195 protein-coding genes, 3 rRNA genes and 1 riboswitch (2 of these 199 only partly in view) are annotated in these 213,295 nt (G+C 66.1%); of the genes, 84 read left to right on the top strand and 114 right to left on the bottom strand.

Going from position 1 to position 213,295, the window contains the following annotated elements; all coding sequences use genetic code 11:
- From K5K93_RS10010 to K5K93_RS10060, 11 genes are all read right to left on the bottom strand, one after another.
- Positions 1 to 534, bottom strand: partial view of a sugar phosphate nucleotidyltransferase gene (locus K5K93_RS10010; protein WP_261311959.1) — the 5' portion only. Its footprint begins 99 nt before the window's first position; only the first 534 of its 633 coding nucleotides appear in the window; its start codon is at positions 532 to 534; its stop codon lies beyond the left edge, outside the window.
- Positions 535 to 595: 61 nt separating this feature from the next.
- Entirely contained in the window at positions 596 to 1,174 is a 579-nt protein-coding gene (locus K5K93_RS10015; protein WP_261311960.1) for a D-sedoheptulose 7-phosphate isomerase, read from the bottom strand.
- Complete coding sequence (locus K5K93_RS10020; protein ID WP_222390843.1) at positions 1,171 to 2,199, bottom strand: dehydrogenase; 1,029 nt, start codon at positions 2,197 to 2,199, stop codon at positions 1,171 to 1,173. Before K5K93_RS10020 ends, K5K93_RS10015 begins: the two co-directional genes overlap by 4 nt.
- On the bottom strand, positions 2,196 to 5,609 hold the full coding sequence (locus K5K93_RS10025; protein WP_222390846.1) for a methyltransferase domain-containing protein: 3,414 nt from the start codon (positions 5,607 to 5,609) through the stop codon (positions 2,196 to 2,198). The genes K5K93_RS10020 and K5K93_RS10025 overlap by 4 nt, the downstream gene beginning before the upstream one ends.
- Complete coding sequence (locus K5K93_RS10030) at positions 5,606 to 6,964, bottom strand: ABC transporter ATP-binding protein (protein ID WP_222390849.1); 1,359 nt, start codon at positions 6,962 to 6,964, stop codon at positions 5,606 to 5,608. Before K5K93_RS10030 ends, K5K93_RS10025 begins: the two co-directional genes overlap by 4 nt.
- Positions 6,954 to 7,748: an ABC transporter permease gene (locus K5K93_RS10035; RefSeq protein ID WP_093818805.1), complete on the bottom strand. Its 795-nt coding sequence runs from the start codon at positions 7,746 to 7,748 to the stop codon at positions 6,954 to 6,956. The genes K5K93_RS10030 and K5K93_RS10035 overlap by 11 nt, the downstream gene beginning before the upstream one ends.
- Positions 7,748 to 8,932 (bottom strand): cystathionine gamma-synthase, encoded by a 1,185-nt coding sequence (locus K5K93_RS10040; protein WP_222390851.1) that lies wholly within the window; start codon positions 8,930 to 8,932, stop codon positions 7,748 to 7,750. Before K5K93_RS10040 ends, K5K93_RS10035 begins: the two co-directional genes overlap by 1 nt.
- A gap of 123 nt (positions 8,933 to 9,055) precedes the next feature.
- On the bottom strand, positions 9,056 to 10,426 hold the full coding sequence (locus K5K93_RS10045; RefSeq protein ID WP_025878454.1) for a pyridoxal-phosphate dependent enzyme: 1,371 nt from the start codon (positions 10,424 to 10,426) through the stop codon (positions 9,056 to 9,058).
- 351 nt (positions 10,427 to 10,777) lie between these two features.
- Positions 10,778 to 11,014: a YdcH family protein gene (locus K5K93_RS10050; RefSeq protein ID WP_093818802.1), complete on the bottom strand. Its 237-nt coding sequence runs from the start codon at positions 11,012 to 11,014 to the stop codon at positions 10,778 to 10,780.
- 323 nt (positions 11,015 to 11,337) lie between these two features.
- The gene (locus tag K5K93_RS10055) at positions 11,338 to 12,222 is read right to left on the bottom strand and encodes a hypothetical protein (RefSeq protein WP_222390853.1); all 885 of its coding nucleotides are present in this window, start codon (positions 12,220 to 12,222) and stop codon (positions 11,338 to 11,340) included.
- Entirely contained in the window at positions 12,219 to 12,584 is a 366-nt protein-coding gene (locus tag K5K93_RS10060) for a DUF4398 domain-containing protein (protein ID WP_025878451.1), read from the bottom strand. Before K5K93_RS10060 ends, K5K93_RS10055 begins: the two co-directional genes overlap by 4 nt.
- Positions 12,585 to 12,705: 121 nt before the next feature.
- Here K5K93_RS10060 and K5K93_RS10065 point away from each other — a divergent pair, with 121 nt between their 5' ends.
- The 3 genes from K5K93_RS10065 to K5K93_RS10075 all read left to right on the top strand — a co-directional run bounded on the left by K5K93_RS10065 (position 12,706) and on the right by K5K93_RS10075 (position 16,700).
- Complete coding sequence (locus K5K93_RS10065) at positions 12,706 to 13,833, top strand: PilT/PilU family type 4a pilus ATPase (RefSeq protein ID WP_025878450.1); 1,128 nt, start codon at positions 12,706 to 12,708, stop codon at positions 13,831 to 13,833.
- 130 nt (positions 13,834 to 13,963) lie between these two features.
- Positions 13,964 to 15,247, top strand: coding sequence for a putative DNA modification/repair radical SAM protein (locus tag K5K93_RS10070; protein ID WP_093818801.1), 1,284 nt, complete (start codon positions 13,964 to 13,966; stop codon positions 15,245 to 15,247).
- Positions 15,228 to 16,700 (top strand): UdgX family uracil-DNA binding protein, encoded by a 1,473-nt coding sequence (locus K5K93_RS10075; protein WP_222390855.1) that lies wholly within the window; start codon positions 15,228 to 15,230, stop codon positions 16,698 to 16,700. The genes K5K93_RS10070 and K5K93_RS10075 overlap by 20 nt, the downstream gene beginning before the upstream one ends.
- Before the next feature lie 33 nt (positions 16,701 to 16,733).
- On the opposite strand, the gene maiA is transcribed toward K5K93_RS10075, so the two are convergent.
- Both maiA and K5K93_RS10085 read right to left on the bottom strand, forming a co-directional pair.
- On the bottom strand, positions 16,734 to 17,402 hold the full coding sequence (gene maiA / locus K5K93_RS10080) for a maleylacetoacetate isomerase (RefSeq protein ID WP_222390857.1): 669 nt from the start codon (positions 17,400 to 17,402) through the stop codon (positions 16,734 to 16,736).
- Between the two features lie 14 nt (positions 17,403 to 17,416).
- Positions 17,417 to 18,406: a fumarylacetoacetate hydrolase family protein gene (locus K5K93_RS10085; RefSeq protein ID WP_222390858.1), complete on the bottom strand. Its 990-nt coding sequence runs from the start codon at positions 18,404 to 18,406 to the stop codon at positions 17,417 to 17,419.
- Between the two features lie 974 nt (positions 18,407 to 19,380).
- Here K5K93_RS10085 and K5K93_RS10090 point away from each other — a divergent pair.
- Positions 19,381 to 20,805: a DEAD/DEAH box helicase gene (locus K5K93_RS10090; protein WP_117309453.1), complete on the top strand. Its 1,425-nt coding sequence runs from the start codon at positions 19,381 to 19,383 to the stop codon at positions 20,803 to 20,805.
- 536 nt (positions 20,806 to 21,341) lie between these two features.
- Here K5K93_RS10090 and K5K93_RS10095 read toward each other — a convergent pair.
- Complete coding sequence (locus tag K5K93_RS10095) at positions 21,342 to 23,936, bottom strand: M14 family zinc carboxypeptidase (protein WP_222390859.1); 2,595 nt, start codon at positions 23,934 to 23,936, stop codon at positions 21,342 to 21,344.
- 64 nt (positions 23,937 to 24,000) lie between these two features.
- On the bottom strand, positions 24,001 to 26,640 hold the full coding sequence (locus K5K93_RS10100) for a TonB-dependent receptor (RefSeq protein WP_222390860.1): 2,640 nt from the start codon (positions 26,638 to 26,640) through the stop codon (positions 24,001 to 24,003).
- Between the two features lie 195 nt (positions 26,641 to 26,835).
- Between K5K93_RS10100 and queD the strand changes: the two genes are divergently transcribed.
- Positions 26,836 to 27,198, top strand: a complete 363-nt coding sequence (gene queD, locus K5K93_RS10105) for a 6-carboxytetrahydropterin synthase QueD (protein ID WP_025878441.1) — start codon at positions 26,836 to 26,838, stop codon at positions 27,196 to 27,198.
- 593 nt (positions 27,199 to 27,791) lie between these two features.
- On the opposite strand, the gene asnB is transcribed toward queD, so the two are convergent.
- Positions 27,792 to 29,693 carry an asparagine synthase (glutamine-hydrolyzing) gene (gene asnB, locus K5K93_RS10110; protein ID WP_222390861.1) on the bottom strand — a complete coding sequence of 634 codons (1,902 nt, stop codon included), beginning with the start codon at positions 29,691 to 29,693 and terminating at the stop codon, positions 27,792 to 27,794.
- Between the two features lie 345 nt (positions 29,694 to 30,038).
- Between asnB and K5K93_RS10115 the strand changes: the two genes are divergently transcribed.
- Both K5K93_RS10115 and K5K93_RS10120 read left to right on the top strand, forming a co-directional pair.
- Positions 30,039 to 30,728 (top strand): winged helix-turn-helix domain-containing protein, encoded by a 690-nt coding sequence (locus tag K5K93_RS10115; protein WP_025878439.1) that lies wholly within the window; start codon positions 30,039 to 30,041, stop codon positions 30,726 to 30,728.
- The gene (locus K5K93_RS10120) at positions 30,725 to 32,068 is read left to right on the top strand and encodes an ATP-binding protein (RefSeq protein WP_222390862.1); all 1,344 of its coding nucleotides are present in this window, start codon (positions 30,725 to 30,727) and stop codon (positions 32,066 to 32,068) included. The genes K5K93_RS10115 and K5K93_RS10120 overlap by 4 nt, the downstream gene beginning before the upstream one ends.
- On the opposite strand, the gene K5K93_RS10125 is transcribed toward K5K93_RS10120, so the two are convergent.
- Positions 32,065 to 33,537 carry a HAMP domain-containing sensor histidine kinase gene (locus K5K93_RS10125; protein WP_222390863.1) on the bottom strand — a complete coding sequence of 491 codons (1,473 nt, stop codon included), beginning with the start codon at positions 33,535 to 33,537 and terminating at the stop codon, positions 32,065 to 32,067. The genes K5K93_RS10120 and K5K93_RS10125 overlap by 4 nt on opposite strands.
- Positions 33,534 to 34,253 (bottom strand): response regulator transcription factor, encoded by a 720-nt coding sequence (locus K5K93_RS10130; RefSeq protein ID WP_032976390.1) that lies wholly within the window; start codon positions 34,251 to 34,253, stop codon positions 33,534 to 33,536. The genes K5K93_RS10125 and K5K93_RS10130 overlap by 4 nt, the downstream gene beginning before the upstream one ends.
- A gap of 144 nt (positions 34,254 to 34,397) precedes the next feature.
- On the opposite strand from K5K93_RS10130, the gene msrB (K5K93_RS10135) reads away from it, so the two are divergent.
- The 4 genes from msrB (K5K93_RS10135) (at position 34,398) to K5K93_RS10150 (ending at position 39,103) form a co-directional block, all read left to right on the top strand.
- Complete coding sequence (gene msrB, locus K5K93_RS10135) at positions 34,398 to 34,973, top strand: peptide-methionine (R)-S-oxide reductase MsrB (protein ID WP_222390865.1); 576 nt, start codon at positions 34,398 to 34,400, stop codon at positions 34,971 to 34,973.
- Positions 34,974 to 34,975: 2 nt separating this feature from the next.
- A complete protein-coding gene (locus K5K93_RS10140) occupies positions 34,976 to 36,739 on the top strand; it encodes a cytochrome c biogenesis protein DipZ (RefSeq protein ID WP_222390867.1) in 1,764 nt (587 codons plus the stop codon).
- Between the two features lie 14 nt (positions 36,740 to 36,753).
- Entirely contained in the window at positions 36,754 to 37,491 is a 738-nt protein-coding gene (gene msrA / locus K5K93_RS10145) for a peptide-methionine (S)-S-oxide reductase MsrA (protein WP_222390869.1), read from the top strand.
- A 169-nt stretch (positions 37,492 to 37,660) separates the two neighbouring features.
- Positions 37,661 to 39,103, top strand: a complete 1,443-nt coding sequence (locus K5K93_RS10150; protein ID WP_093821402.1) for a PLP-dependent aminotransferase family protein — start codon at positions 37,661 to 37,663, stop codon at positions 39,101 to 39,103.
- A gap of 82 nt (positions 39,104 to 39,185) precedes the next feature.
- Here K5K93_RS10150 and bioD read toward each other — a convergent pair whose 3' ends face one another.
- Positions 39,186 to 39,872, bottom strand: a complete 687-nt coding sequence (gene bioD, locus K5K93_RS10155) for a dethiobiotin synthase (RefSeq protein WP_222390872.1) — start codon at positions 39,870 to 39,872, stop codon at positions 39,186 to 39,188.
- A 67-nt stretch (positions 39,873 to 39,939) separates the two neighbouring features.
- On the opposite strand from bioD, the gene K5K93_RS10160 reads away from it, so the two are divergent.
- Both K5K93_RS10160 and K5K93_RS10165 read left to right on the top strand, forming a co-directional pair.
- The gene (locus K5K93_RS10160) at positions 39,940 to 40,422 is read left to right on the top strand and encodes a GAF domain-containing protein (RefSeq protein WP_025878430.1); all 483 of its coding nucleotides are present in this window, start codon (positions 39,940 to 39,942) and stop codon (positions 40,420 to 40,422) included.
- Positions 40,419 to 40,781, top strand: coding sequence for a TfoX/Sxy family protein (locus tag K5K93_RS10165; protein ID WP_222390874.1), 363 nt, complete (start codon positions 40,419 to 40,421; stop codon positions 40,779 to 40,781). The genes K5K93_RS10160 and K5K93_RS10165 overlap by 4 nt, the downstream gene beginning before the upstream one ends.
- Before the next feature lie 142 nt (positions 40,782 to 40,923).
- Here K5K93_RS10165 and K5K93_RS10170 read toward each other — a convergent pair whose 3' ends face one another.
- Entirely contained in the window at positions 40,924 to 41,502 is a 579-nt protein-coding gene (locus tag K5K93_RS10170; RefSeq protein ID WP_059065880.1) for a histidine phosphatase family protein, read from the bottom strand.
- A 176-nt stretch (positions 41,503 to 41,678) separates the two neighbouring features.
- A riboswitch (cobalamin riboswitch) is annotated at positions 41,679 to 41,900 on the top strand.
- A gap of 116 nt (positions 41,901 to 42,016) precedes the next feature.
- Between K5K93_RS10170 and btuB the strand changes: the two genes are divergently transcribed.
- Complete coding sequence (btuB, locus tag K5K93_RS10175; protein ID WP_222390875.1) at positions 42,017 to 43,858, top strand: TonB-dependent vitamin B12 receptor; 1,842 nt, start codon at positions 42,017 to 42,019, stop codon at positions 43,856 to 43,858.
- Between the two features lie 78 nt (positions 43,859 to 43,936).
- On the opposite strand, the gene gph is transcribed toward btuB, so the two are convergent.
- From gph to K5K93_RS10190, 3 genes are read right to left on the bottom strand one after another with little or no spacing between them, the layout of a single operon-like run.
- Positions 43,937 to 44,605 (bottom strand): phosphoglycolate phosphatase, encoded by a 669-nt coding sequence (gene gph / locus K5K93_RS10180; protein ID WP_222391043.1) that lies wholly within the window; start codon positions 44,603 to 44,605, stop codon positions 43,937 to 43,939.
- Positions 44,606 to 44,655: 50 nt separating this feature from the next.
- Positions 44,656 to 45,447, bottom strand: coding sequence for a class I SAM-dependent methyltransferase (locus tag K5K93_RS10185; RefSeq protein ID WP_222390876.1), 792 nt, complete (start codon positions 45,445 to 45,447; stop codon positions 44,656 to 44,658).
- Entirely contained in the window at positions 45,444 to 46,373 is a 930-nt protein-coding gene (locus K5K93_RS10190; protein WP_093821390.1) for a LysR family transcriptional regulator, read from the bottom strand. The genes K5K93_RS10185 and K5K93_RS10190 overlap by 4 nt, the downstream gene beginning before the upstream one ends.
- 106 nt (positions 46,374 to 46,479) lie before the next feature.
- On the opposite strand from K5K93_RS10190, the gene K5K93_RS10195 reads away from it, so the two are divergent.
- Both K5K93_RS10195 and K5K93_RS10200 read left to right on the top strand, forming a co-directional pair.
- On the top strand, positions 46,480 to 47,118 hold the full coding sequence (locus tag K5K93_RS10195; protein ID WP_033830261.1) for an NAD(P)H-binding protein: 639 nt from the start codon (positions 46,480 to 46,482) through the stop codon (positions 47,116 to 47,118).
- 173 nt (positions 47,119 to 47,291) lie between these two features.
- A complete protein-coding gene (locus K5K93_RS10200; RefSeq protein ID WP_222390877.1) occupies positions 47,292 to 48,203 on the top strand; it encodes an MBL fold metallo-hydrolase in 912 nt (303 codons plus the stop codon).
- A 282-nt stretch (positions 48,204 to 48,485) separates the two neighbouring features.
- Here K5K93_RS10200 and dinB read toward each other — a convergent pair whose 3' ends face one another.
- Entirely contained in the window at positions 48,486 to 49,580 is a 1,095-nt protein-coding gene (dinB, locus tag K5K93_RS10205; RefSeq protein WP_222390878.1) for a DNA polymerase IV, read from the bottom strand.
- 191 nt (positions 49,581 to 49,771) lie between these two features.
- Here dinB and fabA point away from each other — a divergent pair, with 191 nt between their 5' ends.
- The gene (gene fabA, locus K5K93_RS10210) at positions 49,772 to 50,287 is read left to right on the top strand and encodes a 3-hydroxyacyl-[acyl-carrier-protein] dehydratase FabA (protein ID WP_025878420.1); all 516 of its coding nucleotides are present in this window, start codon (positions 49,772 to 49,774) and stop codon (positions 50,285 to 50,287) included.
- Entirely contained in the window at positions 50,287 to 51,495 is a 1,209-nt protein-coding gene (gene fabB / locus K5K93_RS10215; RefSeq protein WP_222390879.1) for a beta-ketoacyl-ACP synthase I, read from the top strand. The genes fabA and fabB overlap by 1 nt, the downstream gene beginning before the upstream one ends.
- Positions 51,496 to 52,183: 688 nt before the next feature.
- On the opposite strand, the gene K5K93_RS10220 is transcribed toward fabB, so the two are convergent.
- Genes K5K93_RS10220 through K5K93_RS10230 form a run of 3 tightly spaced genes read right to left on the bottom strand, consistent with a single transcriptional unit; the run spans position 52,184 to position 54,632 of the window.
- Positions 52,184 to 52,867: an HAD family phosphatase gene (locus K5K93_RS10220; protein ID WP_033830258.1), complete on the bottom strand. Its 684-nt coding sequence runs from the start codon at positions 52,865 to 52,867 to the stop codon at positions 52,184 to 52,186.
- The gene (locus tag K5K93_RS10225; RefSeq protein WP_080150140.1) at positions 52,864 to 53,565 is read right to left on the bottom strand and encodes a 16S rRNA pseudouridine(516) synthase; all 702 of its coding nucleotides are present in this window, start codon (positions 53,563 to 53,565) and stop codon (positions 52,864 to 52,866) included. Before K5K93_RS10225 ends, K5K93_RS10220 begins: the two co-directional genes overlap by 4 nt.
- Positions 53,562 to 54,632, bottom strand: coding sequence for a class I SAM-dependent methyltransferase (locus K5K93_RS10230; RefSeq protein WP_222390880.1), 1,071 nt, complete (start codon positions 54,630 to 54,632; stop codon positions 53,562 to 53,564). The genes K5K93_RS10225 and K5K93_RS10230 overlap by 4 nt, the downstream gene beginning before the upstream one ends.
- A gap of 156 nt (positions 54,633 to 54,788) precedes the next feature.
- On the opposite strand from K5K93_RS10230, the gene K5K93_RS10235 reads away from it, so the two are divergent.
- Positions 54,789 to 55,052 carry a hypothetical protein gene (locus tag K5K93_RS10235; protein WP_080150143.1) on the top strand — a complete coding sequence of 88 codons (264 nt, stop codon included), beginning with the start codon at positions 54,789 to 54,791 and terminating at the stop codon, positions 55,050 to 55,052.
- Between the two features lie 255 nt (positions 55,053 to 55,307).
- On the opposite strand, the gene K5K93_RS10240 is transcribed toward K5K93_RS10235, so the two are convergent.
- Positions 55,308 to 55,598 (bottom strand): DUF3247 family protein, encoded by a 291-nt coding sequence (locus K5K93_RS10240; RefSeq protein ID WP_222390881.1) that lies wholly within the window; start codon positions 55,596 to 55,598, stop codon positions 55,308 to 55,310.
- Between the two features lie 44 nt (positions 55,599 to 55,642).
- Positions 55,643 to 57,628, bottom strand: a complete 1,986-nt coding sequence (locus tag K5K93_RS10245; RefSeq protein ID WP_261311961.1) for an ATP-binding protein — start codon at positions 57,626 to 57,628, stop codon at positions 55,643 to 55,645.
- A gap of 249 nt (positions 57,629 to 57,877) precedes the next feature.
- Between K5K93_RS10245 and K5K93_RS10250 the strand changes: the two genes are divergently transcribed.
- A complete protein-coding gene (locus K5K93_RS10250) occupies positions 57,878 to 58,444 on the top strand; it encodes a DUF3016 domain-containing protein (RefSeq protein ID WP_093821350.1) in 567 nt (188 codons plus the stop codon).
- Positions 58,445 to 58,506: 62 nt separating this feature from the next.
- Here the strand turns inward: K5K93_RS10250 and alr are convergent, their stop codons facing one another.
- Positions 58,507 to 59,577: an alanine racemase gene (alr, locus tag K5K93_RS10255; protein ID WP_222390885.1), complete on the bottom strand. Its 1,071-nt coding sequence runs from the start codon at positions 59,575 to 59,577 to the stop codon at positions 58,507 to 58,509.
- Positions 59,556 to 60,860: a D-amino acid dehydrogenase gene (locus tag K5K93_RS10260; RefSeq protein WP_222390887.1), complete on the bottom strand. Its 1,305-nt coding sequence runs from the start codon at positions 60,858 to 60,860 to the stop codon at positions 59,556 to 59,558. The genes alr and K5K93_RS10260 overlap by 22 nt, the downstream gene beginning before the upstream one ends.
- Positions 60,861 to 61,009: 149 nt before the next feature.
- Between K5K93_RS10260 and K5K93_RS10265 the strand changes: the two genes are divergently transcribed.
- The gene (locus K5K93_RS10265; RefSeq protein ID WP_025878409.1) at positions 61,010 to 61,489 is read left to right on the top strand and encodes an AsnC family transcriptional regulator; all 480 of its coding nucleotides are present in this window, start codon (positions 61,010 to 61,012) and stop codon (positions 61,487 to 61,489) included.
- Between the two features lie 57 nt (positions 61,490 to 61,546).
- On the opposite strand, the gene K5K93_RS10270 is transcribed toward K5K93_RS10265, so the two are convergent.
- Positions 61,547 to 61,702 (bottom strand): lana protein, encoded by a 156-nt coding sequence (locus tag K5K93_RS10270; RefSeq protein WP_093821356.1) that lies wholly within the window; start codon positions 61,700 to 61,702, stop codon positions 61,547 to 61,549.
- Between the two features lie 420 nt (positions 61,703 to 62,122).
- The gene (locus K5K93_RS10275; RefSeq protein ID WP_222390889.1) at positions 62,123 to 62,497 is read right to left on the bottom strand and encodes a classical arabinogalactan protein 4; all 375 of its coding nucleotides are present in this window, start codon (positions 62,495 to 62,497) and stop codon (positions 62,123 to 62,125) included.
- A 138-nt stretch (positions 62,498 to 62,635) separates the two neighbouring features.
- Here K5K93_RS10275 and msrB (K5K93_RS10280) point away from each other — a divergent pair, with 138 nt between their 5' ends.
- The 5 genes from msrB (K5K93_RS10280) to K5K93_RS10300 all read left to right on the top strand — a co-directional run bounded on the left by msrB (K5K93_RS10280) (position 62,636) and on the right by K5K93_RS10300 (position 66,154).
- On the top strand, positions 62,636 to 63,103 hold the full coding sequence (gene msrB, locus K5K93_RS10280; protein WP_025878406.1) for a peptide-methionine (R)-S-oxide reductase MsrB: 468 nt from the start codon (positions 62,636 to 62,638) through the stop codon (positions 63,101 to 63,103).
- Positions 63,104 to 63,204: 101 nt separating this feature from the next.
- Positions 63,205 to 64,059, top strand: coding sequence for a flagellar motor stator protein MotA (motA, locus tag K5K93_RS10285; protein ID WP_012509934.1), 855 nt, complete (start codon positions 63,205 to 63,207; stop codon positions 64,057 to 64,059).
- Between the two features lie 3 nt (positions 64,060 to 64,062).
- Positions 64,063 to 65,037 carry a flagellar motor protein MotB gene (gene motB, locus K5K93_RS10290; protein ID WP_033830250.1) on the top strand — a complete coding sequence of 325 codons (975 nt, stop codon included), beginning with the start codon at positions 64,063 to 64,065 and terminating at the stop codon, positions 65,035 to 65,037.
- Between the two features lie 318 nt (positions 65,038 to 65,355).
- A complete protein-coding gene (locus K5K93_RS10295) occupies positions 65,356 to 65,865 on the top strand; it encodes a hypothetical protein (RefSeq protein WP_132826065.1) in 510 nt (169 codons plus the stop codon).
- Between the two features lie 13 nt (positions 65,866 to 65,878).
- Positions 65,879 to 66,154 carry a DUF4031 domain-containing protein gene (locus K5K93_RS10300; protein ID WP_025878403.1) on the top strand — a complete coding sequence of 92 codons (276 nt, stop codon included), beginning with the start codon at positions 65,879 to 65,881 and terminating at the stop codon, positions 66,152 to 66,154.
- Between the two features lie 78 nt (positions 66,155 to 66,232).
- On the opposite strand, the gene K5K93_RS10305 is transcribed toward K5K93_RS10300, so the two are convergent.
- On the bottom strand, positions 66,233 to 66,775 hold the full coding sequence (locus K5K93_RS10305; RefSeq protein WP_093821360.1) for a hypothetical protein: 543 nt from the start codon (positions 66,773 to 66,775) through the stop codon (positions 66,233 to 66,235).
- A gap of 90 nt (positions 66,776 to 66,865) precedes the next feature.
- Here K5K93_RS10305 and K5K93_RS10310 point away from each other — a divergent pair, with 90 nt between their 5' ends.
- Complete coding sequence (locus K5K93_RS10310) at positions 66,866 to 67,114, top strand: DUF3297 family protein (protein WP_025878401.1); 249 nt, start codon at positions 66,866 to 66,868, stop codon at positions 67,112 to 67,114.
- An 81-nt stretch (positions 67,115 to 67,195) separates the two neighbouring features.
- On the opposite strand, the gene K5K93_RS10315 is transcribed toward K5K93_RS10310, so the two are convergent.
- The 3 genes from K5K93_RS10315 to K5K93_RS10320 all read right to left on the bottom strand — a co-directional run bounded on the left by K5K93_RS10315 (position 67,196) and on the right by K5K93_RS10320 (position 69,887).
- A complete protein-coding gene (locus K5K93_RS10315; RefSeq protein WP_025878400.1) occupies positions 67,196 to 68,839 on the bottom strand; it encodes a Na+/H+ antiporter in 1,644 nt (547 codons plus the stop codon).
- Positions 68,840 to 68,949: 110 nt separating this feature from the next.
- The gene (locus tag K5K93_RS20280) at positions 68,950 to 69,081 is read right to left on the bottom strand and encodes a hypothetical protein (protein ID WP_258954409.1); all 132 of its coding nucleotides are present in this window, start codon (positions 69,079 to 69,081) and stop codon (positions 68,950 to 68,952) included.
- On the bottom strand, positions 69,078 to 69,887 hold the full coding sequence (locus tag K5K93_RS10320; RefSeq protein ID WP_222387814.1) for a class III extradiol ring-cleavage dioxygenase: 810 nt from the start codon (positions 69,885 to 69,887) through the stop codon (positions 69,078 to 69,080). The genes K5K93_RS20280 and K5K93_RS10320 overlap by 4 nt, the downstream gene beginning before the upstream one ends.
- 142 nt (positions 69,888 to 70,029) lie before the next feature.
- On the opposite strand from K5K93_RS10320, the gene K5K93_RS10325 reads away from it, so the two are divergent.
- Positions 70,030 to 70,911 (top strand): LysR family transcriptional regulator, encoded by an 882-nt coding sequence (locus K5K93_RS10325; protein WP_025878397.1) that lies wholly within the window; start codon positions 70,030 to 70,032, stop codon positions 70,909 to 70,911.
- Between the two features lie 56 nt (positions 70,912 to 70,967).
- Here K5K93_RS10325 and K5K93_RS10330 read toward each other — a convergent pair whose 3' ends face one another.
- A complete protein-coding gene (locus tag K5K93_RS10330) occupies positions 70,968 to 74,030 on the bottom strand; it encodes an EAL domain-containing protein (RefSeq protein WP_222387815.1) in 3,063 nt (1,020 codons plus the stop codon).
- Positions 74,031 to 74,204: 174 nt separating this feature from the next.
- On the opposite strand from K5K93_RS10330, the gene K5K93_RS10335 reads away from it, so the two are divergent.
- Positions 74,205 to 76,316 carry a M13 family metallopeptidase gene (locus K5K93_RS10335; protein ID WP_222387816.1) on the top strand — a complete coding sequence of 704 codons (2,112 nt, stop codon included), beginning with the start codon at positions 74,205 to 74,207 and terminating at the stop codon, positions 76,314 to 76,316.
- Between the two features lie 134 nt (positions 76,317 to 76,450).
- On the opposite strand, the gene K5K93_RS10340 is transcribed toward K5K93_RS10335, so the two are convergent.
- Entirely contained in the window at positions 76,451 to 77,380 is a 930-nt protein-coding gene (locus K5K93_RS10340; protein WP_222387817.1) for an oxygenase MpaB family protein, read from the bottom strand.
- 309 nt (positions 77,381 to 77,689) lie between these two features.
- On the opposite strand from K5K93_RS10340, the gene K5K93_RS10345 reads away from it, so the two are divergent.
- Positions 77,690 to 78,304 (top strand): hypothetical protein, encoded by a 615-nt coding sequence (locus K5K93_RS10345; protein ID WP_025878393.1) that lies wholly within the window; start codon positions 77,690 to 77,692, stop codon positions 78,302 to 78,304.
- 39 nt (positions 78,305 to 78,343) lie between these two features.
- Here K5K93_RS10345 and K5K93_RS10350 read toward each other — a convergent pair whose 3' ends face one another.
- The 14 genes from K5K93_RS10350 to K5K93_RS10415 form a co-directional block, all read right to left on the bottom strand.
- Complete coding sequence (locus K5K93_RS10350) at positions 78,344 to 78,688, bottom strand: hypothetical protein (RefSeq protein WP_088099863.1); 345 nt, start codon at positions 78,686 to 78,688, stop codon at positions 78,344 to 78,346.
- Positions 78,689 to 78,720: 32 nt separating this feature from the next.
- The gene (locus tag K5K93_RS10355; protein ID WP_033830239.1) at positions 78,721 to 79,491 is read right to left on the bottom strand and encodes a LytTR family DNA-binding domain-containing protein; all 771 of its coding nucleotides are present in this window, start codon (positions 79,489 to 79,491) and stop codon (positions 78,721 to 78,723) included.
- Entirely contained in the window at positions 79,481 to 80,740 is a 1,260-nt protein-coding gene (locus K5K93_RS10360) for a histidine kinase (protein ID WP_093821374.1), read from the bottom strand. The genes K5K93_RS10355 and K5K93_RS10360 overlap by 11 nt, the downstream gene beginning before the upstream one ends.
- Positions 80,741 to 80,901: 161 nt before the next feature.
- Positions 80,902 to 82,551 carry a M28 family metallopeptidase gene (locus K5K93_RS10365; protein ID WP_025878389.1) on the bottom strand — a complete coding sequence of 550 codons (1,650 nt, stop codon included), beginning with the start codon at positions 82,549 to 82,551 and terminating at the stop codon, positions 80,902 to 80,904.
- Between the two features lie 285 nt (positions 82,552 to 82,836).
- Positions 82,837 to 84,483, bottom strand: a complete 1,647-nt coding sequence (locus K5K93_RS10370) for a CsgG/HfaB family protein (RefSeq protein ID WP_222387818.1) — start codon at positions 84,481 to 84,483, stop codon at positions 82,837 to 82,839.
- Positions 84,484 to 84,499: 16 nt separating this feature from the next.
- Positions 84,500 to 85,174 carry a hypothetical protein gene (locus K5K93_RS10375; RefSeq protein ID WP_032977073.1) on the bottom strand — a complete coding sequence of 225 codons (675 nt, stop codon included), beginning with the start codon at positions 85,172 to 85,174 and terminating at the stop codon, positions 84,500 to 84,502.
- Between the two features lie 134 nt (positions 85,175 to 85,308).
- Positions 85,309 to 86,409, bottom strand: coding sequence for a hypothetical protein (locus tag K5K93_RS10380; protein ID WP_025878386.1), 1,101 nt, complete (start codon positions 86,407 to 86,409; stop codon positions 85,309 to 85,311).
- Positions 86,400 to 87,596: a hypothetical protein gene (locus tag K5K93_RS10385; RefSeq protein ID WP_025878385.1), complete on the bottom strand. Its 1,197-nt coding sequence runs from the start codon at positions 87,594 to 87,596 to the stop codon at positions 86,400 to 86,402. The genes K5K93_RS10380 and K5K93_RS10385 overlap by 10 nt, the downstream gene beginning before the upstream one ends.
- 107 nt (positions 87,597 to 87,703) lie before the next feature.
- Entirely contained in the window at positions 87,704 to 88,966 is a 1,263-nt protein-coding gene (locus K5K93_RS10390) for an RNA polymerase sigma factor (RefSeq protein WP_032977077.1), read from the bottom strand.
- Between the two features lie 45 nt (positions 88,967 to 89,011).
- Positions 89,012 to 89,368 carry a DUF1428 domain-containing protein gene (locus K5K93_RS10395; RefSeq protein ID WP_222387819.1) on the bottom strand — a complete coding sequence of 119 codons (357 nt, stop codon included), beginning with the start codon at positions 89,366 to 89,368 and terminating at the stop codon, positions 89,012 to 89,014.
- A gap of 24 nt (positions 89,369 to 89,392) precedes the next feature.
- Positions 89,393 to 89,803, bottom strand: coding sequence for a VOC family protein (locus K5K93_RS10400; protein WP_222387820.1), 411 nt, complete (start codon positions 89,801 to 89,803; stop codon positions 89,393 to 89,395).
- A gap of 34 nt (positions 89,804 to 89,837) precedes the next feature.
- Entirely contained in the window at positions 89,838 to 90,260 is a 423-nt protein-coding gene (locus K5K93_RS10405; RefSeq protein ID WP_222387821.1) for a VOC family protein, read from the bottom strand.
- Positions 90,261 to 90,299: 39 nt separating this feature from the next.
- Entirely contained in the window at positions 90,300 to 90,716 is a 417-nt protein-coding gene (locus K5K93_RS10410; protein ID WP_117309414.1) for a YciI family protein, read from the bottom strand.
- A gap of 332 nt (positions 90,717 to 91,048) precedes the next feature.
- Positions 91,049 to 91,963: a transposase gene (locus tag K5K93_RS10415; RefSeq protein ID WP_222387822.1), complete on the bottom strand. Its 915-nt coding sequence runs from the start codon at positions 91,961 to 91,963 to the stop codon at positions 91,049 to 91,051.
- A 699-nt stretch (positions 91,964 to 92,662) separates the two neighbouring features.
- On the opposite strand from K5K93_RS10415, the gene K5K93_RS10420 reads away from it, so the two are divergent.
- A complete protein-coding gene (locus tag K5K93_RS10420) occupies positions 92,663 to 93,070 on the top strand; it encodes a YciI family protein (RefSeq protein ID WP_222391045.1) in 408 nt (135 codons plus the stop codon).
- Here the strand turns inward: K5K93_RS10420 and K5K93_RS10425 are convergent.
- On the bottom strand, positions 93,048 to 95,129 hold the full coding sequence (locus tag K5K93_RS10425) for an NHL repeat-containing protein (RefSeq protein WP_222387823.1): 2,082 nt from the start codon (positions 95,127 to 95,129) through the stop codon (positions 93,048 to 93,050). The genes K5K93_RS10420 and K5K93_RS10425 overlap by 23 nt on opposite strands.
- Positions 95,130 to 95,303: 174 nt before the next feature.
- On the opposite strand from K5K93_RS10425, the gene K5K93_RS10430 reads away from it, so the two are divergent.
- A complete protein-coding gene (locus K5K93_RS10430) occupies positions 95,304 to 96,827 on the top strand; it encodes a hypothetical protein (protein WP_222387824.1) in 1,524 nt (507 codons plus the stop codon).
- Positions 96,828 to 96,834: 7 nt separating this feature from the next.
- Here K5K93_RS10430 and K5K93_RS10435 read toward each other — a convergent pair whose 3' ends face one another.
- Positions 96,835 to 97,611, bottom strand: coding sequence for a lytic transglycosylase domain-containing protein (locus K5K93_RS10435; RefSeq protein ID WP_222387825.1), 777 nt, complete (start codon positions 97,609 to 97,611; stop codon positions 96,835 to 96,837).
- A 400-nt stretch (positions 97,612 to 98,011) separates the two neighbouring features.
- A complete protein-coding gene (cycA, locus tag K5K93_RS10440) occupies positions 98,012 to 99,385 on the bottom strand; it encodes a D-serine/D-alanine/glycine transporter (protein WP_222387826.1) in 1,374 nt (457 codons plus the stop codon).
- A gap of 228 nt (positions 99,386 to 99,613) precedes the next feature.
- Here cycA and K5K93_RS10445 point away from each other — a divergent pair, with 228 nt between their 5' ends.
- On the top strand, positions 99,614 to 101,233 hold the full coding sequence (locus K5K93_RS10445) for an EAL domain-containing protein (protein ID WP_222387827.1): 1,620 nt from the start codon (positions 99,614 to 99,616) through the stop codon (positions 101,231 to 101,233).
- A gap of 168 nt (positions 101,234 to 101,401) precedes the next feature.
- On the opposite strand, the gene K5K93_RS10450 is transcribed toward K5K93_RS10445, so the two are convergent.
- On the bottom strand, positions 101,402 to 102,586 hold the full coding sequence (locus K5K93_RS10450; RefSeq protein WP_222387828.1) for an MFS transporter: 1,185 nt from the start codon (positions 102,584 to 102,586) through the stop codon (positions 101,402 to 101,404).
- The gene (locus K5K93_RS10455; RefSeq protein ID WP_222387829.1) at positions 102,583 to 103,761 is read right to left on the bottom strand and encodes a serine hydrolase domain-containing protein; all 1,179 of its coding nucleotides are present in this window, start codon (positions 103,759 to 103,761) and stop codon (positions 102,583 to 102,585) included. Before K5K93_RS10455 ends, K5K93_RS10450 begins: the two co-directional genes overlap by 4 nt.
- Before the next feature lie 228 nt (positions 103,762 to 103,989).
- Here K5K93_RS10455 and K5K93_RS10460 point away from each other — a divergent pair, with 228 nt between their 5' ends.
- Positions 103,990 to 104,889: a LysR family transcriptional regulator gene (locus K5K93_RS10460; protein WP_033830227.1), complete on the top strand. Its 900-nt coding sequence runs from the start codon at positions 103,990 to 103,992 to the stop codon at positions 104,887 to 104,889.
- A 166-nt stretch (positions 104,890 to 105,055) separates the two neighbouring features.
- Positions 105,056 to 106,663: an ATP-binding cassette domain-containing protein gene (locus K5K93_RS10465; RefSeq protein ID WP_222387830.1), complete on the top strand. Its 1,608-nt coding sequence runs from the start codon at positions 105,056 to 105,058 to the stop codon at positions 106,661 to 106,663.
- A 160-nt stretch (positions 106,664 to 106,823) separates the two neighbouring features.
- Here K5K93_RS10465 and K5K93_RS10470 read toward each other — a convergent pair whose 3' ends face one another.
- Entirely contained in the window at positions 106,824 to 108,149 is a 1,326-nt protein-coding gene (locus K5K93_RS10470; RefSeq protein ID WP_222387831.1) for a GTP-binding protein, read from the bottom strand.
- Between the two features lie 68 nt (positions 108,150 to 108,217).
- Between K5K93_RS10470 and K5K93_RS10475 the strand changes: the two genes are divergently transcribed.
- Positions 108,218 to 108,595 carry a MerC domain-containing protein gene (locus tag K5K93_RS10475; RefSeq protein ID WP_140226302.1) on the top strand — a complete coding sequence of 126 codons (378 nt, stop codon included), beginning with the start codon at positions 108,218 to 108,220 and terminating at the stop codon, positions 108,593 to 108,595.
- A gap of 76 nt (positions 108,596 to 108,671) precedes the next feature.
- Here the strand turns inward: K5K93_RS10475 and K5K93_RS10480 are convergent, their stop codons facing one another.
- On the bottom strand, positions 108,672 to 108,956 hold the full coding sequence (locus K5K93_RS10480) for a metal/formaldehyde-sensitive transcriptional repressor (RefSeq protein WP_080150663.1): 285 nt from the start codon (positions 108,954 to 108,956) through the stop codon (positions 108,672 to 108,674).
- 50 nt (positions 108,957 to 109,006) lie between these two features.
- Between K5K93_RS10480 and dmeF the strand changes: the two genes are divergently transcribed.
- From dmeF to K5K93_RS10500, 4 genes are all read left to right on the top strand, one after another.
- Positions 109,007 to 109,984, top strand: coding sequence for a CDF family Co(II)/Ni(II) efflux transporter DmeF (gene dmeF, locus K5K93_RS10485; protein WP_222387832.1), 978 nt, complete (start codon positions 109,007 to 109,009; stop codon positions 109,982 to 109,984).
- A gap of 92 nt (positions 109,985 to 110,076) precedes the next feature.
- Positions 110,077 to 110,493, top strand: coding sequence for a hypothetical protein (locus K5K93_RS10490; RefSeq protein WP_222387833.1), 417 nt, complete (start codon positions 110,077 to 110,079; stop codon positions 110,491 to 110,493).
- A gap of 75 nt (positions 110,494 to 110,568) precedes the next feature.
- Positions 110,569 to 110,892, top strand: coding sequence for a hypothetical protein (locus tag K5K93_RS10495; RefSeq protein ID WP_222387834.1), 324 nt, complete (start codon positions 110,569 to 110,571; stop codon positions 110,890 to 110,892).
- A 76-nt stretch (positions 110,893 to 110,968) separates the two neighbouring features.
- On the top strand, positions 110,969 to 111,811 hold the full coding sequence (locus K5K93_RS10500) for an MnmC family methyltransferase (protein ID WP_222387835.1): 843 nt from the start codon (positions 110,969 to 110,971) through the stop codon (positions 111,809 to 111,811).
- A gap of 3 nt (positions 111,812 to 111,814) precedes the next feature.
- Here the strand turns inward: K5K93_RS10500 and K5K93_RS10505 are convergent, their stop codons facing one another.
- The 3 genes from K5K93_RS10505 to K5K93_RS10515 form a co-directional block, all read right to left on the bottom strand.
- Positions 111,815 to 112,783, bottom strand: a complete 969-nt coding sequence (locus K5K93_RS10505; protein ID WP_222387836.1) for a polysaccharide deacetylase family protein — start codon at positions 112,781 to 112,783, stop codon at positions 111,815 to 111,817.
- A gap of 82 nt (positions 112,784 to 112,865) precedes the next feature.
- The gene (locus K5K93_RS10510) at positions 112,866 to 113,582 is read right to left on the bottom strand and encodes a hypothetical protein (RefSeq protein WP_222387837.1); all 717 of its coding nucleotides are present in this window, start codon (positions 113,580 to 113,582) and stop codon (positions 112,866 to 112,868) included.
- A 110-nt stretch (positions 113,583 to 113,692) separates the two neighbouring features.
- Positions 113,693 to 114,349: a hypothetical protein gene (locus K5K93_RS10515; RefSeq protein ID WP_222387838.1), complete on the bottom strand. Its 657-nt coding sequence runs from the start codon at positions 114,347 to 114,349 to the stop codon at positions 113,693 to 113,695.
- Between the two features lie 93 nt (positions 114,350 to 114,442).
- Here K5K93_RS10515 and K5K93_RS10520 point away from each other — a divergent pair, with 93 nt between their 5' ends.
- Positions 114,443 to 115,159, top strand: a complete 717-nt coding sequence (locus tag K5K93_RS10520; protein ID WP_222387839.1) for a hypothetical protein — start codon at positions 114,443 to 114,445, stop codon at positions 115,157 to 115,159.
- Between the two features lie 4 nt (positions 115,160 to 115,163).
- Here the strand turns inward: K5K93_RS10520 and K5K93_RS10525 are convergent, their stop codons facing one another.
- Positions 115,164 to 115,334 (bottom strand): hypothetical protein, encoded by a 171-nt coding sequence (locus K5K93_RS10525; protein WP_099782623.1) that lies wholly within the window; start codon positions 115,332 to 115,334, stop codon positions 115,164 to 115,166.
- A gap of 24 nt (positions 115,335 to 115,358) precedes the next feature.
- Positions 115,359 to 116,171, bottom strand: a complete 813-nt coding sequence (locus K5K93_RS10530; RefSeq protein WP_222387840.1) for an alpha/beta hydrolase — start codon at positions 116,169 to 116,171, stop codon at positions 115,359 to 115,361.
- Positions 116,172 to 116,400: 229 nt separating this feature from the next.
- Here K5K93_RS10530 and K5K93_RS10535 point away from each other — a divergent pair, with 229 nt between their 5' ends.
- On the top strand, positions 116,401 to 116,880 hold the full coding sequence (locus K5K93_RS10535; RefSeq protein ID WP_222387841.1) for a DUF4440 domain-containing protein: 480 nt from the start codon (positions 116,401 to 116,403) through the stop codon (positions 116,878 to 116,880).
- A 22-nt stretch (positions 116,881 to 116,902) separates the two neighbouring features.
- Here K5K93_RS10535 and K5K93_RS10540 read toward each other — a convergent pair whose 3' ends face one another.
- On the bottom strand, positions 116,903 to 117,361 hold the full coding sequence (locus tag K5K93_RS10540; protein WP_222387842.1) for a hypothetical protein: 459 nt from the start codon (positions 117,359 to 117,361) through the stop codon (positions 116,903 to 116,905).
- A 234-nt stretch (positions 117,362 to 117,595) separates the two neighbouring features.
- On the opposite strand from K5K93_RS10540, the gene K5K93_RS10545 reads away from it, so the two are divergent.
- A complete protein-coding gene (locus K5K93_RS10545; RefSeq protein ID WP_261311833.1) occupies positions 117,596 to 117,994 on the top strand; it encodes an XVIPCD domain-containing protein in 399 nt (132 codons plus the stop codon).
- Positions 117,995 to 118,041: 47 nt separating this feature from the next.
- Here the strand turns inward: K5K93_RS10545 and K5K93_RS10550 are convergent, their stop codons facing one another.
- The 6 genes from K5K93_RS10550 to K5K93_RS10575 form a co-directional block, all read right to left on the bottom strand.
- Positions 118,042 to 119,142: a hypothetical protein gene (locus K5K93_RS10550; protein WP_222387844.1), complete on the bottom strand. Its 1,101-nt coding sequence runs from the start codon at positions 119,140 to 119,142 to the stop codon at positions 118,042 to 118,044.
- 36 nt (positions 119,143 to 119,178) lie between these two features.
- On the bottom strand, positions 119,179 to 119,754 hold the full coding sequence (locus tag K5K93_RS10555; RefSeq protein WP_222387845.1) for a hypothetical protein: 576 nt from the start codon (positions 119,752 to 119,754) through the stop codon (positions 119,179 to 119,181).
- A 142-nt stretch (positions 119,755 to 119,896) separates the two neighbouring features.
- Positions 119,897 to 121,045, bottom strand: coding sequence for a YncE family protein (locus K5K93_RS10560; protein WP_222387846.1), 1,149 nt, complete (start codon positions 121,043 to 121,045; stop codon positions 119,897 to 119,899).
- A 179-nt stretch (positions 121,046 to 121,224) separates the two neighbouring features.
- On the bottom strand, positions 121,225 to 122,232 hold the full coding sequence (locus K5K93_RS10565) for an XVIPCD domain-containing protein (protein WP_222387847.1): 1,008 nt from the start codon (positions 122,230 to 122,232) through the stop codon (positions 121,225 to 121,227).
- Between the two features lie 3 nt (positions 122,233 to 122,235).
- Complete coding sequence (locus K5K93_RS10570) at positions 122,236 to 122,862, bottom strand: hypothetical protein (protein WP_222387848.1); 627 nt, start codon at positions 122,860 to 122,862, stop codon at positions 122,236 to 122,238.
- On the bottom strand, positions 122,862 to 123,788 hold the full coding sequence (locus K5K93_RS10575; RefSeq protein ID WP_222387849.1) for an XVIPCD domain-containing protein: 927 nt from the start codon (positions 123,786 to 123,788) through the stop codon (positions 122,862 to 122,864). The genes K5K93_RS10570 and K5K93_RS10575 overlap by 1 nt, the downstream gene beginning before the upstream one ends.
- A 512-nt stretch (positions 123,789 to 124,300) precedes the next feature.
- Between K5K93_RS10575 and K5K93_RS10580 the strand changes: the two genes are divergently transcribed.
- The 4 genes from K5K93_RS10580 (at position 124,301) to K5K93_RS20320 (ending at position 129,289) form a co-directional block, all read left to right on the top strand.
- Positions 124,301 to 124,801, top strand: a complete 501-nt coding sequence (locus K5K93_RS10580) for a hypothetical protein (RefSeq protein WP_088101275.1) — start codon at positions 124,301 to 124,303, stop codon at positions 124,799 to 124,801.
- Positions 124,802 to 124,955: 154 nt separating this feature from the next.
- The gene (locus K5K93_RS10585) at positions 124,956 to 125,456 is read left to right on the top strand and encodes a hypothetical protein (protein WP_222387850.1); all 501 of its coding nucleotides are present in this window, start codon (positions 124,956 to 124,958) and stop codon (positions 125,454 to 125,456) included.
- An 11-nt stretch (positions 125,457 to 125,467) separates the two neighbouring features.
- Positions 125,468 to 128,098, top strand: a complete 2,631-nt coding sequence (locus K5K93_RS10590) for a hypothetical protein (protein ID WP_222387851.1) — start codon at positions 125,468 to 125,470, stop codon at positions 128,096 to 128,098.
- Positions 128,099 to 128,575: 477 nt separating this feature from the next.
- Positions 128,576 to 129,289, top strand: a complete 714-nt coding sequence (locus K5K93_RS20320; protein WP_222387852.1) for an XVIPCD domain-containing protein — start codon at positions 128,576 to 128,578, stop codon at positions 129,287 to 129,289.
- A 35-nt stretch (positions 129,290 to 129,324) separates the two neighbouring features.
- On the opposite strand, the gene K5K93_RS10600 is transcribed toward K5K93_RS20320, so the two are convergent.
- Positions 129,325 to 129,942 carry a hypothetical protein gene (locus K5K93_RS10600; protein ID WP_222387853.1) on the bottom strand — a complete coding sequence of 206 codons (618 nt, stop codon included), beginning with the start codon at positions 129,940 to 129,942 and terminating at the stop codon, positions 129,325 to 129,327.
- A 143-nt stretch (positions 129,943 to 130,085) separates the two neighbouring features.
- Between K5K93_RS10600 and K5K93_RS10605 the strand changes: the two genes are divergently transcribed.
- From K5K93_RS10605 to K5K93_RS10645, 9 genes are all read left to right on the top strand, one after another.
- The gene (locus K5K93_RS10605) at positions 130,086 to 130,295 is read left to right on the top strand and encodes a hypothetical protein (protein ID WP_222387854.1); all 210 of its coding nucleotides are present in this window, start codon (positions 130,086 to 130,088) and stop codon (positions 130,293 to 130,295) included.
- 91 nt (positions 130,296 to 130,386) lie between these two features.
- Positions 130,387 to 130,812 carry a TonB family protein gene (locus K5K93_RS10610; protein WP_222387855.1) on the top strand — a complete coding sequence of 142 codons (426 nt, stop codon included), beginning with the start codon at positions 130,387 to 130,389 and terminating at the stop codon, positions 130,810 to 130,812.
- Positions 130,813 to 131,265: 453 nt separating this feature from the next.
- On the top strand, positions 131,266 to 131,634 hold the full coding sequence (locus K5K93_RS10615; protein ID WP_180167797.1) for a hypothetical protein: 369 nt from the start codon (positions 131,266 to 131,268) through the stop codon (positions 131,632 to 131,634).
- Between the two features lie 85 nt (positions 131,635 to 131,719).
- Positions 131,720 to 131,932 (top strand): hypothetical protein, encoded by a 213-nt coding sequence (locus tag K5K93_RS10620; protein WP_222387856.1) that lies wholly within the window; start codon positions 131,720 to 131,722, stop codon positions 131,930 to 131,932.
- A 466-nt stretch (positions 131,933 to 132,398) separates the two neighbouring features.
- Positions 132,399 to 133,010 (top strand): HNH endonuclease, encoded by a 612-nt coding sequence (locus K5K93_RS10625; protein WP_222387857.1) that lies wholly within the window; start codon positions 132,399 to 132,401, stop codon positions 133,008 to 133,010.
- Between the two features lie 135 nt (positions 133,011 to 133,145).
- Positions 133,146 to 133,547, top strand: a complete 402-nt coding sequence (vsr, locus tag K5K93_RS10630) for a DNA mismatch endonuclease Vsr (protein ID WP_261311969.1) — start codon at positions 133,146 to 133,148, stop codon at positions 133,545 to 133,547.
- Positions 133,548 to 133,619: 72 nt separating this feature from the next.
- Positions 133,620 to 134,438 carry a NaeI family type II restriction endonuclease gene (locus K5K93_RS10635; protein WP_222387859.1) on the top strand — a complete coding sequence of 273 codons (819 nt, stop codon included), beginning with the start codon at positions 133,620 to 133,622 and terminating at the stop codon, positions 134,436 to 134,438.
- 402 nt (positions 134,439 to 134,840) lie between these two features.
- Complete coding sequence (gene dcm / locus K5K93_RS10640) at positions 134,841 to 135,797, top strand: DNA (cytosine-5-)-methyltransferase (RefSeq protein WP_222387860.1); 957 nt, start codon at positions 134,841 to 134,843, stop codon at positions 135,795 to 135,797.
- Entirely contained in the window at positions 135,794 to 136,657 is an 864-nt protein-coding gene (locus K5K93_RS10645) for an NgoMIV family type II restriction endonuclease (RefSeq protein WP_222387861.1), read from the top strand. The genes dcm and K5K93_RS10645 overlap by 4 nt, the downstream gene beginning before the upstream one ends.
- Before the next feature lie 1,427 nt (positions 136,658 to 138,084).
- Here the strand turns inward: K5K93_RS10645 and K5K93_RS10650 are convergent.
- Positions 138,085 to 139,359 carry a hypothetical protein gene (locus K5K93_RS10650; RefSeq protein ID WP_222387862.1) on the bottom strand — a complete coding sequence of 425 codons (1,275 nt, stop codon included), beginning with the start codon at positions 139,357 to 139,359 and terminating at the stop codon, positions 138,085 to 138,087.
- An 89-nt stretch (positions 139,360 to 139,448) separates the two neighbouring features.
- A complete protein-coding gene (gene aceE / locus K5K93_RS10655; protein ID WP_032975588.1) occupies positions 139,449 to 142,136 on the bottom strand; it encodes a pyruvate dehydrogenase (acetyl-transferring), homodimeric type in 2,688 nt (895 codons plus the stop codon).
- Positions 142,137 to 142,784: 648 nt separating this feature from the next.
- Between aceE and K5K93_RS10660 the strand changes: the two genes are divergently transcribed.
- Together K5K93_RS10660 and K5K93_RS10665 are read left to right on the top strand one after the other, a co-directional pair.
- Positions 142,785 to 143,345, top strand: coding sequence for a PadR family transcriptional regulator (locus K5K93_RS10660; protein ID WP_222387863.1), 561 nt, complete (start codon positions 142,785 to 142,787; stop codon positions 143,343 to 143,345).
- Between the two features lie 59 nt (positions 143,346 to 143,404).
- Positions 143,405 to 144,202 (top strand): siderophore-interacting protein, encoded by a 798-nt coding sequence (locus tag K5K93_RS10665; protein ID WP_222387864.1) that lies wholly within the window; start codon positions 143,405 to 143,407, stop codon positions 144,200 to 144,202.
- A 73-nt stretch (positions 144,203 to 144,275) separates the two neighbouring features.
- Here K5K93_RS10665 and K5K93_RS10670 read toward each other — a convergent pair whose 3' ends face one another.
- Positions 144,276 to 145,109, bottom strand: coding sequence for a hypothetical protein (locus K5K93_RS10670; RefSeq protein WP_222387865.1), 834 nt, complete (start codon positions 145,107 to 145,109; stop codon positions 144,276 to 144,278).
- A gap of 260 nt (positions 145,110 to 145,369) precedes the next feature.
- Here K5K93_RS10670 and K5K93_RS10675 point away from each other — a divergent pair, with 260 nt between their 5' ends.
- The gene (locus K5K93_RS10675; protein WP_222387866.1) at positions 145,370 to 145,771 is read left to right on the top strand and encodes a hypothetical protein; all 402 of its coding nucleotides are present in this window, start codon (positions 145,370 to 145,372) and stop codon (positions 145,769 to 145,771) included.
- Between the two features lie 285 nt (positions 145,772 to 146,056).
- Here K5K93_RS10675 and K5K93_RS10680 read toward each other — a convergent pair whose 3' ends face one another.
- Both K5K93_RS10680 and K5K93_RS10685 read right to left on the bottom strand, forming a co-directional pair.
- Positions 146,057 to 146,767, bottom strand: a complete 711-nt coding sequence (locus K5K93_RS10680; RefSeq protein ID WP_025878214.1) for a YceI family protein — start codon at positions 146,765 to 146,767, stop codon at positions 146,057 to 146,059.
- Between the two features lie 85 nt (positions 146,768 to 146,852).
- On the bottom strand, positions 146,853 to 147,443 hold the full coding sequence (locus tag K5K93_RS10685; protein WP_025878215.1) for a malonic semialdehyde reductase: 591 nt from the start codon (positions 147,441 to 147,443) through the stop codon (positions 146,853 to 146,855).
- Between the two features lie 122 nt (positions 147,444 to 147,565).
- Here K5K93_RS10685 and K5K93_RS10690 point away from each other — a divergent pair, with 122 nt between their 5' ends.
- From K5K93_RS10690 to K5K93_RS10710, 5 genes are all read left to right on the top strand, one after another.
- Positions 147,566 to 148,525 (top strand): mitochondrial fission ELM1 family protein, encoded by a 960-nt coding sequence (locus K5K93_RS10690; RefSeq protein ID WP_222387867.1) that lies wholly within the window; start codon positions 147,566 to 147,568, stop codon positions 148,523 to 148,525.
- A 149-nt stretch (positions 148,526 to 148,674) separates the two neighbouring features.
- Positions 148,675 to 149,523 carry a DUF2145 domain-containing protein gene (locus K5K93_RS10695; protein WP_093820976.1) on the top strand — a complete coding sequence of 283 codons (849 nt, stop codon included), beginning with the start codon at positions 148,675 to 148,677 and terminating at the stop codon, positions 149,521 to 149,523.
- A gap of 18 nt (positions 149,524 to 149,541) precedes the next feature.
- A complete protein-coding gene (locus K5K93_RS10700; RefSeq protein WP_032975599.1) occupies positions 149,542 to 150,036 on the top strand; it encodes a hypothetical protein in 495 nt (164 codons plus the stop codon).
- 32 nt (positions 150,037 to 150,068) lie between these two features.
- The gene (locus K5K93_RS10705) at positions 150,069 to 150,584 is read left to right on the top strand and encodes a hypothetical protein (RefSeq protein ID WP_222387868.1); all 516 of its coding nucleotides are present in this window, start codon (positions 150,069 to 150,071) and stop codon (positions 150,582 to 150,584) included.
- A 74-nt stretch (positions 150,585 to 150,658) separates the two neighbouring features.
- A complete protein-coding gene (locus K5K93_RS10710) occupies positions 150,659 to 151,219 on the top strand; it encodes a queuosine precursor transporter (RefSeq protein WP_222387869.1) in 561 nt (186 codons plus the stop codon).
- Between the two features lie 216 nt (positions 151,220 to 151,435).
- On the opposite strand, the gene glnE is transcribed toward K5K93_RS10710, so the two are convergent.
- Complete coding sequence (gene glnE / locus K5K93_RS10715) at positions 151,436 to 154,231, bottom strand: bifunctional [glutamate--ammonia ligase]-adenylyl-L-tyrosine phosphorylase/[glutamate--ammonia-ligase] adenylyltransferase (RefSeq protein WP_222387870.1); 2,796 nt, start codon at positions 154,229 to 154,231, stop codon at positions 151,436 to 151,438.
- A gap of 375 nt (positions 154,232 to 154,606) precedes the next feature.
- Between glnE and K5K93_RS10720 the strand changes: the two genes are divergently transcribed.
- Entirely contained in the window at positions 154,607 to 156,121 is a 1,515-nt protein-coding gene (locus tag K5K93_RS10720; protein WP_222387871.1) for an acetyl-CoA hydrolase/transferase family protein, read from the top strand.
- Between the two features lie 348 nt (positions 156,122 to 156,469).
- Here K5K93_RS10720 and K5K93_RS10725 read toward each other — a convergent pair whose 3' ends face one another.
- The 9 genes from K5K93_RS10725 to K5K93_RS10765 all read right to left on the bottom strand — a co-directional run bounded on the left by K5K93_RS10725 (position 156,470) and on the right by K5K93_RS10765 (position 167,813).
- Positions 156,470 to 157,831: a VOC family protein gene (locus K5K93_RS10725; RefSeq protein ID WP_032975602.1), complete on the bottom strand. Its 1,362-nt coding sequence runs from the start codon at positions 157,829 to 157,831 to the stop codon at positions 156,470 to 156,472.
- 162 nt (positions 157,832 to 157,993) lie between these two features.
- A complete protein-coding gene (locus K5K93_RS10730; RefSeq protein WP_222387872.1) occupies positions 157,994 to 158,482 on the bottom strand; it encodes a hypothetical protein in 489 nt (162 codons plus the stop codon).
- 31 nt (positions 158,483 to 158,513) lie between these two features.
- Positions 158,514 to 159,266 (bottom strand): HAD family hydrolase, encoded by a 753-nt coding sequence (locus tag K5K93_RS10735; RefSeq protein ID WP_032975604.1) that lies wholly within the window; start codon positions 159,264 to 159,266, stop codon positions 158,514 to 158,516.
- A 97-nt stretch (positions 159,267 to 159,363) separates the two neighbouring features.
- A complete protein-coding gene (locus tag K5K93_RS10740; RefSeq protein WP_025878233.1) occupies positions 159,364 to 159,783 on the bottom strand; it encodes an EF-hand domain-containing protein in 420 nt (139 codons plus the stop codon).
- Positions 159,784 to 160,010: 227 nt separating this feature from the next.
- Positions 160,011 to 160,382 carry a hypothetical protein gene (locus tag K5K93_RS10745; protein ID WP_222387873.1) on the bottom strand — a complete coding sequence of 124 codons (372 nt, stop codon included), beginning with the start codon at positions 160,380 to 160,382 and terminating at the stop codon, positions 160,011 to 160,013.
- Between the two features lie 622 nt (positions 160,383 to 161,004).
- Complete coding sequence (locus tag K5K93_RS10750) at positions 161,005 to 161,718, bottom strand: M15 family metallopeptidase (RefSeq protein WP_222387874.1); 714 nt, start codon at positions 161,716 to 161,718, stop codon at positions 161,005 to 161,007.
- A complete protein-coding gene (locus K5K93_RS10755) occupies positions 161,651 to 163,207 on the bottom strand; it encodes a serine hydrolase domain-containing protein (RefSeq protein WP_222387875.1) in 1,557 nt (518 codons plus the stop codon). The genes K5K93_RS10750 and K5K93_RS10755 overlap by 68 nt, the downstream gene beginning before the upstream one ends.
- An 83-nt stretch (positions 163,208 to 163,290) precedes the next feature.
- Positions 163,291 to 166,290, bottom strand: a complete 3,000-nt coding sequence (locus K5K93_RS10760; protein ID WP_222387876.1) for a TonB-dependent receptor — start codon at positions 166,288 to 166,290, stop codon at positions 163,291 to 163,293.
- A gap of 50 nt (positions 166,291 to 166,340) precedes the next feature.
- Positions 166,341 to 167,813: a transglutaminase domain-containing protein gene (locus K5K93_RS10765; protein ID WP_222387877.1), complete on the bottom strand. Its 1,473-nt coding sequence runs from the start codon at positions 167,811 to 167,813 to the stop codon at positions 166,341 to 166,343.
- A gap of 132 nt (positions 167,814 to 167,945) precedes the next feature.
- Between K5K93_RS10765 and K5K93_RS10770 the strand changes: the two genes are divergently transcribed.
- From K5K93_RS10770 to K5K93_RS10795, 6 genes are all read left to right on the top strand, one after another.
- The gene (locus K5K93_RS10770) at positions 167,946 to 169,391 is read left to right on the top strand and encodes an SH3 domain-containing protein (protein ID WP_222387878.1); all 1,446 of its coding nucleotides are present in this window, start codon (positions 167,946 to 167,948) and stop codon (positions 169,389 to 169,391) included.
- Complete coding sequence (locus K5K93_RS10775) at positions 169,392 to 170,486, top strand: dipeptide epimerase (protein WP_025878242.1); 1,095 nt, start codon at positions 169,392 to 169,394, stop codon at positions 170,484 to 170,486.
- A gap of 187 nt (positions 170,487 to 170,673) precedes the next feature.
- Entirely contained in the window at positions 170,674 to 171,522 is an 849-nt protein-coding gene (locus tag K5K93_RS10780) for a MurR/RpiR family transcriptional regulator (RefSeq protein ID WP_025878243.1), read from the top strand.
- 12 nt (positions 171,523 to 171,534) lie between these two features.
- Positions 171,535 to 172,299, top strand: a complete 765-nt coding sequence (locus K5K93_RS10785; protein WP_025878244.1) for a L,D-transpeptidase family protein — start codon at positions 171,535 to 171,537, stop codon at positions 172,297 to 172,299.
- Positions 172,296 to 173,597, top strand: a complete 1,302-nt coding sequence (locus K5K93_RS10790) for an amino acid permease (protein ID WP_222387879.1) — start codon at positions 172,296 to 172,298, stop codon at positions 173,595 to 173,597. The genes K5K93_RS10785 and K5K93_RS10790 overlap by 4 nt, the downstream gene beginning before the upstream one ends.
- An 82-nt stretch (positions 173,598 to 173,679) precedes the next feature.
- Complete coding sequence (locus tag K5K93_RS10795; protein WP_025878246.1) at positions 173,680 to 174,027, top strand: hypothetical protein; 348 nt, start codon at positions 173,680 to 173,682, stop codon at positions 174,025 to 174,027.
- Positions 174,028 to 174,134: 107 nt separating this feature from the next.
- Here K5K93_RS10795 and yiaA read toward each other — a convergent pair whose 3' ends face one another.
- A complete protein-coding gene (gene yiaA, locus K5K93_RS10800) occupies positions 174,135 to 174,587 on the bottom strand; it encodes an inner membrane protein YiaA (protein WP_025878247.1) in 453 nt (150 codons plus the stop codon).
- 172 nt (positions 174,588 to 174,759) lie between these two features.
- Between yiaA and K5K93_RS10805 the strand changes: the two genes are divergently transcribed.
- Positions 174,760 to 175,926, top strand: coding sequence for a PQQ-dependent sugar dehydrogenase (locus K5K93_RS10805; protein ID WP_222387880.1), 1,167 nt, complete (start codon positions 174,760 to 174,762; stop codon positions 175,924 to 175,926).
- Positions 175,927 to 176,032: 106 nt separating this feature from the next.
- Here K5K93_RS10805 and K5K93_RS10810 read toward each other — a convergent pair whose 3' ends face one another.
- The 4 genes from K5K93_RS10810 to folB form a co-directional block, all read right to left on the bottom strand.
- Entirely contained in the window at positions 176,033 to 176,626 is a 594-nt protein-coding gene (locus tag K5K93_RS10810) for a hypothetical protein (RefSeq protein ID WP_222387881.1), read from the bottom strand.
- A gap of 137 nt (positions 176,627 to 176,763) precedes the next feature.
- Positions 176,764 to 178,938, bottom strand: coding sequence for a glycoside hydrolase family 3 N-terminal domain-containing protein (locus tag K5K93_RS10815; protein ID WP_093821006.1), 2,175 nt, complete (start codon positions 178,936 to 178,938; stop codon positions 176,764 to 176,766).
- A 128-nt stretch (positions 178,939 to 179,066) separates the two neighbouring features.
- On the bottom strand, positions 179,067 to 180,338 hold the full coding sequence (locus tag K5K93_RS10820; protein ID WP_222387882.1) for a mechanosensitive ion channel domain-containing protein: 1,272 nt from the start codon (positions 180,336 to 180,338) through the stop codon (positions 179,067 to 179,069).
- A 91-nt stretch (positions 180,339 to 180,429) separates the two neighbouring features.
- Positions 180,430 to 180,783 (bottom strand): dihydroneopterin aldolase, encoded by a 354-nt coding sequence (gene folB, locus K5K93_RS10825; RefSeq protein ID WP_025878255.1) that lies wholly within the window; start codon positions 180,781 to 180,783, stop codon positions 180,430 to 180,432.
- Between the two features lie 328 nt (positions 180,784 to 181,111).
- On the opposite strand from folB, the gene K5K93_RS10830 reads away from it, so the two are divergent.
- Positions 181,112 to 181,792 carry a hypothetical protein gene (locus K5K93_RS10830; RefSeq protein ID WP_314817794.1) on the top strand — a complete coding sequence of 227 codons (681 nt, stop codon included), beginning with the start codon at positions 181,112 to 181,114 and terminating at the stop codon, positions 181,790 to 181,792.
- A 42-nt stretch (positions 181,793 to 181,834) separates the two neighbouring features.
- On the opposite strand, the gene tsaD is transcribed toward K5K93_RS10830, so the two are convergent.
- Entirely contained in the window at positions 181,835 to 182,860 is a 1,026-nt protein-coding gene (gene tsaD / locus K5K93_RS10835) for a tRNA (adenosine(37)-N6)-threonylcarbamoyltransferase complex transferase subunit TsaD (protein ID WP_049468546.1), read from the bottom strand.
- 166 nt (positions 182,861 to 183,026) lie between these two features.
- Between tsaD and rpsU the strand changes: the two genes are divergently transcribed.
- The 6 genes from rpsU to K5K93_RS10865 all read left to right on the top strand — a co-directional run bounded on the left by rpsU (position 183,027) and on the right by K5K93_RS10865 (position 188,221).
- The gene (rpsU, locus tag K5K93_RS10840; protein ID WP_002808376.1) at positions 183,027 to 183,242 is read left to right on the top strand and encodes a 30S ribosomal protein S21; all 216 of its coding nucleotides are present in this window, start codon (positions 183,027 to 183,029) and stop codon (positions 183,240 to 183,242) included.
- A gap of 133 nt (positions 183,243 to 183,375) precedes the next feature.
- The gene (locus K5K93_RS10845) at positions 183,376 to 183,819 is read left to right on the top strand and encodes a GatB/YqeY domain-containing protein (protein ID WP_032975623.1); all 444 of its coding nucleotides are present in this window, start codon (positions 183,376 to 183,378) and stop codon (positions 183,817 to 183,819) included.
- 105 nt (positions 183,820 to 183,924) lie between these two features.
- Positions 183,925 to 184,884: a YihY/virulence factor BrkB family protein gene (locus tag K5K93_RS10850; protein WP_222387883.1), complete on the top strand. Its 960-nt coding sequence runs from the start codon at positions 183,925 to 183,927 to the stop codon at positions 184,882 to 184,884.
- Positions 184,885 to 184,942: 58 nt separating this feature from the next.
- Complete coding sequence (gene dnaG, locus K5K93_RS10855) at positions 184,943 to 186,682, top strand: DNA primase (protein WP_025878279.1); 1,740 nt, start codon at positions 184,943 to 184,945, stop codon at positions 186,680 to 186,682.
- 26 nt (positions 186,683 to 186,708) lie between these two features.
- Positions 186,709 to 187,209 (top strand): protein tyrosine phosphatase family protein, encoded by a 501-nt coding sequence (locus tag K5K93_RS10860; protein WP_093821014.1) that lies wholly within the window; start codon positions 186,709 to 186,711, stop codon positions 187,207 to 187,209.
- Between the two features lie 40 nt (positions 187,210 to 187,249).
- The gene (locus K5K93_RS10865; RefSeq protein ID WP_093821016.1) at positions 187,250 to 188,221 is read left to right on the top strand and encodes a bile acid:sodium symporter family protein; all 972 of its coding nucleotides are present in this window, start codon (positions 187,250 to 187,252) and stop codon (positions 188,219 to 188,221) included.
- Between the two features lie 93 nt (positions 188,222 to 188,314).
- On the opposite strand, the gene K5K93_RS10870 is transcribed toward K5K93_RS10865, so the two are convergent.
- The 5 genes from K5K93_RS10870 to K5K93_RS10890 form a co-directional block, all read right to left on the bottom strand.
- Entirely contained in the window at positions 188,315 to 189,121 is an 807-nt protein-coding gene (locus K5K93_RS10870) for a calcium-binding protein (RefSeq protein ID WP_222387884.1), read from the bottom strand.
- A gap of 96 nt (positions 189,122 to 189,217) precedes the next feature.
- Entirely contained in the window at positions 189,218 to 190,111 is an 894-nt protein-coding gene (gene cyoE, locus K5K93_RS10875) for a heme o synthase (protein ID WP_033830169.1), read from the bottom strand.
- A 4-nt stretch (positions 190,112 to 190,115) separates the two neighbouring features.
- Positions 190,116 to 191,279 (bottom strand): COX15/CtaA family protein, encoded by a 1,164-nt coding sequence (locus K5K93_RS10880; protein ID WP_222387885.1) that lies wholly within the window; start codon positions 191,277 to 191,279, stop codon positions 190,116 to 190,118.
- A 10-nt stretch (positions 191,280 to 191,289) separates the two neighbouring features.
- Positions 191,290 to 191,859 (bottom strand): hypothetical protein, encoded by a 570-nt coding sequence (locus K5K93_RS10885; protein ID WP_033830168.1) that lies wholly within the window; start codon positions 191,857 to 191,859, stop codon positions 191,290 to 191,292.
- Positions 191,860 to 191,909: 50 nt separating this feature from the next.
- Positions 191,910 to 192,626, bottom strand: coding sequence for an SURF1 family protein (locus tag K5K93_RS10890; RefSeq protein WP_093821018.1), 717 nt, complete (start codon positions 192,624 to 192,626; stop codon positions 191,910 to 191,912).
- Between the two features lie 57 nt (positions 192,627 to 192,683).
- Here K5K93_RS10890 and K5K93_RS10895 point away from each other — a divergent pair, with 57 nt between their 5' ends.
- On the top strand, positions 192,684 to 192,902 hold the full coding sequence (locus K5K93_RS10895) for a twin transmembrane helix small protein (protein ID WP_010484233.1): 219 nt from the start codon (positions 192,684 to 192,686) through the stop codon (positions 192,900 to 192,902).
- Positions 192,903 to 192,955: 53 nt separating this feature from the next.
- On the opposite strand, the gene K5K93_RS10900 is transcribed toward K5K93_RS10895, so the two are convergent.
- From K5K93_RS10900 to K5K93_RS10925, 6 genes are all read right to left on the bottom strand, one after another.
- Positions 192,956 to 193,831, bottom strand: a complete 876-nt coding sequence (locus tag K5K93_RS10900) for a cytochrome c oxidase subunit 3 (protein ID WP_025878291.1) — start codon at positions 193,829 to 193,831, stop codon at positions 192,956 to 192,958.
- Positions 193,832 to 193,845: 14 nt separating this feature from the next.
- Positions 193,846 to 194,436 carry a cytochrome c oxidase assembly protein gene (locus K5K93_RS10905; protein WP_100461555.1) on the bottom strand — a complete coding sequence of 197 codons (591 nt, stop codon included), beginning with the start codon at positions 194,434 to 194,436 and terminating at the stop codon, positions 193,846 to 193,848.
- Positions 194,433 to 194,630, bottom strand: a complete 198-nt coding sequence (locus K5K93_RS10910) for a hypothetical protein (RefSeq protein WP_093821020.1) — start codon at positions 194,628 to 194,630, stop codon at positions 194,433 to 194,435. Before K5K93_RS10910 ends, K5K93_RS10905 begins: the two co-directional genes overlap by 4 nt.
- 8 nt (positions 194,631 to 194,638) lie before the next feature.
- Entirely contained in the window at positions 194,639 to 196,246 is a 1,608-nt protein-coding gene (ctaD, locus tag K5K93_RS10915) for a cytochrome c oxidase subunit I (RefSeq protein WP_025878294.1), read from the bottom strand.
- A 61-nt stretch (positions 196,247 to 196,307) separates the two neighbouring features.
- On the bottom strand, positions 196,308 to 197,264 hold the full coding sequence (gene coxB, locus K5K93_RS10920; RefSeq protein WP_222387886.1) for a cytochrome c oxidase subunit II: 957 nt from the start codon (positions 197,262 to 197,264) through the stop codon (positions 196,308 to 196,310).
- A gap of 11 nt (positions 197,265 to 197,275) precedes the next feature.
- Entirely contained in the window at positions 197,276 to 197,752 is a 477-nt protein-coding gene (locus K5K93_RS10925) for a DUF2244 domain-containing protein (RefSeq protein ID WP_093821024.1), read from the bottom strand.
- Between the two features lie 273 nt (positions 197,753 to 198,025).
- On the opposite strand from K5K93_RS10925, the gene putA reads away from it, so the two are divergent.
- A complete protein-coding gene (putA, locus tag K5K93_RS10930) occupies positions 198,026 to 201,244 on the top strand; it encodes a bifunctional proline dehydrogenase/L-glutamate gamma-semialdehyde dehydrogenase PutA (RefSeq protein WP_222387887.1) in 3,219 nt (1,072 codons plus the stop codon).
- Between the two features lie 89 nt (positions 201,245 to 201,333).
- On the opposite strand, the gene K5K93_RS10935 is transcribed toward putA, so the two are convergent.
- From K5K93_RS10935 to K5K93_RS10950, 4 genes are all read right to left on the bottom strand, one after another.
- On the bottom strand, positions 201,334 to 202,404 hold the full coding sequence (locus K5K93_RS10935; protein WP_222387888.1) for an AAA family ATPase: 1,071 nt from the start codon (positions 202,402 to 202,404) through the stop codon (positions 201,334 to 201,336).
- Complete coding sequence (gene pnuC, locus K5K93_RS10940; protein WP_222387889.1) at positions 202,391 to 202,999, bottom strand: nicotinamide riboside transporter PnuC; 609 nt, start codon at positions 202,997 to 202,999, stop codon at positions 202,391 to 202,393. The genes K5K93_RS10935 and pnuC overlap by 14 nt, the downstream gene beginning before the upstream one ends.
- A 102-nt stretch (positions 203,000 to 203,101) precedes the next feature.
- Positions 203,102 to 203,545, bottom strand: coding sequence for a hypothetical protein (locus K5K93_RS10945; protein ID WP_222387890.1), 444 nt, complete (start codon positions 203,543 to 203,545; stop codon positions 203,102 to 203,104).
- Positions 203,546 to 203,654: 109 nt separating this feature from the next.
- Positions 203,655 to 205,082, bottom strand: coding sequence for an outer membrane protein transport protein (locus tag K5K93_RS10950; RefSeq protein ID WP_025878303.1), 1,428 nt, complete (start codon positions 205,080 to 205,082; stop codon positions 203,655 to 203,657).
- 228 nt (positions 205,083 to 205,310) lie between these two features.
- On the opposite strand from K5K93_RS10950, the gene K5K93_RS10955 reads away from it, so the two are divergent.
- Positions 205,311 to 206,003, top strand: a complete 693-nt coding sequence (locus K5K93_RS10955; protein ID WP_025878304.1) for a rhomboid family intramembrane serine protease — start codon at positions 205,311 to 205,313, stop codon at positions 206,001 to 206,003.
- An 86-nt stretch (positions 206,004 to 206,089) separates the two neighbouring features.
- Here K5K93_RS10955 and K5K93_RS10960 read toward each other — a convergent pair whose 3' ends face one another.
- Both K5K93_RS10960 and K5K93_RS10965 read right to left on the bottom strand, forming a co-directional pair.
- On the bottom strand, positions 206,090 to 207,547 hold the full coding sequence (locus K5K93_RS10960; protein WP_140226252.1) for a S41 family peptidase: 1,458 nt from the start codon (positions 207,545 to 207,547) through the stop codon (positions 206,090 to 206,092).
- 107 nt (positions 207,548 to 207,654) lie between these two features.
- Positions 207,655 to 208,884, bottom strand: coding sequence for a peptidoglycan DD-metalloendopeptidase family protein (locus tag K5K93_RS10965; protein WP_261311970.1), 1,230 nt, complete (start codon positions 208,882 to 208,884; stop codon positions 207,655 to 207,657).
- Positions 208,885 to 209,053: 169 nt separating this feature from the next.
- Here K5K93_RS10965 and K5K93_RS10970 point away from each other — a divergent pair, with 169 nt between their 5' ends.
- Positions 209,054 to 209,716, top strand: a complete 663-nt coding sequence (locus K5K93_RS10970) for a hypothetical protein (RefSeq protein ID WP_032975637.1) — start codon at positions 209,054 to 209,056, stop codon at positions 209,714 to 209,716.
- 78 nt (positions 209,717 to 209,794) lie between these two features.
- Positions 209,795 to 211,510, top strand: a complete 1,716-nt coding sequence (locus K5K93_RS10975; protein WP_222387892.1) for a M28 family metallopeptidase — start codon at positions 209,795 to 209,797, stop codon at positions 211,508 to 211,510.
- Between the two features lie 215 nt (positions 211,511 to 211,725).
- Here the strand turns inward: K5K93_RS10975 and rrf (K5K93_RS10980) are convergent.
- The 3 genes from rrf (K5K93_RS10980) to K5K93_RS10990 form a co-directional block, all read right to left on the bottom strand.
- Positions 211,726 to 211,840 (bottom strand): 5S ribosomal RNA (gene rrf, locus K5K93_RS10980).
- Positions 211,841 to 211,972: 132 nt separating this feature from the next.
- Positions 211,973 to 212,087 (bottom strand): 5S ribosomal RNA (gene rrf / locus K5K93_RS10985).
- Positions 212,088 to 212,255: 168 nt separating this feature from the next.
- Positions 212,256 to 213,295: ribosomal RNA gene (locus K5K93_RS10990) — 23S ribosomal RNA — on the bottom strand; it runs 1,841 nt beyond the window's last position.

Below are 213,295 nucleotides of genomic sequence, written 5' to 3' on the forward strand. Positions count from 1 at the left end.
GGCGGCAGCCGGTTCGAGCACCCGCTTCTCGAACGAAAATGTCTGCTCTGCGGGTAGTGCAGCAAGCGCCGTGGCGCTCAGAAAATAGCTGCCGGCATTGATCAGGCCGCTGCCGCCCGGCTGCTTCTCATGAAAACGCAGCACCTTGCCCTGCGCGACATCAACCGTACCGTACCGCGAGACATCCTCTACCCGCGCAAGCGCGATTGCCATCGGCAAGCCTTCTGCGGCCGCCTCCAGCGCAGCAGGAGAATATTCAAGATAGGTATCGCCATTGCAGACATGCAGGCCGTTGCCGCTTGCCAGACGTGCGGCAGCCGCAATGGCACCGCCGGTTCCCAATGGCGTCTGTTCGCGTGAGTACACCACGTCCATCCCGGCCCAGCGCGTGCCGATGGTCTCCTCGACCACGTCACCGAGATAGCCGGTCGCCAGGATCACCTTGGTCATGCCCGCGGCTGCATAGCGGTCCAGCAGGTAGCTCAGGAACGGCCGACCGGCGACGGGCGCCAGCGGCTTGGGCAGGTCGGGCACTTCGCTGCGCAGGCGGGTGCCGAAGCCCCCGGCCAGGATCAGGATCTCAGTGGCGGCCATGTCAGCGTGGGAACATTTCGCTTTCGATCAACGCACACAGCAGGTGGCCGATGAACTCGTGGCCCTCCTGGATGCGCGGCGTTTCGTTGGACGGAACGCGGAAACAGATGTCGCAGCGATCCTTCATGTCACCGCCGTGCTCGCCGGTGAAGCCGATCACGCGAACGCCCTTGGCTTCACAGGCCTCCAGCGCACGCATGATGTTCTTCGAACGGCCCGAGGTGGAGATTGCCACGAACACATCGCCTTCCTGGCCAAGTGCTTCGATCTGGCGAGCGAAGGTGTAGTCGTAGCCGTAGTCGTTGCCGATGGCAGTCAGGATCGACGTATCGGTGGTCAGCGCGATCGCCGGCAGGCCCGGACGGTCGTAGTAGAAGCGGCTGACCAGCTCACCGGCCCAATGCTGCGCGTCGGCAGCGCTGCCGCCGTTGCCGGCGAACAGGATCTTGCGCCCCGCCTTGAGCGCATCCACGCACAGCGCCACGGCCAGCTCGATCTGTGCGGCCAGCGCTGCATCGGCGGACATGCGCTGGAAATTTTCGAGGGTTTTGCCGAACTCGGCCTTGATGAAGTCGTTCATCCGATTTTCCATGCCGTTGCCCCTTGATGGGTAAAGTGTGTGTCAAAGACGGTACCGCCGGCGCCAGAAAGCGCGCGCACCAGATCAACCCGGTGTGCCGGATCGCAGAGGAACATCATGAAGCCGCCACCGCCCGCGCCCGACACCTTGGTCGCGCGCGCACCATGCCGCATCGCCAGCGCTTCGATCTCATCGATCATCGGGTTGGAGATGCTGCTGGCGCTGAGCTTCTTGGCCTCCCAGCCGGACTGCATCACCTGCGCCAGCCGCTCGAAATCGCCACGCAACAGGGCTTCCTTCATCTGGCTTGCTTCGACCTTCAGCCGATGCATCGCATCGAGCGAACTGGCCTTGCCTTCCTTGATGTTGCGCGACTGCTCGTCGATGATCTTGGCCGATGCACGCGACACGCCGGTGAAATACAGCACCAGGCCTGCCTCGAGCTCGGACCAGATCCAGTCCTTGATGCGCAGTGGGTTCACGATCACTCGATCGGCGTCGTAGAACTCCATGAAATTGAAGCCACCGAACGCTGCCGCGTACTGGTCCTGCTTGCCACCGGACAACTGCAGGTCGACGCGCTCGATACGGTAGGCGAGCTGGGCGATCTCGTATTCGCCCAGCGGCAGGGAGAAGTATTCGGCAAATGCCGTGACCAGTGCCACCACCATCGTCGAAGACGAGCCCAGGCCGGAGCCCGGCGGCGCATCGGAATGCGCGCGGATACGGATGGCCGGCCGCTCACCCTGCAGGAAGTCATTGCAGACGCGCAGATACACGCCCTTCATCAGCTGCAACGGGCCGGGGTCTGCAACGACGGACTCCGGATCCAGGCGCTCGCATGCGCCGGCATCCTGTGCGTGGAATTCGACCAGGCCATCGGGCGAGCCATCAAGGGTCGCGTAGGCGAACTTGTCGATGGTCACGTTCATGACGAAGCCACCGAACTGGTCGCAGAACGGCGACACATCAGTACCACCGCCGGCCAGGCCCAGGCGCAGCGGCGCGCGCGAACGAACGATCATGCCTTCTTCTCCATTGCGAATGCCGATTCCAACGCGCGTCCCAGTGCATCGCGCGAGAACTGGCCGCGGCAGTAACTGGCCGCCGCGCGCGAACGCTGCAACCACAGCGCGTCATCCTCCAGCAACGACAACAGTCCTGCGGCAAGGCCATCGGCCTCGTCGGCCACTGTGGCCACGACTTCAAGGCCCACCAGACCTTGGGCGCCAACACCGGTAGTGACCAGCGGCAGGCCCTGCTGCATGGCTTCGACGACCTTGCCCTTGACGCCGGCACCGAACCGCAGCGGAACGATTGCCACGCGCGCGGTACCGTAGCGCTTTGTCAGCTCTTCATCGCTGACAAAGCCGGTCACCTCGACATGCTCGCCGGCGAGTGCGCGCACGGCGTCGGTCGGGTTCGACCCGACCAGCGACAGCTTCACACCGGGGTGCCGTGCCCAGACCTGCGGCATCACCGATTCGACCATCCACTGTGCAGCGTCGATATTGGGACCGTGGGCGAAACCAGCGACAAACAGGATGCCGGAACGCTGTGCGGGTACAGCCTCATCATTGAAATGGTCGAAGGCATACGGGAGTATCGCGCGTGCATCGACGGATGGCTCGAGCACGCGGACGTCCTGCGCCTCTTCCGCGGAGGGATAGAGGACGCGGTCGACAGACTTCCAGATACGCCGTTCCAGCTGTTCCATGCGGCGTGCATCGCCATCACTGCCACCGTTGCGCTGCGCCTCCATGTCCATGCGTCGGAAATGCAGATCGTGACCGTAATAGACCGTGCGCACGCCCGGGTGCTTCTGCAGGGCGTCGATGTAATGCTCGGCAATGTGCGGGCGCGAAAGCATCACGGTACCCACATGGGGGTTGTCCTGCAGGTAGCGCTCGAAGCCGCCTACCCACTGTCCGCCGTACATCACTTCCACGCCACGGGCCTGCAGCGGCGGGGTGTAGATCGGGTCGAAGTACAGGTTGTCAGCCCAGAACTTGACCACGCAGCCACGCGCCAGCAGCGCGTCGATGAAGGCGATCATGGTCCGCGAACCGGCATCACGATCGGGCTGCGGCACGTAGTGGTCAACAATCAGCACCGTTTCCTTGTCCCAGGCACGGTCGCGGGCCAGCACTACGTGCTCACCATTGGGTTCGTGTTGTGCCAGTTCGTCCTGCCAGCGCTCGCGCAGCTTCTTCTGGTTGGCTACCTGGTAGGCCTTGATGCCGCTGCCGGTATCGGTGCCGTGGGAGATGCCTTCGTAATGCACGACTTCCGAGGTCGGGCAGTAATAGAGCTGGAAGCCTGCCTTGCGCACGCGGAACGCCAGGTCCGAATCCTCGCAGTAGGCCGGCACGAACTCGGGATCGAAGCCGCCCAGCTCACGCAGCAGCGCACTGGGAATGAGCAGGCTGGCGCCGCTGCAGTAGTCCACCGGGCGCAGGTAGTTGTACTGGCTATCGGCCGGGTTATCCAGGCGGCCGTAGTTCCAGGCCGAGCCATCACGCCAGATGATGCCACCTGCTTCCTGCAGACGACCATCGGGATAGACCAGTTTGGAACCGACCATGCCGCAGTCGGGCATGCGCTGGAACACGTCCAGCATCTGGTCCATCCATCCCGGACGCACCTCGGTGTCGTTGTTCAGGAAATAGGTGTAACGGCCGCGGGCCAGTTCCAGCGCCTGGTTGCAGGACAGCAGGAAGCCGAGGTTCTGCGGGTTGTGGTGGAAGCGCAGTCCCGGAACCGGCACCAGCTTCTCGATCTCGGCATCGCCGGAGGCATCTTCCAGCACCAGCACTTCATAGCTCACCGCCGGCGGGTGGGCGGCAATGGAGCGCAGGCAGGCCAGGGTGTGCGGAAGATTGCCGTAGGTGGGAATGACGATGCTGACTTCCGGCGATTCATGCACCGGGAAAGAGAGGGTCTTGAGCACTTCGTCGGGATCTTCCACCACCGACTGCAAGACCAGGCCGGCAGGCGGTTCGACCTGGCCCTTGTCATGACGCAGCAGCCAGCCACGGACCGGGCGCGCCAGCGGCGCCAGCAACGGATGGCGTGCCAGGCCGCTGGCACGCAATGAAGCGATGATCGCCGGCACGTCGCCACGCAGCAGGCGCGAAGCGAAACGCATCGGGCGGGTGATGCGCCAGGATTTGGAGGCAAGCACCTGGGCGAACGCTTCGTTCAGGCTTTCCAGCTGTTCGTCGTATTCGCGGATGACCTGCTGCACTGCCAACTCGGACGCATCCTGCTGGCCGGGCCGGACCGCCAGGCCAAGGCGCCGTTGCAGATCACGGCTGACTTCAGAACGGCTGGCAACGGCCTCATGCGCCGTCTGCAGAAGGCGGCGCAGCTCGCCCGCTTCGTGCTGTGATGCCTGCTGGTGGCGCTGCAGGTCGGCTTCGACGTTGGCCTTCTCAGCCTGCAACTGTTCCAGCTGCGCCTGCAGCACATCGTTGCGTGCGCGCAGTTCGGCAGCGCCGTTGTGGCCGCCGCTGGCCTGGACGATCTGGTCCAGCTCCAGTGCCCAGCGCGTGCGCTCATCGAACTCACCTTCCAGGCGGTGGTAGTCGGTGCGGGCCTTCTCCAGGTCCGATTCAAGCGAACGCGCCCAACGAACGGTGTCCTCACGTTCGTTGTCCAGCCCCTGCGCCCAGCGCGCGATGTCATGCTGCTGCGCGTACAGGTCTTCGGCTTCGGCGTAGAGGATCGATGCCGGGGTCGGCGGCAGCAGCGCCGCGTCCGCTGCAGCAACGATCACGAAGTAGACTGCATCGGGGACGCTGGCAACCCGCGCCTCAACGGCGATGCCGGTGTCGGTCAGGGCCTGGTAGCGATCCTGGCCAGCCGCATGCTGCAGCGGCGTGATGGTCGAGCACACCGACATACGATGGCCGCAAAGCTGCGATGCGGGGAAATAGCGGGCCACCAGCGCCTGGAATTCGTCCTGGTACAGCTCCTTCACATGGAAGTCGTTGTGGTAGCCGGCGCGATCGGAGTAGACCTCCTTGTTGGGCGAGGACATCACCATCACACCGTCGGGCCTGAGCACACGACGGATTTCGGCCATCATCTCTTCCTGCTCGAGCAGGTGTTCGATGGTCTCAAAGGAAACAACGACATCCACGCTGGAATCGGCCAGCGGAATGGCGGCAGCCGAGCCCTGCATGTAGGTCAGGTTCGACAGCGATGCGTAGCGCGCTGCTGCGTGATCCACCGCCTCCTGGGAGATATCCACGCCCCTCACGGAGCGCGCGCGGGACGCGAGCATCGCGCTGCCATAGCCCTCACCACTGGCGACATCCAGAACGTCCTTGCCTTCCACCATCGGCAGGCACCACGCATAACGATGCAGGTGCTCCTGCCGGATTACGCCATGCTCGGTCGGCACGAAACGCTCGCCGGTGAATTCGATCATTGCAACTCCTTGGAAACTTGGATCGACAACATCGGCAGCCCAACCAGGCCAAAGCGCATCGTTTCATCCATCGCACGGAACTCCAGCGCATCGTGGATCCAATGCTGCTGTGTATGGTCATGCTGGTCACCGGAAGCGACCGCCGCGTCGACCATATAGGAGCCGGAAGGCATGATCGGCATGCGGAACACGAAGGTGCCGACGACCTGTTCCCCTGCCTTGCCGGAAACCGGCGTCTCCCGGCAAGCGAAGTAACTGTTGTCGCCAAACAGGCGCTGTCCCAGCCGATCCTTCACGTAGAATCCGACGATCAGGTTGTCCAACGCCTGCTGCAGCTCAACACGCACCTGCAGGCGGACCAGTTCGCCCCCCTCCAGGACACCGACCCTCTGACCCTGATCGTTGGTCATGCTGACGTCGATGATGCGCGCGCCGCGCGCACCAAATTCCTGGCCCACGTTGTCCGGATCGAACTCGAAGAGCGCGATCCGATTGGAGACGCCAGCTTCAAGCAACGCGTCGTGACGGAAATCCGGGGTATCGAAAGCAAGCTTGCGCTGCTTCTTCTCTACGACGATCTCGGCATCGCCCATTTCGCGGCGTCCAACCACATGTTGTTCGGTCATATACGCCTCGACCACTTCCTGCGAAGTCCCGGACAGACGCATCTGTCCGTTCTGCAGCCACACCGCGTTCTCGCACAGGTTGGTGACCGCCGCCGCGTCGTGACTGACGAACAGCAGCGTTCCGTTCTTCTGGAACTCACGCAGGAAGCGCATGCACTTCTGCGAGAAGAACGCATCGCCCACCGCCAGCGCCTCATCGATGATGAGAATGTCGGCATCTACGTGGGCAATCACCGCGAAGGCAAGACGCACCGACATGCCGCTGGAATAGCTGCGCACAGGCTGATCGATGAACTCACCGATGTCAGCGAAGGCGAGGATCTGTTCCAGCCGCTGTTCGATCTGTGCTCGCGAAAGACCCAGGATCGCCGCATTGAGGAACACATTCTCGCGGCCGGTAAACTCGGGATTGAAGCCGCTACCGAGCTCCAGCAACGCCGCCACACGCCCGTTCACCGATATTGAACCTTCGGTAGGATTGAGCGTGCCTGCGATCATCTGCAGCAGAGTGGATTTGCCCGAGCCATTGCGCCCGACGATGCCGACGGTCTGGCCGCGGCGCACGCTGAAGCTGACGCCACGCAGCGCCCAGAAGTCCTTGTAGTACGCCTTGCGCTTGCCAGCCAGCGCCTGCCACAAGCGGTGCGAGGGGCGCTCGTACATGTGGTAGCTCTTGCCGACCCCACGGACGTCGATCACCACTTCCGAATCGACACGATCAGAGCACATCGGCGAACCCCACTCGCAGCTTGTTGAACACACGGTGCCCTATCAGCGCCACGGCGCAGGCGATCAGCGCATAGATGCCCAACCCCTCCCAGTCCGGCAGCCGTCCCCAGATCACCACTTCACGCACCTGGTTGATGATGAAGGTGAGTGGATTGAGTTCGAACACGATGCGATAACTGGCCGGCACGGATTCGGGCGGCACGATAGCCGAAGAAAGGAACAGCATCGCCGTAGCGATCACACCTGCGATCTGGCCGATATCACGCAGGTAGACGCCCAGCGCGGAAACAATCCAGCTCACCCCCACCGTGAGGATCACCAGCGGCAGCAGCACCACCGGCACCAGGACCGCAGTCGGGGGGATGCTGCCCTTCACTGCCAGATGCAGCAGCAGAAGGACCACGATGTTCATCAGCAGATGGAACAACGCAGAGAAGGTCATGCTCCAGCCGAGGATGTCCAGCGGGAACACCACACGCTTGACATAGCTGGTGTTGGCCACGATCAGCTGGGGGGCGCGCGTGAAGCACTCAGCGAAGAACCCGTGCACGGTCAGGCCGGCGAAGAGGATCAGTGCGAAGTCAGTCGTGGAACCCGTCGAACCCGGCCAACGTCCCTTCATGATGTAGCCGAAGGCCATGGTGTAGACCAGCAGCATCAGGAATGGGCTGATCAACGACCACAGCAGGCCAAAGCTTGCACCGCGATAGCGGCCAAGCACTTCGCGCTGGGTCAGCTCGAAAGCCAGCGAACGATGCTTGCCGAAGACCGAGAGAATGCCCATCAGGCTGCCTGCGCCCCCAGCGCCCGCTCAAGATCCACCTGCAGATCCCCCAGGTCCTCAACACCCACGCTCAGCCGCACCAGTGCATCACTGATGCCCAGCTGCTCGCGGCGCGCCACCGGGATCGAGGCATGGGTCATCACCGCCGGGTGGTTCACCAGGCTTTCCACCCCGCCCAGCGACTCGGCCAGGGTGAACAGTTCGGTCTTCTCGCAGAAGCGCTTGGCCGCCTCGAAACCACCCTTCAGCACGATCGAGACGATGCCGCCGTAGCCGGCCATCTGCTTGCCCGCCAGCTCATGCTGCGGGTGCGAGGCCAGGCCCGGGTAGATCACCTTCTCCACCGCCGGGTGCTTTTCCAGCCACTGTGCCAGCGCCATCGCGTTGGCGCAGTGCGCCTTCATGCGCAGTGGCAGGGTCTTCAGGCCACGCAGTGCCAGGAAGCTGTCGAACGGGCCCTGCACGCCGCCCACCGAGTTCTGCAGGAAGGCCATCTGCTCGGCCAGTTCGGCGTTGTCGCCGACCACCACCATGCCACCGACCATGTCCGAATGGCCGTTGAGGTACTTGGTGGCCGAGTGCAGCACCAGGTCGGCGCCCAGCTCCAGCGGACGCTGCAGCATCGGCGAGGCGAAGGTGTTGTCGACCACTACGATCAGGCCATGGCGCTTGGCGATGGCGGCGACCGCGGCGATGTCCACGATCTTCAGCATCGGGTTGGTGGGGGTCTCGATCCAGACCATCTTGGTCTTCGGCGTGATCGCCGCTTCGAAGGCCGCCAGATCGGTCAGGTCGACGAAGCTGAAGTCCAGCGCAGCGGTGCGGCGACGCACGCGCTCGAACAGGCGGAAGCTGCCGCCATAGATGTCGTCCATCGCCACCACGTGGCTGCCGGCATCCAGCAGCTCGATCACGGTGGAGCTGGCGGCCATGCCCGAGGCGAAGGCGAAGCCGCGGGTGCCGCCTTCCAGCGAGGCCACGCAACGCTCGTAGGCAAAGCGGGTCGGGTTGTGGGTACGCGAGTACTCGAAGCCCTGGTGCTCGCCCGGGCTGGACTGCGCATAGGTCGAGGTGGCGTAGATCGGCGGCATCACCGCGCCGGTGCTCGGGTCGGGCGACTGGCCGCCATGGATGGCCAGGGTGGCCAGCGCCAGCGCGCGGTCCGGGGAAGAAGCGTTGGACATGTCGTTTCCTGATTGGCGCCGATGGCCGGCGCCGTCGAAGGAGCGGGATTCTATCAGCGCGGCCTTAACGAGCTTTGACGCGGATAAACCGGGATTCAGCAGCGATCTGCGGCGATAAACGCCTTACTGAACGCGCCGACGCAGGTAATTCAGCAGGTCGATCCGGGTGATCAGGCCGAGGAAGGTGTCACCATCCATCACGATCGCCACCTGCCCGCGGTCGAACACCGGCAGCAGCGCCTCGATCGGTGACTTCACGTCCAGCCGGTCCAGCTTGCTGACCATGGCGGTGGCCACAGGGTCGCGGAAGCGGGCTTCGTCGCCATAGACATGCAGCAGCACGTCGCTTTCGTCGACAATGCCGACCAGCTGGTCACCGTCCAGCACCGGCAGCTGCGACACGTCATACAGCTTCATGCGCTGGTAGGCGGTGGTCAGCAGGTCGTTCGGGCCGATCACGACGGTGTCGCGCTGGCCGTACGGGCGCAGGATCAGATCGCGCAGGTCACCGTGCTGCGGGCGCTCGAGGAAGCCGTTGTCCAGCATCCAGTAGTCGTTGTACATCTTCGACAGGTACTTGTTGCCGGTGTCGCAGACCAGCACCAGCACCTTCTTCGGCGTGGTCTGCTCCTTGCAGTACTTCAGCGCCGCCGCCAGCAGGGTGCCGGTCGAGGAGCCTCCGAGGATGCCTTCCTTGCCCAGCAGCTCACGCGCGGTATGGAAGCTCTCCGCGTCGGTGATGGCGTAGGCCTTCTTCACACGGCTGAAATCGGAGATCGAGGGCAGGAAGTCCTCGCCGATGCCTTCCACCAGCCAGCTGCCCGACTTGTCGTTGAGCACGCCGTCGTTGATGTACTCGGCCAGGATGGAGCCGACCGGATCGGCCAGCACCAGCTCGGTCTTCGGCGACAGCGTGGCGAAGGCGCGCGACAGGCCGGTCATGGTGCCGGAACTGCCGCAGCCGAACACGATGGCATCCAGATCGCCATCCATCTGCTCGAGGATCTCCGGGCCGGTGCCGAATTCATGCGCGGCCGGGTTGTCCGGGTTGCCGAACTGGTTGACGAAGTAGGCGCCCGGGGTCTGCTCGGCGATGGTCTTCGCCAGGTCCTGGTAGTACTCGGGGTGGCCCTTGGCCACGTCCGAGCGGGTCAGGCGCACTTCGGCACCCATCGCCTTCAGGTTGAAGATCTTTTCCCGGCTCATCTTGTCCGGGACCACCAGGATCAGCTTGTAGCCCTTCTGCTGGGCCACCAGCGCCAGGCCCAGGCCGGTATTGCCGGCGGTGCCTTCCACCAGGGTGGCGCCGGGCTTCAGGTCGCCGCGCTTCTCTGCCGCTTCGATCATCGACAGGCCGATGCGATCCTTGATCGATCCGCCCGGGTTGGCGCTTTCGAGCTTCAGGTAGAGCTCGCAGACGCCAGCATCCAGGCGCTGGGCCTTGACGATCGGGGTCTGGCCGATGAGTTCGAGGACGGAAGAATGGATGGGCATTCGGGGGACTTCGGTTCGCGCCACACAGGGCCGGACCGGTGATTATCCGACGGATGGCGACGAAAGTCAGGCGTAGGGCGTGCCGACCAACGGTCGGCACCCACAGGCACTCGCAGGCCCCTCCTGCGCCCACCAGCTCGGCTGGCGGCCCAAGGGGATGCGGACGGCCCCGGATCGACGAGGAGACCGGTACCGCCCGCATCGGGGGACGTGCCTGCAGGGCCTAGGCACCACCGCGTGTGGTGCCTAGGCGCGACGCCTGCGTTCAGCGGCGTCGCGTTGCCAGGTCAGGAGAGCCTGGCGGGGCCATCGATGGCCGGGTCATGCCATTCCGGGCACGACCGGAGTGCGTCAATGCGTGGGGGACGACGCTGCGAGCGGTGTTTCGTACATTCGCAGAAGGCGTTGCTTGGCCAGCAGCTTCTCGCGCTTCATTCGACCCAGGGTGACATCATCGATCGGGAGTACACCCAACTCCGCGTCCATGCACTTCTTGTTCAACTTGCGGTGCTGGTCATGGAGTGCCCGGAACTCCGGATCGCGCGCGCGACGGGCGTCGATCTCGCTCTGGGGCTGATCTTCAAACATGATGGACCTCCTTCGACAGATACACGAACGCCCCGGCCGCAAGGCACGGGGCGTTGTTCATGGAGGAGTGCCGGTCGATGCCCACATGGGTGCCCACAACGACGTGCGGCACTGGCCTGCGCACTTCGGTCTGCTGCGGTTCGCGCCCTGCTTGCATCGGCCCGGCCCTCCCATCGTCCGGTCCGCGTTATTGCGTCCCGGACAACTGACCCTACGCTTGCTCTGGGCGGGGTTCAAGCCCCTGCGGCAAAAAGACCGAACCCCGCCGAGGCGGGGTTCAGGCTGAATACTCAACACAACGAAAAACAAACAATATCAATCAATTACGGCGCAATGACGACCTCGGCCGAGCGGGCCCGGGTAGAGGCGGCCTTCTTTCCGGCCACCTGGATCCGGCTGCTGGCGACACCGGCCGACACCAGCGCGTCGCGCAGTGCCTCGGCGCGCTTCTGGCCGACGCCATTGGCACTGTCATAGGCTTCGATGCGGATCCTGCCCTTCTTGCCGATGTTCACGTACTCGGCCAGGGCCTTGGCCTGATTGCGGGCGCCACCGGACAGGCTCGAGGCGCCGGCGGCAAACGCGTCACCGGCAAAGGTGAAGACCTCGCCGCGGCCATCGAACTTCGAGCTTGGCAGTTTCTGCCCGGACACCAGCTCGGCTTCCTCACGGGCCAGCTTGGCCGCGTTCTGCTGGGCCGAGCTGAGGCGCTGCTGCTGCTTGCCGGCCACGCTGGTCAGGGCGTTCTCGGCATCCTGGCGGGCCAGGGTCTCGGCCTCGGCCGCCTGGCGCAGGCGTTCGGCCTCTTCGGCCTGCATCTGCGCCTGCATGCGCAGCTGTTCGGCTTCCTGGCGGGCGCGGGCGGCGTCGCGGCGGCTGGCCTCGATCAGCAGGTCGCCGCGGGTGCGCTCCAGGCGATCGACCTCGCGCGCGGCCAGCGCGGCCCGCACGGCGGTCTCGGCGATCTCGACCCGGCGCTCGGCCAGGTAGGTGGCCAGCTCCTGGTCACGGCGCTTGGCCTTCTCCAGGGTGGCGATGGCCTGCTGCGCCTGCATGCGCTCGAAGGCGCCCAGTTCGGCGGTGTCCGGATTGGCCTGGATCGCCATCAGGCGCTGGCTCAGCTGGCCCACCATCGGGTTGTCAGCGGCCAGGGCCAGCGTCGGCAGGGCCAGCAGCGTAGCCAGGGTCAGCGCGGAGATGGTCTTCATCGGCGGTCCTCCCCGGTCGACAACTGGCGTTGCAGCTGGTTGACCTCGTTGCGGCGCAGCTGCAGCTGTGCGGTCGCCGTGGCTTCCTCGCTGCGGGCACGGGCCAGATCGGCGTCAACGGTGGCACGCAGGGCCAGGGCCGGTGCGTTCTTGCGCTCGCGGCGGTCGCCAGCGGCACGCTGGGCCTGCTCCAGCCCCTGGCGGGCCAACCCGATCAGGTCCGGGGCGTACTGGTCGGCGTCGGCCTGGGTGGCCTTGTCCACCGCCTGCCGGGCCTGGGCCAGTTCCAACGCGCCATCCTGCGCCCAGGCGGGGGCAGAGAGTGCGAATGCAAACGCCATCACATACAGGCTGTGGCGCATTCGTGCGAAGCTAAGTCGTTTCATTGGGGAGGCCGTACCGGTTGTCGGTTCGCGGCCATTGTCGTCAAGCCGGTACCGTGCTTGCAACGGGCACCGGCAGTTTCGTTGGGGAAAATTCGCAATGGATATCGGCTACTTCCTGAAGCTGATGACCGAAAAGAACGCTTCGGACATGTTCTTGACCACCGGCGCGCCGGTGTACATCAAGATCGAGGGCAAGCTGTATCCGCTCGGCAATACCGGCCTGCCGCCGGGAATGGTGAAGAAGATCGCCTACTCGCTGATGGACGAGGGCCAGGTGCCGCAGTTCGAGCGCGAGCTGGAACTCAACATGGCCATCGCCCTGGCCGATGCCGGGCGTTTCCGCGTCAACGTGTTCAAGCAGCGCGGTGAAGTGGGCATGGTCATCCGCGCCATCCGCAGCCGGATTCCGAGCATCGAAGAGCTCAACCTGCCGCAGGTGCTGAAGGACGTCATCATGACCCCGCGTGGGCTGGTGCTGGTGGTGGGGTCCACCGGCTCGGGCAAGTCCACCTCGCTGGCGTCGATGATCGACCACCGCAACAGCACCACCACCGGTCACATCCTCACCATCGAGGACCCGATCGAGTACCTGCACAAGCACAAGATGTCCATCGTCAACCAGCGCGAGGTCGGGCTCGATACCCATGCCTTCCACAATGCGCTGAAGAACGCGATGCGCGAAGCGCCGGACGTGATCCTGATCGGCGAGATCCTGGATGCAGAAACGATGGAGGCGGCGATCGCCTTCGCCGAAACCGGGCACCTGTGCCTGGCCACCCTGCACTCCAACAACGCCGACCAGACCATCGAGCGCATCCTCAACTTCTTCCCGGAAAGCGCGCACAAGAACGTGCTGATGAACCTGGCCCTGAACCTGCGTGCGGTGATCAGCCAGCGCCTGGTGAAGAACAAGGAGGGGCGCCGCCTGCCGGCCACCGAGGTCCTGATCAACACGCCGATGATCCGCGACCTGCTGCGTCGTGGCCAGGTGCACGAGATCAAGGCGGCAATGGAGGCTTCGCTGGAAGAAGGCATGGAGAGCTTCGACCAGTGCCTGTTCCGGTTGGCCAAGAACGGCACCATCGATCAGGAAGAAGCCCTGCGCGCGGCCGACTCACGCGATGGCCTGGCGCTGAAGTTCCGCCTGTCCGAAGGCGGCAGCGGCGAGCACGATCCGTATGCGGACTTCTCGGCCGGCGCGCCGAGCATTACCCACGGGTTCTGACGACGCGCCCGCCGGGCATGGCCCGGCGCTACCGGACGCGTGGTGGCAGCGCCGGGCCATGCCCGGCGCAATCCTGAAGGGTTAAGGGGCGGTCTCATCCAATGAGACCCCTCGTGCGTAGGTTTCTTCAATGGAAACCATACGCAAGCTGGCCATCCTTGCAGATGCCGCAAAATACGATGCCTCCTGCGCCTCCAGTGGCGCGGGCAAGCGCGATTCGCGCGCCTCCGGCGGCATCGGCAGTACAGAGGGCATGGGCATCTGCCACAGCTACACGCCCGATGGCCGCTGCGTGTCGCTGCTGAAGATCCTGCTGACCAACTTCTGCGTGTACGACTGCGCCTATTGCGTGAACCGGGTGTCCAGCAACGTGCCGCGCGCGCGTTTCAGCGTGGACGAGGTGGTCACGCTCACCCTGGACTTCTACAAGCGCAATTACATCGAAGGGCTGTTTCTTTCCAGCGGCATCATCCGCAATGCGGACTACACGATGGAGCGCATGGTGGAGGTGGCACGTCGGCTGCGCGAGGAGCACCGATACGCCGGCTACATCCACCTGAAGACGATCCCCGAGGCATCGCCAGAACTTCTGGCCGCTGCGGGCCGTTACGCCGATCGCCTGTCGATCAACGTCGAACTGCCCACCGAGGCGGGCCTGGCCACCCTCGCCCCGGAAAAGACCAGCACATCGATCCGCGGCGCGATGGGTGAACTGCGCTGGCGCATCGAAGAAGCCAAGGAGGCCCGCAAGGCGCCGGCAGTGATCGCACCGGTTTCCAGCCGCAGCGCGCGTCCTCGCCCTCCCCGCTTCGCACCCGCCGGGCAGAGCACGCAGATGATCGTCGGCGCCGACGGTGCCAGCGACCAGCAGATCCTGACCAGTGCCGACAGCCTCTACGGCAACTACCGCATGCGCCGGGTGTACTACTCCGCCTTCAGCCCGATTCCCGATGCGAGCCGCAAGCTGCCGCTGCAACCACCTCCGCTGCAGCGCGAGCACCGCCTGTACCAGGCCGACTGGCTGCTGCGCTTCTACGGCTACGGCGTGGAGGAGATCACCGACACCACCCAGGGCGGCATGCTGGATCTGGACATCGATCCGAAGATGGCCTGGGCGATACGGCATCCGGAGCGCTTCCCGGTGGACCTGAACCTTGCGCCGAAGGAGCTGCTGCTGCGGGTGCCGGGCTTGGGAGTGCGCAACGTCAAGCGGGTGTTGATGGCGCGCCGCCACGGTCGCCTGCGGGTGGCCGACGTCGCCCGGCTGAAGGCGCCGATGAGCAAACTGCTGCCATTCGTGCAGCTGGCCGACCACCATCCGCGCAGTGCGCTGGATGATCCGGCGGCGCTGCGCGCGAAGCTGGCGCCACCACCCCGCCAGGGCTCGCTGTTCGATGCCGCGCCCGCGGCCTGAGCTGCAGCGCTGGTCGCTGCGCGTAGACCCGCCGTGGTCGCTGGATGCCTGGCGCGGTGCGGCGCGTGAGGCCTTGCTGCGCGGGGTGCTGCCGGAACAGCTGGACTGGATCACGGGCAGCGAAGCGTCGCTGCTGGACGCGCCGGCGGTGCAGCAGGCGCCACTGCCCGACGGCGCCACCGTCCCGAACGTGCCGCGCGACTTCGTCGAACTGGCCGCTACCTGTCTGTGCCATCGCGATCCGCAGCGCCTGCCGCTGCTGTACCGCCTGCTGTGGCGCATCGCGCATGGCGAACGCACGGTACTGTCCAATCCGGCCGACGCCGATGTGCTGCGGTTGATGGCGCTGGCACAGGCGGTGCGCCGCGACACGCACAAGATGAAGGCCTTCGTGCGCTTCCGGGAGGTGCCCGGCGAGACCGACGCGTTCATCGCCTGGTTCGAGCCCGATCACAACATCGTCGACCGGGTCGCCCCGTTTTTCGCCCGCCGTTTTGCCGGCATGCGCTGGGCGATCCTGACCCCCGCGCGCAGTGTCCGCTGGGATGGCAGCGCGCTCTCGTTCGGTGAGGGCGGCAACCGCCGCGATGCACCCGCCGAAGACGCCCGTGAGACGCTGTGGCAGACCTATTACGCCAGCATCTTCAATCCGGCCCGGCTCAACACGCGGATGATGCAGCAGGAAATGCCCGCCCGTTACTGGAAGCATCTTCCCGAAGCGCACCTGTTGCCGGGCCTTGTGCGCGACGCAGCCGGCCGCGTGCAGGAGATGCATGATCGACCGTCACAGGCACCCCAGCGACGTATTCCCGCACGGCCGAACGATGCAACCGATGCCGCTGCGGACAATGGCAGCCTGCAGGCGCTGCGCCAGCAGGCCGCCGTCTGCCGGCAGTGCCCGTTGTGGGAAGCGTCGACCCAGACCGTGTTTGGCGAAGGTCGTGCCGATGCACGCATCATGCTGGTCGGCGAACAACCTGGTGATGTCGAGGACCTGAGTGGGCGCCCCTTCGCCGGGCCGGCGGGCAAGCTGCTGGACCGGGCGCTGCAGGAACTGGGCATCGAACGCGGCGCCCTGTACCTGACCAACGCGGTGAAGCACTTCCACCACGAGCGCCGAGGCAAGGTGCGCCTGCATAAGCGCCCTGAGAGCCGCCATGTGCATGCCTGCCGGCCGTGGCTGCAGGGCGAGATCGCACGGGTGAAGCCGCAGGTGATCGTCTGTCTCGGCGCCACGGCGGCCTCGTCCGTATTCGGTCGCGACTTCAACCTGACGCGCGACCGTGGCCGCTGGCTCACGCTCGAGGATGGCACCCGGGGATACGCCACCGTGCATCCGGCCTGGGTACTGCGGCAGAAGGAGGAGACGCGGCGCGAGGACGCCTACCGGCTGTTCCGCGACGACCTGCGGCAACTGCTGGCGGCCGATTCCGCGCGCGCCGGAGACCGGTAGCGCCGGGCCATGCCCGGCGAGCACAGCGCGACGTCAGGCGGCGTCGATCTGGTTTTCGGGGCGTGCAGCGATGAAGGCATCCAGCTGCTGGCAGGCCGCTTCAATGCGACGCAGTGTGGGGTATGGCGCCAGATCCAGGCCGAAGCGGTGGGCGTTGTACAGCTGCGGCAACAGGCAGATGTCGGCCAGACCCGGGCGGTCACCGTGGCAGAACGTGCCGGTGTCAGCACTGTCGGCCAGCATCGTTTCCATCGCCGCGAAGCCCTCGGCCATCCAGTGCAGGGTCCACTGCGTGCGTGCATCGGCGGGCAGCTGCAGATCGCGCTCGAGGTACTGCATCACCCGCAGGTTGTTGATCGGGTGGATGTCGCAGGCTACCAGCTGCGCCAGCGCCCGCACCCGTGCGCGGCCAGCGGCATCGGCCGGCAGCAACGGCACCTGCGGGAACCGCTCTTCCAGATACTCCAGGATCGCCAGCGACTGGGTCAGCACGTTACCTTCATGCAGCAGCGTGGGCACCAGCTGCTGCGGGTTGAGCCCGCGATAGGCGTCATGGTGCTGCTCGCCACCCTCGCGGACCAGATGCACCGGTCGTGCTTCAAAAGCCAGGCTTTTCAAGGCCAGGCCGATGCGCACGCGATAGGCGGCGCTGGATCGCCAGTAGGTGTACAGCACGATGCCGTCGTCGACCGGAATCTCCATCGCCGCCTCCATGCTCAGGGCATGGCCGCCTGTTCGATGCGCTGCTCGATCGCACCGAAGATGCTGTTGCCGGCGGCATCGAGCATCTCGATGCGCACCACGTCGCCGAAGGACATGAACGGCGTGCTCGGCTTGCCGTCGCGCAGGGTTTCCACCACGCGCTGTTCGGCGAAGCACGAAGCACCCTTGCTGGTGTCTTCGTTGGCGATGGTGCCCGAGCCGACGATGGTGCCGGCACTGAGCGGGCGCGTCTTCGCCGCGTGCGCGACCAGCTGGGCGAAGTTGAACTGCATGTCGACACCCGCTTCCGGCGCACCGAACCACCTCCCGTTGATGTGGGTCAGCAGCGGCAGGTGCACCTTGCTGTCCTGCCAGGCAGCACCCAGTTCGTCGGGAGTGACGAACACCGGCGACAACGCCGAGCGCGGCTTGGACTGCAGGAAGCCGAAGCCCTTGGCCAGTTCGCCCGGGATCAGGTTGCGCAGCGAGACGTCGTTGACCAGGCCGATCAGCTGGATGTGGCCGGCGGCCTGCTCCGGGGTGGCGGCCATCGGCACGTCGTCGGTGATCACCACGATCTCCGCTTCCAGGTCGATGCCGTAGTCCTCGCTGACCACCTTGACCGCATCGCGCGGGCCATGGAAACCGGCGCTGGTGGCCTGGTACATCAGCGGATCACTGTAGAAGCTCTCCGGCACCTCGGCGCCACGGGCGCGGCGTACGCGCTCGACGTGCGGCAGGTAGGCGCTGCCATCAACGAATTCATAGGCGCGCGGCATCGGCGCGGCCAGGGCCTGCGGGTCCAGGTCGAACACGCCATCGGCGTCGCCGGCATTGAGCGACTCATACAGCGCATTCAGACGCGGGGCCAGATGGCTCCAGTCCTCCAGGGCCAACTGCAGGGTGGCGGCGATGCCGGTGGCGCGCACGCCGTGGCGCAGGTCACGCGAGACAACGATCAGGGTGCCGTCGCGGCCGCCTTCCTTCAAGGAACCAAGCTTCATGGTGGGTGTCCGGAGTCGTGGGCAAACAAGTTTCAAGTGTAATCAAATATGCAGCGCAGCCAAGCTGCAGCGCGGCATCGCCTCACCCTACCGCAGGAGGGGGGCGGCAGGGTTGCACCCTGCACCTGCAGAGGCAACGGCCAAGGCCAAGGCAACCGCGAAAGCAACTGCAACAGCCGGCTCTGGGTTTTCTGTGGGTTGGGCGGGGCGGTATGGGGCTGCAGGACACGCCGTAAACCCATCCATGGGGGCTCGATGGCGCCATCCATGGCGCCAACGGTCCTGCAGCCCCATACCGCCCCGCCCTCGACAGTTTCCCGATGACGGTGGTAGATCCACGCCATGCGTGGATGAATTTCCAACGAAATCGAATATTTCGACAATTGAACGAAGAGCATCCACGCATGGCGTGGATCTACCGTGTCGACCAAGGTCGACAGCCACCAGGAGCGGGCCATGCCATTCCGACAGATCGCGGAAAACTGTCGAAGGCGGGGTGGGTCCGGTTGCGGGGGCGTGAGCCGCATGGATGCGGCGACCGAGCTTACATGGACGTACTTGCAGCGGCCCCCGCAACCGGACCCCCCCCGCCATCCCACGGATAGCCCGCTTCTGCTGTTGCTGTTGAGGTTGCCGGCCAGCGGCCGGCACTACCGCTTCGGCGGGTGCAGGGCGCAGCCCTGCTGAACCCCCAACCTGAACAGCCTGTTTTGCGTCAGGTCTCATCCTTCCGCTAGACTATGCGGGTCTGCAGCGGCCGTCCGTTTCCCTCCGGGATCGCCGGCGACCGGGGTTCGCCCCATCGCCCGCCCCCACTCCGACGCCGTTCGTCACGCATTCCAGCCTGCGCTTCGCGTTGGCTGCACCCAATTCTCGCAGCGCGGTTCACGGGAACGCTCCGAGTCAGCCGATCAGTTTGATCTGCCCCCGTCTGTCCGTTCGGACAGGCGTTAACTGTACTTGGAGCAATCTCGATGTCTTTTGAATCCCTGGGCCTTGCGCCCTTCCTGCTGCGTGCGCTCGCCGAGCAGGGCTACGAAACCCCGACCCCGATCCAGCAGCAGGCGATCCCGCTGGTGCTGGCCGGTCGCGACCTGCTGGCCGGCGCACAGACCGGCACCGGCAAGACCGCTGCGTTCGGCCTGCCGCTGCTGCAGCACCTGGGCACCGCTTCGCAGGAAGTGCGCACCGGCCCGCGCAAGCCGCGCGCGCTGATCCTGGCACCGACCCGCGAACTGGCCACCCAGGTGCATGACAGCCTGCGCGGCTACAGCAAGTACCTGCGCATCCCCAGCGCCTGCATCTACGGCGGTGTCGGCATGGGCAACCAGCTGGACATCCTGCGTCGCGGCGTGGACCTGCTGGTGGCCTGCCCGGGCCGCCTGATCGACCACCTGGAGCGTCGCAGCATCGACCTGTCCGGCATTGAACTGCTGGTGCTGGACGAAGCCGACCGCATGCTCGACATGGGCTTCCTGCCCTCGATCAAGCGCATCCTGGCCAAGCTGCCCAAGCAGAACCGCCAGACCCTGCTGTTCTCGGCCACCTTCGAGGACAACATCCGCCAGTTGGCGCTGGAGTTCATGCGCAACCCGGAACAGATCCAGGTCACGCCGAAGAACACCGTCGCCGAGACCATCACCCACAAGGTGCATCCGGTCGATGGCAGCCGCAAGCGCGACCTGCTGCTGCACCTGCTGGCGCAGGACAGCCGCGAGCAGACCCTGGTGTTTGCCCGCACCAAGCACGGTAGCGACAAGCTGGCCGCGTTCCTGGAAAAGTCCGGCATCAAGACCGCGGCGATCCACGGCAACAAGAGCCAGGGCCAGCGCCTGCGTGCGCTCGGCGACTTCAAGGCCGGCCGTGTCACCGTGCTGGTGGCCACCGATATCGCCGCGCGCGGCATCGACATCAACGAGCTGCCGAAGGTGATCAACTTCGATCTGCCGATGGTGGCCGAAGACTACGTGCACCGCATTGGCCGTACCGGCCGCAACGGTGCGACCGGTGAAGCGATTTCGCTGGTGGCGCAGGATGAAGTGAAGCTGCTGCGCGCGATCGTGCGCCTGCTCGGCCGCGACATGGACATCCGCGATGTGCCGGGCTTCGAGCTGCAGACGCCGATCCGCTGGGGCAACAGTGCGCCGGGCAAGGCCGAGGCCGATACCGGCGAGCGCGTGCCGCGCAAGACCCACGCGCGCCGTCCGCACGGCGATGCGCCGCGTCATGCCCATGCAGGCCCGAAGAAGGCCGGCGGTGGCCGCCGCGAGGGCGCGGGCAACGGCCAGCAGCGCGCAGGCGCAGGTGCCGGTCAGGGCCAGCGTCGTGGCGGTGCCGGTAATTCCGGTGGCGGCCGTGGTCGCGGCCAGGGCGGCAACGGCGGCGGTCGCGCTGGCTGATTGCTGCTGACATGGATGGCGCTTCCCGCTGCGCGGGGGGCTATCGAGGGACGGCGCTGACGCGCCGTCCTTTTTTGTTGCTGGCTACCGGGTGATAAAGCAGGCGGTGGCAGTACCGAGGGCGGATGGGCATGGGGGCAGCGCAGAACACGCTGTAAATACGTCCATGTAAGCTCGATGGCGCCATCCATGGCGCCAACGGTTCTGCGCTGCCCCCATGCCCATCCGCTTCAAGCATTGCCTGCGCCTTCTTCTCCCGCCGGGTAGCCGGGAGAAGAAAGATCAAATTCAAATTCAAATTCAAATTCAAATTCAAAGGCAAACGCCGAAGCCGCAATTCCTGCTTTTGCCCTTGCCCCCGCCTTGGGTTTGATGCGTCCGCGCCTGGAGGAAACTGTCTGGGGAGGACGGATAGGCCGCGCAGGACCGCAGGCGCCATGGATGGCGCCTACGAGCCTACAGGGACGTACTTGCGGCGTGTCCTGCGCGGCCTATCCGTCCTCCCAACCCACATGGCAATGAAGGCGCCAAACGCCTCAACCCCGCGCTTTACTCGGATTCACCAGATTCCCGAAGAAGATCGCGTTGATCAGCATGCGATCAGTGCCATGCCAGTACTTGCGATGCGCCGGATCATCAGCAAACAGGATCACGTTGCCCTGCCCCTGCGCCGACACCAGCAGCCACGCACTGCCAGCCACGCGACTGCGGTTGCGCTCGGACAGATACCCGTTCACCCGAGGTGTGTCGTCGATCCGCACCACCGTGGAAAACCCGTTCGCGCTCGGCTGCAGGATGACCGTGTTCTCCTTGTTGATCGCCAGTTGCCGGCGCGGCACGCCGAACGCCAAAGGATGACTGAGGTCGACGTCGGCGCTGAGGATGTTGCCGCTGACGCGCTCGATCGCGGCGATATCGCGCTGGTCACCGAAGGCGCGGCGCGCGGTGTCTGTTGCTTCCTCGTCCTTGCCCAGCTTCTCGCCGTCGGCAAGTTTCTGTTCGATCGCCCACTTCGACGCGCTGCCATAGGTGACCAGTGACCCGCCGGCCTGGATCCAGCGCTTCAATGCCGCTACCGCGGCCGCGTCGATGCCGGCATAGGTGCCGCCGGACAGCACGATCGTGGTGTAGCGGTCCAGAGATACCTTGCCCAGCTGCTGCGGGTCCAGCTTGCTGGCCGGCAGGCGCAGCTGCTGGTCGAGCAGGAACCAGGCCGAACCGATTTCGGTGGCTGCCACGCCCTCGCCCATCACCAGCGCGACGGCGGGCTTGCGCAGTGCCTTGACGCCGTCACTGCCAAGGTCGATGCCATCGCGGCTGCGACCGCTGCCCAGCGCATGCACCTGCACACCGGCGACCCGCGCGGCGGCGGCGACCGCCTCCTGCAACGCCGCACCCTGCAGCGGCTGCCCGGACACCGGTACCACGATGCTGCCCCCGGCAAAGGCCACCTCACCTTGTGCGGTGGCCGCGGTGAACGGCTGGAAGGTGGCACGCGTGGACAAGCCCTTGGCCTGCAGGGCGGCCAGTGCGCGGCCCGCGTTGTAGTCGCGCCAGTCGATCACGTAGGCGAAGCCCGCTTCACCGCCGGTCAGCCCGCCCTGCACTGCGGGAACCTCGACCACGCGGGCGCCGCCATCGATGCGGCTGCGGCTGCCGGCAAAGGCCACGCCGTAGGCCGGGGCGATCGCGTAGCTGGTGCTGCCGTAGAACACGTCGCCCTTGATCGGCGGGGTCTCGGCGAAGATCGAATGGACCAGGCGGAACTGCGCCTGCTGCACCGGCACCACGTAGGCGCTGCCCGCTTCGAAACGCTGGCCATCTACGCTGACAGCGCGGTCCAGTGCATGCACTTCAATCCTGTGCAGCAACAGCAGTTCCAGCAGGCGTCGGGTCAATGCCGGATCATGCGCGTCGCCGAACACGAAGCTCTTCACCGGCTGTTGTGCGGCCTGCTTCAGCGCGCTCTGGAAGAAACGCTTCTGCAGATCGAACAGCGCGCTGCGCTCGGTCACCGCACCGCGCACCGTGCCCAACCCGGTGGCAACCTGGTTGCGGATGGTGAACGGGAACGTCAGCAGGCCATTCACCGATTCCTGCACGCGACCGCGCGAGCTGGCCTGCTCCACGGTGACGCCGACCGCGCCGTGGAAATCCGGATAGGTCGAGCCGTACACGGGCGAGAAATTGTCGAAGTTCTCACCGGTGTAGTACAGCGAACCCAGCGCATCGAGCGCCTGGGCGTGGTACTTGGCCAGGGTCTTGTTGAACTCGTACGATGCTGCCGGGATCAACGGGCTATGCATGCTCTTCGGCGATGGCTCGAAGTAGTACGTGCTGTCCTTGCCCATTTCGTGGAAGTCGATCTGCACGTTCGGGTACCACTGGTGGAACTGCGCCACCTTCGGCCGCGAATCCTGCTGTGTCAGTGCCAGCCAATCGCGGTTGAGATCGGTGAAGTAGTGGTTGGTACGGCCCTGCGGGAACGGTTCGACGTGTTCCTTGTCGGCCGGATCGGCCGAGGCCGGATCGGACGTCCAGGCGTTGTGCCAGTTGGCGGCGCGATCGCGGCCGTCGGGATTCTGCGCCGGGTCGAACAGCACCACTGCCTGCTGCAGCCACTGCTGCGTTTCCGCGCTGCGGTTGGCCACCAGGTAGTAGGCGGTCAGCATCGCCGCTTCGCCGCTGGAAGTCTCGTTGCCGTGCACGCTGTAGCCCAGCCACACCACCACCGGGCTGTCACCGGCAGCGCTGCGCGGCTGCGCCGGGTCGGCCAGGGTCGCGTGCTGCTGGCGGATCTGTTCCAGCCGCGCGTGGTTGCCTGCAGCAGTGACCGTGGCGATCAGCAGCGGTCGGCCCTCATAGCTGCGGCCGATCTCGCGCACGCTGATCCTGTCCGAGTGCTTGGCCAGCTCCTGGAAGTAAGCCACCAGCTGGTCATGGCGGGTGTAGCGGCTGCCGATCGGATAGCCGAGGAACTGCTCCGGCGTGGGAATGGCGGTATCGAATGCCGCCGCATCGGTGGTCTGCGGGAAGAAATAGGCGCTCTGCGCATGTACCGCAGGCGGCAACGATACGGCGGTGGCGACGGCGAGCAACAACGGGAAAACGGCACGGCGGTGGAAGGACACGGTGACTCCCCTGGAACATGGCAACACGGCCGGCCACACAGGGTGGCCGGCCGCGGCGGGTGGATCAGAAGCGGTAGTCGAAGCCCAGCGTGAAGTAGCGGCCACGCAGGTCGTACTGGCTGAAGTCGTACGGCGCGCGGATGCCCGGGAACGAGGCGTCGTACGGCGGCGTCTTGTCACCCAGGTTCTGCACCTTGGCGTACACGGTCAGGTTGTCGATGCCGGTGTAGCCCAGGTAGAGATCGAACTGGTTGTAGGCGTCGACGCGGCTCTGCACCGCAGCGGCAGCGGTGCTGGCCTTCTGGTCGTAGCCACTGGTGTAGTACCAGGTCACCGCGGCGGTGTAGTCGCTGTACTTCCAGTCCAGGGTGGTGGTGGCCTTGTTCTTCGGCAGGGTGGCGCCGAGATTGCTGCCGGCATAGTCCACCAGCGGGCCGCCGACCACGGTCGGGCGCCGGTAGTCGCGAACGTGGGTGTAGGCCGAGGTCACGGTGAAGTCACCGAAGGCCGTGGTCGGGATGCGCTGGCGCAGCTCGACGTCGATGCCCGAAGTCTTCAGCTCGCTCAGGTTCTGGTAGCGGTTGTAGACCGCCTGCAGCTTGCCGCGCTCATCGCGCTGCACGGCACCGGCGACGTTGTCGTTGACCAGGGTCTGGGTGTTGTTGGTACCGACCAGGTTGTCCAGCTGGATACGGTAGTAGTCGATGCTCAGGTTGGTGTTCGCCCACGGCGACAGCACCACGCCGAAGTTCACGCTCTTGGTGCGCTCCGGCTTCAGGTCGCTGTTGCCGACGGTGAAGAAGGTCGGGTTCTGCCGCGAGCCCGGCACGTCCGGATCACGCGGGTCGACCACGCTGCCATAGGCGATGCTGGTGCTGTTGGAGTTCTCCGACAGCGACGGGGCGCGGAAGCCCTTCGACGCGGAGGCACGCACCAGCAGGAAATCCAGCGGCTGCCAGCGCAGGCCGAGCTTGGGCGAGAACGCGTCGCCGAAATCGTCGTAATGATCGGCGCGGGCGGCGGCGGACAGTTCCAGGGTCGAGGCCAGCGGCACGTTGACCTCGGCGTAGGCGGCGCTGACCTTGCGCTCGCCATGCACTTCGGCGATTGCCGGGCGCACCTGCAGGCCGGCATCGATCTGCCACGGGTTGTTCGAATCGAGCTTCTCGCGGCGCCATTCGGCACCGGCGGCGAACCCGATGTCGCCGGCCCAGGTGTGGCCGAGACTGCCGGAGATCTTCGCATCGATGCCCTGCAGCACCGACTCGGCCGGACGCAGGGTGGCGATGTTGATCGAATCGCGCACCGACTGCGGCGTCGCGGCCGGGTTCAGCAGGTTGTAGCTGCCGGTGGCCAGTACATTGGCCAGTGCCCAGCGGTTGGCGAAGCCGCCGGAGACGGTTTCGCGCTCGCTGCTGCGCGCGCCGAACGCGGCCACTTCCCAGTCCCACTTCTCGGTGTTGCCACGCAGCCCGAACACACCGCGATAGGCGGTGGACCGGTTGGTCTTGATGGTGCCGCCGAGGTCGAAGAAGGTGTATTCGATCGGGATCGCGCGGCCGTACGGGTTGTACGGGTTGCTGGCCGGCAGGTTGGACGACACCGGCTCGGCCAGGCCGGTCTGCGCGTTCAGTGCGAAGCGACCGCTTTCCAGGGTGAAGAACGGGCTGCTGCCGAACCAGGCAGCACTCTTGATCTGGCTGTACAGCACTTCGCCGAACGCTTCGACGTTGTCGCCGAGGCGGAACGTGCCGTTGGCGTAGGCCTGGTAGCGCTTGGTGGAGGGAATCAGGGTGGTGTACGGGGCCTGGTTGAAGCCGCAGGTATCACCGGCCAGGCCGTCGATCGGCGCGCTGGCCACGCGGGTGGTGCCGGTGGGGCAGTTGCCGTTGGCATCGAGCATCGGCACGGAGGTGCCATTGACCAGATAGCGCGCCCCCTTGGCCGACCAGCCGTTCCAGCGGCCGCCGGGCTGGTCGCTGTAGATGCCGCTCTTGGTCAGGTTGCGCTCGTCCTGGTCCAGTCGCTCGCGGTTGTAGCCCTGCAGGCTGAAGAGGATGTTGTAGCCGTCCTTGTCGATGTCGCCCAGGCCACCGACGAACTTCAGGTTCTGCTCGTGCAGGCCGCCCTGGTCGGCGCCGCCGAAGCTGCCGCCGATCTCGGCACCTTCGAAATTCTGCCGGGTGATGATGTTGACCACGCCGGCCACCGCATCGCTGCCATACACCGCCGATGCACCGTCCTTGAGCACTTCGATGCGTTCGACCGCCACCAGCGGCAGCGCGTTGAGATCGACGAAGGTGTCCGACAGGCCGCCGGCCGGGAAGCCGTAGTTGGCCAGGCGGCGGCCGTTGAGCAGCACCAGCGTGTTCTTCTGCGAAAGACCGCGCAGGCCGATGCCGGCCGAACCCGAGGCCCAACCGTTGTTGGTGGTCTCGTTGCTGGCATTGCCGGTGTTGGCCGAGATCGAACGCAGCACATCGGCCACGGTGGCCTTGCCGGTCTGTTCCAGCTGCTGGCGGCCGATCACCTGCACCGGGTTGGAGGCTTCGGTATCGGCGCGTTTGATGTTGGAACCGGTGACGCGCACGGCAGCCAGGGTGCTGGCTTCGCCGCTGGCGTCGGCGGGGGTTTCGGCGGCGGCAGACAAAGGCGCGGCCAGAGCGACGGCCAGGGCCGCCACGAGCAGGGTGTGCTGGGGCATGACGATGTGGGGGAGGTAGTGGAAGGACGAGGTAAGTTCCGCAGTAATCCATGCCTGGCCGGGGTGCGGCCAATAACATCTCTTCATACGGATATAAGAGAACCTATCATCTCTTCATCCGGATGGAAAGAATTTCTTCACGGGAAGGCAACGCAAAGCCGGGCTGATCGGCCGCCCGCGGCGTACAATCGCGCCATGGAAATCTTCAAAGTCTTCATGCTCGAGGCGGCGCACCGCCTCCCCAACGTGCCGCCGGGGCACAAGTGCGCGCGCCTGCACGGCCACTCCTTCCGGGTGGAACTGAAAGTCGAGGGCGAGCCGGGCGCGCAGACCGGCTGGATCATGGATTTCGGTGACGTGAAGGCGGCTTTCCAGCCGATCTACGACCGCCTGGACCACCATTACCTCAATGACATCCCCGGCCTGGAGAACCCGACCAGCGAGAATCTGGCCGTGTGGATCTGGAACGAGCTCAAGCCCACCCTGCCGGCATTGAGCGAGATCACCGTGCACGAAACCTGCACCTCGGGCTGCCGTTACCGCGGCCCTGCCGCCTGACAACCCATTGATCTGAAAGGCCTCAAGGCGCCAGAGATGGCGCCTTCGTGATTTTTGTTGCATTGCCGCATGATCGGCGTATGCTGCATTGCATCAATACAAATGCACGGCGGATGCGACTGGCAGGGAACAGCCACTGGCGCGACGCCCACGCTCATTGCATGGGTCCCTCCCCCCATGCAATCCGGACCCGGCAGATCCCTCCCTCTGCCGGGTCTTTTTTTTGCCTGGCGTTTGGATTCTGGAGCGCGTCTTCGTCCGGGTCTCTGCGAGCTGGAGGGCCCCGCCGGGGCGGGTAGGGGTTTGGGCAAATGTCCCCCGGCGCCGGCCGTTGGCCGTCACCTCCTCCTTTACTTTGCCCAGGCCCCTACCCGCCCCGACGAGGCTCGGCTTGCGGCACCAGGCGCGCAGATGCAGCGCTCGCGACGGCCCTTCAATGAGACGCCGACGAGCTCCGGGCGCAGGGCGGAGGCCCTTGCGTGCGAAGTAAAGGGGGAGGTGACGGCCAACGGCCGGCGCCGGAGGACATTCGCACGCAAGGGCCTCCGCCCTGCGCCAGGAAGATTCGCCGCGCCCGTGAGGATCGCTCCCGGTTATCGCCCGCGATTGCCGTGCCAGTGCTGGTACCACGCCTGGAACATCAACACGTTCCACAGGTGCGTATGCCATTTGCGCTCGCCGCGCAGGAACGCCTCCCAGATCGCGCGCACGCGTACCGCATCGAAGCACCCCTGGTTGCGCAGCAGCTGCGGGTCGAGCAACGCTTCCGCCCAGTCGCGCAGCGGGCCGGCCAGCCAGCGTGCCATCGGTGGGCCGAAACCGCGCTTGGGGCGATGGACCAGCGGCGCGGGCAGGTAGCGCGCCAGCAGATGCTTGAGGATCCGCTTGTGCTCGCCGTCGTGGTACTTCAAGTGCTGCGGCAGGCGCCAGGCCAGGCGTATGACCTCCATGTCCAGCAACGGCGAGCGTGTCTCCACACCGGCCGCCATGCCGGCACGGTCGACCTTGGCAAGGATCCCCTCGGCCAGGTCCATGCGGAAATCCAGCAGCTGGATGCGCGCTTCCGCCGGCAGTGCGGTGTCCTGCTGGTGGAAGATCGTCGCCGGCTCGCGCGCCCCCAGTACCACCTGGGTCGGCTGCCGCCAGCGGGTGACGCGCTGCAGGTAATGCCCCTCCACGTCGTTGGCGGCCACCTCGGCCACCAGTGCGCGCCAACCGCCAAGCCGACCACGCTCGACGTTCAAGCGGCTGCTGCCACGCCGCGCAAGATCACGTACCCAGTCCGGCAGGCCACCGCACAGGCGCGCATTGCGCAGCGCGCGGCCATAGCTGGGGTGGCCGAAGAACAGCTCATCGCCGCCGTCGCCGGTCAGCGCCACCGGCTTGCGCGCGCCGAGCAGCTCGCTGGCCAGCAGGGTGGGCAGCTGCGAGGCATCGGCGAACGGTTCGCACCAGACCTGCGGCAAGCGCTGCAGCAGATCCAGGCCCTGCCGGCTGTCCATCCTGTGCAGGTGGTGATGCACGCCCAGGTGGCGGGCCACCTGCGAGGCCCAGTCGCTCTCGTCGTGACCGGGGTCGTCGAAACCCACCGTCCATGCCTCCACCGGCAACGCCGACTGCGCCTGCATCATCGCCACCACCAGCGACGAATCGGTGCCACCGGACAGGAATGCACCGCAGGCCACGGGTGAATGCATGCGCGTGGCGATCGCCTGCTGCAGCACCACCTCCAACTGGTCGGTGGCCTGCTCCAGGCTGGGCGCCGGCTGCAACGGCTGCTGCAATGCTGATTGCATCGCATCGCGCGCGCACCAGTAGCGCTGGCCGCCCTGCGTGGCCTGCGTTGATCCGCCGGCGGCATGATCGTTGAGGTCCACGCGCAGCATCGCCCCGGCCACCAGCTTGTGGATGCCGCGATAGATGGTGTGCGGCGCCGGCACATAGTCATGGCGCAGCAGCAGGCTCAATGCATCCTGGTCGATGCTGGGAGCGAATCCGGCAAAGGCCTGCAGCGCCTTCAACTCCGAAGCGAACAGGAACTGGCCCTGGTACCAGCCGTAATACAACGGCCGTTCGCCGACCGGGTCGCGCGCCAGCCAGAGCTCATGTGCGTGGCGGTCCCAGACGCTGAACGCAAATGCCCCTTCGATGCGCGACAGCGCACGCTGCACGCCCCACTCGACGACGGCCTGCAGCAACAGGCGTGCATCGGTGCAGCTGAGTGGCAGGTCGCGCAGCTGCGACTGCAGGGCCGCGCGGTTGTAGATGCGGCCATCCAGGCACAGCACGTAGCGCCCGCAGCTGGAGCTGAGCGGCTGCAACGGCATGTCGGTCGGCGCACGGCAATGACCGAGGGCCAGCCCTGCGTCGGCATCGGTCCAGTACCCGATGCGACCGCGGCCGCGCTGCTGCAGCGCCCGCAGCATCGGCGCCAGCTGCTGCAGCAGCTGCTCATCGTCGGCAGGCGGCAGCCAGGCCCCGACCACGCCGCTCATCGCTGGCCTCCATGGCAAGGGCATTCAAGGAAAAGCGCGGGACAGGAGGCGGACGGCATGAGGGCGGCACGCGGATGGGGAGAGCTGCCATGCTCGGCCCCGCCGAGCGCCACGTCAGTCGTAGCGCTGTCAGCGACCGTCACCGCAGGCGCGGCTTACGTAACGTTTTGTAACAACACGATGGCTACCGTGCGGCCAAGTCGTTGCCCAGCCTGAGGCCCGGCCCGCGCGCCAGCAACCCCGGCTGAATGGCGCCCGCTCCCTGGACCCGAGCGGCCCGGTAGCTGGGATAGCATCGCCGCGCTCGTGCCACGGCGGTACGGAAGCACCCCGGAGGCCTTGTAGATGCTGGATATCGTACTGGTTGAAGACGACGCTCGGCTGGGCACGATGGTCAGCGACTACCTGAAGCGCCACGGTTACCAGGTCGCCCACGAACGCTGCGGCCAGCGCGCGATCGCCCGGATCCTCAGCGAGAAGCCGGCGCTGGTCCTGCTCGACATCGGTCTGCCGGGTCAGGATGGTTTCGAAGTGTGTCGGCAGATCCGGCCCCACTATGACGGGATCATCTGCGTGCTGAGCGCCCGCACCGACAACATCGACCAGGTGCTGGGGCTGGAGCTGGGCGCCGACGACTACATCGGCAAGCCGATCGAACCACGGGTGCTGCTGGCCCGGCTGCGCGCCCACCTGCGCCGCCACCGCCGGGTCGAGCCACGCGATGGCGCCCTGCGTTTCGGTGAACTGAGCATCGACCCATCCACCCGCAACGTGCACCTGCAGGGCCGCCTGCTGGAGCTGACCACCGCCGAGTTCGACCTGCTGTTCCTGCTGGCCGGCAACGCGGGCCAGATCCTCGACCGCGATGCGCTGCTGCGTGGCCTGCGCGGCATCGCCTTCGATGGCCTGGATCGGTCGATCGACGCACGCATCTCGCGCCTGCGGCGCAAGCTCGGCGACAACCCGGAGCAGCCCGAGCGGATAAAGACCGTGCGCGGCCGTGGTTACCTGTTCAGCCGATCAGCATGGGGATGAAGCATCCGTCGTCGGCCATGCGTGGCCATGCCTTCCACTTCCTGCGCTACGGCATCGGTTTCCTCACCGCCCATCTGCTGCTGATCGTGCTCGGGCTATGGGCCTGGGATGCGCTGCTGGAAGACCGCACCGAGGCCAGCCTGCAGGCGGAAATGCGCGGCCCGCACGCCATGCTGCAACATCGCTTCGCCGAAACGCCACCGGCGCAATGGCCAGCCCTGGCGCAACAGTTGGACAGCGATTTCGCCTATCCCCTGCAGCTGATGCCGCTGACCGAAGCTGCCGCGATACTGCCGGCGAAACAGCGCAAGGGCTTGCTCAACGGACACGTGCAGATCGAGCTGGACAGCATGCGCAGCCTGCAGCGCGTCGGCAACAGCAGCAGTGCGCTGATCCTGGGGCCGCTGGACCAGGCCCTGCCCGAAGAAGGCTGGCAGGACAGCGAAGCCTCCGGCGTGGCCATCATCCTGCTGATCCTGATGGTGGCGGTGGCATTGCCGATGTACGTAATGGTCTACCGGTTGTGGCGCGATGTCTCGCAGCTGGCACAGACCGCACGACGGATGCGCGATGGCCAGCTCGACAGCCGTGCGCCGCGCGCCGCTACCGCGCTGGTGCGGCCGTTGGCCAAGGCGTTCAACCACATGGCCGAACAGCTGCAGCTGCTGCTGGACAGCCAGCGCGTGCTGGCCCAAGCGGTGGCGCACGAAGTCCGCACACCGCTGGCACGCATGCGCTTCGGCCTGGCCGACCTGGAAGACACCGGACTGGACGACGCCCAGCGCGATGCGCTGTCCGGCCTGCGCATCGACATTGACCGGTTGCAGCACTTGACCGATGCGGGTGTCGAGTATGCCGCGCTCGGCCGCTGCCATCAGGTCACCCGCCAGCGCCTGCAACTGGCCGCGCTGGTACGCGGTGTGGTCGAGCAGTTCGCACCACTGACGATACCGGTGCAGCAGGACCTGTCACCGGCAGGGCTGGTCAACGTCAACCGGCACATGCTGGAACTGGCGCTGCGCAACCTGCTGGGCAACGCGCTGCGCTATGCGCGCCGGCAGATCCGCATCGTCAGCACGCTCAACGAGGGATGGCTGTGCCTGCAGGTGGAGGACGACGGTCCCGGTATCGCCGTCGAACTGCGCAGCCAGGTGCTGCAGCCCTACGTGCGGCTGGACCAGGCCAGCCCGGGTTTCGGGCTGGGCCTGGCGCTGGTGCAGGTGGTGGCGGACAAGCATCGCGGCCGCGTGGAAGTGGCCGATTCGGTGCTCGGCGGTGCCTGCATCCGGCTGCTGCTGCCGATGGAAAGCGGTGTCCCGCCACCGGCAGACAACGTCTAGTTCGCCTCGGCATCGGCACGCGGCAAGGCGAACACGAACAGCGCGCCCTGTCCGCTGTCGCGCAGTTCGATACGGCGGCCATGCAACTGCACGATGCGCTGCACGATCAGCAGGCCGAGCCCGCCGTTCTCGCCACGCCGCGCGCCCAGTGCCGCCGGCGCCTGGAACAGTTGCCCGCGCAGCGCCAGCGGCACCCCGGGGCCATCGTCCTGCACCGCCACCTGCACACTGTCGGGCAGCGCCGACAGCTGCACCTGCACACGGCCCCCGTCCGGCGCATGCCGCAGCGCGTTGTCGAGCAGATTGGTCAGCACGCGCTCCACAAGACCCAGGTCGGCGCGCACCAGCGGCAGGCCCGGCGGGAAATCAGCGTGCAGGCGCTGCCCACGTGCCTGCGCGGCCAGCTCGAACTTCTGCAGTACGTCCTGCAGCAGTTCCGGCAGCGCGAACACTTCCCACTCCAGCCGCACTTCACCGTGCTCCAGCCGCGCCAGTTCAAACAACGCCCGGGCCAGACGGCCGACCTTGGCGCTCTGCGCCAGCGCGATACCGAGATAGCGACGACGCTCCTGCGGCGACAGCGTGGCTTCTTTCAGCGCCAGCGTTTCCAGGTAACCGTGCAGCGAGGACAACGGCGTGCGCAGGTCGTGCGAGATGTTGGCCACCAGTTCGCGGCGCTGCAGGTCCTGCTGGCGCAGTTGCTGCCACTGCTCGCCCAGCCGCTGTGCCATCTGCGAATGGGCATGTTCGAGGATCTTCAGTTCATCGCGCTCACCCGCGCGCAGCGGTACCGGCGCGGGCAGTGGCGTCGGTGCGTCGATGTCGAAGGCCTGTATGCGCCGGGTGACCTGGCGCAGGGGCCGGGTCACCCAGTAGAAGGCCACCAGGCCGGCAAGCAGGCCCAGCCCGCCGATCAGCAGCACCGACCAGAGCGTGGTGTGCCATTGGCTGCCGGCGGCCAGATCGTCGGCCAGCATCTGCCGGTGTTCGCCCACCAGTACCACGTACACGTAACCCGCCTGCCGCCCCTGCACCACCAGCGGCGCGACACTGAACACCTTGCGGCCATCGGCACTGCGGGGATCGTCACCGAGGATCGGCAGCGGCGCACCGGACAGCAGGCGCCGCAGCGGTGCCACGTCCACCCGGCTGCGCACCAGGTGGCCGCTGGGCGCATCGTGGCCGAGGATGCGACCCTGCTCATCCAGCAGGTACACCTCGACACTGGGGTTGACCGCCATCAGCTGGCCGAACAATGCGCGCACCGCTGCATCGCGCATGCCGCTGGTGTCCATCAGTTCGCTGCGCTGGGCGATGTGCTCGGCCAATCCAAGCGACAGGCGCTGCACCACTTCCTGCTCATGCCGGGTATTGGTGCGCATCTGCCACGCCAGCAGCGCCATGCAGCACGTCAGCATCAGTGCCGACATCACCAGCGCCAGTTTCTGCCACAGGTTCGGCTTGATCATGTGGCCGCCCCGGCCGGGTCGACCAGTTTGTAACCGCGCCCCCACACCGTCAGCAGGCGCCGCGGGTTGCCCGGGTCGGTCTCGATCTTGCTGCGCAGGCGGTTGATGTGGGTGTTGACCGTGTGCTCGTAACCGTCGTGCTGGTAGCCCCAGACCTGGTTGAGCAGTTCCATCCGCGCAAACACCTGGTCCGGGTGGCGGGCGAAGAACAGCAGCAGTTCGAACTCACGCGGGGTCAGTTCCAGTGCATTGCCATCGACGGCGGCAGTACGGGCGACCGGGTCCAGCCGCAGCCCCCCCAGTTCGATCGCCCCGGCATCGATGCGCGCGTTCTGTGCCATGGCTTCGGCGCGGCGCAGCAGCGCACGCACGCGCGCCACCAGTTCCGGCATCGAGAACGGCTTGGCCAGGTAGTCGTCCGCGCCCAGTTCCAGGCCGACGATGCGCTGGGTTTCGCTGCCACGCGCGCTGATGATGATGATCGGCACGTAGCGCGCCATCGCGCGTGCGCGCTGGCAGACCTGCAGGCCGTCCACGCCCGGCAGCATCACGTCCAGTACCAGTGCATCCCACGGACCTTCCTGTTCGATCAGGCGCAGGCCGGCATCGCCGCTGGCGGCGTGTGCGACTTCATAGCCCTCATCACCCAGGTGCATGCGCAGCAGGTCGGCGATGTGGGCATCGTCTTCAACGATCAGGACACGTTTGGCGGACATCGGCAGCTTCAGGCCAGTGGGGAGGCTGCCCGCATTGTGGCGCGGGAGCGGCGTGGATACCTCACGAAAAATTGAATCCTGCGTGAGGATTCGTTGACCGGAGGGGGCGCAGCATGGCCCCGTCGCCCCTTCCCGGAGTCCACCATGTCCCTCACCCGCCGCCATCTGCTGGGCCTGGGCGGTGCTGTCACCGCCGCCGGCCTGCTGGGCCTGGGCGCGTGCAGCCGCGCGGCCCCGGCCGCTGCCGAGGCACGGCCTGCGCGACAGTTCGAGGTGGTCCGCAGCGATGCCGAGTGGCGCCGGCTGCTGAGCCCGGCGCAGTACGCCGTGCTGCGCCAGCAGGCCACCGAGCGCCCCTGGAGCAGTCCGCTGAACAAGGAACATCGGCAGGGCACGTTCGCCTGTGCCGGCTGTGCGTTGCCGCTGTTCTCTTCGTCCACCAAGTTCGAAAGCCACACCGGCTGGCCCAGCTTCTGGGCGCCGCTGCACAACGCCATCGGCGAGGACCGTGACACCACCTTCGGCATGTTGCGGGTGGAAGCACATTGCCGCCGCTGTGGCGGCCACCTCGGCCACGTGTTCAACGACGGCCCGCGGCCGACCGGGCTGCGCTACTGCATGAACGGCGCCGCGATGGCGTTCATGCCCGGGACTGCGCATCAGGACGCCGCTGGCGGCTGGCGCGTGCCGGTCGGTTCTTCCCCTGCTTCTGGAGCCTGATGATGCTGCTGTTGCTGCTTGCCTATCTCGGCGGCGTGCTGACCCTGCTCAGCCCGTGCATCCTGCCGGTGCTGCCGTTCGTGTTCGCACGCGCTGATCGTCCTTTCCTGCGCAGCACCCTGCCGCTGCTGCTGGGCATGGCACTGACCTTCACCGTGGTCGCCAGCCTGGCGGCGGTCGGCAGCCAGTGGGTGGCGCAGGCCAACCAGGTCGGCCGCTGGGTGGCGTTGGTACTGATGGCGGTGTTCGCCATCGCGCTGCTGTGGCCGACCCTGGCCGACCACCTGCTGGCGCCGTTCCAGCGCATCGGCGCGCGCCTGAGCGCACGTGCCGACGCCGCGGATGCGGCTGGCCGTGGCGGCGCCGGGACCTCGCTGCTGATCGGCATCGCCACTGGCCTGCTGTGGGCACCCTGCGCCGGTCCGATCCTCGGCCTGGTGCTGACCGGTGCGGCCCTGAACGGCGCCAGTGCCGGCACCAGTTCGCTGTTGCTGGCCTACGCGCTGGGCGCCGTGACCGCACTGGCGCTGGCGGTGTGGGTGGGCGGCCGTGTGTTCCGCGCACTGCAGGCCCGGCTCGGCCTGGGCAATGTGGTGCGCCGGGTGCTCGGCGTGGCCGCGCTGCTGGCAGTGGTGGCGATCGGCCTGGGCTGGGACACCGGCCTGCTGACCCGCCTGTCCGCAGTCAGTACCGCACGCATCGAACAGGGCCTGCTCGATGCCGTGCCCGGCACGCAGCCGGCAGCACCACCGATGATGATGATGGCAGCCGGCCAGGCAGGCGCGCCGCTGCCGGTGGAAGGAACGCTGCCCACGCTGGACGGCGCCACCGGGTGGCTCAACAGCCCGCCGCTGAGCCGAGAGCAGCTGCATGGCAAGGTCGTGCTGATCGACTTCTGGACCTATTCCTGCATCAACTGCCTGCGTGCGATGCCGTTCGTGCACGAGTGGGCACAGCGCTACCGCGACCATGGCCTGGTGGTGATCGGCGTGCACACCCCGGAATTCGCGTTCGAGCGCGACCCGCGCAACGTGATGAAGGCCGTGCAGCAGCTGAAGGTCCAGTACCCGGTCGCGCTCGACAACCAGTATGCGATCTGGCGCGCGTTCAACAACCGCTACTGGCCGGCGCACTACTTCGTCGATGCGCAGGGCAACATCCGTGGCCACCAGTTCGGCGAGGGCAACTACGCGCACTCCGAACAGGTGATCCGCCGCCTGCTGGTGGAAGCCGGGCAGACCGACCTGCCACCACCTGCTGATCCGGCCGCGGCTGACCTGCAGGGCGTGGCCACGCAGGCCGACATGGGCAACCTGCGCTCGCCGGAAACCTACCTGGGTCACGCACGTGCCGAGCAGTTCGCCTCGCCGGGCGGGCAGCGCGCCGACGCAGCATTCGGCTACACGCTGCCGTCCACCCTGGCGCTGAACCAGTGGGGCCTGTCCGGACAGTGGCGGGTCAACGATGAGGCTGCACAACTGCAGCAGGCCGGCGGCCGCATTGCGTTCCAGTTCCACGCCCGCGACCTGCATCTGGTGCTGGCACCGGGCGAGGACGGCAAGCCGGTGCGCTTCCGCGTGCTGCTCGATGGCAAGCCACTGCCTGCGGCCGATGCCGGCGCCGACGTGGCCGCCGATGGCACCGGCACCGTCAACGAGCACCGCCTGTACCAGCTGATCCGCCAGCGCGGCCCGATCAGTCCGCATCGTTTCGAGATCGAATTCCTCGACGCAGGCGTGCAGGCCTACGCCTTCACCTTCGGTTGAACCGGGAGCACACGATGAAACTCTCCTTTGAACAGGGCATTGCCGCCGGCGTCGCCGGCCTGGTCGCCACCGCGCTGGTCGCGGGTGTGCTGCTGGTGGACCACAGCGCGATCGCCGCCCCGGCCGAGCCCACCGCGCAGCGGCAGCCACTGCCTGCGCCCAGCGGCGATGCGGCGTTCCGCGATGACGCCAGCCACGCCAGCGTGGTCTTCGCCGGCGGTTGTTTCTGGGGCGTGCAGGGCGTGTTCCAGCACGTAAAAGGGGTGAGCAACGCGGTGTCCGGTTACATCGGAGGCAGTGCCGCCGACGCCCGCTATGAACGCGTCAGCAGTGGCCGCACCGGCCACGCCGAAGCGGTGAAGGTGGACTACGACCCACGCCAGGTCAGCTATGGGCAGTTGATGCAGGTGTTCTTCTCGGTGGTGCACGACCCGACCCAGCTCAACCGCCAGGGGCCCGATCATGGCAGCCAGTACCGCTCGGCTATCTACGTCGAAGACGCGCGCCAGCAGGCGGCAAGCCGTGCGTACATCGGCCAGCTCGGCCAGGCGGGCAGCTACCGCGCGCCGATCGTGACCCAGGTGAGCAGCGGCCAGCGCTTCTACCCGGCCGAGAGTTACCACCAGAACTACATGAGCAACTACCCGCAGGCCGCGTACATCCGCTACTACGACGCGCCCAAGCTGACCGCGCTGGGCAAGCAGTTCCCGGCGTTGTACCGCCGCGATCCCGCGTTGGTGCCGATGCGCTGACACCCCATGGTGGTGCCGGCCGCTGGCCGCCACCACGGCATGAAAAAGACGCACGGCCACAGGGCCGTGCGCTTGGGAAGTATCGACCCGGCCCCGATCAGGCCCGGCCGACAACGACATGCTAGGCTCGTCAGCATCATGGGTACAGAACCAGATGCGGGCCGGGTCGATGGATACAGAAGACACCACCACGATGATTCCTCCCCGCTACCAGCGGCTGTCGGACGAGCTGGCTGAAGCCATCCACGGCGGGCGCCTGCCGGTCGGCAGCCGGCTGCCGTCGCTGCGGCAGATGGCATCACAGCGCCAGCTCAGCCTGAACACCGTGATCGCGGCCTACCGTCAGCTGGAAGACGCCGGTCTGGTCATTCCGCGGCCCAAGGCCGGCTTCGAAGTCGCGCCGCGACTGTCGGTTCCGCAGCGCTCGCTGCGCGATGCGCCGTCCGCGCCCACCGCCCCGCTGCAGCAGGTGCTGATGGCGCGGGTGCTGGAAGCGCAGCGGCGCCCCGGCGTGATCGACCTCGCCTTTGCCGGCCCGCGCGGGCGCCAGTTCTACCCGGGTGCGCAGCTGGCCCGGCACACCGCGCAGGTACTTCGCCATGGCCAGCAGACCGTGGAGACCTACGCCCGCCCCAATGGATCGCCACGCCTGCTGGCGCAGATCGTGCGGCGTGGCCCGCGGATGGGCCTGCATACCCACCCCGAACGCCTGCTGCTGACCCATGGTGCGATGGAAGCACTGCAACTGGCACTGCGCGCGGTCACCCAACCCGGCGATGCGGTGGGAATCGAAGCACCCTCGTACTTCAACCTGTATCCGCTGCTGACCACGCTGGGCCTGCAGCCGATCGAACTGCCCACCCATCCGCAGCGCGGCCTGGACGTGGATGCGCTGGAAGCATTGCTGCAGCACACCCCTCTTGCGGCGCTGGTGGTGATGCCGACCGTGCACAACCCGCTGGGCTGCACGATGCCGATCGCCGACAAGCAGCGCCTGGCCGAACTGGTCAACGCACGCCAGCTGCCGCTGATCGAAGACGCGGTGTATGCCGAACTGCAGTTCAGCGAGCCGCCGGCGCCGTTGCTGAAGGCGTTCGACCGCGACGGTTGGGTGATGGTGGTCGGTGGATTCTCGAAAACGCTGGCACCGGACTACCGCATCGGCTGGCTCGATGGCGGCCGCTTCGCCGAACGCATCGCGCTGCTCAAATTCCAGTCCACCGGCGGCGAACCGCAGCTGCTCGGTGATGCGGTGGCGGCCTACCTGGAAGCCGGCAGCTACGAGCACCACCTGCATCGCATGCGCCGGTTGTACCGCGAACAGGTCGGTCGCCTGCGGCAGCTGGTGGCCGAACATTTCCCGGCCGGCACCTGCGCCACCGAGCCGCAGGGAGGGTTCCTGCTGTGGCTGGAGCTGCCTGGCGTAGACACCCGGGAGCTGTTCGAGCGCGCATTGGCAGAGGACATCGTGTTCATGCCGGGCCAGGTGTATTCGCGTGGCGCGCGCTACCGGCATTGCCTGCGGTTGTCGTGCTGCCAGACCCTGGACGCGCGCTTCATCGCTGCGGTGGAACGGTTGGGTGCGATCGCACGGGAGCTGGTGGCGCGCTGATTGATCGGTAGCGCCGGGCCATGCCCGGCGAGCGCACCGCGTGGCGGCCAGAAAATCCGCCGGGCATGGCCCGGCGCTACCATCACGCGCTGTGCAGATACGCGCTCAACGCTTCTCCATCGGCGCCCGGCAGATGCGGCAGCCGGCCCCAGCAGGGCATCGGCAGACGCTGCTGCAAGGTCGCGAAATTCTCATCCTGGCGCTGCATCGACGGATCGATGTGGTTGCCGATCCAGCCCAGGCACTCCACGCCACTGGCCTGCAGCGCGTGTGCGGTCAACCGCGCATGGTTGACGCAGCCCAGGCGCATGCCGACCACCAGCACCACCGGCAGCCGCAGCGCACGTACCAGGTCAAGCTGGTCCAGCTGCGCCGACAACGGCGCCAGCCAGCCGCCCACGCCTTCGACCACCACCACGTCAGCCTGTGCGCGCAGGCGTTCGAAGGCCGCCACGATCGGGGCCAGTTCGATGCGCACGCCATCTTCTGCGGCCGCCAGTTCGGGCGCCAACGGCTGGCGCAATGCGTAGGGGTTCAGATCGGCGTAGTCAGGCACCGGCAGGCTGGCGGCCTGCAATGCCAGCGCGTCGTCGTTGCGCAGCCCCTGCCCCGCGTCATGGCTGCCGCTGGCCACCGGCTTCATGCCCACCGCGCGCAGGCCGCGCCGGCGCAGCGCGTGCAGCAGCGCGGTACTGGCGGCGGTCTTGCCGATCTCGGTATCGGTACCGGTGACGAACAGGGCCGTCGGCAACGTGGCAGGCAGGGACATCACAGGCTCCAGCAGGGCAGCAGAGCCCCCATTATCGCTGGCCCGGCACGCTTGCTAGACTGCGGCCATGTTCGCCAACGCCTCGCTCACCGGCAGCAAGCCGGAACAATACGCCCAGCTGCTGGAACAGGCCCGTGGCCTGGTCTACGGCGAGTCCGACCGCATCGCCAATGCGGCCAACCTCGCTGCACTGGTCTACCACGCCCTGCCCGACCTGAACTGGGTGGGCTTCTACCTGTATGACGGCAAGGAACTGGTGGTCGGTCCGTTCCAGGGCCTGCCGGCCTGCGTACGCATTCCGCTGGACAAGGGCGTGTGCGGTGCGGCCGCCAGCCAGCGCGTCACCCAGCGGATCGAAGATGTGGACGCCTTCCCCGGCCATATCGCCTGCGACGCCGCATCGCGCTCGGAACTGGTGGTGCCGTTGCTCCGCGGTGGGGAGCTGATCGGTGTGTTCGATATCGACAGCCCGGTCGTCGGCCGCTTCGATGCCGAGGACCAGGCCGGCCTGGAAGCCATCGCCGAGGTGTTCGTCGGGGCGTTGGCGTGAGCGCGGTCAAGCTGCGCAACATCGGCCCGAAGAGTGCGGCATGGCTGCGGCAGGTGGGCCTGCGCAGCCGTGAGGACCTGGTTGCCACCGGTGCCGTCGGTGCCTTCGTCAAGGTCAAGCGTGCCGGCTTCAAGCCCAGCCTCAACCTGCTGTATTCGCTGGAAGGTGCGCTGCTGGACTGCCACTGGCAGGAATTGAGCGAACCGCAGCGTACGGCGCTGGTGCAGGACTACGAAGCACGAATCGCCGTGCATCCGCTGAAGGCGGCAGGTCCGGCCTCGGGCCCGGTGCATGAGCAGCGCTTCGACGCCGAGGATGATGGCGAAGAAAGCGCGGCCGAAAGCGCCGACGAGGATTGAGGCCTCCGCGTTGCTGGGAATGCCGGCCAGCGGCCGGCACCACCACCGTGATGCGCGATCGGTAGCGCCGGGCCATGCCCGGCGAGCGCGTAGCGCGGGTGATGTGGAATCCCCCGGGCATGGCCCGGCGCTACCGGATTCGTCAGGGTTGCTGCAGCTCCAGCAGCTCGCCCACCAGCCCCGCTTCACCGCGCTCGACCCACACGCGCAGGCGCGTGCCGTGGTCGATGCGCAGCGCCCAGCACAGCGACATCGGCAGGCCGCACACCAGCGACAGCACCATGCGCAGCGGGCCGCCGTGGCTGACCACGACCGTCGGTGGCGGGTCGTCGTCATCCAGCAGGCGATCCAGCGCGCGTGCGATGCGCCGTTCGAAGTGGCCCCAGCTTTCGCCATGCGGCGGCGGAAACGCGTGCGGATCGGCGTGGAACGCGGCCAACGCCTCTTCCGGCAGATCGAACAATGACTGGCCATCCCAGTCACCGAAATCCAGCTCTTCCCACTCCTCGTCGGCCTCAACATCCAGCGCGCGCGGTGTGGCCAGTGCCATCGCCGTATGCAGCGAGCGCAGGCGCGGCGAACTGATCACCCGTTCCCACGACTGCCCGGCATAGGCATCGACCAGCTCCTGCGGCAGGCGGGCCAGCTGCGGCGGATCGCTGCGGCCATCGAGGAACTCATCACGACCGTTGCCGGCATGGCGGACCAGGTCGAGGATCATGCGCGTGCCCAGTCAGGGCGGCGCGGGAACAGCGGAAAACAGACGGACATCGGCAACGGCACCACGATAATTCGAGCTGCATTCTAGGCGCTGGCGCAGGTCTGCTGCACCGTGCAGGTGCATCCGCGCCTCGCCAGTAGCGCAGGTTCACTGCTACGGGCCGGCCGCGATGCCGTAGACTGCGCGCACTTCCAGGTGACCTGCGGCCCTGCCGGCAGGTTGAAACGGGAAGCCGGTGACGCGTGACAACACGCCATGCCGGCGCTGCCCCCGCAACGGTAAGCACGTCAGTTCCAGGCAACCCGCCACTGTGCCGCAGGCATGGGAAGGCGCCTGGACGGTGGCCTCGGGCCACCCGGCGGCGAGCCCGGAGACCGGCCCGGAAGCCTCAGGTCGCGATGCGGTGGGCATGGCGCTGGTTGTCTGCGGCGATGGCTGCGGCATCGGCGCGTGCCTGCCTGTTGTGACTCCTCCCCTTCGCTGCGCGGGCGTGCGCGGCACCTGGAGTCCCCCGATGAAACTGCAGTCCCGAATGCTGTCCCTGGCCGTGCTGGCCGCACTTCCTGCCTTGGCCCTGGCCGATGATGGCGCCGCCGACCTCGACCAGGTGCTGGTCACCGCCACCCGCACGCCGATCGCCCTGCAGGACAGCATTGCGCCTGCGCAGGTGATCGACCGCGCGCAGATCGAATCCAGCCAGGCCACCTCCCTGCAGGAACTGCTTCGGGGCCGCGCCGGCATCAACCTGACCAACGCCGGTGGCCTGGGCAAGCAGAGCTCGCTGTTCCTGCGTGGCACCAATTCCTCGCACACCGTGGTGCTGGTCGATGGCGTGCGCATCAACAGCGCCGACCTCGGCCTGGCGATGTACCAGGATCTGCCGCTGGCACAGATCGAGCGCGTGGAAATCGTGCGCGGCCCGCAGTCCAGCCTGTACGGTGCCGACGCCATCGGCGGCGTGATCCAGATCTTCACCCGCCGCAACCAGGGTGATTTCGCTCCGCACTTCCAGCTGGGCGGCGGCAGCAATGGCCTGCGTGAAGCCAGCGGTGGCATCGGTGGCGGCACCGAACGCGGCTGGTTCGGTGCCGACATCGCCTACCAGCATTCGGATGGCATCGATGCCTGCCGCGGTTCGGCCACGCTGTTTACCGGCTGCTTCGCCGATGAACCCGACCGCGATGGCTACCGCAACCTGTCCAAGAGCCTGCGCGGTGGTTACAACCTGAGCGACGAGTGGACCGTGGAAGGCAGCGCCCTGCGTGCCGACGGCAAGAACCACTACGACGGCTACTACAACTACTCCGAGACCCGCCAGCAGGTGCTGGCCGGCAAGGTGCGCTACACCCCGTCCGAACAGTTGACGCTGACCGCCAACGTCGGGCGCAGCGACAACGAGTCCGACAACTTCGGTGATTTCGGTGCACGCGGCAGCGCACAGACGCACCGCGACAGCGCTTCGCTGCAGGCCGACATCGGTGTTGCCGAAGGCCAGCTGCTCAGCACCGGCGTGGACTGGAGCGAGGACAACCTGGATGGCAGCAGCGCCGGTTACCTGGTCGACAGCCGTCGCAACACCGGCGTATTCCTGCAGTACCAGGCGCGCTTCGGCCGTCACCAGCTGCAGGCCAGCGCACGCAATGATGACAACCAGCAGTTCGGCAACCATGCCACCGGCAGCCTCGGCTGGGCGATGGAGCTGGGCCACGGCCTGCGCGTCAACGCCAGCTACGGCACCGCGTTCAAGGCACCGACCTTCAGCGACCTGTACGACCCGTGGAGCGGCGTGCCGACGCTGGACCCGGAGAAGTCCAGGAGTGCCAACCTCGGCATCTCGCAGCAGGGCCAGGGCTGGCGCTGGGGCCTGGACGTGTACGAAACCCGCATCGATGACCTGATCACCTACGACGCGGCCACCTTCCGCATGCAGCAGGTCGAAAAGGCACGCATCCGCGGTGCGGAATTGACCGGCGGCGCCACCGTGGCCGGCTTCGACATCAACGCGCAGCTGAGTTTCACCGACCCGCGCAACCGCACCAACGGCAGCGCGCAGTTCGACAACTGGCTGGCACGCCGTGCGCAGCAGACCGCGCGCCTGGACATCGATCGCCGCTTCGGCGACTTCCGCACCGGCCTGACCGTACAGGGCGCGGGCAAGCGCTACGACGATGCCGCCAACGCGGTGAAGGTCGGCGGCTACGGCACGCTGGACCTGCGCGCCGAATACGCGCTGACCCCGGCATGGTCGGTGCTGGCGCGGGTGGCCAATGTGTTCGACCGCGAGTACGAAACCGTGGCGTGGTTCAACCAGCCAGGCCGCGAATATCAGCTGAGCGTGCGTTACCAGCCCAGGTAAGTGGTAGCGCCGGGCCATGCCCGGCGTCGGGGCGCCAGATCGAAGGGCCGCCGGGCATGGCCCGGCGCTACCGGCGGGTCAGATCGCCGATACCGCAGCCAATCCCGGCAGTTCACGCAGGTCGTCGATTACCGCGACGGCCTGCGCGTTTTCCAGGTCCAGTCCTCGCGGATAGCCGTAGCGCACCAGCGCGATCGGCATGCCGGCGTCCTCGGCAGCACGATAGTCGGTGAGCGAATCGCCAACCATCAGGCACGCGTCGACGGGCAGTTCGAAGTGCGCGGCGATATGCCGCAACGGCTCACCACTGGGCTTGCGCTGAGGCAGCGAATCACCACCCAGCACCAGCGCAAAGGCATCGGCGATGCCCAGGTGCTGCAGCAACGGCGGCACCAGCGCGGCCGGCTTGTTGGTGCAGATGGCCAGCGGCACGTTCAACGCGCGCAACTGTGCCAGCGCGTCCACTACGCCAGCGAACAGCTGCGGGCTGCGCAGCAGGCATTGGCGGTAATGGACCATGAAGGTCGGCATCACCGCTGCCAGATCGATCTGACGCCCGGCGGCCTGCACGGCCTGTTCGACCAGCCGGCGCACGCCGTCGCCGATCCAGCCCAGCACGGTGGCTTCGGGTACGCGCGCCAGGCCGATGTCTTCCAGCGTGCGGTTCAGTGCTTCGGCGATATCGGCGGCGCTGTCGACCAGCGTGCCATCGAGGTCGAACACGACCAGCGGATAGGGATACGACAAGGGACGGCTCACTCGTGCAACGTGGGGCCGTCCATTGTACGCCCGCGTCTTCAGCCGATCCGGCGTGCGCGGGTGGCCAGGAAGGTCGGCAGGTAACGGTCGATCAGGAAGCGCGGCTGCGGCTGCCAGTCTTCCATGAAGCGGTCGATGACGAACCCGGCATCCAGCTGCCCGGCGATCAGATCCCCCAGGCTGTGGCCGAATGTCAGCGCTTCGCCACGGGCCAGCTTGGCCTCGCGCGCGGCGGGCTCCAGGTCTTCCAGGTCGGAATAGGGAATCGCGTACTGCGGGCGGATCAGGCCCTGCTCGCTCAGCTGTGCATCACGCGCGGCAACGAACACCACCGGATTGTAGAAGCTGGCCATCAGCAGGCCATCGCGTGCCAGCACCCGGCGGCACTCGGCCCACACCGGACGCACGTCGGGCACGTACAGGTTCGAGATGGGATGGAACACCACATCGAAGCTGTCGTTGGCAAAGGCCTGCAGATCACGCATGTCACCCTGCACGGTGCGCAGCGACAGACCATCGCGGTCGGCGACGGCGCGGTCCTGCGCCAGCTGCCCGTCGGAAAGGTCGAACACGGTCACCTCAGCGCCTGCTGCGGCAAGCACGGGTGCCTGTTGGCCACCGGCCGAGGCCAGGCACAGGATGCGCCTGCCACGCACATCGCCCAGCCAATCCAGCGGCAACGCACGCGGCGTCAGGTGTACCTGCCAGCGTCCCTCGCGTGCGGCGGCAATCGTTCCGGCATCCGCCGGTCGCGACCACTCGCGCACCTCGCTGGCCTGGCGGTCCCAGGCAGCACGGTTGTGGTCGATCAACGCCTGTCCATGGTTCATGGGTTCTCCTTGCGCGAAGGGCGCCAGTCCAGATCCTGGAAGGCCGGGCTGGCGAAGCACTCGGCGAGGAAATCCAGGAATCGCCGCATGATAACGGGCTGTTGCCGGCGCGAGGCGTACACGGCATGAATGCCCAGCTCGTCCAGGCTGTACTCGGGCAGCAGTTCGATCAGCTCACCACTGCGCAGCAACGGCGCGACCTGGTAGGTCGGCAACATGGCGATGCCGGCATTGGCGCGCACCGCCTCCAGCAACAGCGATGCTTCATTGGCACTGATGTTGCCGCCCACCGCCACCGACAACGAGCGTCCTTCGCGATGCAGCTGCCACAGGCTTCTGCCGACGTAGTGATGGGTCAGGCAGTTGTGCGCGGCGAGATGTTCGGGCGCGGTCGGCGTGCCACGCGCCTGCAGGTAGGCCGGCGTCGCGCACAGCACCGAACGGCAGATCGCCAAACGACGTGCGATCAGGCTGGGGTCGATCTGCCGCGCGATGCGCACAGCCAGGTCGACGCGCTCCTCCACCAGGTTGACCATGCGGTCGACCAGCAGCAGTTCGATGCGTGCGGCCGGATGGCGCTGCACGAAGGCGGCTACCGCACGCGCCAGATGGCTCTGCCCGAACGACACGCTGGCGGTGATGCGCAGCGTGCCGTGTGGCTCGGGATCGTCGCTGGCCAGCTCTCCCTGCAGCTCCTCGCCGATCGCCAGCATCTGCCGGAACCGCGCCAGCGCGGCTTCACCGGCCCCGGTCAGGCTGACCCGCCGCGTGGTCCGGTGCAGCAGCCGCGCGCCCAGCCAGCCCTCCACCTCGGCCAGGTAGCGGCTGACCATGGCCCGCGACATGTCCAGCACCTCGGCGGCGGCGGTCAGGCTGCCGCGCTCGGCAACTTCGACGAACACGGTCATGGCGGTCAATCGGTCCATCTGCTCGATCCATGCAACAAACAAGCGCGTTATACGCTGTTTTTCGAGCGACTGCAGCGGCCTACAGTGGCCCCATTCCCAGCCACCACCCCCACGGAGTCCTGCCATGAAGATCGCCCTCGTCGGTGCCACCGGCAACATCGGCCGCCAGATTGCCCGCCACGCGCTGGCCAACGGCCATCAACTGACCGTCATCGTGCGCAGCGCGCAGGACCTGCCGGCCGAGCTGGCCGGCGCCCATCCGGTCATCGCCTCGCTGGATGACCAGGACGCCCTGGTCGCCGCCATCACCGGCCACGATGTGCTGGCCAGCGCCTACGGCCCGCGCCCGGGCGACGACATCGGTCGCGTCGGCGAGGTTGCCGCACAACTGGCCAACGCCGCCCGCAAGGCCAACGTGCCGCGCCTGGTCGTGGTCGGCGGCGCCGGCAGCCTGGAAGTCGCCCCCGGCGTGCAGCTGGTCGACACCCCCACCTTCCCGGAGGCCTACAAGCCCTACGCGCTTGCCCACCGTGAAGCGTTCAACCGCCTGCAGGCGGTGGACGACCTGGACTGGACCTTCTTCTCGCCGGCCGCCGAAATCGGCCCAGGTGAAGAGCGTGGGCAGTACCGCGTGCAGCCCAAGGCCTTCCTCGCCGATGCCAGCGGCCACAGCCGCATCAGCTACGCCGACTACGGCGCCGCGTTCGTCGCCGAACTGGAAGCGCACAAGCACCCCAGGCAGATCATCACAGCGGCGTACTGATCACGCACTCGCCGGCCTGACCGCCCGCCGGGCGTGGCCCGGCGCTACCCACCTGTAAAGCCGAAGGCAACGGCAGGAGCCGTTGCCAACGTCGCTTGCGACGGCCCGTAGGGGGCCGGGCAAGGACCCCCGGCATAGCCCACGCTCGGCTCGACACCCCAAGGACACCTCCCATGCGTACTGCTGCTCTGCTGCTTCCTCTCGCGCTGGCTGCCAGCTTCAGCAGCGCCCCGCTGCTGGCCGCACCTGCCGCGCCTGCACCCGCCAGCGCTGCCACATCCCAGCTGCGCCTGCACACCTTCCATCCTGGACCGCAGGCAATGTTCCCGGTGTCCTCGGTGCTGATCGAAGGGCGCAACGACGCGATCCTGGTCAACGCGCAGTTTGCTGCCGGCGATGCACGCCGGCTGGTCGAGCAGATCCGTGCCAGCGGCAAGCGGCTGACCACCATCTACATCAGCCATGGCGATCCGGACTACTACTTCGGGCTGGCCACCATGCAGGATGCGTTCCCGCAGGCGCGCATCGTCGCCACCGCGCAGACGGTGGCGCACATCCGTGAATCCCAGGCCGGCAAGCTGGCGTACTGGGGGCCGAAGATGGGCGCCGACGCTCCCGCACGCATCGTGGTGCCCTCGGTGCTGGAAGGCGATGCACTGCAGCTGGAAGGGCAGCGCCTGCCGTTGATCGGCCTGGATGGCCCGACGCCGGACCGCAGCGTGCTGTGGGTGCCGTCGCTGCGCGCGATCGTCGGTGGCATTCCGGTGGTGGCCGGCGAGCACGTGTGGATGGCCGATACGCAGACGTCGCAGTCGCATGCCGATTGGCTGCGCACGCTGCAGCAGCTGCAAGCGCTGAAGCCGAAAGTGGTGGTGCCCGGTCATTACGCGGAGGGTGCGCCACTGGATGCCAGTGCATTGCGCTTCACTGCGGATTACATCCGTGCCTTCGATGTTGAAACCGCCAAGGCCAAGGACAGCGCTGCGTTGGTGAAGGCGATGCGGGCGCGCTATCCGCAGCTGGCGGGTGTGGCGTCGCTGGAGTTGAGTGCGAAGGTGGCCAAGGGCGAGATGCAGTGGCCGTAAGGTAGGGGGGTTCTTTTGCAGGGCTGCGCCCTGCACCCGCAGAGGCAACTGCAACAGCAGAAGCAACAGCAGAGGCTGGTTTTCTGAGGGTTAGCGGGGTGGGTCCGGTTGCGGGGGACGCCGTGAATACGTCCATGTAGGCTCGGTCGCGCCATCCATGGCGCTCACGCCCCCGCAACCGGACCCACCCCGCCTTCGACAGGTTCCCGCTGCTGTTGGTGGGTGCTGACCGTTGGTCGGCACGCGGCTGTTGGTAGGTGTCGACCTTGGTCGACACATGTATCAGGTCCGTGGGGAATCGTTCGTTGCGTGCTCGAACAGTTCGCCCTGCACCACGGCTTCCTTTTCGCGGAAGCCGCCGAGGCCGACGCCGACCAGGCGATAGCGGGTGTCGGCGGGTAGATCTACGCGGGCGCGCAATGAAAGTGCGATGTCGCGCAGTTCTTCCATCGACTCGGGCGGGCGTTCGGGGGTGAAGCTGCGGGTTAGGATGCGGAACTGCGCGGTCTTCAGTTTCAGCACCACGGTGTGGCCGATGCGTTCGGTCTTGCGCGTGGCCTGCCAGGTCTTCCCGGCCAGCTGCACGATCGCTTCGCCCAGGTCTTCCAGCAGCAGGTCCTCGGCGAAGGTGTCCTCCGAAGAGATCGACTGCACCTGCTGGTCAGGCTCCACCGGCCGCTCGTCGACACCGCGCGCGCGGTTGTACAGGCTGCGGCCGAAGCTGCCGAAGGCGTCTTCCAGGTCCGGCAGCGTCCATTGCCGCAGGTCGCCGCAGGTGACGATGCCGCGCGCCGCCAGCTTGCCTTCCATCACCTTGCCCACGCCAGGCACGCGGTTCACCGGCAGCGGCAGCAGGAATGCGTCCACCCGCTGCGGCGGAATCACGAACTGGCCGTCGGGCTTGCGCCAGTCCGAGGCGATCTTGGCCAGGAACTTGTTCGGCGCGATCCCGGCTGAAGCGGTCAGGTTGGTTTCCTCGCGGATCTGCGCGCGGATGGTGCGGGCGATGTCGGTGGCCAGTTCGATGCCACTCTTCGGCTCGGTCACGTCCAGGTAGGCCTCGTCCAGGGACAACGGCTCGACCAGGTCGGTATGGCGCAGGAAGATCTCGCGCACGTGGCGCGACACCGCCTTGTAACGCGCGAAGTCCGGCGGCACGAAGACCGCGTCCGGGCACAGGCGCTCGGCGCGCAGTGCCGGCATCGCCGAACGCACGCCGAACACGCGCGCCTCGTACGAAGCGGCACACACCACTGAACGCGCACCGCGCCATGCCACCACCACCGGCTTGCCGCGCAGTGACGGATCGTCACGCTGCTCCACCGACGCGTAGAAGGCGTCCATGTCGACGTGGATGATCTTGCGCAGTGCGTTCATGGTTGGCCCACATGATACCCGCACCGTACCGGTCCAGACGCCGAAGTATGGTCGTTGTGCATCAACGGGATGCGTGGTTTCAGCTGAAAACACTACGCACGCGTACGGAGACGCGGTTTGATATCCGCCTGATCCGTCGTGCATCCTCGGGAATTCGTTGCCTTGTTTTCGCTTCCAGGATTGCGCTTTCCATGACTCGTCTCCACGCGTTCAACCGCGACCAGCTGCTGGCCAGCGCACGCGGTGAACTGTTCGGCGCTGCCGCCGGCCGGTTGCCCAACGACCCGATGCTGATGTTCGACCGCATCACCGAAATCCGCGAGGACGGCGGACCGCATGGCAAGGGCATGGTACGCGCCGAACTGGATATCCGCCCGGACCTGTGGTTCTTCGGCTGCCACTTCATCGGCGACCCGGTGATGCCCGGCTGCCTGGGCCTGGATGCCATGTGGCAGCTGACCGGCTTCTTCCTGACCTGGCTGGGTGCCCCCGGCAAGGGCCGCGCCCTGGGCTGCGGCGAAGTGAAGTTCACCGGCCAGGTGCTGCCCGACGCCAAACTGGTGCGCTACGAGATCGACATCAGCCGCGTCATCAACCGCAAGCTGGTGATGGCCCAGTCCGACGCGCGCATGTACGTGGACGACCGCGAGATCTACAACGCCCGCGACCTGCGCGTGGGCCTGTTCACCGAAACCGGGAGCTTCTGATGCGTCGCGTCGTCATCACCGGCATGGGCATCACGTCCTGCCTCGGCAATGATCTGGATACCGTTTCGGCTGCCCTGCGTGAAAGCCGCGCCGGCATCACTGCGCTGGCCGACCACGCCGAAGCCGGCCTGCGCAGCCAGGTCGGCGGTCGCGTCGACCTCGACCTGGATGCGCTGATCGACCGCAAGCAGAAGCGCTTCATGAGCGATGCCGCGGCCTTCGCCTACCTGGCGATGGCCGATGCCATCACCGATGCGGGCCTGACCCCGGAACAGGTCAGTGGCCTGCGCACCGGCCTGATCGCCGGTTCCGGCGGTGGCTCCAGCGAATGGCAGGTCGGTGCGGTGGATCTGCTGCGCAACCGTGGCGTGCGCAAGGTGGGCCCGTACATGGTGCCGCGCACGATGTGCTCGACCGTGTCGGCCTGCCTGGCTACCGCATTCCAGATCAAGGGCGTGAGCTACTCGCTGTCGGCCGCCTGCGCGACTTCGGCGCACTGCATCGGTGCGGCTGCCGACCTCATCCGCCACGGCGCGCAGGACATCATGTTCGCCGGCGGCGGTGAAGACCTGCACTGGTCGATGAGCGTGATGTTCGATGCGATGGGCGCACTGTCCACCAGCTTCAACGACACACCCGCCAGCGCCTCGCGCCCGTATGACAAGGACCGCGATGGCTTCGTCATCGCCGGTGGCGGCGGCATGCTGGTGCTGGAGGACTACGACCACGCGGTGGCACGTGGCGCGCACATCCATGCCGAGCTGATCGGCTATGGCGTGACCTCCGATGGCGCCGACATGGTCGCGCCGTCCGGCGAAGGCGCCGTGCGCTGCATGAAGATGGCGCTGCAGAACGTGGAACGTCCGCTGGATTACCTCAACACCCACGGCACCTCGACCCCGCTGGGCGATGTGACAGAGCTGGGTGCGATCCGCGAGGTGTTCGGCGATGCGATTCCGCCGCTGTCCTCGACCAAGGCGCTGTCGGGCCATTCGCTGGGCGCCGCCAGCGTGCATGAAGCGATCTACTGCCTGCTGATGATGCGCGATGGCTTCGTGGCCGGCTCGGCCAACATCGGCGAGCTGGACCCGAGGGTGGAAGGCTTCCCGATCCTGCGCGAAAGCCGCGAGCAGAAGCTGGACACGGTGATGTCCAACAGCTTCGGCTTCGGTGGAACCAACGCGGCGCTGGTATTTGGCAGGGTGTGATCTGAAAGCGTGCCAACCAAGGTTGGCACCTGCCAGGGCGGTAGCGCCGGGCCATGCCCGGCGAAAGCGGTGAAGCGTGCCGACCAACGGTCGGCACCCACCAGGTTCAAGGTGGCACCTGCCAGAGCGGTAGCGCCGGGCCATGCCCGGCGAGAGCGGTGAAGCGTGCCGGCCAACGGTCGGCACCCACCAGGTTCAAGGTGGCACCTGCCAGGGCGGTAGCGCCGGGCCATGCCCGGCGAAAGCGGTGAAGCGTGCCGACCAACGGTCGGCACCCACCAGGTTCAAGGTGGCACCTGCCAGAGCGGTAGCGCCGGGCCATGCCCGGCAAGAGCGGTGAAGCGTGCCGGCCAACGGTCGGCACCCACCAGGTTCAAGGTGGCACCTGCCAGGGCGGTAGCGCCGGGCCATGCCCGGCGAGAGCGGTGAAGCGTGCCGACCAACGGTCGGCACCCACCAGGTTCAAGGTGGCACCTACCAGGGCGGTAGCGCCGGGCCATGCCCGGCGAGAACGGTGAAGCGTGCCGACCAACGGTCGGCACCCACCAGGTTCAAGGTGGCACCTGCCAGGGCGGTAGCGCCGGGCCATGCCTGGCGAGAGCGGTGAAGCGTGCCGACCAACGGTCGGCACCCACCAGGTTCAAGGTGGCACCACCGGGTTCAAGGTGGCACCCACCATCCCCCACCGTTACCTCGGCAACAACGGCAGCAGCAGCGCGTGCGCGTCCACCAGCGAGCCGACGATGCGGTGGCCGAGCGCGCGCAGTTCTTCATCGGGATGCACCAGGTCCGGTACCTGGATCACCGTCATGCCGGCCGCCAGCGCGGCTCGTGTGCCGGCCGGGGAATCCTCCAGCGCCAGGCAACGTTCCGGCGCCTGTCCCAGCCGCTGCGCGGCCAGCAGGTAGATGTCCGGCGCCGGCTTCGGCCGCGCCACATCGCCACTGGTGATCACCGCATCGAAGTACGGCAGCAGCCCAGCCGCGGCCAGCTTGCGGTTGGCCCGCGGCTGCCGCGTGGTGGTCGCCACCGCGCGCGGCACCGCGTGCGACTTCAACAACTCCAGCAGTTCCAGGATGCCCGGCCGCAGCGGCAACCCGGTCTGCGTGCGCTCCTCGTACAGATCATGGCAACGCGCGGCCATGGCCTCGATCATGCTGTCTTCGATGCCCTGCTGGCGCAACAGCGCCTGGCTGTCGCGGTCGCCAAGGCCGACCATGCGCACGAAGAAGCTGGCATCCAGGGGCAGGCCGAATTCCTCCGCCGCTTCGCTCCAGCATGCAAGCGACACACGCTCGCTGTCGATCATCAGGCCGTCCATGTCGAAGATGACGGCGTCGGGCAGGAACGGCAGCGCAGCGATGGAGGTCATGGAGCGAACAACGTATCCAGGTCGGTGGAGGTCAGCAGCCGCCATTGCCCTTCGGCCAGTCCCTGCAGGTCCAGGCCACCAACACGGCTGCGGTGCAGTGCCTGCACGTGGTTGCCTGTGGCAGCGAACATGCGGCGTACCTGATGGTAGCGGCCTTCGTGCAGTACCAAGCGCGCCCTGCGCGGGCCGAGCACCTGCAGTTCAGCCGGCAGCAGGGGCGTCTTCTCCGCTTCCAGCATCAGCGTGCCGCTGGCAAACAGCGCCACCTCGTCACCACGCAGGTCTTCGGCCAGCTCCACTTCGTAAACCTTGGGCAGCTTCGACTTCGGCGAAATGATCCGATGCAGCAGGTTGCCGTCGTCGGTCAGCAGCAACAGGCCGCTGGTCTCGCGGTCCAGGCGGCCGACGGTGGACAGCACCGGGTCGCGGTCGCGGAAGCGCGGCGGCAGCAGGTCGTAGATCAAGCGGCCCTTGTCCTTGGTCGAGCAGGTGTAGCCGGCCGGCTTGTACATCGCCAGCGCCAGGCCCACCGGCGGGTCCAGTGGCTCGCCGTCCACCCGCACCGCTTCATGCGGCACCTGGTCGTCGGCGTAGAGCACCTCGCCGTCGGCGTCGGTGACGCGGCCTTCGCGGAACATCCACTGCACCTGCTTGCGGCTGCCGTAGCCGAGGTTGGCGATGTGCTTGACCAGCTTCACCGGGCCTTCCCCTTGCCCTTCACCGCTTCGACCAGCTTGAAGCCATCGCGCTCGGCAACCACGCGCACCGCGCCGAAGCTCTCGTTGAGCGTGTACTCGTAGGGCAGGTGGCGATTGGCCACCACGTACAGGCGCCCACCCGAGCGCAGCGCCTGCGCGGCCACGGCGATGAAGCGCTGGCCGATGTCCGGGCGATCCGCACGCGAGGGCGTGTGGAACGGCGGGTTGCTGATGATGACGTCGTAGTCCGGCTCGATACCGGCGGTGACGTCGCGCCACAGGAAGCGCAGCGGCACGGGGCGCGGTGGCGGCGCCAGATTGAGTTCGGCCAGGTCCAGCGCGCGCTTCTCGGCCTCGTACAGGTCCAGCTCGGTGATCTTCGGGCAGCGCTCCAGCAGCTCGCGCGACAGGTAACCGTAACCGGCACCGAGGTCTGCCGCACGCCCGGCCAGGTCGGCCGGCAGGTGTTCGGCCAGCAGCGCCGATGCCGGGTCGATGCGGTCCCAGGCGAACACGCCCGGACGGCTGAGGAAACGGCCGCCGACGATCGGCCGCACCGCGTCCAGCGTGGCCCAGCGCTTGGCCAGGTCCGCATCGTGCTGGCCCTGCAGCGGTGCGGTCCAGAACACGCGGCAGTGGTTCTTGGTCAGGCTGCCGCCGAGTCCGGTCAACTGCTTCAGGTCGCCTTCGCCGGAACGTGCGCCTTCGTTGTTGTGCTGGCAGGCCACGATGCGGCCACCCTCGGCAACCAGCGCCAGGGCACGGGCGAACAGCGCGCGGGCTTCCTCGCGCTGGCGCGGCGGCAGCACCAGCACCAGCGGGTAACGGCCGCGGCCGGCAACATCATCCAGCTGGCCGCTGACGGTCCAGCCAGCGGCCTGCTGCAGCGGCTGCGCGAACGGGGCGAAGCTCTGCTCGCAATCCACCTGGCGGCCGCCGGCCTGCTCGCGCAGGGGCCAGCCGTCACGGGCGCGCAGGAAGGCCACCGGACCCTCCGGCCAGCGCAGGGCACCGCTGGAGAACGGCAGGAACAGGGTCTGCAGGGGGGCGTCGTCGCTGGATGCCATCGGCGCGGGTACTGGAAGCGTGAGGGCCGTCCATTGTACCGGCTTGTCCGGCCCGGCCCCGAACGCCGCTTTGCGAAACTTCAACGTTGCCTTGATGCCGCAGCAACATGCCAGCGCTCAGGGTAGAAGCTCCCCCGCAACCCATGGAGATCCTGCATGCGAGCCTTGTTCGTCGGAGGTGTCGTCGACAACAGTGAAATGGACCTGGAAGGCAGCCATCCCCCCGTGCATTACCCGGAGGATACCGGCGGCGGCCATTCCCGCTATCGCCTGCACCAGGTCGGCCACGGTGCCGATGGCAGCGTGGCCTACGCGGTCTACGGCGCGCCGGATCTGGCAGACGATGAAGTGGCACGGGTGGCCGAGGAGCGCGCCTATGAACGCAGGTTCGAAGCGACGGCAACCCTTTTCGAGCATTGACCAGCGCAGCCACGCATGGACTATCGCAGCCACGCATGGCGTGGCTCTACTGATCGAATGATCATCGCATCCACGCATGGCGTGGCTCTACTGTTCGTTCGAATGATCATCGCATCCACGCGTGGCGTGGCTCTACTGTTCGACTGACCACCGCAGCCACGCGTGGCGTGGCTCTACTGTTCGACTGACCACCGCAGCCACGCATGGCGTGGCTCTCCAGTAGATCCACGCCATGCGTGGATGCCGCAGAGGCCGTCAGCGCGTCGGCGGCAGCTCGCGGATGCTGGCGATTTCATCCAGCCACACGTGATGCTGCTGCACCGGCGCATCGAGATCGTCCAGCCGCAGCTGCCCATTGCTGCCTTCGTCGCCGGCGTCGTTGCGGTACTGCTGCAGCGTCGGCTGCACTGCAACCGTGCCCAGCAGGCGTCGGCCATCGTGCAGGGTCAGCTGCACCTGGGTCTCCCCGCGCAGCTGCGGCAACAGGGCTTCCAGGTGCGCGATCTGCGCGGGATCGGTATGGATTCGTGGAGCAATACGGGACATCGGCGACCTCCTGAACTGCAGGGTCGCCGATCGTCCGTGAATGCTCAGTGCAGCAGGCTGTCCCCGCGCGTGGCCTGCACGCGCCGCACCACACCCACCAGCTGCGCCACCGAATACGGCTTGGCCACATGCTCCTGGAAGCCCGAGGCCAGCGCGCGGCGGCGGTCGTCGGCGCGCGCCAGCGCCGTCACCGCTACCGCCGGCAGCGCTGCCGCGTCCACGCCCAGGTCCTGCCGCAACGTGCTTACCAGGCCATAGCCATCCATGCCCGGCATGCCGATGTCGGTCAGCAGCACCTGGTACTGCAGGTGGCCATTGTCGGCCAGCAGCGCCAGCGCCTCGCCCGCCGAACTGGCGGCGGACACGCTGGCGCCCTGCTCTTCCAGCATGCGCCGCAGGTACTCCAGCACTTCAGGCTGGTCTTCCACCGCCAGCACATGCAGGCCACGCAGCGGGTACGGTTCGACCACCATCGGTTCCAGGATCGGACCGCTGACGACCTCGCGCAGCGGACGCCGTTCGGCATCGGGCAGATGCTGCGGCAAGCGCACGGTGAAGGTGGAGCCGTGACCATGGCCATCACTGGCCGCGCTGACCGAACCGCCGTGCAGTTCGACCAGCTGCTGCACGATGGCCAGGCCCAGGCCCAGACCGCCATGGCGGCGGGTGGTGGTGCCGTCGGCTTGGCGGAAGCGGCTGAACAGATGGCTCAGGAACTCCGGCGCGATGCCGTCGCCGGTATCGCGCACGGTGATCGTCCAATAGTTGCCATCGGCCTGCAGCTGCACGTCGATGCGGCCTTCGGCCGGGGTGAACTTGATCGCGTTGGACAACAGGTTCCAGAACACCTGCTGCAGCCGGGTGGCATCGCCCAGCACCTGGCAGGGCTGTGCCGGCAACTGCAGGGTGACGTCCAGCGCCTTGCCCTCGGCCACCAGCTCCTGTGCGCCCATCGCTTCGTTCAACTGGTCGCGCAGGTCCAACACTTCCACTTCCAGCTGCACCTTGCCCAGCAGCATGCTGCTGAGGTCGAGCATGTCCGAGATCAACCGCTTCTGCGCGGTCGCGCTGTTGGCGATCACGCCCAGGCCCTTGTACAGCGGGCTGGTGGAATCCACGCGCTGCAGCAGCAGTTCGCTCCAGCCCAGGATCGTGGTCAGCGGCGTGCGCAGCTCGTGCGACAGCGTGGCCAGGAACTCATCCTTCAGCCGCGCCATGTTTTCGGCCGCACTGCGCGCGGCACGCTCGGACTGCAGCAGTTCCTCGCGCGCCAGTTCGATCTCGCGACGCTCGGTGACATCCGGGCTGCTGCCGGCCAGGCCGATGAAACGGCCCATCCGCGAAAAGCGGGGACGTGCGTTCATTTCCAGCCAGCGCCACTGCCCATCGGCACGCCGTGCACGCACCAGCGCATGCATCGAACGCTGCGCCTTCAGTGCTTCCTGCAGTTCATATTCAAATACCGACGCATCGTCGGGATGCACCAGGCCGCGCCAGACATCTTCCGGCACCCGGTTCTCGTCGCCGCCGAAGAACTCGCTGAAGGCACTGTTGACGAAGCGGGCGTGGCCGCGCTCGTCCAGCACCCACACCGGCATCGGCAGGCCATCGGCCAACGCACTGAAACGGGCCTCGCTCTCGCCCAGCTCCACTTCCATCTGCTTGCGCGCGGTCACGTCGAAGAACAGGATGCCGACCTTGTCCTCGCCCGGCTGGCCAACCCGCACGGCATCCACCGCGAACGTGCGCCCGAGGGCACGGGCATCCATCTCGAACTGCGCCGGCCGCCCGGTCCGGGCCACTTCGCCATAGATCCGGAACCAGTCACGTTCGTGGTGCGGCTCCAGCGCGCTCATGCGCTTGCCGCAGGCATCCTTCAGCCCGGTGTGGCGCTCGAACGCCTCGTTGACCTCGAGGAAGCGGTAATCGATCGCCTGGTCACCGTCGAACAGCACCTGGATCACACAGAAACCTGCGTGCATGCGCTCAAGCACGCCATGGTGCAGGTCGGTTTCGGGCGTCGGCACCATCAAGGGTGAGCGCTCCACGAGGGGCGGCAGTGTGGACAAGGGCGTGGGAGGAAAAGACCGGATGGAGGTACAGCATCTTCCAGAGTGCGTATTCACAGCGTCAAGCGCCGTCAGTCACGGTTGACGACCATGAATTGGCGGCAACTGTTGACGCATTTGACGCTACTGACCATTGCTGCGGCCCTCCAGCGGGATCACACTCGATCCGAGATCATCATCCTCCCCGCTTCGGGGACGCAGGAGACTGCCATGAAAGGTTCGCTTTCAACCGCCCTGCTGCTGGCCGGCATGCTTGCCGTGGGCAGCGTGGCCGCCGCGCCGCGGACGGTGACCGCGCCCGATGCGCCGCGCGCGCTGCAGGCCGATGGCCCGGTCAGCGTGCAATGGAACGATCCAGCCAACTTCACCGAGATCCGGCAGAGCACCAACCGCTTCGAGGCTGAACGCGGGGACTGGGTGCAGCAGCTGGCACGCTACGTACAGACCAGCGCCGCCAAGCCGCTGCAGGCCGGGCAGACGCTGGAGGTGACCCTGGTGGACGTCAAGCGCGCAGGCGACTACGAGCCCTGGCATGGCCCGCGTGGCCGCGACATCCGGATCATGCGCGACATCTACCCGCCGCGGATCACCCTGCAGTACACGCTGAAGGACGCCAGCGGGCGCATCATCGATGAAGGCGACGCCCGCCTGAGCGACAGCGGCTACCTGCACAACATCGGCCTGAAGAGCGATACCGATCCGCTGCGCTATGAGAAGCGCCTGATCGATGATTGGGTGAAGCGCCAGCTGACCTCGCGCGTTACCGCTGCCCGGTAGGTGTCGACCTTGGTCGACACACATTCGCAGCGCCGACCAGGGTCGGCAGCTACCAGAACCGGTCAGTCCTGGTAGATGCGTGCCACGCGCTTGACGCCGCACGGCAGCTGGTAGGCACTGACACCGCAGCGCGGCGCCAGCTCGGACAGGGTCGGCGCCGTACCCCACAGTTCCACCACGCTGCCAACACCGGCCTGCGCATGCGCGGTCAGGTCCACGGTCAGCATGTCCATCGACACGCGCCCGATCAGCCCACCGGGTTGGCCATCGATCAGCACCGGCGTGCCATTGGGGGCGAACTGCGGATAGCCATCGGCATATCCCAGTGCGACCACGCCCACGCGTGTGCGCGCCTTGGCCACGAAGCGCGCACCGTAGCCGACCGGCTCGCCGGCTTCGATCCAGCGCTCGGCGAACACCTTGGACTGCATCGTCATCACCGGGCGCAGTCGCGCGGTGAGTTCACTGTTGTCCGGCAGCGGATTGGCCCCGTACAGCATCAGGCCCGGGCGCACCCAGTCACTGCGCACGTCCGGCCAACCCAGCAGCGCCGGCGAATTGCAGATGCTGGTCTCGCCTTCAAGACCATCGATGGCCTCGACGAAGGTCGCGGCCTGCTCACGGGTACGCTCGCTGTCCAGTTCATCGGCGCGCGCCAGGTGGGTCATCATCACGATGCGTGCCACCTGCGGCAGTGCAGACAAACGTGCGTGCGCGGCGCGGAAACCAGGAACGTCCAGGCCCAGCCGGTGCATGCCGCTGTCCAGCTTCAGCCACACCGTCAGCGGGCGCGGGCTGTCGAACGCGACCAGCGCTTCCAGCTGCCACGGCGAACCGACCGAGAACCACAGGTCATGCTCGGCCACCAGCGCCATTTCGCTGGGCTCGAAGATGCCTTCCAGCAGCAGGATCGGCGCACGGATGCCGGCCTGGCGCAGTTCCAGCGCTTCTTCGATGGTGGCCACGCCAAAGCCGTCGGCCTCGACTTCCAGTGCCTGCGCACAGCGCACCGCACCGTGGCCATAGGCATCGGCCTTGAGGATCGCCAGCGCCTTGCCACCGCCCAGTTCACGGGCCAGGCGATAGTTGCTGCGCAGTGCGCCCAGGTCGATCAGCGCGCGGGCAGGACGCATGTGCGGTTCTCATGTTGCGGGGCGTGGCGGTACTGGCCGTAGCGGAAGATATCCAGGCCTTCGGTGCTGATCTGCGGCTGGCGCGCGCTCATCAGGTCGGCCAGGTAGCGGCCCGAGCCGCAGGCCATGGTCCAACCCAGCGTGCCGTGGCCGGTGTTGAGGAACAGGTTGCGGAACGGCGTGGCGCCGATCACCGGCGTGCCGTCCGGCGTGGCCGGGCGCAGGCCGGTCCAGAACTCGGCCTTGGCCAGGTCACCGCCCTTCGGGTACAGGTCGCGCACCACCAGTTCCAGCGTCTCGCGGCGGCGCGGCGACAGCGACAGATCGAAACCGGCCACCTCGGCCATGCCGCCGACGCGGATGCGGTTGTCGAAGCGGGTCACCGCCACCTTGTAGCTCTCATCGAGGATGGTCGAGGTGGGTGCCATCGCCGGATCGGTGATCGGCAGGGTCAGCGAGTAGCCCTTCAGCGGATACACCGGCAGGCGCATGCCCAGCGGCGCGACCAGTCCCGGCGAATAGCTGCCCAGTGCGACCACGAAGCGGTCCGCGGTTTCCAGCGTGCCGCCGATGCGCACGCCGGTGATGCGGTCGCCGTCGGATTCCACGCCGGTGATGTCCTGGTCGTAACGGAACTCGACCCCCGCTTCGGCCGCCATCTGCGCCAGGCGGCGGGTGAACAGCTGGCAATCGCCGGTCTGGTCGCGCGGCAAGCGCAGCGCACCCACCAGGCCATCGACATGGGCCAGCGCAGGCTCGGCCTTGATGATGCCGGCACGATCGAGCACTTCGTACGGCACGCCGTACTGGGCCAGGATCTCGATGTCCTGCGCCGATGCATCCAGCTGCTGCTGGGTGCGGAACAGCTGGGTGGTGCCCAGGTCGCGCCCTTCGAAATCGATGCCGATCTGCGCACGCAGCTCGTTCAGGCAGTCGCGGCTGTACTCGGACATGCGCACCATGCGCGCCTTGTTGATCGCGTAGCGCTCGTGGGTGCAGTTGCGCAGCATCTGCCACAGCCAGCGGTACTGGGCCAGGTCCATGCCCGGCTTGATCGCCAGCGGTGCGTGCTTTTCGAACAGCCAGCCGATGGCCTTCTTCGGCACGCCCGGGGCAGCCCACGGCGAGGTGTAGCCGAAGGACAGCTGGCCGGCATTGGCGAAGCTGGTTTCCAGCGCGGGACCGGGCTGGCGGTCGACGACCGTGACTTCAAACCCGGCCTGTCGCAGGTACCAGGCACTGGTGGTGCCGATCACGCCGCTGCCGAGGACTAGGACTCGCATGGGAATTCTCCAACCCGATCATTCCCTGCATTTGCGTGCGCAGGGGCCATAATCGGGGAAGTATATTCTTCCGTATCCAGATGATTTGCCTGATTTCAGCAAGGGAGTCAGGATATTTCCCTGTGATTCATTCCCCGAGCTTGACGCCCATGGCCACCCGTCCCCGCGAGCTGGACAAGATCGACCGCAAGATCCTGCGCATCCTGCAGGCCGAAGGCCGCATTTCCTTCACCGAGCTGGGCGAACGGGTCGGCCTGTCGACCACCCCATGCACCGAGCGCGTGCGCCGGCTGGAGCGCGAAGCGGTGATCACCGGCTACCACGCGCACCTGGACCCCAGTGCGCTGAAAGCGAGCCTGCTGGTGTTCGTGGAGATCAGCCTGGCCTACAAATCCGGCGACATCTTCGAGGAATTCCGGCGTTCGGCGCTGAAGCTGCCCAACGTGCTGGAATGCCATCTGGTGTCGGGCGATTTCGATTACCTGCTGAAGGCACGGATCAGCGAGATGGCGTCCTATCGCAAGCTGCTCGGCAGCACTCTGCTGACCCTGCCGCATGTGCGTGAGTCGAAGAGCTACATCGTGATGGAAGAGGTCAAGGAGACCTGGGCGCTGCCGATTCCGGATTGAAACGACCGGCGGCAGCGGGACCAGACCCCGCGACGCGGGCTCTGGCCCCTGGTTGCATCAGCGCTGCTGCGGGTTCTTCATGGAACCCTGTTGCGGATGCTTCTTCTGCTGCTCGTTCGGCTGCTGTTGCTGTTGCTGCTGCTGGCGCTGCGGTTCCTGCGGTGTTTTGCCCTGCTGTTCCTTGCCGGGATGACGGTTCTGCTGGTTGGCCATGATCGTATTCCAAGGGGACGAGGAAAGCGCGACGACAGGGATGCCGGCGCAGGTCCACCGTGGTCCTGGCACGGTTAATCGCAGGCGAAAAACGGGTGATGCGGGGTGTGCAGGGCGGGGACTGTTTTCCGGCGTTCATGTGGGTGGCGGGTTTCCTGCCAACGGCTGAGCCCCTCGTGGCTGGGGCCGGGTGCGGTGCTGCGAGTGGGCCGGGCGGGTGGGGTCAGGCGGGGACGCCGTGGACCCGTCCCTGGGGGCTTGGCCGCGGCATCCATGCCGCGGACACCCCGCCTGCCCCCACCCGCCCGGCCTCTGACAGGTTCATGCGGACGCCAGCCACGGTAAAGAAAAAGAAAAAAAAGAGCGACAGCGGGTCGCTGCGCTCTCTTTGGGTTGCGCGATTGGTTGCGGGCGCTGAGGTCAGCGCTTGATCTGCTGGCCGTCGCCGGTCGGTACGCTGTCGTAGTAGCGGCCGGTGCGCGAGTCGAACACGCGGTTGGGGCCGACCGGCTTGACGCCGGGAACGATGCGGCCGTTGCGGTCGTAGACCTTGTCCGGCAGCGCCGGTGCGGGCGTGGGGGTCACCTGGGCCGGGCCGGTCGATCGGATCGGCTGTGCCGGCTGCGGCGAGGGCAGCACCTGCGGCTGCGGGCGCGACGCCTGCGGTGGCGGGGCGACAGGCGACGGGGCCACCGTCGAGCTGCTGCGGGTGGCGGTCGGACTGCCGGTGGGAACCTGCGCCTGGGCAAGCAGAGGCAACAGGGCCGACAACAACAGGACTAGGCGGGGTTTCATCGCGCGCTCCAGGGTGGGCCACCCTTACCCTGCGCCTGCCCCTGTGTGCCGGCCATGAACGGCCATCACACTTGCAAGCGTGTGCCGACACCCCCACGTCTGCTGGCATCCCAGGCCACAACCCCACGGAGAGCCGGCATGAGCGCTTTCGATCTGACGCCCCCCACCGCCACGCAGACCGACGCCCTGGTCGCCGGGCTCAGCGCCGAGGAGCGCCGCGTGCTGCTGCAGCACGGCACCGAGGCGCCGTTCTGCGGGGTATTCCTCGACAACAAGCGCGAGGGCGTCTACTGCTGCCGGCTGTGCGCCCTGCCCTTGTTCCGCTCCAGCACCAAGTTCGATTCGGGCACCGGCTGGCCCAGTTTCTTCGCCCCGTTCGACCCGTCGCACGTGCGCGAGATCCGCGACACCAGCCATGGCATGGTCCGCACCGAGATCACCTGCGCCCGCTGTGGCAGCCATCTGGGCCACGTGTTCCCGGACGGTCCGCCGCCCACCTACGAGCGCCACTGCCTGAACTCGGTCTCACTTTCGTTCACCGGCAACGGCGAGCCGTGGCCCGATCCGCTGCAGCGTGGCGGCGCGGAGGCCGGTGTGGCGGGCTGACACGCGCCGCAATGCCCCGCTGACCGACTTCACAGAATTCCCTCTTCAGAAATACCGGTGTCAGGCCGACAAGGAGATATCCCCCCTCCTTGCGTCGCGCCATGCTCATCATCGTTGGATTCCTGGTCGTCATCATCAGCGTGCTGGGCGGCTACCTCGGCGCACACGGCCGCCTTGGGGCGCTGTGGCAGCCCTACGAACTGGTCATCATCGGCGGTGCCGCGCTGGGTGCGTTCCTGGTCGGCACCCCGGCCAAGACGGTCAAGCAGACGCTGCAGGCCATGGTCGGCGTGTTCAAGGGCCCGCGCTACAAGCAGCAGGACTACATCGACGTCCTCAGCCTGGTCTACGAACTGCTCAACAAGGCCCGCCGTGAAGGCTTCATGGCGCTGGAAGACCACGTCGAGCGCCCGGCCGAAAGCGCGCTGTTCGGCAACTACCCGAAGGTGCAGGCCGACCACCACCTGATCGACTTCATCACCGACTGCCTGCGCCTGATGATCGGCAGCAACATCGAGCCGCATGAGCTGGAGCCGCTGCTGGAGCTGGAGCTGGAAAAGCACCACGCCGAAGCGATGGCGCCGTCGCAGGTGCTGACCAAGGTCGCCGACGGCCTGCCCGGTTTCGGCATCGTGGCGGCAGTGCTGGGCATCGTCATCACCATGGGCTCGATCGGCGGCGACATCGTCGAAGTGGGTGGCCATGTGGCCGGCGCGCTGGTCGGCACCTTCCTCGGCATCCTGCTGGGCTATGGCTTCGTCGGCCCGATGGCCTCGGCGATGGAAGCCCGTGCCGAGCAGGACAGCCGCATCTACGAGTCGGTGAAGACCGCCCTGCTGGCCTGCCTGCGCGGCTACAACCCGAAGATCGCGCTGGAGTTCGCCCGCAAGACGCTGCCGTCGAACGTTCGCCCGGCGTTCTCCGACTTCGAGCAGCACCTGAAGACGGTCAAGTAAGCCATGGCCGAGACCAAGCCCACCGTCATCGTCCGCCGGGTCAAGAAGGCCGGCCACGCTGCCCACCATGGCGGTTCGTGGAAGGTGGCCTATGCCGACTTCGTGACCGCGATGATGGCCTTCTTCCTGGTGCTGTGGCTGATGGCCAGCACCAGCAAGCCCGAGCGCGCAGCCATTTCCGAGTACTTCCGCAACCCCAGCCCGCTGGTCGGCTCCAGTGCGACGCCGGCGCCGGGCATGGCCGGGCCGGGCGGCGCCAGCACCTCGATGATCAAGCTCGGGGGCGCCACCGATGTTTCCCGTGGCAACAGCAACGATCCCTTCCAGAACCAGCAGAAGTCGATACCGCAGCCGGTGGACGAGCAGCAGCGCGACAAGCAGCAGCTGGAAGCGCTGATGAAGGAACTGCAGGAAGCGATCAGCCGCAGCCAGGCGCTGGAACCGTTCAAGGACCAGCTGCTGCTGGACCTGACCCCGGAAGGCCTGCGCATCCAGATCGTGGACAAGCAGAACCGGCCGATGTTCGACCTCGGCAGCGCCACCCTGAAGCCGTACACGCAGCAGATCCTGCACGAACTGGCCGAGTACCTGAACCACGTGCCGAACCGGATCAGCCTGACCGGCCACACCGACATCACCGCCTATTCGGCCGCACGCGGTTACGGCAACTGGGAACTGAGCGCCGACCGTGCCAATGCCGCGCGCCGCGCGCTGATCGATGGCGGCCTGGAAGACAGCAAGATCACCCGCGTGGTCGGCTTGTCTTCGTCGGTGCTGTTTGACAAGGCCGATCCGCAGAACCCGATCAACCGCCGCATCAGCATCGTGGTGATGACCAAGGCCGCCGAGGAAGCTGCGCTGGCCGGCGCCGGGCCGCAGGTAGGCCTGTCGGCAACCACCGTGGACCCGGACGTGCAGGCCGCGCAGGGTGAGGCCGGGGTCGGATCCCGTTCCGCAGGAAAGGGCGCTGCCCCCTGACCCGTCTTCGCCGGGCATGGCCCGGCGCTACCGCATCCGGACACACCAAGGTAGCGCCGGGCCATGCCCGGCGAGCGCGCATCCGGACACACCAGGGTAGCGCCGGGCCATGCCCGGCGAGCGCGCATCCGGACACACCAGGGTAGCGCCGGGCCATGCCCGGCGAGCGCGCATCCGGACACACCAGGGTAGCGCCGGGCCATGCCCGGCGAGCGCGCATCCGGACACACCAGGGTAGCGCCGGGCCATGCCCGGCGAGCGCGCAGCGCGGCACCCAGTACAATGGCCGTCTTTCCGACTCCAGGTAATCACACCCCCATGTCCAAGTTGTCCAAGGCCAAGCGCGACAAGCGCAAGAAGCAGCAGACCAAGCGTCCGTTCCTCCGTCTGAACGCCCAGCAGCAGGTGCAGAACCATGCCGTGCTGGTCAACGAGGACGGCCAGGCCGTGGCCGCCATCGGCCTGCAGGGCCGCGAGTGGCTGCTGGCCATCGGCGGCCAGACCATGGGCAACGCCGACAACCCGGTGCCGATGCTGGCCATGCTCAAGCACCTGTCCAACGTGCAGGAAGCCGAAGGCCGCAAGGTCACCCTGGAATATTCCGAGCTGATGCAGAAGCTGCTCGACACCCTGGCCGAAGAAGCGGGCCAGACCGCCGAGGAATACCTGGACAAGCTGGTGGCCGAGTTCGCCAGCGAGCAGGCTGAAGACGCAGCCGCTGAAGGCGACGCGTCGGATGAAGCGGCTGCAGACACTGCCGGCGCCGAAGGCGCTGCCGACGCCGAGGCCACTCCGGCCGCCGACGCCGACGGCAAGCCGCAGGCCTGATCCGGCCGCGGCGGTGTCGGTCTACGTCGATGACGCGGTGCATCCCTGGCGCGGTCAGCGCTGGGCGCACCTGATGGCCGATACCCTGGCCGAGCTGCACGCGATGGCGGCGCAGCTCGGCATTCCTCCACGGGCCTTCCAGAACAAGGCCAGCGGGGCACACTACGATGTCACCGCCGAACTGCGTGCGCAGGCACTCGCGCTGGGTGCGGTCGCCATCTCCCGGCACGTGGACCGGGCACAGGTGAAGGCGGTAATCGCCAACGCCAGGGCGCAGTACCAGCCCTAGGCTGGTGCCGGGCCGCGCCCGGCGAGCGCGCAGCGCGGCGGGAAGCCGCCGGGCATGGCCCGGCGCTACCGGTGAATCTCAGAACGGGTCACTGCCCAGGCGCACTTCCACGTTCAGCAGCGAGCACAGCGCCAGCAGGGCGTCGTCATCGCGGGTCAGCGCCATCCAGCCACTGAAGCCGTCGTTGCCGGCATCCACGCTCCACAGCGTGTAGTTGTGCTCGCGCAGGCGGTCGAAGGCGGTGCTCATCAGCTGCACCCCATCCAGGTCTGCAGCGAAATCCTCGTCGTCCAGGTCGCCACCCCAGTCCAGCTGCAGGTTGAAGCGCGCCGACAGCTCGTTCACCGCCGACTGCAGCGAATCGAAGTCGTCACGCTCGACCTCGAAGCCGGACTGCCAGGCAATGGCCGTGAACAGCGCCGGCAGCCAGTCGCTGTCGGCTTCCAGCGGCTGGCCGTCCTCGGCCAGATGCTCGCGCCAACGGTTGAACTGCTGCAGGGCCAGCTCTTCGTCGCCGGGGTTGATCAGCACGAGCAGGTTCCAGACCCGCGCCTCGAAGTCGTCCTCGTCGAAATCGTGGGCGTCTTCCTCGAAGTCGAAATAGTCGCTGTTGTCAGGCATGGCGGAACGTCCTCGGGAGCAGGGGGGCATTCTACGGTTTATCCTGTACCGCTGAAGCCGGCCGTGGTGGCCGTCACTGTGAATGAAGCGATGAGCGATACCCCTCCCGACCACCTGGCGATCAACCCGGCCAGCCCCTTCCACGATGCGCAGGCCCTGGAGCGCGGCGTCGGCGTGCGCTTCAACGATGTCGAGCGCGACAACGTCGAGGAATACTCGGTCAGCGAAGGCTGGATCCGCGTGCAGGCCGGCAAGGCCCGTGACCGTCGCGGCAACCCGATGACCATCAAGGTCAAGGGCAAGGTTGAGGCATATTTCCTGGAACAGAAGCCGGAGTAACCGGCACTCCCGGGGCGGGGTCAGATCCCTTTCCTGCGGAAAAGGATCTGACCCCGATCGGCAGCCCGGTCGGCATACCGGTCACTCGCGCTTGCGCGATTCCAGCAGGTCGAGGTTGCGGATCAGCCGCCGCGCGATCTCGTCCGACACCACGCCGCGGCGGGTCAGCCGGAACAGTTCCTCGCGCTCGGCGTTGAGACCGGCGCTGCGCAGCTGGCGATAGCCCATCTCCATCCGGTTCACCTTCTCCGGGTCCACGTCCGGGTTGTCACGGTCCAGATGCCGCTGATACAGCAGGCTCACCCGCGATGCGGCGTCGTTGTACAGCTGCACGTTCTCGGTGTTCTGGTTCAGCACCAGCTGCTGGCGCATGCGCTCCACGCCGGCCAACGCGGCCTTCGAGGACAGCTTGCGGGCGAGATCCTCTTCCTTGCGCTCACCCGAATCGGCCGGCAGCTGCAGGCCCTTCAACAGCTGCGGCAGCGCCACGCTGGCGCCGACCAGCGAGCACAGGATCACTGCAGCAGCAAGGAAGATCACCAGGTCACGTGCCGGGAACGGGCTGCCATCGGGCAGGAACAACGGCAGCGTCAACACGCCGGCCAGGGTGATCGCACCACGCACACCCGCCACCGAGGTGGCCACCACGATGCGCCAGTTCGGTGCCTCGCCCCGCTCCAGGCCGCGGCGACGCGCGCGCAGCAGGTTCCAGCGCAGCGACAGCCATACCCACAGCAGGCGCAGCGCGATCAACGTCGCGTTGATCACCAGCACGTACACCAGCAGCCACCACGCGCTCTGGTGGCCGCTCTCGTTCATGGTGGTGGTGGCGCGTTCGACGATGCCCGGCAGCTGCTCGCCCAGCAGCACGAACATGATGCCGTTGAAGCTGAACTGCAGCATGTTCCAGACGCCGGCACGCTGCACGCGCATGCTGCCGGAGACACGGCCGGTCATTTCCACGTAGCTCATCGAAATACCCGCTGCGACCGCAGCGAGGATGCCCGAAGCATTGATCTCTTCGGCCAGCAGGTACGCCGCGAACGGGATCAGCAGGTTGACCAGCATCGCCGCGCCCGGCTCTTCGCCGAAACGGCGCCACAGCCAGCGCTGGAACGTGGACACGCCCAGGGTGACCGCCACGCCGACGGCCAGGCCGGCCACCGCCACCCACACGAAGGTCAGCGAGGCGGTCGCCAACGAGAAGGTACCGGTCATCACCGCCGCCACCGCGAAGCGGAAGCAGACCAGGCCGGAGGCATCGTTGAGCAATGACTCGCCTTCCAGGATGTGCATCAGGCGCTTGGGAATCGGTGCCTTGGCGGCGATCGCACCGACCGCCACCGGGTCGGTCGGCGACACGATCGCGGCCAGTGCGAAACACACCGCCAGTGGCATCACCGGAATCATCCAGTGGATCAGCAGGCCCGCGCCGATCACGGTGAACACCACCAGCCCGAACGCCAGTTCGAGGATCGCGCCCTTGTCGCGGAACAGGCCCTGCTTGGGAATGCGCCAGCCATCGAGGAACAGCAGCGGTGGCAGGAACAGCAGGAAGAACACTTCCGGTTCCAGTGCATGGCCGCGGTTGAATACCCCGGCGATCACCGCGCCGAGTCCGATCTGCACCAGCGGCAGCGGCAACGAGAATGGCAGGACGCGAACCAGGTAACCGCTGGCGACAACGGCCACCAGCATCGCCAGGACGACTTCGATGGTGTGCATGCTTCTTCCACAGGAGCGGCGCGTGGGGCCGGAAAAACCGGAGTGCGCCGGGGGACGGGAAAAAACTTAACACAGCAGGCCGCCACTGCGGCCAGCGATCTGAATGCGCGTCAGGACCGCGACAGCAAGCGCCGCCCGGTCCAGGCCGGCGTGCTGGCCACGTCGTCATGCAGCACTGCCAACCGGCCCTGCACGTGTCCTTGTGCAGGGCGTTCCAGCCCTGGCAGCAGCGGTGGGGTCATGCCGCGTCCTGAGCGCGGTCCTCACCATCGAAGCGGTAGAGGTCCATCGCCAGGAAGCCGGCATCGACACCCGCATCGATGCGCTTGGCACCGAAGCCACCCTCCCCCGCCGCACCCATCGCAAAGTACAGCGGCAGCAGATGCTCATCGGTGGGATGCGCACGCTCGGCAAACGGTGCCTGTCGGCGGTAGTCGAACAGGGCATCGCGGTCATTGGCGGCCAGCCGCTGCTCCACCCAGTCGATGAAGGGGCGCACGTAGGGCGCTTGCTTGCCGTCCTGGTAATGGCCCCAGTCGTGCAGGTTGTGGGTGATGCTGCCCGAACCGATCACCAGCACGCCCTGTTCGCGCAGCGGCGCCAGCGCACGGCCCAGCGCGAACTGATGCTGCGGGCCCAGCATCGGCTGGATCGACACCGGCACCACCGGGATGTCGGCCTGCGGGTGCAGCAGGCGCAGCGGCACCCACGCGCCGTGGTCGAGGCCACGTTGCGGATCGACTGCCACCGGCAGGCCGGCGGCGGCGATGCGGCCCGCCACCTCTTCAGCCAACGCCGGATCACCGGGCGCCGGGTACTGCAGCGCGAACAGTTCGCGTGGGAAGCCGCCGAAATCGTGGAGGGTGGGCGGCTGCGGATGGCTGCCGACCAGCGGCTGCCGGGCCAGCCAATGCGCCGAGGCGATGACGATCGCACGCGGGGTCGGCAGGTCGCGGGCCAGCTCGGCCAGCCGCACGCCGACCTGGCCCGGATGCAGGGCGGTCATCGGCGAGCCGTGGGAGATGTACAGCGAAGGCAGGCGGGACATGATCTTCTCCAAAGACAGGAATCCGCAGCGGGCCAGCGCAGCGGGGCCGACGCAGCTCGCAAGGGACGGGCCACAGGTTATTGCGTCCCCAGCAGCTGATAAATACGATCAATCGACCGTATTTATTTCATAAGGCGCAACAATGGACACCCTTGATGCCATGCGTGTGTTCGTCGCGGTGGTTGAACGCAACGGCTTCAGCGCCGCCGCACAGGCGCTGGACATGTCCACGGCCGGTGTCACCCGCCAGGTCGCCGCACTGGAAAAGCGCCTGTCCACCCGCCTGCTCCACCGCACCACCCGCCGGGTCAGCCCGACCAGCGCCGGTGCCGCCTACTACGCGCAGTGCGTGCGCCTGCTCGCCGAGTTCGATGCGCTTGAGGCCAGCATCGGCGCACAGGCGCTGGAGCCGTCCGGCACGCTGCGCATCAACGCACCGGTCAGCTGGGGCATCGCCCGCCTCGGCCCGTTGCTGGCCGGCTACCGCGAACGCTTCCCACAGGTCGAACTGGACCTGGCGCTGTCCGACCGCCTGGTGGACATGGTCGAAGAAGGCTACGACGTGGCCATCCGCATCACCCGCGAACCGGGCCCGAGCCTGATCGCGCGGCGCCTGGGCCAATCGCGGATCAGCCTGTGTGCCGCACCGGCCTACCTGGCCGCACACGGAACACCGCAGGCCCCCGAGGATCTGCAGACCCACGCCTGCCTCGGCTACAGCTACTGGGCGGCCGGCGACCACTGGCCCCTGCAGGGGCCGGGTGGCGAAGTGAAGGTTGCAGTGACCACCCTGCTGCGCGCCAACAATGGCGACGTCCTGCGCGAAGCGGCGATTGCCGGCATGGGCGTGATCCTGCAGCCGGACTTCCTGTTGCACGAGGCGCTGGCCGATGGCCGCCTGGTGCGCATCCTGCCCGGATGGGAAGCTGAGCCGATCGGCATCTTCGCCGTCTACACCAGCCGCAGCCATCTCGCCCCCAAGGTGCGCAGCTTCATCGACTACCTGGTGGAAACCGGGGTGTAAGGGCGCGTCCGTGACACGGTAGCGCCGGGCCATGCCCGGCGAGCGCGAAGCGCGGCCTAGGCGACAACCTCATCCAGCTGCGCGATGATCTTTTCCAGCGGTGCCGGCCGCCCCAGCAGGTAGCCCTGCACCTGGTCGCAACCATGCGCGGCCAGCCAGTCCAGCTGTCCCGGCGTTTCCACGCCCTCGGCGATGATCGTCAGCCCCATGCTGTGGCCCAGCGACAGCAGTGCCCGGCAGATCGACGCGTTGCGGGGATTGGTTTCCACGTCGGCCACAAAACTGCGATCGATCTTCAGGACGTCCAGCGGCAGGTGCTGCAGATAGGACATGCTCGAGTAGCCCGTACCGAAATCGTCCAGCGACACGCGAATGCCCTGCTCGTGCAGGCGCTGCATGGTCTGCATCGCCTGTGCCGGCTTGCGCATCAGGCTGCTCTCGGTCAGCTCCACGTGCAGTGCACCACGGGCCAGGCCGAAATCCTGCTGCGCGCGGGCGAACTCGGCCACCAGATCGCTGTTGAAGAACTGCACCGCCGACACGTTGACCGCGATCGACAGCTCGCCCCACCCCGCTTCGACCAGACGCCGCTGCGCCTGTGCTGCTGCGCGGATCACCCAGCGTCCCAACGCCAGGATCAGGCCGGTGTCCTCGCACAACTGGATGAACTCGCTGGGCGGGATGAAGCTGCCATCGGCCTGCGGCCAACGCAGCAGCGCCTCCAGCGACGCCGGGCTGCCATCGCTGGCGTGCCGGATCGGCTGGAAGTACAGCTGGAATTCGTTGTCGATGGCCGCGTGGATGCGCCCGGCCAGGCGCAGGCGGTCGGCCAGGCGGATGGTCACCGCCGCATCGAACCAGGCCACCACGTTGCCTTCGGCGCGGGCCGCGTGCGCCGCCTGCGCGGCCATGCCGATCGCCTGTTCAGCACTGTGGCCTGCATCGGCGTCATGTACGGCCACACCAATGCGGGGTTCGAACTGGTGCAGCGAATCCTGGCCGCGCATCGGTGCCGAGACGATCTGCAGCAGATCGTCCAGCACGCGCTGGGTGTTGTGTTCCGGCGCGATCGCCAGCACGAAATCCTCCGCCGGCTGGAACGCCAGCAGGCCGAAGCGCGCGCCCAGCCCGCCCAGGCGCGAGGCCATCGACTGCAGTACCGCATCACCGATCTCGCGGCCCAGCGTATCGGCCACCAGCTGCAGCCCGCGCAGCTGCACATAGGCGATGGTGTAGGCGCCGGCCTGCTCGTCCAGCTGTTCGCTCAGTGCGCGCACGTTGAGCAGGCCGGTGGCCGGGTTGTGGCGTGCGTGATAGGCCAGATCGCGTTCGTAGGCCAGCCGCTCGCTGACATCCTCGGCCAGCACCAGGCACGCGGGCTGGCCATCGAAATCCAGCTGCGACAGGTGCACGCGCACTTCGAACACCGTGCCATCCTTGCGCTGGTGCAGGCGCACCGCAGCGTCCTGCAGTTCACCACTGCGCACCTGCGCGATCGCGCCCTTGACCTCGTCCCAGCCCTCGCGCGGGCGGATGTCGAGGATGCTCATCGCCAGGAATTCATCGCGGCTGTAGCCGTACTGCTGCACCGCCGCCTCGTTGACCTCGATGAAGCGCAGGGTGTCCGGATCGAACACCCAGAACGGCGCGGGGTTGCGATCGAACAGCAGGCGGAAGCGGCGTTCTACCTGGCGCATCTGTTCGTGCGCCTGGTAGCGCTCGCTGAGGTCGGTCAGTGCGCCGATCATGCGCCGCTGCCGGTCGGCCACTGCCACCCGCTGGCCGCGCGCGGCAACCCAGCGCACGGCACCACCGGGCAGCACCAGGCGGAATTCTTCGTCGAGTACTGCGCTGCCGGCGAAGGCCTGGTCGAAGGCCTGCTGCATGCGTGCGCTGTCATCGTGGTGCACGCGGGCGAAGAATTCGGCCACCGGCAGCGCATCGGTCTGCACGCCGAAGATCTCGCGCGCCAGCGGCGACCAGCGCAGCAGCGCGGCGTCTTCGTCGACGTACCAGGTGCATACGCGGCCCACCTGATGGGCCAGGCGCAGCTCGGCGTGGCCGGTGCGCAGTTCTTCGGCCATCGACTGCTGCCGGTGGGTGCTGCGGCGCACCGCGTACAGCAGCACCAGCAGCAGCGCCACGTAGGCCAGCATGATGGCGATCGCCGCCTGCAGATACGGCCACCACGGCGCCAGCACGTCTTCGTCGGCCAGGCCGACCTGCACCGCCAACGGGCTGTGCTCGAGGGTGCTGATGGTGGAGATGCGCGGTATCTGGTCGACCGCGCCGGGAATGCTGCCCAGCTCGACCACTGCCTGCCGGCCCAGCAGCGTGCGCGCCGGCAGCGTGTAACGGCGGCCGACGGTGCCATGCGGATCTGGGACACGGGCCAGCATGTAGCCGTCAGCGTCGCTGATCGAGGCCAGGCCGCTCGGTCCCACATCCAGCCCGCCTACGATCCGCTGCAGTTCGCCGCAGCGCAGCCGTGCCAGCAGCCAGCGATCGCCAGCCATCGGCAGCGCCAGCGGTACCACCCAGCCGCCATCGCGGGCTCGCTGCGGCGGCCCGATGTACAGCGTGCTGCCCTGCCCGCGCCGTTGCGGATCGGTCCACAGCGGCAATTGCAGGTCGCCCGTGCCGGCGGTCAGGGCGCGACCGTAGGTATCGAGCACGACGATGCTGTGCAGCTCGGCATGCCGGCGCAGCACGCCGGCAATGGCGGCGTTCAACAGCGCGGGCGCCTGCGCAGGCACGGTGCGGAACAGTTCGGCCGCATCGGCGGCAATGCCGCCCATCGCCCGTTCCAGGTTGCGCAGCTCCAGGGCCAGCAGGCGTTCGCTGCCCACCGCCAACGCCCGGCTCTGCCGCTGCGCGGCTTCCAGCCGGCGCTGGTAATCGTTGGACAGCATCGCGGCCAGGCCAGCCGCCAGCAGCACGCCCAGCACCACGCCGCCCCAGGTAATGGCACGCAACGGCCGGGCCAGCGCGTGTCTCAGCGCCGGCATCGGTCGGTCTTCCCTGTGCAGTCGGCTGGCTTCATGCGCGAACGATTCCTCCACATCCCCGACCTCAACGGCCGGCGGACGCCATTCTTGACGCCTCGACCTGTCCTGCATGCGCCCTCCCCCGGGTACTGCAGACATCCAGCCCGCAGCATGCACCACGCCGGTGACCGCGTGAAGATCGCTGCGGCGTGTTCAGCCAGATCACGCACAGTGCTGGCCCTGTCGAGCACGTCCAGCCGGCCCGCAGCGGATTAGACTTGGAGTTTTCCGCCGCAAGAGAAGTCCATGTCCAAGCTGCGCCGCCCCACCCTGGCACTGGCCATCGTTGCCAGCCTGTCCCTGGCCGCCTGCGACCGCCCGGCCGATCCGGCCGCCGGCACCGCCGCACCGGCCGAGGCGACACCCGCTGCCGCCAAGCCGATGCTGGGCAGTTTTGGTTTCGATGCCAGTGGCATGGACCGCAGCATCGCCGCCGGTGACGACTTCTTCGGTTTCGCCAACGGCAGCTGGGTGAAGAACACCGAGATTCCGGCCGACCGCTCGCGCTTCGGCAGCTTCAACGTGATTGCCGAGAAGACCCAGGCCGACACCCGCGCGATCCTGGAAGGCGCTGCCGGCAACGCCCAGGCCAGCGGCGAAGACAAGCTGATCGGCGACTACTACGCCGCCTACATGGACGAGGCCGGCATCGAGCAGCGCGGCCTGGCACCGGTGCAGCCGCAGCTGAAGAACATCGATGCGATCGCCGACAAGGCCGGCCTGGCCCGCGCCCTCGGCGGCGACGTGCGCGCCGACGTCGACCTGCTCAATGCCACCAACTTCTACACCGACCGCCTGTTCGGCCTGTGGGTGTCGGTGGACCTGCTGCAGCCGGACCGTACCGCGCCGTACCTGGTGCAGGGCGGCCTGGGCATGCCGGACCGCGATTTCTACCTGGGCGGTGGCCGCATGGCCGAACTGCGCAAGCAGTACCAGGCCTACATCGCGCAGGTGCTGCAGCTGGCCGGCGTGGCCGACCCGGCCGGCAAGGCGCAGCGCATCCTCGCCCTGGAAACGAAGATCGCCCAGGCGCATGCCACGCAGGAAGAAACCAATGACGTGACCAAGGGCGCCAACCCCTGGACCCAGGCCGACTTCAACGCCAAGGCCCCGGGCATGGACTGGGCCGCGTTCCTGGACGCTGCCAAGCTGGGCCAGCAGCAGGACTTCATCGTGTGGCAGCCCAAGGCCGTGGCCGGCCTGTCCAAGCTGGTGGCCACCGAGCCGCTGGATGCCTGGAAGGACTACATGACCTTCCACGCGCTGGACCGCGCCGCTGCCTACCTGCCGAAGAAGTTCGCCGATGCGCGCTTCGCCTTCCACGGCACCGCGCTGAGCGGTACGCCACAGCAGAGCGACCGCTGGAAGCGCGCCGTGGATGACGCCAACCGTGCCGTCGGCGAGGCCATCGGCAAGCGTTACGTCGAAAAGCACTTCGATGCCAAGACCAAGGAACGTGCCGACGAGATGGCCAAGAACATCATCGCCGCCTTCGCCAAGCGCATCGATGCACTGGCCTGGATGTCACCGCAGACCAAGGCCAGCGCCAAGGCCAAGGTGGCCGGCCTGACCGTGGGCATGGGCTATCCGGACAAGTGGCGCGACTACACCGGCCTGGACATCCGTCGTGATGATCCGCTGGGCAATGCGCAGCGCGCCGAGCTGTTCGAGTACCAGCGCAACATCGCCAAGCTGGGCAAGCCGGTCGACCACAGCGAGTGGGCGATGCTGCCGCAGACCATCAACGCGATGAATGTGCCGCTGGAAAACCGCCTGGTGTTCCCGGCGGCGATCCTGCAGCCGCCGTTCTTCGACGGTGCCGCCGACGACGCAGTGAACTACGGTGCGATCGGCGCGGTGATCGGCCACGAAATCAGCCATGGCTTCGACAACGCCGGTGCGTTGTTCGATGACACCGGCAAGCTGCACAACTGGTGGACGGCCGAAGACCTCAAGCAGTTCAACGCGGCCGGCGATGCACTGGCCGCGCAGTTCAGCAGCTACGAGCCGTTCCCGGGTGTACATGTGAACGGCAAGCTGACGCTGGGCGAGAACATCGCCGATGTCGCCGGCCTGGGTACCGCCTACGATGCCTACCAGCTGTCGCTGCAGGGCAAGCCGGGCCAGACCCTGGAAGGTTTCACCCCGGACCAGCGCTTCTTCCTCGGCTTCGCCCAGGCCTGGCGCAGCAAGAGCCGCGAGCAGGCGCTGCGCAATTCGCTGCTGACCGACGTGCATGCACCGGGCCAGTTCCGCGCGTTGACGGTGCGCAACATCGACGCCTGGTACCCGGCGTTTGAAGTGAAGGAAGGCCAGAAGCTGTACCTGGCCCCGGACAAGCGGGTCAAGGTGTGGTGATGTAACGCAGACGGGCGCCGAAAGGCGCCCGTTTTATTTCCATGGGTAGACGCCAACCTTGGTTGGCGTTCTTCCGGCATCCACGCATCGCATGGATGGGCACCGCGGCAAAGCGCGCCGACCAAGGTCGGCGCCTACCGGGGCAATGCCGGCCACTCGCGCAACGATTCCACCGGCACACCCACGCGGGCGCAGGCGCGGCTGGCCAGGCCATCGGGCAGCGCGCGGCGGAACAGCGGCGCCATGCCCTGCATCAGCTTCGCCGAAGCTGCGGCCTGCGCACGCTGCCGCGCGCTGCGCTCGAGCATGCCCTCGGCCCAGTCCGGCAGCAGCGCGGCACCGGCACCGAGGAAGATCTCGCGCGACAGGCCGGGCACCGGCACCGGCAGGCGCACGCCGGACAGCACCTGCAGCACTTCGCGTGAGCGTTCGTCCACCACCAGCTCCGGCTGCCGTGCACAGAAATACGCATCCACTTCCGCTGCACTGCGTGGTACGTCCACCGCGCCCAGCGCTTCGGCCACGCAGCGGTACTCGTCGTAATAGCGGTCGGCGATCGCGGCAGGCACCTCGCGCCCGTAGCGGCGATAGCCCTGCAGGAAGCCGTAGGCCTCGGTCACGTGCACCCACGTCAGCAGGTGCGGATCATCGGCGGCATACGGCTCACCCTGCGCGGTATGCCCGCGGACCTGCGCGTGGATGCGCCGCACCTTGGCCACCAGCGCTTCCACCTCGCGCGCCGGCGCGTAGCTGGTGCCGGCCACGAAAGCAGTGGTACGGCGCAGGCGGCCGACCAGGTCCTGGCGGAAATTGGAATGATCGTAGACACCGGCCAGCGCGCGCGGATGCAGCGTCTGCAGCATCAGCGCACACAGACCGCCGGCCAGCATCGAGGGCAGCTCAGCGTGCATCCGCCAGGTCACGCTGTCCGGCCCGAACCAGCCGGGATCGCCCAGTGGATGGTCGTAGTCGATGCCGCTCTGGCCACGCGGAAACGCATCCAGGACCCAGCGCCGGATCGGCGCGGTGACGGGGCGGGAAAGACGGTGCAGCAAGGGCGGCATCACGGGTCCAGATCGGCGGAGGGACGGACCGCGTCCTGCGCGGTCCACCCCGATTCTGGTCGATCACGACCGGCACAGCGAGCCCATCCGCTCAGCGTCGGTTTCATGTGCGCGCGCAGCACATTTCACCCTGCGACATCTTGTCGCAGGCCACGCGGGCAATGCTGCGGCGCACCAATATTCACCTGTTCAGGCTGAGCCCTTGTGCCGCGTGGCCTTGGGGCCATTGCACCGCTCGCTGGAAGTGCTAGAACTGAACCCGCCACACCGTCCACTGCAGATCGCCGCACGTTCCACAAGGAGCCAGCCATGATTGCTTTGTTCAAGGGTTTGGGATTACTGCTTCGCGACAACGAGCTCTACAGCAGCCCGTTCGAAAAACAGGTCGCGCACTGGCGCAGCCTCAGCGAACAGCAGATCCGCGATGAAGTGGCGGTGCTGGCCCAGGCCAAGTGCCAATGGCTGATCACTTCGATCGTCGGATGGCAGGCGGCTTCGCTGCTGATCCTCGGCCTGATCACCAATTACCTGTGGCGCGACGATTACCACATCACCTTCACCCGCGTGGTCGTGGTGTTCGGCTCGTGGATCTCGATCCTGTTCGTGATCTGGTTCATGGCCAACATGTTCGACCGCACAGCGGGCTTCGAACGCTGGATGAAGGCCTTCAACAGCCGCGCGCGCATCACCTCCAAGGCCGACAGCGTCGAGCACGTGGCCGAAGCGCTGGACCTGGCTGAACACTATCCGGAAGTGCTGGACTACAAGCAGGCGGTCACCGCCAAGCGCGAGCTGCGCCACGAGGACATCCGCATCATGACCGAGATCGGGCGCATGAAGCAGCACTCCGAACTGGTGGGTCGCCTGAATCATGTCGGTGAAACCGAACACCATCACGACATGACGCTGCAGCCGGCTTACTGAGCCGAACGCAATCCGGGGGGAGCCACAATGCCACCGTGCTCAGTCACGGTGGCATTGTTCTTTCTGCACGTCGCTGACGCACTGGCGGAAGTCCTTCGGCAGACCGCTCACCTGCTCGGTCTTGCCTGCGGCCACCGCGAACCGGCGCAGCGGCGGCGTCGCGCAAGCGGTGTCGGTGCTGCAGCCCGGCGCCAGCACCAGGTAATGGCATTGGCCACTGCTGCTGGCGATGCATTCGAAACGCGCCACGCCATCGACCACCGTGCTCTTGCTGTACAGCGTGTCCACGCCATTGGCATTGGTGCGGGTGATCGACGTGTTGCTGGACTTTTCGCAGCCGGCGATGGCCAGCACGGCGACACCTACAAGCAGGATACGGCGCATGTTCGTTCCTCGGTCGATGGCAATGGCTGCGGCTACATGCCGCGGAACAGGCTCATGAACGGCTGGCTGACCACCAGGGTCTCGGCACGCTGGCGCAGGCGCAGCACGCCACGGCCGGTATCGTCGCGGCTGACGGCTGCCACCGCCTTCATGTTGACGATGGTGGAGCGATGTACCTGGCGGAAGTGCAGCGGATCGAGCACTTCCAGCAGCTCGCGCAGCGGTGTGCGCAGCAGGCTTTCGCCGGCTGCAGTGACCACCGTGGTGTACTTGTTGTCAGCGCGGAAATAGATCACATCGTCGAGCATGATCAGCTGCGTATCGCGGCCGTTGCTGGCGGTGATCCAGGCCAGGGGCGGCCGGTCGTTGGCGGCCGGGCCTGCACCCAGGCGCTGCAGCAGGCGCTCCAGCACCGCATCGTCCTGTCGCGTGGATGGCAGCCGCGAAAGAATGCGATCGCGCGTGGCCAGCAGCCGTTCGTCACTGACCGGCTTGAGCAGGTAATCCATCGCGCCCTGCTCGAAGGCATCGATGGCGTACTGGTCGTAGGCGGTGACGAACACCACCTGCGTGCGCGGGCTCAGTTCGGCCAATGACCGCGCCACTTCGATGCCGCTGATGCCGGGCATGCGGATGTCGAGGAAGGCAATGTCCGGCTGCTTCTCGGCCAGCTGTTCCAGCGCACTGGCACCGTCCTCGCATTCGGCCACCAGCTTCAGCTCCGGCCACAGCCGCCCGAGCTGCTCGACCAGCGAGTGCCGCAGCAGCTCCTCGTCTTCGGCAATCAGCGCTTCAAGCGGCATGGCTGGGCTCCTTGGCCGACTGCGGCAGGGTCATGGTAGCGGCTACACCACTGGGGAAATTGGCCACGATCGCCACTCCGGCCTGCTCGCCGCAGGTCAAGCGCAGGCGCTCGCGCAGGTTCTTCAGGCCGATGCCGGTGCCGCTGGTGCCCTGTCCGAAACCGAGCCCATCGTCGGCGACCGTCACGGTGACATGGTCATCGAAACCCCGCGCGAGGATCCAGATCGTGCCGCCGCCGGGCTTGGGCTCCAGGCCGTGCTTGATCGCATTCTCGACCAGGGTCTGCAGCGCCATCGCCGGCATCTTCACTTCGTGCAGCTCGCTGGGCACCTGCACTTCCACCGCCAGCCGTGCGCCCATGCGGATGCGCAGGATTTCCAGATAGGCGCGGGTACGTTCCAGCTCCACGCCCAGCGTGGAAACCGATTCGTCCACCTGCGGCAGCGAACTGCGCAGGTACTGGATCAGGTGGCCGAGCATCTGCTCGGCGCGCGCCGGGTCGGTGCGGGTCAGCACCTGCGCATTGGCCAGCGAGTTGTACAGGAAGTGCGGCTCGACCTGCGCGTGCAGCAGGTTCAAGCGCGCGACCGACAGTTCCTTTTCCACCTGGGTCTGTTCGGCAGCGGCCTGCTCGTCGCGGCGCTGGTCAGCCACGCGGCGGCTGATCGCACGGGTCACCGCTTCGGCGTTCTCATAGTTGCTGCCTTCATCCAGTGCCAGCAGATCGGCCCACCAGCCGGCGTCCGGTTCGAACAGCAGGGTGACGGTGCTGGTGCCCTGCCCCGGCGTTACCGTGGCCAGCACGCTGTTGCGTTTGATCGCCAGCCGCGCCGGCAGGTTCCAGCGCGACGGTTGCCGGCCGTTCCACAGGTCGACGCGCCGCACATAGGCACGTACCTGCAGACTGCCGGCAGAACTCTCCACTTCTTCCACCCGCGGCAGCTCGCCGACGGCAGCCTCGACCACTGCGAAGGCCTGGCCGGCATCCATCGGCAGTTCGATCTGCCGGCGCTGGCGGCCGGACAAGGTGGTGCCATCGAGGCGACCGGCCACCAGCCAGACCCGGCGCACGTGGGTGATCGCGCTGCCCAGAGCGGAAATCATCAGGAACATCACCAGCAGCCCGAACACCCAGCCTGGGCCGTCGTTCATGCCGCTGAAGATGCCACTCCAGACCATGCCGGCAACGAACAGCGCCGCGGCCCAGGCCAGCAGATGACGGATGATGAGGGAGAAGCTGGCGATCACGGCGGCGCCTTGGTGGAAGGGGTGAGCCGAGCATAGAGCGGCCCTTCGGGCAAACAAGCGATGTGCGACGAAGGGCCGGAAAGCGGCGATGGAAGCCCTCACGGAAACGCCGGGCATGGCCCGGCGCTACCAGGTGTGGCGGGGTGGCACCCCGCCTACGCTTATCTGCGCTGGTCGGCGCTGGCGTCACGCACGGCGCGGAACGCCTCGTCCTTGCTCCAGTTCGGCCAGCTGCGCGAATTGGCCAGCTGGTTGCCCAGGGTGTACAGCACTTCCAGGTCGCGGGCAGCGCCTGCAAACACCCAGTCCGGCTGCCACTCGTCGCCCTGCTGGTGGTAACGCTTGGCGGTGTAGTCCTCGGACGCCTTCTTGCCCGCCGCGACGCCACCGTCCACCCAGTCCTGCCCGGCCGACCAGGACAGCGCGGGCACGCCACGCTTGGCGAACGGGAAGTGGTCGGAACGGAAGAACAGGCCGGCTTCCGGCTTCGGGTCCGGCGTGTAGCGGATGTCCCAGCCCTTGGCCACGTCCTTCAACTGGTCCAGCAGCTCGAAGCGCGCCGCGCCGTAGATGCCGAAATCGCGCGACGGCCCGAACGGCGCCATGCCGTCCATGTTGATCATCGCCACGGTCTTTTCCAGCGGGTACAGCGGGTGCGTTGCGTAGTACTCCGAACCCAGCAGGCCCTTCTCCTCGGCGGTTACCGCCAGGAACACGACCGAACGCTGCGGACGCGGTGCCTTGGCGAAGCCACGCGCCAGTTCGATCAGCGAGGCGGTGCCGCTGGCGTTGTCCAGCGCGCCGTTGAAGATGCGGTCGCCGCGTGCGTCGGGCTCGCCCACGCCAATGTGGTCCCAATGCGCGCTGTAGATGACGGTCTCGTCCGGATGCGTGCTGCCTTCCAGGCGCGCGGCCACGTTGTGCGAGGTGATCACTTCGGTCTTCACCGCGTACTTCGCATCCAGGCTGGCGCCGGTCAGCGGCACCGGGGTGAAGTCGCGCTGCTGCGCCTTCTTCTTCAGCGCCTCGAAATCCTGCCCGGCCGAGCGGAACAGTTCGACCGCCAGATCGCGCTGGATCCAGCCTTCCAGCAGCGGATGACTGTCAGCCGGATTGTCGCGCACCACGTCGAACATGGTGTTGGTGTTGGAGCCGGCCACCGTGGCCCAGCCATACGACGCCGGGGCGGTCTCATGCACGATCAGCACACCGAGTGCACCCTGGCGTGCGCCTTCTTCGTACTTGTACGGCCAACGGCCATACCAGGTCATGCCCTTGCCGTCGAAGTCGCCCTTGCCGGTCTCGAAGTCCGGGTCGTTGATCAGCACGACGGCGATCTTGCCCTTCAGGTCCACGCCCTTGAAGTCGTCCCAGTTGCGCTCCGGCGCCTTTACGCCATAGCCGAGGAACACCAGCGGTGCCTTGCTGATATCCACGTTGGTGGCGCCGTTCATGGCTGCACGCACGGCGATCTGCTTGCCCTGCTCCAGCGCGATGGTCTTGCCGCCCTGCTGCAGCGACAGCTGCGGGGTGCCGACGATGTCGCCCTTGCGCAGCGGCACGGCCTGGGTCCACAGGCGCTTGCCGTCCTTCAGGTCGCCGCCGGGCTGCAGGCCTGCGTCGGCGAACTGCTTGCTGAGGAAGGCGATGGTCTTCTGTTCGCCGGCGGTGGCCGGGGAGCGGCCTTCGTAGGCGTCGGAGGCCAGTTCCTTGACGTCGGCGGAGATCCGCGCGCCATCGAATTTCGGGGTGGCCGCCATCAGTGCGCTCGACACCGACAGGGCCAGCACGCCCAGTACTACTCGCTTCATTGCTCTCTCCAGCAGGGAAATCGTTCTGGAGTGTAAGGGGTAAGAGGTTCGGCAGGGCTGCGCCCTGCACCCGGCAGCCGCGGTCCCCCCCCGCAACCGGACCCTCCCCGCCTTGGACAGATTTCTGCGATCTGTCGGAACGGCGTGTGATGCTCTTGGTAGGTGTCGACCTTGGTCGACACAGTAGATCCACGCCATGCGTGGATCAGCAGAAACAAGAAGGGGTCAGATCCCTTTCCCGGCGGGAAAGGGATCTGACCCCCACGTGCCTCGAACCGAGGTGTCTTACCAGTTCGGGTCTTCGGCCGGGGCGGCGGCGGGCTTGGGCTTGGGCTTGCTGGCCGGACGCGCTGCGGCGGCCGGGGCGGCCGATGCGGTTGCGCCGGCGGTGGCCTTGGGCTTGCTGCCCAGCTTCTGGCGCAGTTCGATCTGGCCGGGGCGGAAACCACCGCGCATCGCGTCGACGCCCTCTTCCAGGGTCCCGTAGGAGGTCTGCGCGGCAACGCGGTCGATGCGGATGGTGCAGCACGGATGCTCGCTGCGGCCGAGCGAACGGCCGGTCTGCGGGTCCTTCAGCTCTTCGCCCAGGCGCACGGCCTGCCAGCGCTGGCCCACCTGCACGGTGTCACCGCCCTGGCTCAGCACCACCTGGTCGCCATCGACGGACACCACCGACACCGGGAACAGCGTGGTGACGATCGTGCTGCCGATCTGCGCGGACAGCGAGTCCATCATCGAGGCGGCCATGCTGCGGCCGTTGACCACGCGCGGCAGCGTGCTGGGGCCGGTCGAGGCCAACTGATGGTCGAAGCTGTCGGACATCACCACCTGGCCGGTGGTGGCATTGACCAGGCGCAGGGTGATGCGGCCGCCACCGGAATACGAGGTCACCTGGCGATCGGACATGCGCAGGTTGCGCACGCTGCGCGGGTACTCGAAGCGTTCAATGGTCGGAATCAGGATCAGGTCGGTCGCCAGCTGCTGGCCGACGCGCGCGGTGTCCTGCAGGCGCACGTTGCCACTGTTGATGTGGTCGATCTCGGCCTGCAGTTCGTCGCCGAACTCGCGGTCCAGCACGATGAAGCGCTGGGTCTGGGTAAGCGTGTCGGACAGCCGCGCGCGGATCGCCTGGGCGACCTCGTCGGCGTTCACCCGGCCATCGCCAACGGCATAGCTGCCCGACTTGGTGCGCGGCAGGGCCACCACGATCTTCGGCTTGCCTTCTTCATCCGGTGCGCGGTACTGGGCAATCTGCGCGCGTACACGCACCTTCCAGTAGCTGCGCATGCTGCGCCGGGTGACGTCCGAATCGAAGGAGCTGGCACCGCGCTTGGCGTCCACCTTGACCTGCTCTTCGTAGTTTTCCTTGACGCTGGCCGACGCCGAGCCGCCCTTGGCGGAGGCTTCGCCGGAAGCGCTGGCCGAGGCCGACCCCTTGAAGCTCCAGCCTTCGTCGCTGGCACGCACGCGGGCGATGGTTTCTTCGTCGAGCTGGCTCACTTCATCCTGCGAGAGGATTTCATAGCCCAGCACCGCGCCCTGCGAGCCGGCAATCATCTGCTGGGAGAACGCGTCGGCGCGGATATCGCCGACGTGTTCACCGTCCACGTCCACATGCAGGCCTGCGCGCAGGCTCTGCATCTGGCTGGCCACGCGTACGCCGTTGACCTGGGCCACGGCCGACTGCAATGCCGCCAGCACCGCCAGTTCCGGGGTGCTGCCGATACCGTCGGCTTCACGCGCGACCTGGGTGGTGCCGCCGAAATCCGGCGTGCCACGCAGGGGCGCTTCCTGCACCGGCGCATTGCTGGCCAGTGCACTGGCAGCCTTGTCCTTGGCCGGAGCGGTTTCTGCCGGTGCATCCTGCTTGCCGCAGGCTGCCAGCAGGGCCGCTGCCAGGCCCAGGCCGATCAATCGAGTCGTCGTACGCATGCGGAGCTGCCTCGTATCAGAGCGAATCCAGCATCGAATCGGCGTTGGACGGCACCTTCACCTTGCTCTTCTTGGCGAAGGTCACAGCCGACTTGGTCGAGCCGTACAGGCCCTTGATGAAGCCCGGCGATTCCTTGGCAACCCAGGCACCAGCGGCCAGCTTGCGGCCAACGGTGGCCATCTGGGTGGCGCCCAGGTTCTTCATGCCGGCCGCAAAGCCGCTGGCTTCGCCGCTCAGCTTCTGTGCTTCGGCAGCCGAGGCCAGCAGCGAGACCAGGCCTTCGGCGTAGTGCTGCTTGGATTCAGCATTCAGTTCCGGCTGTGCGGCCTGGCGCTCGTCGATGGCGGCCTGGGCGGCTTCGCTGACCGACACCGACTTCTTCATCGCATCGACGTTCACCGAACCGGACGACAGCGCCTGGCGCTCGGCTTCCAGCAGCTGCACCTGCTCGGCCAGGCCGAAGGCACGGGCGAAGGAGGTCTGTGCCTGCAGCGAGTGCGACTGCGAGCTGACGAAACGACGGACCAGCGCTTCCTGCGCGGCTTCGTCCGGGGCGGCAGCGCTGGCGCTGCTGCTGGAGGTGCCGGTGGCGCCGCCGGCCAGGTCCTTCAGCTTGCCGAACTGGGCGTGGGCCGGCATCGACAGGGTGGCGGCCGCGATGGCCACGACGAGAGCGGTATTACGGATCATGGAAGAGTCCTTTGGGAGAGACGGCCGCAATGCGGCGCGCGGGATCGGGGATAGCAGCGGGTGGGTGCCGAGCACGCTCGGCACCCACCAGGGCCGGTAGCGCCGGGCCATGCCCGGCGAGCGCAGCGGTAACGTCAGCGGACCGCCTTGACGTTCAGCTCGTTGATCATCTGCTGGGCGGCCTTTTCGGCAGCCAGCTGCAGTGCATTGGTGCGGGCGACGGTTTCGTTCGGGCCGGTACCGGAGAACTGCACCGGGCCCACCGACGACACGGTGCGCGGGAAGCGACCGGTCACGTCCAGCACCTTGCCGGTGACAGTGACGAACACGCGAGTGTTGCCGCTGGCCGGATCACGGTCGCGCATGCCGACGTCGAGGGTACCGACAGCGATGTACGGGATGTTCGCCGCGCGGATGCCGTTGGCGGTGTCACGCAGGGTGGCCGCGGAGAGATCGTTGCCGGTGCTGAAGTCCTTGCGGATGCGCTCGATGCTGAGCAGGCCACGCGATTCGCCTTCCACGTATTCGGCTTCAACCACTTCGTAGCCGGCGGCGCTGAAGGCACCGGTCATGGCCGTGTTGACTTCGGCGGCGTTGGCCACCTTCCAGCTGATGTTGTCGCTGCGGGCGGTGGTGCTGCCGCCGCTGGTAACCGACACCGAACCGTTCTGGTTGATGCTGCCGTTGGTGCTGACCGAGTTGCCGCGGAAGCTGTCGCCCTCACGGGTGTTCTCGCTGTAGCTGCTGCTGGCGTCGACGCGGCGGTATTCCTTGTCCTGGAACGACTGCACGGTGTCCTGCGAGCGCGCCATGAACAGGAAGGTCAGCAGCGAGCGCTGTGCGGCGGTGGCACCGGCCACGGCCGAACCGGCGTCCAGCTTGGTCTGCAGCAGGGTGGTGTTGATTTCGGCGCGGACGGTAACGCTGTAGGTCTTGGCCTTCTTGTCTTCGTTGTCCGACAGCTGCACGGCGCTGAGCACGTAGCGGTCGATTTCACCGAGGAACTCGGCGCGACGCGATTCGAACAGGCGCAGCTTGGCCGCACCGGATTCGGCGATGTACGCCTCCAGTGCATTGGCCTTGGCCTTGTTCAGGGCCTGCGCACGGGTATCGGCACTCAGGCGCAGGCTGTAGCTGGCCGAACCGGTACCTCGCGAGCTGGCGGTCTGCGCGGCGACCGGCGAGGCCACCGCCAGGGCGATGAGGATGAGCAGGATGGTACGCATCAGCGACATGATTTGATCAACTCCTGGAGGGCTTGGGTCTGTTGCTGCAGCGGGCGTCCGCCGGGCTTCTGCTCGTCCAGCCAGGCGCGCGAATCGGCACGCTTGGCGGCGGCGCCGGCAAAGGCATCGAAGCCGGCCAGCAGGGTTTCGTAGCTGGCCGACCACTGGTCGACCTGCCACTGCGTGACCGGCACCACCTTGGTGGCGCCCTTGCGCAGCGGCTGTTCGAAGTACACCTTGCCGGAGAACGGCTCGGTGACCTTGGCGGTGAAGAAGGCGCCGAACAGCATCGTCTTCATCGCCGGCGTTTCACTGATGACGCCGTTCTTCAGCGCATCCACCTGCAGGCTGATGACGTAGTCGGCCTCGGGGATCTTCAGCTGGTAGACCTTGCCGTCGGCAAAGCGCGCGGCCATGGCACCGCCGATCGCCTGGCCCGAGGCCGGCGGCAGCAGGCCGACACCGGTATTGGACGACAGCGTCTTGGACAGTTCATGGGCCAGCGTGGCGCGCAGCGGACCGGCCCACTTCGGGTCGGGCAGCTTGGCCAGCGTGGCGTCGGACAAGGTCACCGCACCCACCTGCAGGCGACGCGTGGCCGCTTCCGGCAGCTTGGCCTGGGCCAGGGTGGTGGCCAGCACCTGCGACAGGCTGGTATCGGCACCGCCGTACAGCAGATCGGCGACGATCGCATCGATATCGTCGCTGTCCGGGCGGTACTCCTGCACGTCGATGCGCTGCAGGGTAAGCGGATAGGAGGCGATCACCTGGCGCTCGCGGAAATCGAAGAACAGCGCCTGCAGTGCCACTTCCACCAGCACCTTGTACTGGTCGCCGATCGGTTCGACCGATACCAGCTCGCGGTCCAGCGCAGCGGCCAGCACCACGGCACTGGTGGTGCCGTCGAGCATCGCCACCGGCTGGTCGATCAGTTCCAGGTTGGCCGGCGCGCGGCGCTTGAGCGCCTGTGCCAGGGTCTGGTTGAGCGGAATCAGGCCACGCTTTTCCAGCACGGCATGCGCGTGCGGGGTGGTCGCCTGTACGGCGGCGGCGTCAGCGGTATAGGCAAAGCCGGCCCAGTAGGCCTGCTGCGATTTGTCTGCGGCCTGGCTGGCCAACGGCCATACGGCCAGGCACAGGGCATAGGCAAGCAGGCGCGCAAAAGCGCGCGGTGCGCTCTTCGTCCTTGAAAACATCCAACCGCTCCTCGGTCACGACACACGAATGACAGGCGCGAACACGCCCGCTGGGCGCGAAACATAGCCGCTCCGGGGCAAACCGACAAGTGCTGACCTTGTCGGCTTCAATTTTCCTGCGGCAGGCCGGCCCGTTGCCGCAGCAGGGTCCGCTCTGCCTGGTTCTGGCTCAACGCCGCTGCCGAGGCGAATGCGTCACGCGCATCCTGCTCCCGCCCCAACTGCTGCAGCAGTTCGCCGCGCACCACCATCAGCGGTGCGTAGCCCTGCAGGCGTGGCTCGTCCAGCAGCGGCTGCAACAGTGCCCATGCCGCGAACGCGCCTTCGCTGCGCGACACCGCCACCACCCGGTTCAATGCCACCACCGGCGATGGCATTACCTGCAGCAGCTGCGCATACAGTGCAGCGATGCGCGCCCAGTCGGTGTCTTCGGCACGCCGCGCACTGGCATGGCAGAAAGCGATCCGCGCCTGCAGCACATAGGGGTCATCGCCGCCGCCCGCCGACACCGCACGCGCCAGTGCCTGCTGGCCGCGTTCGATCTGCAGCCAGTCCCAGCGCGCCCGGTTCTGCTGGTCCAGCAGGATCGGCGCACCCTGCGCATCCACCCGTGCCGCCGCGCGCGAGGCCTGCAGTTCCATCAGCGCCAACAGACCCAGTACCGGCGGCACCGGCATGCGATGGGCGAGGATGCGCGCCAGCCGCAGCGCCTCGGCGCACAGCGCCGGTCGCATCCAGTCGTCGCCTGCACTGGCTGCATAGCCTTCGTTGAACACCAGGTAGATCGCCTCCAGCACCGAGGCCAGTCGCTCCGGCAATGCATCGGCACGCGGCACTTCGTAGGGGATCTGCTTCTGCGCCAACGTGCGCTTGGCACGCACGATGCGCTGGGCGATGGTCGGCTCCGGCTGCAGGAACGCGCGGGCGATCTCGGTCGTGGTCAGCCCGCCCAGCAGGCGCAGGCTCAGCGCTACCCGCGCGTCGGCAGGCAGGACTGGATGGCAGGCCACGAACATCAGCCGCAGCAGGTCATCGCCGATGTCGTCTTCCAGCGCCTGGCTGTCGTCGGGCGCGGGCAATGCGGCCGGATGCAGTTCCTCTCCCCATTGCGCATGCTGCTGCGCCACCCGACGGTGCTGGCGCAGCACATCGATGGCACGGTTGCGCGCGGTGGTCATCAGCCAGGCTCCAGGATTGTCCGGGATGCCCTGCACCGGCCAACGCTCCAGCGCGGCCAGCCAGGTGTCCTGGGCCAGCTCTTCGGCACGACCGACATCGCCGCCGAGCAGCCGCGCCAGGCGCGCGATCAACACTGGCGATTCCATCCGCCAGAGGGTGTCCAGGCGCTGGCTCAGGGCGGGCTCGTGCATGCGCCGATCACAGCATGCGAGCCCGGCCCGCACAAGCGCCGGCGTTCACGCTTCCACGATCGGCTTGAAGCCGCCCCAGAACATGCGCTTGGTATCGAACGGCATGTCCTTCGGGCCGATATGCGCCAGCCGCGGGTCGGCCATCACCTTCTTGTTGATGCGGTCGCGCGCGGCACGCGTGCGGAACACCACGAAGGCCACGATCACCGTTTCGCCGGGCTTGAGCTTCACCGCCTGCGGGAACGAGGTCCATTTCCCGGGTTGCACGTCATCGGCCACGCATTCCATGTACTGCAGCGCGCCATGGTCCTTCCACACTGCGCCGGCCTGGCGGGCAAGGCGGCGATAGGCCGCCACCTTGTCCTGCGGGCACGGCAATACGTAAGCATCCACGTAAGCCATGGGGATTCTCCCTGCGGCGGCCGCTCAGCCCGGCTCGCCGTCCATGTGTGCGATTTCCCAGAGATGTCCATCCAGGTCCTGGAAGCCGCGCTGGTACATGAAGCCGTAGTCGCGCGCCGGCTGCGGTTCGCTGGCACCGCCGGCCAGCGCCTTGTCCACCATGGCGTCCACCGCCTTGCGGCTGTCGGCCGACAGGCAGGTGATCACCTCGGTGTGGCTGTGCGCATCGGCAATCGACTTGTTGGTGAACTGCTTGAAGAACGGCTGGGTCAGCAGCATCACGAAGATGCTCTCGCTGATGACCATGCAGGCCGCATCGTCATTGGTGAAGGTCGGGTTGAAGCTGTAGCCCAGCGCGGCGAAGAAGGCCTTGGATGCGTTCAGATCCTGCACGGGCAGGTTGACGAAGATCATCTGCGGTTGCGGTGCACTCATCGGTAAAGCTCCTTGTGGATGAAAGAATGAGGACTCAGGACTGCTTCATGCAGTTGACCATCCACGGCTTGCCGTAGCGGTCGGTCAACATGCCCCAGCGGTGGGCCCAGAAGGTTTCGGCGATCGGCATCTGCACCTGGCCACCCTCGGCCAGCGCCGCGAAAACGCGCTCGGCTTCTTCGATGCTGTCCACGTCGACGTTGATGGTGGTCGAGCCCCCCTCGCCGCCGCCGGGACCATCGGCTGCCATCAGGATCGCCGCGCCGATCTCCAGCTGGCTGTGGGCCACATGGTCGAGGGTGTCGGCCGGCATTTCATTGCAGCCCGGCGAGCCGTCGGACGGCGGCATGTCGCGGTACTTCATCTCCGACGTGACCTGGCCGCCGAGTGCCTTGGCGTAGAACGCCATTGCGTCGTGGGCCTGGCCGCTGAAGCCGAGGAAGGGAATCAGTTTCATGGGGATGCTCCGTAGGATGGGATGAATGCGCAGCCGTGCTCAGGCACGGTCGAGCTGCTCACGCAGACGCTGTTCCTGCTGCTGTAATTCAGGGGTGAAGGCTTCGCCGAAGTCTTCGGCGGAGATCAACGGGCGCAGCTCCAGCGCACCGCCCGCACCGAATGGCGCACGGCTGGCCCATTCGGTGGCCTCGTCCAGCGAGCGCACCTCCCACAGCCAGAACCCGGCGATCTGCTCGCCGGCCGGGCCGAACGGGCCGCTCTCGACCCGGGGCGTACCGCCGCCGAAATGGACGCGCCGGCCGCGCTGGGTGGCATGCAGGCCTTCCCCGGCGAGCATGATGCCGGCGGCCACCAGTTGTTCGTTGTAGGCGCCCATGGTGGCCAGTTCCTGTTCGCTGGGCATGCGCCCGGCTTCGGAATCGGCGTTGGCTTTGACGATCACCATCACTTTCATTGCGGTCTCCGCTGGGCTGCGGGTGCGTGCCCTTCCCTCTTACAACGAACCAGGGGCGCGAGGATCGACACCGTCGTGCAAATTATTTTTCCTGCGGAGAGTGCGCCTTCGGCGGGGATCGGCGAACGGCGGGGCCCCCTCCGTGGTGGGGTGGGGTTGGTCGCTGAAAGCTGGGTTTCCGAGTGAAGGCTGGGCGGGTGGGATTGGCGGGGACGCCGTGAATCCGTCCCTGGAGCAACTGTGTTGCTGGAGGAGCGCCATCCCTTCCGGTAAACGGGCACGGTAGTGCCGGCCGCTGGCCGGCAGCCTCTTGAGGTATGCCCGAGGTGACTTCAGGCGGGGATCGATCCGCCTTGAGCGTCACGCATACGGGCGTTGAGAATCACCAGCATCTTCCGCATCACCGCCACGATGGCCACTTTGCCTTCCTTGCCCCGCGCTCGCAGCGACTGGTAAAAGTCCCGCAGGCGAGGTTCATGCCGCATGGCCGACATGCTGGCCATGTAGAGCACCTGACGGATCTCAGCCCTGCCGCCATGGATGCTTCGTTTGCCACGCATGGTCCCGCTGTCATGGGACATCGGGGCCACACCGACCAGGCTGGCCACGGCCTTGCCACTGATCTTGCCCAGCTCGGGGAGATAGCTGGCCAACACTGCCTGCAGGCCCGGGCCAACACCTTTCATCGACTTCAGGACAGCCAGTTGAGGTTGCTGGGCAACCTGCTCGGCAATCTGTTTTCCCAGGCGTTCAACCATCGTCTGCAGGCAGGTGATATTGGCCAGCAGCAGTCGGCGCAATTCACGATCAGTCACCATTTGCTGCTGCTGCCGCGCTACGGTCAGCGTGTGCATCGCCTGTCGGCGTGCCCGCACAAATTCCCGCATCTTCCGCTGCCAAGGTTCCAATGGCTGATAGGACGGCAGTTTCACCAAGGCCGCCATCTGCGCCAATGCATAGGCATCCAAGCGGTCGGTCTTGGCCATCTGCCCCATCCCCTGGGCCAGCCTGCGGGCCCGCAGCGCGTTGGCGCGGACCACCGGATGACCGACGTTGTGCAGGAAGTCCAGCACGGATTGCTCATAGCCACCGGTGGCCTCCAGCACGATCTGGCCGGCTGGGCGTTTCCTCAGCCAGAGATCCAATTCAGCAAAGCCGGAGCGGCTATTGCTGACCTGCAGGGTCTGTCCGTCTGTCGTGCCAACGTCCAACTGGCGCTTGCTTACATCAATCCCGATCCCGTTCATCACCGGACTCCGTATAGTCTGGAAGGGTCGAGAGCTCCCCCGCTTGCCCAGTCTTATCACTGCGAGTGTCAGCTCCAGCAACTGTTCGGGCGGATCAAGGGAGATTCCGGCGTGGGCGCCAAGCTCCATGGCGATCGTCGAGATCCAGGCTTACACGGCGGCCCACGCCGGCTCTCGACACCTACGTTGCCAGATTCCAATCAGATAAGGCTTAGCCGCGCCATCCATGGCGCGGATACCCCGCCAACCCCACCCGCCCAGCCCCAGACAGATCCCGGTGGCCGAACCACCACGGGAAGATCAAGAAAAAAGGCAGAAGCAACAGCAACAGCAAAAGCGGTTGGCTGGCAACCTTCGCTTTGCGAGCGAAGCGACCCGCGTTTGCCTTTTCCTGTGATTTCCCGTGGTGGACGCCGCAGGAACCTGTCCGTGGCCGGGCGGGTGGGTTGCGCAGGGGCGTAAGCGCCATGGATGGCGCGCCCGAGCCTACAAGGACGTATTCACGGCGTCCCCTGCGCAGCCCACCTGCCCGGCCAACCCGCAGAGATGCAGCTCTTCACGACCAACCCCACCACGGAGGGGCCCCGCCGTTCGCCGATCCCCGCCGAAGGCGCTCTTCCCGCTCTGCCTTTCGCAGTGCAGCATGCCCCCGCGCAAACCTGCGCGATCATGGACCCCCGCCCCCGCCAGGACTCCGCCATGCAGCAGTACCTGCTTCTGATCTACATCGACCCGTCACTGCTGCGCACACTGCCCATCGATGACTTCAATACCTTGATGCGCAACTGTCTCGCCCATGCCGACAAACTGCAGGCCGAAGGCACGTTGCTGGCCGCGCAGAAACTGCAGCCGATCGAATCGGCGCAGACCCTGCGCGTGCGCGATGGCCACAGCCGGGTACTCGATGGCCCCTTCGCCGAAACCCGCGAACTGCTGGCCGGCTTCAACCTGATCGTGGCCCGTGACCGCGATGAGGCCATGCGTATCGCCCAGGGCTTCCCGTGGGCGCGCTTCGGCAGCATCGAGGTGCGCCCGCTGGAAGACATGGACGCCGAGCGCGAACGCTGCGGCGCCCCGGCCGCGGCTAGGGCAGCAGCCGTACCCTGATGTCGCGCGGGCCCACGCCTTCGTTGCCGCTGTAGTCGCGTGCACTGGCACGCACGATGTACTCGCCCGGCGGCAACGCCGCCGGCTGCCAGCGCCCGGTTTCCATCAGCCCATCGCGCACGGTGTTGGTCACCAGATAACGGAAGCGGGTGACCGCGCTGCCATGCACGGTGATGCCGCTGTCGGGTGCGTAAGCCACTTTCACCGCCTGCTTCTGCGGCGGCATGCGGTTGAAGACGATGTTCCAGCGCGGCTGCTCGTAGCCCTGCAGCGGCTGACCAGCGGCATCGAGGATCTGGTAGCCCACCTGGTACGGCCCCAGCCGGCGACGTGGCAGGTTGTTGTCCACCTGGTCCCAGGCTTCCACCACGATCTGCACGCCGCGTCCCTGCCGGGCCAGCATCACCACGCCATCGCTGCCGGCGGCCAGTGGCTGGTCGTTGTCGTCCAGCAGCGCCACATCGGTGATGCGCGGCGCGAAGTGGTCGGCATAGCCCTTGAACCCCAGCGCCACCGCATTGGTCTCGAAACCGCCATTGCCCACGGCCAGGTGCACGTGCGCCTGGTTGTTGATGCTGCCCAGGCGGTCGCCGACGTGGATGCGTGTACCACGGCGCACGCGGATGCGCTCCAGCGTGCCGTCCTCGGCGTACAGCGGCTGCCAGCGCGCGTCGAACGGTTCGCCGCGTGGCGTGCGACCGACGCGCATGTGGATGTATTTCAACCGGTCCACGGCCAGGCCCTCAGCCTGCCCACCGAGGCTCCAGGCGGCAATCGGGCTGCTGATCTTGCCCTCGGCGATCGCCAGTACTGTCTGGCCGACATCGCCGCGCACATCGAAACCGCCGTGCAGGTGGTGGCGGCTCTCACCCTGGAAGGTGCCGCGCACCTCGCCGAGCGTGCCCACCACTTCGTGCCAGCCATCCTGCGGTGCCAGTGGCCAGCGTCCGCCACTGTCCGGCAGCGCCGCATCCGAGGCCGGGCCCACCAGCGCCGGTGCGGGCAGCTCACCCACCGGTAACGGGCGCAGGCGATGCAGGCGATACGCCGCGGAATCGGCCACCAGCAGGGTGCCGTCGGCCTCCACCGCCAGACCGCTGGGGCGCGCCAGGCGTGGCAGGCGGTCATTGCCCAGCAGTGCCAGCTGATGCCCCTGCGGGGTCACCTGCACGATGCGTCCATCCAGGTCACCCACGTACAGCACGCCGTCATGCGTGGTGGCCAGTGATAGCGGGCCATTGATGACCTCCCCGCGGCCAACGACGGTGCTGACCATGCCATCGGCGCCGACGCGACGCACTGCGTTGTTGAACAGATCGGCCACCAGCAGTGCGCCGTGCGCATCGAAGGCCAGCGCCACCGGCGTATCGAAACGAGCGTCAGCGCCAAGCGCATCGGCGAAGCCCGGGCGGTCGCCGCCGGCCAACGTACGCACGTTGCCATCGGTACCGATCACCCGGATGCGGTCATTCCAGGTATCAGCCACATAGACCTGTCCCTGCGCATCCACGGCGATGCCCATCGGCCCATCGAAGCGCGCCTGCGCGGCAGGACCATCGGCGAAGCCTTGCTGGCCACCGGCCAGCGTCGTCACCTGTCCATCGGTACTGACGCGCCGGATCGCGTGATTGCCGGTGTCGGCCACATACAGGTTGCCCTGCGCATCGGCGGCAATACCCGAAGGCGTGTTGAAACTTGCCTGCAGGGCAGGCCCATCAACACGACCCTCGCCCTGCCCCGCTACAGTTTCAATACGGCCATCGGGCAGGCGGCGGCGGATGCGGTTGTTGTCACCGGCATCGGTGAAGTAGACGCTGCCATCGGCACTGGCCAGCAGCGCGTAGGGGTCGGCAAAGCGTGCCTGCGCCGAGGCGCCATCGCGATCACCCGGATGACCGTCGCCGGCCAGCAGCTCGATCTGTGCGGTCCAGCCCAGCGGCGTCGGTACAGGGCCAGCCGGCACCTGCGGGCCGGAGGCGGGGAATTCCCACCAGGTTGCCGCCAGGGCCACCGCTGTTGCCACCACTACGCCTGCCGCCATCCAATGCCGCCGTGCCATCGTTCCTGTTCGCCTGCCAGACCGTGAAGAGGGTCAGACGATAGTCGCTGCACTCCCGGCTGCCAAGGCCGCGCCGCTGCAAATGCGGGGGTGCTTGTGGTGGCAGCCCTTTGCGGGTTCAAATCAACGCACTTCGCATTCAAATCAACGCACTTTCCAAGGATGGATGCCGCCATGTCCCGACCTACCCTGCCTCTCGCCGCGCTGCTGCTCGCCGTGCTGGCGGCAGCATCTGCACACGCCGTCGAGCCCCATCCCGAGGCGCCAGCGCAGGAGATTGCGGATACCCCATTTTCCGCCTACCAGCAACGGTGGGAGTCGGCGTTGATGATGGCCGGTAGCGGCAACATGCTGGGTGCCATGATCGCGTTCGAACGGCTGATGGACGATCCGTTGTTCGCCCGTCTCGAACCCGCCGTGCGTGGGCGCAGCGCGCAGATCGCCGGTGCCACCGCGTTGATGCAGGATGCCCCCGGCGTTGCCCGCCGCTACCTGCAGCAGGCACTGACCGCGCTGCCGAACGACCCGGCCACGCTGGCCACCCTGGTATCGGTGGAACTGGCCGAGGACAATACCGCCGCCGCAACCCTCCACCTGCTGCAAGCGGCCACCCATGCAGATGCCCCCGTGCAGGTTGATACGCAGACCGTCAGCTACCTGCAGTACACGCTGCGTGCGCAGCCGGCTCAACGCATGGCCCTGCTGAAGAGCCTGTTCGACAACCAGTGGACGGGGGATGGCGTTGAACCCACCGGCCTATGGCTGGTGCTGGCGACATTGCAGGTCGAGCACGGCCACAGCGCAGAGGCAGCTGCCACGATTGCCCGCATCGATACACCGTTGGAGGTGATCGCATTGCGCAGCGACAAGCGCTTCGACCGCTACGTCGATCGCCGCGATCCGCGGTTCGATCCGCAGCAGGTGGCACAGCGCAAGCTGGATGACCTGCGCGTGTCGGGCCTGCTCGACCGCCGCTTGAATGCCAAGCTGGCTGCGTTCGGCTTCATCCAGCTGATGGTGGGCGAGAACGAGCAGATCGTGCAGTTCACCGATGACATGGCGCGGATGGTCAGTGCCGGCCAGCGTCCTGCGGGTGAGGAGGCAACGTGGCTGGCGTGGCTGCTGGACTACCGCACGCTGGCACTGCGCCGGCTGGATCGCATCGACGACTCGGTGGCGGCCGCACGACTGACCGATGCGGTCGGTGCCCTTGGCCCGGACGCGGCCGAGCACCGCATGAACCTGGCCTTCATGCTGTCTGCCACTGGCCACGAACGCGAGAGCGACACCCTGCTTGCCGGCATGGACGGGCTGTCGCCCTTCGGGCTGGCGGCGCGCGCCTACCTGACCTTCGTGCATGCGCGCGAGAACAACGATCCGGCGGCAGCGGCGGCCGCGCGCGCGGAAATCGTCAGCCACCGCAAGGACGCACCCCAGATCCATATGGAGCTGCTGATTGAAGAAGGCGACATGGAGGCCGCCGCAGCCGCGCTGATAAGCCAACTGGAATCCGCAGAGGATCGCACCGACGCACTGCTCAGCCTGCAGGACATGCGCGTGTATCCCTCGCTGCCTGCGGAGCGGGTGGCCGACGAACGCTGGCGCGAACTGAAACAGCGTGCCGATGTGCGTGCCGCGATCAACCGCGTCGGCCGGATTGAGCGCTACCCTCTCTACAGCATTTCCACATCGCGCTGATCGCCGGTCATTTCGCCGGCACTTCGATACGGATGCCCATCGCCTCGCGATAGCGGGTGTACAGGGCCATCACCTTGTCCACATAGGCCAGGGTTTCGGCATACGGTGGCACGCCCTTGTAGCGCGCCACCGCACCGATGCCGGCGTTGTAGGCCGCCGCTGCCAGCGGGCGGTCGCCGTTGTAGCGACGCAGCAGCGCGCGCATATGGCGGGCGCCGCCGTCGATGGACTGCTGCGGCGAGAACGGATCGCGCACGCCATATTCCAGCGCGGTGTCCGGCATCAGCTGCATCACCCCCTGCGCGCCCTTGCTGGACACCGCCAGCGCGTCGAAATTGCTCTCGGCGTGGGCGATCGCCCGCAACCAGGCATCGTCCACGCCGGTGGCCTTGGCCGCCGCCTTGAACTGTTTTGCGTGCTGGGCCAGCTGCGGCTTGCCGACCTTGCCCAGGCCTTCATGCGCCGGTTCGCCCGGCGGTGTGGCCACGGTGAACTTCAGGAACACCCGCGAGCCGGGCAGGTTGCGGGTGGAATAGACAAGCTTGCCGTCCTGCTCGCGCTCGTACAGCACGCCACTGAACACGCCCATGTTGCCCCACAGGTTGGGAGTCTGCACGGCACTGTCGTCGATCTCCTTCGGCGTGCAGCGCGAGCCGGGCTCCGGTGCGGTGGCCAGGCTGACCGTGTTGCCCTGGACGCAGCGATAGATCGTGCGCGCAGCGGCCAGCCCCGGCCACAGGCCAGACAGCAGCAACAGCGCGACGAGGGCGGGACGGAGGGACATGGCGGCGGGATGATCCGGCTGCGGCCGCTAACACTGAGTGAATGGGGGTTCGGCCGGGCGGCGCCCGGCACCCGCAGACGCAACGGCCGCAGCAACAGCCGAAGCAACAGCAGAAGCTGGCTTCCTGAAGGTAGGCGGGGTGGGTCCGGTTGCGGGGGGCGCTGCAAGTACGTCCCTGTAAGCTCGGTCGCCGCATCCATGCGGCTCACGCCCCCGCAACCGGACCCACCCCGCCTTCGACAGATTTCCGCGATCTGGGAACGGTGTTCTGTGCTGCTGTTGCCGGGTGTCGACCACGCGGCTGTTGGTGGGTGTCGACCTTGGTCGATACGTGTAGATCCACGCCATGCGTGGATGGGACTCACCGAGGCCGTTGATCTGTTGGCGAGGGTCTTGCTGACTACTGCGCCATCTTCCGCCGCAGCCAATAGCCGGCGCCCAGCAGCACGAACCACGCTGGGCTGGCGATCAGCGCCTGGCGGGTGTCGGCCTGCAGGCTCAGCAGCACCAGTACCGCAGCAAAGAAGACCAGGCAGGCCCAGCACATCGCCACGCCACCGGGCATCTTGAAGATCGAGGCCGCGTGGCGCTCGGGGTAGCGGCGGCGGTAGATCATGTAGGCCACCAGGATCAGCGACCAGACGAAGATGAACAACACCGTCGCCAGGGTCGTCACCAAGGTGAAGGCGGTCACCAGGTTGGGGATCAGGTAGATCAGCAGGGTGCCGCCCAGCAGGCACAGGCAGGAAAACAGCAGGCCCCGTGCCGGCACTGCAGCGCGCGAGAGCTTGGACAGGCCACGTGGCGCGTGGCCTTCCTCGGCCAGCCCATACAGCATGCGGCTGGTGGAGAAGATGCCGCTGTTGGCCGAGGACGTGGCCGAGGTCAGCACCACGAAGTTGATCAGGCTGGCGGCGGCGGGAATGCCGGCCAGCACGAACAACTGCACGAACGGGCTCTTGTCCGGCACCACCTGCCGCCATGGGGTCACCGCCATGATCGCGATCAGCGCCAGCACGTAGAAGATGATGATGCGCACGGGGATCGAGTTGATCGCCTTGGGCAGGTTGCGCTCGGGGTCAGCCGTTTCCGCAGCGGTGGTCCCCACCAGTTCGATGCCGACGAAGGCGAACACCGCGATCTGGAAACCGGCGAAGAAACCCACCAGGCCCATCGGGAACATGCCGCCGTCATTCCACAGGTTCGACAGCGATGCGGTGTGGCCGCTGGGCGAAGTGAAGCCCCAGGCCACCAGTCCAGCACCGGTGATGATCAGCGCGCAGATCGCCACGATCTTGATCAGCGCGAACCAGAACTCCATTTCGCCGAACAGCTTCACCGTCACCAGGTTCAACGACAGCAGCAGCATCACGCAGGCCAGCGCCGGTTTCCACGCTTCCAGTCCCGGGAACCAGAACTGCGCATAGGCGGCGATGGCGATCACGTCGGCGATGGCGGTGACGATCCAGCAGAACCAGTACGTCCATCCGCAGAAGAACCCGGCCCACGGCCCGAGCAGATCGGTGGAGAAATCGATGAAGGATTTGTACTGCAGGTTGGACAGCAGCAGCTCGCCCATCGCCCGCATCACGAAGAACAGCATCGCGCCGATGATCAGGTAGACGAACACGATGGACGGGCCGGCCAGGCTGATGGTCTTGCCCGAACCCATGAACAGGCCGGTGCCGATGGCACCGCCGATGGCGATCAGTTGCAGGTGGCGGTTGGACAGGCTGCGGCGCAGGTGCTCGGGGGGCGTGGCGGGCTCGGTCATGGGCGCTGGAAGGGGCGGGTGAAGCATTCGACGGTAGTCCTCCCGCTGTCACAACGCCAGCGCCGGACGGCCCAGGGCCGTCAGCAATTGTCACTTTCACCACAATGTGACCCGTTACCGCCTTTGTCCCATTCCGCCCAGCCCTGCGCCGTGTTCATATACCGCCATCGCCCAAGGACCGGCCCCGCCCATGTGCCCAGCCCTGCACACCTCTCTGGAGCCCCGGTCATGAGCCGACTGCGGGTCATCATCGGCGGCACCGTCCTGGCCGTGCTGGCCGCTGCAGTGCCGATCGCGGTCATGGTCTATGCCACCTGGGACCGTGCCGTAAGTGTCGAACAGCAGCGGCTGCATGCCATCGCCGAGCGCAGCCTGCGCCGTACCGAAGTGTCCTATCAGGAAGCGCTGGCGGCATTGAAGTCGGCCGAGGCCACCGTGCTGCCGCCCTGCGGGGCCGAACACATCCAGCGCATGCAGACCCTGGTGATGACCACGCCGTCGTCGGACCAGATGGGCTACTTCGAGGGCGGCAAGCTGCGCTGCACGTCGTGGGGACCGTTCCAGCAGGATGTGGACCAGCCCACGCCGGACCACGTCACCAGCGATGGCGCCGGCATCACCGTCAACGTGCGCCCCGAGGCGGCTGGCCGACGGCCGATGCTGTCCATGATGTACGGGTCCTACGACGTGCTGGTCGACCCTCGGCGCTTCGTCGACGTCATCGTCGATCCGGACGTGCGGCTGGCCCTGGCAAGTCCGGATGGACGGTTGCTGAGCCAGCAGGATGGCATGGACCCTGACCTGCTGCAGCAGCTGCTGCGCGAACCTGGGGATGGGCTTGACCGCGACACCCTGTATGCCAGCGCGCGCAGCGGTGAATGGCTGGCGATCGCAACAGCGCCCCGCACCGCGCTGGCCGCCACCTTCCGGCAGCAGGCGTGGCTGTTCGTGCCGTTGGGTCTGCTGATGGCCGCCGCCGGTGCCGGCCTGGTGATCTGGCTGTCACGACGCCGGCTGTCGATGCGTGGCGAACTGGGCATCGCCATCCGTCGCCGCGAACTCTACCTGCACTACCAGCCCATCATCGAACTGGATACCGGCATCTGCGTTGGCGCCGAAGCGCTGGTGCGCTGGCAACGCCCCGACGGTACCCAGGTGCGTCCAGACCTGTTCATTCCCCTGGCCGAAGAAGCCGGGATGATTGCGGCCATCACCGATCTGGTGATCGAGAACGTGGTTGCCGACATGCGCGAGCTGCTGGCCGAGGATCGCACTGCACACATCGCGATCAACCTGGCCGCCGAGGACATCAGCAGCGGACGTGCGCTGAAGGTGATCTCCCAGCGCATGGCCGGCAGCGGCATCCTGCCGCAGCAGATCTGGCTGGAGGCCACCGAGCATGGCTTCCTCGACATCGACCGTGCCCGCACCATGCTGGCCGCGGCGCGGCGCGCGGGCCACAGCGTGGCCATCGATGATTTCGGCGTCGGCTATTCCAGCCTGCAGTACCTGCAGCAGCTGCCGCTGGATGCACTGAAGATCGACAAGTCCTTCGTCGATGCGATCGGCACCGAAAGCGCGACCAGCCCGGTCACGCCGCACATCATCGGCATGGCCCGCGAGCTGGGCCTGTGGGTGGTGGCCGAAGGCGTGGAAACCGAAGCGCAGCTGGCCTACCTGCACAGCCAGCACGTGCAGTTCGGCCAGGGCTGGCTGTTCTCGCGGCCGTTGCCGCGCGATGAGTTCATCGCCTTCCACCGCAAGCGCCAGCAGCAGTACGGTGCGGCGCGGGAGCACATGCAGAATCCGCGCAGCGTGCCGTTCGAGCGCGAGCAGGCGGGGGAGTAGCCGGCGAACGGCGCCGCCCCTCGTGGTGGGTCGCATAAAGCTGTTCGTGGGTTGGCCGGACACATTTCGTCAGCGCCTCACCGGGTCGCTACGCTCGCGCGCACTGTTGAGCTTCGGCCGGGGTAGTGCCGGCCGCTGGCCGGCAACCCCGTCACCCTTGATCGACCCCTACGTCCAGGCCTTCGGCCGCGCCCAGACCCACAGGCCGCACACCACCAGCAGCAGCAACGGCAGCCAGGCCAGGTGCTGGGCGCCGCTGGCCTGCAGCATCAGGCCGCCGCCGACGCCGCCGGCGGCGATGGCCAGGTTCCAGCCGGTCACCAGCATCGACTGCGCCAGGTCGGCGGCGGCACCGGCGCGGCGGGCCAGGGCGGTCTGGAACAGGGTGGGTACCGCACCGAACGCGACGCCCCACAGGATCGTCACCAGCAGCAGCACGCCCGGCACGCCTGGCCACAGCAGCAGCGAAGCCACCGCCATCACGAAGCCGATCACGCTGGCCCACACCAGCGCGCGCAGGTGGCGGTCCACGCCCCAGCCGGCGATGGCGATACCCACGATCGCGGCGATGCCGAATGCCAGCAGCAGCCGGTCCAGCCACGCCCCGGCGCCGGCCTGCACTGCCAACGGCTCGATGTAGGTGTACAGCACGTTGTGCGCCAGCACGTACAGCACCATCACCAGCAGCGTGCTGCGGATGCCGGGCATGCGCCAGACCGAGCCCAGCGACATGCGCCGGCCTGCACCGGCCGCCGGCAACGCGGGCAGCGCCCATCGGGCGTAGCCGAGCAGCAACACCGCCAGCACGCTCATCAACGCGAACGCCCAGCGCCACCCGATCTGCTGGCCCAGCAAGGTGCCGGCCGGCACTCCCAACGACAGCGCCAGCGGCGAGCCGATCATCGCTACCGCGATCGCCCTTCCCTGCAGTTCCGGCACCACCATGCGCGCGGCATAGCCGGCCACCAGCGACCACAGCAGGCCCGCGCCCACACCCGCCAGGAAGCGCGCCACCAGGGTCAGCACGTAGTCGTGGCTCAGCGCGGTCACGGTGTTGACCACCATGAAGCCGGCAATCGCCGCCAGCAGCAGCGGACGACGTGGCAGGCGCTGGGTCAGCGCGGTCATCGGCAACGCAGCCAGCACCGAGCCCAGTGCATACACGCTCACCAGCTGCCCTGCGGCCGCATCGCTGACGCCGAGACTTTCGCCCATCGGCCGCAGCACGCCCGCTGGCAGCGTTTCGGTCAGCAGGGTGATGAAGCCACCACCGGCCAGTGCCAGCAGCCCGCGCCACGGCAAGCGCGTTGCTTCACCCGCCGGAGCCCCTGCATCAATTGCGTGGCCGCTCATCGCAGCGTCTCCAGATCGGCGTACACCGCATCGCGCAGTTCATCGACAAACGCGCCATGCATGCCTTCGTACAGCGTGTTGGTCAGCGTGACCACGCTCAGGCCACGCGCCAGGTCCACGAACCAGCTGTGGCCGTAAGCACCGCCCCAACGCCATGTCCCTGCGGTCTGCGGTGTACCGCTGGCCGCTGCATCACGCAGCACCGCAAAGCCGAGGCCGAAGCCCCAACCCGGCGGATCAACCGGTCCCAGCTCGCCGACCTGCGGGGTTCCCATCTGTGCAACCAAGCTGTCCGGCAGCAGCTGCGAGGCGCGCACATCGCGCAACGCTTCCAGCACGGCCATCACCTCATCGGCACTGCCCACCAGCCCCGCGCCTGCCGACGGATAGCGGTGTGAGTCGGTCGCCCGCGCCACGCTGTATTCGATGCCCACCGATCCCTCGAACGCAGGCACCACCTCGCCCTCCCGCAACCGATGCGGCTGCGGCGTGTCACTGACATACGGCGTGGCCAGACGAGCGCCCTCGTCCGTGGCGAACGCGGTGTCGCGCAGGCCCAGCGGCTGCGCCAACAACCGGTCGAACAACACCTGCAACCTTTCGCCGGTGGCCGCTTCAGCCACGGCGCCCGCCACATCCACGCCCAGCGAGTACAGCCACTGGCTGCCCGGCGCGAACAACAGCGGTGCCTGCGCGATACGCTGCACGTTCTGCTGCAGCGTCACCGGGTTCGCGTCCATGCCATCGCTCACACCCGCCTGCGCATAAGGCCCCTGGGCATCGGCTTCCAGGAAGCGGTAGCCCAGCCCACTGCTGTGGCTGAGCAGCTGGCGCAGGTTGATCGGCGGGCGGCTGCCATCGGCCAGTGCCGGGCGGAACGCCGGCAACCAGCGCTGCACCGGCGCGTCCAGGTCCAGCACCCCCTCGGCTACCAGGCGCAGGATCACCGTGGTCAGCAGCGGTTTGCTCACCGAGGCCAGCCGGAACAGGTGGTCGCGGCGCATCGGCGTGTTCGATTCACGGTCGGCCAGGCCACTGGCGCTGGCGTGGCGCAGCACGCCGTGCTCGCGCACCAGTACCACCGCACCGACCAGGCGCTGCGGATGCACGGTCTGTAGCAGTGCGCTCACCGCGGGCAGAGCCGGTGCGGTATCAACAGGAAGGGCGAGTGTCATCGGGGTGATCCGTGGAGAGAGGCCCGCCACGGTAGGCAGCTCCGGCACCGGCAAAAAGCGGGGCGGGGCTCCGTGCATCATGGACCGCAAGGTCCGCAATCGGCATGATGCCCGGAACCACTGGGCCGCAGCGACCCTCCAGGCCCGCGCACCGCAGTGTTGCGCGGGCCACGTAAGCGGGCCGGACTGCCGCGCCCTACCCTGCCCACTTTCGCAGCGACCTTCCCCATGTCCGTCCTCGACAACCTGGCCAACCTGCAGACCTTCGTCCACGCCGCAGACACCCGCAGCTTCGTCGACACCGGCCGCGTGCAGGGCATCTCCGCCTCGGCCGCCGGCAAGTGCGTGGCCCGGCTTGAACACGCACTCGGCGTGCGCCTGTTCCACCGCAGCACGCGCAGCATCACCCTCACGGCCGAGGGCCAGCTGTTCCTGGCACGCTGCCGCCGCATCCTCGACGAACGCGATGCCGCACGCACCGAACTGGCCCAGCAACATGCAACCCCCAGCGGCACCCTGCGCATCAGCCTGCCGCTGGTGGGCGACCTGACCCTGCCGCTGATGGCCGAGTTCATGGCGGCCTACCCGGACATCCGGCTGGAGCTGGATTTCTGCGATCGCCTGGTCGATGTCATCGAGGAAGGCTTCGACGCCGTGCTGCGCGTTGGCGAGCCCAGCGATTCACGCCTCACCGCACGCCGCCTCGGGGTGTTCCCACGCCGCGTGGTTGCATCGCCGGCGTACCTGCAACGGCATGGCGTTCCACGCACGCCGGCCGACCTGCTGCAGCACCGCCTGCTGCACTACCGCTTCCCCAGCACCGGCAAGCTCGAGCCATGGCCGATCCTCTGGCCCGAAGGCGAAACAGCACAGGATCTGCCGGTGCACCTGGTCGCCAACACCATCGAAGCGCGGGTGGCACTGGCGCTGCGCGACGGAGGCCTGGCGTTCGTGCCGGTGCATTCGGTGCGCGATGCACTGGCCGATGGCCGGCTGGTCACCGTGCTGGAAGAGCACGTGCATTCCTGCGGCATCTTCCACCTGCTGTGGCCCTCCGGCCGCCACGTGCTGCCGAAGCTGCGGGTGTTCATCGAATTTGTCGGCGCCCGGCTGGATACGGTGCCGTAACCCAGCGCCACGGCCGCGACCATTCAGCTCGCGGCGCTATACTGCCCGCTCATTCCCCACCGAGGCTCGCGACCAATGCGCCAGTGATGCCGCCGTCTTCGCACTAGACGGCCCGACTCTTCCCGCCCCTGCGCGCAGGGGAGAACCAGGCATCCATGGAGGTCGCATGACTTCGCATTCCCTCACGCTCGATCGCGTGTCGTATCGGTTGGCCGATGGCCGACCGTTGTTTTCCGATCTGTCCTTTTCCTTTGAACCGGTGGCCACCGGGCTGGTCGGCGCCAATGGCGCCGGCAAGAGCGTGCTCGCGCGCCTGCTCGCCGGCCAGCTGTCGCCCGACGATGGCCGCGTGCACCGCAGTGGCCAGGTGTTCCTGTTGCCTACGCCGGGCTATCCGCCACGTGGCACGGTGGGTGAACTGGCCGGCGTCGGCGCCGAGCTGGCGGCACTGGCGCGCATCGAAGCAGGCAGCATCGATGAAGCCGATTTCGCCTGCGTGGGCGACCACTGGGACCTGCGCGAACGCCTGCAGCAGCAGTGGCAGGCGATGCAGTTGCCGACCGACCTTGATCCGGCGCAGCCCGCGTCCCGGCTCAGTGGCGGCCAGGCGATGCAGGTGGCGCTGTCCGGCGCGTGGGCCAGCGGCGCGGACTGGCTGATCCTCGACGAGCCAAGCAATCATCTCGACGCCCGGCATCGCCACCAGCTGTACGCACAGCTGCAGCAGTGGCAGGGCGGCCTGCTGGCCATCAGCCACGACCGTGGCCTGCTCGCGCAGATGGCGCAGATCGTCGAACTGGACGCGCACGGCCTGCATCGTTACGGCGGACCGTGGCAGCACTATGCCGACACACGCGCCGCCGAACGCGAGGCCGCCGCCGCGCAGCTGGAGCATGCCCGTGCCCAGCACCGGCAGCAGCAACGCAGCGCGCGGGAACAGAACGAGCGCCAGCAGCAGCGGCAGGCACGTGGCAACCGCGAAGCGCGCGAGGCCAACCAGGCACCGATCCTGCTCGGTCGGCAGAAGCAGCGCGCCGAAGCCAGCCACGGCCGTGCGCAGCGGATCCAGAGTGATCGCCTGCAGGCCAGCGCAGCGCAGGTGCGCGCCGCCGCTGCGGCAGTACACGTGACGCCAGAACTGGCGTTGTTCAGTGGCGAAGGCGAGCGTGGCCAGGCCCGCCTGCTGCAGGCGCACGATCTGGTGCTGCCGCATGGCTGCGACGCGGCGCTGCAGCTGGAGATCCGGCGCGGCCAGCGCATCGCCGTCGTGGGCGACAACGGCAGCGGCAAGTCGACGCTGCTGCGCGTGCTGGCCGGGCAGCTGGCGGCGCGCAGCGGTCAGGTGCAGCGGCATGCGCCGCTGGCCCTGCTCGACCAGCAACTGCTGGGGCTTGCAGGTGAACAGAGCATTCTCGATGCCGTGCGCGCTGCGAATCCCGCGGCCGATGCGGGTGAACTGCGTACGCGTCTTGCCCTGCTGGGCCTGGATGCGCAGCGCGTCCAGCGCCCGGCCAGCGGCCTCAGCGATGGCGAGCGGGTGAAGGGTGCGCTGGCCAGCGTGCTGTACGCCGATCCTGCCCCGCAGCTGCTGCTGCTGGACGAGCCGGGCAACGCGCTGGACCTTGCTGCGCTGCAGGCGCTGGAAGAGCTGCTGGCGGCGTGGCCGGGGGCGTTGCTGATGGTCAGCCATGACACTCACCTGCTGCAGGCCCTGCGGCCAACGCAGGTGCTGCAGGTCGGTGATGCAGGTTGGCGGTGGCGCGATGCGTTGTAGGGCCGAGCGGGTGCTCGGCTCCTGCAGGCATTCATCCACGCATGGCGTGGATCTACTACCAGCCTCTCATCCACGCGTGGCGTGGATCTACTGCCAGCCTCTCATCCACGCGTGGCGTGGATCTACTGCCAGCCTTTCATCCACGCATGGCGCAGACGCATCAACGCTTCCACACCGGGAACGCCTGCGGCATCTGCTGCCACAGCAAGGGCCCGGCCTGCAGCTCGGTGTCGTTCAGCAGGCACGCATCCAGGGCCGACCGCACCACACGCTCGTCCATGTGCACGCCGATCACCACCAGCTCCTGCCGGCGGTCACCCCACAGCGGATGCCACAGGCGTGCCATCGCCGAGTGCGCGGCCGCGTCCGGGAATTCCCGTACGTCCGGCAGCGGCGCGCTCCAGCAGTCGGCCTGCTGCCGGGCCCAGCCCAGATCGCTGTAAGGCAGCGGCGTTGGCGGCAGCAGCGGCGTGGTGTCCTCCTGGCCGGCGCGCACCCGCTCGCGCGCCGCATACCAGAAGCCCGCCGCCTGGGTGCGTGTGGCCGCGCCCACACTGTTCAACTCACCCACCCAGTCCATGCGGTTGGCCAGCCAGAACCAGCCCTTGCTGCGGATCACCCCGGGCATGCCGTGCTGCAACGTGCGCGCGAAGCGGGCGGGATGGAACGGCCGCCGTGAGCGATAGACGAAGCTGCCGATGCCGTACTCCTCGGTTTCCGGCGTGTGCTCGCCACGCAGTTCCTTCACCCAACCGGGGGCCTGCTGCGCGCGCTCGAAATCGAAGCGGCCGGTATCCAGCAGCTCGGCAAGCGGCACGTCGCCGAAACTGGACAGCAGCAGCTTCGCGTCGCGGTTCAAGCCGCGCAGCACGGCCAGCGTGTCCTGCAGCACCTCGTCGTCCACCTGGTCCACCTTGCTGACCACGATCACATCGGCGAATTCCACCTGCTCGCACAGCAGGTCGACCACGCCACGGTCATCATCCGGCCCCGCCTGCTGACCGCGCTCGGCCAGGCGCAGTGTGGAACCGAAATCGGCCAGGAAGGCACTGCCATCCACCACCGTCACCATCGTGTCCAGCCGTGCGATATCGCTCAGGCTGAAGCCGTGTTCGTCGCGCACCGCGAAGGTCGCCGCCACCGGCATCGGCTCGCCGATCCCGGTCGATTCGATCAGCAGGTAGTCGTAGCGGCCGCTGTCGGCCAGGCGCCGCACCTCCTGCAGCAGATCGTCGCGCAGCGTGCAGCAGATGCAGCCGTTGCTGAACTCCACCAGCGTCTCTTCGGTGCGACGCAGTTCGGCGCCGCCATCGCGCACCAGCTGCGCATCGATGTTGACCTCGCTCATGTCGTTGACGATCACCGCCACCCGCAGGCCATCGCGGTTGCGCAGGATCTGGTTGAGCAGGGTGGTCTTGCCGGCCCCAAGGAAGCCGGAAAGCACGGTGACCGGAAGGCGGCGGTCGACGCGGGAAACAGTGTTCATGTCGGAGCGGGCTGGCTGCGGAATGGAAATGTTACTGTATAACAATTGTCGCGCAAGGAACTCCCCGCATGAAGTCGCCCTCTGCCGCCCTGCTTGATGCCGGCGCCGTCGCCCTGTCCAGCCTGTGCCTGCTGCATTGCCTGGCCCTGCCCCTGCTGGCGGCCGCGCTGCCGCTGTTCGGCGTCTGGGCCGAAGCGGAGTGGGTGCACCTGGTCTTCGTGGCCATCGCGCTGCCAATCACCGGCTTGGCCCTGTGGCGCGCCGAACGCCGCCAACCGCTGCCTGCGCTGGCATGGCTTAGCGCGGGCCTGGGCCTGGCGCTGTTGATGGCCGGGGCGCTGGCACTGCCCTCGCACGCCTGGGAGACCCCGCTGACGGTCACCGGCAGCCTGCTGCTGGCCGCCACGCACCTGTGGAACGCGCAGCACCGGCACCGCAGAAGCTAGTGCCGGCCGCTGGCCGACAACTGCAGGCTACGTCCGCAGGTCATGAGGTTGCCGGCCAGCGGCCGGCACTACCCAGCTATTTGCCGTAACGCCGCAGCAGTTCCACCAGTACCTCGGCTTCGGCCGCCCGCTGCGCCGGGTCTTCCGCGCCCACCACGTGTTCCTGCAGATGCTCGTGCAGCAGTTCCATCAGCAGGCTGTGGGCAGCGCCACGCACGGCCGCCACCTGCACCAGCACGTCGGCGCAGTCGCCTGTCTCGCCCTCGGGCGTGTTCAATGCCTGTTCCAGCGCCGCCACCTGCCCGCCGATGCGGCGCACCCGGGTCAGCAGCTGCTTTCGATTTCTGTGTACATGGGCCATTGCGGAATCATATACCCTATGGGGGTATCTACCCAAGCCTGACCGCCGCCATGCACCTGGACGCCCTCGCCGCCGCCCGCCGCCACGAGCACCGCTTCGACGACGGCAATCCGCTGGCCGAACGCAACACCCGCCGCGCGATGTGGCTCACCGTCAGCATGATGCTGGTGGAGATCGTCGGTGGCTGGTGGTTCAACTCCATGGCCGTGCTGGCCGACGGCTGGCACATGAGCTCGCACGCGCTGGCACTGGGCCTGTCGGTGTTCGCCTACCGCTGCGCACGGCGCTACGCGCACGATCCGCGCTTCGCCTTCGGCACCTGGAAGATCGAGATCCTGGCCGGCTATACCAGCGCCATCGCCCTGCTCGGCGTCGCCACGCTGATGGCCGTGCAATCGCTGGAACGCCTGTGGGTGCCCGCGCCCATCCACTACAACGAAGCCATCGCCATCGCCGCGGTCGGCCTGGGTGTGAACCTGCTGTGCGCATGGTGGCTGCATGACAGTCCGGGCCACGCCCATCACCACCATGGACACGGGCACGACCATGGCGATCATCATGGTCATCACCACGATCACGACCACGACCATTCCCACGGCCACGACCTCAACCTGCGTTCGGCCTACGTGCACGTGCTGGCCGACGCCGCCACCTCGGTGCTGGCCATCGTCGCCCTGCTGGGCGGCAAGCTGCTCGGCCTGACCTGGCTGGATCCGGTGATGGGCCTGGTCGGCGCGGTACTGGTCACCGTGTGGGCAATCGGCCTGCTGCGCGACAGCGGCCGCATCCTGCTCGACGCGCAGATGGATGCGCCGGTGGTGGCCGAGGTACGCGAAGTGATCGAGCAGGGTCCGTGGCCGGCACGCCTGGCCGACCTGCACGTGTGGCAGGTGGGGCGTGGCAAGTACGCCGTCGCCGCCAGCGTGGTCACCAGTGATGCCACGCTCGATCCGGATACCGTGCGCCAGGCGCTGGCGATCCACGAGGAACTGGTGCACATCACCGTGGAGATCCACCGCAGCGCGTGACGCCAGCAGGGCGACGGTTCTTGCCGAAAATCTGTACCGGCCACGGCTGCGTGCTGCCTACACTGGCCGCACCTGCCCCGTCGGGACATCCCATGCGCACGCTCCGCCTGCTGCTGCCCGGTGCCCTCCTGCTGCTGGTGGCCTGTTCCGGCGATACCCAGCTGCCGTTCTCCTCCGACCCGATGCTCGGCTGCTTCGCCACCAGCCCGCGCAAGTCCGCCGAGTTCCGCATCGAAAAGGAAGCAGGCCAGTACTTCGTCTCGTTCGAACGCGATGGCCACTGGCAGCGCGAACCCAATGCGCTGTACAAGGCCAGCCGCAGCGACATCCAGCAGTACTTCCGCGATGACGCCGACCAGATCGACAGCGCGCTGATCCGGATGGCCGGCGGCTTCGGCATCTTCCGCGTCAAGGACGGCGCCACACTGAAGGCCCGGGCACGCGACAGCGACTACATGGCGCTGCTGCTGATCGGCGCCGGGCCGGTGTATGCGGTGAAGTGCCAGTAGCGGCCAGATTGCAATTCTTCCCATGGCCTCAGCGATGCCGCTGGCACACGCTGCCGGTTTCGAGGAGGAATTCCGATGACCGCTCTTCTCCTGCTGGCCGCAATCGTTGCAAAGACCCAGGGTGCTTACGACGAGGTGCGTGAGACCGCTGATGGCGAGATCGTGGTGATGCGTACCTTCGACTGGGAGATCGAGGGGCAACGCGCCGAGCGCGTAACCGTGCACTGGCTGCTGCAGGAAGACGGCAGCATGCGCTACGACTTCGACCGGCAGCCAGCCGCCACCCAGGATGTCCATCGCCGTTCGTGCGCGTTGCGGGGAATGCAGCCCTCGCGAGGCGTCGGCCTCATCTCGGGAGAGGGAACCATCCACGGATTCAGCTGCACCGACCTGCGGTAGCGCCGCGCCCATGTCCGGCTCGGCTGCACAGCGCCTGCGGTACCATGCCCTCCCCCGAACCACCCCTGTACGCACCGTGCCCCACTACTCCGGCCCCCTGCTGACCCGCGACAGCGCTGACACCCTGCGCCGTGCCCACGACAAGGGCGCCACCAAATGGCTGGGCTCGCTCGATCTGGGCCGCAGCGAAGCGGCGGTACAGCTGGATGCCGAGGGATTCACCTTCCGCGGCCAGCACTACCCGTGGCCGGGCAAGCTGAAGGACCGCACGCTGTACTACTGGGATGGCGAGGAGTTCTGCTCCATCTCCCGCTTCAGCGGCTCGCTGATCAAGCTGGTGCCGACCGAGTGGGGCGCACCGACCTTCGAGATCGACGGCATCAAGATGCTGCCGACCTCCAAGCTGTCGCCGTTCGAGGACGCGCGCCGCAAGGTCGAGCTGGTCGCCCCGGCGGGCAAAAGCCTCCTCGACACCTGCGGTGGGCTTGGCTACTTCGCCGCCTGCGCACTGGAGGCCGGCGTCGGCCAGATCCGCTCGTTCGAGAAGAACGCCGACGTGATGTGGCTGCGCACGCTCAATCCGTGGTCGCCCGATCCTGACTCAGCCGCCGCGGGCGGCCGCCTGCACTTCAGCCACGGCGACGTCTCGCAGCAGATCGAACAGGTCGCCAGCAACAGCGTCGATGCGATCCTGCACGACCCGCCGCGCTTCGGCATTGCCGGCGAACTGTACTCGCAGGTGTTCTACGACCATCTCGCCCGCGTCATCCGCAAGGGCGGCCGCCTGTTCCACTACACCGGCGCGCCGAACAAGCTGACCAGCGGCCGCGACGTCCCACGCGAGGTCGCCAAGCGCCTGGAAAAGGCCGGCTTCAAGGCCGAGCTGGCGCTCGATGGCGTGCTGGCCGTCAAGCGCTGACGCTCACTCGCCGTCCACCTTGGCCAGCTTCATCACCCACTTCGGCACTTCCGGCTCGCCGGCGTAGAACGCCTTGGGCTTGTTTTCGGCCATCGCCCAGCGGTGCAGCCAGCTCGGCCCATAGCGACCGCTGTAACCCTCGGCGCCGCGCGCGTAGGCGGGGTCGCGCACGGCTTCTTGCAGCGACACGAAGCGATAACCACGGCGCCTGGTGGCCGCCACCAGCTCGGCGAACGTCGCCGCGTTGAGCTCGTTGGCGTGCATCAGCCACACCTGCGGCACCGCATACCCCAGCAGCGCCTGCGACTGCTGCTCGTAGTAATCCACCTTGTTCAGCATGTACGGCACATAGCCCTTGCGCAGGCTCGCCAGCGTCGCCTCGCGCTGGGGTGAATCGGACTGCTCGTTCATCACGTTGGCATAGGCGAAGGCCCATACCCACTCACCGTTGTCGACCGTCACCGGTGCCACGCGGTAGCCGTGCTGCTTGAAGAACACGTCCATCGCCACGCGGTCTTCCGGCGTACGGCCCGCACGCAGGTAAGGGTGGCGCATCCATTGCGGCGTCTGTCCACGCTCGGCCAGCAGCGGTCGCAGCACCTGCTCGCCACGCAGGAAGTCCTGCTGGAATGCCGCTACGCCTTTGGCGTTGAGGTCCATGTGCGACCAAGTGTGGTTGCCGAGTTCGTAGCCGGCATCCAGCCAGTCGCACAGCATCTGCACGCGCGCCGGCTGCACCTGGCCATCCACTTCCAGCTTGTTTTCGTTGACGAAGCCCACCACCGGCACATCGGCCTGGCGCAGCTGCGCCATCAGTGCGGCATGGCGTGCCTGCAGATCGGCCGGCACGATTTCATCCAGACGCGCCCACGGCAGATCGTCGATGGTCACCGCGATGCGCCGGTCGACTTCGGCAGCGTGGACGGTCAGGGACAGCAGCAGCAAGGTCAGTGCATGCAGCGATGAACGCATCAGGTCGGCCTTGGGAGAGAAGGTGTCCGCGACTCTAACCCAGCTTCTGGAGATCGTCCCAGCCCCGCCTCCAGATTCGCCCTCACATCACAAGCATCATGAATATCAGCGGGACAATCAACAGCGGGATGACCGCAAGATCAACGCACGTCGACGCAAGCGGTGACCCATAAAGCTCAACGTGTGCCGCTCTTCTATTGCGCCAGCCGACAAAATTGGCGATTCCAAAAACAGCCAATAGCGCAGCAAACCACGGCGATACCACAACGCTCTCGATGAGTGCGCGGTGTTCAACACCATAGCGCTGGACCAAGCCGAACAGCACTCCTGCAATGCCATACAGGAGCGCCGTTGACGACGTGGAAACGAGAAAGTACTTCCTGGGAATGACCGGCCCCGGCACCGAAAATCGCGCAACCACGCTCCGCGCCAGAAGGTAATAGCCGTGACGGATGTAGGAAGAAACGACCACCATCACCAGGATCAGCAGTGCCGTTTCCCACCTCACCAAGCTGTTGAGAAGGTTCATGCGGCGATAGGCTGCCATCTCGCCAAGTGTCTCATTCAGTCGTGGAACCAGTTCAGTGGCAACGCCATCAAAGAACAGGATCATGGCACAGACCCAGATGCCTGCTGCCGCAAGGGGTAGCGCGACTGTACCGAACCGCGCCGATGCATAGCTCCTGCGGCTTTCCCCTGCTACAAAGTGCAGCGGCCGCCCGAACATCGGAAACGCCAGCAGAAGCAAATACTTGGCCACGCCGGTGCTGCGTGCCCATTTCCAAAGCGTCCGAATCATTCCTCCTCCTGGTATCGCAGTTTCGTTCTCGTTGAACATCAACACGCAGACAGTGTTCTGACCAGATGCAGCACGATTGCGGCCTTCCGCAGGACGCGCTACACAGTCTGTCACGTCTGTACCCTGTTGTAGCGCAGCTGCGAGGTGGTGCGCCACAGCCACAGGCCGACCACCATCGCTGCCATCAGCAGTCCGCACAGGATGATGGCCAGCGCATCAGGTGCGTGCGGCGGCGTCAGGTCGGCCCTGGCGAAGATCTGCAACAGCCATCGCCGTATCGAGGACGGGAGCGCATGTCCGTCTGGTGTCAGGTCTGTCATACATGCTGCAGGCAGCGCAGTGGTGATGCCCGCCCAGACATGCTCATACAGTCGAAGCATCACGCCCGCCAGCAGCATCGCCGCCCCATGCAGGGCGAGCAGCCCCAAAGCGCTGCGGCGCAGCGGTGCATCCACATGGCGCAACCAGTGCACGCAGACCAGCAGCGTACCCAGAAGGGCCAGCACCAGCGTTGCCATCGGCAGCCAGCACAGCGGCTGCCAGTCGTCCAGCGCGCCGGCACGTGCCAGCAGGTGCTCGGCCACGTGCAGGCGCGCGGCCGGATCGGCGCCGCCGCAGGATAACGTCAGTGGCTCCAGCAGCAGGTCCACGCGGTGGTGAAAGTAGCCCGCGGCCAAGCCGACCGAGAGCAGTGCCACCACCTGCAGCAGCAACAACATCAGCCCTGCGCCGAAGAAGCGCCCTAGGCGGGCAGTGAAAGCGGTCACGGCGTGTTCCCCAGCAAGTGGACGCGCATGCTAGCCAAGCGGATGATCGCTGTCGGCTGGCAGATGCGACATCGGCTTGGGCGATGCGCCATCATGTCCACTCCTTCAGGAGAGCTGGCGATGGTAGGGCTGTATCTGCTCGTGCGTACCCTGCTGCCGGTTCTGCTTGGCGGGTTGGTTGCGATGCTTGGCGCACGGATGATCAATGTGCGGCTGGCCCGCCTCCCGCCGCGCGTGATTGCACTGCCGGATGACAGCCTGCTGCCCCGCCCCGCAGCACAGCGACGCTATCGCCGCATGCTTCGGCGCAGACCGCGCCTGCAGCGCTTCACCCAGCCGCCCAAGGTGCCGCGCAGCTGGGTCCTGCTCGCGGCAATGGCGTTCATCGGCACGGTGGGCCTGACCGTCTACCTGATGCCCGATGGCCCCCGCTTCCAGGTGCTGGTCGAGAGCACCTTGGGATATCCCTCCACCGTCATCGAGGTCCGCGCGCCCATGCAGCAGCAGCTGCACCTGCTGGACGCCTGCGCACCTGTGCTGCACCGCACTGTCCGCCCCATCACCATGCGCTACCGCAGAGCCCGCACCGGCAATCCGGTCGAGGTGCACGGAGTGCTGCCGGTGCAGGTGCGGCGCCGCGGCACGCTGCTGCAGGTGGCCACGGCGCAGCCGGTGGATGCGACCCTGTTGCGCGATGCCCTGCACCAGTGCAGCGCATCGTCCAACGTTACGCTGACGATACAGCCCCGCACCGTCGCGCCCTGGCGGGAATGGGGTTGGCAGCCGTGGCCGGGGCGCAACAGCCAGTAAGGCTTCAACCGCGCGGCAGTTTCGCCGCCCACATGTTGTCCACCAGGTTCGGGTAACGGCGCCCGTTCTCCTCTGCCCGCTGCCGCGCCGCCGCCTTCTGCGCTTCCGTCAGCGGCTGCGTCTTCTGACCCTTCGGGTTGGGCTTCTTCCAGGGCGGCGTGCGGGCAGTGGGCATGTGCGGATGATGCCGTAGTGGGTGTTATTTCTTCAGGAATTCCAGCAACGCCAGATTGAAGTCATCGGCGTGGCTGGTATTGCAGCCATGTGGCGCATTCTTCAGCACCACCACCTCGCTGCCGGCGATGGCCGCATGCGTGCGCTTGCCTGAACCTTCGAACGGCACCGTCGCATCGCTGTCGCCGTGCAGCACCAGCGTCGGTACGGTCACTTTCTTCAGGTCCGCGCGGAAATCGGTGGTGGCGAACGCCTTCATGCACCCCAGCGCAGCGGTCTGGTCAGATTGATGGGCAAGCGCGATGGCGGCCTGGCGCTCGTCCTCGGTGACCATCAGCTTGCCGTCGGCACTGAAGAAATCGCGGGTAAAGCCGTCGAAGAACGACTCCCGGTCCTTCTCCAGCCCCTGGCGCATCTCATCTGCCTTTTCCTGGGTCAGCGGCCCTTCGGGATTGTCCGCGCCCTTCAACAGGTACGGCGGCACGGCCGCAGCGAACACCACGCTGTGCAGGCGGTCTTCACCCTGGTTGGCGATGTAGCGCGCCACTTCGCCACCGCCCATCGAGAAGCCGACCAGGGTGACATTGCGCAGGTCGCGTTCGTCGATCAGGCCGGCCAGGTCAGCGGCCAGGGTGTCGTACTCGTAGCCATCGGCGGGCTTGTCCGAGCGCCCGAAGCCGCGACGGTCGTAACTGATCACCCGGTAACCGGCGTCGCGCAGCAGCGGCACCTGCGCCTTCCAGGATTCGGCAGACAGCGGCCAGCCATGGATCAGGATGACCGGGCGGCCGGTGCCGCCGGTGTCTTCAATGTGCAGTCGGACGGAGGAGGTAACCATGGGAACTCCCGGGGGAAAGAGGAACCCAGCCTAGGCAATCGCACCGGAGCCGCCCGTGATGGATCCGGCTCAGGCCATGACATCGCGTACACGGGCTCCGGTCAGCCGGCACATCGGTTCGCACCCGCATGAACGGCATTGGTCGGGCCCTGCGCCGGTTTCGTCACGCCCCGGTTACCGTGCGCCATCGTCCATGCCAGTCTGCGCCGGTCCTCAACGGAGCCACGCCATGCTGCTCGCCCTGCCCCTGCTCGCCGCCGCCGTCGCCGGCACCTCCCCCACCAGCGACACCCTCCGCGAGCAGATCCGCGCGGCCGACACGCAGCTGTTCGCCGTGGCCTTCGATGCCTGCGATGCCGACAGGGCCGCCGCGATGACCACCGAAGACATGGAGTTCTTCCATGACAAGGACGGCAAGTCCGCCAACAGCCGCGAGGACTTCCGCCGCAGCGTGGCCACCCTGTGCGACAACGCGCGCAAGGGAGGCTGGCACCTGCGGCGCGAGCTGGTGGAGAGCTCACTGCAGGTCTTTCCGCTGCAGGACGATCGCGCCCTGGAAATGGGCGATCACCGCTTCCATGAGCGCGGCGCCGATGGCGTTGAACGCTGGACCGGCCAGGCCCGTTTCATCCAGGTCTGGCGCCGCGTGGATGGCCGATGGCAGGCCGAGCGGGTGATCAGTTACGACCACCGCCCGGCAGACAAATAAACATCACCACCGCAGCGCCCGCTCAGTCGCGCAGGTTGCTGGCGCGCGTCAGCATCCAGCAGCCGTAGCGGCGCGCGAAGGTGTAGGTATCGCGCTCGGCGTCGCTGCCGAAGGTCACGCGCTGCCCGTTGTCATCGATCGCTTCGATACGTGTGGGCGCGTGGTAGGTGCCGGCGCGCATGTGCTCCAGCGCGGCCGGATCGCGGCTGGCCGGTGAAGGCACGAACAGATCGAACGCGGCCAGGTAGCGGTAGCTGAAACGTTTCAACCGCGCGGCACCCTGCTCCAGCACGACGTGCGTGGGCGCCAGCCCCTCGTGGTCGTCACGCACGGTGTGCATCGGCACCTCGTACTCCAGTGGGTCAGAGGTGTAGCGCAGGCGCACCCGGTCATCGGCCGGGTCGGCGAAGCGTTGCAGGAAACGGGTGAAATCCTGCGAAGGGCAAGCGGGATCGTCCGCCGCCACGGGCGTGTCAGCCACCGCAATACCTGCGCAGGCCCACAGCCACATGCCCAGCAGCAACCGCGCAGCCGCCTGCCCCCGTATCCGGTTTGTCTCCCCGTGCACCACCTTCTCCCTCCATCCCATTGCAGCCGGGCGCCATCCCCTGCGCCCCGGGCCACAGGCTAGCAACAAAGCGGTTACCGGCGCAGCCCGCGACCGTTTTACACTGGCCACATCCGGCCACACGGTAGCGGCCACATGGAGCCCCCAATGACCCCTGATGATTCCCTCCACCAGCAGATCCGCCAGAACGTAGCCGCACTGGACGAGAAGCATGGCCGTGCGTTCGACGCCACCAGCGAGAACGTGGCCGCCAGCCTGGCCGTCAAAGCCCGTGAACAGGGTCTGGAACGCGCCGACCACGTGGTGGTGAGCAACGCCACGGCCAACCTTCCGGCCGGGCACAACATCTTCGTGGTGCAGGGCGACCCGGCCAACCCGGCGCACCTGCGGGTGATGCTGCCCACCGCCGTGGCCGCGCAGACGCCGGCCGAGCAGTCACTGCAGAAGCTGGGGCTGGGTGGGCAGCAGCCGGGGCAGGCCGAGCAGCAGACGCTGGATGCACAGTCGCAGGATCAGCAGCAGAACCCTGCGCATCGCATGGGGTGAATGCCGTCAGGCGTCGATGCCACCGACGCCTGTCGCATGGGCCGGTATCAGCCCATTCGGGGCTGAGCGTGCTGCGTCTGCTGCAGCTGATCTTCCTGCGCAACGCGGCTGGCCTCGCGGCCCTGATGCTGCACGCTGGCTTGCTGGTACACCTCTTCAACCGTGCCCTGCTGGGCATCGGCCAGCGAAAGACGCTGGCGGTTCGCTGCAGGGTCCGGTGAGGCGGTGTCGCCCGTGCGCTGCAGGAAGACATAGCCCGGCGAATCCGCCGCACCGCCACTGCTGAAGGCCACCTGCAAGGTATCGCGCTCGGTGTAGCCACCCTGCACTGCCAATCGCGTCAGGTGGCCCGCCAACAGCTCGGGCTGCTGTCCCGGCGGCAACCCTTGGCGCTCGGCCGCTTCCCCCAGCGCCGCACGCACCCGCTGGTCCAGCGGATGCAGTGTGTCACCCGGCACACGTGCGTCGTTGGCCAACCGCTCACCGCTGCGCTCACCGATGTCGTCGTTCTCGCTCAGCAAGCGATGCTTCCACGTGCGCTCGGGCATCGGATTGGTCTTCGTACGATTGAGATCGCTGTTCGGGAACGGCGGTTCGATGCTGTCCACGCCGTGGATGTTGCGCAGCGGGCGAAAACCGTCCTTGCCTCCACCCTTCATGTCCAGAGGGATGCGGACGTCCGGAAAGAGCTGCCCTGCGGGACCTCCAAAAGCATTCACGTCGATGCTTCTCTTTCGCTCGATGCCAGCGTGGTTCAGCGCCTCCCAGGTGAAGTCCACGCAGTTGTGGCGGACATCCTGGTAGTGTTTGCTGAAGCCGAACTTCTCCGGGTCCGAGCCGAAGGCCTCAAGCTTCTTGTATTGCTCTTCGCTTATCTCGAGCGTGCGGGTGTAGCGCGGGTCTTTATAGACCTTTGCGTCATCGTCCATGATGGTGCCAGGGCCATTCACGCTTCCGTGCTCCTTGGGAGCAAATCCATAACTCTTTGCGGGCTCGCCTGATGCATGCAGCACGTAGAACATATGGCCGGGCGAGGAGGTCTGCGGAATGCCCTCAGCGTCGACGGCCTGCTTGTGCGTCCTGGGGTCGATCAGCGGTGTGCCAGGTGCAGCGATAACGATCTCTACGGTATAGCGTGGCTTGTCCATAAGTTAATCCTTCGTTCCTTCCCGTGGTGAGGTTGATTACTTGCCAGGTGGCCGGGCTGCATGAACCCGCAACTGAGCCGAGTAATGCTGTAACTCCGGCGTGGCCTGAACAGTGCGAATCTGTACGCGATAGCGCGTATCCGGCTCCACCGGCAGAGCAACCAGGCTCAGCGTGTATTGGCCATCACTCCCCATGTGCGGCGACGTATAGCGCCATTCGCTGGATGCATGCCATTCTGGAAGCGGCTCGCCTGCATTGAGCACCCCGGCTTGGTAGCTGTCGTAGGTGGGAACGTCTTTCCAAGCATCAGCGGTCCATTGCTGCAGGTTCACCTCGAACGGGACCCTCAATGTGCCCACGTCGGGCTCGTCGCTCCTTTGCGGTCCTTGGCGCCGCAACTCCAGCTCCACTGCATAGGTGCGATGTGGCATGTAGTTGCGCGCGTTCATCGCGAATTCGAAACGCGCTTCCTGACCGGACTGATCTGCCGCAATCGGCTGTGCCAGATCCAGCGGTTCGGGTGGCGCAGGGTCAGGGCTGGTGCAAGCACCCAGCACCGCCGCCACAATGATCAACAGGCCGACGTGCAGCCAGCGGTGGATACCCAGCATGTTCAGATCCTTTGGCTCCCTGCCATGGGTTTCAACCCTAGCGGGTTGGCGGTGAGGACCGCAACCGGGCAAAGAAAAGGCAGGGCAAAAAGCCCTGCCCTTTTCCAGCAGCCAGCTGCCGGGCATGACCCGGCACCATCCCTTACAGCTGGATTCGCGCCACGCTCTCGTCAGAGCCCTTGGCATCCTTCTCGCCGTTCTTGATGCTCACGTACAGCACGTTGTTCCTGGCATCCAGCGCCAGGCTGTTCGGGTGCGTCGGCACGGCGTAGGTGGCCACCTTCTGGTAGCTGTCGCTGTTGTACGCGGTCACCGTCCCGGCTTCGCGGTTGGTCACGTACAGGCGCTTGCGCGGTGCATCCAGCAGGATGCCCAGCGGGCCGGCGTCGGTCGGGATGCTCGCCAGTTCCTTGCCATTGCTGCGGTCGAGCACCAGCACGCGCTGGCCCGGGTGCTTGCTGACCAGCCCGCTGCTTTTGGCCTGGTAACCCCGCAGCATTTCCGAGCCCTGGTCGGTCACGAACAGGCGCTTGCCGGCCGGGTCCAGCGCGATGTTCATCGGCTGCTCGGCGGCGATCTTGTGCTGGGCTTCCACCTTGTTGGAGTCGGTGCCGACCACCACCAGATCGGCCAGCAGATTGCTGGTGTACACGCGCTTGTTGGCGGCATCCAGCGCCAGGCCCGGCGCCTTGGCGTTGCCCAGGCCCGGAATGGTGTTGATCACCTTCAGGGTGTTGGTATCGATCACGAACAGCACGCTGCTCACATCCGGCTGGCTGCTGTGGCCGGTCACGTACAGGCGGTTGGCGGCGCTGTCGACCACCAGCTCGCGCAGGTCGTGGGTGTATGCGGCCTTGCCGTCCTTGCCGGTCTTCTTCTCCATCAGCTGCACGGTGCCGATGGCCTTGTTCTGTGCAGTGTCGACCACGGTTACCGACAGGTCCACGGTGTTGCCCACGTACAGGCGGTCGTGGGCGTCATCCAGCACCACGCCGAACGCCTTGCGCTCCAGCGGGATGCGGGTTTCCACGGCCAACGTGGTCGGGTTCAGGCGCAGCACCTGGGCCGGGCCAGCGTCGTCACCGAAGCCACCGGACGAGGCAACGAACACGGCGTGCTGTTTGGGGCTGTAGGCCAGCTCGTATAGGCCCTGGGCGATGGCCTGGCGCTGCACGGCGGTGGCGGGGCTGCTGGCGGCGGCGGCTTCAGCGGCGAAGGCGGTCGGGGCACCAAGGCTCAGCGACACGGCGACGGCCAGTGCGGCCGAACGGAAAAGGGAATTGCGGATCATGCGAGCGTCCTTCAATGGGCACGGAGGGTGTCCTGGCTCGCGGGGCCGTTCTTCGACGGCCCGGCCCTGCATCTGTCTGCGCGGGGTGGGCTGGCTGGGTAGCGCGGGAATGGTAGCAGGTGGGGGCCGTGGCGTCCGCCTGCGGATGCATGGCGGACGCGCTGTTCGGCGCTGGGCGCCTACGCCATGCGCGGGGCGTGCGTCTGGGACAGCTGCTGCTCTTCCTGTTGACGCTGGGCATCACGCTGCGGCTGTGCCTGCGCCAGTTGCTCGATGCGCTCGAACGAGGCGGCCACCGGCGTCTGCGCGGCGACATCTGCCGGCAGACTGGCGCGCTGATGCGCCGGGTCGCTGCGGTCGCCCTGCACGATGAAGAGGTTCGAGGCGGCATCGCCACGGCGCTCGCCGAGCAGCACATCGTCTACGCGCGTGAACTGCTGCTCCTTGGAGAGTGCCAGGAGGCTGGCGCTGACGTTGCCGTTCTGGGCGACGAAGGCTCCGAGGTCGGCCACCTGCTGGTGAAGCTGATTGAGGCGAGTGTGATCGGCGTGGGATGGATCGGCGGGGGTTCCGCTCAAGGGATGGGCATCCTGCGTCCGCTCGCCATTCTGCGAAATCCACCACTGACCGAAGGTCTGCGTCGGCATGTCATTCCACTTCACCTTGTCCAGCTCGCTGTCCTTGACCTGCTGTGGGATAGCGTTGATCGCGGGTATGTTGTCCAACACCTTGATCGAGCCTTCGTAGTTCCTGATCTCACCGGCCAGTCCTACCGGGCGCAGACCAGCGTGGTTCAACGCACCCCAGGCGAAGTCGGTGCAGGCATTGGTGACCAGGTTGTAGTTGTTCTTGTCGAAGCCGTGCTTTTCCGGGGCTTCAGCGAACTCCATGATCTTGTCGTACTGTTCCCTGCTGATTTCTATCGTGCGCTCGTAGCGCGGATTTCTGTAGACCAGATTGTCGTAGGTATCAACTTCACCTGCGTCCGGGTTGGTTGGCGTGGGCGCGCGCGTATATCCGTAGCTTTTCGGATCGCGTCCGCTGCCATCATCGATCGTGAGGAACATGTGCCCCACGGACGAGTTCTCGAGCCGTACTGGCACGGAATCCCTTTCGCCCCAGCGAGGCGTTCCCGGAGCAGCCACATGGATCGTGACGGTGAAACGCTCTGCAGTGTCCTTCTGCATCTCTCATTTTCCCAATAGTTGGAAGCCGACAATAAGCTCGGCCGATATGTCATTGAGCTGGGGTCGATCCTCCAGCAGGTCCACGGTCAAATGGTATCTACCGGCATCCAGCAGGCCCGCATCGGCCAGTTGCAGCATGTGGTAGTAAACATCCTGCGAGTACAGTCCAGCCTCAATCAGCATCCCGCTTTCAACTTTCCCCTGAACCAACTTGCCGACGTGGCCGTCAGGCGGAAGAGGCTCCATGCTGCGGCCTCCCGGGGCCGTGGTCATCAGTCGCACCGATGTAGCGTGGTCGCCGTCCAGGCGCTCCAGGCGAACGCGCGCGGGGACACCGACGTCCCTTATCCGCTCGGCCTCGGCAAGCAGCGGCTTGACCTCCTGTGCTTGCAGGCGGAACCCGATCTTCAGACTTGGAATCGCGGGAGGTACTGCAGGCGGCAAGTCAAAGGTCACGTCCACGATGCGCCTCGCCTTGTCCAACCGCACGCCTCGCGTGAATGGCACCACGGTCCGTGCGTCGGCCTCGGCCCGGGTCAACAGCTTAGGGGCTTCAGGTGACGAAGTACTGCCGCAGCCCACCAGCAAGACGAGTACCACCGACGCAACAACCGCACGCACCGCCCGCATCACTGCTCCTTCAACCGCAGCGAATCCGCCACATCCGTCTGTGCCGCTACTTCAGTAGCGATGCTCGCACGGCGATGCCCGGGGTCATCGCGATCACCCTGCACGATGAAGATGCTCTCGGCCTCGTGGCTGCTCTTGGTAGGCCGGCTGAGCAGCACGTGGTCCACGCGCGACAGGTTGTTCTGCTTGGCCAGCACCAGCAGGCTGGCGCTGATGCGCTGGCTGGTGTCGTCGAAGGTGCGCCCGTGTGCAGCGTCCAGCTCGGCCACCTTCTGGATCAGCTGCGCGAACAGCCGGTGGTCCGGGTGCGAGGGGTCCAGCAGCGTGCCGGCCACTTCCATTGGGCTGGGCGGCGGCTCGTCGCTTGGGCGGCCGCCTTCGCGGTGCAGCTCGGCCTCGCGTTCGGGCATCGGGTGGTGCTGTTCGCCATTCAGCTCGCTGGCCGGGAATGGCGCCGCAATGCACTGGATTTCCGGCAGGTTGAACAGCACCGCGAACTCGCCCAGGTTGCTGCCGCCGTCCAGCGGTGCCGGCTGCGAATGCAGGCCAGCATAGTGCAGCGCGGCCCAGACGAAATCGCTGCAGCGGTTGATGGTGGCCGGGCGATCGACATCGAAGCCGAACTCGGCCGGCTCCTCGGCGAAATCGCGCAGGCAGCCATAGTGCTCCTCGCTGATCTCAAGGGTGCGGCTGTAGTACGGGTCGCGGTGCTCGTCGGCATCATCGTGTACGACCTCGGCGTACTGCACACCGGCAGCAGCCTCATCGGGTAGCAGGCGCGGCGATGCGAAGCCGTAGCTGTGTACCTCCTCGCCGGCGGCGGTCTGGAAATACATGTGGCCGCGCGGCGAGCTGCCGCCGCTATTCAGCGGGGTGCCGGGCGCGGCCAGAAAGAGGGTTACCGTGTAGCGTGTTGCTTGCTCCATGCCTGCTCAGCCTTGTTGGGTACTGCGGTCCTGGCCGGATGATCGCATAGGTGGGTTCGCGGGCAGGTGGACAGCCCGGGCCGGGGTGGCGGTGGCTTGCTGAATGTGTGAACCAGGGACCAGTACTTGGCTTTTAGGACACATGTAGGACACATGCGTCTGGAGAGGCGAAGGACGGAACCGTATAGTCGAAGCCCAATGAGCAATGGAATTGCCGATGAATACCAAGCTGGCTTGGATCCTCCGCGCTCACTTTGCGGTCCCATCCGCTTTGAGCCGCCACATGGCCCACGCTTACTGGCGCGTTCTGCTCACGCCTTGCCAAGCGGTGAAGCAGGGTGACTCCCATGTCGTATTGCGCTCCCCCTGTCCGCCCGCCGTGCGGCAATTCGACGTAACGGGCGCATGGCCATGCAGTTGGAGATGCTTGCTCCATACTCCTGACGCTCCTCCATGAAATGCCGCCGGCTGATCTGCCGTCAAAGAGCTCACCGAATGTCCTAGGATCAACCATGCGTCTCTGCTTCGAACCCAGGCCGTACTCCTCCTTTGATCCCGTCAGCGGAATCACGATTCCCAGACCACGTGTTCTCCCGGGCGAATTGGCGGATGGAACAGTCGTAACGGAGTACCAGTACGCGTTCTATCATTGTGACAAGCGAGTTGGCGGCCTGGGTTTCCACGGAACGGACCAGCTCGCAGAGGTCAACGGCCATACAGAGCGAGTCTTCACCTTTGACCTCGGCCACGATTGGTTGATCACCTACATGCTCGAATTCAAGACGATGGTTGGCAACGCCGACAATGACTTCTCGTTCTTGCGAGACCTTGCTCAAGGGCTGGCAATGGCATATGCCGGCCAAACCGACAACGTCGAGAACCTCCGATACGTCGTGATCACCACCGTAAGTGCACTGGCGATTGCCGGCGTGCTGACCCCGGACCGGGGTCTAGTCGCTTCCGATGGCCATGTTGTGCTTGCCGAAGCCTATGTACCCGTCAATGCTCACTGAGGGGTGACATCCTGAGGGATGGCGGGTTGGTCGAGCACCGCCAGGCCAGACGAATGGCGGGCAATACAAGGCTCACTCCCTCATACAGAAGATGCTACGCCATCATTCACTGACAGGCCCCAACGACTTCATCATCGGAAAGCAGGACAAGATCGTGCCCATTGAGTTCAATCCCCAAGCAAGAACCGCTATCGACGCGTTCAGCGGACTAGTCATCTCGTTCCCAAGAATCGTCGCCTCAGACATGCCAGATGGAGACGAAGTCACGGAATATCAGTACACCTTTCGACGAGGGGGGCGGATCCTTGCGGCCATGTCCGTACTTGGAACCGAGGAACGAACTGAGAAGGGTGATCACTGGGGTTGGAAGTACACCCTGGACCTGAGCTCCACCCACGCCTTGGAGCTGATAGCGAGGCTCAAAGTCGACCTCGGCAATACCGATGACCCAATGGATTTTCTACGGGCTGTTGCGAAGGGTCTGCTGGCTGTTTTCGCCAATCAGACCGACAACTCGCGGGATGTCCGTTACTTCGTTCTCACGCGAGCAGGCGCACTCAGAAAAGTTGGTATCGAAGTCCCTGAAGGTATTCCGTTGGCAGCTGATGGCCGAATCATCCTGGCCGAGCTCTCTGTCCCCGCTCACGTGTTCTGAGGTCAGATGACATGGGGCAGTTCGCATTCAAAGAATTTGCACTAGCCACATTGAAACCAGCAACCAACGTGGCTGGTGGTAGTCGGCTTTCCGATCAGCAGAAGGCTCTCGTTGTTGAGTATCTGACTTCTCCCGGCTCGGGTCCAGATGGATCAACGAGCTACGAGGACTTCGTCAGGGAAAAGATGCGCGTCCATCCGCCTCTCCTTCCGAAAGACGTCGAGTACATTGCGTTCTCGGGGATCGACGGAGGAAAGATCCCAAATTTCGATAACGCAACCGAGTATCAAAGGAACCTTGAGGGTAGAGCGGCGATCATCGGTGATACGCCTTGGGGACATTACATTGATTCGCTGAATGAATATCCTGAAATTCATCAAGACTTCCATGCCGTCAAGGACAAGTTCCGAGACTTCATGAGTGCTCGTGGATTCGTTCCCAAAGGGGAGCCCATCAGCGCGCTCCAAGACATGATGTGGAACGCAGGCAGTCCCAAGTTCTTCGAGAACGCCATCGCCACAGGCAAGCCCTTGCTGGCATTTGTCGAGAATGCCCAGCCCGGACGTGGCTTCGACAAATTTGAACTAGCCACCGCCCTCGATCACCCCACTGTCCGTATCAACGGCTACCCGATAAGCGCATTTGGCCCCGAGCCACTGGCCTTCGCAAGCCAGTCCGCCGCCGAGTACCAGGCGCTTGAGCGCAGCCTCGCGCAGCATGCCACGACCAACAGCGCGCACCCCGTCGATGTTGCGCAGGTGCGCCTGCATCTCAAACCCATCGATGGCTATGACGCTGTCGGCAAGACGCTCTTCGAACGACCGCTGCACGATTACAGCGCGTTGAACCTGAGCGAGATGTCGACCACGCGCGCGAACTGGGTCGCCGCGCATGCCAATCTGGGCACAGGACCGCACCTGTTCGCAGACCTGCCCAAACCACCATCGCACGCCCCCCTCCAGCCAGGTGCACCGCGCGGCCCTCCCCATGCGGCAGCCGCTGCCGAAGCAGTCGCCGACGTTGCACCGCATGGGGTACATGCCGGAATCAATCCCGCCATCAAGGTTGCCGGCGTTGCAGGCGTCGCACTGCTTGCGCACGACTTCGCCACCTCCGGGCACAAGTGGATTGAGCTGAACTCGCAGGGCAATGCCGCAGGCGCAGATTCCACCGCTGCACACTTCGTTGGCCGCAACGTCGGTGGTGCAGTGGGTGGCTTTCTTGGCGGCGCCGGTGTCGGCCTTGCTTCGGGCTCGTGGACAGGCCCTGGCGCCATTGCAACCGGTATCGGTGGCGGCGTCCTGGGTGCGTACCTCGGCGAACGCTGGGCCGAGCAGAAAGATATCGAACGCGTCTACTCCCAGGTCGATCCGATGGGACGCACGTGGACACGCGATCCTGCTGACCCTAATGGGCGATGGCTGCGACCTGGCGAACAGCAGCAGGTCCAGAGCAGCGACCTCGGTACCGGCGTGGAAGTCCGCCCGGTGCAGACGGCACAGGGTGACGACGTCACCTTCCGCACCAGCTACGTTGCCACCGGCACCTTGGAGCGCCAGTTGAACTGGCAGGCGGCTCGGGCCTCCTATGAGCTTGGCCTGTCGAACCCGCCGCCACCGCAGAATCCCTACCGGCTGAACGCCAATGGCTTGGCCGAGCCCGCGCGAGGTGCCTTCGAAACCGATCGCGCCTTCGTACGCGATCCCAGCTCGGGGCAATGGGAGCTGGAAATCAAGGAAATGGTGGATGGGCGGGTGCCCAACAGCCGCCACCTGCCGGTCTCGGCGGAGCAGGCACAGGTGCTGGATGAACAGTCACGCACGGTCATCGCCCAGAACTCGGCAAACACCAAAGCCGCGATGGCTGCGCGCTATATGGTTGCTCACGAGCAAGGGCGTTGGAACGACTTCGGCGACGCGAACAATCCATCCATTCCCCGTGCCGTTCAAGACGCGCAAGCCAGCGCCGACACGTTGAAGGCAAGTGATGGCAATGACTACACACGGCAAGCGGACGGCCAATGGGTCAGCAAGGGCGTGATCTTCGACAGCACCGCCAACCGAAACCTGAGCGACGAGCTGGAGATCACCTGGAAAAGCCAGAATGACGGCATCGCCGGGCTGCACGACATCGCCCGGCATCTCAAAGACAGCGCCCAGGTTGCACCCGAGGGTATTCGCGGCCAGGTGGATGCGCTGTACGCGCGCCATGGAATCGAGCGCACCGAGCAGCAGCTTGCGGCTACAGCCGTCGCTGTGGAGCAGACGCTGGATCTGCAGGGCAGGACGGGCGATGTGGTTCTGGAACTGATGCCAGACCCACGCACCCACGCGCCCAGCGCAAATAGTGCCATCGCCACGTTCGGTGACGCGGGCGGCAACCGGATGGTGCTCACCGGCACTACCACCATTGAGGACATTGCGCGGGCTAAATTGCAGCTTCGGCCTGAAGCTTCGCTGGCTGCCCAAGGCGCTGCGTCTGCAGATCAGGCGACGACGCCCGACGTGCCCGAGCTACGCATTGCTGCGTTGACTGCAAAGGAGCAGGACGCACACCGGCAGGCGCTGCAGGAGGCCAACCGCCAAGGCAGTGGGGCTGTGGATGCGCAAAAAGCGGCATCTGCGGCCGTACTGGAGACGTGAGGGGTGGCGATTGACCCCATTGAGGCGCTTAAGGTTGACAGTGACCTCCAACGCGGTGTGGCAACCGCCGCTACCGTTGAACCGACTCGCGAGCCAGCTCCTGCGGCCGCTCCTGTCATCGCGACGCCCTCGGTGACGATTGTTGAGCCAGAGCACACACGTGCTTCGCGTGAGAATGAGCAGCGAGTGGAGAGTCGCTCTGTACGGCAAGCCGATTTCGCGCAGCGCGCAGAGGATGCTGCCCAGCGGGAGGCTCGGAAGGAGGAACCGACACCGACTGCACCGGCAGTGGGCCCTCAAAGCGACTCGCAGCATGAACCGAATGTGGAGCAGGCCCGGCAGGCCCAGAATGCCCCGGACGCAAGTGCTGCGGGCACTGCAGGCCCAAGCCAGCCAATTCAGATGGGAGAGCCCAAGGCAGAGCACCCCGAGCATCAAGGTAGCGTTGAGCGACAACAGCTTACGGACTCATTGTCCGTGCGCGCCACAGCCGCGACAGCTCAGGACGGCGCAGAGGTGCCGCTGCAACGACCTCTTGAGAACGAGCAGACCCAACGGACCGCGCAGGACGCAACGTTGGATCTCCCAATCTCGCCACATCCCGCCCGTGACAATCCAGAGCTGGAAGCTTCAGGCACCGGAGCGGCTGAAATTGGCCGAGACACTAGCCGTCAGGTAGTGCATTCTTCCCCGCCCTCAGTCGAGGATCGCGACCCGGCAGAGCATGCGCACCCGCAGCCCGCCGCTGTGGCGCAAGGCAATCCACTGCACCCCGGCCATCCCGATCACGCCCTCTATCAGCAGATCCGCGAGGGAGTGGAGGAACTGGACGCCAAGCACGGCCGAAGCTTCGATGCGGCAAGCGAGAGAATGACCGCCAGCCTACTGGTTCTGGCCAAGGAAAATGATCTGTCCCACGTCGATCATGTGCTCGTAAGCAACGCCACGGCAGCGCATCCCGCTGGCCATACCCTCTTCGTGGTGCAGGGCGAGGCCAGCGACCCCGCCCATCTGCGGGCATCTATGCCCACCGCAGAGGCCGCGCAGACACCGGTGGAGGAATCACTGCTGCAGTTCGATTCAGTCAGCAGGGAGGCGCAGCAGCGCGCACTGGCCAATCAACAGGAGCAGCTGCTGCAGGATGAACGAGCACAGCAGGACATCCAGGTGCGCGCGGCAAGCATGGGGTAGATCATTTACTTGGTTCAGATCATCGCCCCGCAAAATTACGGCTCATCCCGACTTGAGCTTTGCCCCATGCCAAGCCAGCGCTCAAGGGCCGGTCCTCCGTCGTGGATCAGCTTCGATCGGTGAAGGAACCACAGCGCAACGGTGCCCCCTATGACGACCCACAGCCAATACACGAATGCTATGCGTCCGCCAATTTGGCTCACGACCAGGATGTAGCCCAGCATCGCAGCCGCTAGGGCCGACACAAAGTAACCCGTTAGGAAGGCTCGCGAGAGCAACCTTCGGGTAGCGGGATTGGCGTACTTAGGCTTACGCCATCTAAGCTCGCCGGTTATGTCATCCAGATCAATCAGCGGCCACGCATCGGCTACTTCCATGATGGCCCTAGCGGGTTGATCCAGCTTAGAAAGGCGACGAATGATGGAAGCGGGCAGGTAGGCGCCAAAATGGTGGCGGACCGCCACCGAGATCCAGAGATCGTCCTTTTTTTCAATCTCGTGGAAGAGCTCAAGAAACTCCCTGCGAGCCGAGCCTCGGGACTGGTTCATGCCACTCAGCCCCTTGAAGATGAGGACCAGGAGCACGCACAGCACCAGTGGCACCAGCAACTGCCCGCCATGAAGATCCATCAGCCGATTGACGATGCCATCCATGGTTGTCGACTCCCGAGTTCGTTGGAGGCGAGCATCTCCTAACGTGTTGATGATCGCAATTGGTTGACTATTGTTCCCATCCAGTGAATTCCTGCCCGTGAGACATCTCCAGGTGATCCTGCTGCCCCGCGTGGAGAATTGCCATGACCAAGATAGACACCGAATGGCTGCAAGCCTTCGACAAAGAGCTTATCTACCTGTTCGCCATCGACCATAGCGATGCCGGCATGGATGCGTACCTGCTGGGCTGCTACGCAGACCTACCTCCGCGCGAAGCGGCGCTGGCGTTCGGCAGCGACTACGACCTGGAGCGCGACGATGCGCTGTGGCCACGGCCGGGCATGCCTGTGTGATCCGCGCAGCAGTCCGGCACCCCGGCATTCAAGGCAAGCGATGCCAGGGCATGGCCGCTATGCTGGCAGCGCACCGGAATGGAAACCACGCATGCCCCGTTTGAACACCGCCCTGGCACTGAACCTCGTTCTGATGCTGCTGGGCGCTCCACCTGCCATGGCCATGGCGGCAGGCCCGCAGGTTTCCACTGAAGTGTTCGTAGAGCGCGGTGACAACCCCACCTTCGAGCTGCAGCAGGCGCCTGCCGTTGTGTATTCAACGGCCCCTGCCACGCCGCCCGATACCTTGCTGCAGATTCCCATGGTGGTGCTGCTGGTTGCTCAACTGGATGAGCTGGGCCACGTTTCCAACGTGATGGTGGCGCGGTCCAGCGGACTGCGGGAGATTGATCGTGCGGCCTTTACCGCAGTGGACCAGTGGCGCTTCGAGCCGGTTGTGGTTGAGGGCATCGCGCTACATGCGCGGGTTCGGGTGCGTATGACCTTCGTGCCCACGGCCGAGGCACCGCCGGGCTGAACCGCTGCTCCGATCTGTCGTAATTGGTCCTACGCCGTGAGCCTGGCTGTGGGCATCCTGCGCTTGGGGCCAATAGCGCCAAGCCCTTCAAGACCGTTGCGGCGCAATCGCTTGCCGGCTTAACACCGTGTGCGACAATTCCGAAAGCGTCAGGACTGGCGATCGTCGGTTCTGCAGTTTCTTGGCATTTCGCATCAGCGCGGGTACACCTTGGCATGCCACCGAAAAAGGGTGGCGCGGGTGTCGAAAACCCGTTCTGTAGCGATGTGTTTACGCTTGTCAGCCGGCGTCACCTTTGCGTGGCGCCGGCTGGCAATCCGTTCGCGTTCCATGGCGGGCGGTGCGTGGGGGTCTTCGGACCCACCGGCTTCGCTACAGACCGGTTTTCGAGCCACGCACCGTCCGCCGCCTTTATCTGGTGGCGCTGCTATCTGTCCTGTACGGAGCATTGCCATGAACACATCGGACTTCCGTTCCCTGCACGCGCAGTACGATCCGGACAACGCCGAAGCCGAGCGCGAATCGTCCGTCGATCCCAACACCTTCGTTGCCACGCTGCGCCGCATCGGAACCGGTGCGGCTGCGGACGGCCAGCCTTGGCCGGAGCGGCATCAACTGCCTGGGCGGTGCCTTGAGCTGGCGGATGCGGACTGTGCGCTGGCTGGTCTGCGCGTGGTGGCGGAGCTGATGCTGGCTGCGGAGCGGACTCGGCAGAACGGCGCGCCCGAGGAGTACCTGGGGGATCGGGTGATGGAGGGGTTGAAGATGGCTTGTGTGGCGCTGACTGCGCAGGTGGCTGAGCGGTTGCAGGTTCGGGAGTAGCGCCCAAGGCCTGAGCCTCAAGCAGTAGGCCGTGGGCTGTCGTGGCGACCCCATTCTCCGTTCCCCCTGACCTGCAGGACTTCCGATGAAGTCTCTGACGTACGCACTACTGTGTTTGGCAGCGCTGATTGGTTCAGCGCTCGCCCACTTCCATCTGCCCAAAGGCGATCTGGAGCTGAAGACCTACCCCAAGGTCTCGGATGCAGAGTTTGCTGTCATGCACGAGGGAGCCCTAAGCCTAGTGCTGAAGATGCAGCGCTCGCTGTCGGACGCTTTGCGGCCAGGTACTTCGAGCTAGCCTGCCGAGGCGAGCCCGTTCTGCTGGTGGACAACTCCTCATCACAGTTGCTCATCATTGGCTTCATGAACCCAGCCTCTGAGGCGCCTTGCGTTCAACCTCCACTGCGCCGCTGGAATAGCCGACTACTCCTGGCCGGCTAGAGCTTTTCAGCTTAACTCCACTAACGAGACGTACTGACGGGCCGGAGCAGTCTGCGGCTTGCGCTAATACGCTACGTTCTTCTATCCCAAGCCGTTAGCGGCTCATGGTGTCGTTTACGGCATACTTTCCCCAAGGCGCCACGTGCGGTCGCGGACATGGGAAGGCTGTGAGTAGGTGGACTGAAGAAGAATTGGCTGCTGCCGTTGAGGCGTATCGCCAAATGGAGGCGCGTCTTGCCAATGGATCAGGCCTTGAGAAGGCGAGGGTCTATCGGGAACTGGCAGCCCGCCACGGACGCACGTCCAAGGCGTGGGAGTACCGCATGCAGAACATCTCCCATGTTCTAGATCAGGCAGGCAAGCCTTGGCTACCCGGTCTTCTTCCAGCATCGAACGTGGGCGCTAAGGTTGAGCCGAAACTTGCCAAGCTTCTCGGGCTTTCTGGTGAGACGCTCACGTCGGTCTCTGGTCCTACAAAGGGACTGTTGGATCAAGAGGCCAAAGCGGCGGAGGCATCTGGCAGTTTCTCCCCAACAGACGAGGTAGACGAACGGCAGCGTGTGCTGGCAGCTATCGTTCGGCGCCGCGGGCAGCCCGCCTTCCGTAAGGCACTGCTGGACGCATACGGCGGCTGCTGTGCGATGACGGGATGCAATGTGGTCGATGCGCTTGAGGCGGCCCACATCCAGCCCTACTCAGGCCTAAAGAGCAACGATGTCAGGAACGGTCTTTTGCTCCGTGCCGATGTGCACACTCTGTTCGATTTGTATCTGATAGCCATCAACCCCGGTTCTCTGCGGATCGCCGTGGCGCCTGCTCTCCAGCACTCCACCTACGTCGAATTGGATGGCCGTCAGCTAAGCACTCCCATGCGGTCTGAGCTGTCAGCCTGCCAGGAATCACTCACTTGGCATCGTTCGCAGTGCCAGTGGTAGGAAGCGGTATGGGAACTATGGAACGTTCACTTGCTATCTGCCGAGAGCTGAAATAGGCAAGAGTATGCTTCACCCAAGAAGACCTGAGGCAGGACAATGCCCGACATTCTCAGTCCTGAAGCGCGAAGCGAACGAATGTCCAGGATTCGCAGCTCAGATACCAAACCTGAGCTGTGGCTACGCAAAGCTATGCATGCTCGAGGTTTTCGGTATGTGCTGGGGGGAGGCGGGCTTCCTGGACGACCAGATATCGTGCTACCTAAGTACGGAACCGTCATCTTCGTGCATGGCTGCTTTTGGCATCTGCACAGTTGCTTGAACGGAAGAAGGCCGGGAAGCAACGCGCGCTACTGGTCGCCCAAGCTGGACGCGAATGTGCGGCGCGACCGTAGGTCGGCGCGCCGCTTAAGGGCCGGAGGCTGGAAGGTGATTACTGTTTGGGAGTGCAAGATCAAGCGGGAAGCGGACCGAGCCCGGGAGATCGATCGCATAGTCAGATTGTTGCGGCCGACTGACACATCAGGATCACGAGAATAGGACAGCGGCTAACTATGGGCCGGACACGGCATAACCTTACGTAAATTGCCCACATTGTGATAGAAGGGCTCAATGAATGGCCTTTTTCCACAAGTTCCTCAGCTGGATGACCCCGCTCTCGAGCAGGTTGCCGCAGCGCTCTCACGCGACCCCGCCCTGCTGAGCAAAGTGGGGCAAGCTCTCCGCACGGCATTCGACGAAGTGATTGACGCCCCGCGGACGGGACGCTTCTGCATTGATCAGCTAGAGAAAACAGAAAAGACCTACATCGGCACAAAGGTCGAGATCCTGCTTCGCAAAGCCTTTGCCCTGCAGCGGGGAGTCTTATTGGACAATCTAATTGCCGGCCACGAGGTTGATACCAAATTCACAGTCAAGAACGACTGGATGATCCCGCAGGAGGCGATTGGGCAGCTTTGCATGCTTGTTCGAGCGGACGATGTGAAGGGTCTTTGCTGGCTAGGCCTGTTGAGAATGACCCTAGCAGTACTGACCAATGGCCAGAACAGAGACGGAAAGAAGTCCATCTCCGCTGCCGGTAAGGCGCAGATTCGATGGCTTGTAGAAGGTCCGATGCCCAGGAACTTCATGCTGGATCTCCCTGAAGTTGTGCGCTCGGCAATCTTGGCCCAGCCTAGCGGGCGGCAGCGAGTGCGCGCGCTCTTCACCATGGCCACGGGCCTTCTCATCCCACGGGACGTCATCGAACAGTTGGCACAGCAAAGGGATGCGGTGAAGCGGGCTCGCGAGATGAAGGAAACGCTGGGGAGGGAGGGCTACCAGGTCCTTTGTGCCACCTATCTCGCGGACCGCGAGATCATGATCGCCCACGGCTTCACCCCTGCAGCCAAAGATGAATGGTTGAGCCTCAGGATCGCTGCTAACCCTTAAGGCTTAGCTGTAGAGGCTCACAGCCAGCAGCTTCCAGGACTCGGCTGACTGCGTTACGCAATGGGCCAACCCGGGCCTTGACATCTCGGGGATTTCGGAAGCGATTTGGCGGAATTGACCTGCAGGGATGGCGTCCCAAGCGCCCTGAACTCCAAACACTTGCACTAGCGATCAGGCTTGGTACGCTGGCAGTTGCCAGAGAAGGGGAATCCACGCATCTGGACACGCCACGCACTGTCATGCGGTTTAGGGGCACGCCTGCCCTAGTCTCAGCATCTGATACGGCGCCAGCGTGTACTTGCTGACCCCACCGCCCCCACCCAACACCTGGTGCTCTATGGAGCTCGCACTGTAGCCAGCGCGACACCCTCCTACCGGGCTCCTTTCTGATCTGAGATCTACATGAGTCAATTCACCTCCCTTGAGATGTGCGCCGGTGCTGGCGGACAGGGCCTTGGCCTAGAGATGGCCGGCTTCGACCACTCTGCGCTCGTGGAATGGGAGCCGGCCGCATGCCAGACGCTCCGTTTGAACCGCCCGAGCTGGAACGTGATTGAGGGTGACCTTCGCGAATTCGACGCATCCCCATACAAGGGTGTGGATCTCGTTGCCGGCGGCGTGCCTTGCCCTCCTTTCTCTAAGGCAGGAAAGCAGCTGGGCGCCGACGACGAGCGCGACCTTTTTCCTGAAGCCATTCGAATTGTTGATCAGGTAAGGCCTCAAGCAATCATGCTCGAAAATGTTCGCGGCCTGCTCGATCCCAAGTTCGACGATTACCGGAAGGGCGTAGAGAAGGAGCTCAAGAAACTCGGATACTGGGGCGATTGGCGACTTCTGCACGCATCCGACTACGGCGTCTCCCAGCTTCGGCCGCGCGTGATATTTGTCGGCATGAAGAAGGAGCTTGCTCCGGCATTCTCATGGCCAGAAGCACTGGCAGAGCCCCCAAAGACGGTAGGTCAGCTGCTGCACGACTTGATGGGCGCGCGAGGCTGGGATCAAGTTGATGCATGGAGGGAAGGCGCCAACGCGATCGCGCCGACTCTCGTCGGTGGATCCAAGAAGCATGGCGGCCCTGACCTTGGGCCAACCCGCGCCAAGAAGGCATGGGCAGCTCTAGGTGTCGATGGCATGGGGCTTTGGGACCAAGCCCCTGAAGCAGATTTTGTTGGTATGCCCCGACTTACCCCGCGAATGACAGCTCGAATCCAAGGCTTCCCTGACAGTTGGGAGTTTGCAGGGCGAAAGACCGCAGCCTACAGGCAGATCGGCAACGCGTTCCCTCCTCCGGTGGCTGCGGCTGTGGCTGCTCGTATTTGCGATGTGCTTTCACAGCCACGCATTTTCAAAGTGGCATGAGCGTAGAAGCCCTCTTCCTTTCAGAGCGAAAGAAGTTTCACGCCTCGCTTCTCGAGAGCACGCTCACTATTGACAAAAATGGAATCCACTCTAACGCCGACAAAGATAGTCGCGTAAGCAGAGAAATTGCCAAGCATATAGCCGCTCAACTTTGCGTCGAGGTAATGAGCGAACGAGCAGCCGCGCAAACTTCCGGCAGCAATTTTGAGGGCGCTTGCGCAAGCTTTGTTCGCAACACATTTGGCCAGCTTGATCACATCAGGCCGGGTGATTGGCTTATCCAACAGGTGGGCGGCAGAAACAGGCGATTGATTGCAAACTTTGACCAGTATGCACATCTCGCCGCTCTTGATCGAGCAGCCAAGGGCAATCGGGAGTTGGCAGCAGCGTTAGGGAACGACTACACGATCACCCCTGACATCATAGTTTCGCGCAGCCCGATTGATGACCAATTTATAAATTCTAGTAGCCTCATTGTCGACTCGTCCACTGCACAGCAAGCCTCCCTGAGAAGCTCCAATGGAGGCCTACCAATATTGCATGCGAGCATTTCCTGCAAGTGGACGCTGCGTAGTGACAGAGCTCAGAATGCGCGCTCCGAAGCGCTCAATCTCATAAGGAACCGCAAAGGAAGACTGCCGCATGCGGTAGTGGTAACTGCAGAGCCTAGCCCCAGCCGAATTGCATCAATCGCACTCGGCACAGGAGATATAGACTGCACCTATCATTTTGCCCTGAATGAACTAAAACTTGCAGTCGAGGATTTGGATTTTCCCGATGCAAAAGAAATGCTGGACATCTTGATCGAAGGGAAGCGACTACGAGATATTTCGGATTTGCCTTTAGATCTGGCCGTTTGAATTGATGGACTGCAAGAATGCGGCGCAGAGGTCGCGATATTCGATCTTCCAACTTGCCAAAGATCGGAGTTGCCTGAGACCGAGTTTTAGTTGGACTTAAGCTACAAATCGACAGAAAACCGAGCAGAATACCCGGATTGAATTCGGTAAGTAGCTTTGAGCGCTGTGATCGGCGCCTTCCAGTTCAGACATGCCAAAGTGCTCATGACGCCCTGACCGGCGACGGAAGAGCATGTACCGTTGATCCGAGTTGGTAAGCTAGGCTTTTATCCGCCGGAACTGGTTAACGGCGCGTACATCGGACCAATTTTAGGCCAAACAATTTCCGCACATCGCGCTCAGCGTGTTAGAAGACGCGCCCCTACCTCTTTACCCAGGTCTCGGGGAAGACCGCATGCGAGAACTAAGTAATCGACTAGGCCCACCGAGAATTGCTTCGCTCGCGGCGCGCCAGAAACAAAGGAAGCCATTTCCGCGTCCAATCTCGAATCAGCAGATCCTGCTTCTCGGAAAGCCACCTCTCGACAGAAGTGAGCACACTTGAATGTTTCTTGTGGTGCATCAACCACAAGGCCAAAATACGAGACCAACTTATCCCAAGCTGGAAAATCAACAACTGCTGCACTCTCAGGCCCAGAACGATCCTTCTGTAGCTGCTGCCGCAACTTGTACGAGTCTCGCCCCCCCCAAAGATACAGACGAAGTATTTTTTCGAACTCATCTTTACTCATACCAGGAAGGTAAAATCTTCTTGCATCTCGCGCGAGCGAGGTCCACAGCACCATCAATGACGCCACTAGATCAAGGAATATTACTATGTGTGCATCCTTGCGCGGATCAAAGTTCCCACGCTGCGATCGGAGCTCGGCAATTATCCGCCTAAAGACTGAGGCTGGCGAAGAAGCCAGAGGAACTACGTTTCTCACTAGTGTTCGCAGCTCGACAGACCATGCATTCTTTGAATAGCATTCATCTACATTGTTCCATCGTCCAATTGACGACTGATAGAAAGACTCGCGTGGAAAAGCGATATCCAAAGTTCTTCCAACAGATATAAATGAGTCTTCCGTGTGGAGATCAACATCAATGCTGAGGGAGGATAGACGATGATTACTAACGGCCTTGCCTTTCAAAAGGACGTACCCGTGATCACATGCCGTATAGGTCATCACCCCCCTGGCCCAGAACGCTCGATTTATTGCACTGAGCTTAGATCCGGTCTTGCAATCAAATAGGACGCGCCGCAGGTCACCATCGCTTATGAACTCCAGACCAAGAACGTCCAAATCGGTGAGAACTTCAAGCGAATCACTTATATCCGAGAAGCTAGGAACGAGCACTTCGGGAAATGGAATCATCCCCCTAGCAAGGCAATATTTTATTGCCAGCTCCTTTTGAAACCTATCCTTATCTAGATTTCCCATTAATTAACTCAACTTTAGCAGAAGCTGTTCAAATTCATACGTTGCCTGCGGATCAGCAACTTGCAACTGCCTTTTCTTTATTTCCGACGCGGAAATGAGAGACTGAATGTACTCTTCACCCTTGCCGAGAGCAATCCTTGCATCGTTATTTACCTCCATATCCGCAAGCTGACCCGTCCGGAGAAGCGATATGGCCAGATTCAATGCAGCATCATTTTCCGGGGTTTTATTAAGGCACAACTGCCACATATTTTGTGCAGTCTGCTTTAAATACGCCACCTTAAGAACCACCAGATTTTGGTACTGGTGACGAGCCTCCGAATTGGAGCCTACGAAACCCTTATCTCGCAAAACCTCGAGAATGCGGACTGGGGAGTGAATCTTAAATCGATCCGCCAGGAGCTGCCCTTTTCTAACTGCCGAGATAAGGGCCATGGCACGCTCATAAACCTCTCTGTTTGATGCATTCAAGCGAGTAGCGCCGGGCCTTGGCGTGAATAGAAAGGACTCACTTTTCACACCAAATTTTATGGTTGGAGGCCTAATTATGCCTTCGCCCGCCATTTTATCGACAAGTACTCGCTCAGTTTGAGTAAGCTTAGACCCACCGATCTCCCCCGAAGCGCGCACTACGGAGAGCGGCCAGCCTTGATTTGATTTAACCTTATCAAGCGCACTTTTAATTGATCCGGCGCCGCAGGCGACAGCAGCATCAGCCAATCCATCCAAATTATCCGAGAAATAGAATGGACTAATCAGGATGTCGCGCCCCCGCGCTCGATGCTCGCTAACGATTCCACTCGTTTTTCCGACCACTAGACAGCGATCGATGACCGATTTTTCGGCACCAAGCGAGTTAATGAGCGCATCCTTGTTGATTGGCTCATTCTGCAACCTTCCCAATATATGAATTGTTGCCTGCTCGTGCTCATTCAAGACACACTCACTAGCAGCGTACTGCCCTATTCCTAGGTAGACATCATCAAAAACTGGAATGTTGGGAATAACACTGGAAATTCTTTTCCCGTTCTGGACAAGCTTTACAAACCCTACTTCTTCGAGAATCCTTAAGACTCGCTCCAAAGCTAGGGAAGGTATACCCATGAGATGATCGGAAACCTTCCGCATCACCTCGTATTCGATTTCTCCCAAGCCCTTTATGTGTATAGCCAACGTCCCAGCCATACCGATTAGCCGCAAATCGTCAAACTCAGGAATGAGGCTTGTCGCCAACCCAGAATGTAGGTCGTAGGCTATCTCTGCAAGCTGCTTGCTCACGTCTTCAATCCTTGAACTAGTTCACAATAGTTTTACACGCATTCCCAGCGTCACAACGAAAAAAGGGGGGACTATGCCCCCCCTTTTTTTCAAACCCCAACAGGGTTAGCCTTCTCCGGATCAATCTTGTACTGCTTGATCGCCCGGGCCACGTCCTTTGCGGTCATCTTCCCGTCCTTCGCCAGCGCCGCAATCGCGGCATGCGCGATGTAGTACCGGTCAACCTCGAAGAACCGACGCAGGTTCGCACGCGTATCCGAACGGCCGAAACCATCGGTGCCCAGCACCGTGTAGCTCATCGGCACGAACGCGCGGATCTGGTCCGCATACGCACGCACGTAGTCGGTGGCGGCAATCGCCGGGCCCTGGCGACCTTCCAGCAGCTCGGTCACGTAGGCCTTGCGCTGCTCACCTTCCGGATGCAGACGGTTGGCACGCTCCACGTCGAAACCATCGCGACGCAGTTCGTTGAAGCTCGGGCAGCTCCAGATGTCGGCGGTCACGCCGAAGTCCTTGTCCAGCAGCTCGGCCGCGGCAATGGCTTCGCGCAGGATGGTGCCCGAACCCAGCAGCTGCACGCGCAGCTCGCCCTTCTTCGGCTTGCCGGCGTCGGTCAGCAGGTACATGCCCTTGACGATGCCTTCGGCCGCGCCTTCCGGCATTTCCGGGTGGGTGTAGTTCTCGTTCATCAGGGTGACGTAGTAGTACTCGTCAATCTGATCTTCCATCATGGCCTTGGTGCCGTGCTGCAGGATCACCGTCACTTCGAAGCCGAAGGTCGGGTCGTAGCTGCGCACGTTCGGAATGCCACCGGCCACCAGATGGCTGAAGCCATCTTCGTGCTGCAGGCCTTCACCGTTCAGCGTGGTGCGGCCGGCGGTACCACCCAGCAGGAAGCCGCGGGTACGCATGTCGGCGGCCTGCCAGGCGATGTCGCCCACGCGCTGGAAGCCGAACATCGAGTAGTAGATGTAGAACGGCAGCATCGGCACGTTGCTGACCGAGTAGCTGGTACCGGCGGCCATCCACGAGCTGATCGCACCCGGCTCGCTGATGCCCTGCTGCAGCACCTGGCCGCTCTGGTCTTCGCGGTAGAACATCAGCTGGTCGGCGTCGACCGGCTTGTACTTCTGGCCGAACGGGGCGTAGATGCCGATCTGGCGGAACAGGCCCTCCATGCCGAAGGTACGGGCTTCGTCGGCCACGATCGGCACGATGTGCGGGCCCAGTTCCTTGTCGCGCAGGGTGATGTTCAGGCTCTGCACGAAGGCCATGGTGGTGGAGTAGCTGCGCTCGCCGCTGCTCTTGAGCAGGCGCTCGTAGCTTTCCAGCTTCGGCGCATTGAAGCTCTTTTCGGCCTTGCGGCGTCGCTGCGGCAGGTAACCGCCCAGCGAGGCACGGCGTTCCTGCAGGTACTGCACTTCCGGCGAATCCGGGCCCGGGTGGTAGAACGGCACCTGGCCATCGGCCAGCTGCGCGTCGGTCACCGGAATGTTGAAGCGGTCGCGGAAGTGGCGCACCGCTTCGTCGTCCAGCTTCTTGGTCTGGTGGGTCGGGTTCAGTGCCTCACCGGCGCTGCCCATGCCGTAACCCTTCACGGTCTTGGCCAGGATGACGGTCGGCATGCCCTTGGTGTTCACGGCCTGGTGGTAGGCGGCGTACACCTTGTGCGGGTCGTGGCCGCCACGGTTCAGGCGCCAGATGTCGTCGTCGGAAAGACCGGCCACCATCGCAGCAGTTTCCGGATACTTGCCGAAGAAATGCTCGCGGGTATACGCGCCGCCGAAGGCCTTGCAGTTCTGGTATTCGCCGTCGACGGTTTCCATCATCAGCTTCTTCAGGACGCCATTGGTGTCCTTGGCCAGCAGAGCATCCCAATAACCGCCCCACAGCAGCTTGATGACATTCCAGCCGCCGCCACGGAACACGCCTTCCAGTTCCTGGATGATCTTGCCGTTGCCGCGCACCGGGCCGTCCAGGCGCTGCAGGTTGCAGTTCACCACGAAGATCAGGTTGTCCAGGCCTTCACGGCCGGCCAGTGCGATGGCACCCAGGGTTTCCGGCTCGTCGCTCTCGCCGTCGCCGATGAAGCACCACACCTTGCGGTCGGACTTCTCGATCAGGCCACGGTTTTCCAGGTAGCGCATGAACTGCGCCTGGTAGATGGCGGCCAGCGGGCCCAGGCCCATCGACACGGTCGGGGTCTGCCAGTACTCCGGCATCAGCCACGGGTGCGGGTACGACGACAGGCCGCCGCCGTCCACTTCCATGCGGAACTTGTCCAGCTGCTCTTCGCTGATGCGGCCTTCCAGGAAGGAACGCGCGTAGATGCCCGGGGCGCTGTGGCCCTGGATGAACAGCAGGTCGCCCGGATGGTTTTCGCTCGGGGCGCGCCAGAAGTGGTTGAAGCCCACGTCGTACAGCGTTGCGCCGGAAGCGAACGAGGCGATGTGGCCGCCCAGGTCACCCGGCTTGCGGTTGGCGCGCACCACGGTGGCCATCGCGTTCCAGCGGATGATCGAACGGATGCGCCATTCCAGTTCGGCGTTGCCCGGGCTCTTGGCCTCCAGCTGCGGCTCGATGGTGTTGACGTATTCGGTAGTGGGAGAGAACGGCAGATAGGCACCCGAACGACGGGTCAGTTCCACCATGCCTTCCAGCAGCTGATGCGCGCGCTCGGGGCCCTCGACATCAATAACGGCCTTCAACGACTCGATCCACTCCTGGGTTTCCACAGGATTCGGGTCGTTGTTCAGCACCTCGTTCAACCAGTTCATTAGCGCTCCCATTACCGCACGCACGCGCGCGACTGTTGATAGATTTCTAGACCGCAAAGTGTAGCGCACCAAGGGCTTTCGTCACTTGGCTACGCTGGCGTATGGATGCAGGCTACCCATGTCTGCAAGGCCTGTCCCGGGACGTCCACCGGCGGGACAAAGCGCTGACAACGCGCTGCGGCAGGCCGCTGTGGCTGCCTGCAAGGGCTGCGCCAGCTGTCGCTTGCGGCCTGCTGCGCCCATGCGCAGGACGCAGTGTTACCGCCATGGATGACCGTTGTGGGGCAAGGCGGGCGCCATGTCGGCGTTGTCTGACGGGGCGCCGCTGAACCCGCGACAACGTGTCGCGCGCGCCTCTCGACGCAGACGAGGCAGCTGCGCACGGTTGGCCGCGAGCAGGCCCCTTCCCGCGGTTCGCCGCTCGTCTGCTGCGCCCCTGCCCGGGGCGGAAACCCGCAGTGCCGTTGCGTGGCCCGATACGGATGTCAGGCCGCGCAACGGTGGCTTGCGCCGCACGCATCTTTCCCCCTGAGCCCTTGCGCCGCCTGGCTGCGTGGCCCGATCCGGCAAGCGTTGTGGCCGGAATCCAGCTTGCCGCGCTTGGCCTATCGATATATCGTTTGCGATACACGTTACCGATATATCGAAATGGGCCGATCCCCCTCCCCTCGCAGCCGCACCGACGATGCCGCGGTACCCCGCCGAAACGGCCAGCCGCGCGTGCTCAGCCGTGGCGACCTGCGCCTGTTGGTGCTGGCGCTGATCGGCGAGCAGCCGCGCCACGGCTACGAGCTGATGCAGCACATCAGCACCATGTTCATGCAGGCCTATACCCCCAGCGCCGGCACCATGTACCCGCTGCTGGCCAGCTTCGAGCAGGCCGGCTGGGTGGCGTCGGAAGAGGTGGACGGCCGCCGTGTGTTCCGCATCACCACCGCTGGCGAGTTCGAACTGAAGGTGCAGCGCACCCAGGTGCGATTGGCGCAGCGGCGCGCGTTCGACCGCGCCCGCGAGATCACCAAGGCCTCGCTGCCGGCGCCGCTGGCCGCTGCACTGCGCGAGTTCAAGCGGGCGCTGGTGCACCACCACGGGCGCTGGGCCGACGGCGAAGCCGAGCAGGTGGCGGCGCTGCTGTCGCGTGCCTCGGCGCTGATCAACGGCCTGGGCGACAACGCGCCTTCTCCCTTCTCAACGACCCAGCCAGACTGATTCCAGCCAGGTCTCCCCCATGCCGCGCGCCCCCGCGCGACCTTCCAACAGGTACCCCCATGACCGAACATCACAACTCGCGCCTGCGCCTGGATGTGCGCTTCCGTGAACTGACGGTGCTGCGCACCGAGACCGTCACCCCGCACATGCGCCGCATCGTGCTGGGCGGCGACGACCTGGCCGGCTTCGATTCGCCCGGCGCCGACGACCACATCAAGCTGTTCTTCCCCAACGCCAGCGGCGAGACGGTGCTGCCGGTGCTGACTGCCGAGGGCCGCAGCTACCCCGAGGGCAAGCAGCCTTCGCCGGCACGCGACTACACCCCGCGCTGGTGGGACCACGAAACCGGTGAGCTGGCCATCGACTTCGTGCTGCACGACCAGGGCATTGCCGGGCCGTGGGCCGAGCGCGCACAGGCCGGCGACACGCTGGTGATCGGCGGCCCACGCGGCTCGTTCGTGGTGGCCGACAGCTATGACGCCTACGTGCTGATTGGCGATGAGACCGCGCTGCCGGCCATCGCCCGCTGGCTGGACGTGCTGCCCGAAGGTGCGCAGGTGCAGGCGTACATCGAGGTGGCAGACGAGGACGAGCGCCAGGATCTACCGCAGTACGAGAACGTGCGCATCCACTGGCTGGAGCGCAACGGCTTCCCGGCCGCCAGCAGCACGCTGCTGGAAGACATGCTGACCGACTTCGAGGTGCCCGAGGGCGATACGTTCTACTGGATCGCCACCGAATCGCGCCGCGCGCGGATGATGCGCAAGTTCATCGAAGGCCACCTGGGCGTGCCGCGCGACTGGATCCGCTCGACCGGTTACTGGAAGGCGCACCCGGACGAACAGGACGGCGATTGACCGCAAAACGGTAGGTGCGGACCGTTGGTCCGCACGCTCTTCTACGGGTAGTGCCGGCCGCTGGCCGGCAACCTCATGACTCTTCGGCAGCATCCTGCAATTGCCGGCCAGCGGCCGGCACTACCAGCCGGGGCGCAGCACCACCCTTCCAGCCGAACCGATGCGCGGCCCAGATCTCCAGCGCCAGCAGCAGCGCAATGATCGCCAGCGGCAGCAGCAACCCCAGGTACACACCCGGCATCATGCCGTTGATCTGCGCCTTCACCAGCCGCAGCACGCCGCGCGTATGCAGCAGCTCATCCATGCGCATGGTCAGCGCCTCACGCACCATCTTCGGCTCCAGGCCCACAGTGCCGGCCTTGTCGATCAGCGTGTCTTCCACCATCGCGCGCAGCAACCCGGCGCGCACCTTGCCGATCACCCAGCCCACGCCGCGCGCCATCGGGCCGTTACCCAGACGATCCACGCCGGGCAGCGGATGCTCGTGCAGGTAGATCGCAGCAAGCGAATCGGCAACGTCACCCACCGTGCCCTGGCTCTGCAGCGCGGCACGCATGCGTTCGTCTTCCAGCGAGGCGGTGAAGCCACTGCTCCACCCTTCCACCATCGTCTGCAGGTGCGGCTGGAAGTGGTCCAGTTGCTTGAACAGCGCGCGATGCGCGCCGGCGGTGAAGCCCAGTTGCAGGCCGAAGAACGCGACCAGCAACGGCAGCAGCACCACATACGAGGCCAGCAGCCCGTGGTGCCAACGCCGCTGCCGCCGCAGCCAACCGCGTCGATGCAGCCCGCGCCAGGCGAAGATACCCAGCACCAGCCCCAACAGCGTGCCCAGCACGCTGCCGCAGATCAGATCGAGCACGCTCAGGCCGGTCCAGAATTCGCCAAGCCAGTACTGCGCTTCCTGCATGGTGTTGCCTTCCGTGGTTCAGTGCGGCCGCCATGGTAACCGCGACCCGATGCCCGGCTGCTCTCTGCCGCCGGCAGGTGCAGACCCTCGGACAGCCGGTGGGTGCGGACCGTCGGCCAGCAGGTGGGTGCGGCCCCTCGGACAGCCGGTGGGTGCGGACCGTTGGTCCGCACGCCCCCCTGCAGTCGCCCGCCAGCGGCCGGCACGACCCGGCAAGCAATGCGACAATCGCACTCCTTTCCTGCAGCAACGAGGCCCACATGGCCAAACTGACCCTGGCCAGCGTGGACACGCTGCGTTCCCGCTTCACTGATGATGCCGCCTGCGATGCAGCGCTGTCCGCCTTTGCCGACCCGGCTGCGGCGCGCGTACCGCTGCGTGAGCTGGTCGAGGCACAGCACCGCTACCTGCAGGCCGAACACGAAGTGGCACAGGTGGCCGATATCCTGCGCCGCGACCAGAAGTACGCGCCGGTGGGTCGCCCGTCGGTGCATATCGTGCAGCTGCGCAAGCAGCAGGCAACGACCAAGCAGGCCGCGCTGATCGCCCGCCAGGTAGTGGCGCAGGCGGCGCAGACATTCGTGCGCGTGAGCGGGTTGGCGGTGAAGGCCAAGCAGAGCCCGAGCGAAGCGTCGGCGGCGTGGCTGGGTACGCTGCGCTGAGCGCGTGTACCCGGTAGTGGCCAACCTTGGTTGGCCTGCGGAGTGCTCGTGCGCCAACCGAGGTTGGCACCTACCGGGTAGTGCCGGCCGCTGGCCGGCAACCTCGGTGTAGTTGGATGCATGCAGTTGCCGGCCAGCGGCCGGCACTACCAGACGATCGGGCCACCAATTGATTCGGCAATCGGCCAATCAGGCAATCGAGCGACCCGTCCAGAACGCTGCCAAAAAAGAAGGCCCGCTTTTCAGCGGGCCTTCTGCCTTCTCACGACGAGTGAGCGGGAGGGATCAAGCCGCCGGCTTCTCGCCGGTGGCTTCGGTGGTGATGCGGATCTTCACTTCATCGCTGACGTTCGGGGCGTAGGCGCCGACGCCGAAATCGCTGCGCTTGATCGTGGTGGTGGCATCGAAGCCGGCGGCCGGAACCTTGGCCATCGGGTGCTCGCCGCCGCCGTTGACGGTGACGTCCAGGGTCACCGGCTTGGTGATGTCCTTGATGGTCAGGTCGCCGGTGACGGTCAGCTTGTTGGTGCCGGCCGATTCAACCTTGGTGCTCTTGAAGCTGGCAGCCGGGAACTTGGCAGCGTCGAAGAAATCGGCGCTCTTCAGGTGCTCGTCGAACTTGGCGGTGAAGCTGTTCAGACCGCTCAGCGGCAGCTTCACTTCCACGGTGGACTTGGTGACGTCGGTGGCGTCGTACACCAGGGTGCCTTCGGCGTTGCCGAAGTGTGCGCTCGGGTTGGAGAAGCCGAAGTGGCTCCACTGCGCCAGCACGTCGGTGTGGGTCGGGTCGAGCTTGTAGGTGCCCGAGGCGATGGTGATGGCGGCAGCGGCCGGGGCGGCAGCAGCGGCATCGGCAGCCGGGGTGGTGGCAGCCTGCTCGGTGGCGGCCGGGGCAGCAGCATCGGCCGCCGGGGCGGCGGTGTCGGCCGGCTTGGAGCAGGCGGCGATGGCCAGGGTCAGGGCCAGCGGCAGCAGCAGTTTACGGGTGGCGCTCATCTCAGGAACTCTCCGGATCGTAGGGTGGGAACACAGTGCAGCAATGGCCCGCCACGGCGGGCGGGCCCGAAACCGATACAGCGACTTACGCGATGCGCGCCGCTTCGTCGAAGGACAGACGCGGCAGACGGGGGAACAGGCCCGAATCGTCACCGTACCCCAGGTTGACCAGGAAATTCGACTTGATGCTGGTGCCGGCGAAGAAGGCTTCATCGACCTTGGCGTTGTCGAAGCCGGACATCGGGCCGGCATCCAGGCCCAGCGCGCGTGCGGCCAGGATCAGGTAGGCGCCCTGCAGGCTGCCGTTGCGGAATGCGCCTTCATGGCGGCCTTCGCGCGGGCCGTCGAACCAGGCCTTGGCGTCGGTGTGCGGGAACAGGTACGGCAGCTTCTCGTGGAAGTCCTGGTCGAAGGCCACGATGACGGTGACCGGGGCAGCCAGGGTCTTGTTGTGGTTGCCTTCGGACAGGGCCGGGGCCAGCTTGGCCTTGGCTTCGGCCGACTTCACGAACACGAAGCGTGCCGGGCTGCCGTTGGCGGCGGTCGGGCCCCACTTCAGCAGGTCGTACAGGGCGTGCAGCTGGGCGTCTTCGACCGGCTTGTCGAGGAAGGCGTTCTGGGTACGGGCAGTGCGGAACAACTGGTCCAGTGCAGCAGCGTCGAGCGCGTGGGACATCGGTGGATCTCCAGGGCGGCTAAGGTCTGTGCCCGCGGGCGGCGCGGGGCGAAACGTCGATCCGCAGTGTAGAGTGTCGCGACTGTTGCAACACCCAGCAGGGCTGAAACGAATTAATGCCAATGGTGAAACGATCGAGCGCGCCTTGGACGGTCACCGACGGCCGTGCCGGCAATGTCCGGCAGGCGGTCGCGCTGGCCTCGGCGCTGCGCCAAGGCACCCACCGTCCCCTGATCCTGCAGCCCCGGGCGCCATGGCGCTGGCTGGCACCGCAGCGCTTGCCCGGTGATGTGCACGGCTACGGCCAAGCCCTGGCAACCCTCGCCGCCGATGCGCCCGCGCTGGCGATCGGCTGTGGCCGCCAGGCCGCCGGCGCGCTGCGCGTACTGCGTGCGCGCGGCAGCCAGGTGGTGCAGATCCTCGACCCGCGCATCGGTTCCCGTCACTGGGATGTGGTGGTGGTGCCCGAACATGACGCCCTGCGCGGCAGCAACGTGCTGACCCTGATCGGCAGCCTGAACCCGGTGGACGATGACTGGCTGGCCTGGGGCCGCGCGGCGTTCGCCAGCTTCAGCACCCTGCCCGGCCCGCGCACCGCGCTGCTGGTGGGCGGCCCGACGCCGCTGGCGCCGTGGGACGAAACCGCGATGGTGCATGTGTTCCAGGCACTGGCCGAACAGATCCGCAGCGAGGGCGGCAGCCTGCTGGCGACGACGTCGCGGCGCACGCCGCCGGCCCTGGCCGAGATCCTGCGCGCGAAGTTCGCCGATCTGCCGCATGTGATCTGGGGTGATGGCGGCGATGGCGTGAACCCCTATGCCGGCCTGCTCGGCTGGGCCAACCGGGTGGTGGTGTCGCCCGATTCGGTGAACCTGCTGTCCGAGGCCAGCGCCACCCGCATGCCGGTGATGGCGGCCCTGGCCGATACCGCACAGGGACGGTTGGCGCGCTTCCAGCAGCAGCTGCGCGAGCGCGGGCGCCTGCAGCCGCGTTGGCTGGACTGGCAGTACGACCGCATCGAACCGCTGCGCGAAACCACGCGGATTGCCGCCGAGGTCAAAGCGCGCCTGGCATCACGGTAGTGCCGGCCGCTGGCCGGCAACTCATGATCTTCGGCGACGTACATGCGGATGCCGGCCAGCGGCCGGCACTACCTCCCCCCGTGGAGCGCTGATTCCAGCGATGCGGGTATGATCGGCGCGCGGGCCTGCCCGCGTCTGGAGCGGTATACATGGAACGTCTGCATCGCCTGCGCTGCGCCCTGCTGCTGTCGATGGGCCTGCTGCCCACCGTGCCGGCATGGGCCGACAGCGGCACCTGCCGCGAGCGCTACCCCAGCGTGGCCGCGCAGGCGGCGATGTTCGATGTGGCGTGGACCACGGCCGAGCGCCTGGACGCGCTGCCCGACGTGGACGTGGTGATCGCCGCGCGTGGCGGCCAGGACCTGAGCCGCTACGGCCTACGCCACAGCCACCTGGCCTTCCTGCTGCGCGAGGACGACGGCCGCTGGCGCGCGATGCACCTGCTCAACCGCTGCAAGACCGACAGCTCGCAGCTGTACCGCGAGGGCCTGGGCAATTTCGTCGGTGAAAGCGGCACTCATACCGATCTGCGCATCGGCGTGCCGCCCCCGGCGTTGCAGGCTGCACTGAAGCGGATGCTGGCAGCGCCGGCGATCCAGCCCAAGGCGCTGCACGAATCGAACTACAACGTGGTGGCCTATCCGTTCGCCACCGACTTCCAGAATTCCAACCAGTGGATCCTGGAGGTGCTGGCCGCAGCGATGGCGCAGGCCGAAGGGGGCCCGGTCATCGTCAAGCGCGAACAGGCACAGCAATGGCTGCGCGCGCAGAAGTACCAGCCCAGCGTGCTGCATATCGGCCTGGGCAAGCGCGTGGGTGCGCGCTTGTTCGTGGCCAACGCCACCACCACAGACCATCCGGCCAGCGAACGCATTTCCGGCAACTACTCGGTGGTGACGGTGGAATCGGTATTCGACTTCCTGCACCAGCGCAGCCAGCTGCAGCAGGAACTGACCATTGCGCATGCGACGGCCGGCACTGCCGCCGCTGCGCCCTGACCTGGCAAGGAGAAGATGATGCGCAACCTGCAGTTTTCCGCGTTGGCCGTGCTTCTGTGCGGCAGCCTGTTGTCTGCAGCGCCGGCACATGCCGAGCGCCGCATCGTCATCATCCAGAACAGCGTGCCCGAGGGGCCGAGCCTGGAGATGTCCGCGCCGATGGTGGAACGGGCGCGCGCCATGGCCGCCAAGGAAAACGCCGTCGCCGGCATGCCTCCGGGCCAAGGCCCGCGGGTGACGCTGCCGCAGATGCAGGTCAGCGCCATCTCCACCACCGTCGATGGTCGCCGTGAGGTGCTGCTGCAGGACCCGGCCAACCCGCAGAACACCGCGTCCATGCAATGGCCCAAGCGCCCCGGTGACCCGGCCGTGCAGTTCAACGTGGGCCAGACCGTGAATTTCGAGCCTGCTGAATCGGGCAACGGCTGGCGGGTGAGCGACAACCAGGGCCGGCCGCTGGAATACCTGCCCGAGGCCACCGGCCCCCGCGACATTTTCGATACGCAGCGCTGAGCCGCTGCCTTCATCCTGACCAGGAGGTCACCATGCTTCGTTCCCTGCGCGCCCCCGCCGCCGCCCTGCTGCTCTCGGCCCTGACGGTGCCGACCGTGCACGCTGGCGCCGCCCCGCACATCAACAGCGGCCAGGCCAGCGTGCTGGTCACTTCGCTGATCGTGGTGTCGGTTCCGCTGGCCACCTCGATGGGCCTGGCCGCGCTGTCCAAGGCGCCGTTCAAGGCCAGCGAGCGCAATAGCCGGGTGGCCGAGCGCACTCCGGCAGTACCGCTGCCGCCGATGGAAGTGAAGCAGGTGGCGACCACCGCCGCTGGCGAGCGCCAGGTGCAGCTGCAGGTGCCGGACAAGGCCGACCAGACCGCCACCCTGCAGTGGCCGGCGATCGAAGGCGAAGACCCGGTGGCTGGTTTCGTGGTGGGCCAGCAGGTGCGCTTCGACCCGACCGATGCCGGTGCCGGCTGGACAGTGAAGAACAGTGACGGCAAGGCCCTGGCCTATGTGCCGACCGCCTATGCCGCCGGCGACGCGCTGAGCGAGCAGCTGTAAAACTGAACGGCCGTTTTTGGCTTTGAGGCGGGCCGGGCGGATAATGGGCGATCCCCTTTGTCCCTTGGCTCGCCATGTCCGTGCGTCCTGCGCCTGTTTTTGCCCCGTTGACCGCCCGCGCCCTGGTGCTGGCGGTGCTGGCCATGGGCGCGGTGGTGCTGCTGTCCAACGTGCTGGTGCAGTACCCGATCAATGACTGGCTGACCTGGGGTGCTTTCAGCTACCCGGTGGCCTTTCTGGTCAGCAACCTGATCAACCGCCGCTTCGGCCCGGGCCCGGCCCGCCGCGTGGCGTGGACCGGGTTTGCGGTGGCGGTGCTGCTGTCGGTGTGGGTGGCGACGCCGCGCATTGCAATCGCCTCGTGCTCGGCCTTCATCGTGGCCCAGTTGCTGGACATCACCGTATTCGATCGCCTGCGCCGCGGCAGCTGGTGGCGCGCACCGATGGTGGCCACCACCTGCAGCGCCACGGTGGACACCACGATCTTCTGGTCAATCGCCTTCGCCGGTTCCACCCTGCCGTGGGTGAGCTGGGCAGCGGGCGACCTGGCAGTGAAGCTGGCGATCGGCGTGTGCCTGCTGGCCCCGTTCCGCGCGCTGCTGTGGAAGATGGCGCCGCTGCGTACAGCGGGCTGACTGCCTCACCGGTGGGTGCCAACCTTGGTTGGCGCACTCCCTTCACCCGGTGGGTGCCGACCGTTGGTCGGCACGCTTCTTCAGGGTTCATCGCAGCTGAGGGATTGTGCCGACCAACGGTCGGCACCTACCAATGGAAGGCCATCGCCGAGCCATTGACCCGGTGGGTGCCAGAGGTCGGCACCTACCCAAAGCTGCTACCGCCATTGCAGGCGGTCAGGCGAACGGCAGCTCCGCGGCGATGCACGCGGCGCGGATCGCCGCACACGCCTCTTCGATGGCCGGCGTGGTCGGTGCCAAGCGCGGCCGGCGATCCAGCGTGCAGGCCAGCCCGACCTCCAGCAGCGTGGCATGCGCGCCATGCAGCGCCTGTGCGGTGGCTTCGGGCAGGAACTCCGCCGCCGCCAGCGCGTCGATCAATGCAGGCGTGGCACGCGGCTGCAGCAATGCAGGGAGTTGCGCACTGCATGCCAGCACGCCGGTCTGCAGCAGGAATTCCAGGTCGACCACGCCACCCGCGCCCTGCTTCAGGTCGAGCCGCGCGGCATCGCTGCGGTCCAGTTCGGTGCGCATGCGCCCGCGCATCTTCACCACATCGGCATACAGTGTTGCGCGATCACGTTCGCGGCCCAGGGTCTGCGCACGTATCTGTTCGAAATCCTGCAGCAGGCTGGCATCGCCGGCCACGCCGCGTGCGCGCACCAGCGCCTGGTGCTCCCAGGTCCATGCGCGATCGCGCTGGTACTCGGTGTAGCTGGCCAGCGAAGACACCAGCGAGCCCTTGCCACCATCCGGACGCAGGCGCACGTCGATGTCGTACAGGCGGCCGGCGGCGGTGACTGCAGCCAGCAGCGCCATCACCTTCTGGGCCAGGCGCGCATACCAGCGGCCCGGCTCCAGCGGGCGCGCGCCGTCACTGGCTTCCACGCCCGGCGGGTGATCGTGCAGGAACACCAGGTCCAGATCCGAGCCGAAACCCAGCTCCAGGCCGCCCAGGCTGCCGTAACCAATCATCGCGAAGCGGCCGCCGGCGATAGCGCCGTGCGCGGCGTGCATATCGGCCTCGGCCATCGCCAACACGGTGATGACCACCGCCTGCGCCAGTTCGGCCAGTTGCCGGGTGCTGTCGACCGCGCCCTGGCGGCCATCCAGCGTGGCCATGGCCATGCGGAAGCTCAACGCCAGGCGTGTTTCATTGAGCCAGCGCAGCTGCGATTCGGGATCTTCCACCGGCAGCACCTGCCGGCATTCGGCCAGCATGCCGTCGGCGTCGGGCATCGGCCCGGACACGCGTACGTCCAGCAGTTCGTCCAGCAGCAGCGGATACGCGGCCAGGCGCTCGGCCAGCAGCGCGCTGCGTGCCAGCACGTCGACCAGTCGCGCGAGTGCGCTGGGCTGTTCGTCCAGCAGCGCCAGGTAGCTGGTGCGGCGCAGGACCGCCTGCAGCAGGCCGAGCACGCGCTTGAGTGCGGCATCGGGCTGCGGTGAACGGGTGGCCGCGTGCAGCAGTGCCGGCAGTACGCGGTCCAGTCGCGCACGCGCGGCATCGGACAGCGACTTCACACCGGTGCCCTGGGCGAAATCGCGCAGTGACTGATCGGCGCCATTGGCATCGAGGAAACCGGCCTCGGCCAGCAGCGGCGCGTTGCTGCCTTCGGGCAGGCTGCGCCAGTAATTGGCCAGCGCATCCGGCGCTGCCTGGCCCTTGCGTGGCGCCAGCAGCGCACCGAACTCGGTACTGACGCGCTGCTGCTGCACACGCAGTGCGTCGCGCAGCGCATCCCAATCGGCATAGCCCAGGCCGACGGCAATCCGCTGGCGATCCAGCGCATCGCTGGGCAGCACATGGGTCTGCGCATCGCGCAGCATCTGCAGGCGGTTTTCCAGCCGGCGCAGGAACAGATAGGCCTCGCGCAGTGCCGCGCCATCATCGCGGGCGATCTGCCCGGCAGCGACCAGCGCATCCAGCGCGACCAGCAATCGCCGCTCACGCAGCACCGGCTCGCGGCCACCGCGAATGAGCTGCAGCGCCTGGCATAGGAATTCGATCTCGCGGATGCCACCGGCACCGCGCTTGATGTCGTCGTGCATCTCGCGCCGGGCGACTTCTGCAGTGATAGCCGCCTTCATCTCGCGCAGGCCGTCGAGCGCGGTGAAATCCAGGTAGCGGCGGTACACGAACGGACGCAGGGTCTGCAGCCAGGCCTCGCCAGCGGCGATATCGCCCGCCACCGCGCGCGCCTTCAACCAGGCATAGCGCTCCCAGTCACGGCCTTCGCGCTGGAAGTACTGATCCATCGCAGCGAATGACAGCGCGACACGGCCCGCGCTGCCGAACGGGCGCAGGCGCAGGTCGACGCGATGGCTGAAGCCATCGACGGTGGTTTCATCCAGCAGTTTGGCCAGGCGCTGGCCGAGCCGGGCGAAATACTCTTCGGCCGCCAACGCGCGCGGACCGTCGGATTCACCGCCCTGCACGTAGGCGTAGACCAGATCGACATCGGAACTGAAGTTGAGCTCGCCACCGCCCAGCTTGCCCAGCCCGAACACCACCAGCTGCTGAGGTTGGCCGTGGTCATCGGTGATCACCCCGTGGCGCTGGGCGAACTCCTGCTGCAGGGCGTCCAGCGCCAAGCGCAGGCAGTCCTCGGCCAGCGAGGTGGCGCCCGCCAGAGTCTGCGGCACGTCATCCAGCCCGGCCAGGTCGCGCCAGATCAAGCGGGTGGACATCGCCGTGCGCCAGCGTCGCAGCTGTGCCGGCCAGTCGCTGGGCTGCAGCGGGTCGAGCACCGGCGCCGGCAGCGGCGGGCAGCCCGGCGCGGCCAGCTGCGCCAGCAGGCCGGGCTGGCGCACCAGGGTGTCCAGGGCGAAGTCGCTGCTGATGGCCAGCTGCACCAGCATCGGCCGCAGTTCGGCCGGGATGGGATCGGGCACTGCCTGGGCCAGACGCGCCAGCGCGCGGTCGACGAGGGGCTGCAGGGTGGCGGGCAATTCGGCGGGGGCGAGGGTCATGCACTGATTCTCGCGGGGTCGCATCTCTTTGCCAACGGCGAAGGGCTGCGACCGCTTGCTGCAATATCGCCGAAGGTTGCTGGGGTTGCCGGCCAGCGGCCGGCACTACCGAAAATGGAATCCGCGCATTCATCTTGGGCGACAGGCAATAAAAAAGCCCGCTTGCAGCGAACTGCCAGCGGGCTCTGCTCCCTCCCCCACGTCGGGATGCAGGGCCATCGTGCGGTGTACGAAAGTACTTTGCACGCTGCACTGCAAAACAAAACCGGCGGGTATGGGAGAGGCCTTGCCGGAAACACCATTCCACGAAGGTAGAACCCCCCGTACGGCAGGGGATGGCCGATAATCGGGATTCCCCCCAGAAACGCTGTCGTCATGACTGTTGATCGCATCGCCAACGCGCGTCTTCGTGACCGCGTGGTCTCCGCCGAGGCCGCAGCCGCGCTGATCCAGCCCGGTGAAACCGTGGCCATGAGCGGCTTTACCGGCTCCGGTTACCCCAAGGCCGTTCCCGTTGAGCTGGCCCGCCGCATCGAATCGGTGCATGCCCAGGGCCTGCCCTTCCAGATCAGCCTGATGACCGGCGCCTCCACCGCGCCGGAACTCGATGGCGCGCTGGCCAAGGCCGATGGCATCGCCATGCGCATGCCGTTCCAGAGCGACCCGGATGCGCGCAACCGCATCAACGAGGGCAAGCTGGATTACATCGACATCCACCTCAGCCACGTCGCCCAGCACGTCTGGTTCGGCTTCTACGGTGAGATCGATACCGCCGTGGTCGAGGTCTCGGCGATCCGCGAGGATGGCTCGCTGGTGCCGTCCACCTCGGTGGGCAACAACAAGACCTGGCTGGACCTGGCCAAGAAGGTGATCGTCGAGGTCAACGAGTGGCAGCCGGCCGGCGTGGACGGCATGCATGACATCTACTACGGCACCGCGCTGCCGCCGCACCGCAAGCCGATTCCGCTGGTCAATGCCAACGACCGCATCGGCGAGACCGCGCTGCGCTGTGACCCGGACAAGATCGTGGCCGTGGTGCGCACCAATGGCCCGGATCGCAACAGCCCGTTCAGCCCGATCGATGCGACCAGCGAGCAGATCGCCGCGCACCTGATCGAGTTCCTGCAGCACGAAGTAAAGCGCGGCCGCCTGCCGGCCAACCTGCTGCCGCTGCAGTCGGGCGTGGGCAACATCCCCAATGCGGTGCTGGCCGGCCTGGCCAAGAGTGGTTTCCGCGACCTGGCCGCGTTCACCGAAGTGATCCAGGACGGCATGCTCGACCTGCTGCGCGACGGCGTGCTGAGCTATGCCTCGTGCACCGGCTTCGCACTGAGCCCGCAGGCCAACGAGACGTTCAAGGAGAACATCGAGTTCTACCGCGAGCGCATCATCATGCGCACGCAGGAAATCTCCAACCATCCGGAACTGGTGCGTCGCCTGGGCTGCATCGGCATGAACGGCATGATCGAGGTGGACATCTACGGCAACGTCAATTCCACGCACGTGATGGGCACGCGGATCATGAACGGCATCGGCGGTTCGGGCGACTTCGCGCGCAATGGCTTCCTGTCTGCGTTCCTGAGCCCGTCGACGGCGAAGAACGGCACCATTTCGGCGATCGTGCCGATGGCCAGCCATGTCGACCACACCGAGCACGACGTGTCGGTGATCGTGACCGAACAGGGCCTGGCCGATCTGCGTGGCCTGACCCCGCGCAAGCGCGCGCAGGTGCTGATCGACAACTGCGCGCACCCGGATTTCCGCGCGCAGCTGCAGGACTACTTCGACCGCGCCAGCCGCGAAAGTTACGGCAAGCACACCCCGCACCTGCTGCCGGAGGCGTTGTCGTGGCACCAGCGGTGGCTGGATACGGGCACCATGAAGGCCTGAGTATTGCCGGTTCGCCGGGCATGGCCCGGCGCTACCCCGCATCGCACCTTGGTAGCGCCGGGCCATGCCCGGCGGGTGTGCCGCATCGCATCTTGGTAGCGCCGGGCCATGCCCGGCGGTGTTCCGCATCGCACCTTGGTAGCGCCGGGCCATGCCCGGCGCGTGTGCCGCATCGCACCCTGGTAGCGCCGGGCCATGCCCGGCGGGTGTCCCGCATCGCACCTTGGTAGCGCCGGGCCATGCCCGGCGGGTGTGCCGCATCGCACCCTGGTAGCGCCGGGCCATGCCCGGCGGGTGTGCCGCATCGCACCTCAGTAGCGCCGGGCCATGCCCGGCGGGTGTGCCGCATCAGGTGCGCAGGCTCGCCAGCGATTCGGCCTGGATGCGCTCGTAGATCTCGAACTCATCGTTCACCGCCGCACCCAGCGCCTGTTCGAAGGCCTCGCGATTGGCATGGGCGGCGTACGCGCGCTGCTCACCGCCGCCCAGGTTCGACTGGAAGATGCCTGCGGCGCTGACCGGCAGGAAGTCCTCGTAGACGATCGGATCGGCCGTGGCCAGGCCAGCGGCAACCAGCACTTCGGCCGGCAGATCGGCCACGCGCTCCGGCGCGGCGCGGCCAGCGTCGGTCAGCTGGTAGCGGTAATACCCCAGGCCTTCCTGGCGCAGGGTGTCGTGGTCATCCGGGAAGCTGGCGAACACCGCCTGCAGGCGCTGCCCATAGTCGCCACCGGTGCTGCCCGCGCCGTCGGCATCGCGCGCCTGCGTCAGCAGCTGGTCGTACAGCGCGCGGCCCTTGGCGGTCAGCGCCAGGCCGCGCTGCTCGATCTCGCCGAAGCGCGCGGTATGGGTACCGGCGTCGCCGCCTTCGTTGCCCGGGAAGTGCACGGCCTCTTCCAGCGCCTTGAAGCTGGTCTGCCGCAGCAGGATCGGGCAGGCGCGACGCGGCGGGCCCTCGATCACCGCCTTGGCGGCCATGCCGTGCTCGATCATCGCCGCCTGCGCAGCGTCGATGTCCAGCGTGCGCGGGGTCAGGTGGTTGATGTGCGGGCCACGGAAGCTGACCACGTCGGCCACCAGCCGGTGTGCCTTGTGCAGGGCATGGTAGGTCGGCAGGTCGACGGTGGCGTCGCCATGCCAGCGGAAGGTTTCCAGCGCCTGTTCGACGAAGCGCTCGGCATCGGCCTGGGTCAGGCCACCGTCACGCTCGGCCTGGTCGATCAGCGCCAGTGCGTCGTCGGTGAAGATGCGGCGGCGGGCGAGGATTTCGGCCGACTGCGCACGCAGCGCCTCGTCTTCGATCAGCTCCAGGCGCAGCAGCGAGGTGAACACGCGGAACGGGTTCAGTGCCAGCGCAGCGGCGGTCAGCGGGCGGAAGGCGGTGGAATGCACCGGCACGCCGGCCACCGACAGATCGTAGTAGCCCACCGGGTACATGCCCATCACCGCGAACAGGCGGCGCAGGGTTGCCAGTTCCTGCGGGGTACCGACGCGGATCGCGCCATGGCGTTCTTCATCCAGGCGGGCACGCTCGTCGTTGCGCAGCAGCTGCGCGGCCAGCGCCGGGTCCTGCGCCAGGACCTGCGTGTTGATCCGCTCCACCAGTTCCACCAGCGTGCCGTACAACGGCACTTCGGTGCGGTACATGCGGGACATGGCCTGGGCGAACAGGCGGCGGATCACATCAGGCGAAACGAAAGAGGCGCTCATCAGTCACTCGATTACGGGAACGGGGAACAGCTCGGACCCGTATTGTCGCCGGAGCGCGCGGCGGCGGCGATACGCAGAGCAACATGAAGAACATCGGTAGCGCCGGGCCATGCCCGGCGAACCGCAGGGCCGCGCTGCGCGCTCGCCGGGCGTGGCCCGGCGCTACCGCTTCAACTGCCGCTTCAGCGTGGCATCGAGGGTGATCGGCCGATCCCAGTGCTCGTAGCTGGCCACGATGGCGTGGCGCACGGCGCGGTAGTGCAGGTTCTGCGGCTTGGCCGGCATCCGCTTCACCACCTCGGCCCAGCCGCCGTCGGGATCCTGGCTGAAGGCACGCACGCTGTCGCGGCAGGTCTGGCCACTGGCCTTGGCCCAGAAACAGGCGAAATAGATGTCGCCGGCCTGCCATTGGTGGGTGGTGGCCAGCGCGGCGATGTAGCCGCGCGGTACACCGGCGTAGCGCGATACCTCGTCGAGGAAGGCATCGGGGTAACGCTCGGCGTAGTGGTTGATGTCGGCCAGCTGGGTGTCGACCCAGGCATCGCCGGTATCCACCTCATAGGTCGCCGAACGTTCGGCGGTCTGCTGCGCCAGCACGATGGCCGGCGCCAGCAGCAGGGACAACAGCAGGGCGCGCAGTGGCAGTTTCATCCTTCGATTCTGCCGCAGCCGCCGCGCCGTGTCAGGCCGCGGCAGCGGCCTTGGCCTCGATCGTCGCCAGCGCCGCCGGCCAGTCCCAGGCGGTATCGGCGTTGACCATGCGTGGTTCGTCGTCGGCCACGCCGTGCTGGGTCTCGTGCGCCCAGGTCACCGCGTACGGGGTGTGGATACCCCAGCCGCCGAGGGTGATCACCGGTTCGATGTCCGAGCGCAGCGAATTGCCGACCATCACGAACTGCTGCATCGGCAGGTCGAATTCGGCCAGCACGCGGGCATAGGTTTCCGGGTCCTTCTCGGACACGATCTCGATGCGCGGGAACAGGTCCGCCAGCGCCGCGACCTTGATCTTGGCTTCCTGGTGGAACAGGTCGCCCTTGGTGATCAGCACCACCGGGTACTGCGCGGCGATGGCCGCCACCGACTCGCGTACACCGTCGATCAGTTCGACCGGATGGCGCAGGGTGTCATGGCCGATATCGAGGATGCGCTGGATGTCCTTGGCTTCGATGCGCTGCGAGGTGATCTCGATGGCCGCTTCGATCATCGACAGCGTCATGCTCTTCACCCCGTAACCGAACACGCCGAGGTGGCGCTGCTGCACTTCCAGCAGGTGGCGGGCGGTCTGGGTGTCGTGGACGTCGATGTAGCGCGACAGCAGGTCCAGGTAATCCTGCTCGGCCTTGCGGTAGTAGTCCTCGCTCTTCCACAGCGTGTCGTCACCGTCAAAACCGACCAGGCCGATGGCGCGCGAGGGCGCAGGCGTGGAGGTGTTCATCGCCCTAGGATACAGGCGCGGCGATGACGAAAAAAACCCGGGTGGCCGAAGCCACCCGGGTTGCCCATGCACCGGTTGTCCCGAATTCAACCGTGGATCAGCGACCCTGGCCCGCGGCCGTGCCCCCCGCGCCGGCACCCGCCTGCTGGGCAGCCACGTAGGCCTTGTACTCGTCGGCGCTCAACTGGCCGTCCTTGTTGGCATCAGCCTGGTCGAACACCTGCGCAAGGCCCGCATTCACCTGCGACTCGCTCTTGCTGATGGTGCCGTTGCCATCGGTATCGATGCTGGCCCACGTCTGGCCACCGCCGTTGGCCTGCGCCGAGGCTGCTGCGGCCGCGTCGGTGGCCTGGTCAGCCGCTTGGCCTGCCTGTGCCGCCGCCTGCTGGGCCTGCGCCGCTTCGTTCTGTGCATGCGCGGCCTGCTGCTTGGCCGACTGCGCCATCGCCGGGATGGCCAACACGCTGCCGGCGGCGACGATCAGGGCGATCAGGGGCTTGCGGTTGCGAATAGTCATCTGGGGTGTCTCCTGAAGGGTGGTAGTGCGCGGTCGTTGTCTCCGCACGGCACCTACCCTGCCACCGCGTTTCTGAATCGATTTTGCGCCGCGATTCCCTCGAACACGCATGGTTAACCACTGGCGCAGACGCATGCGTTAGCGCGGTGGTTAGTGCGAAGTGAGCAGGTAGTAAGACGAGCATTCAGCGCTGCAGCATTTAACCGGCAGCGAACGAAAAACCTGCGTCAGTCGACGGTTTTTTCCGATGACCGCGAACTGAACAACACCCATCCCAATGCCACACCGGCGAGCGCACCGGCGATCTCCAGCACCACGCGGCTGCCCAGCTCGTTCGGATCGTGGATGGTGGACAGGAACAGGCGCGCATACAGCGGCGACTCCAGCCGCACGATGCCCATGTAGAACAGCTTCCAGGCGTCGATGCCGGCGGAGATGATCACCGCGATCACGCACGACCAGCCGATCGCATGGCCCACGGTCCAGCGCAGCACCCGGCACAGGTGGTGCCACAGGAAATACACCAGCAGGCCGACCAGCAGGGCGATGAGGCCCGCCTCAAGCGTACCGAGCAGGCCGAAATGCAGGGGAAGGTTCATCGGGCGGGGACGCAGGAGAAGGCGGCCAGTGTAAGGGGTATCGGCAGGGCTGCGCCCTGTACCTGCCGAAGCCAGGGCAACGGCAACCGCCAAAGCAACAGCGGGCGTTCCGTGGGATGGCGGGGTGGTGTCGGATTGCGGGGACGCCGCAAGTACGTCCCTGTAGGCTCAGCCGCGCCATCCATGGCGCGGATGCCCCGCAATCCGACACCCCCCCGCCTTCGACAGGTTCCCGGTATGTGGTAGATCCACGCCATGCGTGGATGGATTTCCATCGAATCGAATATTTCGACAATTGAACGAAGAACATCCACGCATGGCGTGGACCTACCGTGTCGACCAAGGTCGACACCCACCAGGAGCACGCCATGCCATTCCGACAGATCGCGGAAATCTGTCGAAGGCGGGGTGGGTCCGGTTGCGGGGGCGTGAGCCGCATGGATGCGGCGACCGAGCTTACAGGGACGTACTTGCAGCGGCCCCCGCAACCGGCCCCACCCCGCCATCCCACGGATAGCCCGCTTCTGCTGTTGCTGTTGCTGTTGCTGTTGCTGTTGCTGTTGTTGTTGTTGCTGTTGCCGTCGATTCGGCGGGTGCAGGGCGCAGCCCTGCCGACACCCCCTTACCGCACTGGCACGTCGTAGGCGGTACCGGAGTCCGGCTCGGGCTGCAGCGTGTAGTGCCACCACTCCTGCGCATAGTTGGCGAAACCACGCCGTGCCATCGCCTGTACCAGCTGCTGGCGGTTGGCCTTCTGCGCGTCATTCAGGCCGGGCGTCTGCGTATGCGCGCGCGGGCCGAAGAAATCGAAATCGGTGCCCATGTCCATCTGCGTACAGCGTCCGCTGCGGCAATCCAGCAGGCCCAGATCCACGGTGGCACCACGGCTGTGGCCGGAGCGCTCGGCGATGTAGCCGTCGCTCAGCAGTTGCGGCTTGTCCAGATCCGGATACTGCAGCGCCTTGCGCGACTGTTCCTGCGGATCACGTACCCAGGCCATGAACGCCTGCACCGCGCGCACCGGGCGATAGCAATCGTAGAGACGCAAGCCAAAACCCTGCGCGCGCAGGTCGGCTTCCACAGCGGCCAACGCCTTTGCCACCGGCGCCAGCAGATAACACGCGGGCGCTTCATAGCCGGGCACGGGCGCAGCAGTGAAGTTGTTGGCACCGGCGTAGCGGATGTCCATCTCGATGCGCGGCGACAGCGTGCGGATCTCCACCAGTCCCGCCGCAGTGACATCGGTGGCGGGCGAGATGCGTGGTGGCTCAGCGGCGTGGGCCGCCGCTGCCAGGGCAATCGCCAGTACGAGTGAAATGCAGGTCCTGGAAGTCATAGCTGAAGTCGATCTCCGGATCGATGGCGCGCAGTTCCAGCGTCGGCGTGCCTGCATCGGGATTCAGCCACGCCTGCGCCGAGGGTTCCAGCGTATCCCACTGCAACAGCCAGCGACCCTGCAGCTGCTGCACCGTTGCCTGCAGCGCGGGCGATTTGTCCACGCTGAAGCGCAGGCCGTTGGCGGTGGGACACAGCGAGGCGGGGCCCAGCCAGGGATCGCGGTAACGCCCCTGCCATTGCGCCAGATCGGTGGCGGCGGCCGGTTGCGCCGCCCGGGTGGAGGGCGCACGACTTCCCGTGGCGGCACGCGCGGCCCGATCGGCCTTAAGCTCGGCCAGGTAGTACCCCACAGGTTGCGCGTCATCCGGCGCGGTGAACTGTTTCAGTGTTGACTGCATCAGCGCGGTGCGGGCTTCTTCGGCCTCGCCGTTGAACAGCATCACTACGCCGACCTTGCGATCCGGCAGCAGCGCCAGCGAGGAATACATGCCCGACAGCGTACCGGTGTGCGCGACCTTCCAGTGCCCGTCCATGTCCGACACCCGCCAGCCCAACCCATAGCCATAGAAGTGGGCGTTGTCCCACTTGCGTTGGCGTTCGCCCAACGGCATCGGCATGTGCAGCGTCCACAGCATGCGGCGTTGCTCGGCGCTCAACCACGCCGGTGCCAGCGCCGGGTCCAGCAGCACCTGCATCCAGCGCGTCATGTCGCGCAGCGAACAGCGGATGCCACCGGCCGCCATCGACGTCAGATCGGGGCTGAGCGTTCCATCGGCACCGGCCACCACATTGCGGCCATCGCGACGCATATGCGGTTGGGCGACATTGCCGACCTGCTTCACCGACCATGCGCCCACCTGGCAACGGGTCATCCCCAGCGGTTCAAACACCCGCTCGCGCATCAGCTGGTCATACGGCTTGCCACCGGCGGCCGCAGCCACCTCACCAGCAACGACGTACATCAGGTTGTCGTAGGCGTAGCCGCTGCGGAAACTGGTGACCGGTTTCAGGTGTGCCAGCCCGGCGATGACATCGCTGCGGGTGAAGGCATTGGGCTCGGGCCACAACATCAGGTCACCGGCACCCAGGCCGAGGCCACTGTTGTGAATCAGCAGATCGCGCACCTGCAGGTGTTCGCCCACCCACGGGTCATGCATGCGGAACGCCGGCAGGTGGCGCTGCACCGGGTCGTCCCAGCGCAGCTTGCCCTGCTCCACCAGCGTGGCCAGCAGCGCGGCGGTCATCGCCTTGCTGTTGGAGGCGATCTTGAACAGCGTGTCTTGATCGATGCGGCCGCCGTCACCGCGCGCGCCTTCGGCGTGGCGATAGACCACCTGGCCATCCTCGACCACCGCCATCGCCAGCCCCGGCAGGTGCTCGTGCTGGCCCACGAAGGCGATGTCGGCGTCCAGGCGTGCGGTGTCCACCGCCCCTGCTGGGGCGGTGGGGATGGCCATTGCTGCAGCCAGTAGCAACAGACGATGCAAGTCAGTCTCCGTCAGGCAGCGCGCAGGCAGGTACGGCGTTCATCACGCCACGCCGCCCCGCAGGGCGGCGCGCAGATGCATCCTCAATAATTCCAGGTCACCGTCAACTGCGCATAGCGCGGCGACTGGAATCCCGTGCCATAGCCATACATCGGGTTCGGTGTGCCGATGCTGTCCTGCGGCTCGTAGTCCTGGTCCACGGTGACCACGCGCTGCTGGTTGAGCACGTTGTACACCGCCAGCTTCAGGCGCAGGTCAGTGGGGATCGGCACCTTGTAGGAAACGCTGACGTCCAGATCGTAGGTCCACGGGGTACGGCCATCGCCACCGCGCGGCGAATGCACGAACACGCGTTCGGAGGGGACCGTCGACTGGCAGTTGGACACACACACGTAATAGCTGTGGAAGTCGGTGTCGTCGAAGGGATTGCCCGCACCGAAGCGGGTGATCGGGCTGCCCGACTGCACGCCCAGGGTGGCGGCCACGCTGAGGTTCTCGGTCAACGCGTAGCTGCCGCGGAACTTGAACTGATGGCGGCGGTCATTGGCCAGATAGCCATAACCGCGGTAGTTCACCCATGGGTTGTCGAAGTTCTCGGTGCGGCCAGCGTCGGCGAAGTCGGTATCGGAGTTGACCGGGCCTTCGGCGTTGCCGCGGCCGTAGGCCAGCGTATAGGAGGCATTGAAGCCCCACTTGCCATCCCACGCGCGATCGACCTGCAGTTCCAGCGCCTTGTAGTCACGCTTGGGCTTCACCCAGCCGCGTTGGCCCACGTAATTGCCGTCGTCGTCATACAGCGCCCAGCCTTCCCTGGAGGTGTCGATGTCGATCCAGCCATCGTTGCTGCCATCGCAGTTGGTGTCCCCCCAGACTGTGTTCGTGCGCCCGGGGTTGCCCATGATCCAGACGCCGTCGATCGCACCACACTGGCCGGTGGCGGTGATGTTCATGTCATCGATGGCGTTGCTCAGGCGCCGGTAGGTGACGCTTGCGGCAACCGACCACGATTCACTCAGCATGTGCTGGAAGCCTAGAATCGCCTCATCCTGGTAGACCGGATCCATGTCCCGGTTCACTTCGGCGCGCAGGTCCGGGACGCTGCCATCGCCTTGCGAATTGTCGACCGGACCGATCTGGCCGCCCAGGTTCGGCACGTTGTTGGCGGCGCCGGTGTAGCCCAGGAACTCATACCAGGTGCGCTCATCGAGGAATCCACCGGCCTGCTTGATGTTGATGACGTTGGCCACCGGCAGGTAGTAACGACCCAGGTTGCCGAACACCTTGGTGGTGCCATCACCACGCACGTCCCAGGCGAAGCCCAGGCGCGGCGCGATCATGTTGTCGATCTTGATGTAGCTGTCGCCGTCGCCGCCCTTGTTGTCGAACCCTTCCACGCGCGCGCCGATGTTGAGCAGGAAGTTCGGGGTGACCTGCCAGTTGTCTTCCAGGTAGTAGGCTGAGTTGATGGTCTCGAACGAACCGGCTACTTCGTAGCGGCGGGTACGCGCGACCAGGCCGCTGGCGGGCACGGTGCCGCCGTTGAGTGAACTGCCCGGCGTGCGGTAGTAGATGTCGTAGCGCAGGCCACCGGGACCGGGATAGGCGCGCTCGTAGTCGGAGGTGTTTTCTTCGCGGTCCAGGCCAAAGCGCAGCAGATGGTTGCCGATGGACCATTCAAAGTCGGCGCGCGCGGCCTTGCGCGTATCCAGCGCCGACTCCAGCTGCGAGCTGCTGGTGCAGCTGCGGTCACCCTGCAGGTTGGAAGGCACGCCCTGGCTGGCAGTGCGGTTATCGAACACGCGGTTGCAGTTCTCGTCCATCAACGAGCTCTGCGTGCGGTTGCGCTTGTTCTCGCCATACATCAGCTTCATGGTCAGATCGTTGTTGACCTGCCAGCTGTAGGTGCCCGACCAGTTCCTGCCGCCCACCGTGTTGTAGATCTGGTTGTTGCGCTCGGCTGCGACAGTGCCGGTGTCATGGTCGTAGCGATAGACGTCGGTGACGGTATCGCTCTTGTCGGAGAATCCGAACAGCGACAGCATCTGGTTGTCGGTGATCTGCCAATCCAGCTTGCCGCCCCAGAACGGATCATCGGCGGTACCCCGGTTGAACACGGTACCGGCATCATTGGTCGAATTGGGCGTGTAGTCGCGCGCTTCGTACATGCCGAAGAAGAACAGCCGGTCCTGCACCAGCGCACCGGAGGCGAACACATTCAGCGCACTGCGCGAGTAGTCGTCACGGCTGGCGGTGATGTAACGGCTGCCGTCGCCGTCATAGCGGTCGCGCGCCTGCGACTGCCAGGCGCGCGGCTCGAACACCAGTTCGGCACCGGCCTTGAAGTCGTTGCTGCCTGAGCGGGTGACGGCGTTGATGACGCCGCCGGTGCTGCGACCGAACTCCACCGAGTAGCCGCCGGTCTTCACCTGGAACTCCTGGTAGAACGAGAACGGTACCGACGAGAACCCGACCCGGTTGTAGAAGTCGGTGACGTTCAGGCCGTTGATGTAGACGGTGTTCTCCGCCACCGACGAACCACCGAAGGAGATGCCCTGCCCACCCAGCGAGCCCTTGCCCTTCACCGCGCCAGGCGCCAGCAGCGCCACCGCGGTGATGTCACGGTCCACCGGCAGCCGCGACAGTTCCTCGCGGGTGATGTTCGTGGCCGACTCGGTGGACTTCACGTCCACCATCGATACCACCTGCGGTGCGCGTACTTCCACGGTGCCCAACGTGCTGACCGCGCCCAGCGGCACATTCACCGTGGTTGCACTGCCCAGGCTAACGGTGACCTGGCCGACGCGGCTGGCAGCACCACCCGGCAGGCTGACCTCCATGTCATAGGTGCCGACCGGCAACAACGGAATGCGGTAGCTGCCCTTGCTGTCGGCCTGCACCGAACGCACAAAGCCAGTGGCGGGGTTGCGCACGGTAACGGTGGCACCGGCAGGCACCTGTCCGGCATCGCTGGTCAGGCGGCCGACCACGGCTCCGTCCTGTGCGAATGCGCTGGGCGCCAGCGTGGCCATGCACGCGCCGAGGGCGACGCACAAGGCCGCCCGCTTGATGTTGTAAGCCTTCATCCCCTGCTCTCTCCTGCAAGAATTGAATGGTGGTGGGGTGGTGTGTCGCGCTAGCGTTGCCCGGCTGGCAGTACCCGCCACTGGAAGTCGTAGCTCCATTGGTCGAAGTACAGGTTGCCGCCTGACCACTCGGCCTCGCCGCGCTGCGAGTCGACCGTTTCCGAGCGGTAGTGCTGTTTGGCCGGCACGAACGCCAGGCCGAAATCGTCGTTGAAGGCGATGCGGTAGCCATCGAGGCCACCGAGGTAGAAGTCACGCAGCGCGGGCGTGTCGCTGGCCAGCGCACCGGTGGTCACATCCATCGGCAGCCAGCCATAGGGCGCCAGGTAGACCTGGCCCCAGTCGTGCAGGTTGTTGTAGCCGCTGCCATCGTCAGAGAACACCATGCCCGACTGCCAGCGCGCGGGAATGCCGTTCATGCGCAGCAGGGCGATCAACAGCAGTGTCTGCTGCCCGCAATCGGCATGACCGGCGCGCAACGCGTAGTCGCTGATGTTGCTGAGGGTCGAGTACTCGCGCGCACCGGCCCATGGAATGCGGTCGACCGCGGCGAACAGCTTGCGTACCACTTCATACGGGCGTGTCTCGCCCTGCAGCACCTGGTCGGAGAACAGCTTCAGCGCCGGCGTGAAGCGCACGTGCGGCAGCTGCTCGGCCAGATAGGGCTTCAATGCTGGATCATCCGGCGTCGCCTGTACCTTCGTCGCATCGATTGCCGTGTGGCGCGCGAAGATCGTCACCGCATAGCGGATTTCAAAGTGCGTCGGCTGCCCGGCCACCGCCTTGGCTTCCAGGTAGACGGTGCGCTGCTGGGTGCTGGCCGGGGCGATTCGTGCCTTGCCCGGCGCACTGCCGATCCACTGCACGCGCTCCTGCTGGCCGGGAATCTCGCGCGGGTACGGAATCCAGGCACGTACGGTTTCGCCGGCCGGTACGGCATCCGCCTTGACCGTCAACGATTGGGTGAATTCGATGCGCTGCGGCAGCACCGATGCCGTGCCACTCTGTTCGGCGGCAACAACCACACGTGCGTGATGCGCGTTGAGCACCTCGTTGGGGCCCGGCGCCGGCATTGGCGCATCCGCGCGGCGGCGTGCACGCGCTTCATCGCTGAGCAGGAACAGGTTCGATGGTGCGCGCTTGAAGTACCAGCGCGTGCCATCGATGTCGAGATGCTCGAGCAGGCCAAGCTGGTCCCAGCGCGCGAATTCCTCGTCGGTCAGGTCGGGAATCCAGCGGCGTACCGCTGCTTTGGCAGCGGCGTGGTCAAGGGAGAAATCCAGTTTGATGCGGCGCATGCGCTCGCGCTGGAACGCGCTTTCGGCAGCATCGCCTGCGGTCGCCAGCAACGCATCGGCGTCGCTGAAACGACCGCGGTCGACCAGATCGATCAGCTGCGTTTCGCGTTCGCGATCAGTGGCGCTGCGCGGATCCGCGGCCGGTGCCGCCGACGCCCACAGCAGCAGCGCGGCACACAGGCCGGCAGCGGCAGGCAGAGACGGTTTGCGAACGGCAGGATCCACAGCGACACTTCCCAAGCGCGGGTGGTAACGGCTGTGTAACACGGGCCGGGAGACCGGTCAATAATTTATTCTTGCTTTCGGGGCCAAAAGGAATAAATATTCCAACAGGCATTCGAGGAGGGTGTGCAGCGCATGATCCTGGCTTCCCGCAAACCGCGTCGGCACTGGCCGCACCGGTTGACCTTGGCACTGGCCCTGGGCCTGCTGGGTGCACCCGCATTCACCCAGGCGGCCACGCCTGTACCCGACCCCGGCGCCGCGCTGCCTTACGTGATCGGCCTGCACGAGGCCTACCTCACCCCGGACTACTGGGCGGCACGGCTGGACAATGCCGACGCACCTATCCTGGACCGCGCGCAGATCGAGGCGCAGAACGCGCGGATGCGCGCGCAGGACAAGCACATCCAGGACATCGCCACCCTGCCTGCGCAGCTCAGCGCGGCACAGGTGCGTGACAGCATCACCACGCTGTCGAGCTGGCCCACGCGGGCGCTGTATGACGACAAGGGCCGCGCCATCGCACCGGACGTGCGCAGCGCGATCGAAGCCAACCTCGGTCTCGACGCAGTTCCGTCGCAGGTGTCGCCGGACTACGCCCTGGTGGTGAAGCGCGCCGCGCTGCGCACCTTCCCCACCCGCCAGCGTGTCTTCAGCACCGTCGGCGATACCGACATCGACCGCTTCCAGGAGTCGGCACTGTTCCCCGGCGACAAGGTTGCCGTCGTCCACCGCAGCACCGACGGCCGCTGGCTGTTCGTGCACAGCGAGCGCTACAGCGCATGGATCGAAGCCGACGCGGTGGCCAGCGGTGACAAGGCCACGGTGCTCGGCTACGGCGCGAAGGGCCCGTACCGCATCGTCACCGCTGCCACGGCGCACACCGCCTACACACCCGAGGAACCGCGTGTCTCGCGCCTGCAGCTGGACATGGGCGTGCGCCTGCCGGTGTTGGCCGACTGGCCCGCCGCCGAGCCGGTGAACGGGCAACAGGCGCACGCCTCGTGGGTGGTGCAGCTGCCGGTGCGCGAGGCCGATGGCCGCCTGAAGCTGGTGCCGGCGCTGCTGCCGCGCTCGCAGGACACCGCCGCCGACTACCTGCAGCTGACCCCGCGCCTGCTGCTGCAGCAAGCGTTCAAGTTCCTCGGCGAGCGCTACGGCTGGGGCCACGACTACGACACCCGCGACTGCAGTGGATTCGTATCGGAGATCTACCGCAGCTTCGGCGTGCTGCTGCCACGCAATACCAGCGCACAGGCGGTCAGTCCCGCGCTGGACCGCTTGCCGTTCACCGCCAAGGACGGCAAGGCCGTGCGCGACCGCGCCGTCAGCGATCTGCAGGTGGGTGACCTGGTCTACATCCCCGGCCACGTGATGATGGCCATCGGCCACGTCGATGGCCGCACCTGGGTGATCCACGATACCGCGGGCGGCAGCTGGTTCGGCGCCGACGGCAAGCGTGTGCAGGCCCACCTCAATGGCGTATCGGTCACCCCGCTGGAGCCGATGATGGCCAGCGACAGCGTCCGCTACATCGATCGCATCACCAACATCCAACGCCTGCGTGCCAAGAACCCCTGAATGAAGATCACCGCCATCGAACTGGGCATGCTGCGCGTGCCGCTGAAGACCCCTTTCAAGACCGCGCTGCGCACGGTGGAAACCGTGGAGGACGTGGTGGTGCTGATCCGCACCGACAGCGGCCACACCGGCTACGGCGAGGCGCCTGCCACCGCGGTGATCACCGGTGACACCCACGGCTCGATCATCGAAGCGATCCGGCACTTCATCGCCCCGCGCCTGATCGGCCAGGAGGTGGTCAACCTCAACCGCCTGTGCACGCTGGTGCAGACCGCGATGGAGCGCAACACCAGCGCCAAGGCGGCGGTGGAGATCGCCCTGTACGACCTGTGGGCGCAGCTGCATGGCGCGCCGCTGTACCAGATGCTCGGTGGTGGCGACCCGGTGATCACCACCGACATCACCATCAGCGTGGACTACATCGACAAGATGGTGGCCGATTCGCTGTCGGCGATCGAACGCGGCTTCGAGTCGCTGAAGATCAAGGTCGGCAAGGACATCGGCGTGGACATCGAACGGGTCAAGGCGATCCATGCCGCCGTCGAAGGCCGTGCGCTGCTGCGACTGGATGCCAACCAGGGCTGGACCGCCAAGCAGGCAGTGCATGCGATGCGCACGCTGGAAGATGCAGGTGTGGTGCTGGAACTGCTGGAGCAGCCGGTCAAGGCCGCCGACATCAGCGGCCTGAAGTACGTAACCGATCGGGTCAACACCCCGGTGATGGCCGACGAGAGCGTGTTCAGTCCGAGCCAGGTGATGGACCTGATCCAGCAGCGCGCCGCCGACATCATCAACATCAAGCTGATGAAGACCGGTGGCCTGTCCAACGCAATCCGCATTGCCGACATCGCCGGCATCTACGGCGTGCCGTGCATGATCGGCTGCATGATCGAATCCAGCATCAGCGTGGCCGCAGCGGTGCACCTGGCGGTAGCCAAGAGCGATGTGATCACCAAGGTCGACCTCGACGGCCCATCGCTGGGCCAGTTCGACCCGGTCAGCGGCGGGGTGCGCTTCAACGAGTCGGAGATCAGCATCAGCGATGTGCCGGGGTTGGGCATCACCGAAGTGCGGGGGCTGGAGATGCTGGGTTGATCGTTGACACAACGATCGCCGCCATCAGTAGATCCACGCCATGCGTGGATGCTCCTGCTCTTGCTTCTGCCCTACCCCGTACCCCCTTCGCGGCTGGCACCCGCCCGAGCCACCACATACTCTGCTCTACGCCGCCAACCGCAACGCGGTCCTCTATGCTCCAGCGCACGACCATCGGACGCCCCGCATGCCGCCCCTGCTGAAAATCCGCACCGAGCGCGGGCAGATGTCGGCCATCGAACGCCGCATCGCCGACTTCATCCTCGACAACGCGCACCTGCTGCGCGACTACTCCTCGCAGCAGCTGGCCAGCGCGCTGGGCATCAGCCAGTCCAGCGTGGTCAAGTTCAGCCAGAAGCTCGGCTTCAAGGGCTACCCGGACCTGAAATATTCCATCGGCGAGGACGTCGCCCGCGCCGGTGCCGACCCACAGCAGGCGCCCGCCGAACCAGACATCAGCGATGACTACCTGCGCCTGGGCGACGCCCTGCGCCGCAGCAAGGCCCAGGCCGAGGAAGAAACCCGCCAGGCCAACCCACGCGAGGAGATCGAGCGCATCGTGCAACTGCTCGACGGCGCGCCCAAGCTGTTTGTGTACGGCCTCGGTGACGACGGCCTGTACGCGCGCGAATTCGCCATGCGGCTGTCGCTGCTCGGCCTGCTGGTGGTGCCGCATACCGATCCGATCCTGATGCTGGCCAACCTGTCCGCCGCGCGCCCGGGCGATGTGCTGCTGATGTTCTCCGAGTTCGGCAAGTTGCCACAGCTTTCGCAGCTGTCGCGCCAGTTCCAGGACATGGGCGGCAAGGTGGTGTCGATCACCCGCCACACCGCCAACCCGCTGCGCGCGCATGCCGATGCGGCACTGGTGGTGTGCGCGCACGACCGCGCGCCGCAGGTGGCGCAGCTGCTGTACCGTAGCGCCATGCATGCCCTGCTCGATTTCCTGTTCGTGCTGCTCTGCCACGCCAATCCGGATCGCCAGCAGCAGCTGGCGGTGAACCTGGAACGGATCGACCACCTGCTGGATTCCTGACCGGAGCGCCCGATGAACCTGCTGCTGGCCCGCCTTGCATCTGCCGCGCTGCTGCTCGTTGCCGCAGCGGCTCTCCACGCTGCCCCGCTGGACAACGCTCGCCAACTGATCGTGGTCACCAGCGAGACCTGGGACAGCACGCAGGGCCAGCTGCAGGCCTTCGTGCGCGACGGCAAGCACTGGCGCAGGCACGGCCAGGCCTTCCCGGTCGCGCTGGGTCGCACCGGCAGTGCCTGGGGCCTGGGCCTGCATCCTGCCCAGACCGACGGTCCGCAGAAACAGGAAGGCGATGGCCGCAGTCCGGCCGGTGTGTTCGCGCTGGGCAGCGCGTTCGGCTATGCCATCACCCGGCCCGGCACGGCGATGACCTATCAGCCGATGCTCGAGAGCAGCTACTGCATGGACGTGCCAGCATCGCCGTTCTACAACCGCATCGTCGATGCGAAGAAGGTGGGCAGCGCCGCCATAGCCGGTTCCACCGAACCGATGCGGCTGGACCTGCACAACCAGGGCGACGTGCGTTACCGGGAAGGCTTCGTGATCGCGCACAACCCGGACAACCAACCCGGCAAGGGCAGCTGCATCTTCGCCCATCTGTGGCGCCAGCCCGGCGAGGCCACCGCTGGCTGCACTGCGATGCCAGAGGTGCGCATGCAGGCGTTGCTGGACTGGCTGCGCCCGCAGGACACGCCACGCTTCGTCCTGTTGCCAAGGGCCGAATACCAGCGCCTGCAGGCACAGTGGAAACTGCCCGCGCTTGAAGGAGCCGTACGTTGAGCACCGCCGACGAACCGCAACTGCAACGCGCGGTCAGCCGCTGGCAGATCGTCGGCCTGTCCATCAACGATGTGGTCGGCAGCGGCATCTACCTGCTGCCGGCCGCCACGGTCGCCCTGCTCGGTCCCTTCAGCCTGTGGGGCGTGGTCGCCGCCGGCATCGTCGTCGCCCTGCTGGTGCTGTGCTACGCGCAGGCGGCCAGCTATTTCGATGAACCCGGTGGCAGCTACCTGTACGCGCGCGAAGCCTTTGGCCGCTTCGCCGGCTTCGAGATCGGCTGGATGATCTGGCTGACCCGCATCAGCTCGGCCGCTGCGCTCAGCAATGCGCTGGCCGACGCCGTGGCGCGGTTCTGGCCGTGGGCAGGCGCAGGCATGGGCCGCATCGCGATCATCGTTTTCTCGCTCGGTTTCCTCACCGGGGTGAACATCATCGGCGTGCGTTCGGCCGCCCGCACCGGCATCGTGCTGGTGATCGGCAAGATGCTGCCGCTGCTGTTGTTCGTGGCCATCGGCGCCTTCTACATCGACCCGCAGCTGGCGTTCTCCGGCCAGCGCCCGGACCCGCACGACCTGCAGCGCATGGGCGAGGCGGCGCTGCTGTTGCTGTATGCCTACGCCGGGTTCGAGAACATTCCGGCCGCAGCCGGTGAATACCGCAACCCACGCCGCGACATCCCGTTCGCGCTGATCACCATGATCGTCACCGTCACCGTGATCTACGCGGCGGTGCAGATCGTGGCGCAGGGCACGCTGCCCGGCCTGGCCAACTCGGCCACGCCACTGGCCGATGCGGCTTCCAGCTTCGGCGGCGAGGCGCTGGCGCTGATCCTCACCGTGGGCGCGACCATCTCCATCCTCGGCACCAACAGCAACACGATGATGATGGGCCCGCGCTTCCTGTTCGCCCTGGCCCGCGATGGCTACGGCCCGAAGGTGCTGGCGCAGGTGCACCCGCGCTTCCGTACCCCGGCCGCGGCGATCTTCTGCCAGGGCCTGATCGCCCTCGGCCTGGCGCTGTCCGGGTCGTTCGTGCAGCTGGCACTGCTGTCGATGACCACACGCCTGTTCGCCTACATCGGCACGGCCGCCGCAGTGCTGGTACTGGCCAAGCGCTATGCCGACCGTCCCGGCGCGCTGAAGCTGCCCGGCGGCCCGTTGATTCCGGTGCTGGCCCTGCTGCTGTGCGTGGCCCTGTTTGCCAGTGCCAGCTGGCAGAACATCGTCGCGGCGCTGGTCGCCTTCGCCGTTGGCGCGGTGATCTACAAGCTGCCGCGCAAGGATGCCGCTGCTGATTGACCTGCCGATCACGCTGCCGGTCCGGCGCGTTAACCGGCCGATGGGCACGATCAGGCTTCGTCCACTACGGAGCCTTCTGTCCATGAGCCCCGATTACCAGATTCCCGGTCGCGTGCCGGAAGACAGCACCCCGCGCGAGGCCATTTCCGACTACTGGCGCGACCGCTACAGCGCCGAACCGTATTACGACGCCAGCCTGCTGTTCGATGACTACGAGCCGGCCTATCAGATCGGCCACGCAGCACGCTTCAACGAAACCCGCGCCGATCAGGTGATCCGCGCCTACGAACAGGTCGAAGCGGAGTTGCAGTCCCGCTGGGCGACCGAGCGCGGCAAGAGCCGCCTGGAATGGGATCAGGCCCGCGCCGCTGTCCGCCGCGGTTGGGATGAAGCCCATGTAGCCGATCCGCGGCTGACGCGCCACGGTTGACCCCTCCAGCTGTTGAGTGATGCAGCCACAGTAGCGCCGAGCCCCTGCTCGGCGCCTTCTGCGTTGCAGGCCTGGCCTGGGCAGGCGCTTGGCGCTACCTCAGCCGGTCATTCCTGTTCCGGCAGCGGCGGGATCGACGACGCGCGCTTGGGCTCGGCCGCGTTGGCGGCAATCAGGTCGCGGGTGTTCTTCTGCACCGCCACCGCGCCAAACAGCGACAGCGCGAACGCCATGCCGTAGAAGCCCTTTTCGCTCAGCACCAGGGTGGCGTTCCACAGGCCGACCAGCAGCAGCAACAGCGCCGACAGCAGCGCGAACCAGCACAGCGCGTAGTACAGGCCGCTCACCGGAATGGCCTCGACGCGGTCGCGCACGCTCTTCTGCAGCGATACCGCCGCAAACAGGCCGAACAGCAGCAGGGTCAGGTAATAGCCCTTCTCGTTCAGCGGCATCTCGGCATTGAACAGGCCGACAAGGTAAGCCACCGCGCCCAGCAGCAGGGCCACCCACGAGGCGGCGATGAAGGCGGGCGAGGGTCGATGGATGAGGGGTGCGTTCATTGCAGGTCCTTGGCAGACAGGCGGGCAATGCTTTGCCCGGGCGAGAACACCCTAGACGATCCGCGCCATGCCGCACAGGGGGGAGCAGGACCTTCGGGCCACGACCGTCACCGCCCCGGTGGTATACAACGGAGAGCCTGGCCATCCGCATCCCCTTCCGCTGGAGATACCCATGACCCGCACGCCCCTGCTGCTCGCCCTCGGCCTGCTGCCGATCCTCGCCACCACCGCCTGCAACGCGGCCGGCCCTGATGCGTCTGGCCAGAAGGCCCCGGCGACCGCCGCGGCCAACGCAGACCAGCGCCCCTTCACCGCCACCGAGGTCAGCCGGTTCGACCAGCCGTGGGCGATGACCTTCCTGCCCGATGGCAGCCTGCTGGTCACCGAAAAGCGCGGCAAGCTGCAGCACCTGGACCTGGCCAGCGGCCAGAAACATGAGATCACCGGTGTGCCCAAGGTCGCCTACGGCGGCCAGGGTGGGTTCGGTGACGTCATCCTGCATCCGGATTTCGCCCGCAACCGTGTGGTGTACGTCAGCTACGCCGAGGAAGGCACGCTGGACACGCGCGGCGCGGCCGTGGCCCGTGCCACCCTCGCCCTCGATGCCAGCGGCGGCGGCCAGCTGAAGGACCTGAAGGTGATCTGGCGGCAGACGCCGAAGGTCAGTGGCGAAGGCCACTACGGCCACCGCCTGGCCTTCGGCCCGGACGGCAAGCTGTGGATCAGTTCGAGCGAACGGCAGAAGTTCGATCCTGCGCAGGACATGAGCGGCAACCTGGGCAAGATCATCCGCCTCAACGACGACGGCAGCCTGCCGGCCGACAATCCGTTCGCCTCGCAGGGCGGTGTGGCCGCGCAGGTGTGGTCGCTCGGCCACCGCAACGTGCTGGGCATCGCCTTCGATGCCAATGGCAAGCTGTGGGCGCAGGAGATGGGCCCGGCCGGCGGCGATGAGCTGAACCTGATCGTGCGCGGTGCCAACTACGGCTATCCGATCGTGTCCAACGGCGACCACTACGATGGCCGTCCGATTCCCGACCATGACACCCGCCCGGAGTTCGCCGCACCGAAGGTGACCTGGAACCCGGTCATTTCCCCGGCCGGCCTGATGTTCTACAGCGGCAGCCTGTTCCCGCAGTGGAAGGGCAGCGCCTTCATCGGTGGCCTGTCGTCCACCTCGCTGGTGCGGGTTGCCTTCGACGGCGACAGCGCGCGCGAGGCCGAACGCTTCAACATGGGCGAGCGCATCCGCGAAGTGGAACAGGGCCCGGACGGCGCGCTGTGGCTGCTGGAAGACGGCAGCAAGGCACGGCTGCTGAAGCTCACGCCGAAGGCCTGACGGCCGGGTGGTGCCGGCTGCTGGCCGGCACCTGCAGGAGCCCTGGTTGCCGGCCAGCGGCCGGCACTACCGATCTGGAACGGCCCTGCATACGGGGCCGTTTTCATTACTGGATGGTGCCGACCTTCACCTCGGTGCGCGTGCAGGCCTTGTCCAGGCACTGGCCGGTCAGCCAGACCTGGCCATCGCCGATCATCACGCCCTGCTGGTTGACGAACACCGTGCCGAAGTCCTGCGCGGACACCGCCTTGACCACCGCCGGGGTGATGATCTTTTCGTAGTTGCGCTGGAATTCACTGGGCCCGGTGATCTTCCTGCCACCGCTGATGTTCAACGGGAAACGCACTTCTTCAACCACCGCCGCGCGGTCGCCACCGACCACTGCGGTCTTGAAGGCAGTGAATACTTTTTCATACTGCGCCGCATCGCCGAGCAGCGTCTCGATGCGCGCGCGGGCGTCGTCTGCCGCCGCAGGTGCTGCGGGGTTGGCAGCATCGGCCGGCGTCGCAGCCGCATCCTTGGCGTGCTCCACCGCAGCCTGTGGCGCGGCGACCACATCGGGCGTGGTGCTGGCGGCCGCTTCGGCCGGCGTCGCGCCCGTCATCGGCGCAGGCGCATCGGCGGCAGGTTCGGGCGGCGGTGCCGGCTGCGAGCACGCTGCCAGCAACAGGACAGGAACAAGGTAAGCCATCGTGCGCATGCGCGGTCTCCATCGGATCAGGCTCCGATGGTAGCGCCGGGCCGTGCCCGGCGTGTTCGCCATGGGTGAGGACGCCGGGGATGGCCCGGCGCTACTCATTGCCAGTAGATCCACGCCATGCGTGGATGCTCTACCGGTCAGGCCTTCAGCAGTTCGAACTGCACCGCGTCACCGGCCATCGACGAGGCGCACACCCACACGTCGAACAGGCCCGGCTCGGCACGCAGCACGCCGTCGCGGCCGGTGAATGCCAGCTGTTCACGGGTCAGGGTGAACACCACCTCGGCCGACTCGCCCGGCTGCAGCGCCACCTTGCGGAAGTCCTTCAGCTCGCGCACCGGTCGCACGCGGCTGGCCACGCGGTCGTGGATGTACAGCTGCACCACTTCCTCGCCGGCCACGCTGCCGGTATTGGTCAGCGTGGTGGTCACGGTCAGGGTGTCGTCCCAGCCGACGCGCGCGCTGCTCAACTGCGGCACGCCGTAGGCGAAGGTGGTGTAGCCGATGCCGTGGCCGAACGGGTACAACGGCTCGTTCGGAATCTCGCGCCAGCGTGCCTTGAATTCCGACATCGTCGGCAGTTCCGGGCGACCGGTGCGCGGGTGGTTGTAGAAGTACGGCTGCTGGCCGGACACCTGCGGGAAGCTGACCGGCAGGCGGCCGGAGGGGCTGTAATCGCCGAACAGCACATCGGCAACGGCATGGCCGGTCTGCGTGCCCAGGTACCAGGTGATCGCAACGGCATGCGCATTGCGCACCGCGCCCTGCAGGGCCAGCGCGCGACCATTGCGCAGCAGCACCACCAGCGGCTTGCCGGTCATCGCCACCGCTTCGGCCAGCGCCTGCTGTGCCGGCGGCAGGGTGATCTCCACGCGCGACTGCGCCTCGCCGCTGTAACGCTGCGGCTCGCCCAGCGCCAGCACCACCACGTCGGCGCGCAGCGCAGCGGCCACGGCCGCCTCGGTGCCACCGGCAATGGCGGCTTCCAGTTCGCAACCCGGGACCACTTCCAGCAGCGTGTCATCGCCGATGGCCGCGCGCACGCCGGTTTCCAGATCCACGTAACGCTGCTTGTCGCCGAACAGCGTCCAGCAGCCTTCGATGTTGTCGCGGTCCTGCACGAACGGGCCGATCAGCGCGATCTTCTGCCCGTTCTTCTGCAGCGGCAGAACGTTGTCGCGGTTGTTCAACAGCACGATCGAACGGCGCGCGGCATCACGCGACAGTTCGTCATGGGCGTCGATATGGGAGGTATCGGCTTCGCGCGCCGGGTCCAGCGAACGGTACGGGTCGTCGAACAGGCCGATGGCCTCCTTCAGCCACAGGATGCGGCGCACGCCTTCATCCAGCACGCTCATCGGCACCTCGCCGCTCTCCACCAGGCCCGGCAGGTGCTCGGCGTAGAAGCCGCTCTGCATGCTCAGGTCCAGGCCGGCGGTGAACGCCTTGGCGGTGGCATCGCGGTCGTCGGCGGCATAACCGTGCGCGACCAGTTCCATGTCGGCGGTGTAGTCGGAGATCACCACGCCCGGGAACTTCCATTCACCGCGCAGGATGTCGGTCAGCAGCTCGGCGTTGGCGCTGGCCGGCACGCCGTTGATGTCGTTGAACGAGGACATCACGGTGATCGCGCCAGCGTCGAAGGCCGCCTTGAACGGCGGCAGGTGCACATCGCGCAGGGTCTGCGGCGAAATGTCCACCATGTTGTATTCCATGCCGGCCATCACCGCGCCGTAGGCGGCGAAGTGCTTGGGCGTTGCCAGCAGCGAGTCGGCGGCGCGCAGGTCGCTGCCCTGGAAGCCACGCACGCGGGCAGCGGCGAAGGCACAGCCCAGTACCACGTCCTCACCGGCACCTTCGGCACCGCGGCCCCAGCGCTGGTCACGGGCGATGTCCACTGCCGGTGCATAGGTCCAGTGCAGGCCGGCTGCGGTGGCTTCAACCGCAGTGGCGCGCGCGGTGCGCTCGGCCAGGTCCGGCTCGAAGCTGGCGGCCTCGCCGAGCGGAATCGGGAACACCGTGCGCATGCCGTGGATGACGTCGGCCGCCAGGATCACCGGGATGCCCAGGCGGCTCTCCTCGGTGGCGACCTGCTGGATGCGGCGGCCGAGCTCGGCGCCGACACCGTTGAACAGCGAGCCGACCTTGCCCTCGCGCACCTGCTGCAGCACCTGGTCGGCATTGCGCACGTTGGCTTCCGGGTTCACGTCCGGGGCGAACGGGCGGACCATGTCCGCGAAGACTCCCAGCTGGCCGACTTTTTCCTCGACGGTCATCTGGGCAATGAGGGATTCGATGCGATCGGAGGCCACCGGCAGTCCTTGATGAAAACGTTTACAAGCCCGGCATTCTAGCGATCCCGGACGATTTGGCGAGAGGTTTCGTCATTCAGTTTCAGCCACCAGCCGGATCCGTACGGTCCGACCGGGGGCATCGCAGCTTACTCCGAGCCGGCCAACTGGCGCTGCCCGGACATCAACATCGCGTCGCTGGACGCCTGGAACACCCGCAGGCCAAAGGCGGGAAGGATCGCCAGCAGGTGGTCGAAGATGTCCGACTGCACAGCCTCGTATTCGCCCCAGGCGGTGCTGCGGGTGAAGCAGTACAGCTCCAGCGGCAGGCCTTCGGTGGTCGGCTGCAGCTGGCGCACCAGCAGCGTCATGTCGGTATGGATGCCCGGGTGGTTGGCCAGATAACGCTCCACGTAGGCGCGGAAGGTCCCCAGGTTGGTCACCCGGCGGCTGTTGACCTCGGCCACGCCCTGCTCGCGCAGGCGCCCGTTCCACTGGCCCAGCTCCTGCTGCTTGCCGCGCAGGTAGTCGCCCAGCAGGGCGAACTGGCCGAGGAAAGCCAGGTCGTCCTCCTCCATGAAACGCACGCTGTGCTGGTCCAGGAACAGCGCGCGCTTGATCCGGCGGCCACCGGCCTCCTGCATGCCGCGCCAGTTCTTGAACGACTCGGTCACCAGCTTCTTGGTCGGGATGGTGGTGATGGTCTTGTCGAAGTTCTGCACCGTCACCGTATGCAGGGCGATATCGATGACATCGCCGTCGGCATTCTGGCTGGGCATCTCGATCCAGTCGCCGATGCGGATACGCCCATCACCACTGATCTGCACGCTGGCCACCAGCGACAGGATGGTGTCCTGGAAGATCAGCATCAGTACTGCGGTGGCCGCGCCCAGGCCGGTGACCAGGTAGCGCAGATCGACACCGGCGAGGGTGGCAACGATCGACAGCCCGGCGATCACGAAGATGATGATCTTGGCGACCTGCAGGTACCCCTTGATCGGCTTGTTGCGCGCCTCGGGGCGACGTTCGTACAGGTCGTTGGCCGCATCCAGCGCATGCGACAGCGCCAGCACCACGGTCAGGATCGCCCACGCCTGGCAGGCACCGATGATGAAGCCGACCAGGCCCGGCGGCAGGTCCGGCACGATACGGATGCCCGAGGCGATCACCTGGCTGGGCACCACGTTGGACAGCCGCGAAATGACCCGCATCAGATGGCTGCCGCGGCCGGTATCGGCGCCGGGCAGGCGGTTGAGCAGGCGACGCAGGCCGCGCAGCAGGATGCGCTTGGTCACCCAGTTGGCCAGGCCGGCGGCAACCAGCAGCGCCGAGATCATCAACGCCAGGTAGGCGCCAGGATAGGGTTCCAGTGTGTTCTGCAGCTTTTCCAGCCACTGTACCGCCACCACTGCGTCCACCATCGGTTGTCTCCTTCTTCATTGCTGTTGAGGTTGCCGGCCAGCGGCCGGCACTACCGGGGGTTGCCAGCCGACGGCCAGCACTACCGGCGTGTCAGTCCCGCGAGCGTTCGATGATCACGCCGACCGCACGTGCACCGCGCACCGCCCCTGGCTTGCTCAGCTTCAGGCGCAGCCACTTCACGTCGAACTCGTCCAGCACGATCTGCGCGCAGCGCTCGGCCAGGGTCTCCACCAGCCCGAACTCCGATTCGCGCACGAACTGCTCCAGGCGCTTGCTGACTGCCTTGTAGTTCAGGGTATGGGCAATGTCATCGCTGGCGGCCGGGCGACGGTTGTCGAACCCCATCTCCAGATCGAACACCAGGTCCTGGCGGATCCGCCGCTCCCAATCGTAGATGCCGATCAGGGCGTCGATCGTCAGCCCTTCGATGAAAACCTTGTCCATTGCGGTTACCAGCCGGAAAACAGGCGGCCATGGTAACGGGACGGCAGTGAGCCTGCCCGGAACGGAGGCGGCTCGCCGGGCATTCACAAGGTCTGGAAAAGACAAAGGGCCCTGCTAGCGGGGCCCTTTGGTACCTCTCAACGTCCTCGGGGGGAGCTGGAATCCAGCCGCGAGTCCCGAAGCACACGCTGCGAAGGATGAAGATCATTTTCCCTGTCGTCCAGAGGCATTCGCGACATTCCGGGGAAGTCCGAATGCCGTTGGGAGTTCTGCCAGGCAACCGGATGGCATTGCCCGATATCACCCGTACGGCGGCCGGCGCACGCTGGTGATCCACAACGTGATTCCGCCGCCAATGAAAGAGCAGAGGATCCTGCAAGCAGCACTATCCCGACCACGCTGGGCGACCTACAAACGCATCGCAGACCGTCATTCCCTGGATGCGGCCTCGCTGTATGTCTGGAACATGCAGATGTGTAGCGCTTTGCTATCGCCGCTTCACATCTGTGAAATCGTCATCCGCAACGCAGTCGCCGCAGCACTTGCGCATGCCTATGGTCCCCGCTGGCCATGGCATCCAGCACTGTTGCAGCGCATGCCCGCCGATGGCGCGTTGTCGGCGCTGCAGGACCTGCACAAGCGATCGAATCAGCAGATGAACACGCCGGAGATCATCGCCACCCTTCGATTCGCATTCTGGCAGCAACTCTTTACACGGCGCTTTGAGGGGCCCCTCTGGACGCGAAGCCTGAAGATCGCTCTGCCCAACGCTCCACAGAACACTGTCGGCACCGTCCGCACCACCATCCATGCCGACCTCGACCGCATCCGCCACCTGCGCAACCGCATCGCCCACCACGAACCGATCATCGAGCGCGACATCGGCGCCGACCTGGCCGCGATCGGGCGGCTGATCCACGCCCGGTGCCCACACACGCTGGCATGGCTGCAGCGCCATGAACGGGCGACGACGGTATTGGCGGCGTCTCCGTTGGCAGGGCGTCCATAATGCGTCCGCCGGGCATGGCCCGGCGCTACCGGTTGCGGGGCTTCACACCGCCGGCAGCGTCGCCATGTCCCAGCGCGGGGTGACGTCCACCTTCGGGGGGCTGTGCTGGCCCGCCAGCAGGCGCAGCGCGCCGGCGAAGGCGATCATCGCGCCGTTGTCGGTGCACAACGCCGGCCGCGGGAAGCAGGCGCGGCCGCCGAGGCGCTCGGCCATCTGCTGCAGGCGGGCGCGCAGGCGCTTGTTCGCACCCACACCACCGGCCACCACGATCACATTGGTGCCGGCCGCTTCCAGCGCGCGTTCGCACTTGATGCACAGGGTCTCGACCACGGCGTCTTCAAAGCCACGGGCAATGTCGGCGCGGGTCTGCTCACTCTGGTCGCTGTCGCGCCAGGCCATCAGGACCTGGGTCTTCAGGCCGGAGAAGCTGAAATCCAGGCCCGGGCGGTCGGTCATCGGCCGCGTGAAGCGGTAGACGCCCGGCGTGCCCTGCTCGGCCAGCGCGGCCAGCTGCGGCCCACCGGGGTACGGCAGGCCCATCATCTTGGCGGTCTTGTCGAAGGCTTCGCCTGCCGCGTCGTCCAGGGTTTCGCCCAGCAGCCGGTACTGGCCGATGGCATCGACGGCCACCAGCTGGGTATGGCCACCGGACACCAGCAGGGCCACGAACGGGGCCTGCGGCGGATCGTCTTCCATCAGCGGCGCCAACAGATGACCTTCCATGTGGTGCACGCCCACGGCGGGAACCTCCAGCGCCCAGGCCAGCGACCGGGCCACGCCGGCGCCCACCAGCAGCGCCCCGACCAAGCCGGGGCCGGCGGTGTAGGCCACCCCGTCGATGTCGTTCACGCCAAGCCCGGCCTCGGCCAGCGTCTGCCGGATCAACGGCAGCAGCTTGCGCACGTGGTCACGGCTGGCCAGCTCAGGCACCACACCGCCGTACTCGGCGTGCAGGGCGATCTGGCTGTAGACCGCATGGGCGCGCAGGGCAGCGCTGCCGGCCAGGTCGGTGTCATACACCGCCACGCCGGTCTCGTCACAGGAAGATTCGATGCCAAGGACTCGCATGCCTGCTATTATGACGCCCCTGCCAACCCCTCGGGGAACTGGCAGGCCTCACTGCAATCCAACAACTTGCCCCTATTCAGGATTTGTGGCTTGCAGTTTGTTTATTCGCCACTATAATGTGCGGCTCGCCGGGCGTGACCCGGTTCTACTGTGTCCCGGAGATTCCATGCCCAGCGTCAAAGTCCGCGAGAACGAACCCTTTGAGTTTGCTCTTCGCCGCTTCAAGCGCACTTGCGAAAAGGCCGGTGTGCTGGCCGAAACCCGCAAGCGCGAGTTCTACGAAAAGCCGACCCAGGAGCGCAAGCGCAAGGCCGCCGCTGCTGTGAAGCGTCAGCTGCGCCGCTCGTCGCGCGACGTTACCAAGCGTCAGCGCCTGTACTGATCGGACGCATCTTCATTGCGGTGGGCATTCCCTGCCGCGATGGAGTCGAAGCCGGCACGCGCGAGCGTCGCCGGCTTTTTGCGTTTCCGGGCCCGGGCATCCGCCCTGCCCTACTACCACCACGAGGTTCGTCATGAGCATGAAGCAGCAGCTCACCGAAGACATGAAGGCCGCCATGAAGGGCGGCGAGAAGCACAAGCTGGGCGTCATCCGCCTGATCAACGCCGCCATCAAGCAGAAGGAAGTCGACGAGCGCATCGAGCTCGACGACACCGCCGTGATCGCCGTGCTCGACAAGATGGTCAAGCAGCGCAAGGACTCGGTCAGCCAGTTTGAAGCGGCCAACCGCGAAGACCTGGCGGCAATCGAGCGCGCCGAAATCGTGGTGATCGAAGCCTACCTGCCGGCCAAGATGGGCGAAGCCGAGATTGTCGCGGCCATCCAGGCGGCCATCGCCGAGACCGGCGCCAGCAGCGCGGCCGACATGGGCAAGCTGATGGGCGCGCTGAAGCCCAAGCTGGCCGGCCAGGCCGACATGGGCCTGGTGTCCAAGCTGGTCAAGCAGGCGCTGTCGTAAGCAACGCCAGACCCGGGTCCCTTCCGCACTGCGAAGGGACTGCGGGACGCGCTCCTGCGCACCTGCTTCACCGCGTCTTCGACGTGGTGCTGCTACAACTCCGGCATGGTTGATCCAACGTCCCACGCCCCCGAAGACCGCGCGCCGCACGGCGGCCCCGCGTCCCTGCACAAGTACATCAAGCGCCTGCAGGACAGTTTCCCGATGGCCGTCGTCAAGCGCTTCGTCGAAATCGACGTGCTGACCCAGGCCGCCTCGGTTTCCTTCTATGCCCTGCTGTCGATGGCGCCACTGCTGGTGCTGCTGCTGTGGCTGACCGCCTCGCTGTACCCGCCGGCACAGCAGGCCCTGGTCGACCAGATCAGCTCGGTGGCCGGCAGCAGTGCCGCGACCGTGGCCGAAACCGTGCTGAAGAATGCCGACAACCAGCCCGACGTCGGATCGCTGGCCGGGCTGTGGAGCACGCTGCTGCTGTTCGTTGGCGCCACTGCGGTGTTTGCCCAGTTGCAGAACGCACTGAACCTGATCTTCCGCACCAGCGGCGAACGCCTGGAGGGCATCAAGGCGTGGCTGCGCAAACGCGTGTTCTCCTTCGGCGTGGTGCTGGCGCTGGGCTTCCTGCTGATCCTGTCGATGACCGCCACCACCGTGCTGCAGGTGGCCTTTGCGCAGCTGCCCTCGATCCTGCCGGCCATCGGCTACCTGACCAGCCTGCTGCTGTACGCGGTCGGCTTCGCCTTCATGTATCACTACCTGCCGGACCGGCGCGTGGCGTGGCGCCAGGCCTTCATCGGCGGCCTCATCACCTCGGCGCTGTTCGCGCTCGGCCGCTATGGCATCGGCGTGTACATCGCCACCGTCGCACCGGGCAGTGCTTACGGCTCGATGGGTGCGCTGGTGATCTCGCTGGTCTGGATCTACTACGCCACCGTGGTCTTCTTCGTCGGCGCGCTGATGACCGCGGTGATCGATGAACGCCTGCGCGCACGCCATCATCTGCTGGCTGCCGGCATCGACCCTGGCACTGCGTCTAACGCGCCCGGGAACGTGGCCGGCAAGGGGTAAACTAGGGGGACTGACTCCCCCCTCCGCGTGGCTGCCGCCGCGCCCTGCCTCGTTGCCCATGGCCCGTATCCCCGACGCTTTCATCGACGACCTGCTGGCCCGCTCCGACATCGTCGAGGTGGTGGGCAGTCGCGTGCCGTTGAAGCGCCAGGGCAAGGAGTACGCCGCGCGCTGCCCGTTCCATGACGAACGGTCGGCCTCGTTCACCGTCTCGCCGACCAAGCAGTTCTATCACTGCTTCGGCTGCGGCGCGCACGGCACGGCCATCAGCTTCCTGATGAACTACGACCGCCTCGAATTCCTCGACGCGGTGGATGAACTGGCCAAGCGTGCCGGCATGGAAGTGCCGCGCAGCGAGAACCCGCGCAGCGCCCAGCAGCAGGATGATAGTCGCGAGCTGTATTCGGCGCTGGACGCGGCAACCAAGTTCTTCCAGAAGAACCTTGAGGGCAGCGAGAAAGCCCGCAGCTACCTCGATGGCCGCGGCGTGGATGAAGAGAACCGCGCACGCTTCCAGATCGGCTATGCGCCTGATGGCTACAGCGGCCTGCGCGACGCACTGGGCAAGGACGAGCGGCGGATGAAGCTGCTCGACCGCGCTGGCCTGTTCTCCAAGAACGACCGCGGCCACGTCTACGACAAGTTCCGCGACCGGGTGATGTTCCCGATCTTCGACCGCCGTGGCCGGGTGATCGCCTTCGGCGGGCGCGTGTTCGAGAAGGACGACGGCCCCAAGTACCTCAACTCGCCCGAGACCGCGCTGTTCCACAAGGGCCGCGAGCTGTACGGCCTGTGGCAGGTGCGCCAGGCCAACCAGAAGATCGAGCGCTTGATCGTGGTCGAGGGCTACATGGACGTGGTCTCGCTGTTCCAGTTCGGCGTCACCCAGGCGGTGGCGACGCTGGGCACGGCGACCACGCCGGACCACGCCGAACTGTTGTTCCGCAACGCGCCGGACGTGTTCTTCTGCTTCGATGGCGACGCCGCCGGCCGCCGCGCCGGCTGGAAGGCGCTGGAATCGGTGCTGCCACGCATGAAGGACGGCCGCCAGGCCTTCTTCCTGTTCCTGCCCGACGGCGAAGACCCGGACAGCATCGTGCGCAAGGAAGGCGCCGAGGCCTTCGACGAACGCTTGAAGCAGGCCACGCCGCTGTCGCAGTTCTTCTTCGACGAGCTGACCCGCGAGATCAACCTGGGCACGCTGGATGGCAAGGCACGGCTGGCTGAGCGCGCCAAGCCGATGCTGGCGCAGATTCCCGATGGTGCCTTCGGCGACCTGATGAAGCAGCAGTTGGCGCAGCTGACCGGCCTGGGTGGCAACGCGCAAGCGGGCCGGCCGCAGATGCCACAACGCGCCGCGCCGCGCACGATCCAACCGGCGGCCAAGCGCAGCCTGGTGCGCGGCGCGATCGCCGTCCTGCTGCAGCAACCGTCGCTGGCCCTGACCCTGGGCGGCAAGCATCACTTCCAGGGCCTGCGCCTGCCCGGCGTTGAGCTGCTGCTGGAATTGCTGGGGCTGGTCGAACAGCGCCCGGACATCAGTACCGGCGCCCTGCTGGAGCATTTCGACGGCCGCGAAGAACAGGCCTCGCTGCACACCTTGGCCGCGCAGACGCTGGCGGGCGATGAAGCGATGTGGACGGTGGAACTGCATGACGCGGTCGGCCAGCTGGAGAAGCAGCTGCTGTTCCAGCGGATCGACGACCTCAACGCCAAGCAGCGACAACAGGGTCTGGACGATACTGACAAGTACGAGATGCGCGAACTGCTGAAGGCACGCGCCAATCTGCGCCTGTAGCGGCAGAACATATCCCCGGAGAGAGCATGCTGCTGCGCCTGACCTGCCTGCTGTTGTTGTCGCTCTGCCCGGTCCTGCCGGCCTGGGCTGCGGACCCTGTCCTTGCTGAAGTCCGCCCCGGCCTCTACGCCGGTGGCCAGCCCACGGCCGCGCAACTGCGCGAACTGGCTGCGCAAGGCGTGCGCACGGTGATCGACCTGCGCCAACCCGATGAAGATCGCGGCTTCGATGAAACACGCGAGGCCGAAGCGCTCGGCCTGCGCTATGTACGCATTCCTGTGGCCGGTGCCGAGGGCCTGGATGCCGCCAATGTGCGCGCCGTGCACCAGGCCCTGCAGCAGAGCCAGGGGCCGGTGCTGCTGCACTGCGCCTCCGGCAACCGCGCCGGTGCCGTGCTCGGCCTGGTCAACGCACGCTACGAACACGCCAGCCCGGAACAGGCGCTGCAACTGGGCCAGCGAGCCGGCCTGAAGTCGTTGGAAGCGGCCACCCGCGGGCGTCTGGCGATCCCTTCTCCCACCCCCTGATTCCCGGGGTAATCCCCCCGCACCAAGGAGCCCATCCACCATGACCCGCTGGTGGTCGCGCCTGCGACCGGACAACTTCACCCTCGCCCTGCTGTGCACCGTCGGCCTGGCCTCGCTGCTGCCGATGAAGGGCGCCGCCGCCCTGGTGCTCGACGATGTCACCACCGTCGCCATCGCCGCGCTGTTCTTCCTGCATGGCGCGCGCCTGCCGCGCGAATCGATCATCGGCGGCATGCTGCACTGGCGCCTGCACCTGACGATCCTCGCCTGCACCTTCATCCTGTTCCCGCTGCTGGGGCTGTTGTTCAAGCCGTTGTCCGGCTGGCTGCTGACGCCTGAGCTGTACCTGGGCGTGCTGTTCCTGTGCACCCTGCCCTCCACCGTGCAGTCGTCCATCGCGTTCACCTCGATGGCGCGCGGCAACGTGCCGGCGGCCGTGTGCAGTGCTTCGCTGTCGAGCATCCTCGGCGTGTTCCTCACGCCCCTGCTGCTGACCGCACTGGCCGGCACCTCCGGCGGCGTGCATGACCCGCTGCATGCCATCGGCGGCATCATGCTGCAGCTGCTGGTGCCGTTCGTGGCCGGCCACCTGCTGCGCCCGTGGATCGCCGGCTGGGTGGAGAAACAGCGCGCGCTGCTGCGCTACACCGACCAGGCCACGATTCTGCTGGTGGTGTACTCGGCGTTCGGCGAAGCGGTCACCGAGGGGTTGTGGAGCAAGACACCGCTGCTGTCGCTGTTGGCGGTGGCGGTGGTGGCGGCGGTACTGCTGGGCATCGCGATGCCGTTGATCACCTTCATCGCCCGCCGCCTGCGCTTCAACCGCGAAGACGAGATCGCCATCGTGTTCTGCGGATCAAAGAAGAGTCTGGCCACCGGCGTGCCTATCGCCAAGGTGCTGTTCGCTGGCGGCAGCCTCGGCGCGATCGTGCTGCCGGTGATGATCTATCACCAGATCCAGCTGATCGTCTGCGGCGTGATCGCGCAACGGTATGCCAAGCGCGCGCCCTGACCTGTGGAACAGCCATCCACGCATGGCGTGGATCTACTGCAGGTCGGGCCCACAAAAGTAGATCCACGCCATGCGTGGATGGTTTGCCTGACGCTACGGATCCACCAGCGTGCCGACGCTCAGCTCCGGCATCCACACCCACAGGTCGTACGGCCGTCCCGCATGGGCATCGACTCGCGGCCGCGTGGTCACCTGCTCTGGAAGTGACCGCGCCATGCAACTGCCCGCGCATCCCCACGCCTGACCACGCTGCGCGCCCAACCGTACGCTGTAGATCTCCAGGTCCCGCAGCTGGGAGGCCATCGGCTGCGTCTGCATTTCCGGCGGCACACCTTGCGGCCGCTGCAGCATGGCGTGCACGTTGCCGGTCAGCACCAGCATGCGTGCGACAGCCGGCAGGCGCCCGTACAGGCGCCGCAACTCGGCGGCCATGCCGTCATCGCGTGCCTGGTTGCCGCCCTTGCTGGCATTGACGTCATAGCCAACCACTTCGATTACACGCCCCTGCGACTTCAGCACGCGCAGGCTTTCGATCATCGCCAGCATGTCGCGGATGCGACGGCCATCGTGCTGGTCATCGCGCACGGTCCAGAACGCACGCCCGCGCAGCTGCTGGCGTGCCTGCTCTCCGCCATCGGAAGCCAGGTAATCGCGCAGCGTGGGGGTTTCCCCACGTGGCAGTTCCAGCGCCAGCACGACAGGGCCGTTGCGGCTGTAGTCGTCCACCAGCTGGCGCACCAGCAGCGGCGTTTCGCGTGTCCCGTGGAATTCGCCCAGTACCAGCAGGCGGTGGTCACCGGCGTGCTGCCGGATCTGCGCAGCGGTGTCGTCGGCGCGCGCACTGAGGGCCATGCCCAGCGCCAGCAGCAGCGCGGCGGTCCAGCGGAAGATCGAATGCATCCCTGCGCCTTCCTTTCCTTGGGGTCAGGAACAGCAATGGCGACGCGACAACCACAGTTCAAGTAGATCCACGCCATGCGTGGATGCCTAAGCCCGCTACAACCAGGGCAGGATCCAGTGATCCACCAGCAGGAAGGCGAACAGCGCCATCAGGTAGACGATGGAGTAACTGAACATCTTCATCGAGAACAGCTCGTCCGGCGGGTTGAGCATGCGCCAGGCGTACCAGAGGAACACGGCGTTGAGCACGATCGCCCCGCCCAGGTAGAACGCTCCGCTCATGCCAACCAGGTACGGCAGCAGGCAGACCAGCGCCAGCACCACCGAGTACGCCATGATCTGCTTGCGGGTGTGCACCACGCCATGGGTGACCGGCAGCATCGGGATTTCCGCCTTGGCGTAATCCTCGCGACGGAAGATCGCCAGCGCCCAGAAGTGCGGCGGCGTCCAGATGAAGATGATCAGCACCAGCAGCGACGAGTACGCCCAGTCCGACTGCCCTTGCATGCCGGTTACCGCCGCCCACCCCAGCATCGGCGGCATCGCACCGGCCAGACCACCGATGACGATGTTCTGCGAGGTCGCACGTTTCAGGTAGACGGTGTAGATCACCGCATAACCGATCAGCGAGGCGAAGGTCAGCACCGCGGTGATCCAGTTCACCCACAGCACCAGGATCGCCATCGACAGCACGATCAGCACGCCGGCGAATACCAGCACCTGCCACGGCTTGACCTTGCCCACCACCAGCGGACGCCACGAGGTGCGCGCCATCTGCGCGTCGATGTGCGCATCCAGCAGCTGGTTGATGGCTGCAGCGGCGGACGCGGCAAGCCAGATGCCGAGGAAGCCGAGCAGGCCGGCACGCACCTGCTCCCAGCTGGGCACGCCGGGAATGGCCAGGACCATGCCGACCAGGGCGGTGAAGACGATAAGGGCGACGACCTTGGGCTTGGTCAGGTCCCAGTACTGGCGATAGTTGGAAAACATGGGATCAGTCCGGGGCACGCAGGCGGGCCAGCAGGCTGACCAATACAAACAACAGGGCAACGGCAACGCCGTTGTGCGCCACTGCCACTTCCAGCGGCAGCGCCAGCTTCACGTTGAGGATGCCGAGGGTGACCTGCAGCACCAGCAGCGCGACTAGGGCCGAAGCCCAGCCGCGCATGCTCGGCAGCCGGAACAGGCGCAGGCCCAGCCACAGCAGGTAAACGGCAACGACGATGGCAAACAGGCGATGGGCCATCTGGATGGCGATGCGCGAGGCACCGTCGAGCACGCCGCCTTCGTAGTCCACACCGATACCGCGCCACAGGGTGAAACCCTCGGCGAAGTTGTGCTGCGGCCACCACTGGTTGGCGCAGCGCGGGAAGTTGTCCAGCGAGGCGCTGCCGCCGCCACACGCCAGCGCCGCGTAGTTGGCGCTGACCCAGCCACCCAGCGCGATCTGGGTGACCAGCACCGCCACGCCAATGCGCAGCAGCCACTTCAGCTTCGGCGCCTCGGCCAGGGTGATCGGCATGTGCGTGGCACGCCAGGCCATCCACACCAGCAGGCCGAACATCAGCATGCCGCCCAGCAGATGACCCATCACCACGATCGGCTTGAGCAACAGGGTCACCGTCCACATGCCCAGCAGCGCCTGGAAGATCACCACCGCCAACGTCAGCAGCGCAGCGCGCGCCAGGTCGATGTTGCTCCAGCGCAGCGCCGCGATCAGCAGGATGGCCTCGCCGACCAGCGCCAGCGCGCTGGCGGTTCCATGCCAGCCCATCATGTACAGCGGTATGCCCGCGGCCACCAGCACGCAGGCGGTGACCACCGCCGTGCTTCCGAAACGCCGCTTGCGTGTGGCCAGCAGGGCCAGGGTCAGGATCTCGATGCCGAGCGCGCCGGCCAGGAAGCGGTGCACCTGCTCACGCCAGGCCTTGTGTGTTTCCAGCGGACGGATATCCGCTGCCGGGTGGCCGATGGTCTCTTCCACGTGCTGCGGCCAGGTTGCCTGCCCATAGCAGGTCGGCCAGTCCGGGCAGCTCAGGCCGGCATCGGACAGGCGCACGAAGGCACCGAACATGATCGTGCTCGCGGTCATGATCATGGCGAACCACGCCAGGCGGTGGAAATTGCGGTGCAGCGCCGGACGCGCGGAAAGGCTCATCAAACGGGACTCACTTCAGTTTCAGCAACGTGGCCATGTCCTTGCGCAGGCCGCCGAGATCGCTCCCGGGGGCATGACGCATGATCACGAAGCCGTTCGGATCGATCACGTAGACCGGCAGGCCCGCCGGATCATCGACGCCAGGCAGCGCCGCGCGCAGGGCTGGCGACGGGGCCAGCGGCCGCAGCGCGGGCAGCGAGGCGATCGACGCCGGTGGCGTTCCCAGCCACAGGATCTCGACATTATCGGCGTTATGGCCGAACAGCTGCCACACCTTGCCCAGTCCCTGCGACAAAGTGACGCACTGCGCGTCGCAGGCACCGGCCGGGGCCACCAGCAGGCGCCACGTGCGCGCCTCGGGGTTCCAGGGGTAGGCCGCGCCATTGGCCAGCGTCGGCGGTTGCTGGCGCAGATCCACCGGCGGCTTCAGCAATTGCCCTGCATTGCGGTGCGCGGTTGGCTGCCAGCCGGAGAAACGCAGGAGGGCGGCCAGCGCCATCGCCCCGAAGAAAACGGCGAACAGCAGCACCAGGGTCCGGCGGCCGTTGCCGCGCGCCTGCGGGGAGGTAGCAGTGTTCATGCGGGGCATTTTCTCATGGTTGGGAAAGGGATGCCGGCCAGCGGCCGGCACTACCGGGCAACGGGCCGTCTTCTGCGCCATTCCAGTACCAGCGCCACCACCAGCACGGTCAACGCCAGCCCGAACCACTGCACGGCGTAACCCAGGTGGCGCTGCGGCGGCAGCGTGTTCGGCAGCAGGTCGAGATCGCGCTCATCGCCGAACGGCAGCGCCGGATCCAGTCGCAGCACGCGCTCGGGCAACGATGGCAGGCCCAGTGCCGCAGCCAGGCCATCGGCGGGAAGGCGACTGGCCAGCCAGCGCCCTGCAACATCGGTGGTAGTGAACGCCGGCCCCAGCGCCAGCCCGGACGAAGGGGGCGGCGCCAACAGGCCTCGCACGGCCACCGGCGACGGCGGTGCCGGCACCACCGGCAACCTGCGGTCCGGCGGCAGCGCGCGCCAGCCAAGGTCCACCAGCAACACGCTGCCCGCATCGCTGCGGAACGGACGATAGATCTTCACTCCGGCGCGGCCGTGGCGGGTCTGGTTGTCCAGCAGCACCACGCCCGGCAGGAAGCGACCGTGATCGGCCACGCCATGCAGCGCGCCCTGCGCCGCCAGCGCCTGCGCCAACGGCAGCGCCTGCGCCACGGCTGGCCCCTGTGCATCCAGCAACGCCTGCTTGGCCTGCATCCGCTGCAGCTGCCACAGCCCCAGCGCGGTGAATCCGGCCATCGCCAGCAACGCCATCAGCCAGCCGATCATGCGCGTGTGCTGGCGCATCATGACAAGTCCGCGCAAACGCGGTCAGATAGGCACATCCACCCTGCCCTCGAGCCGCGCATGAGTGATTCGCTGAAGACCCTGCTGGTAATCGCGTTTCTGATCGTCATCGTCTGGAATCTGGGCGCCGGCCTGTATTACCTGCTGGTGGACCGCGGCCAGACCAAGCGCACGGTCAATGCACTGACCCGCCGCATCGGAGTGTCGGTGGCGTTGATCGTACTGGTGATCGTGAGCATCTACATGGGCTGGATCAAACCGCACGGCATCGGCGGCTGACGCCCCATCAGACCAGGCAGCGCCGGCGGCTGACGCTGCCGACGCCTGCGCGGTCAAAGCACGTAGACGAACAGGAACAGCATCAGCCACACCACGTCGACGAAGTGCCAGTACCACGCGGCCGCTTCAAAGCCGAAATGGTTGTCGCGGGTGAAGTGTCCCTTCGCCGACCGCAGCCACATCACGATCAGCATGATCGTTCCCAGCAGCACGTGTGCGCCGTGGAAGCCGGTCAGCATGAAGAAGGTCGAACCGTAGATGCCCGAGCCGAGCGTCAGGTTCAATTCCTTGTAGGCGTGGATGTACTCCTCGGCCTGCAGGGTCAGGAAGCCCAGGCCGAGCAGCACGGTCAGGCCCAGCCAGATCAACAGCTGGCGGCGGTTGCCCGCCTTCAGCGCATGGTGGGCGATGGTCAGGGTCACGCCCGAGGTCAGCAGGATCAGCGTATTGATCAGCGGCAGGCCCCAGGCCGGGATCGTCTGGAACGCGCCACCGATCGCTGCCGGGCCATTGGTCGGCCAGCCGGCCGAGTAGCCCTGCCACAGCAGCTCGTTGGTCATCACCCCGCGCCCTTCGCCGCTCAACCACGACAGGCCGAGGTGGCGGGTGTAGAACAGGGCACCGAAGAAGGCACCGAAGAACATCACTTCGGAGAAGATGAACCAGACCATCCCCATCCGGAACGAACCATCCACCTGCCGGTTGTAGTTGCCGGCCTGCGACTCGCGCACCACATCGCTGAACCACCAGAACAGGGTCAGCACCAGCATCGCCACGCCGATGTAGAAGGTCCAGCGGCCCCAGCTGGCGTCATTGAGCCAACTGGCCACGCCGACCATGGTCACCATCATCGCGATGGAACCGACGAACGGCCACTTGCTCTGGGCCGGGACGAAGTACACGTTGGCGTCGGTAGGTGTCTGGGCCATGGTCGGTATCCGGGTCAGGGAGCAGCGTGGGCGCCTTCCGACGTGGCGGCGGGCGCCAGCCGATCGGACAACGCATCGTTGCGGTAGAAGGTGTAGGACAAGGTGATCGTGCGGATTTCCGGCGGCAGGTCCGGATCGACGATGAAGCGCACCGGCATGTCACGCTTCTCGCCGGCCTGCAGGGTCTGCGCAGTGAAGCAGAAGCACTCGGTCTTGCTGAAGAACCCGGAGGCGCGTGCCGGCGCCACCGACGGCACCGCGCTGCCGACCACGGCCTGCTGGCTGTCGTTGCGGGCGAAGTACAGCGCCTCGTTGAGCTCGCCAGGCACCACATCCATGGTCAGCTGCTCGGGATGGAACGACCACGGCAGCCGCGAATTGACGCCACCATCGAATTCCACCCGCACGGTGCGCTTGCCGCTGGCAGCACCGGTACTGGCTTCGCTGCCCGGGCCACGCTCCAGGCGCACGCCGAATACCTTCTCGCAGGCGATGCGATACAGCGGTACCAGCGAGAACGTCAGCAGGAACACCACCACCGCAACGCCGATCAGGCGCGGCAGGCCGGCGCTGCGTGACGGAGCGGTGGCCGGTGTTTCGCTCATCGACCGATCACGCCACTGAGGATGAAGCCGACGTAGACCAGTACGGCGATCGCGCCCACCCACAACGCGGTGCGCTTGGCGCGCTGGCGCTGCTCCGCATAAAGCGGCGCGGTGCCTGGCCGCTGGCCTGCCGATGCGCTTGCGGCCAGGCGTGGCTCGGCTCTGGCCGGGGTGATCGGGCTCTCGTTATGCATGCATCACCTCAATGACCGATATCGTCGTGGGCCAGGTCACCCGGGCGGATGGTCGGCGGCGTGGTGAAGGTGTGCGCCGGTGCCGGCGACGGCAGCGTCCACTCCAGACCGCGCGCGCCTTCCCAGGAGCGGGCCTCGGCCTTCTCGCCATTGCGCAGCGAGGACAGCAGGATCGCAGCCATCATGAACGGCGTGGCGAACATGCCGAACGCACCGATCGAGCTGATCAGGTTCCAGTCGGCGAACGCCACCGAGTAATCGGGGATGCGGCGCGGCATGCCGGCCAGGCCCAGGAAATGCTGCGGGAAGAACAGCAGGTTGACGAACACGATCGACCACCAGAAGTGCACCTTGGCCCACTTCTCGCTGTACATGCGCCCGGTCCACTTCGGCCACCAGTAGTACACCGCCGCGATCAGCGCGAACACCGCGCCGGTCACCAGCACGTAGTGGAAGTGGGCGACCACGAAGTAGGTGTCGTGATACTGGAAGTCGGCGGCCACGATCGCCAGCATCAGGCCGGAGAACCCGCCGATGGTGAACAGGATGACGAACGCCACCGACCACAGCATGGGGGCTTCGAACGTGAGCGAGCCGCGCCACATCGTGCTGACCCAGTTGAACACCTTCACCCCGGTCGGGATCGAGATCAGCATGGTGGCGAACATGAAGTAGATCTCGCCGCCCAGCGGCATGCCCACGGTGAACATGTGGTGGGCCCAGACGATGAACGACAGGAACGCGATCGCCGCAGTGGCGTAGACCATCGCCTGGTAGCCGAACAGCGGCTTGCGGCTGAAGGTCGGGATGATCTCGCTGACCACGCCGAAGGCGGGCAGGATCATGATGTAGACCTCGGGATGGCCGAAGAACCAGAAGATGTGCTGGAACATCACTGGGTCACCACCACCGGCCGCATTGAAGAAGCTGGTGCCGAAGAACTTGTCGGTCAGCAGCATCGTCACCGCACCGGCCAGCACCGGCATCACCGCAATCAGCAGGAACGCGGTGATCAGCCAGGCCCAGCAGAAGATCGGCATTTTCAGCAGGTCGATGCCGGGCGCGCGCATGTTCAGCACCGTGGCGATGATGTTGATCGCGCCCATGATCGAACTGATGCCGGCCACGTGGATGGCGAACACGGTGAACGCCACGTTGTAGCCGCCCTGCAGCGACAGCGGCGGGTACAGCGTCCAGCCACCGGCTGGCGCACCACCGGGCAGCAGGAAGGTCAGCAGCAGCAGGCTGAAGGCCACCGGCAGCAGCCAGAACGACCAGTTGTTCATGCGCGGCAGCGCCATGTCCGGCGCGCCGATCTGCAGTGGGATCATCCAGTTGGCCAGGCCGACGAAGGCCGGCATCACCCCGCCGAAGATCATCACCAGCGCGTGTACGGTGGTCAGCTGGTTGAAGATTTCCGGACGGATGTACTGGATGCCGGGCTGGGCCAGTTCCAGCCGGATCAGCACGCTCATGAACGCGCCGATGACGAACATGATGAAGCTGAAACCCAGGTACAGCGTGCCGATGTCCTTGTGGTTGGTCGAGAAGAACCAACGCTCGAAGAAGCTCTGCGGGTGATGGTGATCGTCGTGCCCAACTGCCGAGTGCGCCATTGCAAAACACCTCTCAGGATCGGTTGTCGCCGCAGCCGCGATACGGCCGCGGGCAGTTACATCAGGCTCCGCTGACCGCCGCCGCAGGCGCGTTGCCGGCCTCGGCGGCTGCCGGTGCCGCCGGCTGCGCCGGCGTTGCACTGGCAGGTGCGGTGGGTTCGGCGGGCGCGGCAGGGGCTGCCGGTGCAGGCGCCGGTTTGCGTTGCGCCAGCCACTGCTTGAATTCTTCCTTGGACACCGCCTCGACCACGATCGGCATGAAGCCATGGTCCTTGCCGCACAGCTCCGCGCACTGGCCGCGGTAGACACCGGGCTGCTCGATGCTGGTCCAGGCTTCGTTGATGAAGCCGGGAATGGCGTCCTGCTTCCAGCCCAGCGCCGGCACCCACCAGGCGTGGATCACATCGTCGGAGGTGATGACGAAGCGCACCTTGGTGTCCACCGGCAGCACCAGCCGGTTGTCGACATCCAGCAGGTAGTGCGGATGGCTCTCGCGGGTCGGTACCTTGCCACTCTGCCGCATGCGGTCGGACTCGCGGTCCAGGCGGCTGGTGAAGGTCACGTTCTCGCCCAGGTACTCGTACTTCCACATCCACTGGTAGCCGGTGACCTTGACCGTCATCTCGGCATCGCGGGTGTCGTACATCTTGATCAGGTTGGCCGTGGCCGGCCACGCCATCACCACCAGGATGATCACCGGGATCACCGTCCAGATGACTTCGGCCTTGGTGTTGTGGCTGAAGGTGGCAGCGACCGCGCCCTTGGACTTGCGGAACTTGAACATCGCGTAGGCCATCGCGCCGAACACGATCACGCCGATCACCGTACAGACGATCAGCGAAAGGTTGTTCGATTCCCAGGCCAGGCGCGAGGTCTGGGTCACCCCCTTGCCCATGTTCAACTGCCACGGTTTTGGATCGGCCGCCTGGGCCAGCGCCGTCCCCGGCATCGACAGCAGGGCCCCCATCGCGGCGGCCATTGCAACGCACTTCGTGCCCCACCCTCTGCTTTGCTTCATTGCCTAGACCCTTAGCGTCGTCGGTTGCCGCCATCGCTGGCGGCGAGCAAATCTTCAAGCGTTTCAACAAGCGTTTGACGTTCGGCCGGCGCGAGGAAACTCCCCACCTCCACCTGCCGGCCGCTGGATGCCAGCCGGACCCTCGCATCGTCGGTGAGCAGGCGCACCCAGTGCGGATGAGCCCGGAACACCGGCGATCCACCGGGCACGGGGATGACCTCCACGCACGCCGGCACTACCCGGATTTCCTCCTGCCGTTCACCACTGCGCCACAACGCGCGCAACGCAGCTGCCAGCAACAGGCTGTACAGCAGCGCGAACAGGGGGGCGAATGCATTGCCGGCCACCCACCCGAAGGCGGACACCAGCCACATCACTCCCGACAACACAGCAAACAACAGGACGAACTGCCGGGCATCGAGCGCCCGTGGGGGACGCAGTCGCAGCTGCGTACCTGACCCATCCGGAGCTGTAAGCACCTCGATCATGTCGCAACCGCGTTCCTGCCGCGGGAAACGTCTCGATGGTAGCCCTGCCCTCTCGCCGGTAGCAAGGGTGCATTCACACTTTTTCCGATGCTGCAATACAGCATGAGCCCAGCGGCACGAATGACGAATTCGGCACAAAACGGCCCGACTTTGCTGAACACGCTGAATCCACCACCGCTAGGGGCTATCAGCATTCATGAAGGTGGCTGCGCGGGCCTTCCTGAAGTCAAAAAAATGATTAAAATCGCCAAGTTTTCCACTGGCCGGACCGGCATGAACGCACCCTCCTCTCCCATTGCCGCCAGCGACGTTCCGCGTCACTCGGCGCTGCTGTCGCCGGAACTGCCGGCGTCCCCCAACCCGTTCCGCCAGGCCATCACCGATGGTTGGCTGAAGGACGAGGCCAGCCATGTGCGCGAACTGCTGGCGCAGGCGCGCCTGCCGGCCGACGAGCAGGCCAAGGTGCAGGCGCTGGCCGCCGACCTGGTCGCCCGGGTGCGTGTGCGCGCCAAGGACCAGGGCGCGATCGAAGCCTTCATGCGCCAGTACGACCTGGGCAGCGAGGAAGGCGTGCTGCTGATGTGCGTGGCCGAGGCGCTGCTGCGCATTCCGGACCAGGAGACCGCCGACAAGCTTATCCGCGACAAGCTGGCCGATGCCGACTGGGAAAAACACCTGGGCGGCAGCGACTCGGTGCTGGTCAACGCCTCCACCTGGGGCCTGATGCTGACCGGCAAGCTGGTGCAGATGAACGACGCCACCCGCGCCGATGCGCCCAGCGCGTTCAAGCGTCTGGTCGGCCGCGTTGGTGAGCCGGTGGTACGCCTGGCCGTGCGCCAGGCGATGAAGATCATGGGCCACCAGTTCGTCATGGGCCGCACCATCGGCGAAGCGCTGGCACGCTCGCACAAGGGCGACAGCGCCAGCTACCGCTACTCGTTCGACATGCTCGGCGAAGGCGCGCTGACCATGAAGGACGCCCTGCGTTACCTGGAAGACTACCGTCGTGCGATCCACGCCATCGGTGGTGACCACAAGTCGCGCGGTGGCCGTGCCGATGGCGACGTCAACAACGCACCGGGCATCTCGATCAAGCTGTCGGCGCTGTACCCGCGCTACGAGCACGCCAAGCGCGCGCGCGTGCTGAAAGACCTGGTGCCGGGCGTGCTGGAACTGGCGCAGCTGGCCAAGAGCTACGGCATCGGCTGCACCGTCGACGCCGAAGAGTCCGATCGCCTGGAACTGTCGCTGGACATCATCGAGCAGGTGTTCGGCGATGCCTCGCTGGCCGGCTGGGATGGCTTCGGCGTGGTCGTGCAGGCTTACCAGAAGCGTACGCCGTACACGATCGACCACCTGGCCGACATGGCGCGCCGCGCCGGTCGTCGCCTGCAGGTGCGCCTGGTCAAGGGCGCCTACTGGGACGCCGAGATCAAGCGCGCGCAGATCGAAGGCTATGCCGGCTACCCGGTGTTCACCCGCAAGCAGAACACCGACGTGTCCTACCTGGCGTGTGCCAAGCGTCTGTTTACCCATGCCGACGCGATCTACCCGATGTTCGCCACGCACAACGCACACACCATCGCCGCAGTGCGCAGCATCGCCAACGGTGGCGTCTACGAGCACCAGAAGCTGCACGGCATGGGCGATGACCTGTACGCCGAAGTAGTGCCGGCCGATCGCCTTGGCCTGCCCTGCCGCGTGTACGCGCCGGTCGGTTCGCATGAAGACCTGCTGCCGTACCTGGTGCGTCGCCTGCTGGAAAACGGCGCCAACTCCAGCTTCGTCAACCGCATCACCGACGAGCGCGTGCCGATCGCCGACCTGGTCCGCGATCCGGTCGAGATGGTGTCCTCGTTCGAATCGATTCCGCATCCCAAGATCCCGCTGCCGGTTGACCTGCTGCGCAGCCAGAACCACGACAGGAAGAACTCCATGGGCGCCAACCTCGCCAACGACAACGAACTGCGCGCCCTGGCCGAGCAGCTCAACGCTGCAGTGAAGCCCTGGCAGGCCGCACCGCTGGTGCCGGGCGCGAACCCGACCGGTGCCTCGCTGCCGGTGACCAACCCGGCCGACACCCGTGAAGTGGTCGGCCAGTGGCAGGCCGCCGATGCCGCCACCGTGCAGAAGGCGCTGGCCAATGCCGTGGCTGCGCAGCCGGGCTGGAACCGCACCCCAGCCGCCAGCCGCGCCGCCATCCTCGAGCACGCCGCCGACCAGCTGGAAGCGCGCATGCCCGAGTTCATGGCGCTGTGCGTGAAGGAAGCCGGCAAGAGCCTGCCCGACGGCATCGCCGAAGTGCGCGAAGCGGTGGACTTCCTGCGCTACTACGCCAAGCAGGCACGCGAGCAGTTCAGCCACGCCGAGAAGCTGCCCAGCCCGACCGGCGAATCCAACGAACTGCAGCTGCATGGCCGTGGCGTGTTCGTCTGCATCAGCCCGTGGAACTTCCCGCTGGCGATCTTCCTGGGCCAGGTGGCTGCCGCACTGGCCGCCGGCAACAGCGTGATCGCCAAGCCGGCCGAGCAGACCAACCTGATCGGCTACTACGCAGTGAAGCTGCTGCACGATGCCGGCGTGCCGGCTGACGTGCTGCAGTACCTGCCGGGCGATGGCGCCACCGTCGGTGCTGCGCTGACCGCCGACCCGCGCGTGGCCGGCGTGGCCTTCACCGGCTCCACCGACACCGCCCGTGCGATCAACCGCGCGATGGCTGCACGTGACGCCGCCATCGGCGTGCTGATCGCCGAAACCGGCGGCCAGAACGCCTTCATCGCCGACTCCTCGGCACTGCCGGAACAGCTGGTCAAGGACGCCATCGGTTCGGCCTTCACCTCGGCCGGCCAGCGCTGCTCGGCCGCGCGCGTGCTGTTCGTGCAGGACGACATCGCCGACAAGGTGATGACCATGCTGGCCGGTGCGATGAAGGAACTGAAGGTCGGCAACCCCGGCCTGCTGTCCACCGACGTCGGCCCGGTGATCGACGCCGATGCACTGAAGATCCTGCAGGACCACGCCGTGCGCATGGACCGCGAAGCGCGCCTGATCGCTGCGGCCGAACTGTCCGCCGAAGCGGCCAACGGCACCTTCTTCGCACCGCGTGCGTACGAACTGAAGGACCTGGGCCAGCTGCAGAAGGAAATCTTCGGGCCGGTCCTGCACGTGATCCGCTGGAAGGGCGACCAGCTCGACGCGGTGATCGACCAGATCAACGCCACCGGCTATGGCCTGACCTTGGGCGTGCATTCGCGCATCGACGAAACCGTCGACCGCATCAGCAACGGGGTCCACGTCGGCAACGTCTACGTCAACCGCAACCAGATCGGTGCGGTGGTCGGCGTGCAGCCGTTCGGCGGCCAGGGCCTGTCCGGCACCGGCCCCAAGGCCGGCGGCCCGCACTACCTGCTGCGCTTCGCCACCGAAAAGACGGTGACGGTGAACACCACCGCTGCCGGCGGCAATGCCTCGCTGCTGACCCTGGGCGACTGATCCCGGGCGTCATGCAGTAAACGAAAAACCCCGCGAAAGCGGGGTTTTTTGATGGCGGGGCGAATGCGAAGCTGCCAACCCCTGGCAGCTCATTCCGCCACCACACTGAATCGGTTGTCCGCACGCCTCACCAATTCCTCCAGCACCCGCGCGATACGCATCTCCAGGTCGCCTTCCAGCAACACATACGCCATTCCTCGCGCCTGCAACTGCTGCAGATACCACGCGTGTTGGCGCATGCGGAACTCCTCGCCCACACGCGTTCCATCCGGCTCGAACGGGATATCCGGGGCGCACAGGAACAGCAGGTCGTACGCACGCGCCGCAGCCCGCTGCAGTGGTTCGGGCGCCGTGCCGAACATCCAGCCGCTGTAGCCCAGCGTCACCAACGGCGTGGTATCGCAGAACAACCAGCGATGCGCATGTTGCGCAGCCTGGTGCTCGTGCTGCGGCTGGGTCGCAGCGATACGCAGCAGATCCTGCGCCTGCAACTCGCCGCCCTGCTGCTCCCACAACGTACGCCCGAACTCCGGCACCCATGCCGTACCCAGGCGTTCGGCCAGCACCCGCGCCAGCGTGCTCTTGCCCGTGGACTCACCGCCGATGAAGGCCACCCGCTGCACATGGTCGGCGTAGACCGACCGGCTCAGGCCCTGTCGATGCGCATGCGGATCGACGCGCAGTTCGGTACCACTGGCCTGACCGATGTCGGTCGAACGCTCCAGCCGATGGTGCTGCACCGTCGCATTGAAATGCTGCGCCAGGGCTGCAGCGAAACCATCGCCGTAGTCTTCACCGGTGAAAACAGCCTGCACCGGTCCGCCAAACAACGCCACGCACAGCCATGCGGTGAACGCGCGTTGCACCTGCTCACTGTCCTTGTCCTGCGGCAGCGCACGTGCGGGAACGCCCTGCTGCCTGCACAACGCCGCCAGCCGCGCATCATCCAGCACCGCCACCGTCGCCTGCGGAAAGCGCGCGCGCAGCCAGCGCTCGCGGCGCTCTGCGCTGTAGCCGGCAAAGCCCGGCTGCGACCAGCCGATCACCAGCAGCTGGGTGCAGCGGGCAGAAGCAAATTCGATCAGGCGCTCGTGGCCGAGGTGGAGCGGGCAGAACTTGCCGACCACCAACCCGCGCGGTACCCGCTCAGGCAATGCCATCGGCCGCCCTGCCCGTATCCGCTTCAGCGCGCATCAGGTGCCGCCAGTGACGCAGCGCCACCAGCGCGTTGATCCAGAAACCGACGTACAGGATCGAGGTCAGGTGCAGCCCGCGGCTGTAGTACAGCGGCACCGCGATGGTGTTGACCAGCAGCCACACCCACCACGATTCCAGCTTGCGCCGCATCATCAGGAACTGTGCGATCACGCTCAGCACCAGCACCGCCGAGTCGATGTAGGGCGCATACGCATTGGTCAGCCGGGTCAGCATCCAGCCGTAACCGAAGGTCGCCAGCACCGCCAACGGCAGCAGCCAGCTCCACGCGCGTGCTGGCAAGCGGGTTATGGGCAATGGCGCGCCATGGTCACCACGCAGCCACTGCCACCAGCCGAACACGCTGATGACCACGAAGAAGAACTGCAGGACCATGTCCGCGTACAGGTGCGAGCGCTCGAACACGGCGGCGAACAACGCGCAGCCGACGATGCCCAGCCACCACGTATGCACGTTGTTGCGGCCGGCCAGCAGGATCGAGCCGGCAACGGCGATGTTGGCAGCCAGCTCCAGCTGGAAATTCGGGTCGGACAGGTTCATCGCGCTATTGTCGCGTAGATCCGCGCCCCGCGTGGATGGCTCCAGTAGATCCACGCCATGCGTGGATGGCTCCAGTAGATCCACGCCATGCGTGGATGGAAATCAAGCGCGCACGCGCACCAGCAGCCGCCGGGGCCCTGCGCTACCCCAGCGGCCCAGTTGATGATGCGGCGCCAGCAAAGGCGCGAGCCAATCCGGTGCTTCGATATCCCAGGTCACGCCATCGAACGGATGCGGCCAAGGCGTTCCCTGCGGATTGGGCGAATGCAGGAACAGCGCGCTCTGGCTGCTATCCGGCGCCAACACCACCCAGCACTGGGTGTCCTGCCGCCTGCAGGCCACCGCGCGCTCGAGCAGCCGCAGCAACGCGGCGGCAACGGCGGTGCGATCACTGCCATGGCGATTGCCACGCCCCTTCCAGTCCAGGTGGGTATGCCAGTAGTCGAACCATTCCGATGCGAGCGCATCCTGCAGCGCCACGGTGGCCCTGGCCTCTTCGGCGGCCCAGTAGCGGGTCATCTTCTTCAGGTATCGGCGATCGGCCATCAGGCCATTGTCGCGTAGATCCACGCCATGCGTGGATGCAGATCCCCGGAAAAAAGAAAGCCCCGCTTGCGCGGGGCCTCCTTCGTACTGCTTCAGGCAATCGCCGGAATCAGAACTTGTACTGCATCGACGCAGCCAGCACGTCGCCGGTGACCTTGTACTTGCCGACAACGTTGTTGGCGGTAGCGGAGGTCGAGTTGATGTTCGGATCCTTGGTGAACAGGTGGGTGTAGCCCACGCTGTATTCCATCTTCTCCGACGGCGCCCAGGTCAGGCCCAGCGACAGCCACTTGCGGGTGGTATCCGGCACGCGGACGTCACGGTGGGCGTCGGTGGTCGGGGTCTGGTCATAGGCCAGACCGCCACGCAGGGTCAGCTGCTCGTTCAGACGGTACTCGGTACCGATCGAAGCGAAGGTGGTGTCGCGGTAGTGGAACGGCAGCACGCTGTCGGGCTGGTTGGAGTCGTAGTCGACGCGCACTTCGTCGAACTTGCTCCATGCGGTGCGCGACACGTCGGCCATGATCTTCCACTGGTCGTTCACGCGGTGCGTGAAGCTGACGGTGGCGCTGGCCGGCAGGGTGATGGTCGCGCGGCCATTGCTGTCGACGAAGGTGCCCGGGGCAGCCTGCGCCAGGAACGCGGCAGCAGCCGGGGTCATGGTGAAGTCGGCCTTGCCGTCGGTGATCTTGTGTTCGACTTCCGAGCGGTAGCTGAAGGCGATGTTGGTGCCTTCCACCGGGCTGACGGTCATGCCCAGGGTGTAGCCGACGGACACTTCGTCGCCCTTGATGCGCAGGTAACCATCAGCGGTACCCGGCGAGAAGCCGAGCTGTGCGGCCTGGCGGCCAGCGGCCTGGGCAGCGGCCTGGGCCTGTGCCGGGGTGCGGCCAGCGGCCAGTGCAGCGGCGGCAGCGCGCTGCTGGGCGCTGGCGTTGATGGCGGTGCCGCCGTCGACGGCGCTGGTCAGGTCGACATTCAGGCGCTCGGCGAACACCGACGCACCGAACGACAGGTACGGATTGACGTCGTAGGAGAAGGCCGCACCCAGGTCGATGGCCTGCAGTTCGGTCTTGACGCCGTTGTAGCGGCCGACCCAGTCACGGTCGTATTCGGTCTTGAAGCCGAACGGCACGGTCAGCGACACGCCGAAGTGCATGTTGTCCTTCTCGCCGAACGGCACGTGGAAGTACGCGGCCGGAACCGGAGCGATCATGCCGGCGTCGCCGCCGTTGCCGCCGGAAATCGGAGCGCCGTTGGCATAGCGGCCTTCGCCGCGGAACTTGGCGCCGAAGCTGATGGCGCTGACGTCACCCTGGATCTGGGTGCCTTCCAGCAGGCGCATCGAGGCCGGGTTGGTGGCGACCACCGAGGCATCGCCTTCGGCAGAGGTGGAACCAGCGAAGGCGCGGCCCAGGCCCTTGGCGCTGTTTTCCTTCAGCTGGAAGGCGGCGGCATTGGCGTCGGCGGCGGCCAGCGCACCGGCAACGCCGACGGCCAGCAGGGTCAGGCGGGCAATGGTGGAAGCAGTTTGCATCGTAGTTCTCTCTCTCCGGTAAGCGGTGATGGTGCTCTGAGTGCGCCTGCGCCCGACAGGCCGGATGGCCTTTCGAAGCGCGCCGGATTCCCCTCCCGACATACGACGCCGTATGCGAGTATTACCCAGAGCCGTTAATGAAACAATAACAGCGCTGGCGCTTTCTTCGTCGCAAAAGCTGAACAGGCCCCCTCCCCGCCAAAAGCGCCCGCACGCTAGGCTAGTGCCATGTTTGTCTCCCTCCCCTCGCGCAAGAAGGCGACCCTGCGCTGGGCTACACCCGTGCTGTTTGCGGCACTGTGGCTGGCATTCCTGTGGTCGATCTCGCGCCCGGACGACGCCCGCGGAAGCCTGTGGCTGGACTGGGGCGCCCTGTCCACCGGCCTGACCCACCCGCTGGACTGGTGGGCAACGCTGCAGGACGGCAGCGTGCTGCGCCTGTTCACCGCCCTGTTCCTGCACGCCGACTGGTCGCACCTGCTGGGCAACCTGGTGTTCCTGCTGATCTTCGGCCTGCCGGCCGAGCGGGTGCTGGGCCCGTGGCGGTTGCTGCTGCTGTTCCTGGTGGGCGGGGCGATCTCCAACCTGGTCGCGATCTACACCATGGGCAGCCCGGACCAGATCATCATCGGCGCCAGCGGTGCGGTGTCGGCGCTGATCGGTGCCTATCTGGCGCTGTTCCCCGGCGCGCGCCTGGGCGTGGTGATCCCGCTGGGGCTGTTCCTGGAGTTCGTGCGCGCCCCGGCCTATCTGCTGATCGGTGTGTGGGCGGCGCTGCAGGTGGTGTTCGCCTACATCGGCCCGACCTTCGGCATGGTCGCCTGGTGGGCGCACATCGGGGGCTTCGTGTTCGGCGTGGTGTACGGCATGTACGTGCGCGCAGCGATCGCGCGGCGTCTGCGCAAGCGGCACGGGTTCTAGCGTCGGCTTGCTGCATTCTGCGAAACGCCCGAGCCATGCTCGGGCGGTGTCCGCTCATCAGTCGAGCATGGCTCGACGCTACGCAATCAAGGCTTGGCCGGGATCTCTGCAGGCTTGGCTTCGGGCTTGGCTTCGGGCTTTGCTTCAGCCTTGGGCTCCGCCTTCGGTGCCGGCTTGGCGGCGGCCTTTGCTGCCCTGTCCGCTTCGGCCTTCGCAGCTTCTGCCTTCAAGCGCGCCGCAACCGAACCCGGGTTCTTCAGTTCGGCCAGTGCATCGTTGATAGGGCCATCGCCCGGCAACACGGCGCCTGCGTGATAGCCCTCGGTGCCTTCCTCGTCACCGCGCAGGTGGCCCGGCAGCGTCGCTTCACTGTAGTCACTCAGGCTGGCCGGCAATGCCTCGTCTTCCGGACGCGGTGCTGCCTTCAGTTCCACTTCCGGCACGATACCGGTGGCCTGGATCGATTTACCGCTGGGTGTATAGTAGCGCGCCGTGGTCAGCTTCACCGAATCGCCGTTGTCCAGCGGCAGCACGGTCTGCACCGAGCCCTTGCCGAAGGTGCGGCTGCCGATCACGCGCGCGCGCTTGTTGTCGCGCAGTGCGCCGGCCAGCACTTCCGATGCACTGGCCGAACCGGCATCGACCAGCACCACCACTGGCGCGCCCTTCAGCAGGTCGCCCGGGGTTGCGTCGAAGCGTGCATCGCTGATGCTGATGCGGCCGCGGGTGCTGACGATGTTGCCCTTGTCGAGCAGATCATCGGCCACCTGCACCGCAGCGGTCAGCAGACCACCCGGATTGCTGCGCAGATCCAGCACCAGCCCCTTGAGGTTGCCGCCGGACTGCTTCTGCAGCTGCTGCAGGTGCTTCTGGAAATCAGAACCGGTGTCGGCCTGGAACGTGCTCAGGCGGATGTAGCCATAACCCGGTTCCAGCAGGCGGCTGCGCACGCTGGTCACGCGGATCGTCTGCCGGGTCAGGCTGACGTCGAAGGGCTTGGGCTTGCCGTCGCGGACGATGGTCAGCACTACCTTGCTGCCGGCCGGGCCGCGCAGCGGTTCGCTGGCATCGATCGCGCTGATCGGCTTGCCATCGATGGCGATGATCAGGTCGCCGGCGAGGATGCCGGCCTTGGCCGCTGGCGTGTCGTCGATCGGCGAGATCACCTTCATGCTGGCGTTGTCCGGCTGCTGCTGCAGCTCCACGCCGATGCCTTCATAGGCGCCATTGGCCTGTTCGTCGAACGCCTCGGCATCTTCCTTGTTGAAGTAGGTGCTGTGCGGATCGAGGTCGAGCAGCAGGCCACGCACAGCCGACTGCATCAGCTTGTTGTCATCGACCGGATCGACGTAGGCCGCGCGCACCGCGTTGTAGACGGCCACGAAGCGCCGGATGTCGTCCAGCGGCACCTTCGAGGTCACCGCCTCCTCGCTGCTCGCCGCTTTCCCGGGAGTTTCCTTCAACGGGACGGGGGCGGTCTGCTGTGCCCAGGACAGGGCCGGCAACAGAGCCAGCAAGAGGGTGGCGGTACGGGCTGCGCGCATGGATCACTCCTGTCGACGATGGCATCGTGCCCAAGGCACATGCACCGATTATGCGCGAAGCGTGGCTAAATTCCCGTTGAATCCGCCCTGCTGCGGCCAGGCGGAATTCAGCGCCGCTGCAGCCAGCTGTCCGGATTGACCGGTTGCCCGCCGCGGCGCAGTTCGAAGTACAGCGCCGTCACGCCCTGGCCACCGGAGTTACCGACCTTGGCCACTGCATCGCCACGGCTGACCCGCGCACCGGCATCTTTCAGCAGGGTGTCGTTGTGCGCGTACAGGCTCATGTAGCCGTTGCCATGGTCGACGATCAGGATCATGCCGTAGCCGGTCATCCAATCGGAGAACACCACCGTACCGTCGGCCACAGCGGTGACGGTGCTTCCGGCGGGGGCGCCGATCAACACGCCACTGCTGGTACGGCCATCCGGCAGCTTGCCGCCATAGCGGGCCAGCAGATTGCCCGACAGTGGCCAGCCCAGGCCACCCACCTTGGGCGCTGGTGCGGAGGCCACGGCCGGCGGAATCTTGGTTGCCGGTGCCGGGCGGCCTTCGGCCTTGGCCTGGCGTGCGGCCTTTTCGGCAGCGGCCTTCTCCGCAGCGGCTTTGCGGGCGGCGGCACGGCGCTCGGCCTCGGCGCGGGCCGCGGCAGCGCGCAGGTTGGCCAGCAGGGTTTCCAGCGCCTTGGCGTCCTGGCCCAGTGCCTGCTCCTTCTCGCGCTTGTCCTTGAAGCGCTCTTCCAGCGAAGCGACGGTCTGCGCACGCTCGCGCCGGTCCGATGCGAGCGTGGCGACCTGCTGCTTCTGCTCGCGGTGAGTGCCCTGCAACTGCTGTTGGCGCTGGGCGATCTGCGCCTGCAGCGTCTCCAGTTCCTTGAGGTCGGCCGTCAGCGTGGTGATGCGCTGCGCGCGCTCGCGCTGCAGGTAGCGGTGATAGGCCAGCGCACGGTTGGCATCGGCCACCGTGTCCTGCGAAAGCAGCAGCTTCAACGGCGCGTGGTTGCCAAGCTGGTAGGCCGCGCGCAGCAGTCCGGCCAGTTCGCGATTCTGCTTTTCCAGGTTGGACTGCAGTGCATTGCGCCGCTGTTCGGCCTGGACCAGCGCCTGGGTCTGCTCGCGCAGCGCCGATTCGGTCTGGGCCAGCGCACGACCACTGCGTGCCACCTTTTCATCGGCCTCGCGCAGCTGCTGCGACGCCTGTCCGCGCTGGCCCTCGATCTGCCGGCGCTCCTGCGCCACGCCCTTCAGTTCGGTGCGCAGCTTCTGCAGCTTGCGTTCGGCCTCGCGGGCCGAAGAGGTCTGTGCCGCACCCGGCAATGGCAGCGCCAGGGCCAGCGCCATTCCCAGCAACAGGCAACGTCCACCGCGCAGGGTGGCGATGTGATGCCGGCGTGAGGGGAAGACGTTGTTGCGCAAGGGCTTTCCAGTGACTTCAGGCAGATGCGGAGACGTGCAGGGAATGGTGACATCTCCGCACGCGGCCTGCCAGCCGCACAACAACGAGGTTCTCATGAAAGCTCTCTCCATTCCGCTGCTGTTGGGCATTGCGCTGGCCAGTGGCCCGGCCTGGGCCCAAGCAGACGTGAGCAAGGTCAACGGCAGCATCAGCGCCGATCCGGGCCAGCGCTACGGCAAGCTGGACACCGTCAATGGTGGCATCCGTGTCGGCGAAGGCGTGGAAACCGGCAGCATCGACACCGTCAACGGCGGCGTCAAGGTCGCCGATCGTGCGCGCACAGGCAGCATCGAGACCGTCAACGGCGGCATCCGCCTCGGCCGCGAAGTAACGGCACATGGGGATGTCAGCACGGTCAACGGCAGCATTTTCAGCGACCAGGGCAGCCAGATCGAAGGCGGCGTGGAAACCGTCAACGGCGGCATCGGCCTGGTCGGCAGCCGCGTGCGCAAGGACGTGGAGACCGTCAACGGCGACATCACCGTCGGCATCGGCTCACAGGTCGGCGGTGGCGTGCATGTGCGCAAGCCGAACTTCAGCGTCTCGCTGACGGCCAGTCGCAAGCCGCGGGTCATCATCGGGCCGAATGCCGTGGTCAACGGCAGCCTGCTGTTCGAGCGCGAGGTGGTGCTGTACGTCCACCGCAGTGCGCGGATCGGCCCGGTCACCGGCGCCGATCCGATCCCCTTCGATACCGATACCGCCCCGGCCGACTGAGCCTGCGGCTTGGGCGATACTCCCCGCTACCGGTCGCGCGTGCTGCGTGGCCGTCCCTTGTGTTTCCAGGAACCGATGATGCCCCGCAAACTCCTCCTGTGCCTGGCCGCCGCGGCCGCGCTCAGCGCCTGCAAAGGCGAAGACACCCCGGCTCCGGCGCCCAGCGCCGACAGCGCCGCCAAGCCGGCCACGCACACCTTCTCAGCGGCGATCAACGCCGCCGACTTCGCCGAGATGGTGAAGACCCTGGCCTCTGACGAGTTCGAAGGCCGCTCGCCCGGCAGCAAGGGCGAAGAACTGACGGTCAACTACATCCGCGACCAGATGCAGCGCATCGGCCTGCAGCCCGGCAACGGCGACAGCTGGTTCCAGGACGTGCCGATGACCGAGACCACGGCCGATGAATCGACCGTGCTCACCCTCACCCAGGGCGGCAAGACCCGCGAACTGAAGTTCGGCACCGACATGGTGGTGGGCACCCGTACCGGCCAGACAGAGGTGAAGCTCGATGCCAGCGACCTCGTATTCGTCGGCTACGGCGTGGATGCACCGGAGCAGAAGTGGAACGATTACGCCGGCCAGGACTGGAAGGGCAAGACGGTGGTCATGTTCGTCAACGACCCGGGCTTCCATGTCAATGATGAAAAGCTGTTCGACGGCAAGCGCATGACCTATTACGGCCGCTGGACCTACAAGTTCGAGGAAGCTGCGCGCAAGGGAGCTGCTGCCGCGCTGATCGTGCATGACACCGCGGGCGCTTCGTACGGTTGGGACGTGGTGAAGAACTCCTGGGCCGGCCCGCAGTACGACCTGCCGGCCAAGGACGATGCAGAGCCGCGCCTGCCGGTACAGGGCTGGTTGAGCGCCGACGCGGCCAAGGCCCTGTTCGCCGGCGCCGGGCTGGATCTGGACCAGGCCTACAAGGACGCCAGCAAGCCCGGCTTCAAGCCGGTACCGCTGAAGGCAACCGCTTCGGTGGACCTGAAGAGCAAGGTCGCGCAGAAGCAGTCGCGCAACGTGGTGGGCGTGCTGCCTGGCAGCAAGCGTGCCGATGAGGCCGTGCTGTACATGGCGCACTGGGACCACCTCGGCAAGCATGAGGGCGAACAGGGCGACAACATCTACAACGGTGCCGTCGACAACGCGACCGGCGTGGCCGGCATTCTCGAGGTGGCCGAAGCGATGGCCCATCAGGAACCGAAGCCGGAACGTTCGGTGGTGTTCCTGGCGGTGACCCTGGAAGAATCCGGCCTGCTGGGTTCGAAGTACTACGTCGCCCACCCGACCTTCCCACTGGACAAGATCGCCGGTGTCATCAACATCGATGCGATGTCGGTGGCCGGTCGTGCCAAGGACGTGACCGTGACCGGCTTCGGCAGTTCGGAGCTGGAAGACATCCTCAAGCCGCTGGCTGCAGCCCAGGATCGCACCCTGCACGGCGAGACCTCGGTGCAGAGCGGCTTCTACTTCCGTTCGGATCACTTCAACTTCGCCAAGGCGGGTGTGCCGGCGCTGTATGCCGACGGCGGGGAAGACCTGCGCGACGGCGGTGCCGAGGCCGGTCGCAAGGCGGCCGCCGACTACGGCTCCAACCGTTACCACGGCCCGAAGGATGAGTATGACCCGGCCACCTGGAAGCTGGATGGCACGGTCGAGGACCTGCAGCTGATGTACGGCGTCGGCAAGGAACTGGCCGGCGGTGATCGTTGGCCCAACTGGTACGAAGGCAATCCGTTCAAGGCTGCCCGCGACACGATGATGAAGGCCAAGGCACCGGCCGCTGCGGCGAAGTAAGTCCGCCAGCCGTTGAGTGCCAAAGAAAGCGGCGCCCTTGGGCGCCGCTTTTTTGTGCGTGAGTGCTGGGACCCGGTAGGGCCGGCCGCTGGCCGGCTGGCACGTACAGCCGCGTGATGTTCATGAGGTTGCCGGCCAGCGGCCGGCACTACCCTCGGTTTCTCGCGCACAAAGAAAAACCCCGCTGCGTGAGCAGCGGGGTTTTTGGATGTAAACCCTGGCGATGACCTACTCTCGCATGGCTTAGGCCACACTACCATCGGCGCAGCTACGTTTCACTTCCGAGTTCGGGATGGGATCGGGTGGTTCCATAGCGCTAATTTCACCAGGGAGACGGTTGCAGCAGCGCTTGCAGCGCCAGCTCGCGTACTTGCCCTTGGGGCGGAAGGAACTCAAGAAAGCAGAGCCTTCACTTAATAGAAAAAACCCCGCTGCGTGAGCAGCGGGGTTTTTGGGTATAAACCCTGGCGATGACCTACTCTCGCATGGCTTAGGCCACACTACCATCGGCGCAGCTACGTTTCACTTCCGAGTTCGGGATGGGATCGGGTGGTTCCATAGCGCTAATTTCACCAGGGAGGCGGTTGGAGTGTCGCCTAGGCGTCGTGTCCTTGCAGGGGCTGGCATGGTGATGCCTGCGTTGCAAAGAGACGCGCCTGAGCGCCTGCCTCTCGTTTGGTCTTGTGACGTAGCGTGCACTTGGATCTATCGACATGTCATGTCGGCCAAGGCAACTTGAGGTTATATGGTCAAGCCTCTCGGATCATTAGTATCAGTTAGCTCAATACATTGCTGTACTTACACACCTGACCTATCAACCACGTAGTCTACATGGTTCCTTCAGGGGGCTTGTGCCCCGGGAGATCTCATCTTGAGGCGCGCTTCCCGCTTAGATGCTTTCAGCGGTTATCGCTTCCGAACATAGCTACCCGGCAATGCCACTGGCGTGACAACCGGAACACCAGAGGTTCGTCCACTCCGGTCCTCTCGTACTAGGAGCAGCCCCTCTCAAATCTCCAACGCCCATGGCAGATAGGGACCGAACTGTCTCACGACGTTCTGAACCCAGCTCGCGTACCACTTTAAATGGCGAACAGCCATACCCTTGGGACCGACTACAGCCCCAGGATGTGATGAGCCGACATCGAGGTGCCAAACACCGCCGTCGATATGAACTCTTGGGCGGTATCAGCCTGTTATCCCCGGAGTACCTTTTATCCGTTGAGCGATGGCCCTTCCATACAGAACCACCGGATCACTAAGTCCTAGTTTCCTACCTGCTTGATCCGTCGATCTTGCAGTCAAGCACGCTTATGCCTTTGCACACAGTGCGCGATGTCCGACCGCGCTGAGCGTACCTTCGAGCTCCTCCGTTACTCTTTAGGAGGAGACCGCCCCAGTCAAACTACCCACCATACACGGTCCCCGACCCAGATAATGGGCCCAGGTTAGAACGTCAAGCACGACAGGGTGGTATTTCAAGGATGGCTCCACCACAGCTAGCGCCATGGTTTCATAGCCTCCCACCTATCCTACACAGACGAACTCAACGTTCAGTGTAAAGCTATAGTAAAGGTTCACGGGGTCTTTCCGTCTTGCCACGGGAACGCTGCATCTTCACAGCGATTTCAATTTCACTGAGTCTCGGGTGGAGACAGCGCCGCTGTCGTTACGCCATTCGTGCAGGTCGGAACTTACCCGACAAGGAATTTCGCTACCTTAGGACCGTTATAGTTACGGCCGCCGTTTACTGGGGCTTCGATCAAGAGCTTCGCCTTGCGGCTG

The sequence above is a fragment of the Stenotrophomonas sp. DR822 genome (assembly GCF_019793815.1).
Classification (GTDB): domain Bacteria; phylum Pseudomonadota; class Gammaproteobacteria; order Xanthomonadales; family Xanthomonadaceae; genus Stenotrophomonas; species Stenotrophomonas indicatrix.

Bases quoted from the DNA above. Each gene is read 5' to 3' on its own strand.
- K5K93_RS10030 (WP_222390849.1), bottom strand. From the start codon at position 6,964: ATGTGCTCTGATCGTGTCGATTCGGAAGTGGTGATCGACGTCCGTGGG.
- K5K93_RS10770 (WP_222387878.1), top strand. From the start codon at position 167,946: ATGATCCTGGCTTCCCGCAAACCGCGTCGGCACTGGCCGCACCGGTTG.
- K5K93_RS10055 (WP_222390853.1), bottom strand. From the start codon at position 12,222: ATGAAGACCATCTCCGCGCTGACCCTGGCTACGCTGCTGGCCCTGCCG.
- K5K93_RS10730 (WP_222387872.1), bottom strand. From the start codon at position 158,482: ATGAAACTGCCACTGCGCGCCCTGCTGTTGTCCCTGCTGCTGGCGCCG.
- aceE (WP_032975588.1), bottom strand. From the start codon at position 142,136: ATGAACTGGTTGAACGAGGTGCTGAACAACGACCCGAATCCTGTGGAA.
- K5K93_RS10495 (WP_222387834.1), top strand. From the start codon at position 110,569: ATGACCGCTCTTCTCCTGCTGGCCGCAATCGTTGCAAAGACCCAGGGT.
- K5K93_RS10710 (WP_222387869.1), top strand. From the start codon at position 150,659: ATGTCCGTGCGTCCTGCGCCTGTTTTTGCCCCGTTGACCGCCCGCGCC.
- K5K93_RS10085 (WP_222390858.1), bottom strand. From the start codon at position 18,406: ATGAAGCTTGGTTCCTTGAAGGAAGGCGGCCGCGACGGCACCCTGATC.
- K5K93_RS10720 (WP_222387871.1), top strand. From the start codon at position 154,607: ATGACTGTTGATCGCATCGCCAACGCGCGTCTTCGTGACCGCGTGGTC.
- K5K93_RS10455 (WP_222387829.1), bottom strand. From the start codon at position 103,761: ATGACACTCGCCCTTCCTGTTGATACCGCACCGGCTCTGCCCGCGGTG.
- K5K93_RS10245 (WP_261311961.1), bottom strand. From the start codon at position 57,628: ATGGTGCCGACGCCCGAAACCGACCTGCACCATGGCGTGCTTGAGCGC.
- K5K93_RS10965 (WP_261311970.1), bottom strand. From the start codon at position 208,884: ATGGCGCTGGCCCTGGCGCTGCCATTGCCGGGTGCGGCACAGACCTCT.
- K5K93_RS10675 (WP_222387866.1), top strand. From the start codon at position 145,370: ATGGCCAAACTGACCCTGGCCAGCGTGGACACGCTGCGTTCCCGCTTC.
- K5K93_RS10150 (WP_093821402.1), top strand. From the start codon at position 37,661: ATGGATACAGAAGACACCACCACGATGATTCCTCCCCGCTACCAGCGG.
- dmeF (WP_222387832.1), top strand. From the start codon at position 109,007: ATGCACCTGGACGCCCTCGCCGCCGCCCGCCGCCACGAGCACCGCTTC.
- K5K93_RS10070 (WP_093818801.1), top strand. From the start codon at position 13,964: ATGGAAACCATACGCAAGCTGGCCATCCTTGCAGATGCCGCAAAATAC.
- K5K93_RS10785 (WP_025878244.1), top strand. From the start codon at position 171,535: ATGAACCTGCTGCTGGCCCGCCTTGCATCTGCCGCGCTGCTGCTCGTT.
- K5K93_RS10065 (WP_025878450.1), top strand. From the start codon at position 12,706: ATGGATATCGGCTACTTCCTGAAGCTGATGACCGAAAAGAACGCTTCG.
- K5K93_RS10040 (WP_222390851.1), bottom strand. From the start codon at position 8,932: ATGTCCAACGCTTCTTCCCCGGACCGCGCGCTGGCGCTGGCCACCCTG.
- K5K93_RS10310 (WP_025878401.1), top strand. From the start codon at position 66,866: ATGAGCGATACCCCTCCCGACCACCTGGCGATCAACCCGGCCAGCCCC.
- K5K93_RS10590 (WP_222387851.1), top strand. From the start codon at position 125,468: ATGGGGCAGTTCGCATTCAAAGAATTTGCACTAGCCACATTGAAACCA.
- K5K93_RS10690 (WP_222387867.1), top strand. From the start codon at position 147,566: ATGGTGAAACGATCGAGCGCGCCTTGGACGGTCACCGACGGCCGTGCC.
- K5K93_RS10580 (WP_088101275.1), top strand. From the start codon at position 124,301: ATGCGTCTCTGCTTCGAACCCAGGCCGTACTCCTCCTTTGATCCCGTC.
- K5K93_RS10260 (WP_222390887.1), bottom strand. From the start codon at position 60,860: ATGCGAGTCCTAGTCCTCGGCAGCGGCGTGATCGGCACCACCAGTGCC.
- K5K93_RS10760 (WP_222387876.1), bottom strand. From the start codon at position 166,290: ATGAAGGCTTACAACATCAAGCGGGCGGCCTTGTGCGTCGCCCTCGGC.
- K5K93_RS10075 (WP_222390855.1), top strand. From the start codon at position 15,228: ATGCCGCGCCCGCGGCCTGAGCTGCAGCGCTGGTCGCTGCGCGTAGAC.
- K5K93_RS10885 (WP_033830168.1), bottom strand. From the start codon at position 191,859: ATGAACACTGCTACCTCCCCGCAGGCGCGCGGCAACGGCCGCCGGACC.
- K5K93_RS10420 (WP_222391045.1), top strand. From the start codon at position 92,663: ATGCAGCAGTACCTGCTTCTGATCTACATCGACCCGTCACTGCTGCGC.
- K5K93_RS10465 (WP_222387830.1), top strand. From the start codon at position 105,056: ATGACTTCGCATTCCCTCACGCTCGATCGCGTGTCGTATCGGTTGGCC.
- K5K93_RS10520 (WP_222387839.1), top strand. From the start codon at position 114,443: ATGTCCACTCCTTCAGGAGAGCTGGCGATGGTAGGGCTGTATCTGCTC.
- K5K93_RS10370 (WP_222387818.1), bottom strand. From the start codon at position 84,483: ATGCGTACGACGACTCGATTGATCGGCCTGGGCCTGGCAGCGGCCCTG.
- K5K93_RS20280 (WP_258954409.1), bottom strand. From the start codon at position 69,081: ATGACCCCACCGCTGCTGCCAGGGCTGGAACGCCCTGCACAAGGACAC.
- K5K93_RS10490 (WP_222387833.1), top strand. From the start codon at position 110,077: ATGCGCACGCTCCGCCTGCTGCTGCCCGGTGCCCTCCTGCTGCTGGTG.
- K5K93_RS10505 (WP_222387836.1), bottom strand. From the start codon at position 112,783: ATGCGTTCATCGCTGCATGCACTGACCTTGCTGCTGCTGTCCCTGACC.
- folB (WP_025878255.1), bottom strand. From the start codon at position 180,783: ATGGACAAGGTTTTCATCGAAGGGCTGACGATCGACGCCCTGATCGGC.
- K5K93_RS10200 (WP_222390877.1), top strand. From the start codon at position 47,292: ATGCGTACTGCTGCTCTGCTGCTTCCTCTCGCGCTGGCTGCCAGCTTC.
- K5K93_RS10955 (WP_025878304.1), top strand. From the start codon at position 205,311: ATGTTTGTCTCCCTCCCCTCGCGCAAGAAGGCGACCCTGCGCTGGGCT.
- K5K93_RS10060 (WP_025878451.1), bottom strand. From the start codon at position 12,584: ATGCGCCACAGCCTGTATGTGATGGCGTTTGCATTCGCACTCTCTGCC.
- glnE (WP_222387870.1), bottom strand. From the start codon at position 154,231: ATGACCCTCGCCCCCGCCGAATTGCCCGCCACCCTGCAGCCCCTCGTC.
- K5K93_RS10365 (WP_025878389.1), bottom strand. From the start codon at position 82,551: ATGAAGCGAGTAGTACTGGGCGTGCTGGCCCTGTCGGTGTCGAGCGCA.
- fabA (WP_025878420.1), top strand. From the start codon at position 49,772: ATGACTCGTCTCCACGCGTTCAACCGCGACCAGCTGCTGGCCAGCGCA.
- K5K93_RS10565 (WP_222387847.1), bottom strand. From the start codon at position 122,232: ATGCAGAAGGACACTGCAGAGCGTTTCACCGTCACGATCCATGTGGCT.
- K5K93_RS10645 (WP_222387861.1), top strand. From the start codon at position 135,794: ATGAGCGTAGAAGCCCTCTTCCTTTCAGAGCGAAAGAAGTTTCACGCC.
- K5K93_RS10605 (WP_222387854.1), top strand. From the start codon at position 130,086: ATGACCAAGATAGACACCGAATGGCTGCAAGCCTTCGACAAAGAGCTT.
- K5K93_RS10400 (WP_222387820.1), bottom strand. From the start codon at position 89,803: ATGAGTGCACCGCAACCGCAGATGATCTTCGTCAACCTGCCCGTGCAG.
- maiA (WP_222390857.1), bottom strand. From the start codon at position 17,402: ATGGAGATTCCGGTCGACGACGGCATCGTGCTGTACACCTACTGGCGA.
- K5K93_RS10045 (WP_025878454.1), bottom strand. From the start codon at position 10,426: ATGCCCATCCATTCTTCCGTCCTCGAACTCATCGGCCAGACCCCGATC.
- K5K93_RS10560 (WP_222387846.1), bottom strand. From the start codon at position 121,045: ATGATCCGCAATTCCCTTTTCCGTTCGGCCGCACTGGCCGTCGCCGTG.
- K5K93_RS10025 (WP_222390846.1), bottom strand. From the start codon at position 5,609: ATGATCGAATTCACCGGCGAGCGTTTCGTGCCGACCGAGCATGGCGTA.
- K5K93_RS10925 (WP_093821024.1), bottom strand. From the start codon at position 197,752: ATGATCGAGGTGCTTACAGCTCCGGATGGGTCAGGTACGCAGCTGCGA.
- K5K93_RS10550 (WP_222387844.1), bottom strand. From the start codon at position 119,142: ATGGACAAGCCACGCTATACCGTAGAGATCGTTATCGCTGCACCTGGC.
- K5K93_RS10415 (WP_222387822.1), bottom strand. From the start codon at position 91,963: ATGAACGGGATCGGGATTGATGTAAGCAAGCGCCAGTTGGACGTTGGC.
- putA (WP_222387887.1), top strand. From the start codon at position 198,026: ATGAACGCACCCTCCTCTCCCATTGCCGCCAGCGACGTTCCGCGTCAC.
- K5K93_RS10195 (WP_033830261.1), top strand. From the start codon at position 46,480: ATGAAGATCGCCCTCGTCGGTGCCACCGGCAACATCGGCCGCCAGATT.
- K5K93_RS10805 (WP_222387880.1), top strand. From the start codon at position 174,760: ATGACCCGCACGCCCCTGCTGCTCGCCCTCGGCCTGCTGCCGATCCTC.
- K5K93_RS10865 (WP_093821016.1), top strand. From the start codon at position 187,250: ATGACCCGCTGGTGGTCGCGCCTGCGACCGGACAACTTCACCCTCGCC.
- btuB (WP_222390875.1), top strand. From the start codon at position 42,017: ATGAAACTGCAGTCCCGAATGCTGTCCCTGGCCGTGCTGGCCGCACTT.
- K5K93_RS10845 (WP_032975623.1), top strand. From the start codon at position 183,376: ATGAGCATGAAGCAGCAGCTCACCGAAGACATGAAGGCCGCCATGAAG.
- K5K93_RS10615 (WP_180167797.1), top strand. From the start codon at position 131,266: ATGAACACATCGGACTTCCGTTCCCTGCACGCGCAGTACGATCCGGAC.
- K5K93_RS10190 (WP_093821390.1), bottom strand. From the start codon at position 46,373: ATGGACCGATTGACCGCCATGACCGTGTTCGTCGAAGTTGCCGAGCGC.
- cycA (WP_222387826.1), bottom strand. From the start codon at position 99,385: ATGACCGAGCCCGCCACGCCCCCCGAGCACCTGCGCCGCAGCCTGTCC.
- K5K93_RS10265 (WP_025878409.1), top strand. From the start codon at position 61,010: ATGGCCACCCGTCCCCGCGAGCTGGACAAGATCGACCGCAAGATCCTG.
- K5K93_RS10960 (WP_140226252.1), bottom strand. From the start codon at position 207,547: ATGCGCGCAGCCCGTACCGCCACCCTCTTGCTGGCTCTGTTGCCGGCC.
- K5K93_RS10325 (WP_025878397.1), top strand. From the start codon at position 70,030: ATGGACACCCTTGATGCCATGCGTGTGTTCGTCGCGGTGGTTGAACGC.
- K5K93_RS10545 (WP_261311833.1), top strand. From the start codon at position 117,596: ATGACCCCTGATGATTCCCTCCACCAGCAGATCCGCCAGAACGTAGCC.
- K5K93_RS10380 (WP_025878386.1), bottom strand. From the start codon at position 86,409: ATGTCGCTGATGCGTACCATCCTGCTCATCCTCATCGCCCTGGCGGTG.
- K5K93_RS10020 (WP_222390843.1), bottom strand. From the start codon at position 2,199: ATGATCGTTCGTTCGCGCGCGCCGCTGCGCCTGGGCCTGGCCGGCGGT.
- K5K93_RS10345 (WP_025878393.1), top strand. From the start codon at position 77,690: ATGATTGCTTTGTTCAAGGGTTTGGGATTACTGCTTCGCGACAACGAG.
- K5K93_RS10665 (WP_222387864.1), top strand. From the start codon at position 143,405: ATGACCGAACATCACAACTCGCGCCTGCGCCTGGATGTGCGCTTCCGT.
- K5K93_RS10680 (WP_025878214.1), bottom strand. From the start codon at position 146,767: ATGAGCGCCACCCGTAAACTGCTGCTGCCGCTGGCCCTGACCCTGGCC.
- K5K93_RS10375 (WP_032977073.1), bottom strand. From the start codon at position 85,174: ATGATCCGTAATACCGCTCTCGTCGTGGCCATCGCGGCCGCCACCCTG.
- K5K93_RS10635 (WP_222387859.1), top strand. From the start codon at position 133,620: ATGAATGGCCTTTTTCCACAAGTTCCTCAGCTGGATGACCCCGCTCTC.
- K5K93_RS10240 (WP_222390881.1), bottom strand. From the start codon at position 55,598: ATGTCCCGTATTGCTCCACGAATCCATACCGATCCCGCGCAGATCGCG.
- K5K93_RS10620 (WP_222387856.1), top strand. From the start codon at position 131,720: ATGAAGTCTCTGACGTACGCACTACTGTGTTTGGCAGCGCTGATTGGT.
- K5K93_RS10905 (WP_100461555.1), bottom strand. From the start codon at position 194,436: ATGAGCGAAACACCGGCCACCGCTCCGTCACGCAGCGCCGGCCTGCCG.
- K5K93_RS10480 (WP_080150663.1), bottom strand. From the start codon at position 108,956: ATGGCCCATGTACACAGAAATCGAAAGCAGCTGCTGACCCGGGTGCGC.
- K5K93_RS10700 (WP_032975599.1), top strand. From the start codon at position 149,542: ATGCGCAACCTGCAGTTTTCCGCGTTGGCCGTGCTTCTGTGCGGCAGC.
- K5K93_RS10850 (WP_222387883.1), top strand. From the start codon at position 183,925: ATGGTTGATCCAACGTCCCACGCCCCCGAAGACCGCGCGCCGCACGGC.
- msrA (WP_222390869.1), top strand. From the start codon at position 36,754: ATGAAACTCTCCTTTGAACAGGGCATTGCCGCCGGCGTCGCCGGCCTG.
- K5K93_RS10450 (WP_222387828.1), bottom strand. From the start codon at position 102,586: ATGAGCGGCCACGCAATTGATGCAGGGGCTCCGGCGGGTGAAGCAACG.
- dinB (WP_222390878.1), bottom strand. From the start codon at position 49,580: ATGAACGCACTGCGCAAGATCATCCACGTCGACATGGACGCCTTCTAC.
- K5K93_RS10250 (WP_093821350.1), top strand. From the start codon at position 57,878: ATGAAAGGTTCGCTTTCAACCGCCCTGCTGCTGGCCGGCATGCTTGCC.
- K5K93_RS10445 (WP_222387827.1), top strand. From the start codon at position 99,614: ATGAGCCGACTGCGGGTCATCATCGGCGGCACCGTCCTGGCCGTGCTG.
- K5K93_RS10535 (WP_222387841.1), top strand. From the start codon at position 116,401: ATGCTGCTCGCCCTGCCCCTGCTCGCCGCCGCCGTCGCCGGCACCTCC.
- K5K93_RS10335 (WP_222387816.1), top strand. From the start codon at position 74,205: ATGTCCAAGCTGCGCCGCCCCACCCTGGCACTGGCCATCGTTGCCAGC.
- K5K93_RS10330 (WP_222387815.1), bottom strand. From the start codon at position 74,030: ATGCAGGACAGGTCGAGGCGTCAAGAATGGCGTCCGCCGGCCGTTGAG.
- fabB (WP_222390879.1), top strand. From the start codon at position 50,287: ATGCGTCGCGTCGTCATCACCGGCATGGGCATCACGTCCTGCCTCGGC.
- rpsU (WP_002808376.1), top strand. From the start codon at position 183,027: ATGCCCAGCGTCAAAGTCCGCGAGAACGAACCCTTTGAGTTTGCTCTT.
- dnaG (WP_025878279.1), top strand. From the start codon at position 184,943: ATGGCCCGTATCCCCGACGCTTTCATCGACGACCTGCTGGCCCGCTCC.
- K5K93_RS10775 (WP_025878242.1), top strand. From the start codon at position 169,392: ATGAAGATCACCGCCATCGAACTGGGCATGCTGCGCGTGCCGCTGAAG.
- K5K93_RS10705 (WP_222387868.1), top strand. From the start codon at position 150,069: ATGCTTCGTTCCCTGCGCGCCCCCGCCGCCGCCCTGCTGCTCTCGGCC.
- K5K93_RS10430 (WP_222387824.1), top strand. From the start codon at position 95,304: ATGTCCCGACCTACCCTGCCTCTCGCCGCGCTGCTGCTCGCCGTGCTG.
- K5K93_RS10395 (WP_222387819.1), bottom strand. From the start codon at position 89,368: ATGGCTTACGTGGATGCTTACGTATTGCCGTGCCCGCAGGACAAGGTG.
- K5K93_RS10890 (WP_093821018.1), bottom strand. From the start codon at position 192,626: ATGATGCGCCAGCACACGCGCATGATCGGCTGGCTGATGGCGTTGCTG.
- K5K93_RS10320 (WP_222387814.1), bottom strand. From the start codon at position 69,887: ATGTCCCGCCTGCCTTCGCTGTACATCTCCCACGGCTCGCCGATGACC.
- K5K93_RS10220 (WP_033830258.1), bottom strand. From the start codon at position 52,867: ATGACCTCCATCGCTGCGCTGCCGTTCCTGCCCGACGCCGTCATCTTC.
- K5K93_RS10185 (WP_222390876.1), bottom strand. From the start codon at position 45,447: ATGAACCATGGACAGGCGTTGATCGACCACAACCGTGCTGCCTGGGAC.
- motB (WP_033830250.1), top strand. From the start codon at position 64,063: ATGGCCGAGACCAAGCCCACCGTCATCGTCCGCCGGGTCAAGAAGGCC.
- K5K93_RS10895 (WP_010484233.1), top strand. From the start codon at position 192,684: ATGAGTGATTCGCTGAAGACCCTGCTGGTAATCGCGTTTCTGATCGTC.
- K5K93_RS10390 (WP_032977077.1), bottom strand. From the start codon at position 88,966: ATGCACGAGCCCGCCCTGAGCCAGCGCCTGGACACCCTCTGGCGGATG.
- K5K93_RS10880 (WP_222387885.1), bottom strand. From the start codon at position 191,279: ATGAGCCTTTCCGCGCGTCCGGCGCTGCACCGCAATTTCCACCGCCTG.
- pnuC (WP_222387889.1), bottom strand. From the start codon at position 202,999: ATGAACCTGTCCGACCCGAATTTCCAGCTGGAGCTGGCTGCCAACATC.
- K5K93_RS10270 (WP_093821356.1), bottom strand. From the start codon at position 61,702: ATGGCCAACCAGCAGAACCGTCATCCCGGCAAGGAACAGCAGGGCAAA.
- K5K93_RS10575 (WP_222387849.1), bottom strand. From the start codon at position 123,788: ATGGAGCAAGCAACACGCTACACGGTAACCCTCTTTCTGGCCGCGCCC.
- K5K93_RS10470 (WP_222387831.1), bottom strand. From the start codon at position 108,149: ATGAACACTGTTTCCCGCGTCGACCGCCGCCTTCCGGTCACCGTGCTT.
- K5K93_RS10125 (WP_222390863.1), bottom strand. From the start codon at position 33,537: ATGATCAAGCCGAACCTGTGGCAGAAACTGGCGCTGGTGATGTCGGCA.
- coxB (WP_222387886.1), bottom strand. From the start codon at position 197,264: ATGAAGCAAAGCAGAGGGTGGGGCACGAAGTGCGTTGCAATGGCCGCC.
- K5K93_RS10685 (WP_025878215.1), bottom strand. From the start codon at position 147,443: ATGTCCCACGCGCTCGACGCTGCTGCACTGGACCAGTTGTTCCGCACT.
- yiaA (WP_025878247.1), bottom strand. From the start codon at position 174,587: ATGAACGCACCCCTCATCCATCGACCCTCGCCCGCCTTCATCGCCGCC.
- K5K93_RS10140 (WP_222390867.1), top strand. From the start codon at position 34,976: ATGCTGCTGTTGCTGCTTGCCTATCTCGGCGGCGTGCTGACCCTGCTC.
- K5K93_RS10625 (WP_222387857.1), top strand. From the start codon at position 132,399: ATGCAGAACATCTCCCATGTTCTAGATCAGGCAGGCAAGCCTTGGCTA.
- K5K93_RS10610 (WP_222387855.1), top strand. From the start codon at position 130,387: ATGCCCCGTTTGAACACCGCCCTGGCACTGAACCTCGTTCTGATGCTG.
- K5K93_RS10350 (WP_088099863.1), bottom strand. From the start codon at position 78,688: ATGCGCCGTATCCTGCTTGTAGGTGTCGCCGTGCTGGCCATCGCCGGC.
- tsaD (WP_049468546.1), bottom strand. From the start codon at position 182,860: ATGCGAGTCCTTGGCATCGAATCTTCCTGTGACGAGACCGGCGTGGCG.
- K5K93_RS10295 (WP_132826065.1), top strand. From the start codon at position 65,356: ATGTCCAAGTTGTCCAAGGCCAAGCGCGACAAGCGCAAGAAGCAGCAG.
- K5K93_RS10275 (WP_222390889.1), bottom strand. From the start codon at position 62,497: ATGAAACCCCGCCTAGTCCTGTTGTTGTCGGCCCTGTTGCCTCTGCTT.
- K5K93_RS10725 (WP_032975602.1), bottom strand. From the start codon at position 157,831: ATGAGCGCCTCTTTCGTTTCGCCTGATGTGATCCGCCGCCTGTTCGCC.
- K5K93_RS10305 (WP_093821360.1), bottom strand. From the start codon at position 66,775: ATGCCTGACAACAGCGACTATTTCGACTTCGAGGAAGACGCCCACGAT.
- K5K93_RS10510 (WP_222387837.1), bottom strand. From the start codon at position 113,582: ATGATTCGGACGCTTTGGAAATGGGCACGCAGCACCGGCGTGGCCAAG.
- K5K93_RS10950 (WP_025878303.1), bottom strand. From the start codon at position 205,082: ATGCAAACTGCTTCCACCATTGCCCGCCTGACCCTGCTGGCCGTCGGC.
- K5K93_RS10235 (WP_080150143.1), top strand. From the start codon at position 54,789: ATGCGAGCCTTGTTCGTCGGAGGTGTCGTCGACAACAGTGAAATGGAC.
- K5K93_RS10230 (WP_222390880.1), bottom strand. From the start codon at position 54,632: ATGGCATCCAGCGACGACGCCCCCCTGCAGACCCTGTTCCTGCCGTTC.
- K5K93_RS10090 (WP_117309453.1), top strand. From the start codon at position 19,381: ATGTCTTTTGAATCCCTGGGCCTTGCGCCCTTCCTGCTGCGTGCGCTC.
- K5K93_RS10750 (WP_222387874.1), bottom strand. From the start codon at position 161,718: ATGACTTCCAGGACCTGCATTTCACTCGTACTGGCGATTGCCCTGGCA.
- ctaD (WP_025878294.1), bottom strand. From the start codon at position 196,246: ATGGCGCACTCGGCAGTTGGGCACGACGATCACCATCACCCGCAGAGC.
- K5K93_RS10425 (WP_222387823.1), bottom strand. From the start codon at position 95,129: ATGGCACGGCGGCATTGGATGGCGGCAGGCGTAGTGGTGGCAACAGCG.
- K5K93_RS10780 (WP_025878243.1), top strand. From the start codon at position 170,674: ATGCCGCCCCTGCTGAAAATCCGCACCGAGCGCGGGCAGATGTCGGCC.
- K5K93_RS10555 (WP_222387845.1), bottom strand. From the start codon at position 119,754: ATGCTGGGTATCCACCGCTGGCTGCACGTCGGCCTGTTGATCATTGTG.
- K5K93_RS10115 (WP_025878439.1), top strand. From the start codon at position 30,039: ATGCTGGATATCGTACTGGTTGAAGACGACGCTCGGCTGGGCACGATG.
- K5K93_RS10670 (WP_222387865.1), bottom strand. From the start codon at position 145,109: ATGCAGGAAGCGCAGTACTGGCTTGGCGAATTCTGGACCGGCCTGAGC.
- K5K93_RS10385 (WP_025878385.1), bottom strand. From the start codon at position 87,596: ATGTTTTCAAGGACGAAGAGCGCACCGCGCGCTTTTGCGCGCCTGCTT.
- cyoE (WP_033830169.1), bottom strand. From the start codon at position 190,111: ATGTTTTCCAACTATCGCCAGTACTGGGACCTGACCAAGCCCAAGGTC.
- K5K93_RS10315 (WP_025878400.1), bottom strand. From the start codon at position 68,839: ATGCACACCATCGAAGTCGTCCTGGCGATGCTGGTGGCCGTTGTCGCC.
- K5K93_RS10910 (WP_093821020.1), bottom strand. From the start codon at position 194,630: ATGCATAACGAGAGCCCGATCACCCCGGCCAGAGCCGAGCCACGCCTG.
- K5K93_RS10035 (WP_093818805.1), bottom strand. From the start codon at position 7,748: ATGGGCATTCTCTCGGTCTTCGGCAAGCATCGTTCGCTGGCTTTCGAG.
- K5K93_RS10120 (WP_222390862.1), top strand. From the start codon at position 30,725: ATGAAGCATCCGTCGTCGGCCATGCGTGGCCATGCCTTCCACTTCCTG.
- K5K93_RS10935 (WP_222387888.1), bottom strand. From the start codon at position 202,404: ATGGCATTGCCTGAGCGGGTACCGCGCGGGTTGGTGGTCGGCAAGTTC.
- K5K93_RS10410 (WP_117309414.1), bottom strand. From the start codon at position 90,716: ATGAAAGTGATGGTGATCGTCAAAGCCAACGCCGATTCCGAAGCCGGG.
- K5K93_RS10570 (WP_222387848.1), bottom strand. From the start codon at position 122,862: ATGCGGGCGGTGCGTGCGGTTGTTGCGTCGGTGGTACTCGTCTTGCTG.
- K5K93_RS10050 (WP_093818802.1), bottom strand. From the start codon at position 11,014: ATGTTTGAAGATCAGCCCCAGAGCGAGATCGACGCCCGTCGCGCGCGC.
- K5K93_RS10945 (WP_222387890.1), bottom strand. From the start codon at position 203,545: ATGGCCGATCGCCGATACCTGAAGAAGATGACCCGCTACTGGGCCGCC.
- K5K93_RS10405 (WP_222387821.1), bottom strand. From the start codon at position 90,260: ATGAAACTGATTCCCTTCCTCGGCTTCAGCGGCCAGGCCCACGACGCA.
- vsr (WP_261311969.1), top strand. From the start codon at position 133,146: ATGTCCAGGATTCGCAGCTCAGATACCAAACCTGAGCTGTGGCTACGC.
- K5K93_RS10695 (WP_093820976.1), top strand. From the start codon at position 148,675: ATGGAACGTCTGCATCGCCTGCGCTGCGCCCTGCTGCTGTCGATGGGC.
- K5K93_RS10130 (WP_032976390.1), bottom strand. From the start codon at position 34,253: ATGTCCGCCAAACGTGTCCTGATCGTTGAAGACGATGCCCACATCGCC.
- K5K93_RS10660 (WP_222387863.1), top strand. From the start codon at position 142,785: ATGGGCCGATCCCCCTCCCCTCGCAGCCGCACCGACGATGCCGCGGTA.
- K5K93_RS10600 (WP_222387853.1), bottom strand. From the start codon at position 129,942: ATGGATGGCATCGTCAATCGGCTGATGGATCTTCATGGCGGGCAGTTG.
- K5K93_RS10475 (WP_140226302.1), top strand. From the start codon at position 108,218: ATGAAGTCGCCCTCTGCCGCCCTGCTTGATGCCGGCGCCGTCGCCCTG.
- K5K93_RS10525 (WP_099782623.1), bottom strand. From the start codon at position 115,334: ATGCCCACTGCCCGCACGCCGCCCTGGAAGAAGCCCAACCCGAAGGGT.
- K5K93_RS10900 (WP_025878291.1), bottom strand. From the start codon at position 193,831: ATGGCCCAGACACCTACCGACGCCAACGTGTACTTCGTCCCGGCCCAG.
- K5K93_RS10970 (WP_032975637.1), top strand. From the start codon at position 209,054: ATGAAAGCTCTCTCCATTCCGCTGCTGTTGGGCATTGCGCTGGCCAGT.
- K5K93_RS10735 (WP_032975604.1), bottom strand. From the start codon at position 159,266: ATGAACACCTCCACGCCTGCGCCCTCGCGCGCCATCGGCCTGGTCGGT.
- K5K93_RS10745 (WP_222387873.1), bottom strand. From the start codon at position 160,382: ATGAACCTTCCCCTGCATTTCGGCCTGCTCGGTACGCTTGAGGCGGGC.
- K5K93_RS10795 (WP_025878246.1), top strand. From the start codon at position 173,680: ATGAGCCCCGATTACCAGATTCCCGGTCGCGTGCCGGAAGACAGCACC.
- K5K93_RS10160 (WP_025878430.1), top strand. From the start codon at position 39,940: ATGTTCGCCAACGCCTCGCTCACCGGCAGCAAGCCGGAACAATACGCC.
- K5K93_RS10870 (WP_222387884.1), bottom strand. From the start codon at position 189,121: ATGCATTCGATCTTCCGCTGGACCGCCGCGCTGCTGCTGGCGCTGGGC.
- K5K93_RS10460 (WP_033830227.1), top strand. From the start codon at position 103,990: ATGTCCGTCCTCGACAACCTGGCCAACCTGCAGACCTTCGTCCACGCC.
- K5K93_RS10340 (WP_222387817.1), bottom strand. From the start codon at position 77,380: ATGCCGCCCTTGCTGCACCGTCTTTCCCGCCCCGTCACCGCGCCGATC.
- motA (WP_012509934.1), top strand. From the start codon at position 63,205: ATGCTCATCATCGTTGGATTCCTGGTCGTCATCATCAGCGTGCTGGGC.
- K5K93_RS10820 (WP_222387882.1), bottom strand. From the start codon at position 180,338: ATGGTGGACGCAGTGGTGGCGGTACAGTGGCTGGAAAAGCTGCAGAAC.
- bioD (WP_222390872.1), bottom strand. From the start codon at position 39,872: ATGTCCCTGCCTGCCACGTTGCCGACGGCCCTGTTCGTCACCGGTACC.
- queD (WP_025878441.1), top strand. From the start codon at position 26,836: ATGGAAATCTTCAAAGTCTTCATGCTCGAGGCGGCGCACCGCCTCCCC.
- K5K93_RS10170 (WP_059065880.1), bottom strand. From the start codon at position 41,502: ATGATCCTCGACCTGGTCCGCCATGCCGGCAACGGTCGTGATGAGTTC.
- K5K93_RS10810 (WP_222387881.1), bottom strand. From the start codon at position 176,626: ATGCGCACGATGGCTTACCTTGTTCCTGTCCTGTTGCTGGCAGCGTGC.
- asnB (WP_222390861.1), bottom strand. From the start codon at position 29,693: ATGAGCGGCGTGGTCGGGGCCTGGCTGCCGCCTGCCGACGATGAGCAG.
- K5K93_RS10530 (WP_222387840.1), bottom strand. From the start codon at position 116,171: ATGGTTACCTCCTCCGTCCGACTGCACATTGAAGACACCGGCGGCACC.
- K5K93_RS10740 (WP_025878233.1), bottom strand. From the start codon at position 159,783: ATGACTATTCGCAACCGCAAGCCCCTGATCGCCCTGATCGTCGCCGCC.
- K5K93_RS10355 (WP_033830239.1), bottom strand. From the start codon at position 79,491: ATGCCGCTTGAAGCGCTGATTGCCGAAGACGAGGAGCTGCTGCGGCAC.
- K5K93_RS10435 (WP_222387825.1), bottom strand. From the start codon at position 97,611: ATGTCCCTCCGTCCCGCCCTCGTCGCGCTGTTGCTGCTGTCTGGCCTG.
- K5K93_RS10100 (WP_222390860.1), bottom strand. From the start codon at position 26,640: ATGCCCCAGCACACCCTGCTCGTGGCGGCCCTGGCCGTCGCTCTGGCC.
- msrB (WP_222390865.1), top strand. From the start codon at position 34,398: ATGTCCCTCACCCGCCGCCATCTGCTGGGCCTGGGCGGTGCTGTCACC.
- K5K93_RS10860 (WP_093821014.1), top strand. From the start codon at position 186,709: ATGCTGCTGCGCCTGACCTGCCTGCTGTTGTTGTCGCTCTGCCCGGTC.
- K5K93_RS10975 (WP_222387892.1), top strand. From the start codon at position 209,795: ATGCCCCGCAAACTCCTCCTGTGCCTGGCCGCCGCGGCCGCGCTCAGC.
- alr (WP_222390885.1), bottom strand. From the start codon at position 59,577: ATGCGTCCTGCCCGCGCGCTGATCGACCTGGGCGCACTGCGCAGCAAC.
- dcm (WP_222387860.1), top strand. From the start codon at position 134,841: ATGAGTCAATTCACCTCCCTTGAGATGTGCGCCGGTGCTGGCGGACAG.
- msrB (WP_025878406.1), top strand. From the start codon at position 62,636: ATGAGCGCTTTCGATCTGACGCCCCCCACCGCCACGCAGACCGACGCC.
- K5K93_RS10015 (WP_261311960.1), bottom strand. From the start codon at position 1,174: ATGAACGACTTCATCAAGGCCGAGTTCGGCAAAACCCTCGAAAATTTC.